Origin of the sequence: Micromonospora sp. NPDC050495 (assembly GCF_040655175.1) — a bacterium.
Classification (GTDB): Bacteria; Actinomycetota; Actinomycetes; order Mycobacteriales; family Micromonosporaceae; genus Micromonospora.
Map to the genome: position 1 here is coordinate 1 of NZ_JBFAJK010000005.1, position 227,365 is coordinate 227,365.

Annotated in this window: 210 protein-coding genes, 1 tRNA gene, 1 other RNA gene and 1 pseudogene (1 of these 213 cut by a window edge); 84 read left to right on the top strand and 129 right to left on the bottom strand. The window is 73.2% G+C overall.

Annotated elements, in window-relative coordinates; genetic code table 11:
- Window positions 1-276 precede the first annotated feature (276 nt).
- The gene (locus tag AB0I11_RS08020; protein WP_357315186.1) at window positions 277-957 is read left to right on the top strand and encodes a hypothetical protein; all 681 of its coding nucleotides are present in this window, start codon (window positions 277-279) and stop codon (window positions 955-957) included.
- A gap of 29 nt (window positions 958-986) precedes the next feature.
- Here the strand turns inward: AB0I11_RS08020 and AB0I11_RS08025 are convergent, their stop codons facing one another.
- The 6 genes from AB0I11_RS08025 to AB0I11_RS08050 form a co-directional block, all read right to left on the bottom strand.
- Window positions 987-1,952 carry a hypothetical protein gene (locus tag AB0I11_RS08025; RefSeq protein WP_357315189.1) on the bottom strand — a complete coding sequence of 322 codons (966 nt, stop codon included), beginning with the start codon at window positions 1,950-1,952 and terminating at the stop codon, window positions 987-989.
- Entirely contained in the window at window positions 1,949-3,298 is a 1,350-nt protein-coding gene (locus AB0I11_RS08030) for a hypothetical protein (protein ID WP_357315192.1), read from the bottom strand. The genes AB0I11_RS08025 and AB0I11_RS08030 overlap by 4 nt, the downstream gene beginning before the upstream one ends.
- Complete coding sequence (locus AB0I11_RS08035; protein WP_357315195.1) at window positions 3,295-3,600, bottom strand: DUF6403 family protein; 306 nt, start codon at window positions 3,598-3,600, stop codon at window positions 3,295-3,297. The genes AB0I11_RS08030 and AB0I11_RS08035 overlap by 4 nt, the downstream gene beginning before the upstream one ends.
- Before the next feature lie 9 nt (window positions 3,601-3,609).
- On the bottom strand, window positions 3,610-4,941 hold the full coding sequence (locus AB0I11_RS08040; RefSeq protein ID WP_357315198.1) for an AAA family ATPase: 1,332 nt from the start codon (window positions 4,939-4,941) through the stop codon (window positions 3,610-3,612).
- A gap of 79 nt (window positions 4,942-5,020) precedes the next feature.
- Window positions 5,021-5,671, bottom strand: coding sequence for a hypothetical protein (locus AB0I11_RS08045; protein WP_357315201.1), 651 nt, complete (start codon window positions 5,669-5,671; stop codon window positions 5,021-5,023).
- A 43-nt stretch (window positions 5,672-5,714) separates the two neighbouring features.
- On the bottom strand, window positions 5,715-6,569 hold the full coding sequence (locus AB0I11_RS08050; RefSeq protein ID WP_357315203.1) for a helix-turn-helix transcriptional regulator: 855 nt from the start codon (window positions 6,567-6,569) through the stop codon (window positions 5,715-5,717).
- 100 nt (window positions 6,570-6,669) lie between these two features.
- Here AB0I11_RS08050 and AB0I11_RS08055 point away from each other — a divergent pair, with 100 nt between their 5' ends.
- Window positions 6,670-7,434 carry an SDR family NAD(P)-dependent oxidoreductase gene (locus tag AB0I11_RS08055; protein ID WP_357315206.1) on the top strand — a complete coding sequence of 255 codons (765 nt, stop codon included), beginning with the start codon at window positions 6,670-6,672 and terminating at the stop codon, window positions 7,432-7,434.
- A gap of 242 nt (window positions 7,435-7,676) precedes the next feature.
- A complete protein-coding gene (locus AB0I11_RS08060; RefSeq protein ID WP_357315209.1) occupies window positions 7,677-8,996 on the top strand; it encodes a radical SAM protein in 1,320 nt (439 codons plus the stop codon).
- Between the two features lie 111 nt (window positions 8,997-9,107).
- Here AB0I11_RS08060 and AB0I11_RS08065 read toward each other — a convergent pair whose 3' ends face one another.
- Window positions 9,108-10,022 carry an EamA family transporter gene (locus tag AB0I11_RS08065; RefSeq protein WP_357315211.1) on the bottom strand — a complete coding sequence of 305 codons (915 nt, stop codon included), beginning with the start codon at window positions 10,020-10,022 and terminating at the stop codon, window positions 9,108-9,110.
- A gap of 359 nt (window positions 10,023-10,381) precedes the next feature.
- On the opposite strand from AB0I11_RS08065, the gene AB0I11_RS08070 reads away from it, so the two are divergent.
- Window positions 10,382-11,308, top strand: a complete 927-nt coding sequence (locus AB0I11_RS08070; protein ID WP_357315214.1) for an NAD(P)-dependent oxidoreductase — start codon at window positions 10,382-10,384, stop codon at window positions 11,306-11,308.
- Window positions 11,309-11,334: 26 nt separating this feature from the next.
- On the opposite strand, the gene AB0I11_RS08075 is transcribed toward AB0I11_RS08070, so the two are convergent.
- The gene (locus AB0I11_RS08075) at window positions 11,335-12,600 is read right to left on the bottom strand and encodes a phospholipase D-like domain-containing protein (RefSeq protein WP_357315217.1); all 1,266 of its coding nucleotides are present in this window, start codon (window positions 12,598-12,600) and stop codon (window positions 11,335-11,337) included.
- Between the two features lie 219 nt (window positions 12,601-12,819).
- Here AB0I11_RS08075 and AB0I11_RS08080 point away from each other — a divergent pair, with 219 nt between their 5' ends.
- Window positions 12,820-13,332, top strand: coding sequence for a hypothetical protein (locus AB0I11_RS08080; protein ID WP_357315220.1), 513 nt, complete (start codon window positions 12,820-12,822; stop codon window positions 13,330-13,332).
- A 79-nt stretch (window positions 13,333-13,411) separates the two neighbouring features.
- On the opposite strand, the gene AB0I11_RS08085 is transcribed toward AB0I11_RS08080, so the two are convergent.
- Window positions 13,412-14,281, bottom strand: coding sequence for an alpha/beta hydrolase (locus AB0I11_RS08085; protein ID WP_357315223.1), 870 nt, complete (start codon window positions 14,279-14,281; stop codon window positions 13,412-13,414).
- A 20-nt stretch (window positions 14,282-14,301) separates the two neighbouring features.
- A complete protein-coding gene (locus AB0I11_RS08090) occupies window positions 14,302-15,141 on the bottom strand; it encodes an MBL fold metallo-hydrolase (RefSeq protein WP_357315226.1) in 840 nt (279 codons plus the stop codon).
- A gap of 121 nt (window positions 15,142-15,262) precedes the next feature.
- Here AB0I11_RS08090 and AB0I11_RS08095 point away from each other — a divergent pair, with 121 nt between their 5' ends.
- Window positions 15,263-15,604 carry a helix-turn-helix domain-containing protein gene (locus AB0I11_RS08095; protein WP_357315229.1) on the top strand — a complete coding sequence of 114 codons (342 nt, stop codon included), beginning with the start codon at window positions 15,263-15,265 and terminating at the stop codon, window positions 15,602-15,604.
- Between the two features lie 9 nt (window positions 15,605-15,613).
- A complete protein-coding gene (locus AB0I11_RS08100) occupies window positions 15,614-15,979 on the top strand; it encodes a VOC family protein (RefSeq protein ID WP_357315232.1) in 366 nt (121 codons plus the stop codon).
- 30 nt (window positions 15,980-16,009) lie between these two features.
- Here AB0I11_RS08100 and AB0I11_RS08105 read toward each other — a convergent pair whose 3' ends face one another.
- Entirely contained in the window at window positions 16,010-16,558 is a 549-nt protein-coding gene (locus AB0I11_RS08105) for a TFIIB-type zinc ribbon-containing protein (protein ID WP_357315235.1), read from the bottom strand.
- Between the two features lie 132 nt (window positions 16,559-16,690).
- Here AB0I11_RS08105 and AB0I11_RS08110 point away from each other — a divergent pair, with 132 nt between their 5' ends.
- The gene (locus AB0I11_RS08110) at window positions 16,691-17,467 is read left to right on the top strand and encodes a hypothetical protein (RefSeq protein ID WP_357315238.1); all 777 of its coding nucleotides are present in this window, start codon (window positions 16,691-16,693) and stop codon (window positions 17,465-17,467) included.
- Window positions 17,468-17,632: 165 nt separating this feature from the next.
- On the opposite strand, the gene AB0I11_RS08115 is transcribed toward AB0I11_RS08110, so the two are convergent.
- From AB0I11_RS08115 to AB0I11_RS08125, 3 genes are all read right to left on the bottom strand, one after another.
- Window positions 17,633-19,966 carry an acylase gene (locus AB0I11_RS08115; protein WP_357315240.1) on the bottom strand — a complete coding sequence of 778 codons (2,334 nt, stop codon included), beginning with the start codon at window positions 19,964-19,966 and terminating at the stop codon, window positions 17,633-17,635.
- 99 nt (window positions 19,967-20,065) lie between these two features.
- Window positions 20,066-21,421, bottom strand: a complete 1,356-nt coding sequence (locus tag AB0I11_RS08120; protein WP_357315243.1) for a hypothetical protein — start codon at window positions 21,419-21,421, stop codon at window positions 20,066-20,068.
- A 12-nt stretch (window positions 21,422-21,433) separates the two neighbouring features.
- The gene (locus AB0I11_RS08125; RefSeq protein ID WP_357315245.1) at window positions 21,434-21,916 is read right to left on the bottom strand and encodes a transposase; all 483 of its coding nucleotides are present in this window, start codon (window positions 21,914-21,916) and stop codon (window positions 21,434-21,436) included.
- Window positions 21,917-21,950: 34 nt separating this feature from the next.
- Here AB0I11_RS08125 and AB0I11_RS08130 point away from each other — a divergent pair, with 34 nt between their 5' ends.
- Entirely contained in the window at window positions 21,951-22,820 is an 870-nt protein-coding gene (locus AB0I11_RS08130) for a hypothetical protein (RefSeq protein WP_357315248.1), read from the top strand.
- 29 nt (window positions 22,821-22,849) lie between these two features.
- On the opposite strand, the gene AB0I11_RS08135 is transcribed toward AB0I11_RS08130, so the two are convergent.
- The 5 genes from AB0I11_RS08135 to AB0I11_RS08155 form a co-directional block, all read right to left on the bottom strand.
- Window positions 22,850-23,467: an IS607 family transposase gene (locus AB0I11_RS08135; protein ID WP_357315251.1), complete on the bottom strand. Its 618-nt coding sequence runs from the start codon at window positions 23,465-23,467 to the stop codon at window positions 22,850-22,852.
- 151 nt (window positions 23,468-23,618) lie between these two features.
- Entirely contained in the window at window positions 23,619-24,302 is a 684-nt protein-coding gene (locus tag AB0I11_RS08140; protein ID WP_357315254.1) for a hypothetical protein, read from the bottom strand.
- Between the two features lie 30 nt (window positions 24,303-24,332).
- Complete coding sequence (locus AB0I11_RS08145; protein ID WP_357315257.1) at window positions 24,333-25,310, bottom strand: NAD(P)-dependent alcohol dehydrogenase; 978 nt, start codon at window positions 25,308-25,310, stop codon at window positions 24,333-24,335.
- Window positions 25,307-25,504, bottom strand: a complete 198-nt coding sequence (locus AB0I11_RS08150; protein WP_255352245.1) for a helix-turn-helix transcriptional regulator — start codon at window positions 25,502-25,504, stop codon at window positions 25,307-25,309. The genes AB0I11_RS08145 and AB0I11_RS08150 overlap by 4 nt, the downstream gene beginning before the upstream one ends.
- Window positions 25,505-25,527: 23 nt before the next feature.
- The gene (locus tag AB0I11_RS08155; RefSeq protein ID WP_357315259.1) at window positions 25,528-25,956 is read right to left on the bottom strand and encodes a hypothetical protein; all 429 of its coding nucleotides are present in this window, start codon (window positions 25,954-25,956) and stop codon (window positions 25,528-25,530) included.
- 247 nt (window positions 25,957-26,203) lie between these two features.
- Here AB0I11_RS08155 and AB0I11_RS08160 point away from each other — a divergent pair, with 247 nt between their 5' ends.
- Entirely contained in the window at window positions 26,204-26,908 is a 705-nt protein-coding gene (locus AB0I11_RS08160; protein WP_357315261.1) for a VOC family protein, read from the top strand.
- A gap of 135 nt (window positions 26,909-27,043) precedes the next feature.
- On the opposite strand, the gene AB0I11_RS08165 is transcribed toward AB0I11_RS08160, so the two are convergent.
- A complete protein-coding gene (locus AB0I11_RS08165; RefSeq protein ID WP_357315264.1) occupies window positions 27,044-27,298 on the bottom strand; it encodes a hypothetical protein in 255 nt (84 codons plus the stop codon).
- A complete protein-coding gene (locus tag AB0I11_RS08170) occupies window positions 27,295-27,561 on the bottom strand; it encodes a DivIVA domain-containing protein (protein WP_357315268.1) in 267 nt (88 codons plus the stop codon). Before AB0I11_RS08170 ends, AB0I11_RS08165 begins: the two co-directional genes overlap by 4 nt.
- A gap of 534 nt (window positions 27,562-28,095) precedes the next feature.
- On the opposite strand from AB0I11_RS08170, the gene AB0I11_RS08175 reads away from it, so the two are divergent.
- The 3 genes from AB0I11_RS08175 to AB0I11_RS08185 all read left to right on the top strand — a co-directional run bounded on the left by AB0I11_RS08175 (window position 28,096) and on the right by AB0I11_RS08185 (window position 33,065).
- The gene (locus AB0I11_RS08175; RefSeq protein ID WP_357315271.1) at window positions 28,096-29,334 is read left to right on the top strand and encodes a helix-turn-helix transcriptional regulator; all 1,239 of its coding nucleotides are present in this window, start codon (window positions 28,096-28,098) and stop codon (window positions 29,332-29,334) included.
- Window positions 29,331-29,849, top strand: a complete 519-nt coding sequence (locus AB0I11_RS08180) for a flavoprotein (RefSeq protein WP_357315274.1) — start codon at window positions 29,331-29,333, stop codon at window positions 29,847-29,849. The genes AB0I11_RS08175 and AB0I11_RS08180 overlap by 4 nt, the downstream gene beginning before the upstream one ends.
- 138 nt (window positions 29,850-29,987) lie before the next feature.
- A complete protein-coding gene (locus tag AB0I11_RS08185; protein WP_357315277.1) occupies window positions 29,988-33,065 on the top strand; it encodes a DUF3427 domain-containing protein in 3,078 nt (1,025 codons plus the stop codon).
- 78 nt (window positions 33,066-33,143) lie between these two features.
- Here AB0I11_RS08185 and AB0I11_RS08190 read toward each other — a convergent pair whose 3' ends face one another.
- From AB0I11_RS08190 to AB0I11_RS08200, 3 genes are all read right to left on the bottom strand, one after another.
- The gene (locus AB0I11_RS08190; protein ID WP_357315280.1) at window positions 33,144-33,962 is read right to left on the bottom strand and encodes a hypothetical protein; all 819 of its coding nucleotides are present in this window, start codon (window positions 33,960-33,962) and stop codon (window positions 33,144-33,146) included.
- A complete protein-coding gene (locus AB0I11_RS08195; RefSeq protein ID WP_357315283.1) occupies window positions 33,959-34,963 on the bottom strand; it encodes a hypothetical protein in 1,005 nt (334 codons plus the stop codon). The genes AB0I11_RS08190 and AB0I11_RS08195 overlap by 4 nt, the downstream gene beginning before the upstream one ends.
- A 118-nt stretch (window positions 34,964-35,081) precedes the next feature.
- The gene (locus AB0I11_RS08200) at window positions 35,082-35,951 is read right to left on the bottom strand and encodes an SMP-30/gluconolactonase/LRE family protein (RefSeq protein ID WP_357315285.1); all 870 of its coding nucleotides are present in this window, start codon (window positions 35,949-35,951) and stop codon (window positions 35,082-35,084) included.
- Window positions 35,952-36,218: 267 nt separating this feature from the next.
- Here AB0I11_RS08200 and AB0I11_RS08205 point away from each other — a divergent pair, with 267 nt between their 5' ends.
- The 7 genes from AB0I11_RS08205 (at window position 36,219) to AB0I11_RS08235 (ending at window position 43,324) form a co-directional block, all read left to right on the top strand.
- Window positions 36,219-37,241: a substrate-binding domain-containing protein gene (locus AB0I11_RS08205; protein ID WP_357315288.1), complete on the top strand. Its 1,023-nt coding sequence runs from the start codon at window positions 36,219-36,221 to the stop codon at window positions 37,239-37,241.
- A 106-nt stretch (window positions 37,242-37,347) separates the two neighbouring features.
- Window positions 37,348-38,844: a sugar ABC transporter ATP-binding protein gene (locus tag AB0I11_RS08210; RefSeq protein ID WP_357315290.1), complete on the top strand. Its 1,497-nt coding sequence runs from the start codon at window positions 37,348-37,350 to the stop codon at window positions 38,842-38,844.
- Window positions 38,844-39,890 carry an ABC transporter permease gene (locus AB0I11_RS08215; protein ID WP_357315293.1) on the top strand — a complete coding sequence of 349 codons (1,047 nt, stop codon included), beginning with the start codon at window positions 38,844-38,846 and terminating at the stop codon, window positions 39,888-39,890. The genes AB0I11_RS08210 and AB0I11_RS08215 overlap by 1 nt, the downstream gene beginning before the upstream one ends.
- Entirely contained in the window at window positions 39,887-40,657 is a 771-nt protein-coding gene (locus tag AB0I11_RS08220; RefSeq protein ID WP_357315297.1) for an SDR family NAD(P)-dependent oxidoreductase, read from the top strand. Before AB0I11_RS08215 ends, AB0I11_RS08220 begins: the two co-directional genes overlap by 4 nt.
- Window positions 40,654-41,346 carry a FadR/GntR family transcriptional regulator gene (locus AB0I11_RS08225; protein WP_357315300.1) on the top strand — a complete coding sequence of 231 codons (693 nt, stop codon included), beginning with the start codon at window positions 40,654-40,656 and terminating at the stop codon, window positions 41,344-41,346. The genes AB0I11_RS08220 and AB0I11_RS08225 overlap by 4 nt, the downstream gene beginning before the upstream one ends.
- On the top strand, window positions 41,343-42,488 hold the full coding sequence (gene dgoD, locus AB0I11_RS08230; protein ID WP_357315303.1) for a galactonate dehydratase: 1,146 nt from the start codon (window positions 41,343-41,345) through the stop codon (window positions 42,486-42,488). Before AB0I11_RS08225 ends, dgoD begins: the two co-directional genes overlap by 4 nt.
- Window positions 42,489-42,763: 275 nt before the next feature.
- Window positions 42,764-43,324, top strand: coding sequence for a hypothetical protein (locus AB0I11_RS08235; RefSeq protein ID WP_357315306.1), 561 nt, complete (start codon window positions 42,764-42,766; stop codon window positions 43,322-43,324).
- Between the two features lie 70 nt (window positions 43,325-43,394).
- Here AB0I11_RS08235 and AB0I11_RS08240 read toward each other — a convergent pair whose 3' ends face one another.
- Both AB0I11_RS08240 and AB0I11_RS08245 read right to left on the bottom strand, forming a co-directional pair.
- On the bottom strand, window positions 43,395-45,836 hold the full coding sequence (locus AB0I11_RS08240) for a M14 family zinc carboxypeptidase (protein ID WP_357315309.1): 2,442 nt from the start codon (window positions 45,834-45,836) through the stop codon (window positions 43,395-43,397).
- Window positions 45,837-45,981: 145 nt separating this feature from the next.
- Window positions 45,982-48,135, bottom strand: coding sequence for an MMPL family transporter (locus AB0I11_RS08245; protein ID WP_357315312.1), 2,154 nt, complete (start codon window positions 48,133-48,135; stop codon window positions 45,982-45,984).
- Window positions 48,136-48,504: 369 nt separating this feature from the next.
- Between AB0I11_RS08245 and AB0I11_RS08250 the strand changes: the two genes are divergently transcribed.
- Window positions 48,505-48,858, top strand: a complete 354-nt coding sequence (locus tag AB0I11_RS08250; protein WP_357315315.1) for a nitroreductase/quinone reductase family protein — start codon at window positions 48,505-48,507, stop codon at window positions 48,856-48,858.
- A gap of 65 nt (window positions 48,859-48,923) precedes the next feature.
- On the opposite strand, the gene AB0I11_RS08255 is transcribed toward AB0I11_RS08250, so the two are convergent.
- The 3 genes from AB0I11_RS08255 to AB0I11_RS08265 form a co-directional block, all read right to left on the bottom strand.
- Complete coding sequence (locus tag AB0I11_RS08255) at window positions 48,924-49,295, bottom strand: YciI family protein (RefSeq protein WP_357315318.1); 372 nt, start codon at window positions 49,293-49,295, stop codon at window positions 48,924-48,926.
- 1 nt (window position 49,296) lies between these two features.
- The gene (locus AB0I11_RS08260; RefSeq protein ID WP_357315321.1) at window positions 49,297-49,944 is read right to left on the bottom strand and encodes a DUF998 domain-containing protein; all 648 of its coding nucleotides are present in this window, start codon (window positions 49,942-49,944) and stop codon (window positions 49,297-49,299) included.
- 67 nt (window positions 49,945-50,011) lie between these two features.
- On the bottom strand, window positions 50,012-51,268 hold the full coding sequence (locus tag AB0I11_RS08265) for an RNA polymerase sigma factor (protein WP_357315324.1): 1,257 nt from the start codon (window positions 51,266-51,268) through the stop codon (window positions 50,012-50,014).
- 115 nt (window positions 51,269-51,383) lie between these two features.
- On the opposite strand from AB0I11_RS08265, the gene AB0I11_RS08270 reads away from it, so the two are divergent.
- The gene (locus tag AB0I11_RS08270) at window positions 51,384-51,752 is read left to right on the top strand and encodes a VOC family protein (RefSeq protein ID WP_357315326.1); all 369 of its coding nucleotides are present in this window, start codon (window positions 51,384-51,386) and stop codon (window positions 51,750-51,752) included.
- 89 nt (window positions 51,753-51,841) lie between these two features.
- Entirely contained in the window at window positions 51,842-52,588 is a 747-nt protein-coding gene (locus tag AB0I11_RS08275) for a DUF2071 domain-containing protein (protein ID WP_357315329.1), read from the top strand.
- A 27-nt stretch (window positions 52,589-52,615) separates the two neighbouring features.
- Here AB0I11_RS08275 and yidD read toward each other — a convergent pair whose 3' ends face one another.
- Window positions 52,616-52,999 carry a membrane protein insertion efficiency factor YidD gene (gene yidD / locus AB0I11_RS08280; protein WP_357315332.1) on the bottom strand — a complete coding sequence of 128 codons (384 nt, stop codon included), beginning with the start codon at window positions 52,997-52,999 and terminating at the stop codon, window positions 52,616-52,618.
- Between the two features lie 111 nt (window positions 53,000-53,110).
- Here yidD and AB0I11_RS08285 point away from each other — a divergent pair, with 111 nt between their 5' ends.
- Window positions 53,111-53,971: an AraC family transcriptional regulator gene (locus AB0I11_RS08285; RefSeq protein WP_357315335.1), complete on the top strand. Its 861-nt coding sequence runs from the start codon at window positions 53,111-53,113 to the stop codon at window positions 53,969-53,971.
- A gap of 3 nt (window positions 53,972-53,974) precedes the next feature.
- Here AB0I11_RS08285 and AB0I11_RS08290 read toward each other — a convergent pair whose 3' ends face one another.
- Window positions 53,975-55,180, bottom strand: coding sequence for an aminoglycoside phosphotransferase family protein (locus AB0I11_RS08290; protein WP_357315338.1), 1,206 nt, complete (start codon window positions 55,178-55,180; stop codon window positions 53,975-53,977).
- A 168-nt stretch (window positions 55,181-55,348) separates the two neighbouring features.
- Between AB0I11_RS08290 and AB0I11_RS08295 the strand changes: the two genes are divergently transcribed.
- A complete protein-coding gene (locus AB0I11_RS08295) occupies window positions 55,349-55,756 on the top strand; it encodes a YciI family protein (RefSeq protein WP_357315341.1) in 408 nt (135 codons plus the stop codon).
- 5 nt (window positions 55,757-55,761) lie between these two features.
- Window positions 55,762-56,907 carry a DUF6596 domain-containing protein gene (locus AB0I11_RS08300; RefSeq protein ID WP_357315883.1) on the top strand — a complete coding sequence of 382 codons (1,146 nt, stop codon included), beginning with the start codon at window positions 55,762-55,764 and terminating at the stop codon, window positions 56,905-56,907.
- 15 nt (window positions 56,908-56,922) lie between these two features.
- On the opposite strand, the gene AB0I11_RS08305 is transcribed toward AB0I11_RS08300, so the two are convergent.
- Window positions 56,923-58,095: a hypothetical protein gene (locus tag AB0I11_RS08305; RefSeq protein ID WP_357315344.1), complete on the bottom strand. Its 1,173-nt coding sequence runs from the start codon at window positions 58,093-58,095 to the stop codon at window positions 56,923-56,925.
- A gap of 257 nt (window positions 58,096-58,352) precedes the next feature.
- Here AB0I11_RS08305 and AB0I11_RS08310 point away from each other — a divergent pair, with 257 nt between their 5' ends.
- Window positions 58,353-59,894 (top strand): gluconokinase, encoded by a 1,542-nt coding sequence (locus AB0I11_RS08310; protein WP_357315348.1) that lies wholly within the window; start codon window positions 58,353-58,355, stop codon window positions 59,892-59,894.
- 68 nt (window positions 59,895-59,962) lie between these two features.
- Here the strand turns inward: AB0I11_RS08310 and AB0I11_RS08315 are convergent, their stop codons facing one another.
- The 7 genes from AB0I11_RS08315 to AB0I11_RS08345 form a co-directional block, all read right to left on the bottom strand.
- Complete coding sequence (locus AB0I11_RS08315) at window positions 59,963-60,379, bottom strand: hypothetical protein (protein WP_357315351.1); 417 nt, start codon at window positions 60,377-60,379, stop codon at window positions 59,963-59,965.
- Between the two features lie 102 nt (window positions 60,380-60,481).
- Window positions 60,482-61,240 (bottom strand): MerR family transcriptional regulator, encoded by a 759-nt coding sequence (locus AB0I11_RS08320; protein WP_357315355.1) that lies wholly within the window; start codon window positions 61,238-61,240, stop codon window positions 60,482-60,484.
- A gap of 151 nt (window positions 61,241-61,391) precedes the next feature.
- Window positions 61,392-62,024, bottom strand: a complete 633-nt coding sequence (locus AB0I11_RS08325; RefSeq protein WP_357315359.1) for a hypothetical protein — start codon at window positions 62,022-62,024, stop codon at window positions 61,392-61,394.
- A 127-nt stretch (window positions 62,025-62,151) separates the two neighbouring features.
- Window positions 62,152-64,443: a bifunctional diguanylate cyclase/phosphodiesterase gene (locus tag AB0I11_RS08330; protein ID WP_357315362.1), complete on the bottom strand. Its 2,292-nt coding sequence runs from the start codon at window positions 64,441-64,443 to the stop codon at window positions 62,152-62,154.
- Between the two features lie 164 nt (window positions 64,444-64,607).
- Window positions 64,608-66,173: a hypothetical protein gene (locus tag AB0I11_RS08335; RefSeq protein ID WP_357315365.1), complete on the bottom strand. Its 1,566-nt coding sequence runs from the start codon at window positions 66,171-66,173 to the stop codon at window positions 64,608-64,610.
- The gene (locus tag AB0I11_RS08340; RefSeq protein ID WP_357315886.1) at window positions 66,170-67,240 is read right to left on the bottom strand and encodes a hypothetical protein; all 1,071 of its coding nucleotides are present in this window, start codon (window positions 67,238-67,240) and stop codon (window positions 66,170-66,172) included. Before AB0I11_RS08340 ends, AB0I11_RS08335 begins: the two co-directional genes overlap by 4 nt.
- A 368-nt stretch (window positions 67,241-67,608) precedes the next feature.
- Window positions 67,609-67,842 (bottom strand): zinc-ribbon domain-containing protein, encoded by a 234-nt coding sequence (locus AB0I11_RS08345; protein WP_357315369.1) that lies wholly within the window; start codon window positions 67,840-67,842, stop codon window positions 67,609-67,611.
- A 148-nt stretch (window positions 67,843-67,990) separates the two neighbouring features.
- Here AB0I11_RS08345 and AB0I11_RS08350 point away from each other — a divergent pair, with 148 nt between their 5' ends.
- The 5 genes from AB0I11_RS08350 (at window position 67,991) to AB0I11_RS08370 (ending at window position 73,283) form a co-directional block, all read left to right on the top strand.
- Window positions 67,991-68,395, top strand: a complete 405-nt coding sequence (locus AB0I11_RS08350) for a hypothetical protein (protein ID WP_357315372.1) — start codon at window positions 67,991-67,993, stop codon at window positions 68,393-68,395.
- The gene (locus AB0I11_RS08355; RefSeq protein ID WP_357315376.1) at window positions 68,316-69,875 is read left to right on the top strand and encodes a hypothetical protein; all 1,560 of its coding nucleotides are present in this window, start codon (window positions 68,316-68,318) and stop codon (window positions 69,873-69,875) included. Before AB0I11_RS08350 ends, AB0I11_RS08355 begins: the two co-directional genes overlap by 80 nt.
- Window positions 69,876-69,983: 108 nt before the next feature.
- Entirely contained in the window at window positions 69,984-70,313 is a 330-nt protein-coding gene (locus AB0I11_RS08360; RefSeq protein WP_046567865.1) for a YciI family protein, read from the top strand.
- A gap of 5 nt (window positions 70,314-70,318) precedes the next feature.
- Window positions 70,319-71,524 (top strand): sigma-70 family RNA polymerase sigma factor, encoded by a 1,206-nt coding sequence (locus AB0I11_RS08365; protein WP_357315381.1) that lies wholly within the window; start codon window positions 70,319-70,321, stop codon window positions 71,522-71,524.
- A gap of 133 nt (window positions 71,525-71,657) precedes the next feature.
- The gene (locus AB0I11_RS08370) at window positions 71,658-73,283 is read left to right on the top strand and encodes a peptidase (RefSeq protein WP_357315384.1); all 1,626 of its coding nucleotides are present in this window, start codon (window positions 71,658-71,660) and stop codon (window positions 73,281-73,283) included.
- 65 nt (window positions 73,284-73,348) lie between these two features.
- On the opposite strand, the gene AB0I11_RS08375 is transcribed toward AB0I11_RS08370, so the two are convergent.
- The 4 genes from AB0I11_RS08375 to AB0I11_RS08390 all read right to left on the bottom strand — a co-directional run bounded on the left by AB0I11_RS08375 (window position 73,349) and on the right by AB0I11_RS08390 (window position 77,573).
- A complete protein-coding gene (locus tag AB0I11_RS08375) occupies window positions 73,349-74,203 on the bottom strand; it encodes an SRPBCC domain-containing protein (protein WP_357315387.1) in 855 nt (284 codons plus the stop codon).
- Window positions 74,196-74,753, bottom strand: a complete 558-nt coding sequence (locus AB0I11_RS08380; RefSeq protein ID WP_357315390.1) for a helix-turn-helix domain-containing protein — start codon at window positions 74,751-74,753, stop codon at window positions 74,196-74,198. Before AB0I11_RS08380 ends, AB0I11_RS08375 begins: the two co-directional genes overlap by 8 nt.
- Window positions 74,754-74,847: 94 nt before the next feature.
- Window positions 74,848-76,191, bottom strand: a complete 1,344-nt coding sequence (locus AB0I11_RS08385; RefSeq protein ID WP_357315394.1) for a class I SAM-dependent methyltransferase — start codon at window positions 76,189-76,191, stop codon at window positions 74,848-74,850.
- Complete coding sequence (locus tag AB0I11_RS08390; protein ID WP_357315397.1) at window positions 76,188-77,573, bottom strand: FAD-binding oxidoreductase; 1,386 nt, start codon at window positions 77,571-77,573, stop codon at window positions 76,188-76,190. Before AB0I11_RS08390 ends, AB0I11_RS08385 begins: the two co-directional genes overlap by 4 nt.
- Before the next feature lie 93 nt (window positions 77,574-77,666).
- On the opposite strand from AB0I11_RS08390, the gene AB0I11_RS08395 reads away from it, so the two are divergent.
- The 3 genes from AB0I11_RS08395 to AB0I11_RS08405 are packed head-to-tail and all read left to right on the top strand — an operon-like array spanning window position 77,667 to window position 79,231.
- Entirely contained in the window at window positions 77,667-78,137 is a 471-nt protein-coding gene (locus AB0I11_RS08395; protein WP_357315400.1) for a YbaK/EbsC family protein, read from the top strand.
- Window positions 78,138-78,177: 40 nt separating this feature from the next.
- On the top strand, window positions 78,178-78,462 hold the full coding sequence (locus tag AB0I11_RS08400) for a DUF427 domain-containing protein (protein WP_357315403.1): 285 nt from the start codon (window positions 78,178-78,180) through the stop codon (window positions 78,460-78,462).
- Between the two features lie 58 nt (window positions 78,463-78,520).
- Complete coding sequence (locus AB0I11_RS08405; protein ID WP_357315407.1) at window positions 78,521-79,231, top strand: RICIN domain-containing protein; 711 nt, start codon at window positions 78,521-78,523, stop codon at window positions 79,229-79,231.
- Between the two features lie 4 nt (window positions 79,232-79,235).
- Here AB0I11_RS08405 and AB0I11_RS08410 read toward each other — a convergent pair whose 3' ends face one another.
- Window positions 79,236-80,534, bottom strand: coding sequence for an MFS transporter (locus AB0I11_RS08410; RefSeq protein WP_357315410.1), 1,299 nt, complete (start codon window positions 80,532-80,534; stop codon window positions 79,236-79,238).
- Window positions 80,535-80,586: 52 nt separating this feature from the next.
- Here AB0I11_RS08410 and AB0I11_RS08415 point away from each other — a divergent pair, with 52 nt between their 5' ends.
- Entirely contained in the window at window positions 80,587-81,633 is a 1,047-nt protein-coding gene (locus AB0I11_RS08415) for a helix-turn-helix domain-containing protein (protein ID WP_357315413.1), read from the top strand.
- On the opposite strand, the gene AB0I11_RS08420 is transcribed toward AB0I11_RS08415, so the two are convergent.
- Window positions 81,630-82,598, bottom strand: coding sequence for a DUF5937 family protein (locus AB0I11_RS08420; protein WP_357315416.1), 969 nt, complete (start codon window positions 82,596-82,598; stop codon window positions 81,630-81,632). The genes AB0I11_RS08415 and AB0I11_RS08420 overlap by 4 nt on opposite strands.
- Before the next feature lie 110 nt (window positions 82,599-82,708).
- On the opposite strand from AB0I11_RS08420, the gene AB0I11_RS08425 reads away from it, so the two are divergent.
- Window positions 82,709-83,215 carry a tetratricopeptide repeat protein gene (locus tag AB0I11_RS08425; protein ID WP_357315419.1) on the top strand — a complete coding sequence of 169 codons (507 nt, stop codon included), beginning with the start codon at window positions 82,709-82,711 and terminating at the stop codon, window positions 83,213-83,215.
- 25 nt (window positions 83,216-83,240) lie between these two features.
- Here the strand turns inward: AB0I11_RS08425 and AB0I11_RS08430 are convergent, their stop codons facing one another.
- From AB0I11_RS08430 to AB0I11_RS08465, 8 genes are all read right to left on the bottom strand, one after another.
- On the bottom strand, window positions 83,241-83,717 hold the full coding sequence (locus tag AB0I11_RS08430) for a hypothetical protein (protein ID WP_357315889.1): 477 nt from the start codon (window positions 83,715-83,717) through the stop codon (window positions 83,241-83,243).
- 197 nt (window positions 83,718-83,914) lie between these two features.
- Window positions 83,915-85,867, bottom strand: coding sequence for a VWA domain-containing protein (locus tag AB0I11_RS08435; protein WP_357315422.1), 1,953 nt, complete (start codon window positions 85,865-85,867; stop codon window positions 83,915-83,917).
- A gap of 2 nt (window positions 85,868-85,869) precedes the next feature.
- Entirely contained in the window at window positions 85,870-87,363 is a 1,494-nt protein-coding gene (locus AB0I11_RS08440; protein ID WP_357315425.1) for a magnesium chelatase, read from the bottom strand.
- A 41-nt stretch (window positions 87,364-87,404) separates the two neighbouring features.
- Entirely contained in the window at window positions 87,405-88,514 is a 1,110-nt protein-coding gene (locus AB0I11_RS08445; protein WP_357315428.1) for a hypothetical protein, read from the bottom strand.
- Window positions 88,515-88,590: 76 nt separating this feature from the next.
- Entirely contained in the window at window positions 88,591-89,241 is a 651-nt protein-coding gene (locus AB0I11_RS08450) for a response regulator transcription factor (RefSeq protein WP_357315431.1), read from the bottom strand.
- A complete protein-coding gene (locus AB0I11_RS08455) occupies window positions 89,238-90,488 on the bottom strand; it encodes a histidine kinase (protein ID WP_357315436.1) in 1,251 nt (416 codons plus the stop codon). Before AB0I11_RS08455 ends, AB0I11_RS08450 begins: the two co-directional genes overlap by 4 nt.
- 148 nt (window positions 90,489-90,636) lie before the next feature.
- Window positions 90,637-91,134: a hemerythrin domain-containing protein gene (locus tag AB0I11_RS08460; protein WP_357315438.1), complete on the bottom strand. Its 498-nt coding sequence runs from the start codon at window positions 91,132-91,134 to the stop codon at window positions 90,637-90,639.
- A gap of 5 nt (window positions 91,135-91,139) precedes the next feature.
- Complete coding sequence (locus AB0I11_RS08465; RefSeq protein ID WP_357315440.1) at window positions 91,140-92,108, bottom strand: aldo/keto reductase; 969 nt, start codon at window positions 92,106-92,108, stop codon at window positions 91,140-91,142.
- 119 nt (window positions 92,109-92,227) lie between these two features.
- Between AB0I11_RS08465 and mgrA the strand changes: the two genes are divergently transcribed.
- Complete coding sequence (mgrA, locus tag AB0I11_RS08470) at window positions 92,228-93,217, top strand: L-glyceraldehyde 3-phosphate reductase (protein ID WP_357315443.1); 990 nt, start codon at window positions 92,228-92,230, stop codon at window positions 93,215-93,217.
- Window positions 93,218-93,249: 32 nt separating this feature from the next.
- Here the strand turns inward: mgrA and AB0I11_RS08475 are convergent, their stop codons facing one another.
- A complete protein-coding gene (locus tag AB0I11_RS08475) occupies window positions 93,250-94,176 on the bottom strand; it encodes a lytic polysaccharide monooxygenase (RefSeq protein WP_357315446.1) in 927 nt (308 codons plus the stop codon).
- 196 nt (window positions 94,177-94,372) lie between these two features.
- Here AB0I11_RS08475 and AB0I11_RS08480 point away from each other — a divergent pair, with 196 nt between their 5' ends.
- Window positions 94,373-96,520: a DUF4153 domain-containing protein gene (locus AB0I11_RS08480; RefSeq protein WP_357315449.1), complete on the top strand. Its 2,148-nt coding sequence runs from the start codon at window positions 94,373-94,375 to the stop codon at window positions 96,518-96,520.
- A 147-nt stretch (window positions 96,521-96,667) separates the two neighbouring features.
- Here AB0I11_RS08480 and AB0I11_RS08485 read toward each other — a convergent pair whose 3' ends face one another.
- Together AB0I11_RS08485 and AB0I11_RS08490 are read right to left on the bottom strand one after the other, a co-directional pair.
- The gene (locus AB0I11_RS08485; protein WP_357315452.1) at window positions 96,668-97,654 is read right to left on the bottom strand and encodes a zinc-dependent alcohol dehydrogenase family protein; all 987 of its coding nucleotides are present in this window, start codon (window positions 97,652-97,654) and stop codon (window positions 96,668-96,670) included.
- A 28-nt stretch (window positions 97,655-97,682) separates the two neighbouring features.
- The gene (locus AB0I11_RS08490; protein ID WP_357315455.1) at window positions 97,683-99,560 is read right to left on the bottom strand and encodes a glycoside hydrolase family 15 protein; all 1,878 of its coding nucleotides are present in this window, start codon (window positions 99,558-99,560) and stop codon (window positions 97,683-97,685) included.
- 136 nt (window positions 99,561-99,696) lie between these two features.
- On the opposite strand from AB0I11_RS08490, the gene AB0I11_RS08495 reads away from it, so the two are divergent.
- The 6 genes and pseudogenes from AB0I11_RS08495 (at window position 99,697) to AB0I11_RS08520 (ending at window position 106,741) form a co-directional block, all read left to right on the top strand.
- On the top strand, window positions 99,697-100,086 hold the full coding sequence (locus AB0I11_RS08495) for a hypothetical protein (protein ID WP_357315458.1): 390 nt from the start codon (window positions 99,697-99,699) through the stop codon (window positions 100,084-100,086).
- A pseudogene (locus AB0I11_RS08500) lies at window positions 100,083-102,156 on the top strand (glycogen debranching N-terminal domain-containing protein). Before AB0I11_RS08495 ends, AB0I11_RS08500 begins: the two are co-directional and overlap by 4 nt.
- A 149-nt stretch (window positions 102,157-102,305) precedes the next feature.
- Entirely contained in the window at window positions 102,306-103,607 is a 1,302-nt protein-coding gene (locus AB0I11_RS08505; protein ID WP_357315461.1) for an MFS transporter, read from the top strand.
- Between the two features lie 289 nt (window positions 103,608-103,896).
- On the top strand, window positions 103,897-105,177 hold the full coding sequence (locus AB0I11_RS08510; protein WP_357315464.1) for a hypothetical protein: 1,281 nt from the start codon (window positions 103,897-103,899) through the stop codon (window positions 105,175-105,177).
- A 50-nt stretch (window positions 105,178-105,227) separates the two neighbouring features.
- Entirely contained in the window at window positions 105,228-105,875 is a 648-nt protein-coding gene (locus AB0I11_RS08515; protein WP_357315466.1) for a hypothetical protein, read from the top strand.
- A gap of 311 nt (window positions 105,876-106,186) precedes the next feature.
- Entirely contained in the window at window positions 106,187-106,741 is a 555-nt protein-coding gene (locus tag AB0I11_RS08520) for a hypothetical protein (RefSeq protein WP_357315469.1), read from the top strand.
- A 137-nt stretch (window positions 106,742-106,878) separates the two neighbouring features.
- Here the strand turns inward: AB0I11_RS08520 and AB0I11_RS08525 are convergent.
- Window positions 106,879-106,951 (bottom strand) — tRNA-Ala (locus AB0I11_RS08525).
- 86 nt (window positions 106,952-107,037) lie between these two features.
- Window positions 107,038-107,628, bottom strand: coding sequence for a YqgE/AlgH family protein (locus AB0I11_RS08530; RefSeq protein WP_046569097.1), 591 nt, complete (start codon window positions 107,626-107,628; stop codon window positions 107,038-107,040).
- Window positions 107,629-107,782: 154 nt separating this feature from the next.
- Between AB0I11_RS08530 and AB0I11_RS08535 the strand changes: the two genes are divergently transcribed.
- Window positions 107,783-108,586 (top strand): S-methyl-5'-thioadenosine phosphorylase, encoded by an 804-nt coding sequence (locus AB0I11_RS08535; RefSeq protein WP_357315473.1) that lies wholly within the window; start codon window positions 107,783-107,785, stop codon window positions 108,584-108,586.
- 108 nt (window positions 108,587-108,694) lie between these two features.
- Entirely contained in the window at window positions 108,695-110,290 is a 1,596-nt protein-coding gene (mdlC, locus tag AB0I11_RS08540) for a benzoylformate decarboxylase (protein WP_357315476.1), read from the top strand.
- Here mdlC and AB0I11_RS08545 read toward each other — a convergent pair.
- The 10 genes from AB0I11_RS08545 to pruA form a co-directional block, all read right to left on the bottom strand.
- Window positions 110,283-111,293, bottom strand: coding sequence for a hypothetical protein (locus tag AB0I11_RS08545; protein WP_357315480.1), 1,011 nt, complete (start codon window positions 111,291-111,293; stop codon window positions 110,283-110,285). The two genes, mdlC and AB0I11_RS08545, sit on opposite strands and share 8 nt — an antisense overlap.
- Window positions 111,294-111,331: 38 nt before the next feature.
- Window positions 111,332-111,802 carry a hemerythrin domain-containing protein gene (locus AB0I11_RS08550; protein WP_357315483.1) on the bottom strand — a complete coding sequence of 157 codons (471 nt, stop codon included), beginning with the start codon at window positions 111,800-111,802 and terminating at the stop codon, window positions 111,332-111,334.
- 172 nt (window positions 111,803-111,974) lie between these two features.
- Entirely contained in the window at window positions 111,975-112,643 is a 669-nt protein-coding gene (locus AB0I11_RS08555; RefSeq protein ID WP_357315485.1) for a hypothetical protein, read from the bottom strand.
- A gap of 90 nt (window positions 112,644-112,733) precedes the next feature.
- Window positions 112,734-113,109: a transfer-messenger RNA gene (ssrA, locus tag AB0I11_RS08560) on the bottom strand.
- A 103-nt stretch (window positions 113,110-113,212) separates the two neighbouring features.
- On the bottom strand, window positions 113,213-113,692 hold the full coding sequence (smpB, locus tag AB0I11_RS08565; protein ID WP_357315488.1) for an SsrA-binding protein SmpB: 480 nt from the start codon (window positions 113,690-113,692) through the stop codon (window positions 113,213-113,215).
- A 132-nt stretch (window positions 113,693-113,824) separates the two neighbouring features.
- Entirely contained in the window at window positions 113,825-114,700 is an 876-nt protein-coding gene (gene ftsX / locus AB0I11_RS08570) for a permease-like cell division protein FtsX (protein ID WP_357315492.1), read from the bottom strand.
- Between the two features lie 70 nt (window positions 114,701-114,770).
- On the bottom strand, window positions 114,771-115,451 hold the full coding sequence (gene ftsE, locus AB0I11_RS08575; protein ID WP_357315495.1) for a cell division ATP-binding protein FtsE: 681 nt from the start codon (window positions 115,449-115,451) through the stop codon (window positions 114,771-114,773).
- Between the two features lie 118 nt (window positions 115,452-115,569).
- The gene (gene prfB, locus AB0I11_RS08580; protein ID WP_357315498.1) at window positions 115,570-116,691 is read right to left on the bottom strand and encodes a peptide chain release factor 2; all 1,122 of its coding nucleotides are present in this window, start codon (window positions 116,689-116,691) and stop codon (window positions 115,570-115,572) included.
- A gap of 101 nt (window positions 116,692-116,792) precedes the next feature.
- On the bottom strand, window positions 116,793-117,308 hold the full coding sequence (locus AB0I11_RS08585; RefSeq protein ID WP_357315502.1) for a PadR family transcriptional regulator: 516 nt from the start codon (window positions 117,306-117,308) through the stop codon (window positions 116,793-116,795).
- Window positions 117,309-117,566: 258 nt separating this feature from the next.
- Window positions 117,567-119,195, bottom strand: coding sequence for an L-glutamate gamma-semialdehyde dehydrogenase (pruA, locus tag AB0I11_RS08590; protein ID WP_357315504.1), 1,629 nt, complete (start codon window positions 119,193-119,195; stop codon window positions 117,567-117,569).
- Between the two features lie 414 nt (window positions 119,196-119,609).
- On the opposite strand from pruA, the gene AB0I11_RS08595 reads away from it, so the two are divergent.
- Complete coding sequence (locus tag AB0I11_RS08595) at window positions 119,610-120,644, top strand: hypothetical protein (RefSeq protein ID WP_357315507.1); 1,035 nt, start codon at window positions 119,610-119,612, stop codon at window positions 120,642-120,644.
- A gap of 15 nt (window positions 120,645-120,659) precedes the next feature.
- On the opposite strand, the gene AB0I11_RS08600 is transcribed toward AB0I11_RS08595, so the two are convergent.
- Window positions 120,660-121,169 (bottom strand): hypothetical protein, encoded by a 510-nt coding sequence (locus AB0I11_RS08600; RefSeq protein WP_357315510.1) that lies wholly within the window; start codon window positions 121,167-121,169, stop codon window positions 120,660-120,662.
- Between the two features lie 206 nt (window positions 121,170-121,375).
- Here AB0I11_RS08600 and AB0I11_RS08605 point away from each other — a divergent pair, with 206 nt between their 5' ends.
- The gene (locus tag AB0I11_RS08605) at window positions 121,376-121,603 is read left to right on the top strand and encodes a helix-turn-helix domain-containing protein (protein ID WP_357315513.1); all 228 of its coding nucleotides are present in this window, start codon (window positions 121,376-121,378) and stop codon (window positions 121,601-121,603) included.
- A gap of 105 nt (window positions 121,604-121,708) precedes the next feature.
- Entirely contained in the window at window positions 121,709-122,296 is a 588-nt protein-coding gene (locus AB0I11_RS08610; RefSeq protein WP_357315516.1) for an Rv3235 family protein, read from the top strand.
- 566 nt (window positions 122,297-122,862) lie between these two features.
- On the opposite strand, the gene AB0I11_RS08615 is transcribed toward AB0I11_RS08610, so the two are convergent.
- Window positions 122,863-124,026, bottom strand: a complete 1,164-nt coding sequence (locus tag AB0I11_RS08615; protein ID WP_357315518.1) for an ISAs1 family transposase — start codon at window positions 124,024-124,026, stop codon at window positions 122,863-122,865.
- Between the two features lie 504 nt (window positions 124,027-124,530).
- A complete protein-coding gene (gene secA / locus AB0I11_RS08620) occupies window positions 124,531-127,437 on the bottom strand; it encodes a preprotein translocase subunit SecA (RefSeq protein WP_357315521.1) in 2,907 nt (968 codons plus the stop codon).
- Between the two features lie 168 nt (window positions 127,438-127,605).
- On the opposite strand from secA, the gene AB0I11_RS08625 reads away from it, so the two are divergent.
- Together AB0I11_RS08625 and AB0I11_RS08630 are read left to right on the top strand one after the other, a co-directional pair.
- On the top strand, window positions 127,606-128,763 hold the full coding sequence (locus AB0I11_RS08625; RefSeq protein WP_357315524.1) for a GNAT family N-acetyltransferase: 1,158 nt from the start codon (window positions 127,606-127,608) through the stop codon (window positions 128,761-128,763).
- Entirely contained in the window at window positions 128,760-129,920 is a 1,161-nt protein-coding gene (locus tag AB0I11_RS08630; RefSeq protein ID WP_357315527.1) for a GNAT family N-acetyltransferase, read from the top strand. The genes AB0I11_RS08625 and AB0I11_RS08630 overlap by 4 nt, the downstream gene beginning before the upstream one ends.
- A gap of 34 nt (window positions 129,921-129,954) precedes the next feature.
- On the opposite strand, the gene raiA is transcribed toward AB0I11_RS08630, so the two are convergent.
- The 5 genes from raiA to mtrA all read right to left on the bottom strand — a co-directional run bounded on the left by raiA (window position 129,955) and on the right by mtrA (window position 135,924).
- On the bottom strand, window positions 129,955-130,605 hold the full coding sequence (gene raiA, locus AB0I11_RS08635; protein WP_357315530.1) for a ribosome-associated translation inhibitor RaiA: 651 nt from the start codon (window positions 130,603-130,605) through the stop codon (window positions 129,955-129,957).
- Between the two features lie 251 nt (window positions 130,606-130,856).
- Window positions 130,857-131,561 carry a ComF family protein gene (locus tag AB0I11_RS08640; protein WP_357315892.1) on the bottom strand — a complete coding sequence of 235 codons (705 nt, stop codon included), beginning with the start codon at window positions 131,559-131,561 and terminating at the stop codon, window positions 130,857-130,859.
- A gap of 68 nt (window positions 131,562-131,629) precedes the next feature.
- A complete protein-coding gene (locus tag AB0I11_RS08645) occupies window positions 131,630-133,471 on the bottom strand; it encodes an LpqB family beta-propeller domain-containing protein (protein WP_357315533.1) in 1,842 nt (613 codons plus the stop codon).
- Window positions 133,468-135,165: an MtrAB system histidine kinase MtrB gene (gene mtrB, locus AB0I11_RS08650; protein WP_357315896.1), complete on the bottom strand. Its 1,698-nt coding sequence runs from the start codon at window positions 135,163-135,165 to the stop codon at window positions 133,468-133,470. Before mtrB ends, AB0I11_RS08645 begins: the two co-directional genes overlap by 4 nt.
- 69 nt (window positions 135,166-135,234) lie before the next feature.
- Window positions 135,235-135,924 carry an MtrAB system response regulator MtrA gene (mtrA, locus tag AB0I11_RS08655; protein WP_357315537.1) on the bottom strand — a complete coding sequence of 230 codons (690 nt, stop codon included), beginning with the start codon at window positions 135,922-135,924 and terminating at the stop codon, window positions 135,235-135,237.
- A gap of 216 nt (window positions 135,925-136,140) precedes the next feature.
- Between mtrA and AB0I11_RS08660 the strand changes: the two genes are divergently transcribed.
- The 7 genes from AB0I11_RS08660 (at window position 136,141) to AB0I11_RS08690 (ending at window position 142,340) form a co-directional block, all read left to right on the top strand.
- Window positions 136,141-136,980 carry a hypothetical protein gene (locus AB0I11_RS08660; protein ID WP_357315539.1) on the top strand — a complete coding sequence of 280 codons (840 nt, stop codon included), beginning with the start codon at window positions 136,141-136,143 and terminating at the stop codon, window positions 136,978-136,980.
- Window positions 136,977-137,585 carry a DUF4129 domain-containing protein gene (locus AB0I11_RS08665; RefSeq protein ID WP_357315542.1) on the top strand — a complete coding sequence of 203 codons (609 nt, stop codon included), beginning with the start codon at window positions 136,977-136,979 and terminating at the stop codon, window positions 137,583-137,585. Before AB0I11_RS08660 ends, AB0I11_RS08665 begins: the two co-directional genes overlap by 4 nt.
- Window positions 137,582-138,898, top strand: coding sequence for a DUF4350 domain-containing protein (locus tag AB0I11_RS08670; RefSeq protein WP_357315544.1), 1,317 nt, complete (start codon window positions 137,582-137,584; stop codon window positions 138,896-138,898). Before AB0I11_RS08665 ends, AB0I11_RS08670 begins: the two co-directional genes overlap by 4 nt.
- Window positions 138,895-139,881, top strand: a complete 987-nt coding sequence (locus AB0I11_RS08675) for a MoxR family ATPase (RefSeq protein ID WP_357315547.1) — start codon at window positions 138,895-138,897, stop codon at window positions 139,879-139,881. The genes AB0I11_RS08670 and AB0I11_RS08675 overlap by 4 nt, the downstream gene beginning before the upstream one ends.
- Window positions 139,878-141,188, top strand: coding sequence for a DUF58 domain-containing protein (locus AB0I11_RS08680; protein WP_357315550.1), 1,311 nt, complete (start codon window positions 139,878-139,880; stop codon window positions 141,186-141,188). Before AB0I11_RS08675 ends, AB0I11_RS08680 begins: the two co-directional genes overlap by 4 nt.
- 49 nt (window positions 141,189-141,237) lie before the next feature.
- The gene (locus tag AB0I11_RS08685; RefSeq protein ID WP_357315553.1) at window positions 141,238-141,810 is read left to right on the top strand and encodes a TetR/AcrR family transcriptional regulator; all 573 of its coding nucleotides are present in this window, start codon (window positions 141,238-141,240) and stop codon (window positions 141,808-141,810) included.
- A gap of 104 nt (window positions 141,811-141,914) precedes the next feature.
- The gene (locus AB0I11_RS08690; RefSeq protein ID WP_357315555.1) at window positions 141,915-142,340 is read left to right on the top strand and encodes an ester cyclase; all 426 of its coding nucleotides are present in this window, start codon (window positions 141,915-141,917) and stop codon (window positions 142,338-142,340) included.
- Between the two features lie 33 nt (window positions 142,341-142,373).
- On the opposite strand, the gene AB0I11_RS08695 is transcribed toward AB0I11_RS08690, so the two are convergent.
- Window positions 142,374-143,378, bottom strand: a complete 1,005-nt coding sequence (locus AB0I11_RS08695) for a stage II sporulation protein M (RefSeq protein ID WP_357315557.1) — start codon at window positions 143,376-143,378, stop codon at window positions 142,374-142,376.
- 41 nt (window positions 143,379-143,419) lie between these two features.
- Between AB0I11_RS08695 and AB0I11_RS08700 the strand changes: the two genes are divergently transcribed.
- Window positions 143,420-144,394, top strand: coding sequence for an RDD family protein (locus AB0I11_RS08700; protein ID WP_357315560.1), 975 nt, complete (start codon window positions 143,420-143,422; stop codon window positions 144,392-144,394).
- A gap of 128 nt (window positions 144,395-144,522) precedes the next feature.
- Here AB0I11_RS08700 and efeB read toward each other — a convergent pair whose 3' ends face one another.
- The 3 genes from efeB to efeU are packed head-to-tail and all read right to left on the bottom strand — an operon-like array spanning window position 144,523 to window position 147,925.
- On the bottom strand, window positions 144,523-145,875 hold the full coding sequence (gene efeB, locus AB0I11_RS08705) for an iron uptake transporter deferrochelatase/peroxidase subunit (RefSeq protein ID WP_357315563.1): 1,353 nt from the start codon (window positions 145,873-145,875) through the stop codon (window positions 144,523-144,525).
- Window positions 145,872-147,005: an iron uptake system protein EfeO gene (efeO, locus tag AB0I11_RS08710; RefSeq protein ID WP_357315566.1), complete on the bottom strand. Its 1,134-nt coding sequence runs from the start codon at window positions 147,003-147,005 to the stop codon at window positions 145,872-145,874. Before efeO ends, efeB begins: the two co-directional genes overlap by 4 nt.
- 29 nt (window positions 147,006-147,034) lie before the next feature.
- The gene (gene efeU, locus AB0I11_RS08715; protein ID WP_357315569.1) at window positions 147,035-147,925 is read right to left on the bottom strand and encodes an iron uptake transporter permease EfeU; all 891 of its coding nucleotides are present in this window, start codon (window positions 147,923-147,925) and stop codon (window positions 147,035-147,037) included.
- 173 nt (window positions 147,926-148,098) lie between these two features.
- Between efeU and AB0I11_RS08720 the strand changes: the two genes are divergently transcribed.
- Entirely contained in the window at window positions 148,099-148,551 is a 453-nt protein-coding gene (locus AB0I11_RS08720) for a hypothetical protein (protein WP_357315572.1), read from the top strand.
- The gene (locus AB0I11_RS08725) at window positions 148,548-149,417 is read left to right on the top strand and encodes a tetratricopeptide repeat protein (protein ID WP_357315575.1); all 870 of its coding nucleotides are present in this window, start codon (window positions 148,548-148,550) and stop codon (window positions 149,415-149,417) included. The genes AB0I11_RS08720 and AB0I11_RS08725 overlap by 4 nt, the downstream gene beginning before the upstream one ends.
- Before the next feature lie 78 nt (window positions 149,418-149,495).
- Here AB0I11_RS08725 and ahcY read toward each other — a convergent pair whose 3' ends face one another.
- From ahcY to AB0I11_RS08785, 12 genes are all read right to left on the bottom strand, one after another.
- Window positions 149,496-150,995 carry an adenosylhomocysteinase gene (ahcY, locus tag AB0I11_RS08730; protein ID WP_357315578.1) on the bottom strand — a complete coding sequence of 500 codons (1,500 nt, stop codon included), beginning with the start codon at window positions 150,993-150,995 and terminating at the stop codon, window positions 149,496-149,498.
- 313 nt (window positions 150,996-151,308) lie between these two features.
- The gene (gene manA / locus AB0I11_RS08735; protein WP_357315581.1) at window positions 151,309-152,460 is read right to left on the bottom strand and encodes a mannose-6-phosphate isomerase, class I; all 1,152 of its coding nucleotides are present in this window, start codon (window positions 152,458-152,460) and stop codon (window positions 151,309-151,311) included.
- 2 nt (window positions 152,461-152,462) lie between these two features.
- Window positions 152,463-153,470: a cation diffusion facilitator family transporter gene (locus tag AB0I11_RS08740; RefSeq protein ID WP_357315584.1), complete on the bottom strand. Its 1,008-nt coding sequence runs from the start codon at window positions 153,468-153,470 to the stop codon at window positions 152,463-152,465.
- A 25-nt stretch (window positions 153,471-153,495) separates the two neighbouring features.
- Window positions 153,496-154,692: an SIS domain-containing protein gene (locus AB0I11_RS08745; RefSeq protein ID WP_357315587.1), complete on the bottom strand. Its 1,197-nt coding sequence runs from the start codon at window positions 154,690-154,692 to the stop codon at window positions 153,496-153,498.
- A complete protein-coding gene (locus AB0I11_RS08750; protein WP_357315590.1) occupies window positions 154,689-154,901 on the bottom strand; it encodes a Trm112 family protein in 213 nt (70 codons plus the stop codon). Before AB0I11_RS08750 ends, AB0I11_RS08745 begins: the two co-directional genes overlap by 4 nt.
- 185 nt (window positions 154,902-155,086) lie before the next feature.
- Window positions 155,087-156,076, bottom strand: a complete 990-nt coding sequence (locus tag AB0I11_RS08755) for a hypothetical protein (protein ID WP_357315593.1) — start codon at window positions 156,074-156,076, stop codon at window positions 155,087-155,089.
- Between the two features lie 139 nt (window positions 156,077-156,215).
- Window positions 156,216-156,902 carry a deoxyribonuclease V gene (nfi, locus tag AB0I11_RS08760; protein ID WP_357315596.1) on the bottom strand — a complete coding sequence of 229 codons (687 nt, stop codon included), beginning with the start codon at window positions 156,900-156,902 and terminating at the stop codon, window positions 156,216-156,218.
- Window positions 156,899-157,570 (bottom strand): tetratricopeptide repeat protein, encoded by a 672-nt coding sequence (locus tag AB0I11_RS08765; protein WP_357315599.1) that lies wholly within the window; start codon window positions 157,568-157,570, stop codon window positions 156,899-156,901. Before AB0I11_RS08765 ends, nfi begins: the two co-directional genes overlap by 4 nt.
- Window positions 157,571-157,718: 148 nt before the next feature.
- Complete coding sequence (locus tag AB0I11_RS08770; protein ID WP_357315602.1) at window positions 157,719-158,150, bottom strand: hypothetical protein; 432 nt, start codon at window positions 158,148-158,150, stop codon at window positions 157,719-157,721.
- Between the two features lie 5 nt (window positions 158,151-158,155).
- On the bottom strand, window positions 158,156-162,448 hold the full coding sequence (locus AB0I11_RS08775) for a toxin glutamine deamidase domain-containing protein (protein ID WP_357315607.1): 4,293 nt from the start codon (window positions 162,446-162,448) through the stop codon (window positions 158,156-158,158).
- Between the two features lie 18 nt (window positions 162,449-162,466).
- Window positions 162,467-162,823 (bottom strand): hypothetical protein, encoded by a 357-nt coding sequence (locus AB0I11_RS08780; RefSeq protein WP_357315610.1) that lies wholly within the window; start codon window positions 162,821-162,823, stop codon window positions 162,467-162,469.
- Between the two features lie 4 nt (window positions 162,824-162,827).
- Complete coding sequence (locus tag AB0I11_RS08785) at window positions 162,828-163,241, bottom strand: YbaB/EbfC family nucleoid-associated protein (RefSeq protein WP_357315613.1); 414 nt, start codon at window positions 163,239-163,241, stop codon at window positions 162,828-162,830.
- 79 nt (window positions 163,242-163,320) lie between these two features.
- On the opposite strand from AB0I11_RS08785, the gene AB0I11_RS08790 reads away from it, so the two are divergent.
- Window positions 163,321-164,553 (top strand): SUKH-3 domain-containing protein, encoded by a 1,233-nt coding sequence (locus AB0I11_RS08790; protein ID WP_357315616.1) that lies wholly within the window; start codon window positions 163,321-163,323, stop codon window positions 164,551-164,553.
- A 7-nt stretch (window positions 164,554-164,560) separates the two neighbouring features.
- Here the strand turns inward: AB0I11_RS08790 and AB0I11_RS08795 are convergent, their stop codons facing one another.
- Both AB0I11_RS08795 and AB0I11_RS08800 read right to left on the bottom strand, forming a co-directional pair.
- A complete protein-coding gene (locus AB0I11_RS08795; protein WP_357315618.1) occupies window positions 164,561-165,175 on the bottom strand; it encodes a DUF2625 family protein in 615 nt (204 codons plus the stop codon).
- A gap of 29 nt (window positions 165,176-165,204) precedes the next feature.
- Window positions 165,205-166,644 (bottom strand): aldehyde dehydrogenase family protein, encoded by a 1,440-nt coding sequence (locus AB0I11_RS08800; protein WP_357315623.1) that lies wholly within the window; start codon window positions 166,642-166,644, stop codon window positions 165,205-165,207.
- Between the two features lie 140 nt (window positions 166,645-166,784).
- On the opposite strand from AB0I11_RS08800, the gene AB0I11_RS08805 reads away from it, so the two are divergent.
- Window positions 166,785-168,221, top strand: a complete 1,437-nt coding sequence (locus tag AB0I11_RS08805) for a gamma-aminobutyraldehyde dehydrogenase (RefSeq protein ID WP_357315626.1) — start codon at window positions 166,785-166,787, stop codon at window positions 168,219-168,221.
- A 3-nt stretch (window positions 168,222-168,224) separates the two neighbouring features.
- Complete coding sequence (gene gabT, locus AB0I11_RS08810; protein WP_357315629.1) at window positions 168,225-169,496, top strand: 4-aminobutyrate--2-oxoglutarate transaminase; 1,272 nt, start codon at window positions 168,225-168,227, stop codon at window positions 169,494-169,496.
- Between the two features lie 37 nt (window positions 169,497-169,533).
- Here the strand turns inward: gabT and AB0I11_RS08815 are convergent, their stop codons facing one another.
- Window positions 169,534-170,172: a helix-turn-helix domain-containing protein gene (locus AB0I11_RS08815; protein WP_357315633.1), complete on the bottom strand. Its 639-nt coding sequence runs from the start codon at window positions 170,170-170,172 to the stop codon at window positions 169,534-169,536.
- 52 nt (window positions 170,173-170,224) lie between these two features.
- Between AB0I11_RS08815 and AB0I11_RS08820 the strand changes: the two genes are divergently transcribed.
- The 4 genes from AB0I11_RS08820 to AB0I11_RS08835 all read left to right on the top strand — a co-directional run bounded on the left by AB0I11_RS08820 (window position 170,225) and on the right by AB0I11_RS08835 (window position 173,764).
- The gene (locus AB0I11_RS08820) at window positions 170,225-171,358 is read left to right on the top strand and encodes an FAD-dependent monooxygenase (RefSeq protein WP_357315636.1); all 1,134 of its coding nucleotides are present in this window, start codon (window positions 170,225-170,227) and stop codon (window positions 171,356-171,358) included.
- Window positions 171,359-171,471: 113 nt separating this feature from the next.
- Complete coding sequence (locus tag AB0I11_RS08825) at window positions 171,472-171,876, top strand: GntR family transcriptional regulator (protein ID WP_357315639.1); 405 nt, start codon at window positions 171,472-171,474, stop codon at window positions 171,874-171,876.
- Window positions 171,877-171,887: 11 nt separating this feature from the next.
- On the top strand, window positions 171,888-172,778 hold the full coding sequence (locus AB0I11_RS08830; protein ID WP_357315642.1) for an ABC transporter ATP-binding protein: 891 nt from the start codon (window positions 171,888-171,890) through the stop codon (window positions 172,776-172,778).
- Window positions 172,775-173,764, top strand: coding sequence for a transporter (locus tag AB0I11_RS08835; protein ID WP_357315645.1), 990 nt, complete (start codon window positions 172,775-172,777; stop codon window positions 173,762-173,764). Before AB0I11_RS08830 ends, AB0I11_RS08835 begins: the two co-directional genes overlap by 4 nt.
- A gap of 69 nt (window positions 173,765-173,833) precedes the next feature.
- Here AB0I11_RS08835 and AB0I11_RS08840 read toward each other — a convergent pair whose 3' ends face one another.
- From AB0I11_RS08840 to AB0I11_RS08865, 6 genes are all read right to left on the bottom strand, one after another.
- Complete coding sequence (locus AB0I11_RS08840; protein WP_357315647.1) at window positions 173,834-174,526, bottom strand: hypothetical protein; 693 nt, start codon at window positions 174,524-174,526, stop codon at window positions 173,834-173,836.
- A gap of 81 nt (window positions 174,527-174,607) precedes the next feature.
- Window positions 174,608-175,243 (bottom strand): M15 family metallopeptidase, encoded by a 636-nt coding sequence (locus tag AB0I11_RS08845; RefSeq protein WP_357315651.1) that lies wholly within the window; start codon window positions 175,241-175,243, stop codon window positions 174,608-174,610.
- Entirely contained in the window at window positions 175,240-176,373 is a 1,134-nt protein-coding gene (locus AB0I11_RS08850) for a D-alanine--D-alanine ligase family protein (RefSeq protein ID WP_357315654.1), read from the bottom strand. Before AB0I11_RS08850 ends, AB0I11_RS08845 begins: the two co-directional genes overlap by 4 nt.
- On the bottom strand, window positions 176,370-178,475 hold the full coding sequence (locus AB0I11_RS08855; RefSeq protein ID WP_357315657.1) for a pyridoxal-phosphate dependent enzyme: 2,106 nt from the start codon (window positions 178,473-178,475) through the stop codon (window positions 176,370-176,372). The genes AB0I11_RS08850 and AB0I11_RS08855 overlap by 4 nt, the downstream gene beginning before the upstream one ends.
- Before the next feature lie 100 nt (window positions 178,476-178,575).
- Entirely contained in the window at window positions 178,576-179,628 is a 1,053-nt protein-coding gene (locus tag AB0I11_RS08860; RefSeq protein ID WP_357315661.1) for a HAMP domain-containing sensor histidine kinase, read from the bottom strand.
- On the bottom strand, window positions 179,625-180,290 hold the full coding sequence (locus AB0I11_RS08865) for a response regulator transcription factor (RefSeq protein ID WP_357315664.1): 666 nt from the start codon (window positions 180,288-180,290) through the stop codon (window positions 179,625-179,627). The genes AB0I11_RS08860 and AB0I11_RS08865 overlap by 4 nt, the downstream gene beginning before the upstream one ends.
- A gap of 307 nt (window positions 180,291-180,597) precedes the next feature.
- Between AB0I11_RS08865 and AB0I11_RS08870 the strand changes: the two genes are divergently transcribed.
- From AB0I11_RS08870 to AB0I11_RS08880, 3 genes are read left to right on the top strand one after another with little or no spacing between them, the layout of a single operon-like run.
- Window positions 180,598-181,884, top strand: coding sequence for a GAF domain-containing protein (locus AB0I11_RS08870; RefSeq protein WP_357315668.1), 1,287 nt, complete (start codon window positions 180,598-180,600; stop codon window positions 181,882-181,884).
- 40 nt (window positions 181,885-181,924) lie between these two features.
- Window positions 181,925-183,430: an aldehyde dehydrogenase gene (adh, locus tag AB0I11_RS08875; RefSeq protein WP_357315672.1), complete on the top strand. Its 1,506-nt coding sequence runs from the start codon at window positions 181,925-181,927 to the stop codon at window positions 183,428-183,430.
- Window positions 183,430-183,774: a DUF779 domain-containing protein gene (locus AB0I11_RS08880; protein ID WP_357315676.1), complete on the top strand. Its 345-nt coding sequence runs from the start codon at window positions 183,430-183,432 to the stop codon at window positions 183,772-183,774. The genes adh and AB0I11_RS08880 overlap by 1 nt, the downstream gene beginning before the upstream one ends.
- A gap of 83 nt (window positions 183,775-183,857) precedes the next feature.
- On the opposite strand, the gene AB0I11_RS08885 is transcribed toward AB0I11_RS08880, so the two are convergent.
- From AB0I11_RS08885 to AB0I11_RS08935, 11 genes are all read right to left on the bottom strand, one after another.
- Window positions 183,858-184,601, bottom strand: a complete 744-nt coding sequence (locus AB0I11_RS08885) for a LamG-like jellyroll fold domain-containing protein (RefSeq protein WP_357315679.1) — start codon at window positions 184,599-184,601, stop codon at window positions 183,858-183,860.
- Window positions 184,602-184,706: 105 nt separating this feature from the next.
- Window positions 184,707-185,273 carry a G5 domain-containing protein gene (locus tag AB0I11_RS08890; RefSeq protein WP_357315682.1) on the bottom strand — a complete coding sequence of 189 codons (567 nt, stop codon included), beginning with the start codon at window positions 185,271-185,273 and terminating at the stop codon, window positions 184,707-184,709.
- A 370-nt stretch (window positions 185,274-185,643) separates the two neighbouring features.
- Window positions 185,644-185,955 carry an XRE family transcriptional regulator gene (locus tag AB0I11_RS08895; RefSeq protein ID WP_357315685.1) on the bottom strand — a complete coding sequence of 104 codons (312 nt, stop codon included), beginning with the start codon at window positions 185,953-185,955 and terminating at the stop codon, window positions 185,644-185,646.
- A complete protein-coding gene (locus AB0I11_RS08900) occupies window positions 185,952-186,338 on the bottom strand; it encodes a type II toxin-antitoxin system RelE/ParE family toxin (protein ID WP_357315899.1) in 387 nt (128 codons plus the stop codon). The genes AB0I11_RS08895 and AB0I11_RS08900 overlap by 4 nt, the downstream gene beginning before the upstream one ends.
- 35 nt (window positions 186,339-186,373) lie before the next feature.
- Window positions 186,374-187,387: an agmatinase gene (gene speB / locus AB0I11_RS08905; protein ID WP_357315688.1), complete on the bottom strand. Its 1,014-nt coding sequence runs from the start codon at window positions 187,385-187,387 to the stop codon at window positions 186,374-186,376.
- A complete protein-coding gene (locus AB0I11_RS08910) occupies window positions 187,384-188,586 on the bottom strand; it encodes a saccharopine dehydrogenase C-terminal domain-containing protein (protein ID WP_357315690.1) in 1,203 nt (400 codons plus the stop codon). The genes speB and AB0I11_RS08910 overlap by 4 nt, the downstream gene beginning before the upstream one ends.
- Window positions 188,586-190,007 (bottom strand): FAD-dependent oxidoreductase, encoded by a 1,422-nt coding sequence (locus tag AB0I11_RS08915; RefSeq protein ID WP_357315693.1) that lies wholly within the window; start codon window positions 190,005-190,007, stop codon window positions 188,586-188,588. Before AB0I11_RS08915 ends, AB0I11_RS08910 begins: the two co-directional genes overlap by 1 nt.
- The gene (locus AB0I11_RS08920) at window positions 190,004-190,840 is read right to left on the bottom strand and encodes an ABC transporter permease (RefSeq protein WP_357315696.1); all 837 of its coding nucleotides are present in this window, start codon (window positions 190,838-190,840) and stop codon (window positions 190,004-190,006) included. The genes AB0I11_RS08915 and AB0I11_RS08920 overlap by 4 nt, the downstream gene beginning before the upstream one ends.
- Window positions 190,841-190,895: 55 nt before the next feature.
- Entirely contained in the window at window positions 190,896-191,807 is a 912-nt protein-coding gene (locus AB0I11_RS08925) for an ABC transporter permease (RefSeq protein WP_357315699.1), read from the bottom strand.
- Window positions 191,804-192,958, bottom strand: coding sequence for an ABC transporter ATP-binding protein (locus AB0I11_RS08930; RefSeq protein ID WP_357315704.1), 1,155 nt, complete (start codon window positions 192,956-192,958; stop codon window positions 191,804-191,806). The genes AB0I11_RS08925 and AB0I11_RS08930 overlap by 4 nt, the downstream gene beginning before the upstream one ends.
- A 5-nt stretch (window positions 192,959-192,963) precedes the next feature.
- Window positions 192,964-194,148 (bottom strand): spermidine/putrescine ABC transporter substrate-binding protein, encoded by a 1,185-nt coding sequence (locus tag AB0I11_RS08935; RefSeq protein WP_357315707.1) that lies wholly within the window; start codon window positions 194,146-194,148, stop codon window positions 192,964-192,966.
- Between the two features lie 209 nt (window positions 194,149-194,357).
- Between AB0I11_RS08935 and AB0I11_RS08940 the strand changes: the two genes are divergently transcribed.
- Window positions 194,358-194,870, top strand: a complete 513-nt coding sequence (locus AB0I11_RS08940) for an Lrp/AsnC family transcriptional regulator (protein WP_357315902.1) — start codon at window positions 194,358-194,360, stop codon at window positions 194,868-194,870.
- 24 nt (window positions 194,871-194,894) lie between these two features.
- Here the strand turns inward: AB0I11_RS08940 and AB0I11_RS08945 are convergent, their stop codons facing one another.
- Both AB0I11_RS08945 and AB0I11_RS08950 read right to left on the bottom strand, forming a co-directional pair.
- The gene (locus AB0I11_RS08945) at window positions 194,895-195,086 is read right to left on the bottom strand and encodes a DUF397 domain-containing protein (RefSeq protein WP_357315710.1); all 192 of its coding nucleotides are present in this window, start codon (window positions 195,084-195,086) and stop codon (window positions 194,895-194,897) included.
- On the bottom strand, window positions 195,077-195,847 hold the full coding sequence (locus tag AB0I11_RS08950; protein ID WP_357315713.1) for a helix-turn-helix transcriptional regulator: 771 nt from the start codon (window positions 195,845-195,847) through the stop codon (window positions 195,077-195,079). Before AB0I11_RS08950 ends, AB0I11_RS08945 begins: the two co-directional genes overlap by 10 nt.
- 408 nt (window positions 195,848-196,255) lie before the next feature.
- Here AB0I11_RS08950 and AB0I11_RS08955 point away from each other — a divergent pair, with 408 nt between their 5' ends.
- From AB0I11_RS08955 to AB0I11_RS08965, 3 genes are read left to right on the top strand one after another with little or no spacing between them, the layout of a single operon-like run.
- Entirely contained in the window at window positions 196,256-197,602 is a 1,347-nt protein-coding gene (locus AB0I11_RS08955; protein ID WP_357315716.1) for an aspartate aminotransferase family protein, read from the top strand.
- Window positions 197,587-198,315 (top strand): pyridoxamine 5'-phosphate oxidase family protein, encoded by a 729-nt coding sequence (locus AB0I11_RS08960; RefSeq protein ID WP_357315718.1) that lies wholly within the window; start codon window positions 197,587-197,589, stop codon window positions 198,313-198,315. Before AB0I11_RS08955 ends, AB0I11_RS08960 begins: the two co-directional genes overlap by 16 nt.
- Window positions 198,315-199,691 (top strand): FAD-dependent oxidoreductase, encoded by a 1,377-nt coding sequence (locus AB0I11_RS08965; protein WP_357315720.1) that lies wholly within the window; start codon window positions 198,315-198,317, stop codon window positions 199,689-199,691. The genes AB0I11_RS08960 and AB0I11_RS08965 overlap by 1 nt, the downstream gene beginning before the upstream one ends.
- Before the next feature lie 23 nt (window positions 199,692-199,714).
- Here the strand turns inward: AB0I11_RS08965 and AB0I11_RS08970 are convergent, their stop codons facing one another.
- The gene (locus tag AB0I11_RS08970; RefSeq protein ID WP_357315723.1) at window positions 199,715-200,083 is read right to left on the bottom strand and encodes a DUF3499 domain-containing protein; all 369 of its coding nucleotides are present in this window, start codon (window positions 200,081-200,083) and stop codon (window positions 199,715-199,717) included.
- 154 nt (window positions 200,084-200,237) lie between these two features.
- On the opposite strand from AB0I11_RS08970, the gene AB0I11_RS08975 reads away from it, so the two are divergent.
- A complete protein-coding gene (locus AB0I11_RS08975) occupies window positions 200,238-200,687 on the top strand; it encodes a metallopeptidase family protein (RefSeq protein ID WP_046562606.1) in 450 nt (149 codons plus the stop codon).
- Between the two features lie 97 nt (window positions 200,688-200,784).
- Here AB0I11_RS08975 and AB0I11_RS08980 read toward each other — a convergent pair whose 3' ends face one another.
- The 6 genes from AB0I11_RS08980 to AB0I11_RS09005 form a co-directional block, all read right to left on the bottom strand.
- Window positions 200,785-201,045 (bottom strand): WhiB family transcriptional regulator, encoded by a 261-nt coding sequence (locus AB0I11_RS08980; protein WP_013284161.1) that lies wholly within the window; start codon window positions 201,043-201,045, stop codon window positions 200,785-200,787.
- Window positions 201,046-201,537: 492 nt separating this feature from the next.
- A complete protein-coding gene (locus AB0I11_RS08985; protein ID WP_357315726.1) occupies window positions 201,538-201,879 on the bottom strand; it encodes a phospholipase in 342 nt (113 codons plus the stop codon).
- A gap of 11 nt (window positions 201,880-201,890) precedes the next feature.
- Window positions 201,891-203,288, bottom strand: coding sequence for a DUF4331 domain-containing protein (locus AB0I11_RS08990; RefSeq protein WP_357315729.1), 1,398 nt, complete (start codon window positions 203,286-203,288; stop codon window positions 201,891-201,893).
- A 95-nt stretch (window positions 203,289-203,383) separates the two neighbouring features.
- On the bottom strand, window positions 203,384-203,662 hold the full coding sequence (locus AB0I11_RS08995; RefSeq protein WP_357315731.1) for a hypothetical protein: 279 nt from the start codon (window positions 203,660-203,662) through the stop codon (window positions 203,384-203,386).
- A gap of 152 nt (window positions 203,663-203,814) precedes the next feature.
- Window positions 203,815-206,388: a bifunctional FO biosynthesis protein CofGH gene (locus AB0I11_RS09000; protein WP_357315734.1), complete on the bottom strand. Its 2,574-nt coding sequence runs from the start codon at window positions 206,386-206,388 to the stop codon at window positions 203,815-203,817.
- A gap of 99 nt (window positions 206,389-206,487) precedes the next feature.
- Entirely contained in the window at window positions 206,488-207,414 is a 927-nt protein-coding gene (locus tag AB0I11_RS09005) for a hypothetical protein (RefSeq protein ID WP_357315737.1), read from the bottom strand.
- 100 nt (window positions 207,415-207,514) lie between these two features.
- Between AB0I11_RS09005 and cofD the strand changes: the two genes are divergently transcribed.
- Window positions 207,515-208,462 (top strand): 2-phospho-L-lactate transferase, encoded by a 948-nt coding sequence (cofD, locus tag AB0I11_RS09010; RefSeq protein ID WP_357315742.1) that lies wholly within the window; start codon window positions 207,515-207,517, stop codon window positions 208,460-208,462.
- Window positions 208,459-209,547, top strand: a complete 1,089-nt coding sequence (locus AB0I11_RS09015; RefSeq protein ID WP_357315744.1) for a coenzyme F420-0:L-glutamate ligase — start codon at window positions 208,459-208,461, stop codon at window positions 209,545-209,547. Before cofD ends, AB0I11_RS09015 begins: the two co-directional genes overlap by 4 nt.
- 15 nt (window positions 209,548-209,562) lie before the next feature.
- On the opposite strand, the gene AB0I11_RS09020 is transcribed toward AB0I11_RS09015, so the two are convergent.
- Window positions 209,563-210,558 (bottom strand): winged helix-turn-helix domain-containing protein, encoded by a 996-nt coding sequence (locus tag AB0I11_RS09020; protein ID WP_357315747.1) that lies wholly within the window; start codon window positions 210,556-210,558, stop codon window positions 209,563-209,565.
- 310 nt (window positions 210,559-210,868) lie between these two features.
- Here AB0I11_RS09020 and AB0I11_RS09025 point away from each other — a divergent pair, with 310 nt between their 5' ends.
- On the top strand, window positions 210,869-211,444 hold the full coding sequence (locus AB0I11_RS09025; protein WP_357315750.1) for an NUDIX domain-containing protein: 576 nt from the start codon (window positions 210,869-210,871) through the stop codon (window positions 211,442-211,444).
- 3 nt (window positions 211,445-211,447) lie between these two features.
- Here the strand turns inward: AB0I11_RS09025 and AB0I11_RS09030 are convergent, their stop codons facing one another.
- Together AB0I11_RS09030 and AB0I11_RS09035 are read right to left on the bottom strand one after the other, a co-directional pair.
- A complete protein-coding gene (locus tag AB0I11_RS09030) occupies window positions 211,448-212,539 on the bottom strand; it encodes a sugar phosphate nucleotidyltransferase (RefSeq protein WP_357315753.1) in 1,092 nt (363 codons plus the stop codon).
- 63 nt (window positions 212,540-212,602) lie between these two features.
- The gene (locus tag AB0I11_RS09035) at window positions 212,603-213,748 is read right to left on the bottom strand and encodes a glycosyltransferase family 1 protein (RefSeq protein ID WP_357315756.1); all 1,146 of its coding nucleotides are present in this window, start codon (window positions 213,746-213,748) and stop codon (window positions 212,603-212,605) included.
- 150 nt (window positions 213,749-213,898) lie between these two features.
- Between AB0I11_RS09035 and AB0I11_RS09040 the strand changes: the two genes are divergently transcribed.
- Window positions 213,899-214,588, top strand: a complete 690-nt coding sequence (locus AB0I11_RS09040) for a TIGR03089 family protein (protein WP_357315759.1) — start codon at window positions 213,899-213,901, stop codon at window positions 214,586-214,588.
- A gap of 90 nt (window positions 214,589-214,678) precedes the next feature.
- Here the strand turns inward: AB0I11_RS09040 and AB0I11_RS09045 are convergent, their stop codons facing one another.
- On the bottom strand, window positions 214,679-216,667 hold the full coding sequence (locus AB0I11_RS09045) for an acetoacetate--CoA ligase (RefSeq protein WP_357315762.1): 1,989 nt from the start codon (window positions 216,665-216,667) through the stop codon (window positions 214,679-214,681).
- Window positions 216,668-216,818: 151 nt separating this feature from the next.
- Window positions 216,819-217,337, bottom strand: a complete 519-nt coding sequence (locus AB0I11_RS09050; protein ID WP_357315765.1) for an acyl-CoA thioesterase — start codon at window positions 217,335-217,337, stop codon at window positions 216,819-216,821.
- 23 nt (window positions 217,338-217,360) lie between these two features.
- Here AB0I11_RS09050 and AB0I11_RS09055 point away from each other — a divergent pair, with 23 nt between their 5' ends.
- Window positions 217,361-218,014 carry a hypothetical protein gene (locus AB0I11_RS09055; RefSeq protein WP_357315768.1) on the top strand — a complete coding sequence of 218 codons (654 nt, stop codon included), beginning with the start codon at window positions 217,361-217,363 and terminating at the stop codon, window positions 218,012-218,014.
- A gap of 49 nt (window positions 218,015-218,063) precedes the next feature.
- Here AB0I11_RS09055 and AB0I11_RS09060 read toward each other — a convergent pair whose 3' ends face one another.
- Window positions 218,064-219,227, bottom strand: a complete 1,164-nt coding sequence (locus AB0I11_RS09060; protein WP_357315771.1) for an acyl-CoA dehydrogenase family protein — start codon at window positions 219,225-219,227, stop codon at window positions 218,064-218,066.
- A 244-nt stretch (window positions 219,228-219,471) separates the two neighbouring features.
- On the opposite strand from AB0I11_RS09060, the gene AB0I11_RS09065 reads away from it, so the two are divergent.
- The gene (locus AB0I11_RS09065; protein ID WP_357315774.1) at window positions 219,472-220,899 is read left to right on the top strand and encodes a UDP-glucose/GDP-mannose dehydrogenase family protein; all 1,428 of its coding nucleotides are present in this window, start codon (window positions 219,472-219,474) and stop codon (window positions 220,897-220,899) included.
- Window positions 220,900-221,049: 150 nt separating this feature from the next.
- Window positions 221,050-225,945: a permease gene (locus AB0I11_RS09070; RefSeq protein ID WP_357315777.1), complete on the top strand. Its 4,896-nt coding sequence runs from the start codon at window positions 221,050-221,052 to the stop codon at window positions 225,943-225,945.
- Window positions 225,946-226,208: 263 nt separating this feature from the next.
- On the opposite strand, the gene purE is transcribed toward AB0I11_RS09070, so the two are convergent.
- On the bottom strand, window positions 226,209-226,700 hold the full coding sequence (purE, locus tag AB0I11_RS09075) for a 5-(carboxyamino)imidazole ribonucleotide mutase (RefSeq protein ID WP_357315780.1): 492 nt from the start codon (window positions 226,698-226,700) through the stop codon (window positions 226,209-226,211).
- Window positions 226,701-226,753: 53 nt separating this feature from the next.
- Window positions 226,754-227,365, bottom strand: partial view of a 5-(carboxyamino)imidazole ribonucleotide synthase gene (locus AB0I11_RS09080; protein ID WP_357315783.1) — the 3' portion only. 549 nt of this gene lie beyond the right edge of the window; the window shows 612 of its 1,161 coding nt (coding positions 550-1,161); its start codon lies off the right edge, out of view; its stop codon occupies window positions 226,754-226,756.

Below are 227,365 nucleotides of genomic sequence, written 5' to 3' on the forward strand. Positions count from 1 at the left end.
ACCCCACCCCCCCCACCAAAAAACCCCCCCGCGGGCCGGGCCCCGCGGCCCGCCCCCCTCCGGTGCGCCGGGCGGCGGGGCGGGGCGGCCCCCCCCCGCCCCCCCCCCCTCGACCGGGCCACTCCGGACGGTGCGGCGCGCGCCACCCGCTCGACCGCGCCGCCCGGCCGCGCCGCCCCGGCCGCTCGAGCACGCCGCTCGGCCGCTCGGCGGCGCCACCCGCGCCGGGCGCCGTGGCGGCCGGGCGCGTTCGCCGCCCGCCGCTACCCTGACGCAGTGGCTCGGCAGAAGCGCAACGGACCGGTTCCCCGCCGCGGGTCCGTGCTGCCCGCGTCCCGGCAGCCACCACCGGCGCCGCCCCCGCCGGCCGGGCCCGCCAACCGCTTCCCGACCAACCCGGCGGCGCTCGTCATGGCCGTCCTGATGGGACTCGTGATCCTCGGCGGGCACCTGGCCGCCAGGTACGTCGACGACCCGGCGCTGATCCCCCGCCCGTGGCGCACCGTGACCGCCGTGGTCGCGGCCGTGGTGGTGTTCCTGGCGGTCTCCACGCTGACCCAGCTCGTCACGGTCCTCATGCTCCCCGTGACGGTGCCGTCGGCCCGCGCCTTCCTCACCCACGTCGGCGAGTTCTCGGCGGTCGGGGCGATCCTGGGCACCGCCCTCGGCTTCCGGATGGGCGAGCACCTGTTCGTCGCGGCCGGCCGCGACCCGGCCCGCTACGGCTTCCCCGACCTGCTGGCCACCATCAGCGACGCGATCACCCTGATGACGCTGCTGACGGTGGCCCTGTGCTGGGTGCGGGCCGCCGCCCTCGGCCGGGACCTGGTCCGGGCGGTACGCGAGTCGGGCCGGCTACCCGGGCCCGCCGCGTACGCGCCGCTGCTGCTGATCGCCGCCGGCAACTACATCGGCCTGCAGGCCGGCGCCTTCGTCTACCAACTGCTGGCGACCTGATCCGCGTCGCGCCGCCCCGAGCCGGGCCCTCACCGGACGCCCCGCCGCCGCCCCGAACCGGACGCTCCGGCGCCCCGACCCGACGCCCTGCCGGCTCCCCCACCGGTCGCCGCGTCGTCCGCCAGGTCCGCCGCCCGCCGGCTCAGCTCCTCGACCCGCTCGCGCAGCCGGCCCACCGAGTCCCCGGAGTCCGGGTCGGACACCTCGTCCAGCAGCCCGACGTAGTCGCCGGCCAACCGCCGGTACGCCGGCCCGACCGGCCCGCCGGCCCGGTCCAGGTCGATGATCTGCTGGGCCAGGACCGCGGTGGCGGCGCCCAACGCGGCCCGCTCGTCGGCGCGCGCGTCCCGCACGGCTCGCCGCGCGTCGGCCAGCCGGCCGGCCCGCCGGCCGCCCAGCCAGAGCGCCGCCGCGCCGGCCACCACCCCGACGACCGCGCCGCCGGCCAGCAGATAGCGGGGCAGCGACGGGTTGATGGTCCGCGCCCCGTCGGGCAGCAGGCCGGTCCGGACCAACCGGTCGTAGTTGAGCACGATCACCTTCAGCGCCTCGATCGGCCGGTCCACGAACGCGTCCGCGCCCTGGCTGATCACGGTCTCCGCGACCAGCGACCGGCCGATGTCGCGCGGGCTGTCGCCACCGACGCGGGAACAGCCGTAGGTGTCCCAGTCCTCGCCGTCCCGGCTCATCGCCAGCACCAGCGTGCCATGGGTGGCGCGTTCGGTGTCGGCGCACGCCTCCCGCAGGTCAGCCCCGGGCGCCATGAGCAGGACCACCAGCCGGCGGTTGCCGACGACCCGCTCGGCCGCGGCCCGGTCCAGGTCGACGCCCGGCGCCGCGTAGACCGACGAGACCCGCACGTGCCGGGCCACCGGGCCGTCGAGCAGGCCGCCGGACCACAGCGCCCAGCCGGCCAGCGCCAGGCAGGCCAGCACCGCCCGGCCGAACGCGGTGCCGACCAGCCGGCCGAGCAGCCGGCGCGCGGTGGCGATCACGAGAGCGTCCCCCGCAGGTAGACGTCCGGCCGGTAGCCGGGCATCCGCACGTCCCGGGCCGCCTGGTCCAGCTCGGCCGCCGCGTCGGCCAGCAGCCCGCGTACGTGCCGGTCGGGCAGGCCGTCGTCGAGCGCGGACCGGGCCGCGCGTAGCCGGGCGACGCCCCGCACCAGCGCCGGGTCGCTCCGGGCGTCGGTGAGCAGGGACAGCTCCACGGCCAGCGCGGACAGCCCGGCCAGCCGGGCCGGCGGGCCAGCCGGCCCGACCTCGCCCGGCCGGCCCCGACCGGCGCCGCGCACGGTACGGATCGACAACACCACGAACCCGGCCACGCAGCCGGCAAAGAGCCAGGGCAGCGCCGGCAGCGCCACCCGCAGCGGGTCGAACGGCCGGTACGGCAGCGGCCGGTCGAACAGCCCCGCGTACCGCACGTCGGTCACCCGGGCCAGGTACGCGCCGAGCACGTTGAGTTGGGGATAGGCGTACCGGCTGAGCCGGCCGCCGTACTGCGCGTAGAAGCTGGCCCCGGCCACCTCGGCGAAGTCCGCCGCGCCGGGACCGTGGTACTCGATCCAGCCGCCGTACATCACCACCACCGGCCGCTCCGGGGCGAGCCGGTGCAGCGCCGGGCCGTACGCGGGCAGCGGCTTCCCGTACGGCTGGGCCGGCAGCACCACGAACCAGGCCCCGCCCGGGAACGCGTCCCGGGCGGCCTCCTGCGGCAGCCGGGGCAGCGTGGCGCCCGGCCCGACGTACCGGCCGGTGGCGTCCAGCGCGGCGGTGACCGGGGTCAGCTCCGCGGCCGTCGGCTCCCGCCACCGCAGGTCGTCGCGGTCGGGTGGGGACGGTTGCTCGCGTAGCCCGGCGAGCAGGGCGAGCACCTGCCCGGTCACGTCGCCGGTGGCGAACTGTGCCCGCCAGCCCGGCAGGTCGTCCGGCGTGGCCACGTAGATGCCGCCGCTGACCTCGGTGCCGATGATCCGGACGGTGGCGTTCTCCACGTCCTTCACCCGCCGCCGTTCCGCTTCGTCCAGGCCGGGCGGCGCGACCAGGATCCGGGTGTCGTCACCGCCGATGGCGCGGACCCGCGTCTCGTCCCAACGCGCGACCGCCCCGGGCAGCCGGACCACCGGGTCGGCCGCGACCAGCGCGGTCATCTCCGCCACCGACGGGACGGTGGCGTCGCTCAGCTCACCGGCGGCGCCCTCCCCGGTCAGCGTGGCCGACGACGGTGAGCGCCCGTAGCTGACCGCCACGCTCTGCCGCTGCGCCACCAGGAACACCGCCAGCACGGCCACCGCCACCACCAGCAGCGACCAGCGCAGCACTTCCCGACCCGCCCTCACCGGCCGCGCCGCCACATCTGGTCGGCGCGGCGGGCGTGGTCGGCGGCCTCCCGGGCCGCGTCCGTGCCGCCGCGTGCGGCCGCGAGCAGCTCGGCGCGGGCCAGCAGCCGGTCCGCGTCGGGCACCGGCGTCCGGGCGGCGTCCCGGCTGACGGCGGCGTCGTGGATCGCCGCCCGGGCCGACGACCAGGCCACCCGCCGGTTCTCGGCGCGGGCGCGGCGCCGGGGCAGCAGCGCGGCGGCGAATCCGGCGGCCACCGCCACCACACCCCCACCCAGCCAGGGCAGCACGCTCAAGGTCATGATCCCTGTCTAACGCACCGCCGCCAGCCGGTGCGCGTCGAGGTGGGCGAGCACCCGCTGGTGCGCCTCCCAGCCGTCCGGAAACTTCACCGGCACGTCCAGGTGCACCCGCTCGGTCGACGGGTGCGCGTCCAGCAGCTCCGGGATCCCCGCCCGCGCCACCACCACGCACGCGTGCCGGTGCCGGGACGCCAGCACGCACAGCCGCCCGGTCTCCAGGTGGAACGCGGTCGCGTCCCGCCGCCCCGACAGCGGGTGCAGCACGATCGTCAGGTCGTACTCCCGACCCTGGAGGCGGTTGGCGGTGTCCACGGTGACGCCCGCACCCGCCGGGCCGAGCCGGGCGCGGATCGCCGCCGCCTGGTCGCGGTGCGCGGCGCCGACGGCGATCCGGCCGGCCGTCACCGGCGCGCCGCCGGGAGCCTGCTCGGAGACCGCGACCGCGCCCCGGCGCAGCGCCCGCAGCGCGAGGTCCGCGCAGGCCGCGACGGCCTCCGCATCGGTACGCGGGGTGTGCCGCTCGGGCAGTTCGTAGAGCGCCCAGCCCGACGCGGCGGCCAGCTCCAGGGCGGCGTCCGGCGGGTCGCCCGGCCCCGGCTCGGTGAGGGTCAGCGCCCGCTCGGCCGGGCCGGTGCCGGCGCGGAACCCGGTGAACGGGTAGAAGGCGGCGGCCACCAGCGGCGCAGCCGTGGCGGGCAGCCGCCAGGAGACCGGCAGCCGGTGCACCGGCAGGTCCGGGTTGTGCCGCAGCAGGGTGGCCACCGCCGACTGCATCGGGTCCCAGGTGAGGCCGGTCCAGCGGGCCGTCTCGACCGTGGAGAACGGGTCGAGCTGGCCCGGGTCACCGACGAACAGCGCCCGCTCGAAGCGTCCGGCCACCCGCAGCAGGGCGTCGGAGCGCATCTGGTACGCCTCGTCGACGATCGCCCACGGCCAGCGGCCCTCGGTGACGGTGGCCCACTTGGCGGCCGTACCGATGGTCACGGCCGGACCGCCGAGGTCGGCGACCTTCGCGGCGACCCGGACCCCGGCGTGCTCCCGGACCCGCGCCGACGGCCGGTAGTCGGTGCCGGAGAGCCGGCCGATCCGCAGCTCGGGTGCCTTGCGGGCCAGGCGGTCGACGAGGTCGTCGACCTGCTCGTTGGTCTGCGCCACGATGATCAGCGGGTCGCCGGTGGCGGCGAGTTCGGCGGCGGCGCGGACCACGAGGGTGGACTTGCCGGCGCCCGGCGGGGAGTCGACCACCACGCCCCGGTGGCCGCCGGAGCGCAGGTCGGCCAGGACGGCGGTGATCACGCGTTCCGCCTCGACGGCGGGCGGGACCGTCACCTCGGCGCGCATCTGTTCCCTCCCCTGGACCGGCTGCTGCCCCGCCACCCTACGAGGCCCGCACCGGCCGGCGGTCATCTCGGTCGGCGCGTCACCGCCGGGGCAGCCGGCGCAGGAGCGTCCGGACCGCGGTGCCGGCACCGCGGGCCGCCCGGCCGAGCTGGGTCCGGTTCTGCTCGACGTAGGTGAAGAGCAGCGCGCCGAGGAGGAGCAGTCCGGCCAGCCAGGCCAGCCAGTCGCCGAACCAGTCCAGCAGCGGCAGGGTGGCGATCAGGGCGGCGGCCGCGGAGATCGGGAAGACCAGCTGCAACCCGAACTCGTACCGCAGGGACCGCTCGTCCCGGTGCCGGGCGTAGAAGTCCTCCCAGGTGAGGATGCGTTCGTCGCCGGAGCACTCGACGGCGATCGGCCGCAGCACGTCGAGGATGTAGCGGTTGGCCGCCTCCCGGTCGCGGCGGCGGCGCAGGATGGTGATCCCGGAGCCGGCGGCCAGGATGGGCACGGTGACCAGCAGGCGCGGGTCGGCGCGGTTCGCCACCACGAAGCCCAGGATCACCGCCACCACGGTCAGGTACGCGCCGACGAGCGCGTGCGACGCCGACGACTTCTGCGCCACCACGGACCGGATCGCGTTGTACTCGGCGATGAGCAGGTTGGCGCGGGTGTCCAGCCGGCCGCCCGGGACGGCGTGGTCCGGATGAGGGGTTCCGCTGCCGTGATCGATCACGTCGTTCCACACCACCGCCCAATGATGGCAGTGGATGGCAACGGTAGGCCGGCCGGTGCTACCCCAGTGCCGGGTCGGCGGGGAACCGCTCGTGGCCCAGCACGGCGAGCAGCCGTAGCTTCTCGTCGCCCTCGCTGCGGGGCGGGGCGGTGAGCACGAGCAGCGCCTGGGACTGGTCCTCGGTGAAGAGCACCTGGCAGTCCAGCTCGATCGGGCCCAGCTCGGGGTGGATGAGCGTCTTGTGGTCGGCGAACCGGGTGGCCACCTCGTGCCGGTCCCACAGCTCGGCGAACTCCGGGCTCGCCTGCTGCAGCGCCCGCACCAGCTCACCGGCCCGCGATCGGGGACCCATCGACCCGTACGCGGCGCGCAGGTTGGCGACCTGGGCGCGGCTCTGCCGGCCACGGTCGTCCTCCGGGTAGCGCAGCCGCTCGGCGGGATCGGTGAACCACCGGTAGATTTCGCTGCGAGCCAGGCCCGTATAGCCCGATTTATCCCCTAGCAGGGCGGCCGCCATCCGGTTCTGCACGAGCGTCTCCCCCAGATTGGAGAGGATCAGCGCCGGGGTGTCATCTAGTCGGTCCAGCACCCGCAGCAGCGCCGGGGCGACGTGCGTCGCCGTCGCCACCGAGGTCGGCGCGTTCTGCCCGGCCACCCGGAACAGGTAGTCGCGTTCCTGGCCGGTCAGCCGCAGCGCCCGGGCCAGGGAGGCGAGCATCTGGACGCTCGGCTGCGGGCCGCGCTGCTGCTCCAGCCGCGTGTAGTAGTCGGTCGACATGGCGGCCAGCGCGGCGACCTCCTCCCGCCGCAGGCCGGGCGCGCGGCGGCGGGCGCCGGCCGGCAACCCGACGTCCGCGGGCCGCAACGCCTCGCGGCGGCGGCGCAGGAAGTCGGCCAGGGCTGCACGGTCCATGAGCCGAGTATCCGCCCGGCGGCCCGGCCAGCCAGGGATCGCCGATCCCCCGATAACCGCTCTCTGCCCCCAGCCGGGCACGAACGGCGATCCTCGGACCATGAACATCTCCGGAAACACCGTCTTCATCCCCGGCTCGACGAGCGGGATCGGCCTCGCCCTCGCCCTCGAGCTGCGCGCCAAGGGCAACACGGTCATCGTCGGCGGCCGGCGCGCCGACCTGCTCGCGCGGATCGCGGCGGAGCACCCGGGCATCGACACCGTGGAGATCGACACGGCGGATCCCGCCAGCATCGACGCCGCCGCGAAGCAGGTGCTGGCCCGGCACCCGGACCTCAACGTGCTGATCACCATGGCCGGCATCATGCGGGTCGAGGACTGGCACCGGCCCGAGTCGTTCCTCGCCTCGGCCGAAGCGACCGTCACGACCAACGTGCTCGGCCCGATCCGCCTGATCGCCGCCTTCATCGAGCACCTGCGGACCCGGCCGGACGCCACCATCGTCACGGTCTCCTCGGGCCTGGCGTTCACGCCGCTGAAGGCCACGCCGAGCTACAACGCCTCGAAGGCCGCGATCCACATGCTCAGCGAGTCGCTCCGGCTGCAACTCGCCGACAGCACCGTCAAGGTCGTGGAGCTGGAGCCGCCGGCCGTCCGCACCGGGCTGCTGCCCGGGCAGGAGACCAGCGAGTTCGCCATGCCGCTGGACGAGTTCGTGGCGGAGGTCATGGCGCTGCTCGAGTCGCAGCCCGACGCCAGGGAGATCCAGGTCGAGCGGGTCAAGTTCCTCCGGTACGGGGAAGCGCGCGGCGACTACGACCAGGTCGTCGCGACGCTCAACGCGGCCGACCCGCACGGGAAGTAGCGAATATCCCGGACGCGGGGAGACGACCGGTCAGCCCCGGCCCCGACGGCCCCCCGCCCACCGCCGGTCCGACCGGCGTGGGCGGCATCGGGGGACGTGACGTAGGGAACAACCACGGGCTGACCGATCCGTCCGGCCCACGCGGGCCGACTAGCTTGGAGGCAGCAGGGAGTCTCCCCCGACCCACCTCAGGCCTCGTGCACCACCTCGGGGCCTTCGCGCACAACCGCCAGGGAGGGCGCATGCAGGCGCGTACCGATCTCATCGAGGACCTGATGGGGCGCTTTCCCCATGTGCCGAAAGAGGCGGTCATCAAGGAGGACCTGCTGCGTGGCGGCCTGGCCTTCGACGACTCGGCGTTGACCGACAACGAGAGCGGGACCGTCAAGCCCAAGTCCTACTTCATCTTCTCCTTCGACCACCGGACGTTGCCGGACCTGGGCACCGCCGCGCTGCGCCGGCCGCCGGAGGAGATCGTGCTCACCGGCGGCCCGTACGGGCTGCGCCGCACGGTCGTCTCGGTCCGCACCAACCCCGACTCGCCGTACCGGGTCAAGGACGACGGCGACGGCCGCCTGCGGTTGTTCCTGGACGGCCGGCCGATCGCCGACGTCGGGCTGCCCCCGATGCCGGACTACTACCGGCACACGCTGGCCAACGGGAAGTCGGTGATGGAGGTGGCGCCGACGATCCAGTGGGGCTACCTCATCTACCTGACCGTGTTCCGGGTCTGCCAGTACTTCGGCGCCAAGGAGGAGTGCCAGTACTGCGACATCAACCACAACTGGCGTCAGCACAAGCAGGCCGGCCGCCCGTACACCGGGGTCAAGCCCGTCGAGGAGGTGCTGGAGGCGCTGGAGATCATCGACCGGCACGACAGCACCGGCGCCTCGCGGGCGTACACCCTCACCGGCGGCAGCATCACGTCCAAGGTCGACGGGCTGGCCGAGGCCGACTTCTACGGCCGGTACGCCCAGGCGATCGAGGAGCGGTTCCCGGGCCGGTGGATCGGCAAGGTGGTCGCGCAGGCGCTGCCCCGGGCCGACGTGCAGCGGTTCCACCACTACGGCATCCGGATCTACCACCCCAACTACGAGGTGTGGGACAAGCGGCTGTTCGAGCTCTACTGCCCCGGCAAGGAGCGGTACGTGGGTCGGGAGGAGTGGCACCGGCGGATCCTCGACTCCGCCGAGATCTTCGGTCCGCGCAACGTCATCCCGAACTTCGTGGCGGGTGTCGAGATGGCCGCCCCGTACGGCTTCACCAGCGTGGACGAGGCGATCGACTCCACCACCGAGGGCCTGCAGTACTTCATGTCCCGGGGCATCACCCCGCGGTTCACCACCTGGTGCCCGGAGCCGACCACCCCGCTCGGCAGGACCAACCCGCAGGGCGCGCCGCTGGAATACCACATCCGGCTGCTGGAGGCGTACGCCGCAACGATGAAGGCCAACGGCCTGTCCAGCCCGCCCGGGTACGGCCCGGCCGGCGCCGGCCGGGCGGTCTTCTCGGTCAGCTCGTTCATGGACAGTCTGCCCGCCGAACCGGAACCGGAGTCGTAACGGGCGACCGGCCCTCGGGCCGGAAACGGCAGGTGCTTGCGCGTCCGGCGTCGAAGCGCGGACGACCAGGGCCCGGACAGGTCCGGTGGGTCCGGTCCGGGCCCCTTCCGGTCAGCGGTGCGTGCCGCGGCTGTTCAGCACGATGGCGGTGGTGATCAGCCCGGCGCCGACGAGCCCGGTCGGGCTCAGGCGATCGCCGAGGAACAGGGTGGCCAGGAAGGTGGCGACGAGCGGTTCCAGCAGCGCGATCAGCGCCGCCGTGCCGGCCGGGTTGGTGCGCAGGCCGCGGAAGTACAGGGCGTACGCGATGGCGGTGGGTACGGCGCCCAGCAGGAGCAGCAACCCCACCGCCCTCGGGGTGGGGACGAACCCCATGCCGGAGGTGACCGTGGACGCGGCGGCGAGCACGGCACCGCCGAACGCGAAGCTGACGCCGGTGGCGGTGAAATCGTCGAGTCCGGCGACGGGCCGGGTGCCGATCAGGGTCATCGCGGCGAAGCCGGCCGCCGAGAGCAACGCGAGTCCGGCGCCGGTGAGCGCCGCCGCGGTGGTGATGCCGCCGGCCGGCGTGCCGACCAGCAGGGCCAGACCGCCCACGGCCAGTGCCACCGGGGCGAGCATCGACGCGCTGACCCGCCGCCGTCCGGCGACCCGTTCGGCGAACAGCACCAGAGCCGGTGCCGCGCCGATGGTGAGCAGGGTGGCGAGGCTGACGTTGGTCCGGGACACCGCGGCGAAGAAGCAGGCCTGGAAGAGCGCGGCGAGCAACCCGTTCCCGGCCATCCGGGCCAACGCTTCCCGGCGGCGGGGCAGCGGCTTTCGGGTCAGGCAGAGCCAGCCGATGACGAGCGTGCCGCCGGCGGTGAGCCGGTAGGCGGCCACCGCCAGCGGGGACAGCCCCGTTTCGTGGGCGAGAAGGCTGCCGGTGGGACCACCGGTGCCCCACAGCACGCCGGCGAGGACAAGCGACCAGAGACCGGTGGCGGAGCGCCGGGTGGCGGCCACCGGTTGTTGGGAGACAAGCATGAGGAAATCGCTCCTGCGACGAGAGAGACGGGGGTCGCGGAAGCGGGGCGTACGTACCGGACTCAGCGCTGCATGGATCGCGTGTCCAGCCCACACCGGCTGGACACGATGAGCGGAACCGCCCCGCTCAGAAGCGCGGCGGGGAGATGATGCTGAAGGTCCGGTGCATGTGCCGATCCTATGCACGGCTGCCGGGCGGCACGAACCCGTTTCGCGAGCCGGCGCGGTCTCGGGTCGGCGCACGCTGGGCCCCGTTCACCGATGCCGCCGGCCGTGTGGGACGACACACCGACCGGTCATCACATGTCCGACCGGTACTCCGTCCATAGGGGTGAGACCTGCAGAAGGGAACCGGAGCCATGAGAGTCCTGCTCGCCGGCGCCTCGGGCGCGATCGGCACGCCGCTCACCCGCCAGCTCATCGCCGCCGGCCACGAGGTGGTCGGGATCAGCCGCAGCCAGACCAACGCCGAGCGGCTGCGCCGTGCCGGCGCCGAGGCCGTGGTGGCCGACGTGCTGGACCGGGAGAACCTGCTCGCCGCCGTCCGGGACGTACGGGCCGACGCGGTCGTGCACGAGTTGACCGCGCTGGGCAGCCCGAAGATGCGCGACGCCATGCGGGGCACGAACGAGCTGCGTACCACCGGAACCGCCAACCTGCTCGCGGCGGCCCGGGCGGTCGGCGCCCACCGCTTCGTCACCCAGTCGATCATGCTGGGGTACGGCTACCGCGACCACGGCCCCGGCGTGCTCACCGAGGACGACCCGTTCGGGGAGCCCGTGGGCGGCATGCTGGGCAGCGCCGTGGCGGCCATGCGCTCCGCCGAGGAGCAGACCTTCTCCGCCGACGGGATGGCGGGCGTGGCGCTGCGCTACGGGTTCTTCTACGGCCAGGACAGCATGACCCGGATGATCGTCAACCTGGTGCGCAAGCGCCGGCTGCCGGTGCCCGCGTCCGCCGGCTTCACCAACTTCATCTACCTGGAGGACGCCGCCGCCGCGACCGTGGCCGCCCTGGAGAAGGGGCGTGCCGGCCAGGCGTACAACATCGTCGACGACGAGCCGGTGCGCTGGGGCGACTACCTGGACACCATGGCCGCCGCGTTCGGGGCGCGCCGGCCGTGGCGGGTGCCGAGCTGGGTGCTGCGGCCGATCCCCTACCTCCACGCCATGATGACCACCTCGATGCGCGTCTCCAACGCCAAGGCCAAGCGAGAGCTGGGCTGGGCGCCGGCCGTGCCCACCTACCGCGAGGGCATCCCACTGGTCGCCCGGGCGACCCGCTGACCCGCCCCGCCGGCCGGCTGCCCGGCTCAGGAGCAGGTGGCGGTGCCGCCGTTGGCGACCGACCGGATGCTTGCGGTGTCGCGGACCGTCCGGAAGTTGGTCCGGAAGGCGTTGAACACGGTGGTGTCCTCCAGTTGCAACAGCGTCTCGTCGGACTGCCGCAGCGAGTTGTAGCTGAGGTTGTGGCTGCCGACCCAGGTGATCGTCCGGTCCGCGCCGCCGTAGTAGTTCCCCTCGACCTGTAGGTACTTGCTGTGCGTCCAGACGCTGTCACCGGCGCAGTAGTACTTGACGACCGGGCCGCCGTAGCCGCTGCTGGTGCCGGCCAGCAGGTTCTTCATGGCGGTGACCTCGGAGTTGCTGGCCGGGTCGTACCGCTCGACCACCTCGACGTAGCAGCCGGCCTTGTCCAGCGCCCACAGCTTCGAGGCGAGGTACGTGCGGCTGAAGATGGTCTGGTTGACCCGGATGATGGTGCGGTGGGTGCCGTCCTGGGTGCCCACCACCGAGTTGCCGAAGCAGGCCACGTTGTCCAGCACGGTGGCGATGGTGTCCTCGCCCGGATCGCTGTACGGCTGCCCGTTGCTCTCCTGCCGCGGATAGAAGTGGATCTTCGCAGCGCCGGAGGTCACCGCCGGCCGCCCGGTGTCGTAGTAGTTGTTGTTGACCACCCGCGCCTTGAGGTCGTCGAAGTAGCCGCTGTAGGCGTTGTAGATGCCGGTGTTGCCGACCAGGACGAGCGCCGCGTTCCAGCCGCCCAGGCCGTCCCGGCCGGTGTGCAGGTTGGCCGTCGACTGGACCACCACGTTCGCGGCGCCCTGGGTGCTGGAGAAGAGGAAGAACTTGTTGTGGTTGATCGAGTCGACGCTGCCCAGCACCCGGTTGCCGATGCAGCCCCGGCCGGCCGGGCAGAACAGGATCCACGACGAGGCGCTGAGGCTGGTGCCGAGGGCGGTCACCAGGGCGGCGTACGGCGCCTTGGTCCGGTCGTTGTCGTTGAAGACGACCTGGACGTTCACCCCCCGGTTCTTGGCGGCGATCAGGGCGTTCGGCACGGTGGCGTCGGTGGCGTAGTACATGGCCATCCGGATCCGGGAGCCGGCCGGCGCGCCGTCGATCAGTTCGACGAGGCGGGTCTGGATCGCGGCCTTCTCCGCCGTCGTGCCGACCGGATTGTTGAACACGGCCGTGGTGGTGGGGGCCGCCGTCGCCGGTCCCGGCCCGATCGACAGCCCGGCGGCCAGCAGGCACCCGGCGGCGGCCAGCGATGATACGACTCTGCGTAGGGACATGGGTCCTCCCGGTGGGTGAACGGACGGTCCGCAACTCCACAATGGAACCACCGCGGGCTCCACCTGGGAACCGCCCGGGCCCACCGGACCCGCGGTGATCACGGCGCGTTCGCCGGCCGACCCCGGCGAGGGGGTTGATGCGGGCGTCGGACGGTGCCAGACTGCCAGGTCTGGGAACGCTCCCAGCGACAGCAGTCGATAACTCACGGAGGTTTGCCCATGCGCTGGACCACCGGCGCGCTGATCGGCGTGGCCATCCTGACCCTCGCCAGCGGATGCGGCGCCGACCCGGCCACGTCCCCGCCCGGGACCGCCCAGCCGGGCGCGACCGGCGCCCAGACCCCGGTGCCGATCGGCCCGAACGTCGCCGAGGCGCTGGAGGTCGCCAACAAGCAGTTCACGCTGCTCGCCGACGGCGACTGGGCCGGCGCGTACGCGCTCTGGACCGACGCCGCGAAGAAGGAGATCAGCAAGAAGGACTTCGAGAAGGTGAACAAGGCCTGCCCGTTCTTCAAGGGCGACCGGATCGAACTCCAGGACGTCAAGCCGGCGAGCATGGAGTTGGTCGAGCTGACCTGGCACCACGCCGGCCGCACCGGGCACAGCGCGATACGCCAGACCGGCAAGACCTGGCGGTACGACCCGGGCGGGGAGACCCTCGCCGAGTACGCCTCCGGCCCGGACAAGGCGATCGCCAAGCGGAAGGCCGACAACGCCTGCCCCGCCGCCTGACCGGCGGCACCCACCGGCTCCGGCCGGGCTCGTCCCGGCCGGCCGCGTCACCGGAGATCCGGAACCTCCGGCCGCCGCCTCAACCGAGGTGCCGGTGCAGGAAGGCGGCCGCCGCATCCGCCGCCTCGGTCAGGTACGGCTCCACGTCGTAGAGGTCGATGTGCCGCGCGGCGTCCAGCCAGACGATCTCCTTCTCGCCGGGCGCGCGCCGGTGCAGCTCGGCGGCGAGTTCCGGCGCGCAGTAGGCGTCGACCCGGCCGTGCACCACCAGCAGCGGAGTCGCGGCGAGCAGCGGGGCCGCGCCGAGCGCGTCGAACGTCATCAGCGCGTGCAGCGAACCCCGGGTCACCCGGTTGCGCCAGTGCGGTGCGGCGGACCGGCCGGTGCCGTAGTAGGCGTACGGCTCGTCGCCGCCCATCGCCGCCTCCCCGCCGCCGGGCGCCACGGCGGGCAGGAACTCGTCGTACCCGTCGAGGAGGCCGGCGAGCGCCGACCGGTAGGTGTCCACCCCCATCCGCTCGACGAACCAGGCCGGGCTGTTGTAGCCGCCGGCGATGCCCACGACCGCCTTCACCCGGGGGTTCTCCGCGGCGGCCCGGACCGCGTAACCGCCGCCGAGGCAGACCCCGACCAGGCCGATCCGGTCCGGGTCCACCTCCGGCCGGGACCGCAGCAGCTCGACGGCCGCCCGCAGGTCGGCCAGCTTGCCCTGGCTGTCCTCGTGACCGGGGCGGCCGCCGCTCTCCCCGAAGCCCCGATGGTCGAAGGCGAGGGTGACGAAGCCGGCGCGGGCGAGCCGGTCCGCGTACGTGCCGGTGACCTGGTCCTTGACGCCGGTGAACGGCCCGGTGAGGGCGACCGCCGCCGCCGGCCCGGCCACGGCCGGCAGCCGCAACTCGCCGACCAGGTCGATGCCGTCGCTGGCGAAGGTGACGCGCTCCGGCGTCACGCTCCCGCGTTCCCGGGTGCTCATGCGGCGGCCAGCGCTTCGGCGGCCAGCTCGGCCGCGACCGCGTCGGCGCCGAGGCCGACCAACCAGTCCAGCGGGGCCTCCGGCAGGAACCGGATCATCAGCTCGGTCAGTTCCCGCCGCTGCGCCTCGCCGAGCGTCGGTGCGCCGTCGGCGATCCGGCGCACCGCCTCCCGGTACATCAGCAGGTAGCGCCGCTGCGCGGCGAGCAGGCTCCCGTCGCTCGGCGCACCGTGCCCCGGATAGAGCCGGAGCCCGCCCAGCTCAGCGTCCAGCCGGTCGAGGGCGGCCAGCCAGCGGCCGGTGTGCCCGTCGGCGGTGTAGGCGTGGGTGCCGTCGAAGGCAAGGTCGCCGATGAAGGCCACCCGCCGTTCACCGCCGGCCACCAGCAGGTACGAGTCGGCGTGGCTCTCCGCCGCGCCGACGTCGTGCACCGCGATCCGCAGCCCGCCCAGCTCGGCGGTGCCACCGGCCGGCACCACGTGGTCCGGCACGCGGTACCGGTCCGGCCACTCGTCCCCGTACACGGGCTGCCACTGCGCCCGCTTCGGCTCGGCCACCTCGGCGATCGCCTCGGCCACCGCCGCGGTCGCGTAGACCGGTACGTCGTCGGGCACCACATACGGCAGGCCGTTGAAGTGGTCCGGGTGGGCGTGGGTGACGAACGCGGCCAGCAACGGCTTGCGCAGCGCGGCGAGCCGGGCGGCGAGGGCCCGCGCGTCGGAGACCAGCAGGTTCGCGTCGACGAGCACCACCCCGTCGGCGGTCTCCAGCAGATAGCTGTTGGCGAGGATGCCGCTCTCCGCGGCGGTGTAGGTGTGGATGCGGAACTGCGTCACGGTCGACCATCCGATCGGCGTCGAGGAACTAGCTTGGCGCCGACGCTAGGGCGGCCGGCCGGCACCGACCAGAAGGCACTTTCCGGTGCCCTTGCCGGCGATCCGCCGATCGGGAGGTCCGATGGTTCTCGTCATCCCCGACGTTCTTCAGGAAAGCTGCTCGACCCGCCAGGCGCTGGAACGGTTCGCGGCGAAGTGGCGGGTCCTGCTGATCTACGCGCTGCTGGCCGGGCCGCAGCGGCACGCCCAACTGCGCCGCCGCCTGCCCGGCATCAGCCAGAAGGTGCTCACCGAGACGCTGCGCGGGATGGAGGCCGACGGCCTGGTGCGCCGCCGGGTGGTCAAGGCCAGCGCTCCACAGCACGTCGAGTACGAGCTCACCGACCTCGGGCACACCCTGGAGAAGCCGCTCGCCGCGATCTGCGAGTGGGCGGCGAGCCAGCCGCCAGCCGACGGGGACTAGGGTCGGGGCGTGAGCGTGCACGCGCGCGTTGTCGCCGACGACTTTCCGGCCACCCTGCGCTTCTACACCGACCTGCTCGGCAAGCCGGAGACGGTGGTCCCGGACGTCGAGTACGCCAGCTTCGACCAGGGTGGTGAGACGGTCCTCGCGCTGCTCGGCCGCCGGGCCGCCGAGGCGGTGCTGCCGGTGGGCCGGGGCGACGGCGGGGTGCTGGTCGTGGTCCCCGTACCCGATGTGGACGCCACCATCGCCGCCCTGCCGGCCGGGGTGGTGGTGGCCGAGGCCGCCGACCGGCCCGGCTGGGGTGTGCGGTCGGCCTACCTGCGCGATCCCGAGGACAACCTGGTCGAGGTGCAGACCTGGACGGCCCGCTGAGGCCGCGGGTCCGTCGGGGGCGCTCGCTGGTCAGTGCGGATGGTGGTCGGTCGGCGGCTGGGCCGTCAGCCGGGGCGCCACGTCCTCCGGCAGCTCGGCGCCGCAGAGCGCGCAGACATAATCCTCGTCGCGGACGAGGTTGCGCTCGCCGCAGTCGAGACAGCGCCGGAAGACGACCAGCTCGGTGAAACCCTCCGGGTGATCGACGCCCGCCCGGTCCAGGGCGTCCGCCACCGCCGGCCAGGAGGCGGGACCCGGGCAGTAGCCGGTGGACTGGTTGCTCACCTCGGTCACCACCCAGCCGCCCCGCTCGTCGGCGAAGGCGATCTCCCCCGCGCCGAGCACCTCCGCACCGCCGGCACAGGCGACGTGCTCGCTGCGTCTGGGCGCGAGCCGCAGCGTGCCGGCGGGGTCGACGACGTACGTGAAGGGGTCGTCCCGGTCGCGGGAGTCGGCGGCCGTCAGGTAGGCGTCGAGGTCGACCGGGGACCGGATCGGCCAGCCCTCGGGGGCGTCCGCGACGGACGCCTGCACGTCCGCCGGGCCGACGTAGCGGTACCGGCGCGCCGCCGCTGCCACGACACCGACCCTACGCCGATACGCCAGCCGGAATGGACCCGCTGGGCAACGTCATCGACGCCGGCAAGCAACACAACCGTCAACCAGGGGCTTATACAGATAGAAGCCGGCCAACTACGGCATGCTAGAGCGATGGAGGTCGAAGTTTCCGTGGCGGTCCTGTCCGCTGGCGTTGCGGTCGTCTGTGCGCTCGTGTCGGCGATCGCTACCCACCGGACGACCGTCGCCAGGCTCGAGTTGCAGCAGCAGGCTCAGGAGCGGACGAAGCGAGAAGATGCCGAGGAGTTGTTCGGGCACTATCGAGAGCCTCTGCTGTGGTCGGCCCAGGCACTGCAGTCCCGCGTGTACAACGGAATCAGTCGAGGTTTCCTCACCCGTTACCTCCGATCCAAGGACGACGAGGAGCAGCAGTATGCGAGGGACAACACCGTCTTCGTGCTCGCCGAGTACCTGGGTTGGCTGGAGATCATCCGGCGCGACCAGCGCTTCTGGAACAGGCGGCATCTGGAGAACGTCAACCGGCTGTTCGACGCGGTCGCCCAAACAACACACATTCTCGCAACTGATGCAGTAACCGGTCCCCTCCGACTGTTCCGTGGACAGCAGCGGGCGATTGGGGAGCTCATGCTGGTCCGCAACGAATCACCGCAGGGCGGAGGCTTCGTGGTCATGGGGTACGCCGCATTCTGCAGCAGGTTGGAAGACGATCATCACTTTGCGAAGTGGTTCGACCGGTTACGGAAGGAGGTCGACGTGATCGAATCTGCTGGTTCAGACGGCAACGATCGCCTGATCAGGCTGCAGGAAAGCCTGCTCGACCTGATCGAGCTGCTCTCCCCGGATGGTGTTCCGTTGACGATCACGCAGCAGAAGAGGCTTCCTGCCAGACGGGAGCCACTGCCCGGCTAGTGAGGGCCGCGACTGCCTCCCCGGGGCCATGGACCGACTTGGTGCGAGCCGGTCGTTTCCGGAAGGGCGACGAAGCGGCCGCTACCGATTCCAGCTAATTGCTTGGAACCGCTGCCGTCCGCAGCGAAGGGGCCGGCAGCGCCCTGCCACCGGCCCCTCGCCAGTTCAGCGGTGCCGCTCCCCCACCCGGTAGGTGACCAGGTTGGGGTCGGCCCGCAGCTGCTTCTCGGTGAACTTGATGGTGTCCCAGCCCTTGCCCGAGTAGAGCCGGGTCTGGTCGGCGTACCAGGGTGAGTTCGGGTTGGCCGACTGGGAGTAGGTGAGGATCTGCCGCCCCGACGGCCCGTTGCGGCCCAGCTCGACGGCCATCACGAACGATGAGCCGTGCTGCACCTTCGCGTAGCCGACGCCGGGCTGCAACACCCCGATGATCATGTTGAAGACGCCGGCTTCCGCGCGCCCGCCGTGGATCGGGATGCGCTGCGCGCCGCGCGGCTCGATCTGGATGTCGCCGAGGCGGGCGTCGAGCGGGATGCCGTTCAGCTTGCGGACCGCATTGGCGAGCGCGGTACGTACCCGCGGGTCGTCGACGGCGAGCCGGCTCGGCGTGGTGAGCGGGGCGGCCGGGTCGAACGGGTCGGCGAAACGCAGGCCGCCGGCCAGGGCGAACTCGGTGAACAGGTGCGCGCCGCGGCTGTCGAGGTTGACCTTCAGGTCCCAGCCGCGCAGCGCGGCGCAGGCATCGGTCAGGTCCACGACCGTGCCGTCGGAGGCGGTGGCCGTCGGCTGCGCCTCGCAGACCCGGACCAGGTCGTCGCGGACCAGCTCACCCCCGTACGCCCGGTTGCCGAACGTCACGTCCCACAGCTTGCCGGTGGTGAAGCCCTGGCCGGGCAGCCCGTCGGTGCCGGCGATCCGCTGCCGCACCTGGTGCACGCCGAGCCGGGTCCGCAGGCTGCGCGGCGTCCGCTCGTCGCCGATGATGCGCGCGTACCCCTCCAGCGGTTGGGCCGGGTTGGCCAGCCAGTAGCTGTCGTTGGAGTTGGTCACGTAGTCGCCGCGGACCAGCGCGGGCAGGTTGCCCGGGCCGAGGATGCCGGGCACCGCGGCGTCCGGGTCGCGGCCCAGCTCGCACGCGGAGCGGGAGCCGTCGAGGACGGCCTGGCCGCTGCTGGCGTACAGGGGCTGGAAGGGCGCCGGGATGCAGGCGGCCGCGAGGGAGCCGGTGACCCGGGGCACCACGGAGTGGTCGGCGTAGAGGGCGTTGCCGTCGCGGTCGGCGGCGATGACGTTGACCCAGGGCAGGAACTGCCGCCGGTCCAGCACCTTCCGCAGCTCACCCACCGACGTCGCCCGGCCCATCGCGAGCCAGCCGTCGAGCGCGCGGTTGTTGGCGGCGTTGACGTCGGTGATCGCGTACGCGGCCTGCGCCGTCCAGTCGAAGGTGCCCGGCACCACGACGACCGGGCCGAAGTGGGTGTCGTAGAAGGTCCGGGTGACCGGCCCGCCCGGCGTCTGGACGGTGACCGTGCGGGAGGTCATCTTCCGGGGCTTGCCGTCGTAGAGGTAGCTGGTCGGGTCGCCGGGCACCAGGGCCAGCCGGTGCCAGACGAAGCGGCGCGCGGTGGAGACGGTGTGCGACCAGGCGATCCGTCCGTTGTGGCCGATCTCGACGAGCGGGTCGCCGACCAGGGCCGCGCCCTCCACGTCGTACCGGCCGGGCACCTTGAGGTGCATCCGGTAGAAGCGCTCGCCGCCGTCCCAGGGGAAGTGCGGGTTCGCGAGCAGCATGCCGGCGCCGCTGGCGGTGGCGTCGCGCCCCAGGCCGTACGCGTTGCTGCCCACCCCGGCCGGCGCGCCGTCGCGGGCGGCGACGACGGCTTCGGCCTGCGGGGCGCTCGCGGTTCCGCCGGCGCCGGGCGGCGCGGCCGCGACGATGCCGTCGGCGAGCGCGCCGGAGCTGGCCCGGATCATCCGCGTCCAGTTCGCCCGCCACACGTCCAGCTCGGTGATCGGGCGTACCCAGTCCTTGCCCCTGCACGCCGGGTCGGTGATCTTGTTCTTGGCGGTGCGGAGGTAGGCGTTGTAGCCGGCGACGAAGCCGCGCATCTGGTCCCGTACCTCGGTGGAGGGCGCGTGGATGCCGTCGCGCGGGCCGGTCAGCCAGCGCTCGGCGGCGCGGGCGTCGATGGCCTTCTGGTGGAACAGGTCGCTGGTGACGTTGCCGGTGCTCGCGCCGAACCAGCGGGACCGCTCGGCGCGGACGGTGACCAGTTGCTCGGCGATCAGGCAGACGTTGTCCTCGGCCTGGACGTAGCCGACGCCGTAGCCGAGGCTCGCGAAGTTCTGCGCGGTGATGTGCGGTACGCCGTAGGAGGCGCGCTGGATCAGGGCGGAGTAGCCGTTGCCGTGGGCGACGGCGGTGCCGCCGGTGACGGTGAGGCCGGCGGCGACCAGCCCGACGGCGACCGCTGCCGCCGCGAGTGGGCGCGCCCTCATCGGGCGCTCCGGTGGTGGTGGTGCGGACGGAACATGGACGTCCTCCCCGAGTAGTGACTGTCCAGGTCCGACCGACGCTAGTGGTGAAAGTTGCTCAAGTCACCTGTCGATGATCGCGGTCGCGTACCCGTCCGGGTAGAACTGCCAGTAGTCGCGGTACCGGACCGTGAAGGTGGTGGTGCCGCGGGGCAGCGAGTAGGTGAGGTTGTACCGGCCGCTGGCGTCCAGCTTGCCGCGCCAGAACTCCCGCTCGGCCCCGCCGTTGGTCGACGCGGTGATCCACCAGTAGTTGTCGTCCCCGATCGGCGAGCTCCAGGTCACGGTGAGCTGCGCGGTGCCCTTGTCCTTGCCGGTCCCGACCTGGGCGGTGACGGCCAGGTCGGTGATCGGCGGCTGCGGCGGGTGCGCCGGCCCGAAGGAGTGCAGCAGCTGGGTCTCCTGGTACGGGTCGGTCGAGCTGACCGCCCAGGCCCGGGTGCCGTCCCGGTTGACCAACAGGGTGCCCGCCCAGAGGCTGTCACCGTTACGGAAGTCCACGGCGTACGTCGGCACCGTGCCGCCCTTGCCGTAGAGGTAGACGTCGGCGTCACCGGTGCCGGTCGAGGCGCGGCCGATGGCGACCGTGGAGGCGTCCCCGGACCAGGCGGCGTCCTGCGGGTAGACCCCGCTGGGATAGACGGTGGCGTCGGCGAGGTCCGGCAGCCGGTACGAGTGGTGCTCGTACGGGTAGCCGACCGTCTCCACCACCTCGGTGCCGTCCGGGCTCACGGCGTAGTCGATGAGGTTGCTGCCGGTGTTGTCCCGCCGACCGACGATCCTCGGGCTGTCCCCGGCGACGTCGACGACGTACGTGCTGACCGGCGAGTATCCGGTGTCACCGGCGACGAGGAGGCCGGGCGCGCCGGGGCTGGCGTCGATGATCGGGTGGTAGTTGGGGCCCTCGGTGTAGACCACCGGCGGGGTGCCGGGCGCGGACCAGATCAGCAGACCGCCGGAGCCGAGACCGGCGTCGATGAACCCGCCGACGATCTTGTCGCCGGTCGGTTCGACGGTGTACAGGTGGGCGCCGGGCGGTGCCGGGTAGCTGGCGACGATGGTGAGCGTGTCGGCGTCCAGCGCCACGATCCGGTTGAAGTCCTGCGCCACGTACAGGATCCGCCCGTCGTCGCTGAGGACGAGGTCGGAGATGTCGGCGACGGCCGTTACCCGGTTCAGCAGCCGGCCGTCGAGGTCGGTCACCACCAGCGGCAGCGCGCCGCCGACGCCCTGGGCGAGGTAGAGGCGGCCGCGCGCCTCGTCGAGCTCGATCGCCCGCAGGTCGTCCACCGGCAGTTGGACGCCGACGCTCTTCAGCGGGGCCGTTTCAGCGGCGGCCGGTGCTGCTCTCAACAGCTCCCCGGCACTGAACCCAATTGCCGTGAACATCCCGGACGCCAGCAGTTGACGACGCCGCATGACACCTGCTTCCTACTTGTTGCTCATAGTTGAGCGGTTCGGATAATTCGCTCTCCGCCCGGCGGTGGCTGGGCTGGAGTCCTGGACCGGCAGTCTGGTCCGGTGGCGATCGGTCCTGTCCTGCAGGATCTGCTTCACCTTGTGGTGTGGGGTGTGCAGGGCGATGTCGGGGTCGCCGGCTCGGTGCAGGATGTTGATCGCGGCGTTCACGTCGGCCTGCCACACCACCCCGCACGAGGTGCAGTGAAACCGGTCCCCACTGCGTCGGCCGAACCGAGCGCAGCGGTGACAGGCTTGTGAGGTGTAGGCGGCGTTGACGTGCACGAGCGCAGAACCTCTGCGCTCCGACACGCTTGTCAGGGCCTCGGCGGTGACTCCTTTGGTCCACGCGGCAAGACGCCGGTTGATGTTCTTGCTCGGCGATTTGCGGCCGGTGAAGCGTTTGGTCAAGTCTTCGGCGACCACGGTGCCGGCCTTGTCCACGACCTCGTGCACCGCTGGTGAAAATCTCCGTACGCACCCGCGCCCGATGCCGAGCCGCCTGCCGATCCCGCTTCACCGCGCCGAGATTGTTGACCTTGATCCGGTGTGCTTTCGCGTGGTCGCCGCGCAGGGCAGCGCTGTTCGCGATCGAGCGCAGCCTCGCCTGACGCCGGTTACGTTCCTTCAACCGATCCGACTCACTGGACAACAGCACGCCGAGCCCTGCACCGTGGTGCTGGCCGTCGGAGTCGGTCAGGGCTTCGGTGTAGCCCTTGTCCACGCCGATCGTCGCCTCGCCGCACGGTCGCTGCGACGAGCGTATCTGCGCCGCGTCGATCTGGTAGTGGACCTCGACTCGGGCGCCGCGCAGGATCAGGCGCAGCGTCCCGGTCGGGGCGACGGTCGTGGACAGCGGGATCCTGACCATCTTGCGGGGCTCGAGACCGGGAATCGCCAGCCACAACCGTCCCTGCCCATCGACGGCGGTGTTGTACTTGTCGGCGCGCACCACGATCTGATCGTGCGTGCGGTTGTAGCCACGCTTCCAATGCTTGCGCATCTGCCGGGCCAGGAACGGATTGTCAGCCCATTGGTCGGCCTTCAGCGCGGTGAACATTCGTTTGCGCTCGGCCGGATCGTTGGTGCGTCGGCTGATCGTCCGCCGGACGTCGACCTTGGCCGCCTCCATGTTCGCGGCGATGTCCGCCATGGCGTCGCGGACGGTTTCCTTCCACGCATTCGCCAACACGGCGAACTGCACATGCGTGCCGTCGGCCAGCCACCGGTCCCGAACCTGCCGGTCTGTCAACCCAGACCCGACCCCGGCGATCGAGCCGTAACGCTGCCACACCTCGCTGCGCACCCGGCCCAACCGGCGGGCCTGCTCCACCAAGGCGGCGTACTTGCCCGGATTTAGCCGGGCCGAGTAGGAGATGCGGGTGACCTTCACCGGTCATCCCCCACGGTTAGGTCCGCCCCTTTGAGTTCCTTCTCGTAGCGGCGCAAACCGTACAGGCGGCACGAGAAGGTGTGCACGACGGCCAGGAGATCCTCGACCAACTCCTGCTGCGGGGACAGGGACTCCTGGTTGGCCACGACGATCTCGCAGCCGCCACGCGCCGCCAGATGCTCCAGCAAGTCGAACCCGAACCGGGCCAACCGATCTTTGTGCGCCACTACCAGCGTGGCCACCTCACCCCGGTCGACCTCGTCCATCAACGCCAGGAATTTCTTGCGGCGAAAATCCATCCCGCCGCCGACCTCGCTGGCCCACTCGTCCACAGCCAGACCGCGAGCGAGGCAGAACTGCTGCATCGCCGCCACCTGCGAGGCCAAATCGGCCTTCTGACCCGGCGACGACACCCGGCAGTACACCACAACCTTCCGCCGGACGGCGTCGAAGCCCGGCTGCAGCACCCTGCGCACATCCGAATCGTCGAAACACCGCTGCCCGGACGGCAGACGACGGGCCGTGATCCGGCCCTCCACCTCCCACCGGCGCACGGTGCTCATCGAGCGGCCCACCCGCCTAGCGAACTCGCCGATCCGATAGACGCTGCCCACGACAGTCGATCATGGACAGCTTTAGAAAGGAAAGCAACCACTTGTAGCTGCTCCCCGTGTCGGCCAGCCGCCGTGTTGGCGGCCAACCGAGACCCTAGTCCCGGGCCCGCCGCTGGCGCTGCCGCCCGGCCGGTCGACGCGCCGACGCTGCTCAGGCGAGGCATTGACCGTTCGGCAGAGTGCCGAGCACGCGTCGTTGCCCGCCGCCCCGGCCGCCTGTCGCAAGGTGGCCCACCACGCAACCGCCGCCGGCTCGCACGGCGTAGACGATGGCGTCCCTGGGTGCCGGATCCGTGGGCTGGGCCTGCCGTACGTCGATGTCGGGGTAACCGGCGGCGCTGATCGCTCGCCGGACCCGGTCGGTGGCCTGCTCCGGGCTGTCGGTGGGCGGAAACATCCGTCGGCGGGCCTGCTCCGCCAGGCATTCCTGGGTGACCGGCTCGGCACAGCCGAACGTCATCCGGTCGATCGCCCGGCCGACCGCCTCGGCCGCCGCCTCCGCCTCAGCCCGCTGCTCGACGGTAAGCCTGCGACGAATCCGCTCGTCGTCCACTACCCGCTGGCAGTAGGCGGGGTCGTACCGGCCGGCGGGGCCGAGCCATTCGCAGCGGATGACGGAGGCGGAGGGATCGGGGTGAGCCGGGGTGTGGGAAGCATCCTGCGGGGTCCGAGCCGCGATGGCGGTGGGGGCGATGCCGGGCGCCGGCGGAGGCGAGCCACAGGCGGCCAGCATCAGGGCGGCGAGCACGAGCCCCGCCAGCCGTGGCCGGGCGGAACCGATGGTGGGAGCCGGGGCGCGCACTGGCGCAGCATAAGCCGCACGGCCGTCGCCCACCTGCCGTCCGGCGCGGCGACCACCAGCAGGTCAGATGGTGAGGACGAGCTTTCCTGCCGGGTGCCCGTCCCGGAGGTGCCGGATCGCGTCCGCTGCCTCGGCAAGGGGGTAGGTGCGGTCGACCGCCGGGGTGAGCGCGCCGGACTCGACGAGATCCCGTAGCTCGTCCAGGTCCTCGGCCCGCTCCACGGCGCTCACGCTGCGGAGCCGCTGGCCGGCGAACAGGGACAGCAGCGGCGCCCGGAACATCTGCCGGTCATAGCCGCTGAGCACCGGGCCCTTGGCGTACGCGCCGCCGACCAGCGCCAGCGTCCCGTGCGGGATGAGCGCACGCCGCAGCAGCGACAACGGCCGGTCACCGCCGGTGTCGATGACCACGTCGTACACCGGACCGTCGCGGTCGACCTCCTCGCTCGTGTAGTCGAGGACGTCCACGGCACCGAGGGAGCGGACGAAATCGGCCTTGGCCGGCGCGCAGACCGCGGTCACCGTCGCCCCGTAGGCCGTGGCGATCTGCACGGCCAGGGACCCGACACCGCCCGATGCGCCGATCACCAGCACCCGGTGCCCCGGGCGGACCTCGCCGCTGTCTCGTACGGCGCGTAGCGCCGTCATCCCGGAGACCGGCAGCGCGGCGGCCTGCGTGAACGACACGTTGGCCGGCTTGCGGGCCAGTCGCCGCTGCGGCGCGCTCGCGAACTCGGCGTACGAGCCGCGCAGGCTGGTGCCGTACACCTCGTCGCCCGGCCGGAACCGGGTCACCCGGGCGCCGACCGCGGCCACCACCCCGGCCAGGTCCCGGCCGCGCACCGGCACCCGGGGCCGGCGCAACCCGCTGGCCAGCCGCGCCAGGTAGGGGCGGCCGGCCATGAAGATCCAGACTCCGGGGTCGACCCCGGCCGCGCGGACCTGGACGAGGACATCCTCGTCGCCGATGGCCGGCCGGTCGATGTCGCGGAGCTGGAGCACGTCCGCCGGGCCGTAGGTGTCCTGGACGATGGCCTTCATGGTGCCGCCTCCTCGGGGTACTGGAACACGTCGTCGAGCCGTACGCCGAACACCCGGGCGATCCGGAACGCCATCTCCAGCGAGGGCGAGTAGCGGCCCTGCTCGATGGCGATGACGGTCTGCCGGGTCACGCCGATCCGCTCGGCGAGTTCGGCCTGGGTCATCTCGTCATGCGCGAAGCGCAGTGCGCGGATGGTGTTGGTGACCTGGGTCGGCTTCACCACTGCGGGACACCCGTGCGGTAGACGATCACCTTCGTCAGGGAGCCGACCACCGCCGACAGGACGAAGCACAGGTAGATGACGTTGGCGATCCAGAACCAGTCCCACTCGGCCAACGCCATGAGCATCGCCGACACCGCGCCGATGACCACGAACGCCTGGCCGACATGGTCGCCGAGCCGCCCGATCTCCCGGTCGCGAACGTCCTTGACGCGGGACGCCCGCGGGCTCACCACGCCCATCGCGATCTCGGCCACGATGTTCGCGACGATGGCGCCGCCGACCGTCCACAGCAGAATGCCGGCGTACGGGGTCGCGGGAAGCGGCCCACCGTCGACCCGGCTCAGGACGACCGCCGCGTAGACCGCGTACCCCACGACGCTGACCACCAGCATCGTCCAGGCGCGTTTCTCCTCGTGCGTCATACCGACTCCCGACGTAAAGAATTCTTGACACGTCCAGAGTAAGGCGTCTTTGACACCGTGTCTAGAAACTTTTACATCGGGTGGGTGCGGGAGCCGGCGACGGGGCCGACCCGGTCGCACCGGGGCCGGGGTCCGGGGTCCGGGGTCCGGGGTCCGGGGTCCGGGGCCGGCCCGGTCGCACCGGCCGGGGTCGGGGGCCGGCCAAAATGGCGTTGTCGCCCCGCCGGCCCGCGCCTAGCGTGAGGCGATGACTTCGCGACTCCTCTCGGTGACCTTCGACGCGCGCGATCCGGATCGCGTGGCGCGGTTCTGGGCCGGCATGCTCGGCCGGGAGATCGTCGAGGACGCCGGCGGTGCGCTCCTGCCGGGACCCGAAACCCAGCTCGGTCTCCGGTTCGCCCGCGGCGGCGCGGAGATGGTGCGGCCGAACCGCATGCACCTCCACCTGACCAGCGCCAGCCCTGACGACCAGCAGCAGACGGTGGCGACGGCGCTGCGGCTCGGCGCACGTCACCTCGACGTCGGGCAGCGCCCCGAGGAGGGGCACATCGTCCTGGCCGACCCCGAGGGCTACGAGTTCGACGTGATCGAGCCGGGCAACAACTACCTCGCCGGGTGCGGCTTCCTCGGGGAACTCAGCTGCGACGGCACCCGGGGCGTCGGCCTGTTCTGGAGCGAGGCGCTCGGCTGGCCGCTGGTGTGGGACCAGAACGAGGAGACCGCGATCCAGTCACCGCACGGCGGCACGAAGGTCGCGTGGGGCGGCCCACCCGTGGCCCCGAAGCAGGGGCGGAACCGGCAGCGCTTCGACCTCGCCCCGGCCGGTGGCGACCAGCAGGCGGAGGTCGACCGGCTGCTCTCTCTCGGGGCCAGTCGGCTCGAGGTCGCTGACGACGGCACCGTCGTGCTGGCGGATCCGGACGGCAACGAGTTCTGCCTCCGACGGAACTGACCGGAGCGACGCTACGGCGACTGAGCCGGCCCGTCAGGGAGGCTTCGGCACCTGCCGGTTGAAGCGGGGCTTGAGGGCCAGGACGAGGGCTTCCTTCGTACCCCCGGGGTTGTCGGCGTCGAGCGTTCTCGGACGTCACCTGGTTGGTAGGGCCCCACACGGTCCTGGATGGCCCTCGCGCAGGCCGCAGCGCCGACCGTCGTCGAGCCGGGCGTCGCACCAGACGCGGTGGCGGAGGTGCTGGCTGTCCTCCTCACTGAGGGTGGTCTCGCCGAAGTCGAACGCGGTGACGTGGGCGAGGGAGTCGCGCAGCGCGGCGGCCAGGCCGGTGGCGGCGTCCTGGCTGGTCAGGGTGGTGGGCAGGTGGATGATCCAGTGGGGTGCGGTCATCGCTGCCACCGGCTGTTCGGTGACCAGTCCGGGTCGGTGAAGCGGCAAGCAGTGTGGCGGGACTGCCACTGGCGTAGGGCCTGGCGGATGCGTTCGGCCTCGGTGTTGGCGGTGGTCAGCTCGCGGTGCAGGCGGTCGAGCTCGTCGGCGAGCCGGTTGAGGTAGGCGTGCACCTGCTCGGGGTCGAGGCCACGCCAGCGGGTGTCGAAGGTGGCGACGCGGACCTGATATGCCTGCGGTCGTCCACGCGTTCCGTAGATCATGGCTAAGACATCTCCGGCAACCGGGAACCCGACCCCGCGTGGGCAGCCGCGCCCTGTCCGGCGGACCCGACGACCGCTCCAACCTGGTCATCGTTGAAGCCCGCGGCGCGGAGGGTTGCCCGTCCCCAGCGGGCGAGTCGGCAGGGGTACGGCACCCGCTCGTTGCGGCAGAGCAGGCCGTGCGGCCACGGCTCCGGCGCATGGACGCGTACCGCATGTGCAGCCAGGGCCACGTCCTCGTCGGGGACGGGAGTGAGCACGGGAAAGTCAGCGAGTATGTCGGACATGGGTGATGGCCTCCGCCGTCGTGGTGCGTGAGTGGCGCCGGGGCGGACGGGGACGGCCGCGACCGTAGCGGAAAACGACGCGGCCGGAGCCAGCATCCGCCCCGGGTCATGCGACCAGCCTCGTGTCCCGGCCGAGGAAGAACCACAGCGTGCGAGGGGCCTCAGTGACGCAGAAGTGAGGCGTCTGCGTGCCCGCCACGTAGACGGACTGTTACTAGAGTGGCGGCAGGACGGAGGGAGATCGGGCGTGGCATTGAAGCGACACCGGCTCTGCCAGCGGCGCAAGGCTCTCGGCTACAGCCAGGAGCGCCTGGCCGACCTTCTTGGCGTAGATCGCTCTACGGTGGTCCGCTGGGAGAATGCCGAGACGAATCCCCAGCCGTGGCATCGCACGCGGATCGCCTCCGCGTTGGGAGTTACGCTCGAACAGCTCGATGACATGCTCGTCGACGTGTCGCTGGCAGCACATCGAGGGCGGACCATGGGAGAAGACACTCACCGGCCCGGTTCTGGCGCCGCTCGCCAGGAGCTCACGGACGGCCTCCGGACGTTCCTCACCAGCTACCTGGCGACCTCCGACGGACCGGCCCCATCCCATGCCGAGGTACGGCTGGCCGTCGGTCGAGTGCACAACCTCTACCAGCGCGCGAACTACACGTCCACCTCCCGGCTGCTGCCCGACGTGCTCGGCCGCGCCACTGCGCTCACAACCAAGACCACTGGATTGCACCGCCGTAGAGCCTTTCGGCTGCTCGCTGCCGCTTACATCGCCGCCTCGAAGCTGGCGACCAAGGTAGGCGACGGTGGCACCGCCCTGCTGACCGCCGATCGGGCGGCCACCGCCGCCCGGTTGGCGCACGACCAGGCGTTGACAGCCGTTGCGGCCTATCAGGCGGCATGCGGGCTGTTGCGGCTGCCCGGAAGGGCGGCCGAGGCCGAACAGATCGTGCTGTCCAGCGTCAACCGACTGGGCCCCGCTGAGGACCCCGAGATGCTGTCGGCCCAGGGAGCGCTATTGCTCCTGGCTGCGGTCATGCGTGCGGGAAACGGTGACCGCACGGAAGCCGGCCGATTCATCAGGCGGGCTGACGAACTGGCGGCGGTGCTGGGCTCCGACGGCAATCGGCTGTGGACCGGGTTCGGGCCAACGAACGTTGCCATCCATGCGGTGTCTGTGGCCGTTCAGGCCGGTTACGCCGAGCAGGCGCTCAACATCGGCGCACGCCTCCACACCGCACGGATGCCAGCGGTGCTCGTCGGTCGGCGGGCGCAGGTGCACGTCGACCTGGCGGCAGCAACCCTGCTGTCTTGCGGCGACAGTTCGGTCTCGGTCCTGCACCTGTTGGAAGCCGAGCGGGTCGGTGCCGAGGCGATCTACGTCAACGTGCAGGCACGCTCGCTCGTGCTTGACCTGCTGAACCGGGAACGCCGGACCGTCACGCCCGGGCTACGGGCGCTGGCGGAGCGGGCTGGATTGTCGGCATGACTCAACGCAAGGTGCTCGCTCTCGTGGTCTGTGCCGCTCCTCCGGTATTGCGCATCGGTGAATTGATTGACCTGCTCCTGAAGGACGGCTGGACGGTTTGCGTGACTGCCACGCCGACCGCGGCGAGGTGGGTCGACCGAAGGGAACTAACGCGGCAGACGGGGCACCCGGTGCGGGCGGAGTGGCGGATGCCTGGCGATCCGGAGCCGCATCCACCCCCCGATGTCGTCGCCGTGCTACCGGCCACCTTCAACGTGATGAACAAGTGGGCGCTCGGAATCAATGACACCCCAGCGCTCGGCATCTTGAATGAGGTCCTGGCTGCGGACATCACCGTTTACGCGTATCCGAACGTCAAGGCTGAACTCGCCGCTCATCCCGCGTACGCAGCACACCTTGGGACGCTGACAGCGGCGGGGGTGAAGGTTCATCCGCTGCGCGCGGACATGACGTGGGAAGAGATCGCCAACGAAATCGCCTCACCGACGGCGACGAACGTTTCCGCTGAGCGGTAGCCGCCAGCCGGCCTGCCCGGTTGGGACGAGGGGGCGATGGCCCCGTGGCCCGGATGATGGAGACCGTTCGTCTGTCGTAGTCGGATTCAACCCGTGAAGGGGCGGCGCGACCAGGCCACGACTGGTTAGCTCTTCTGAGTGACGGACTTTGATCAGGGCATCTACGAACATCTGATCACTCAGCAGGTTGCGGGACAGCTCCGGCACCTCGATGCCGTCCGGATCCAGCAGGAGCAGCTCGATCCCGGCGACGCACACGACGTCCTCGCCCGTCACATCTCGGCCCTCGTCCGTCGTGCCCTGCTCGCCGTGCCCGGGGGCGACGACAAGGTAGAGAGGCAGGTCGAGCTGGCGAACCGGATTGCCGCAAGCATCGCCGCCGCCGGCCCTCGCGTCGTTACCCGGGATGACCAGGTCGCCGACTCCCACCGGCTGCTGTATGCGATTGCCGCGCCGCCCACACCACCGGCGCTGCCGGCCTTCCCCCAGCGTCCCGCCACTCCCCTGGCCACTGGCGCCCTTCTGGTCAACGGCCGTCATCAGCCGCGGGTTGGCCACGAGGTCAGCTACGAAATGGCGTCGGCCGGCTCCGTCGACCTGCTGTGCGCGTTCATCAAATGGCACGGCCTCCGCTTGATCGAACCCGCCATTCGCGAGTTGACGGCGCGCGGTGGTCGTCTCCGCGTCATCACCACCACCTACCTGGGCGCCACTGACCAGCGTGCGGTGGACCGTCTCGCCGAGTTGGGCGCCGAGATCAAGGTGTCCTACGAAACCAGGACTACCCGTCTGCACGCCAAGGCCTGGCTGTTCCGCCGCAGCAACGGGATGAGCACTGCCTATGTCGGCTCCTCCAACCTCTCCAAGTCGGCGTTGGTCGACGGCCTGGAGTGGAACGTCCGGATCTCCAACGTCGAACAACCGCATGTCATCGATACGTTCGCCGCGACGTTCGAGGACTACTGGAACGATCCGGCATTCGAGGCGTACGACCCGGCGAGGGATGGCGAACGTCTCGGGCACGCGCTGCGCGGCGAGCGAACCGCCGGCGATGACGCCACGGAGATCGCGAACCTGGAGGTCCGGCCGTACGGGTACCAGCGGGAGATCCTTGACGACCTGACCGCCGAGCGTGAGGTGCACGGCCGGTGGCGGAACCTAGTGGTGATGGCTACCGGCACCGGCAAGACCGTCGTCGCCGCGTTGGACTACCGCCGGCTGCACAAGGTCGGAAAGGTGGACTCGCTGCTGTTCGTGGCGCACCAGGAACAGATCCTGCGGCAGAGCCGGTCAACGTTCCGGCAGGTGATGGGCGACGGCAGCTTCGGCGAGCGGCTGGTCGCCGGGGAGAGGCCGACGCGGTGGCGACACGTCTTCGCCTCGATCCAGTCGCTGCAACGGCAGGACGTCGACCCCGATGCCTTCGACATGGTGATCGTCGACGAGTTCCACCACGCCGAGGCGAAGACGTACGCCCACCTCCTGGAGTGGCTGCGACCGCGCGTACTCCTGGGGCTGACGGCGACCCCCGATCGAGCCGACGGCCGCGACGTACGGCGGTGGTTCGACGGACATGCGGCCGTGGAACTGCACCTCCGGGAAGCGCTAGACCGGCAGTTGTTGGCGCCCTTCCACTACTTCGGGCTGCACGACGACGTGGACCTGTCGCATCTCGCGTGGAAGCGCGGGCAGGGCTACGACCGGGGCGAGTTGGAGAACGTCTACACCGGCAACGAAGCGCGGGCACGGCTCGTGCTGCGCGCCGCCCAGCGCCTCGCTGACGTCCGTCGGATGCGGGCGCTGGGGTTCTGCGTGAGCATCGGGCATGCCGTCTTCATGGCCGAGTGGTTCAACCGCCACGGCGTGCCGTCGGCCGCGGTTACCTCGGAAGTCGGTCGGCCAGTGCAACAAGGACTGCTTCGCGACTTCAAGAGCGGCAAGCTGCGGGTGCTTTTCACCGTCGACCTCTTCAACGAGGGCGTCGACCTGCCGATGGTCGACACGATCTTCCTGCTGAGGCCGACCGAAAGCGCCACCATCTTCCTTCAGCAACTCGGTCGTGGCCTGCGCCTGGACGACGACAAGCCCTGCCTGACGGTGCTCGACTTCATCGGCGGGCAGCACGCCAACTTCCGGTTCGACCTGCGCTGGCGCGCGCTGGCCGGGGTCGGCCGCCGCGAGGTGTACGACGCGGTTGAGCAGGGCTTCCCGACGCTTCCCAGCGGGTGCCACATCGAGCTGGATCGGGTGGCCAAGGAGGTCGTGCTCCGCAACCTGGAGCGGGCGGTCCCGTCGTCAAAGAACAGCATGGTCGCCGAGCTACGACAGCTCGGGGACGTCTCCTTGTCGGAGTTCCTGCGGGACACCGGCCTGGAAATCGAGGACGTGTACCGCTCTGCGACGTTGGGCGGCTGGACCGGCCTACGGCGGCTCGCTGGTGTGGAGACCTCGACACCGGGGTCGGCTGACCGAGAGCTGGCGAGGGCGATCGGACGCATGCTGCACACCGACGACCCGGACCGCCTGGCGTTGTGGGAGCAGGTCGCGGCCGGCGGTCCGGTGCCCGACGGTCGACTGCTGGACATGCTGCACTTCAGCCTGTGGGGGCCGAACGTGCCGCTGTCGCAGCGAGAGCAACGGTTGGCGCAGCTCTGGGCCGAGCCCGCGCGGTGCGCTGAGTTACGCCAGGTCGCGGGGGTGCTGCGGGAGCGGATTCACCGGGTCACCGAGCCGGTCGGGTTGGGGCGGGTGCCGCTGCGGGTGCACGCCCGGTACAGCCGCAACGAGGCGTGCGCGGCGTTCGGGATGCCGAACCCGGGATCGCTGCGGGAGGGCGTGAAGTGGCTGCCCGACGAGCGGGCCGACATCTTCTTCGTGACGCTGCTGAAATCCGAGCAGCACTACTCGCCCACCACGATGTACGCGGACCGGGCGGTCACCGAAACGCTGTTTCAGTGGGAGTCGCAGAGCACCACGACCGCTGCGTCGGCAACCGGGCAGCGGTACATCCACCACGAAAAGCAGGGGTCGACGGTGCACCTGTTCGTGCGGGAAACCAAGGTGGCCGAGGGAAACATGGGTGTGCCCGCCTACCTGTATGCCGGGCCGATGGCGTATCGGGAGCACACCGGCGAGCGGCCGATGCGGATCATCTGGGAGCTGGCCCGTCCCCTGCCCGCCGACATGTACGCAGCCGCCCGCGCGATCGCCGCTTAGCTAACGGTCGGAACGCCGTCGCTGCTCGCCACCGCGCACCTCAACCGTCCCCTCGTCGAACTCGGCTGAGCCCAGCGACTACCTGGCCGACACCACCTGCCGGACCAGGGCCTGCATCCGCGTCCGGTCCGCAGAGTTGGCAGACATCTGCTTGAGACCGGCCGCTGCGGGCGTGCCGAAGAACCGGTGCAGCACGTCGGCGGCCTGGCGCCCGGTGATGCTGGTCGGCCAGTCAGCGGCTCGCAACCCGGCGGCGTACGCCGCGTGGATGAGCCGCCACAGGTCGACCGCGTCCTTGGCGGCGAACCGGCCCCGGTAGGCGAGGGCCTTCAGACAGAGCGCGGACGTCACGTCCGGGAGCGCGAGGCGCAGGCTCAGGTCCACACCGCTGGTGAGCTGGACGCGGACGTCCAGCAGCTCGGCGGGGCGGTGCAGGGCGAGTATGAGGCCGGGCACCTCGTCGACCACCAGACCGCCGTGGCGCTGGTTGGGCACCAACGCGCCCTGGTACGACGGCGCGAGGATGTCGATCACCAGGCTCAGTTGGCCGTCTGAATCGTCCGTGTCGCGCGCGAACCGGTTGGCTGCCTCCCGGGATCGGTAGCCGCGCTCGATGAGAGCTGCCGGGAGGCGAGGGTCGGCGATGACGGTGGGCAACGCGGCGAAGTCGGCATCAGCGGTCTCGCGCATCGGCACGTGCGCGGAGACCCCGTGCAGTGCCACGAGCAGCGTGACCATGTGGCCACCGACGATCCGGTAGTCCAGGTCAAGGGAGGTGGTGATGTGGGCCAGGTCCCCGAGCGTCAGAAATCCGGCGTCGGCGGCCCGGCTGGTGGAGACGAGGGAGACAGGTCGAGGCTCGGCCGGGACCGGACGCGCCGGCATCGGCCCGGTCATGCCGCGTACCCCCGCTCACGGTGACGGCGGCGGAGCGCGTCCCACACGCGCTGCGCCGCCTCCTCGCTGTCCGGGCCCGGCGAACGCCGCACGTCCCAGAGGATCTGCAGTGGGTCGGCAAGGGGAAGACCGACCGTTACCTCCTCCACGGACGGCTGCCACAGCCCGGGGTCCTTCGGCACGGTGAATTCGAGCGTTGCCTCCTCCTCGCCTGCGGGGACAAAGCCCGCACCGGCCAGGTCCACGCCGGTACGGGCGTAGAGCATGGCGCGAGCCGGGGCACGCCAGGGAGCGATGATGTCAGCCGCGACGTCTCCGGATACCGCCACGCCGGGCCGATCGGCTGCCGCGACCAACTCGACCACCGCCCGGGCCTGCTCAACGACTGGCGGCAAGCCGTACCAGTACGTGCTGATCCCACCCGGCCCGGGATAGCTCCCCAACCACCACCGGATCGCCGCATCGATGTCCCGGACCGTCCACCCGTTCGACGTGCGGTGCACGATCTCCTCCTCGGCAAGGGCACGCAGGGCCTGGGACACCCGGGGCTGGGAGACGCCGGCGAGGGCGGCCAGTTCATGCTGGCTGGCGTACGGACGCTGAATCATCCGGCGAACCAGGGTGAAGGTGCCCCACGGCACCGGGCCGGGCTTGGCGGACCGCTTAGCCGCTTCTGCCGGCGGCTGTAGGACGATTCGCTCCCTGCCGATGTGCAGCACACCCGCAATCCGCTGGCCGCCCTCGGCCAACCAGGACCAGCCCGCCGCCTCCACTGCTTCTCGAACGCCGGGCGTGGCCGCCGGAACGATGATCAGACAAGGTTCAGCATGGCGGCTGACCAGGGCAGCGATGTCACGAGGGCTCAGCGGGGTTGGGGACGCAATGACGGTCAGCGTGGCGCGGGTGTTGCCGTACGTCAGCTCGACGCGGTCAGCGTCGCGCGGAATGAGCACGACACCGGCTTCCGTCACGGCCAACCAGGCGGTCGTCGATATAAGCATTACCCGGACTCCTTTGGTAATACTTATACACCCCGTGGGCCGGGCTCGTCGCTGAACAGGCGCGCCACGCCGTCACCGTTGCGACCTCAATGCGCCTCAATCCGGCATCGCCTGCTCGTCACCCGGCAAAGGGCTGCGCCGGGAGGCCGACGCCGGCGTCCGGGAGCACGAGCACGGAGCCGGCGAGTGGTTGATCGGCCAGCGACGCGTCGTCGAGTCCGTGGCGCGCGGTGGTGATGAAGAGATCCGTCAGGGCCGGCCCGCCGAACGCGCAGGCGGTCGGTTGGCTGACCGGTACCGGGATGATCCGGTCGAGCGTGCCGTCGGGGGTGTACCGGTGCACGGCCGAACCACCCCACAGGGCCACCCAGACACAGCCGTCGGCATCGACCGTCAGCCCGTCCGGCGCCCCATGACCGGCGTCCACCGTCGCCAGCGGTCGGCGGCCGTGGACCAGGCCCGTACCGGCGTCGACATCGAAGACGTCAATGCGGTTGGTCGCGGTGTCCACGTAGTACATGCGGCACCCGTCCGGGCTCCATCCGATGCCGTTGCTGATGGTGACGTCGTCAAGGACCACCACCACGTCACCAGCGGCGTCCACCCGCCGCAGCGTCCCGCCGCCCGGCGCGGCGTCGTAGCGCATCGTCCCGGCCCACAGCCGCCCGGTGGGGTCGACGGCGGCGTCGTTGCCCCGCACGCCGTCCTCCGGCCAGGTGACCAGCCAGTCGAAGCCGCCAGCCGAGTCGTACCGGCCGATGCCGTCGCGCAGGTTGACGACCAGGCCGCCGGCGGATCGCGGCCTGGCGGCACCGACGTGTTGATCCGCCCGGAGCACGTCGTCGGCTCCGGTGGCGGGATCGAGCTGGTGCACCTCACCGTCGAGAACGTTCACCCAGATCAGCCGGCTCGCCGCCGGGTTCCAGGTCGGTCCCTCGCCCAGGTCCGCCTCGACCTGCTGGGCGACATCAAGCTTGCTGATCGTCACGGCTTGCCCTCGTTCCAGTTTGGCCATGCTGGCCCCTCCGCACCCGTACCGGTGGGCGGACACGATAGCCCGGCTGGGGACCTGGAGACGGTGCCCCGGGCCCATTATTGCTTTTTTATGAATACTTCTTGACGGGGCTGTTACCCGGCTGCCAGGGTGATCAACGCCTCGGCGCGCAGGGCGCCGGCCAGATGGGGTCGATGCAGGCCACGGCACCGCGTGGTGCCGAGGGCAGTCGGTCGCCGTACTGAAAGGAGCTCGTGCGTCATGAAGCGCACCCGTTGGGCGGCGGCCTCCGCCGCCGCCCTCGCCCTCGCCTCGATGCTCACCGCGTGTTCGTCCGGGCAGGCCGACACCGCCGCCGGCAGCGGCGACAGCAAGCCGAAATCCGGCAAGATCAAGATTGCGTACCTGCAGAAGCAGGGCGACCAGCAGTACTTCGTGGACGAAGGCGCCGGCGCCAAGGCCAAGGCAACCGAGCTGGGCGACGTCGAGGTCAGCATGTTCGACCTGGGCACCGACTCGGACAAGGCGATCAACGCCCTCGACCAGGTCATCGCGCAGAAGTTCGACGCGATCGCCATCGTCGTACCCGACCAGCTCATCGGCCCCCAGGTCATCGACAAGGCGAAGCAGGCCGGCATCCCCCTGATCGCCTCGGACGACGGGATCAAGGACGCCGCCGGCGCCGAGGCGCCGTTCGCCGGCTTCGACGGCGCCGCCATGGGCGAGAAGGTCGGGACCGAGGCGGGCACGCTGTTCAAGCAGTCCGGCTGGTCGGCGGCCGACACCCGGATCATCAGTGCCTTCAAGCAGGACCTGTCGGTGTGTCAGGACCGGGTCAACGCCGCGGACAAGGCCTTTGCGGCGGCCGCGGGCGCCGAGGTCAAGGTGATCAAGCTCGGCACCGACAACTCCGCGGTCGACGCTCAGAACAAGACCGGAGCGCTGGTCACCGCGAACGCCGGCGTCAAGCACTGGATCGTCTACGGCTGCAACGACGAGAACGTCTCCGGCGTGGTGACCGCGCTGGCGAACGCCCGCTTCGGCGCCACCGACGTGATCGGTGTCGGCCTCGGCGCCTACCTCGCCTGCAAGGACTGGCAGGCGGGCACCGCGACCGGTTTCAAGTCAGCTCTGTTCATCGACGGGCGCGAGGTCGGCGCATCGGCGGTGCAGGCACTGGTCAAGAAGGTGCGCGACGGTGTCGACCTGCCGGCCAAGACCGTGGCCAACACCGCGATCGTGAACAAGGACACGTGGCAGTCCGCCGGGGTCAAGTGCAGCTAGCGCGGGGAGCCGGTGCTGGGGCGGGAGATCCGGTCTCCCACCCCGGCACCGCCCTGTTCGACAGCGATTGATCTCCCTGCCGACCTACCCGAGAGGAGGTGTCCCTGTGCTGCGTCTTCGCGGTCTCTCGAAGAGCTTCGCAGGCCTGCCTGCCCTGCGCGACGTCAGCATCGACTGCAACCCCGGCGAGGTGCTCGCGCTCATGGGCGAGAACGGTGCCGGCAAGTCGACCCTGCTGAAGATCCTGGCCGGCGAACATGTGCCGGACAGCGGAACCGTCGAACTCGACAACGAGCCGCTGCCGCTGGGATCCCCCACCAAGGCCCGGCGCGCCGGTATCCGGATCATCAGCCAGGAACCGGAGATCATCCGCGACGTCTCCGTGGCCGAGAACATCTTTGTCGGCAACGTGTCCACCGGCGGTGGACGCCGGTTCGACCGGAAGAGGCTGACCGCCGCCGCCCACGAACATCTGCGCCGGCTCGGCTTTGCCGGACTGCTCCAGCCGGAGGCGCGGGGTCAGGACCTCTCCCCGGCACAGCGCCAACTGGTCGAGATCGCCCGTGCGCTCGTGGACACGCCCAAGGTGCTCGCCCTCGATGAGCCGACCTCGTCGCTGACCGACCGGGAGGCCGACGCCCTGTTCGCGCTGGTCCGGCAATTGCGGGACAGTGGCGTCGCGGTGATCTACGTGTCCCACCGGATGGCCGAGATCTTCCAGCTCGCCGACCGGATCGCCGTCCTCCGCGACGGCGCGCTGGTCGGCGAGCGGTCCACGGCCGCGACGGCCGAGAACGAGGTCGTCCGGCTCATGGTCGGCCGTGATCTGTCCGGCATGTTCGTGCGCGCGCACGCGGCCGACGAACGGGTGGTGCTCACGCTCGAGGACGTCACCACCGACGACGTCAGCGGGATCAGCCTCCAGGTCCGGGCCGGTGAGGTCGTCGGCCTCGCCGGGCTCGTCGGCGCCGGACGCTCGGAACTGGCCCGAGCCATCTTCGGCGACGTTCCCCTCCGTTCTGGCCGGGTGCTCGTCGACGGACAGCCGATCGAGCTGCGCTCGCCGCGCGATGCCATCGATGCCGGGATCGGGCTCGCCCCCGAGGAGCGCAAGGCGGACGCGCTGCTGCTCGAGCGCTCCGTGCGGGACAACGCGTCGCTGGCCGTCCTCGACCGCCTCAGCAGATTCCGCTTCGTCCGCCGCGGCGCGGAACGTGAGCTCGTCGAGGGCCTCGCCACGCGACTCCGCGTGCGTACCCCGTCGATCGAGCACGAGGTCGAGAAGTTGTCCGGCGGTAACCAGCAGAAGACGGTGCTGGTCCGCTGGCTGGCCCGCAAGCCGAAGGTGCTCATCCTCGACGAACCGACTCGTGGCGTGGACGTGGGCGCGAAGGCGGAGATCTACGCGACCATCGACGCGCTTGCCGCCGAGGGCGTCGCCGTGCTCGTCGTCTCCTCTGAGCTGCCGGAGGTCCTCGGCCTCTCGGACCGAATTGTCGTCATGCAGAACGGCCGAATCACGGGCGAGCTGACCCGCGGCGAGGCGACCGAAGAACGCGTTCTCGCCCTCGCCATGGCCGACCACCTGACCGGAGCTTCCTGATGACCCAGACACAGAACGACCAGCGACTGGACCACGCGGCCGAGCCCGGAGCCGTGGGTACGAACGGGGCCGCCGCTCGGTTCGCCCGGCTTCGGGTTCCCTTCAACCAGAACACGTCGCTGCTGATCGCGCTCGCCGTGCTCGTCACGATCATCGGAGTTCAGGCGCCCGAGTTCTTCGGCTCGGCCAACCTGCGCACGATCGGCACCACGATCGCCATCGCCGGTGTCCTCGCGGTCGCCCAGACCATCGTGATCATCATCGGTGGCCTGGACATCTCGGTCGGCTCGATCACCGGCCTCACGTCGGTGACCTGCGCGATGGTCTTCACCTCCGCCGGCGGCCCGTTCCCCGGCCTGCTGTCCGCGCTCGCCGCAGGCCTCGCGTGCGGGCTCGTCAACGGGGTCATCATCGTGTACGGCCGAGTCAACCCGGTGATCGCCACGCTCGCCACGCTCGCCGCCTACAAGGGCATCGCGCAGTTGATCTCGGACGGCCGGGCGCAGGGCTACACCGGCGCCGACCCCATCTTCATCTTCATCGCGCGCGGCTCGATCGCCGGCATCCCCACGCTCATCTGGGTGTTCGCCCTGATCGCGGTGGCCGCGCACGTACTGCTCAAGTACACCGACATCGGCCGGAACCTGTACGCCATCGGCGGCAACGACAAGGCGGCCCGGCTCGCCGGCGTCAACCTGAACCGCTACATCATCGCCGCCTACTGCCTCACCGGCGCCGTCGCCGGCTTCGCGGGCATCCTGCTGACCGCCAAGACCGGCTCGGGGCAGCCGGTGTCCGGCAGCGAAGGACTCGAGCTGTACTCCATCACCGCCGCCGCCCTCGGTGGTTGCGCGATGCAGGGCGGTCGCGGCACGATCCCCGGCACCGTCCTCGCCCTCGTCCTGCTCGGCGTACTCGAGAACGGGCTCAACATCCTCGGCGTCAACTCCTTCTGGCAGAACGTCGCCAAGGGAAGCCTCCTCGTCGCCGCGGTCGTGATCCAGCAGCGGCGCTCCGGCGAACGACGGATCGGCCTGCCCCGGTGAGCCAGCAACCCACGCCTACCGTGCCCGGCGGCCGGGGTCTGCTCTCCGGTCGGGTCGCGGTCGTCACCGGCGCGGCCTCCGGAATCGGTGCCGCCGTCGTGGACCGATTCACCGCCGAGGGCGCAGCGGTGATCGCCGTGGACCGGGTACCCGACGTGACCGGCTCCGGCGCCGCGTCGGTCCGGAGGCTGGTCGGTGACGTGTCCCAGGCCGCCACCTGGGAGGCCGTCGCCGACCTCGCCCGAGCCGAGTTCGGACGGCTTGACGTCCTGTTCTCCAACGCCGCCGCGATGGTCACGGCCCCCGCGCACGAACTCGACGAGGCGGACTGGGACCGGCAACTCGCGGTCAACCTCAAGGCCGCCTACCTCGGTGTGCGCTCGTGCCTCGGGCTCCTGCGCGCCAGTGGGCACGGGTCGGTCGTGCTCACGTCCTCGGTGCACGCCACGCACGGGCTGCCCGGCCATCCCGCGTACGCGGCGTCGAAGGGTGGGCTCCTCGCGCTGGCACGTCAGCTCGCGGTCGAGTACGGACCGGATGTCAGGGTCAACGCCGTCGTGCCCGGGCCCATCCTCACGCCGGTCTGGGACGGCATCGACCAGGCTGCCCGCGACCGCAGCGTCGCGGCTACCGCGGCGCACCGGTTCGGCCGTCCCGACGAGGTCGCGGCCGCGGTCGCGTTCCTCGCCAGCGACGAGAGCTCGTACATCACCGGCACTACGATCACCGTCGACGGCGGCTGGTCGGCAAAGAAGGACTCGGCGTGAGCAACTACCCGGACCGTGGCCTCCACGGGCACCTCGTGCGGGAGGTCGGTCGCCGCATCATCTCCGGCGAGTTCCCACCCGCCGCGACCATCGAGATCGACCGCCTGGAGCGGGAGTACGACGTAAGCCTCACCGTGGTGCGCGAGGCGATGCGCGTCCTCGCCGCGAAGGGCCTCGTCGACGCCCGGCCGAAGCGCGGCACCTTCGTTCGGCCACGCACGGACTGGAGTCTGCTGGACCCGGACGTCCTGCAGTGGCAGTTCGAGGGCGCCGACAATGACGCGTTCCTCGCCAACCTGGCGGAGGTACGGCTCATCGTCGAACCGCAGGGAGCCCGCCTCGCCGCGGCCCGCCGAACCGAGGCGGACCTGGACGCGCTCGAGGCCGCACTCGCATCCGTGACGGCCGAAACCACCACCGAGACCGTCATCGACGCCGACCTCGCGTTTCACCGCGCTCTGCTCGCCGCGACACACAACGAGCTGCTCGTCCGGATGGAGCACATCATCGAGATCGGCCTACGCACGCGGGATCTCATCGTGCACGCCCAGGGCCACCGCGACGACTTCCTACCACCCCACCGGGCGGTGCTGGACGCGGTACGGGCCGCCGACGGCGACCGCGCCGAGCAGGCCATGCGGGCACTGCTGGAGCAGGCCGCGCGCGACGAGCGCCAGCTGCGCCCATGAAGATCACCCGCATCGAGACCTTCCTCGTGCCACCGCGGTGGCTGTTCTGCCGCATCGAGACCGACGACGGCGTGGTCGGCTGGGGCGAACCGGTCGTCGAGGGGCGCGCCGAGCCCGTACGGGCCGCTGTCGAGGTGCTTGCCGAGCAGCTCGTCGGGCAGGATCCGCTGCGCATCGAGGACCACTGGCAGGTGCTGACCAAGGGTGGGTTCTACCGTGGCGGACCGGTGCTGTCGTCCGCCGTCGCCGGGATCGACCAGGCCCTGTGGGACATCGCCGGCAAGACCTACGGCGCCCCCGTACACGCACTGCTCGGTGGCCCCGTACGTGACCGGGTCCGGATGTACGCCTGGGTGGGCGGCGATGAGCCCGCGGAACTCGCGGAGGCCCTCACGGCACAGGTCGAGGCCGGCTTCACCGCGGTCAAGATGAACGCCACCGGCCGGTTCCCGAGGAGCGGATCCCTCGGCGACATCCGCGCCGTCGTCGAGCGCGCGACACTCGCGCGCGACGTGCTCGGACCGTCCCGGGACTTCGCCCTCGACTTCCACGGCCGGGTCACGGCGGCCGACGCCCGCCGCGTGCTCCCGCTGCTCGAGGAGCTGTACCCGCTGTTCGCCGAGGAACCGGTGGTGCCCGAGCACTCGCACCGGCTGCCGGACGTCGTGGCAGCCACCACGATCCCGATCGCGACCGGCGAACGCCTCTACTCGCGGTCGGAATTCCTGCCGGTCCTCCAGGCCGGCGTGACCGTTGTCCAACCTGACCTCTCCCACGCCGGCGGCATCTCCGAGACCCGGCGCATCGCGGCCCTGGCCGAGACGTACGGCGTACACCTCGCGCCCCACTGCCCGCTCGGACCCATCGCGCTGGCAGCCAGCCTGCAGGTCGCGTTCGCGACGCCGAACCACCTCATCCAGGAGCACAGCATCGGCATCCACTACCACACGGACGCCGGGCTGCTCGACTACCTGGTCGACCCCGCGGTGTTCACGTTCGTGGACGGGTACGCGCGGCGGCTCGAGCGGCCCGGCCTGGGCATCGAGGTGGACGAGACCGCCGTACGGCGCGCCGACCAGGCCGGCCACGCCTGGCGCAACCCCATCTGGCGACACGACGACGGCTCGTTCGCCGAATGGTAGGGAACACCCCGGCGGCCAGGCGGGTCCCGCTGACCGCGGAGGTCGACCTCGCCCTTGGTGGTCGCTGGACCTCGCTGGCGGGCGGTGGCCGCGAATGGCTGTGGTCCCGCGCGGATCCGGCGCGCGGGCACGTCCGGCCCGGCGCGGATTTTGTCGATGTGGGTGGGCTCGAGGAGTGCGTTCCGACCGTACGCGGCAGGCCGGACCACGGAAGTGCGTGGTCGCGACCCTGGCGGCACGACGGGGGAGATGCCGTCGTCGACTGCGCCGACTTCGTGCTGCGCCGCCGGATCGAGCACGTCGATGGGGCCGTTGTGGCGTCGTATCGACTGTCGGCGGACCCGGGCTATCGCTTCCTGTGGGCGGGCCACGCGTTGCTCGACGTGTCGGATTCGGCCCGACTCGTCGCCCCACCTGGCACGCCGGCGCTGGTCTACTCCGAGGCTGCGGCCGTCCTCGGCGATGCGTGGCCGACCGGTGCCACGACGATGACGGGAAGCTGGCCGGAGCCGTTGGGGTTGCCACTGTCCCAGCTCGGACCGGCCGACGGCTCGGCGGTGGGGGCGATCCTCGGGTGCGCCGAGGTACGCGTCACCGACGGGGCGGACACGCTCCGGATGCGGCTCGAGGTGGACGACCAGCCGGCCGGTACGGCGCTGTGGCGCAACCTCGGCGGCTTTCCGCCATCGGCGCCGTACCGCAGCATCGGAGTCGAACCGATGCTCGGCGGTGTCTTCGACCTGGCCGAGGCCGCACCACACGAAGCGGCGACGGTGCCGGCGTCCGGTGAAGTCGCGTGGCGGCTCGTCATCTCCGCCGAACGGACCGGCCGATGACCGCGCTGTCCCGGGCGGCCGGTGGCCGCCGACACGTCGTCGGCGGCCACCGGTATGCACGCGATGGCGGCTACTGAACACTCACCCGCTGCTGGTGGTAGTTCTTCCCCTGCCCCTCGGGCTTGTAGTTGCCTTCCACGTTGCCGGCGATGTCGATCGAGAACCAGTTCACCGTGGTATCGCTGGTCACCGTGATGTTCTGCACCCCCTCACGCATCCCGGCCAGCGCCAGCTTCGGCGAGTCGTACGTCGGCCGGCTGCCGTCCAGCGTGTAGTACACGTTCGCCGGCTCACTGGTGCGGAAGGTGAACGCCGTCGCCCCCGGCTCCCGGCCGACGACCTCCAGCGACGTCCGGGGCTGGCTCTTGTCCGTCGCGTACGCCCGGGCCACCTCGAGGATCGCGATGTTGCCGTTGGCGAACTCCATCGCCTCCTCGTGCCCCTCAGCGAACGGCGGCTGGAAGCCGACCGCGCTGAACCGCCCGGTCGCCGGGTCGTAGATGTCCGCGCCCACCTCGAAGTCCCAGCCGATGATGCCCCGGTTGTACCAGTGCTCGTCGGCGCTGTTGCCGGCCGCCGAGTAGAGCACGTCAGTCACCGGCCCGGTGCGGCCCGGCCAGATCGCCGTGCCCCGGTATTCCTGCACCCGGGACAGGATGTAGTCCGACGAGGTCCAGAAGTACGCCTCGGTGCCCTGGTCGACCCGCGGCAGCACCTCCCGCCCCTCGGCCTTGTACGCCCCCGGCGGCCACATGAAGTACCCGCCGTAGGAGTGGGTGTTCATCGAGAGCTTGATGTTCGGGAAGTGGTCGACCAGCCACACCTCGTTGCGCGCCTCCGGCTCCGACAGCTCCGCGGGGCCGGCGTACGTGTCGCTGACGCAGTTGGTCGCCGACGCGCCGACGTAGCCGTCGAAGACGGACCCGACCGAGAAGTTCCGGTTGACGTCGACGCCCCACGAGTTGCGGCGGCCCGGGTCGGCGTTGGTCGCCGGGCAGTGGTTGGTCATGTTCCGCCGCTGCATGTTGAAGTCGTACATGCTGTAGTGCGCGCCGTCGGGGTTGACGACCGGCAGGATGAAGATGTCCAGCCCGTCGACGATCTTGCGGGTGTCCGGGTCCTTGGCGTAGTTGCGCAGCAGCCGCTCGGCGGACTCCACGCAGACCAGCGGGGTCACCCATTCCCGGGCGTGCTCCTGGCAGTAGAGGAAGACGCCGACCTTCGAGCCGTCGCGGTGCTTGCCGATCCGCAGCACCTTCATCTGGAACGGCTCGCGGGACACGCTCGCCGGCGCCTTCAGGTTGTCGGTCAGGCTGGTCGCCGGGGCGGCGGCCAGCACGCCGGCGCCGGCGTTGCCCCGGTACGTGCTGGCGGTGAGCAGCGCGGCCGCGTCGGTGTTGCCGTTGACCGCGGCGACGACCTGCGCGGCCGTGCTGCTGGTCGCGCCGGCGCCGTCGGTGGCCAGGCTGACCGTGACCGCCTTGCCGGCCACGCTGACGGTCAACGGGGCGTTGGCCGCGCCCGGGTCGACCAGCGCCATGGTGAGGTCGTTGCCGCCCTGGTGCCCGTACGCGGTGGAGGTGACGTAGAGGGTGCTGGCGGCGGCGGTGCCGAACTGGGCCTGGGCCTTGCGCCGGTAGCCGTTGGTCTTGTACGGCAGGTCGATCAGCTCGGTGAGCGTGGGGAACTCGGCGGCCAGGCCGGTGAACCGGGCGGTGACCTCGGTCGGGTCCAGGTAGTGGTCGACGAAGTCCGACACGTACGGGTGCTTGCCGGGGTTCTTGCGTGGGCTGCCCAGCCACGTGGTGACGTCGACGGTGGCCGATCCGCCCTGGCTGCTGGTGATGGTGGCCCTGGCCGGCTTGGCGGTGATCGGGACCGGGTTGCTGAACCGGTGGTACAGGTACTGGCCGGCGTCGGTGAACCGGGACATGGTGGCGGTACCGCCGGAGCCGACCTGCGTGCCGGGCCCGCTGTCCCAGCTCGCCGTGAGCACGGTCGTGGCGTCGGTGCCGGCGCTCGACTTCACCTCGATGTTGAGGAAGAGCTGGTTGTCGAGGCTGGTGAACCACTCGGCCCGCAGCACGGTGAGGGTGTCGGCGCCGGCCGTGGCGGCGGTCGCGGCGCGGATGGCGGCGGACCGTTCGGCCATGTTCCGGGCGTGGTCGCTCTGGTCGGAGATGGCGTCCCGCACGTCGAAGCCCTTGTCGCGCAGGGCCTGGCTCTCCTCGGAGCTGAGGACGGCGTGCACCTCGATGCCGTCGTCGACCGGCTTGACGTACTCGGCGAGGTCGACGCCGAGGTCGGTGAGGCGGTCGATGCCGGACCTGTCGGCGACGACGATGCGCATCAGGCCGACGCCGTCCTGGTTGCCGGTGGAGGCTCGGTCGGGGGCGACGGTGCGGTCCGTGGTCGGGTTGGCGAAGCCGGGGGCGCTGACGGCGAGCGCCAGGGGCAGGGCGAGCAGGGCGAGGAATCGGCGCGGTCCGTGGGATCTTCCTGTACTCCTCATGAGAGTCCTTCCGGCGAGCGATCCAGAAGGCCGTGCGGTCGGGGTGGCCGATGGACCACCCCGACTGCACCGGCTACGCACAGCGTGGTCGCCGTCTCACCATCAGTCAAGATCGATGGGTAAGGATTTCGGTCCGCGCCGCGCGTTACACGTTCGCCATGCTGGCCGGCTCCGGCGGCGCCTGCGGCTTGCCGCCGGGCCGCTCGTCGCCGTGCCCGGGCCACCATGCCTTGTGCCCGATCAGCGCGGTCAGCGCCGGCACGAAGAACATCGACATGACGAACGCGGAGAGCACGATGCCGATCGCCACCGCGAAGCCCATCTGCTGCAGGAACGAGATCGGCGCGAGCATCAGCACCGCGAACGTGCCGGCGAGGATCAGGCCCGCCGCGGCGACCGTGGGCCCGGCGTGTTCCACGCCGATGGCGGCTGCCTCGTGGGGCTCGTTGCCCTCCCGCGCCTCCTCCCGCAGCCGGGCGATCATGAGGATGTTGTAGTCGGTGCCGATCGCCACCACGAAGAGGTAGAGGATGATCGGTAGCTGGAAGGTGATGCCCGGCTTGCCCTGCAAGCCCTGGAAGAGGTAGACGGTGGCGCCCAGCGTCGCCGCGAAGTTGAGCAGCACCGCGATGACCAGGTAGATCGGCGCGACCAGGCTGCGCAGCAGCAGCGCGAGGATGAGCGCGATGAGGGCGGCCGCCACCGGCAGGATGACCGACAGGTCCCGGTTGTTGGCCGAGTTGATGTCCGCGAAGATCGAGGTGGTGCCGCCGACCAGCGCCTTCGTGCGCGGTGGTGCCGCGGCGTGCAGGTCGTCGCGCAGGTGGTCGCGGACCAGCGTGATGGCCTCGTTGGAGACCGGGTTCTCGTTCAGCAGCAGGTTGACCCGGGCCACGCTCGGGTCGTTGCTGCGCTCCGGCGGCTGCGCCTGGCCCACCCCGGGCGCCTTCGCGGCGGCCGCCGCGAACTCGTTGAGCTGCTGGTCGGTCAGGGGCGTGCCGTTGTCGGTGGTCAGGTAGACCTCGGTGGGGGCGAGCGCGCCGGCGGCGAACCCGCGCTGCAGGTCGGTCGCGGCCTTCGCCGACTCGGTGTCCTGCGGGAAGCCGGAGCTGAAGTCGTAGTCGGCCTGGTAGGCCAGCGATCCGGCGGCGAGCGCCACGAGCAGCGCACCGGACGCGGCGGCGACGAGCGCCGGACGGCGTCCGACCACCTTCCCGAGGCGGCGGGCCAGGTTGGCCTCGGGGGTACGCTGCCACGCCTTCGACGGCCAGAAGACGTACCGGCCGAGCAGCGAGACCAGCGCCGGGACCAGGGTGAGCGAGGTGATCAGCATGACCCCGACGGCGATCGCGAGCGCCGGGCCGAGCGAGCCGAAGAAGCCCAGCGAGGCCAGCAGCAGCACCAGGAACGCGACGATGACGGCGCCGGCGGCCGAGGTGATGACCTCGCCGACCCGCTGGACGGAGACCACCATGGCGGTGCGCTTGTCGTCGCCGGCGCGCAGCCGCTCCCGGTAACGGAAGAGCAGGAACAAGATGTAGTCGGTGCCGATGCCGAAGAGCACGATCAACAGGATGGTCTGCAGGTCCTGGCTGACGTTGAGGTCGAACGCCTTGCCGGCCGCGGCGACCAGGCCGGTGGTGACGGTCAGCACCAGGCCGACGACCACCACGGGCAGCAGCGCGGCGATGGGGCTGCGGAAGATAATCAGAATCAGCCCGATGATCAGGACGATCGTGGCGACGCCGACCACGGCGAAGGCCTGGTTGAAGGTGTCCTCGTTGTCGACGAAGCTCGCCACGTCGCCGGCCACGCCCGCGGTCAGGCCGCTGCCGGCCAGCGCCGGACCGAGGTCGGCCCGCAGATCGCGTACGGCCTGGAGCAGGGCCGGGTCGTCCGGCGTCTTCGCGTCGAGCCCGACGTTGACCACCTGCACCGACTTGTCCGGCGCCACCGCCTGCGGGCCGGTCAGGTAGCCGGAGGTGCTGGGAATGTTCTTGGCCTTGAGCGTCTGGGCGACCTCGCCCACCTTCGCCTCGTCGGCCGGGGTGAGCGGCTTGCCGTCGGCGCGCTTGACCACGATGGCCGCGGTCGCGGCGACCTGCTGCGGGAAGACCCTCTTGGCCAGCTCGGCGGCCTGCACCGCCTCGTAGGAGTGGGGCAGGAAGCTGCCCTGGTCGGCCGAGGTGATGTCGCCCAGCGACGGTGTGGTGCCGATGATGGCGGCGGCCGCGACCAGCCAGCCGACGATCACCCACCACGCCCTGCGCACCACGAACCGGCCCAGCCGCTCGAACATGTGTTGTTTCCCCCCGTGTGTAGGGCTTCACCGACGTCAGGGGCGGTGAGCGCCGATGCTCCGCCCGTCACGGTGCGGGGAAGCCTCCGCTACCCCCGGTGCATGCTACCGGCCGCTGCCAATCCTTTTCGGACGGCCACATTGATGCCCGCGTGTCCCGGGCCATCCAGGAACGTGAGCAGCGCCTACGTCCGACCGGGCCGGCCGGCACGGTGGCGGGCGCGGGAGGGCGGGCCGGCGCCGCCGGCCGGCCCGAGGGCGGGGCGCGGCCGTACCGGAAAGGTGGTGTCTGCCGGAACCGGCGGCGGACCGGCGTCGCGGTCCCTAGCCTGGCAGGCGGGGACCCAGTCCGGACGGTCGGAGGGCGTCGTGGCCAATGCGATCTGGAACGCCCTGGAGGGCGTACGCGAGGTGGAGATCACCGTGACCGGCCGGCGGACCGGCCGGCAGATCTCCCACCCGGTGTGGTTCGTCCAGGAGGACGACAACCTGTTCCTGGTGCCGGTGACCGGCTCGGACAGCCAGTGGTACAAGAACGTCCGCCGCACGCCGATGATCCAGGTGGCGGCGAACGGCACGGCGCTGAGTTCCAGCGTCACGCCGATCACCGATGCCACGCAGGTCGAGCACGTGGTCGACCTGTTCCGGGCGAAGTACGGCGCGCAGCGGGTGAACGAGTACTACCCGAAGCACGACGTCGCCGTCCAGATCCCCCTCGGCTGACCCGACGCGAGGCGGGAGCGCCGGGTCGTGAGCCCGGCACCCCCGCCCGTGTTCGTTCGGGCCGGTCAGCCCTCGTGCGGGCCCTCGCTGACCCGCCGCACGTCGACCTCGACGTCGATGCCGTGCTGGACGAAGACGTCGACGAAGCGCTTGGCCCACTCGACCGCCTCCTCCTTCGACCGCACCTCCACCAGGCCGAAGCCGGCGATCAGCTCCTTGGTCTCGGTGAACGGCCCGTCGGTGATGGTCTTCTTGCCCTTGGTGGCGGTGATCCGCGCCGACTCCTCGCTGCTCTTGCAGAGCCCTTCGGCGGCGACCAGGATGCCGGCCTTGGCGACCTCCTCGAAGTAGGCGCCCATCGTCTGCATGAACTCCGGGGTGGGCTCGAAGGTGCCCGGAACGGACTCGTCGAGCTTGTGCATCATCATGTAGCGCATCTCAGTGCTTCCTCTCGTTGATCGTGTGCAGAGAAACGGCGGTGAGCCAGCCGAGGACGAGGGCCGAGCCGAGGACCATCCGGACGCTGATGCTGCCCTGGTCGGGCCAGGCCATCACGACGACCGTGGCCAGCGCGACCAGCACCGACAGCAGCGCACCCAGCCGGCCGTAGCGTCGGGCGAACACCAGGCAGGCGATGGTGAGCGACCCGAACGAGAGCATCGCGCCGACCCCGTGGCCGTAGGAGTGCCAGCTCATCGTCGGCGGGTTGCCCGCCGGCGCGCCGGCCGGCCAACCCATGCTCGGATCGGGGCGGAGCACCCCGGCGATGATCAGGCCGACGCCGAGGACCGCCACCAGCGCCGGCCCCCACGTCCCGGCCGGCTGACCGCGCAGCGCCCGGCGGAGGCCGACCGCCCCGGCCAGGGCCAGCAGCCCGGAGACGACGAAGTTGCCGATCTGGAGCCAGCCGTACTCGCCGAGGGTGAGCAGGCTGAGCGGCTGCCGGCTGAGGTCGAACCCGTCGCGGGTGAACGCCTGGGCCAGGCCCAGCCCGACGAACAGCGGCCCGGCGGTGGCCCCGGCCCGCAGCAGCGTCACGGTCCGGACCGCCGGCGTGGTAGCTCGGGTCAGCGTCGTACTGGTCATCTCGGTCTCCTCATCGGTTGGTCTCGCTGACGCGTCGCACGGGCCGACCGGGATCCGACATGACTTCTCAAGATTTTTTCGGGCCACACTCCGCGGCCCGGGACAGCAGCAGGGCACGCTCCCGGGCGTTGCCGGTGAGGGCCGCGGCCCGCTCGAACTCGACCCGGGCCTCGTCCTGCCGGCCGAGCTTGACCAGCAGGTCACCGAGCACGCTGGGGAGCAGGTGGTAACCGGCCAGCGCCGGCTCCACGGCCAGCTTCCGGACCAGGTCCAGGCCGGCGGCGGGCCCGTCGGCCTGGGCCACCGCGACGGCCCGGTTCAGCTCCACCACGGGTGAGGGCACCAGCCGGGCCAGCTCCGCGTAGAGCGTCGCGATCCGCGCCCAGTCCGTCTCCTCGGGGGTACGCGCCCGCGCGTGGCAGGCCGCGATCTCGGCCTGGAGGGCGTACGGGCCGGGGTGGTCGGTGTGGGCCCGGTCCAGGGCGGCCAGGCCGCGCCGGATCAGCCACTGGTCCCAGCGGCCGCGGTCCTGGTCGTTGAGGAGGATCGGCTCGCCGTCCGGGCCGGTGCGGGCGCGGGTCCGGGACGCCTGGATCTCCAGCAGCGCGGCGAGGCCGTGCACCTCGGGCTCGTCGGGCATCAGCCCCTGCACCAGCCGGGCCAGCCGCAACGCCTCCTCGACCAGGGCCGGGCGCATCCAGTCGTCGCCGGCGGTGGCCGAGTAGCCCTCGTTGAAGATCAGGTAGACCACTTCGAGGACCGAGTCGAGGCGTTCGGCGCGTTCGGCGGGGCCGGGCACCTCGAACGGGACCTTCGCGGCGGCGAGGGTCTGCTTGGCCCGGGTGATCCGCTGGCCGACGGTGGGTTCGGTGGTCAGGAAGGCGCGGGCGATCTCGCCGGTGGTGAGGCCGCCGACCAGGCGCAGGGTGAGCGCGGCGCGGGCGATCGGCGACAGCACCGGATGGCAGGCCACGAAGATCAACCGGAGCAGGTCGTCCTCGATCCGGTCCTCGACGGCGGCGTCGAAGTCCGGGGTGTGCTGCTCGTCCAGGTCCCGGCCGAGCTCGGCGAGCGTACGCTGCTGGGTCTGCCTGCGGCGCAGCAGGTCGACGGCCCGGCGCTTGCCGACGGTCATCAGCCACGCGCCGGGATTGTCCGGTACGCCGTCGCGCGGCCACTGCTCCAGCGCGGCGACCAGCGCGTCCTGGGCCAACTCCTCGGCCAGGCCGACGTCGCGGACCAGCCCAGCGAGGCCGGCGACCACCCGGCCCGACTCCATCCGCCACACCGCCTCGACGGTGCGCCGCGCCTCGGATTCCGCCATGGGACGTATCACAGCAGCTCACGCCCGCCGGCAGAAGGGCGGGGTGGGCGGCGGGCGGGGAGTGTCGTAGCCGGCTCGTAGCCTGGCGCGGTCCCGACGATCGCAGGGAGGCGACATGCTCGACCACTTCTCCGTCATGGTGCGCGACCTGGCGACCAGCGCCGCGTTCTACGACGCGGTGCTCGCCCCGCTGGGCGGGCGCCGGCTCATGGAGCCCGGCCCCATCGGCTACGGCGTCGACCGTCCCGACTTCTGGCTGGTGCCCGCGGCCCCGGAGGCCGGTGCCCCGCTGGAGGCGCACATCGCGTTCACCGCCCCGGACCGGGCCGCCGTGCGGGCGTTCCACGACGCCGCGCTGGCCGCCGGCGCGGAGGTGCTGCACGCGCCCCGGGTCTGGCCGGAGTACCACCCGACCTACTACGGCGCGTTCGTCCGCGACCCGGACGGCAACAACGTCGAGGCGGTCTGCCACCGCCCCGAGTGAGCGCGCCCTCGGCCGATGACGCGCGGCGGCGCTGGACGCCTGCGCGACCGGGGCCGACCCGGGGCCGCGTCACCGGGCACGATGAGCGGGTGGACATCGAGCCGGTCGAGGTGGCGCCGACCCGGACGTTCCCGTGGGCGTCGCTGCGGCAGCGCTGGCAGGACCTCACCTTCCTGCACTGGGCGGTCGCGCCCGAGGTCGTCGCGCCGCTGCTGCCCGCCGGCACCCGCCCGGACACCGTCGACGGGCTCAGCTACGTCGGCCTGATCGGGTTCCGGATGGTCGGGCTGGGCCTCGGGCGCGGCCCCGGGATCCCCTACTTCGGCACCTTCTGGGAGACCAACGTCCGGCTGTACTCGGTCGACGGCACCGGCCGGCGGGCGGTGGTGTTCCGCTCGCTGGACGCGTCCCGGCTGGTGCCGGTGCTGGTCGCGCAGCTCAGCCTGCGGCTGCCGTACAAGTGGTCGGCGATGCGGCTGGACCGCGACGGCGACCGGCTGACCTACCGCTGCCGGCGCCGCTGGCCCGGCCCGCGCGGCGCCGCCAGCCGGATGACGGTACGGGTCGGCGACCCGATCGCCGAGCCGACGCCGCTGGACCACTTCCTCACCGCTCGTTGGGGCCTGCACACCCGGGCGTACGGACGCACCCTGCACCTGCCGAACTGGCATCCGCGCTGGCCGTTGCACCGCGCCGAGCTACTGCACCTGGACGACGAACTGGTCACCGCCGCCGGCCTGCCACCGATGCCGGGGCCGCCGGTGAGCGTGCTCCACTCCCCCGGTGTGCCGGTGGTGTTCGGCGGCCCGATGGCGCTGCGCCGACGTCTGCGGTAGCGCGGCGCCGGCGAGCAGCGGGGCCGGTCAGCGCAGCGGGTCGTGGGTGCCGCGCGGGACCGGCGGGCGGCAGCGGCGTACCCGGTCGGCGGCCAGCCGGCCGCCCACCGCGAGGCCGTACTTCTCGACGGCGGCCAGGCCGTAGGCGCTGCACGTGGGGGTGAAGCGGCACTGGCCGGGCCAGCGTTGCGACAGCCAGCGCCGGTAGCCGAGGATGGCGGCCCGGCCGGCGCGGTCGACGACCGGGACGCGGGTCGCACCGGCGACGAGCGCGCCGAGGGTGAGCAGCGTCGAGAAGAGGCCGAAGTCGCAGCCGCCCGGGCCGTCACAGTCGCAGAATCGGCAGTCGGGCAGGTCGCAGTCGCACCAGTCCCGGTCCTTCTTACGGCGCTTCCGCTTCAGCTTGATCACGACGCCATGATGGGGCACCCGCGCCAGCCGATCGGATCGGGTCGGGCGGGGTCGGGTCGGTGCAGGTGGCGGCGCCTAGCGTCGGAGCCGTCAACCAGGAAGGGGTATCGGGTGCTGGAGCGGCTCAACCAGGCCATGGATCATCTCGAACGGCACCTCGATCAGCCGCTCGACGTGGCCGTGCTGGCCCGGATCGCCGCCGTGTCGGAGCACCATCTCCGGCGGCTCTTCTCGGCCCTCGCCGGGCTTCCGCTGTCGGAGTACGTGCGGCGCCGGCGGCTGACCGTGGCGGGGGCGGAGGTCGTGGCCGGGGAGGCGCCGCTGCTCGACGTCGCGGTCCGCTGGGGGTACGGCTCGCACGAGGCGTTCGCCCGGGCGTTCCGGGCGATGCACGGGATCGGCCCGCAGGAGGCCCGGCGTACCGGCGCATCGCTGCGCGCGCAGCCCCGGATGTCCTTCCGGCTCGTCGTCGAAGGGAGCGCCAGCATGGAATACCGGATCGTGGCGAAGGAGGCCTTCCACCTGGTCGGGCGGAAGGCCCGGGTGCCGCTGGTGCACGAGGGGATGAACCCGCACATCGTGGCGTTCGTCCGGGGCATCGACCAGGAGACCGTACGCCGGATCGAGGCGCTGTCGGACCAGGAGCCGCACGGGATCGTCAACGTCAGCGACGACCTGGCCGGTTCCCGGGCGGAGGGCACCGAGCTGGACTACTGGCACGGGGTGGTGACCGGCGCGGAGGCGCCGGAGGACCTGGACAGCCTGCCGGTGGCGGCCGGGTCGTGGGCGGTGTTCCGCGTCGCGGGGGCGTTCCCGCAGGCGGTGCAGCAGCTGTGGCGGGACGTGTTCACCCAGTGGTTCCCGTCGAACCCGTACGAGAGCCGGCCGGGGCCGGAGATCTCGAAGGTCCGGGTGGCGCCGGGCGGGGAGACCGCCGAGGCGGAGCTGTGGGTCCCGGTGCGGCGGGTCTGACCGTCACGCCGCGGCGGCCGCCTGCTTCAGGCAGGCCGGCACGTCGTTGCGGTGGTAGGGGTGTTCGCTGGGCTCGATGCCGGCGAGGAACATCGCGTACACGGCGGCCATCCGCAGCGGGGCGACCGGGCGGAGCAGGTCGACGGCCCGGTGCGGGTCGCTGCCGGGCACGTCGGCCTGCCAGCGGGCGGCCCAGGCGGCGCGCAGCGGCACGGCGGTGGCCTCGTCGAGGGTGTCGGTGAGCCGCAGGATGTCGAAGGCGGGGTGCCCGACGAAGGCGTCCCCCCAGTCGATCAGGGTGCGCCGCCGGCCGTCGCCGCGCACGTTGCCGGGGTGCAGGTCGCCGTGGACGAGGGTGTCGGGCAGGCCGCAGTCGGCCAGCCGGGCGAGCCGGTCGTCGAGGCCGGCGAGCAGGTCGGCCGCGTCCGCGACGTCGTGCGGGGCGAGCCGGTCCCGGATCCAGCCGGCCAGCGCCGGACCGCGCAGGTCGGGTACGCCGGCGGCGAGCAGCGCCGGGACGTCGCCGGCGGCGCGGCGCTGGACGGTGTGCTGGTCGGCGGCGATGGCGGCCCGCTCGGCCGGGTCGGCGGCGTAGCGGTCCTCGCCCGGCACGTGGTCGAGCAGGAGCCGGCCGGTGCCGTCGGCGGCCAGCAGGGTCGGAGCGAGGTCGGGCGCGGCGCCGGCGAGCCAGCGCAGCACGGCGGCCTCGTGCCCGAAGAACGGCGGCACCTGCTTGAGCCAGGCGCTGCCCGCGGCACCGTGCAGCTGCCAGATGGCGGAGAGGTTCCAGGTGCGGTGTTGCTGGGCGGCGGTGACCGGGCGGCCGAGCCGGTCCAGTTCGGCGGCGGCCCAGGCGAGGCTGCGGGCCGGGCCGCCGGGCTCGGCCCAGGGGGCGCGCAGCGGGTGCGGCGCGAGGTGCCCGGGCACCGGCGGCGAGCCGCCGTGGTCCGCGCCCCCGGGCACCGGCGCCAGCGGCACCGCCGGCGGGGCGGACACCTCGGCCAGGTAGGTGAGGTGGCCGCCGGGCGGTTCCGGGCGGTCGGCGGCGAGCAGCCGCAGCACCGCGACGTCGACGCCGTACCGGTGGCGGGCCCCGTCGACGATCGCGCCGACCTGCTGCCACCACGGCTCCGGCACGTCGTACGGGGGCAGGGCGCCCAGCGGCCGGCCGGCGGGGTCGACCAGGACCAGGGTCACGGTGCGGGACACGGGCGGACCCTAACGTCGCCGCCGGCCGGCCGCGAGCGGTTATCGGTCCGGCCCGGGTGGGCGGAAAATCGTCGGGAAAATCCTGGGCCGGATGTCGAGAACCGCCCGGCGGCTCCGTCCCCGCAGTGCACACGGCGACAATGGCCGTACCGCACAGAGGAGCACACGATGGCCAAGTACCTGCTGCTGAAGCACTACCGGGGCGCGCCCGCGCCGGTCAACAACGTGCCGATGGACCAGTGGACGCCGGAGGAGATCTCGGCCCACATGCAGTACATGGCGGACTTCGCCGCCCGGCTGGAGGGCACCGGGGAGTTCGTCGACGGGCAGGCGCTCTCCCCGGAGGGCACGTTCGTCCGCTACGACGGCGAGGGGCGCCCGCCGGTCACCGACGGCCCGTTCGCGGAGACCAAGGACCTGATCGCCGGCTGGATGGTGATCGACGTCGACTCCCACGAGCGGGCGGTGGAGCTGGCCGGCGAGCTGTCCGCGGCGCCGGGCGCCGGGGGCAAGCCGATCCACGAGTGGCTCGAGGTGCGGCCGTTCCTGACCGAGCCGCCGACCATCACGGAGTGAGCACGGTGGACGAGGCCCTGCTGCGGACCCTCACCCCCACCGTGATCGGGATCCTCGTCCGCCGCGGAGTCGACTTCGCGGCGGCCGAGGATGCCGTGCAGGACGCCCTGGTCGAGGCGGTGCGGGTGTGGCCGGACGAGGTGCCGCGCGACCCCAAGGGCTGGCTGGTCGCGGTGGCCTGGCGCAAGTTCCTCGACGCCGCGCGCGCCGACACCTCCCGGCGGCGGCGCGAGGTGCTCGTCGACGCCGAGCCCCCGCCCGGCCCCGGCGAGGCGGTCGACGACACGCTCCAGCTGTACTTCCTGTGCGCGCACCCGTCGCTGACCCCGGCCTCGGCGGTCGCGCTGACGCTGCGCGCGGTCGGCGGCCTGACCACGCGGCAGATCGCCCGCGCCTACCTGGTGCCGGAGGCGACCATGGCCCAGCGGATCAGCCGGGCCAAGCGGACCGTCTCGGACGTCCGGTTCGGCCAGCCCGGTGACCTGGCCACCGTGCTGCGCGTGCTCTACCTGGTCTTCAACGAGGGCTACTCGGGCGACGTCGACCTCGCCGCCGAGGCGATCCGGCTCACCCGCCAGTTGGCGGCCATGACCCGGGACGAGGAGGTGGCGGGCCTGCTCGCGCTCATGCTGCTGCACCACGCGCGGCGCCCGGCCCGGACCGGCCCCGACGGCGCCCTGGTGCCCCTCGCCGAGCAGGACCGCGGCCGGTGGGACACCCGCCTGATCGCCGAGGGCGTCGACGTGCTCCAGGCCGCCCTCGCCCGGGACCGGTTGGGCGAGTTCCAGGCCCAGGCCGCCATCGCCGCGCTGCACGCCGACGCCCCCACGGCCGAGGAGACCGACTGGGTGCAGATCGTCGAGTGGTACGACGAACTGGTCCGGCTCACCGACAGCCCGGTGGCCCGCCTCAACCGGGCCGTCGCGGTCGGCGAGGCGGACGGCCCGCGGGCCGGCCTGGCCGCCCTGGCGAGGCTCGACCCCGCCCTGCCCCGGTACGCCGCCGTGGCCGCGTACCTGCACGAGCGGGACGGCGACCTGGCCACCGCGGCCCGGGGCTACGCCGAGGCCGCCCGTTCGGCGCCGTACCTGGCCGAACGCGACCACCTGACCCGGCAGGCCGCCCGGCTCAACGCGCGGCTGCGTGGTTGAGCGGCGGGCGGGCCGTCAGGTCCAGAAGGTACGGCGGTAGCCGTCGTTTCGCGCGCAGGAGTCGCGCTGCCCGCCGCTGAGGCTGATCGAGCCGTCGCGGCACTGCACCAGCCAGCCGCGCCCCGACCAGAAGCCGGGCGCGCAGTCGAACCAGTCGCACACGTCCCGGTCGGGCCGGCGGATCCGGTCGCCGCCGCAGAAGTCGTACCCGAACGGGTTGGCCGGTGCGCCGCAGCGGCGCTCGCCGCGCGGTTGCGGCGTGGCGTGCCGGGTGGTGGGAGCGGCTGGCCGGGTGGGCCGGGCGCGGCGGGGTTTCGGGGTGCTGGCGGTCTCGTTCCGCACGGCGGGGGCGACCGGTGGCGGCGCGGGGGTGGCGCTGGTCGCCGGGGTGGCCGCGGCGGCCATTTCCGAGCCGGGCCGCACCGGTGGGTCGGACTCGAAGAGCATGGCCGGCACGACCAGGGCGAGGGCGATGCCGACCGCGACGGTCCGCCGGCCGCCGGGGAGCACGGCCGAGACGCGGGCCTGGGCCGGGGTGAGCACGGCGGGGCGGACCGGCTGGATCGCGGTGTGTTCCTCGATCAGCGCGTCGAGCTGGGCGATGACGGCGGCCCGCTGCTCGATCGCGTCGGCGAAGGCCAGGGTCAGCTTGAACCGGAAGTCGGCGACCGCGCCGGTGGGCAGCAGCAGCCCGGAGGTGCGCCGCCGGTCGAGGACCTGGATCAGCGTCACCGGGGCGGCCGGGTCGTGGGACAGCCCGGTCATCCGCCCGTACGCCCAGTCGCGGCGGCCCCGCCCGCCGAGCAGCACGAGCCGGCGGTTGGTGAGCACGGCCAGCCCGGCGTCGACGACCTTGACCCCTTCGGGGCGGCGGGGGCGCAGCACCGGCGGGTCGGGGTCGACGACCAGTTCGGGGGCGGGCAGCACGGCGGTGTGCCGGACCTCGACGAGTTGCGCGGCGGGCAGGGTCCAGAAGACCACCTCGCCGGGGGCCAGTTCCATCGGCAGTCCGGCGCCCGCCTCGGCCGAGCCGTGGAAGGACCCGGCGAGGGTACGCAGCCGGCGCAGCTCTTCGTCGCGCTGCCGCCAGGCCTCGTCGGCCGCGCGGAACGTCCGCTGCCGCCGTTCGTTCTGCCGGTGCGCCCACCGGTAGCGCCATGTGGAACCCGTCGAATCAGTCATCGCCACGCCGACTCCTCCGTCGCGCGAGCCCACCAATCGGGGTGTCATTCACGTAACGGCGGCAGAGGGCCAACAAGACACGCAAAAGTCGCCAATCTGACCGATCGGCTGATTGACCCGCACGTTAGGCGGAACCGGATCCGGCCGGCGATGGTCGGTGCCGGGGCGGTGATCACGGCCGGCCCGCATCGCCATGCGGGTGGATGCGGGCGTCGGTAACGTCATCCGGACGGGCAACCCTGGCCTGACGAGGAGGTGGTCCGGTGGGCGGGACGGCCGTCGTGCTGGGCGTGGACATCGGCACCACCAGCACCAAGGCCGTCGCGTACGACACCGGCGGCCGCCAGCTCGCCGCCCACTCGATCGGCTACCCCCTCGACGAGCCGCAGCCCGGCTACGCCCAGCAGGACCCGCAACTGATCGTCGACGCGGTGGTCGGCGCGATCCGGGCGGTGGTCGAGCAGCTCCCGATGCCGGTGGCCGGGCTCTGTTTCAGCACCGCCATGCACAGCCTGATCGGGCTGGACGCCGACGGCACCCCGCTCACCCCCTCGGTCACCTGGGCCGACTCCCGGGCCAGCGCGCAGGCCGAGCGGCTGCGCGCGGTCCCGTCCGGGCTGGCCCTGCACCGGCGTACCGGCACCCCGATCCACCCGATGGCGCCGCTGCCCAAGCTGGTCTGGTTCGCCGAGCAGGAGCCGAAGCTGCACGAGCGGGTCGCGTACTGGGTCGGCATCAAGGACTACGTGCTGCTGCGGCTGACCGGCACGCTGGTCACCGACCACTCGGTCGCCTCGGCCACCGGGCTGCTGGACATCCACCGGCTGGCCTGGGACGCCGAGGCCCTCCGCATCGCCGGCATCACCGCGGAGCGGCTGCCGCGGCTCGTACCCACCACCCACGTGCTGCCCGGGCTCAGCGCGCCGGTCGCGCGGGCCGCCGGCCTGCCCGCCGGCACCCCGGTCGTGCTGGGCGCCGGGGACGGGCCGCTGGCCAACCTGGGGCTCGGCGCGGTACGTCCCGGCGTGGTGGCCTGCTCCATCGGCACCAGCGGCGCCATGCGGGTGATGGTGGAACGCCCCGGCGTCGACCCGCTCGGTGGCGTCTTCTGCTACGCCCTGACCGAGGACCGCTGGGTGGTCGGCGGCGCGATCAACAACGGCGGCATCGTGTTGCAGTGGGCCGGCGAGGCGCTCGCCCCGGAACTCGGCGAGCACACCGAGGAGGAACTGCTCGACCTGGCCGCCCGGGCGCCCGTCGGCTCGGGCGGGCTGATCATGCTGCCGTACCTGCTCAGCGAGCGGGCTCCGCACTGGAGCGCGCTGCCGCGCGGCGCGTACGTGGGGCTGACCCACGGCCACCGCCGCGAGCACCTGGTGCGGGCCGCCCTGGAGGGGGTCTGCCAGCAGCTCGCGCTGGTCCTGGCCTCGGTGCGCGCCGCCGGCAACGAGGTACGCGAGATCCGGGCCAGCGGTGGCTTCGCCCGCAGCCCGCTGTGGCGGCAGATCCTCGCCGACGCCCTCGGCCTGCCGGTGCGTTTCCCGGCCGGGCACGAGGGATCGAGCTTCGGCGCGGCGCTGCTCGGCATGCAGGCCCTCGGCCTGATCGAGTCGATCGAGGTCGCCGCCGACCTGGTGCGGATCGACGAGACGGTACGCCCCGACCCGGCCGCCGCCGCCACCTACGCGGCCCTGCTGCCGCTCTTCTCCGAGCTGTACGACGCGCTCGTGCCGACGTTCGCCTCGCTGCGGCGGCTGGCGCCGGGCCTGCCGGCGGAACCGCCGCCCACCGCCGCTCCGCAATGATCGCCGGCAGCCCGCTGGCCGTGGTGGCCGGGCGGCGGTGTCCAACAGGTCCCGGTCGACGCCGGGTGCTAGCCGGCTTCGAACCGGCCGCTCTCGCCCACCCGCCAGCGCACCTCCCCGCCGGGCGGCCGCGTCAGGGCGCGGCGCACGAACTCGGCGTCACCCAGCCGGAACCCGGGCGGGACCGCGAAGTGCAGGATGCCCGCACTGGTCGTGACCCGCAGGCCGAGGCGGGTCAACAGCTCCTCGGCGGCCGCCCGGGTGTCCGGCGTCGGCACCACGTACGCGGCACCGTTGTCGTCCTCGCAGCAACCGCGGGTCTCGCACACCGCCCACAGGTGCACGATCAGGCCGGCCAGTCCCCGGTCGACGCACGCCTCCCGGCCGTACGCCCGGACGTGCACCTGCGGATGCCGCGCCGCCACCAGTCCGCCGTTGACCTCCCGACACGCGGGACACAACGGGTACGGCCCGAGCACCACCATGTCGCCTCCTCGGGCAGGTCCGGACCGTCACGGTAGCGCCCGCCGCCGACGGGCATCGGCCCGGACGCGACCTCGGCACCGATCACCGGCCGGCCCGGCCGGTCAGGCCCGGTCGATCGCGTTGGCGTGGATCGCCTCGCTCAGATACCCGGCCAGCCCCGGCCGGATCTGCTCGAAGTACGCCGTGAACCGCGGGTCGGCCAGGTACATGTCGGCCAGCCCGGTGTGCAGCTCGTACGAGCAGTCGTAGAACCACCGGCTGATGAGCTGCCGGTGCTCCTCGGCCAGCGCCCTGGCCTCCGGGCCGTCGGCCGGGGCACCGGAGTCCATCAGCGCGGTGATCCGCCGCCCCCACTCCTCGTTCTCGGCCTTGTGGCGCAGCCAGTCCTCCTTCGAGTACCGGGCCGCCCGCTCGGTCGACTGCCGGTACGCGTCGGTGCCGCCCCAGCGCCGCTCCGCCTCCTCGGCGTGCTCGTCCGGGTCGACGTCTCCGAACACCTCGAACCGCTCCTCCGGGGTGAGCTGAATGTCCAACTTTCTCGCCTCCATCGCGAGTTCGATCGCCGCGACCATGTCCCGCAACTTCCCGATCCGGCCGGTCAGCAGCTCGTGCTGGCGGCGCAGGTGCGGCAGCGGGTCGCCACCCGGGTCGTCGAGGATCACGGCGATCTCCTCCAGCGGGAACCCCAGCTCCCGGTAGGCCCGGATGAGCTGCAACCGCTCCAGGTCGGCGTCGTCGTAGCGCCGGTAGCCGGCCGGCGTCCGCCCGCTCGGCGACAGCAGCCCGATCTCGTCGTAGTGGTGCAGGGTCCGCACCGTCACCCGGGCGGCCCGGGCCACCTGACCCACCGTGTACGCCATGGTTCCCTCCCTTCCGCGACCAAGGCTCCCGCCTCCCGCTGCGTGAGGGTCAAGCCCGATTGTCCGGCCCGTCACCGCCAGGCGGGCCACAACGGCGACCGCCCCCGGCCGCGAGGGGGAAGGCGGCCGGGGGCGGTCGGAGCGGACCAGGTCAGGTGGTGACCCGCTCCCGCTCCGGGGCGGCGAACGTCTCGCTGGACGGGGTGCGGAAGGCGTGCACCAGGCCGGCGATCGACAGCAGCAGGAGCAGCGCGGCACCGAGGTACATGGCCAGGGCGCCCTGCCCGGCCTTGCGGCCGAACTCGCTGAACCCGTACGAGGTGAGCAGCAGGCCGCGCAGCGTCTCGCCCTTGAACACGGTCTCCCGCTGGGCGGTCACGTCGGCGAGCTGCTTCTGCAGGTCGGCCAGGTTGGCGGCGTTGGTCTGCTCGGCCTGGGCCACCTGCTCACGCAGCGCCGTCTGCGGCTCGCCCAGGTCGGCGTAGGTCTTGCCGCCCGCGATGGACTGCAGGTGCAGGCCGATGTACTCGTTGGCGTAGCACTCGGCCTGCTTGCCGGTGGTGAGCTGCTGGCCGGCGTACTCGCGCAGGCAGTCGGACTTCTTCTCCTCGTCGCTCAGCTTGTCCGCCGGGGTGAAGCTGACGTGCTGGGCGGCGAGCTGGTCGTGCACGTAGGAGTTGGCGAAGTTGGCGTTCGTGGTGAGGACGATGCCCACGACGAGCAGCAGAACCGCGAGGCCCAGCCCGCCGATGCTGAACAGCAGATCCAGTGTCCGTCGCTTCATGTCAGCTCCTGTATCGATGAGATCTTTTCGGTTTCGACCATGCAATCATGGCCGCCGGGACGTTGCCGGGAGCAGGGCCGAACCCCCTGTCCCGACCGGGACCTTGGACCCTCCCGACCCGGGCCGGTCAGCGGGCCACGTCGACCGGGGTGAGCGCCGCCAGCAGGTCGGGCAGGTTGGCCGGGCGGCCGTAGCGCCAGCCCTGCCCGTGCAGGCAACCGATCGCGGCCACGGCCGCGTGCTGGGCGCCGGTCTCCACGCCCTCGGCCACCACCACCAGGTCGAACGCCCCGGCCAGCCGGTTGACCATCTCCACCGTGGCGTACGCCCGGACGTCGTCGGCGTCGAGCCGGGCCACGAAGGACCGGTCGATCTTCAGCTCGGTGGCCGGGATCCGGTGCAGGTAGCTCAGCGAGGAGTAGCCGGTGCCGAAGTCGTCGATGGCGATCCGCACGCCGAGCTCGCGGAGCTGGGCGAGGCGTTCCAGCACCGACTCGCTCTGCTCGATCAGGGCGGACTCGGTGAGTTCCAGGGTCAGCGCGCGTGGGGGCAGGCCGGCCGCCCCGACCGCACCGGCGACCGTGGCGATCAGGTCGGGATGACGCAGGTGGGCGGCGGCGATGTTCACCGCGACGCTGACCTCGGGGGCGTACGTCCGCCAGGTCGCCGCGGCCGCGCACGCCTGCCGGATCACCCACCGGTCGATGGCCAGGATCAGCCCGGTCTCCTCGGCCAGCGGCAGGAACGCCGCCGGGGCGAGCACCCCGAGCCGGGGATGCCGCCAGCGGACCAGCGCCTCGGCGCTGCGCACCGCACCGGTGGCCAGGTCGACGATCGGTTGGAACTCCACGAGCAGCTGTCCCTCGTCGACGGCCCGGCGCAGGTCGGCGATCAGCTCGGCCCGGGTCACCGCCGACTCGCGCAGCTCCGCCGTGCAGCTGCGGTACGCGGACTTGCCGGCCGCCTTGGCCGCGTACATGGCGATGTCGGCGTCGCGGAGCAGGTCGGTGTGGGAGGTGTGCTGCGGGCCGTACTCGGCGATGCCGATGCTGGCCGACGGGTGCACGCCGAGGTCCTCCTCGCCGGGCAGCGGCTCGAGGGCGGCGAGCAGCCGCGCGGCGAGCCGCTCGGGCGACACCGGCCGGTCCCGGTCGAGCAGCACCGCGAACTCGTCACCGCCGAGCCGGGCGATCATCCCGTCGCCGCGCACCGCGTCGCCCATCCGCTCCGCGATGGTGGCCAGCAGCCGGTCACCGGCGGCGTGCCCGAAGCGGTCGTTGACCTGCTTGAAGCCGTCCAGGTCGAGCAGCAGCACGGCGACCGGGCCGCCGGCGCGCAGCGCGCGGCGCAGCCGCCGGGTGAAGGTGAGCCGGTTGGGCAGGCCGGTGAGCTGGTCGGAGTAGGCGAGCCGGCGCAGCCGGGCGACCAGCCGCAAATTCTCGTTGGCGGCCAGCCCTTGCCGCACGGCCAGCACCCCGAGCAGCGTCATCATGCCCACGAAGATCAGGTGCGGGGTCTGCCCGCTGGGCCGGCGGGACAGCACCACGGCGACGATCGCCCCGCCCACCGGCAGGTACGGCAGGGCCACCCGCCACCACGGTGGCAGCGGCGACTCGCGCTCCTCCTCGCCGTCCCCGCCTCCCGGCGGCCGGCTCCCGGTCGCCGCGCCGATCAGCAGGTAGCTCAGCGGCCAGCAGACGTCGATCAGGTGGCCCGGCGCGTAGCTGCCGTGGGCAACCAGGGAGACGTAGACGGCGTCGGCGGCGGCCCGGGTGGCGAGGCTGGCCCCGATCAGGGAGAGCGCCGGCCACATCGGCCGGGCCGGCCCGGCCACCGCCACCAGGATGGTGAGCTGCATCAGGTCGAACATCGGGTAGAGCAGCCCGAAGGTGCGCAGCGGGTCGGCCAGGTCGGCGGCGGCGAGGTCGCGGAACACCACCACCCAGCCGATCGGGATGAGGGCCAGCGCCACGATCACCCCGTCGAGCAGGGTGCGGGCCTGCCCGACCAGGCTGCGCGGGGCGGCCAGGGAGCAGAGCAGCGCGGCGGTGCCGGTGATGATGCCGGCGGTGAAGAGCGCGCCGACCAGGGCGGTGTGCGGCAGCGTGGTGCCGCCGAGCCGCTCCACCGTCCACACCGTCCGGCCGAGCGCGGCGAGCACCATGGTGGCGGCCAGCAGCCCCCAGAACCAGCGCAGCGCGAGCGGGTGCCGGCGGGCCACCCGGATGCAGCACACCGCCGCCCAGGCCGCCACGACCAGCGCGCCGAGGTCGCTGACCAGGGCGGCGCCGGGCAGGCCGGCGAGCAGCCAGCAGGCTTCCCCGAGTACGACGAACGCGGCCGCGACGAGCCCGACGCGGCCGGAGAGCGGGGAACGGACCCGCGCCGTGGCGGCCGGGTTCACGTCCTGCTGGAGCACAACGATTCGTTCCGGCTCTCTCTGACGCGCACCCTCGACGATGAGGACCGGTTGCGGACGGCGAACGGGGCAAGCCTAGTCAGCGCCCGGGGGCGCCGCCAGATCCGATCGGTCGGCGTCACTCGGCCGGTGAGGAGCTGTCCCTGGTCATCCCAGCGGGGAACTCAGGCCCACTCCTCGGCCGGGTCACCGTCGGCGACCGGGGCCGCGTCTACCGCCCCGGCCGGCGGGCCGCCGTGCGTCCACGGGGTCTCCTCGGTGGCCGGGAACGCGCCGGCCGGCAGGAAGGCGTCCGAGAGGGTGGTCAGGCAGAGCTGCTCCCCCACCTCCGGCACGCTGCCCGGCGGCGCGGTCAGTCCACGCCCCATCCCGCCGGAGAGCTCCAGCACCACCTCGGTCTTGCCGTCCGCGCCCGGGGTCACGAAGACCACCTTCGCCCGCTGGCCCGGCCGGGCCGGATGGTGCAGCGTCGCGCCCACCGACACGAGCACCGGCTCGGTGGTGACCACCTGGATGCGCGGCCTCAGCACCGGTCGCCTGCCGCTGTCGTCCACCCGGGCCGGGTCGGCCAGCGTCACCTCGCCGACGAACGCCTCCCCGGTCAACCGGTGCTCGGCCATCACCAGCGGGTCGTCGTAGGCGCGCTGCACCGCGTACGAGGCGGCGGCGCGTTCCAGCCGGTGCAGCCGCACCGCCGCGGCCACCGCGCCGTCGCGGCGCGGCTGCGGCCCGCCCCCGGCGTCGACGTGCTCGGCGTACCCGGTGAAGGCGTCCCGGTCGCCCTCCCACCGGCCCGCCACCCGCGCCCCGGGCGGCAGGGCGCGCAGCAACCCCACGCCGCGCCACATCAGCTCCCAGGTGGGCAGGAGCTGGTCGCGCAGCAGCCCGGCCAGCTCCGCGTACGCCCCGGCGCGGGCCACCGGGTCGTCGGCCGCGGCCGCGTACCCGGCGATCGCCGGGGCGAGGTGACGGTTGTCGAAGTCCGGATCGGTGGCCGGGCCGGCCGGCGGGCAGACGGTCGGGTCCTCGGCCCGGGCCGCCGCCGCGGCACCGGTCGAGCCGGGCGGCGGGTCGATCCAGCCGAGCAGCGCCGGCAGGTGCAGATCCTCCACCGCGCTCTGCCCGGTGGCCCAGTGCAGGGTCAGCGCCTCGGTCAGCGCCACCAGCGCGGCCGAGCCGGGCTGCTCGGCGCGCTCGGCGAAGAAGGTCAGCCAGCGCCCGAGCAGCGGCACCGACGGGTGCACCGGGTGGTCGCCGTCCGGCGACGGCTCCAGGTCGGGGCGCGGCGTCAGACGCGCCGAGCTGGAGTTGTCGGAGCGGAAGCGGGTGGAGCGGCCGAACAGGCGCAGGAAGGTGATCGCGGCCGGGTTCGGCACCAGCAGTTGCGGCGCGTCCACGTACCGGTGCCGCACGTCCCGGCCCCGGTCCACCGGCACCGCCTCGGTGGCGTCCCGGAACGAGTCCAGGTACGGCAGCACCTCCTCGGCCAGCTCCGCGGCGAACCGGTAGCGCTGGTCGCGGTTGCGCGGCTGCGGCACGACCAGCAGCCGCGGCCGGTCGGGGGCAGCGCCGACCATCGTCGCCAGCGGGGCGTTCGCCTCACCGGCCATCGCCAGCGGCACCAGCACCAGCGGGCGCGGCGACAGGTGCAGGTGCCGCACGGTGGCCACCGGCTGGGCCACCCCGGCGGCGAGCGCCTGCGCCTTCGCCAGCGCGCGCAGCGTACTCACCGGGGGTTCCCGGCGAGGGCGTCGGCGCGCAGGCGCGCGGCGGCCCGCAGCAGCGCGGCGGCCTCCGCCTGCCCGGGCTCCGGGGTCCGCTCGCCGGCGGCCAGCGCCAGCACCTCACCGATCCCGGCGACGCCGCCCAGCGCCTCGCGCACCGACCGGCCCAGCGCTGCGGTCTGGTCACGTGCCTCGCGCCGGCAGAAGTACGCCAGCTCGCAGGAGGCCAGGCACTCCGGCGCGTAGCGGGCGGGTACGTCGGCCAGCGCGGCGGTGAGGGTCGCCGGGTCGGCGGTGACGTCGGCGGTGAAGCCGGCCGGCACGGTGGCGAGCAGGTCGTCGAGGCGGTCCATCCGGTCGAGCTGGCGGCGCAGCACCAGCAGCTGCCGGCGGACGTCCAGCAGGCTGGCCACCGGCCGGTTGGTGAAGTCGCGCGGGCAGACCAGCACCACCTCGTGGGAGACCAGCTCCGGGTCCCGCCCGCCGGCGGCGAGCAGCTCGCGCAGCGCCAGCACGTAGACGGCGGACTGGATGGCCGCGGCGGAGACCTTGGCCGGGTCGGCCTGGCCGTCGATCACCGGAAAGGACTTGATCTCGACGACGTGGAACCGGCCGGCGAGCCGGGCGGCCACCAGGTCCGGTTCGAGGTGCACCCGCCGGCCGGCCACGTCGAGGCCGAGCAGCGGGTGGTCGAAGAGCGCGGCCTCCTCGCCCGCCGCGGTCAGCGCGGTCCGGGACCGCTCCGGCCGGTCCGCGTCACCGCCCAGGTCCGTCCAGCTCGCCGTCGCCGGCACCGGTACGCCCAACCGCTCCGCGACCAGCCGCAGCAGCTCGACTCCGCCGCCGGCCTTGACCTGCGCCTCGAACGCGTTGCCGCGGGTGATCGCGAAGCGGGACTGGCCGAACCGCGCCGGGAAGCCGATCCGCTCGGCCAGCCTGGGCTTGTCCACCCCGGCGCCGTCCAGCACCGCGCGCCGGGTGCAGCCCGGGTTGCCGGTCAGCGCGGCGACGGTGCGGGCGTTGTGCCGCCGGGGCGGCAGGCCGCCCCGGATCTCGGCCAGGCGGTGCGCGATGTCCGTCATGATCCGCCAGGATAGGCGCTCGCCGCCGGTCCGGCCGCCAGCGCGCCGCCCCGCCGGTGACCCGGCCGGGTCCGGTCGGATCCGCCCGCCGGGTCTGGTCGGATCCGCCCGCCGACGGATTGCGAGCCGGCGACCGCGCCGGCGGAGGGCGGGTCGGCGGCCCTGCGCCGGCGGAGGGCGGGTCAGCGGCCGGCGGAGCGGTTCCAGGGCGAGCGCGGCGACTTGGCGCCCGCCGACGGCCGGCAGCGGCGCCGGTGCCGGCGGCCAGGCGTGCACGGCGGGCGGGACACGGTGTGCACCGGCGGGGGCGCGGCGACCGGCGGGCGGCCGATCAGCCAGCGGAGGAGGCGGGCCACGCCTCAGCCGACCGGAAGGCGCTCGGCCTCGGCCCGCGGCACGTCGAACTCGGCGCCGCAGAAGGTGCACTGCTTCGTCCAGCGGGTGCGCACCGGGATCAGCGGGACGAAGAAGAGGCTGAATTTCGTGGCCCGCCGGGTGATGACCTGGGCGGCCTGGTTGCCGCAGTTGCGGCAGACCTCGGTGACGACGCCGGACCGGACGACCCTGGTCCGGAGCCCGAAGATGAAGAACATCGCCCGGCATTACCCCGTCGGCGGACCTTTTGCACCTGCCGCACCCCGCACCTCGTCCCCAACAATTGCGATCTTGTGGCGCCGGTGGCGCTTGACCCGCGAAGTACGCTGGGCAGCGATCCAGCGCAGGAGCCGACAAGGGGCGCTCGTGGGCGATGCACTGACCGAGAAGGTCTACATCCAGATCACCGCTGGCGGCGACGACTTCGCCACGGCGGAACGTCTCCTCGCTCACCTCGATCTGCCGGGCGTGACCTGTCACGAGGCCGATCCGCACAACACCGCGATGAGCAGCTCGCTGCTGCACTCGGTGGTGCTCGTCGTCTCCTCCGCCGGCGGGCTCAAGGTCGTGCGCGACATCGTCGTGACCTATCTGGAGCAGCGCCGGGCCAGCGTCGAGATCCGCACCACCCGGGCCGGCATGACGGTCACGTTCGAGGGCCCGCTCAGCAGTCAGAAAGAGATGAAGCGGCTTGCCGAACTCCTCGCGCCTCCAGAGCCACCGCAACGAGGCGAGTCCCAGCCTGTTCCACAGCAGCCTGGGGTCGGTTAATCCACTCGGCCTCGCCATCGAGCTGACCCGCGTTCCCGGTGCGGACGACGACTACGAATCGATCGTGTCGCTGCTCGGGGCGCTCCTGCACGAACGGCACCACTGGTTGCAACAGATCGGCACGGTGGCCGGGCTGTTCACCAGCCTCCTGCTGGAGACGCAGGCGGGGCTGATCGCCGGCAACCTGCCGGTCCAGGAGCTGACCGTCGACGACCTGCCGCTGTGCGGCGGTCGATTCCGCGACAGCCCGGCGGTGATCGGGTGGGAGCGGGTAGAGGCGTCCAGGAGGATGTTCGCCGGCTGCCGGAAGGGTGACTTCACGGCGCTGGCCGACAACGGGCGGGCACCGAACTTCCTTCTTCTCGCGGAGCTGCAACGACCGGTCGTCACCCAGGTCTGTCGGGGCGACCCGGACCGCTCGGCGCTGCGGACGTGGGCCGACCTGCAACCGATCGAAGCGGTTCCGGTCATCCTCGATCACCGGGGGTGGCTCGTCGGCACCCGGCATCTCATGGAGTGCGCCGCCCGCATCTCCGAGGTGTTCAAGATCGGCAGCGACCTCAACCGGGCCGGTCGTGGCCCGTTCAACTTCACACCGCTCCTGTCCGGCATCTACGGGGTCGCCCACGACCTGTTCTACGACGGCGGCAAGCCGGTGTCGGTGGCGAGCGAGATCGGCCTGGCGGCCCTGTGCGACATGGCGTTGAACGGGCCGTACCCGCCGCTGGCGCCGACCGCCGGGACGTTCATGAGCCAGAGCTGGAGCCCGGGTGCCACGTTCGCCCTGCTGGTGCAGCTCACCGCGGGGTTCCGGTTCGACGTCGAGCTGGATCCGTTCGACCCGGTCGCGGTCCGGCAATTCCTCACCGAGTTGACGACGCACGTCGGGTACCCGCCGCACGACACCATCTCGGACCTGATGGGGTCGGTCATCGGGGAGCAGGACCCCGACGTCGTGGCCACCGAGATCTTCCGGCTGGAGGAGGACCGGCTGCCCGCGCCGACCATGAACGGTTCCCGGATCCGCTACCTCTTCTCGATCGCCGCCCGGGCGTTCGAGATCCGGCGGGAAGCGCCGGAGCTGTTCGTCTTCCCGTTCGCCCAGTACGGCGCCGACCGGAAAGCCTTCCGGGCCTACTTCGACCGCTTGCAGCCACCCCTGCTGGCCCACGGCGAGCAGGGCCTGGCGCCCACCCGCCCCATCCCCGGCTGGCTGGAGTTCTTCCTCGCCAGCAGCGTCGAGTACGAGGTGACCCGCCGCATGGTCATGTCAACGGCGCCGGAGATCGCCCGGGTCCTGGCCGGCTACGCCCGCTCGATCGGCGGCACGGAGCACGGCCTCGCGGTCATCACCGCCAATCTGCGCTCCATGTTCCGCGGCGGGCCGCTCGGCGACGAACTCGTCAGACTGGTCGAGGCCGCCGTGTCCGCGAACCCGTGGACGCCGATGCCACCCATCCTCAGGGACTCCTCCGCGTAGTCCGTCGAGGCGGGCCGGGCGCTCGGAAAAAATCTGAGGGCCGGCTGTCCGGATCGGGGTCCCCCGTTCGTCAGGCTGGGTGCAAGCACAACCTGGAGGAGTGAACCGATGAAGTACATGATGCTCGTCTGCACCGACACCGAGCCCGACAAGGACCCGAGCGCGGCCCCCGACATCGAGCAGTGGGTGGCCGAGCGGGACGCCAACGGGCAGCGGGTGACCGGCAGCCGGTTCGCGCCCCCGTCGGCGGCCACCACGGTCCGGGTCCGGGACGGGGAGTTGCTGCTCACCGACGGCCCGTTCGCCGAGACCCAGGAGGTCATCGTCGGCTTCGACCTGCTGGAGTGCGCCGACCTGGACGAGGCGATCGAGGTGGTCCGCGCCCACCCGATGGCGTACGCGGGCCGGATCGAGCTGCGCCCGCTGGTGGAGGACTGAGCGGGGTGACCGACGCGGCCGGGGCGGTCGCCGAAGCGGGTGCCGAGGCGTACCCGCGGATCGTGGCCGCCCTGATCCGCGTCACCGGCGACTGGACCCTCGCCGAGGACTGCGCCCAGGAGGCGTTGGCCGCCGCGCTGGAGCGGTGGCCCCGCGACGGCGTACCGGGAAATCCGGGCGGCTGGCTGATGACGGCCGCCCGGAACCGGGCCGTGGACGTGCTGCGCCGGGCCGCCGTGGAACGGCGCAAGCTGCGCGAGCTGGCGCTGCTCACCGATCCGGAGCCGGCGCCGCGGGAGGGGGACGTGGTGGACGACCGGTTGCGGCTCATCTTCACCTGCTGCCACCCGGCGCTGGCCCTAGAGGCCCGGGTGGCGCTGACCCTGCGCACCGTGGCCGGCGTGCCCACCGCCGAGATCGCCCGGGCCTTCCTGGTCAGCGAGTCGACCATGACCCGCCGGCTCACCCGGGCGAAGACGAAGATCGCGGCGGCCGGCGTCCCGTACCGGGTGCCGACCGGGCCCGCGCTGGTCGAGCGGCTGCCGGGCGTGCTGGCCGTGCTCTACCTGCTCTTCACCCGGGGGTACGACGCCAGCGGCGAGCCCGCCTTCGCCACCGAGGCGGTCCGGCTGGCGCGGCTGCTGCACACGCTCCTGCCGGACCAGCCGGAGCCGGCCGGGCTGCTCGCCCTGTTCCTGCTGCACCACTCCCGCCGGGCCGCCCGCCGGGACGCCGACGGCGACCTGCTCACCCTCGACCAGCAGGACCGCTCCCGCTGGAACCGGGCCGAGATCGCCGAGGGCGTCGCGCTGCTGGACCGCGCCGGCACCGGCCCGTACGCCCTCCAGGCCCGGATCGCCGCCGGCCACGCCACCGCCCCGACCGCCGCCGACACCGACTGGCCGGCCATCGCCGGCTGGTACGACGAGTTGGTCCAGCGCACGCCCACCCCGGTCGTCCGGCTGAACCGGGCGGTGGCGCACGGCTTCGCGTACGGCCCGGGGCGCGGGCTGGAGTTGCTGGCCGAGGCGCGGGCCGGCGGTGCGCTGGACGGCTACCCGGCGGCGGTGGCCGCGGAGGCCGAGCTGACCGCGCGGCTGGGCGACCTGGGCCGGGCCGCGGCACTGTTCCGGGCGGCGGCCGACGCGGTGCGCTCCGAGCCGGAGCGGCGGGCCCTGCTGCGCCGCGCCGCCGAGCTGACCGGGGATTGAGCCGTCGGGCCCCCTGGTCACCAGCAAGGTCACCGATCGGCAACGGCGTTCCGCCGGACGAGCTGAACGGGGCAGTGGGATCGGAGTTCGCCGGGTTAGAGTGCGCCGCCCAACCTCTCGCACCGGAGCACAGATGAATCACCTCACGGTTGTCCTGTCCCGCGTCGCGGCGGCCGCCACCCTGCTGACGGCCACCGCGCTGGTCGGCGCGCCGACCGTGGCGCACGCCGACGACCCCCTGCCCGACCTGTCCGTCGCGTTCGACCGCGACCCCGTCGCCGAGGTCGACAACAGCGGCACCACCATCGGCATGTTCGTCAACAACCACGGCGACGCCACCGCGACCGCGGTGACCGTCACCCTGGACCTGAGCAAGGTCGCCGACACCGTGTCGGCGACCGTGCCGCAGTCGGCCGACGGCTGCGAGCTTGCCGGCACGGCGGTCACCTGCAAGATCGGCGTGCTCGATGCCGGCCAGGTCACCACCCTGAGCCCGCTGTCGCTGACCAGCCGGAAGGGTGCCGCCGCCGGCGACGCCGGCTCGGTCACCGTCACCATCGGCGGGGCCGAGGCCGACAGGTCGCCCGACGACAACACCACCACGTTCCCGGTGACGGTGGTCGCCGCCGGTCCCGACCTGGTGGTCGCGGCGGCGGACCTCAACGACGAGAAGCACCAGGTCGGCCCCGGCGACACCGTGCCGCTGTACGCGGCCGTGGCGAACGACGGCGACAGCGCCGCGACCGACTTCACGATCCGGGTCGGCGTCCCGGTAGGTGCCACCTTCGTCGAGCGGTACAGCGACTGCACCTACACCGACTACTACCCGAAGGACAAGGGCAAGCCCTATGTGTACGGGCCCGGCGAGGTCAGCTGCCCGGCGCCGCTGACCCTGGAACCGGGCGACGCACTGCTGCTGTTCGACGACGAGACCGGGGACTCGCTGTTCAACGTGACGTTCGGCCGGAACCTCTCCGGTCCGCAGGAGCACTACGGCTCGGTCGGCGCCACCCTTGCCGGTGCGGCCAGCATCGCGAAGAACACCGACTCCGCCAAGGGCACCGGGCCGTCCTTCGCCGCCGCCCTGGCCACGCAGCGGGCCAAGGCCGCGAAGGCCGGCCTCGCCAAGCAGCAGGCGGCACTCCGCGAACTCGACGAGTCGGACAACTACGCGGACTTCAGATTCTGGAGCAAGGCGAACACCCTCGACGTCGCGGTCGCCGCGCCGGCCGTCAAGGGTGCGGTCGGCCAGACGGTCGACCTCGCCTACGAGGTCGTCAACAACGGCCCGTCCGACGGTGGCGGCCCCTCGGTGATCATCACGGCGCCGACCGGCACCGTGCTGCTGCGGTCCGAGTGGTGCTACACCGACGGCACCGAGGGCGAGCAGCGGGCGGAGTCGGCGAAGCTGCGCTGCAACTTCGAGAGCGTGTTCCTCACCACCGCGTCCGGCTACGGCCGGATCAAGGCGACCGTCAAGCTGAAGATCAAGTCGACGCCCGGCACCGACGGCACGATCGTGGCCCGCAGCGTCGGCGCGGCCGCCGAGTCCAAGCCGGCGAACAACACCGTCCGGATCCTCATCACCACCGGTGCCGCCGCCGGTGGTGACAACGGTGGCTCCGGCGGCGGCCTGCCGATCACCGGCGCGCCGGCCGCTGCCCTCGCCGGCGCGGGTGTCGCGGTGATCGCGCTCGGCGCCGTGCTGCTCGTGGTGTTCCGCCGTCGCCGCGTGGTGCTCGAGGTCCCGCGGGACTGACCCATCACGCCCGCCGCGGCGGGGGTGGACCCGAAGAGGTCCATCCCCGCCGCGGCCGGCCCGCTTCAGATCGCCGGGGTCGGCAGCTCCTCGGCGACCCAGATCGGCTGCCAGTCGGCCAGCTCGTTGAAGCGCCGCAGCTCGTACAGGCCGGCGACGTTGCCGGACCAGGCCGCGTACGGCGGGTTGCCCTCGTCGAAGCCGCTCTGCACCATGGTCAGCTTCGTCTTCCCCGCCGACTCGGCCAGCTCCCAGGTGCTGACCCCGACGGGTCCCCAGTCCACCGAGATCGTGCGGCCGGGGTCCAGGTCGACCACCTTGGCCGCGTAGCCGGCCTCGAAGCCGCCCATGGCGTACCGGCCGCCGACCCACGGCTCGATCCCGATCGGGTAGCCGAACCAGGCGCTGGCCTGCTCCGAGTCGGTCAGCGAGGTCCAGACCCGGTCCAGCGGGGCGTCGATGGTCACTTCGGCGCGCAGGCCGGCGGAGGTGAAGTCGGTGCGGGGCAGCAGCGGTTCGCCCGTCACGTGGGCGGCGAGGTTGGCGATCGCGAGGGCCCAGAAGGTCTGCAGCACCCCCCGGATGCTGCTGCCGCTCATCGCCTCGGCCATGTCGAAGTGACTCTGCCGCAGGGTGAGCAGGGTGCCCGCCCCCTCGGGCGCCAGCTCGAACTCGGTGGTGGTCTCCACCCCGTCGAGGGTCCAGGCGAAGCGCAGGGTGCGCTCGTCGGCGTGCAGCAGTCGCTGGTGCGGGGCGTCTCCCTCGGGGGTGTAGCGGCCCCAGAACTCGTACCGGTGTGGCAGCTCGACCTCGGCCTGCTCGGCCAGCCAGACGCGCAGCTCGGCCGGGTCGGTCAGGGCGCGGCGCACGGCGTCCACGGGGGCGGCGAGACGGGCCTGGACGGTCAGCGGTTCACTCACGGTCGTCACCTTTCGGGTAGCAGGCCACGGCGAGTTTGAAGGCGTCACCCTCGGCACCCCCGTAGCGGGTGAACAGGTCCTGCAGGGTTGTCTGCAGGTCGTGCAGGAACTCCTGCCGGCGCTCGGCCGGCACTCTGATCTCGCCGGACACCCCGATCGAGGGCAGCTCCGGCTTGCTGCGGTCCAGCCCGGCGATGTCGGCCTGGACCTCCTCCACGAGGTCGAGCAGGTAGCCCAGGCTCAGCTCGTCGCGGATCCGGCGGTCGCCGAGCCGGCCGACCAGGCGGGGCGAGAGCCAGTACGACCGGGCCACCGCCTGGTAGATGCCCTCGCTGATGCCGCGCACCTTGCGGGCCGAGACCTGGTCCACCAGGCCGGCCGCGACCAGCTGCTTGACGTGGTAGTAGACCCGCTGCGGCGTCTGGTCGAGCCGGGCGGCCACCTCGGTGCAGGTGCGGGGCTCGGCGAGCTGCCGCAGCACCTCGATGCGCTGCGGCTTGAGCAGGATCTCGGCCTGCTCGCGTGCTTCCAGGTACAGGACGTCTCTCATGGCAAAAATCAGTTTGTACGTACAAAACTTCTTTGTCAATAGGTTCGACGAGAGGCCGCGCGGAACGCGCGGCCTCTCGTCGTCGGTCAGCGGGTCAGGGCGTCCAGTCCGGGCGCAGCGGATAGCCGTTGACCGCCTGCGGCCCGTTGTGCGTGGCGACGACCTGGTGCAGCTGGATGTCGTTGCGCTCGAAGGCCAATCGGGAGCCGGCCATGTAGAGCCCCCACACCCGGGCGGTGCCCGGCCCCACCTCGTCCACGCAGAAGTCCCAGTGCTCGACCAGGTTCCGGCACCAGCCGGCCAGGGTCAGCGCGTAGTGCTGGCGCAGGTTCTCCTCGTGGTGCACCTCCAGCCCGGCGTCGTGGATCTCGCTGATCAGCCGGCCCGGCCCGGCCAGTTCGCCGTCCGGGAAGACGTACCGGTCGATGAACGCGCCCGAGCGGTGCGGGGCACGGTTGTTGGCCCGGGTGATGCAGTGGTTCATCAGCCGCCCGCCGGGCTTGAGCCGGCTGCGCAGCGCGCCGAAGTAGGCCGGGTAGTTGCGCACCCCGATGTGCTCGGTCAGCCCGATCGAGGAGATGGCGTCGAACTGCTCAGGCGGGGCGTCCCGGTAGTCCAGGTGGCGCACCTCGGCCAGCTCACCGAGACCCTCCCGCTCGATGGCCGCCTGCGCCCACTCGGCCTGCGCCCTGGACAGGGTCACGCCGAGCGCCTTGACGCCGTACTCGCGGGCCGCGTGCCGGACCATGCCGCCCCAGCCGCAGCCGACGTCGAGCAGCCGCATCCCCGGCTTGAGCGCCAGCTTGCCGGCGACCAGGTCGTACTTGGCCCGCTGCGCCTCCTCCAGGGTGTCCTCCGGGCTGCGGAAGACCGCACAGGTGTACGTCATCGACGGGCCGAGCACCTTCTCGTAGAAGGCGTTCGACACGTCGTAGTGGTGCGAGATCGCGCTGCTGTCCCGGGTACGCGAGTGGCGCAGCCCGTTCAGCACCCGCTTCCAGCGCGGCGCGGACTCCTGCGGCGGGGGCGGCGGCGGCAACAGCCGCTCCCAGCCCAGCCCGCGGACCAGGGAGAGCGCCTCGCCCACCGACGGCAGGCGCAGTTGCAGCTCGTCCTTGAGCACGGTGAACGCCTCGTACGGGTCGCCCGGATGGACGCCCTCCAGGCCCAGGTCGCCGCTCACGTACGCCCGGGCCATGCCCAGGTCGCCGGGGGCGGTGAGCAGGTACGACAGCCCCCGCTCGGAGTGGATCGCCAGGGTGATCCCGGCGTCGGCCGGGCCGGCCGCGCTGCCGTCGTACCCGGTGATGCGGATGGGCAGGTCGCCCGTGGTGACCGCCCGGACCACGTCGGCCACGGTCGGTCCGCCGCGCCGGCCCCCCGCCGGAGGAGTCGCCGGGACGCCCGCCGCGCCCTTCTCTCGATCGATCAGACTCATTGTCGTGCTACCGCCTTCTCGTACAGTCCGGTCAGCCGGTGGTCCGGGTCGTAGCGGTCCTTCACGGCGCGCCAGGTCTCCCCGCCGTAGAGCCGGTCGAACGCCTCCCGGTCGTAGTACGCGTCGGAGTAGAGCGACTTGTGCCCGCCCGCCTCCGACACCGCGTGCTCGATCTCCCGGTTGACGTCGCCGTCGGCGGCGCCCTCGGCGATCGGCACGCTCCCCCAGAAGCCGATGTTCACATAGGTTTCGCCCGGCTGGAGGGGATACAGCGGCCACGCCCGGGCGGATCCGGGCCCGGCCGGCTCGCGCAGCCGCAGGGGGCAGAGCCAGACCGGGGTCATCCGCACGTTCTGGGCGAACCAGCGCAGGAACTCCGCGGTGCCGTCGAGCGGGATCTCGACGTCCTGCACCACCCGCTCGCGGGCCGGGCGGCCCCGCCAGCGGTCGATCCGGGCAGTTACCTGGTGCCGGTGCTCCAGGCGGACCAGCCGGTGGTAGAAGTCGCTGCGCCGGTAGCGCTGCGGCCAGAGCCGGCGGACCACCGGGTGCTGCACCCCGAACGCCGCCGAGCACCAGAACCAGTCGGTGTCCCACCGCCAGATGTAGTCGTACGCGGTGAGCACGTCCCGGGTGCGCCGGCGCAGCGAGCGGTAGTAGATGTCCTGGCCGGTGTAGTCGCTGGGCGGGCCGGTCGCGTCGTCGGTGAAGGTGCCGAGCACCAGGTACGCCTCGCCGGGGCTGAACACCACCCCGTCCATGGCGTCGACCGGGTCGCCCTCCCAGGAGCCCTTGGCGACCACCTCGGCGATCGCGTCGGTCAACTCCTCCAGCCGGCTGAACCGGATGTTGCGCAGCGCCACGTACCGGCGCACCGGCTGGAGTTCGATGCGCAGCCGGGTGGCGTAACCGAGGCTGCCCAGCGAATTGGGGAAGGCCCGGAACAGCTCGGCGTGCTCGCCCACCGGCCGGGCGGTGACGATCTCCCCGGTCCCGGTGAGGATGTCCAGCTCGGACACGGACTCGTGGGGCAGGCCGTTGCGGAACGAGGTGGACTCGATGCCCAGCCCGGTCACCGCGCCGCCCAGGGTGATGGTGCGCAGCTGCGGCACCACCAGCGGCATCAGGTCGTGGGCCAGGGTCGCGTCGACCAGGTCCTCGTACGTGCACATGCCCTGCACGTCGGCGGTCCGGCCGGCCGGGTCGACCGAGAGCACCCCGGTCAGGCCGCTGACGTCCAGCCCGGGCACCCGCGGCGCGGATCTCGGTCGGAACAGGTTGGAGGTGCGTTTGGCCAGCCGTACGGGCTCCCCGGCGGGCACCGCGGCGTACGAGCGCCGCAGCGTGTCCACCGCCCGCTCATGATCACGGACAGCGTGCATGAGATCACCTTACGCCCGGGTACGACAATTCGTGGGATGACCACAGTGGCGGTTCCGGGTCAGCTGAACGGCTGGCGGGCTACCGTGGCGACCATGCCGTCCCCCGCTCTCGCCGCCCTGGACGCCGCCGGCCTGCCGTACCGGGTGATCCGGCACGGCCCGGTCGGCAGCCTCGCCGAGGCGGCCCAGGCGCGCGGCGTCCCGGTGCCGGACGTGGTCAAGACCATCGTGGTGCGCCGCGGCGCGGACGACCACCTGTTCGTGCTCACCCCCGGCGACCGGGTCATCTCCTGGCCCAAGCTGCGCGCCCTGCTCGGGGTGAGCCGGCTGTCGATGCCGGACGCGGCCGCGGCGAAGGCGGCCACCGGCTACGAGCGCGGCACCATCACCCCGTTCGGCGCGACCACCGCCTGGCCGGTGATCGCCGACGAGCGGCTGCGCGGCCGGGAGATCACCCTCGGTGCGGGCGAGCCCGGGACCGCCGTGGCGATCGACGCGGACGCCGCCCTCGCCGCCCTCGGCGCGACCGTGGCCGACGTCACCGACCCGGAACCCGAACGCTGACCGGTGGTCGCCGGCCCGCCGTCGGGCATAGCGTGGTGCCATGCCGAAAGCCGTCTGGAACGACCTGATCATCGCGGAAAGTGACGACACCGTGCTGGTCGAGGGCAACCACTACTTCCCCCGCACGGCGCTGCGGAACGACGTGATCCGCGACTCCGCCACCCACACGGTCTGCCCGTGGAAGGGCACCGCCTCCTACTACAGCCTGGAGCACGCGGGGCGGACCAGTGACGACGCGGTCTGGTACTACCCGGACCCGAAGCCGGAGGCGGAACTGGTCCGTGACCGGGTGGCGTTCTGGAAGGACGTCCGGGTGGTCGACTGAATCACCCCCGGGGCCCGGCGACTGGCCATCGACCGTCGCGGTGGGTCAGGATGCCCTCATGGCCGACCCGCGCACCGACCCGCCCGGCACCGTCTACGGCGCCCGCCGTACCGGCCGGCCCGGCCTGCCGCAGGACCCGCTGATGCGGGTCGCGCTGGGCGTGGCGGTGGTCGGCGTACTCCTGGGAGTGTTCTTCGCCAGCGGCGTGCTCGGCGGCGGTGGCGGCGCGCGGCCGGTGGTGCCCGCGGCGGCCGTGCCCACCGCGGCGGCGAGCGAGAACCCGCCCACCACGGCGGCCGCCCCCACCACGCCGGCCGCGTCGCCGTCGACCGCCGCGCCGACCACCGCGGCCCCGGCGAACGGGCCGAAGGTGTTCCGCTCGGTGCCGTCCGGGCTCTGCCTCGGGCTGGAGAGCGACCAGCAGCAGGCGAAGGCGCGGCTCGCCCCCTGCACCGGCGGGCCGGAGCAGCAGTGGGTGGCCAGCCAGCTCGGCCCCGACGCGGTGGCGCTCACCGTGGCCGCCTACCACCAGTGCCTCGACGTCGAGGGAGCCAGCACCGGGGACGGCGCTAAGCTCCAGCAGTACCCCTGCCACGGGCAGGGCAACCAGCAGTGGCGGCTGCACCCCGCCGGGGACGGCACCGTGCTGCTGGTCGCCGTGCACAGCGGCAAGTGCGCGCAGGCCGAGGGGGGCAACCCGCAGCCCGGCGCCGCGCTGGTACAGGTCCCCTGCACCGGCGCGGCCGAGCAGCGGTGGGCGGTCGGCTGACCGGTCAGCCGCGGTAGCTCCAGGCCCGCCGGCCGGCCACGACCGGCAGCACGAACGCGGGCTCCTGGTCGGGGCGGCGCCGCAGCAACAGGGAGAGCCCGGCCGCCCCGATCGAGAGCGCGCCGGCCGCGTACCAGGCCGCGGCGTAGTCGCCGAGGTGGTCGCGGACCAGACCGGCGCCGGTCGCCGCGACGGCCGCGCCGACCTGGTGGGCGGCGAACACCCAGCCGAAGACCACCGCACCGGAGGACCCGAACCACTCCCGGCACAGCGCCACGGTCGGCGGCACGGTGGCCACCCAGTCCAGGCCGTAGAAGACGATGAAGACCAGCATGCTCGGCCGGGTACCGCCGGCGAAGAGGCTCGGCAGCACCAGCAGCGACGCGCCGCGCAGCGCGTAGTAGGCGCCCAGCAGCAGCCGGCTGTCCACCCGGTCGGTGAGCCAGCCGGAGGCCACCGTACCGACGATGTCGAAGAGCCCGACCAGGGCGAGCAGGCCGGCCGCGGACGTCTCCGCCATGCCGTGGTCGTGCGCGGCCGGCACGAAATGGGTGCCGACCAGGCCGTTGGTGGTCGCGCCGCAGATCGCGAAGCCGCCGGCGAGCAGCCAGAACGGCCGGGTCCGCGCGGCGGCGGCCAGCGCACCGACCGCCCGGGCCGCCGCCCCGCCGGCCGGCGGCGCCGGCGCGACCACCTCGGTGGCCCCGTAGGCGGGCAGGCCGAGATCCGCCGGGTGCTCCCGGAGCAGCCACCCCACCAGGGGTACGACCGCCAGCGCGGCCCCGGCGACGACCAGCGCGGCCAGCCGCCAGCCGTGGTCGCGGACCAGCACCGCGACCAGCGGGAGGAAGACCAGTTGCCCGGCCGCGCCGCCGGCGGTGAGCACGCCGGTGACCAGGCCCCGCCGCGCGACGAACCACCGGCCGGTGACGGTGGCCACGAAGGCCAGCGCCATCGAACCGGTGCCCAGACCCACCAGTACGCCCCAGCAGAGGATCAGCTGCCAGCTGGCGCTCATCAGCACGGTCAGCCCGCTGCCGAGGGCGACGAGCACCAGCGCGCCGGCCACCACCCGGCGGATGCCGAAGCGGTCCATCAGCGCGGCGGCGAACGGGGCGGTGAGCCCGTAGAGCATCAGGTTGACCGAGACGGCGGCGGAGATGGTCGCCAGCGGCCAGCCGAACTCGGCGTGCAGCGGGTGCAGCAGCACCCCGGGCGTGGCGCGGAAGCCGGCCGCGCCGACCAGCGCGACGAAGGAGACGCCGGCCACGAGCCAGGCCGGATGCAGACGGTGTCGGGTCACGCTCCGAGTCTCGGCGGCGCCGGGCGGCCCGACGAGTGGCCGGAAAGCCATCATGCGCAATAATCGGGCCATGACCCCGCACCGGATCGCCGTCCTCGCCCTCGACGGGGTGGTCGGCCTCGACCTCGGCACCCCCGCCCAGGTCTTCGGCACCGCCCGCACCGCCGACCTGACCCCGCTCTACGCCGTCGAGGTCTGCACCCCCGGCCGGCGACCCGTCCGCAGCACCGCCGGCTTCCAGGTGCTCCCCGAGCACGGCCTCGAGCTGCTGGAACGGGCCGACACCGTGATCGTCCCCGGCATCCACGAGGGCGCGCCGATCACCGCCGGCACGCTGGAGCCGGACGTGGCAGCGGCGCTGCGGGCCGCCCACGCCCGCGGCGCCCGGATCATGTCGATCTGCACCGGCGCGTTCGTGCTCGCCGCCGCCGGCCTGCTCGCCGGCCGCCGGGCCACCACCCACTGGGCGTACGCGGACCGGTTCCGCCGGCTGCACCCCGCCGTGGACCTCGACCCCGAGGTGCTCTTCCTCGACTCCGGCGGGATCCTCACCTCCGCCGGGGTCGCCGCCGGCATCGACCTCTGCCTGCACGTCATCCGCACCGACCACGGCAGCGAGGTGGCCAACCGGACCGCCCGCCGCTGCGTCGTGCCGCCCTGGCGGGAAGGCGGCCAGGCCCAGTACATCGAGCGCCCGGTGCCCCGGGCGGCGGAGGCCGGCACCGCGGCCACCCGGGAGTGGGCGCGGCAGCGGCTGCACGAGCCGATCGCCCTGCGCGACCTGGCCGGGCACGCCCGGATGAGCGTACGGACCTTCACCCGGCGCTTCCGCTCGGAGACCGGGCTCAGCCCGGCGCAGTGGCTGCTGCACCAGCGCACCGAGCACGCCCGGCTGCTGCTGGAGACCACCGACCTGCCCGTCGACCGGGTCGCCCGGCACGCCGGCTTCGGCACCACCGCCGCCCTGCGCCAGCACTTCCACTCCCGGGTCGGCGTCGCCCCGACCACCTACCGCCGCACCTTCCGGCGGCCGCCGCACCCTGCCTGGACGACTGGCGGCGAAACCGCCGGAGGATCGGTTGTGGTCGACTCGCCCTAGCCGAGCACGGCTTCGCCGACGGGCGTACGCCGGTAGCGGATCTCGTGCCGGTGTCGTTCCCCGGTGACGAAGCCGGCGTCGCGCAGCACCGACAGATGCTCGGAGACCGTCCCGGTGGCCAGCGCGTGACGGTGGGCCAGCGTCGTCGTGCTGGCCGGCTCGTCGAGGCTGAGCAGCAGCACGGCCCGGGTCCTGCCGATCAACCGCCCCAGAGCCGCGTGCCGATCGGCGGCAAGGGGCTGCCAGAGCGTGCCGAGCCCGCGCGCCGGGTAGATCACTGTGGGCTGCCACGGCGGGTCCACGATGACGACGACCTGATCCCACTTGAACGCGCTGGGCACCAGGATGAGCCCCTCGCCCCGCAGATCGCGATGCTCGTCGTCGCCGTAATCGCGGGTCAGCACGCCGTTGTTCCAGCGCAGACGGGGATGCAACTCGGCGAACAACCGGTCCAGGCCGCCTTCGGCGAGACGCCGGGTCTGGAAACCCACATCGGCGTCAAGCAGCCCGCGTACCTGCGGCCAGACCGGTTCGACCAGGACCTCCCACGCCTGCCGCACGAGTGAGACCAGCGTCTGGAGAACAACGGCCGGGTCGCCCAGCAGCAGCCGGCCGGTCGCCGACTCGGCCGCCCCCGGCGTGTCCGCCAGCGACCGTCGCAGCTCCGCGCGTACCCGATCGTGGTCAGTGGCCGCCACGGCCGCGACTTCGTCCTCGAACCGGGCATGCGGACTGACCGGAGGCGGCGAGAGGAAATCGGGGGTGTAGCCGCGACGCGGCTGGAGCAGGGCGATCGGCCGCAGGTCGAGGTCCCGCGTGCCGACCGTGTCGAGCCAGCGGCGGTGCGGGCCGACGCCTTCCCGCGGAGAGAGCAGGCGCACCGCGGACAGCGTCTCGAGCATCGGTGAGCTGGCGAAGCGGCAGCGCAGCAGGTCGGCAGGGCTGAACCGCAGCGTGACCGCCATCGCGCCACCTCCCCGACCGGTAGAGATTCGGCTTGTGCCGAATCACTGGCGACCACGATACCGACGCTCGCAGAGTTCTCCCGGATGTCCCGACGATCATGAGGAGAACGATGAACCCGAACGCCGACTGGGAGCAGCGCAGCGCGGAGCTGTGGGCGGCCTTCGACGCGGCGCCCGACGACTGGGACGAAGCCGACTTCCGCCAGCGGGTTGGCGCCCTCGCCGACGAACTGGGACCGGATCATCCGGTGGCGGCGTTCGAGCGGGCCTGCGCCTGGGACTCGACCGGTCACTCGGACAAGGCGGTTCCGCTCTACCGCACCGCGCTGGAGCTGGGCATCGACGGCATCCGCCGGCGGCGCTCGGTGATCCAGATGTCCAGCTCGCTGCGGAACACCGGACACCCCGGGGAAAGCGTCCGGCTGCTGACCGAGGAGCGCGAGCGTGGCTCCGACGAGCTCGACGACGCGGTCAGCGCGTCGCTCGCACTGGCTCTCACCAGCGTCGGCCGGGAGCGGGAGGCCGTGTCGATCGCCGTCGGGGCGCTCGCCAAGCACCTGCCGCGCTATCAGCGGTCGATGGCCAACTACGCCCGGCTACTGGTCGAGCCCGACTGACTCGTCGACCAGTCAGTGCCTGCGCTCAGGCGAGGTGCGGCTGGCGGCGCAGGGCGCGAAGCTGGGCCAGGTGCATGGGCAGGTGGACGCGGATGTGCAGGTCCAGCACCCGACCCCAGGGCAGCGACTCGTCCACGTCGAGGTCGAAGCCCTCCCGCAGGACGGTGTCGACCGACGTCTCGGCCGCCGGACCCAGCCGGTCCGCCAGCGTGCACAGCTTCTGGCTGGTCGCCCGGAGCAGGGCGGCCAGCCCGTCCAGCCCGCCGCACTCGGCGACCAGGGCGTCCAGCTGCGGCCGGTGGATCGTCTCCAGGTCGTAGTAGGCGAACGGGGAGCCGGCCAGCACCGCCTCCGTCGCCTCGCTCATCAGCTCGTCGTTGGCGGCCAGGTGCGCCACGATCTGGTCGGCGCTGAGCTCCCCGTCCTCGGGCGGACCGAAGCCACCCGTGTCCACCTCCGCGAGCACCGACTCATACGCCCGCCGCAGCGCTGCGGCGTCCACCTGGTCCATATCCCGATCCAACCCCCGGCACCGGCGACCGCACCGCGGCTAACCGGCCCCGTTCACCCGGACGGGTTGCCCGGGAGGCCGGCGTTTCGGCTGTCTGCGGCAGAGCGGCCCCTCAAGAGCCATCGACACCACGACATGCCGCAACCGGAGTGGATCACCCACCCCCACGGGCGCCGGCGGACGGCGGCTCAGCGGCGGCCGTGCCGGGCCCGCAGGTAGTCGCTCACCACGTACTCGCCGAGATCGTCGAGGTCCGGGGTGAACATCCGCCCCTTGGACCGCCGGGCGACGGCGTCCACGAACCGGCGCAGCCCCGGATCGTCGCCGAGCATGAACAGGTTGAGCGTGGCCCCGTACCGGGTCAGGTTGTCCACCTCGCGGATGGTCGCCTCGATGGTCTCGGGCAGCGGCGGCCAGTGGAAGTACGCCTCGCCGTCGTCCGGGTCGAGGTGCGCGGTCGGCTCGCCGTCGGTGACCACCAGCACCACCGGCTCGGCACCCGGGTGGCGGCGCAGGTGCCGCGCCGCCAGCCGCAGCGCGTGCTGGAGGTTGGTGCCCTGCTCCAGGTCCGGTTCGACCGCGGCCAGCTCCTGCTGGGTGAGCGGCAGTGCCTGCCGGCCGAAGCCGATGATCTGCAACGCGTCCTGCGGGAAGCGGGTGGCCACCAGGTGCGACAGCGCCAGCGCGGTCTGCTTCATCGGCCCCCAGCGCCCCTGGGAGATCATCGAGTACGACAGGTCGACGCAGAGCGCCACCGCCGCCGAGGCCCGCCGTTCGGTCTCGACCACCTCGAAGTCCTCGACGGCGAGCTGCACCGGCACCGTGGGCCCGGCCCGGCGTACCGCCCGGGTGAGGGTACGCACCACGTCGAGCGGTTGCTCGTCGCCGAACTCCCATTGCCGCGAGGCGCCGCTGACCTCGCCGGCCGCCCCGGCGGAGCGCAGGTCGTGCTGGCCGCGCGGGCCGGCGGTGAGGTCGGCGAAGACCCGCCGCAGGGCGGTGCCGGCGAGCCGGCGCAGCGCCTTCGGGCTGAGGGTCAGCCCGTCCGCGTCACGGGTGACCCAGCCCTGGCGGCGCAGCTCCTGTTCCAGCTCGCGCAGCCGGCGTACGTCGTCGGCGGCGTCCCGCCCGAGCGTCCGGGCCACCGCGTCGACGTCGACGTCGTCCAGGGTGGCGCCCGGGTGTTCCTGGTCGAGGGCGTCCAGCAGCTCGTCCAGCTCGGCGATCTCACCGAGCGCGCCGGTCGCCTCGCCGTAGCCGAGCGGCTGGTCGCCCCGGACCCGCTCGCCGCGCTGCCAGTTCAGGTCGGGGCGCAGCGCCCGCAGGTGCCCGTCGAGCTGCGACAGCTCCCCGGCGAGCTGGTCGCCGAGGGACTGGCGCATCAACCCGGCCAGTTCCTCGCGCTGCCGGTCCGACAGCGACCGCATCAGCCGTTCGCCGGCCGCCGCCCGCCGGGCCAGCACGTCGACCAGCTCATCGACGTCCCGGGGCCGCTCCGGGAAGAACTCGCCGTGCCGGCGCATGAACTCGGCGAACGCGTCGGTGGTGTCCTCGGCGCGGGCGTGGCGGTCGAGCAGGTCGTTCAGGTCGCGCATCATCTCGGCGAGCTGCCGCTGGGCGGCCGGGTCGGCGGCGGCCCGCGCCGCGTCGCGCAGCCCGGCGAAGCGCTGCTCCAGCACCTCGCCGCGCAGCCCGTCGAGGATCCGCTGGTAGGTCTGCCGTGCCTCGGCGCTGGCCCAGTCGTACCCGGAGAGCTCCTCCACCGCCCGGGCGGTGGAGCGGGGCAGGTTGTCCAGCACGGCCTCGGCGAAGCGGGCGTCGTCGCCGTCCCGGCCGCGCAGCTCCTCCCGTTCGGCGGCGAGCGCCTGGTCGAGCAGGGCGCGAGCCCGGGTCACCGCGCCGTCCAGGTCGCCGCGGCGCAGCGCGTCGCGGCGCAGCCGGCGGGCCCGGGCGGCGAGGTCGTCCAGGCCGCCCCGACCCTGCGGGCCGCGGCGCAGCAGGTCGCGCAGCGCCTCGCGCAGGCTGCCGCCGGCGAGCACCTCGGAGCCGACCGCGTCGACGGCGGCCCGCACGTCGTACGGCGGGGCGAGCGGGTCGGGTCCGCCGCGCCACTGCCCGTACCGGAACCGGTTGCCGGCCACGGTCAGCCCCGGCCGCCGTAGACGGTGCGACCGGACTCGGTGACGTCCTTGCCCAGCCGGCGGGTCAGGTGCAGCCCTTCGAGGACGAACTCCACGCCGGCGGCGGCCTCCTCCGGGGTGGGCGCGTCGCCGAGGCCGAGCCGGTCGAGCGCCTTGGCCAGCCCGGGCACGGTGCCGACCTGGCGCAGCAGTTCGGCGGAGGAGACCAGCTCGCCGGTCTCGATGATGCCGCCCTCGGCGACCAGCGCGGTGAACCCGGACAGGTCCAGCCCGGCCAGCCGGGCCCGGAACGTCTCGGCGGTGGCGGTGCGCAGCAGGTGGGCCAGGACCTCGATCTCCCGCCCCTCCTCGCCGCTCTCGAACTCGACCTTGCCGCGCAGGGTGGAGGTCACCGAGACGGCGTCGCCCACCCGGGCCACCGGGGCCTCCGGCGACCGGACCGGCCCCCGGTCGACGTCTCCGGTCGCGCCGGGTCGGCCGGCCTGCCCCGACTCGGCGGCGAGCAGGCCGGAGCGGCGCAGCGCGGCGGCCGCGACGGTCTCGGCGGCGGCGATGGCGAACCGGGCGGAGACACCGGAGCGCGGGTCCACCGACGGTGATTCCCGGACCGCCCGGGCGAACCGGGCCAGCACCTCCAGCACGTGCTCCGGGACGGTGGCGACCAGGTCGGCCTCCTGCCGGATCAACGCCAGCTCCAGGTCGAGGTCGACCGGGTAGTGGGTGCGGATCTCCGCGCCGAAGCGGTCCTTGAGCGGGGTGATGATCCGGCCCCGGTTGGTGTAGTCCTCCGGGTTGGCGCTGGCCACCAGGAGCAGGTCCAGCGGCAGCCGCAGCTGGTAGCCGCGGACCTGGATGTCCCGCTCCTCCAGCACGTTGAGCAGCGCCACCTGGATCCGTTCGGCCAGGTCGGGCAGCTCGTTGACGGCGAAGACGCCCCGGTTGGTACGGGGTACGAGTCCGAAGTGGATGGTCTCCGGGTCGCCGAGACTGCGCCCCTGGGCGAGCCGGATCGGGTCGACGTCACCGATCAGGTCGCCGACGCTGGTGTCCGGGGTGGCGAGCTTCTCGCCGTACCGCAGGGAGCGGTGCAGCCAGCCGATCGGCAGGTCGTCGCCGTGCTCGGCGACCAGCGCCCGGGAGGCCGGGGTGAGCGGGTGCATCGGGTGCTCGTTGAGCACCGAGCCGGGCAGCACCGGGGTCCACTCGTCGAGCAGCGCGCCCAGCGAGCGGATCAGCCGGGTCTTGCCCTGGCCGCGCTCACCGAGCAGCACCATGTCGTGGCCGGCGAGCAGGGCCCGCTCGACCTCGGGCAGCACCGTGTCCTGGTAGCCCACGATGCCGGGGAAGCGTTCCTCACCGGAGCGCATCCGGGCGAGGAGGTTGTCGCGGATCTCCTGCTTGACCGTGCGGTACTGATGGCCGGTCGCCCGCAGCGCGCCGAGCGTGCCCGGCAGGTCGGCGGGCGGGACCGGGGGAACCTGGTTGGGAGCGGTCACCCGGCCAACGCTAGCGCGGCCGGGTGACCATCCGCCCGTCTTCAGCGCTGCCGCCCGGCCGGGCCCGGCCGGGGCCGCCGGCAGCGGGCGCAGCCGCCCCGCCGCCGCAGGTGGTATGCCAGGGTGGCCGCGCCGAGCGCGACGCCCCACAGCGGCCAGAGCAGCATCGGCGCGGAGGTCAGACTGAACCCGCCGGCCAGGTGCCAGAACTCGGGGTTGCTCATCAGGCCCAGGGTGGCCGCCGTCACCGACAGCGCCACCAGCGTCGCGGGGACGACCGCCAGGTTGATCGGTACCCGCCGACCGGCCAGCCCCGGCAGCCAGCGGGGGAACCGCTCGCCCCAGGGGCGGACCAGCCCGAGGGTGAGGATCGCCCCGACGGTGGCGAACCCGCCCAGCCCCGCCCCGGCCCAGACCAGTCCGGTCTCCCGCATCTCGGCGAGGAAGCCCCGGGAGATGCCCAGCGGGATGCCGGCCGCCCAGGCGAACCGGGTGAGCGCGTAGGCGACCGGGATGGCGGCGGCGGTGTACGCGGCCCAGCGCCCCCAGCGGGCCGCCGCGGCGGGCGTGGTCCAGCCGCGCTCGTGGTCGTCCCGGCCGCAGGCCGGGCAGGCGCCGACGGTCCGGCGCTGCCAGAGCAGCAGCGCCCCGGCCAGCAGGACGCCCCCGATCAGGGCCGCGCAGCGGGCGGCCAGCGGCCAGTCGAAGATCTGCCCGTAGTCGACCGGCGGCCAGCCGAACGGCGCGCCGATGAGCAGGATCGGCAGGTAGCCGAGCACGATCAGCACCCGGGCGTCGGGGACGACCACGGCCAGCGCGAACGCGACCGTCCAGCCGTAGCCGAGCAGCAGCGCGCGGGGCAGGCCGGGCCGGCGTACCGGCGCCGGGCCGCTCATGGCCAGGGCCGCGACGGCCGCGAGCAGCAGCAGCCCGGCGAAGAGCGGGGCGCCGACGTCCACCGGCACCAGCCGGAGCAGGCTGACGTCGCTGCCGCGCGGGTCGTTGGCGCCGAACGGGTAGCCGGCGCCGGTCAGGGTGCAGAGCAGGGCGAGCACGCCCCAGCCGCCGAGCCAGGCGGCGGCGAGCGGGGCGGCCAGGTCGAGCCGGGTCCGGGTGGACCGGCTGGGTGGGGCATCGGTCGTTGTCGTCATGCCTTCAGCCTCGGCCGGTCGGGTCCCGGATCCCTCCCGCGCCGGGGTGGACCGCCTCCCTCGCGGGAGGGACCGGTCAGCCGGTCGGGACCACGAAGCCGGACTCGTACGCGGCGATCACCGCCTGGGTCCGGTCGCGCACCCCGAGCTTGGCCAGCACGTTGCCGACGTGGGTCTTGACCGTCTCCACGCCGACGACCAGGCGGTCGGCGATCTCCGGGTTGGAGAGCCCGGCGGCCATCAGCCGCAGCACCTCGCCCTCCCGTTCGGTGAGCCGGGCCGCGCGCAGCCCGTCGCCGCCCCGGCCGCCGTACGCGCCGGCGAGCCGGCGGATCGCCGCCGGGAAGAGCAGCGACTCCCCCGCGGCCACCACCCGGATCGCCTCCACCACCTCCGCCGGGCGGGCCCGCTTGAGCAGGAAGCCACTGGCCCCGGCGCGGAGCGCCGCGTAGACGTACTCGTCGTTGGCGAACGTGGTGACCACCAGCACGCGGGGCGGGTCGGCGGAGGCGGCCAGCAGCCGCCGGGTGGCCTGGATCCCGTCGATGGCCGGCATCCGGACGTCCATGAGCACCACCCGGGGGCGCAGCCGGGCCACCAGCGACGGCACCTCGGCGCCGTCCGCGGCCTCGCCGACCACCCGCAGGTCCGGCTGGGCGTCCACGATCGCCCGCAGGCCGACGCGGATCAGCTCGTCGTCGTCGACGATCAGCACGTCGATGGTCACCCGGTCTCCTCCCTCGGCGTCGGCAGGCTCACCCGGACCAGCCAGCGGTCGCCCTCCCGGCCGGCGGTGAGCCGCCCGCCGAGCAGCAGCACCCGCTCCCGCATCCCGTCCAGGCCACGCCCGCCGCCACCCGGCCCGGCGGTCTCGCGCAGCGCGTTGACCAGCTCGATCTCCAGACACCCGTCGGGTACGCCCACCCGCAGGCGCACCGGCCCCCGGCCGTGCCGGGCCGCGTTGGTCAGCCCTTCCTGCACGATCCGGTATCCCTCGCGGGACACCACGGCGGGCAGCCCGCCGAGTGGCCCGCTGATCCGCGACTCCACGGCCAGGCCCGCGGCCCGGGTGTCGGCGACCAGCCGGTCCAGTCCGTCCAGGGTGGCCTGCGGCGCGGTGGGCGTGGGCGGCCGTCCGTCCGCCGCCTCGCGGAGCAGCCCGAGCACGTGGTCCAGGTCGTCCATGGCCCGGCGGCTGGTCTCCTCTATGGCGCGCAGCGCCCGGCGGCTGAACTCCGGGTCGGTGTCGAGCAGCTCGCGGCCGGCCCCGGCCTGGAGCGTCGCCACGGTCAACGCGTGCCCCACCGAGTCGTGCAGCTCGCGGGCGAGCCGGTTGCGCTCGGCCAGCCGGGCCGTCCGGGCCTCCAGGGCGGCGATCCGCTCGGCCTGGGCCGGGCCGAGCAGCACCGGCGCCATGGAGGCGGCGAGCCCGCCCAGCCCGGCCACCGCGTAGCCGAGCGCGACGAGCAGCGCCAGCCCGGCCAGGCCCGCCGCGACCGGGTGGCCGGGGTCGAGCGGGCCGAAGCCGTCGCCGGGCACGCCGCCGGTGTCCAGGCCGGTGAGCCCGGCCAGGAAGACCAGCCCCATGGGCAGGACGCTGATCGCCGCGAACAGCACCATCGCGCCGGTGAGCAGGTGCAGGGCGATCCAGAGCGCGGCGCGCAGCCGGGTTTCCCGGTCCATCCGGTGGCCGGGGACGGGCTCCGGCAGCTCGACCGCGAGCAGGGCCCGGGCGGCGGCGATCTCCAGCGCCCGGCTGCCGGCCAGGAACATCGGCACGGCGGCGAGCGCGGCGGCCACCAGCAGCAGCCCGAACCCGATCGAGCGGGGCACCCCCGGGCCGCCGAGCAGTTGGGCGAAGGCCACCGCGAGCAGGCCGTACGGCAGCGCGAGCACGCCGCCGAGCAGCAGGAACACGGCGCGCCGCCAGGTGCTTGCCCGCACCAGCGGCGCCAGCGCGGCCCGGATCGTCACCGGCTCATTCTGCCGCCCGGTGGCGCTGCACCGACTCCCCCGCGGCGGGGAGATCGCGTCCCCGCCGGGCGGCAGTCGTCACCGGCGGCCGGACCGGTCGCGCGCCGGCCGTCCGCCGGCGCGCCGCCGGGCCGGCGACGCGCCGCGCTCAGCGGTGCTCGCGCACGTACGCGGCCGGGTCCTTGTCCCGGAACGGCAGGTTGCGGCCGTTCTTGTGTTCGCCGTAGAACCGCAGCCAGTGCGCGCCCAGCTCGGCCCGCAGCTCCACGCCGGCGTGCCGGCGGAAGTCGGGCAGCGCCTCGTCCTCCTCCTCGGCCAGGTGCTCGCTGTTCTCCCGGCGGGCCTTCCACACCGCCGCCCACCAGGCGTCGGAGCCGACCTCGTGCAGCTTCGACTCGGCGATGGCGTCGCGGATCTTGTTGTGGTCGCCGACCGCGTCCGCGGTCTCGTCCTCGCCGTCGTCGCCGTGCCGGACCAGGTGCGGGTAGAGGATCGCCTCCTCCGCCTCGGCGTGGATGTCCAGGTGCAGGGCGAGCGCCTCCCAGATCGCCAGCAGCTCGTCGGGGTCGCGGGCGTCGTCGAGCCGGGCGAAGCCACGCCGGAAGGAGGCGTGGTCGTCGAGGATCAGGGCCGTGATGTCGTCCATGATGGTCACCTCCGGGTACGGGCGCGGATCAGCTTGGGTACGGCGGCCAGCCCGGTGACCGGCCGGAACGCGTGCGCGGCGGTACGCAGGGCGGCGTACTCGTCGTCGGCCAGGTCGATCTCGGCGGCGGCGGCGTTGCGCTCCACCTGCTCCACCCCGGAGGCGCCGGGGATGGCCACCACGTTGGGGTGGCGCAGCAGGTACGCCAGGGCGATCTGGCTCGGGGTGGCGTCGTGCGCGGCGGCCACCTCGCGCAGGGTGGCGATCAGTTCGGTGCCGCGTGCCAGGTTCTCCGGCAGGAAGTACGGGTTGGCCCGGCGGACCGCCCCGCCCGGCGGGTTGCTCGGGTCGTAGCGGCCGGAGAGGAAGCCCTGCGCGAGCGGGCTGTACGCGATGACGATCCGCCCGGCCTGCTCCGCGTACGGGATCAGGTCTTCCTCGGGGCCGCGGTCGACCATGCTGTAGCGGACCTGGTTGCTGAGCACCCGGCGGCCCAGCGCGGCTTCGGCGAACCGCCAGCGGCGCAGGCTGTAGTTGCTGACCCCGACCTCGCCGACCAGCCCGACGTCCTGGAGGGCGCGCATGCCGCGCATGGTGGTGGTGTCGGCGACCACCGGGTTGGGCTGGTGCACCTGGTAGAGGTCGATGCCGGCCACGCCGAGCCGGGCGGCGGAGGCGACGGCGCGTTGCTGCACCACGGGGGCGACCGGCAGCACCGGGAAGATCTTGGTGGCGACCACGGCGGTGGCCCGCTCCGCGCCCAGCGCCGCGCCGAGGATCCGCTCGCTGCGACCGAACCCGTAGATCTCGGCGGTGTCGAAGAGGGTGACGCCCAGGTCCAGCGCCCGCCGCACGATCCCGGTCGCCCGGCGCTCGTAGTCGGGGCCGTAGCCCCACTCGCGCGAACCGAACTGCCAGGTGCCGAGGCCGATCTTGGAGATCGGCTTGGGGGTGTCGAGCGGGACGAAACGCATGGGGTCGAAGCTACCCAAGCCGGCGGGGCGGCACGCCCGTTCCGGCGTCCGGGCCGGAACGGGCGGTAGCTGCCCGCCTCCGGCCCGGACCGGGACCGGCCGGGACTAGGGTCGACGGCGTGACCTACCTCGCCACCGACGACCGTTACGACGCGATGACCTACCGGCGCAGCGGGCGCAGCGGCTTGCGGCTGCCCGCCATCTCGCTCGGGCTGTGGCACAACTTCGGCCCGGACCGGCCGTACGAACGGCAGCGGGACATCGTCCGGCGCGCCTTCGACCTCGGCATCACCCACTTCGACCTGGCCAACAACTACGGCCCGCCGCCCGGTTCGGCGGAGGAGAACTTCGGCCGGATGCTCGCCACCGACCTGCGGCCGTACCGGGACGAGCTGGTGATCTCCACGAAGGCGGGCTACCTCATGTGGCCCGGCCCGTACGGCGAGTGGGGCTCCCGCAAGTACCTGATCTCGTCGCTGGACCAGTCGCTGCGCCGGATGGGCCTGGACTACGTCGAGGTCTTCTACTCGCACCGGTTCGACCCGGACACCCCGCTGGAGGAGACGATGGGCGCGCTGGACGCGGCCGTCCGCTCCGGCAAGGCGCTGTACGTCGGCATCTCCAACTACACCTCGGAGCAGACCGAGCGGGCCGCGGCGATCCTGCGCGACCTGGGCACCCCGCTGCTGATCAACCAGCCGTCGTACTCGATGCTCAACCGCTGGACCGAGCAGGACGGGCTGCTGGACACGCTGGAGCGGGTCGGCGCCGGCTGCATCGCGTACAGCCCGCTCGGCCAGGGCCTGCTCACCGACCGCTACCTGGGCGGCATCCCGGCGGACTCCCGGGTACGCACCAGCGTCTTCCTCAACGAGAGCGATCTGACCGAGGAGAAGATGGCCACCATCCGCGGTCTGGCGACGATCGCCGAGCGGCGCGGGCAGAGCCTGGCCCAGCTGGCGCTGGTCTGGGCGCTGCGGGACCCCCGGATGACCAGCCTGATCATCGGGGCGAGCAGCGTCGCCCAGTTGGAGGGGAACGTCGCCGCCCTGGACAACCTCGACCTCTCCGCCGAGGAACTCGCCGAGATCGACCGTCACCTGGGCTGACCCGGTTGCCCGGCCGGGCAGCGGTGGCGGCCTCACCAGATCCGGCGACGACCGGCGCGGTGGTTGCGGATCCCGCACGGCCGGCCGACCGGGCCACCGCCGGGACGGCGCAACCGCAGCCCGACCATGGCGGCCAGCAGCACGCCGACCAGCACCGCCGCCGCGACCACCGGCCGGGGCGGGCCGCCACCGGCGTCGGTCACGGCCGCCACCGGCGTCCCCTCCGCCGGCCGGTCGCCCGGCTCGCCGGCCGGGGCCGACGCGAGGGTACGCGGCGCCGCCGCGCCCGCCGGGGGCGTCGCCGACCGGCCGGTACCCGGCCGCGAGCCGGCCGCCGCCGACCGGAACACCACGTCGGAGCAGGAGTAGTAGGTGTCCTGGGTGTCCGAGTTCTGCCAGATGACATAGATGATGTGCCGGCCGGTCCGGTCCGCCGGCAGCCGCCCCGACATCTGGTACGCGCCGCCGCGGATCGGCGGGTCGGTGGCCGTGAGGAACGGCTTCGCCTCGACGTCTGCCCAGTTCAGGCGCCGGGTCGGGGCGTAACCGTCGGTGGTGACGTAGAGCCGGAAGGTGCCCCGGTGCGGGATGGTGGTGCGGTAGCGGAAGGTGTAGCGGGCACCGGCGGTGAGCGTGGTGGCCGGCCAGTCGGCGCGCGGTAGGTCCAGCCCCCGGTACGCGGAGAGCCCTCCGCTGCACAACTCGCCGTCGGGGATGCGGTCCCGGTCCCGGCCGTCGACCCGGGCGACCCGGATGTTGTCCCACTCGCGGACCGCGGCACCCGCGGCGACGGCCGCCCGGCAGGCCGGCGTGCCGGCCCGGCCGCCCTCCGGGCCGCAGGCCGCCGCCCGGCTCAGCGGGCTGGTCGGCGCGCCGTGCGCCCGGGCCGGCCCGGCGGTGCAGCACAGGGTCACGGTGGCGGCCGCGGCAGCGGCGAGGACTCGACGACGTACGGCCATGGGATGGACCTCCGGCAGGTGGTACGGGCGCGGGCCGGCAAAGGTTCGACCCGGGGCCGACCGCCTGGCCGCCAGGTCCCGCCGCGGCGGCGGTCCGGTCGAATCAACCGAACGGACCGCGTCGGCGTCGCGGGACCTCGCCGGGCCGGGGCGGGCCCTACAGTGACGGCACCCCCGAGCCATCAAGGAGCGCGCCGTGTCCGAGCCGCCGTCGACGCCAGACTCGCCCCCGGCCACCCCCGCGGCCGGGACCCCGGCGGGTGACGCCCCCGCCGCCGTCCCGCCGTACCTGCTCGTCATGCCCGACGTGGCGGGCGGGCCGCCCGGTGTCGTCTGGCCGGGCCGGGAGGGCGAGCCCGCCTGGGCCATTCCGGTCGTGGTGCCACCGGGCACGCGCGGCTACGCCGTGTTCCTGCCGCTGGTCCCGCCGGGCGAGGCTGCGCCGGACGCAGCGCGGATCGTGCTGTCCGCGCCGGGCGTGCCCACCCAGGCCACCGCCCCGGCCATCGAGGTCACCGCCCCGGCCACCACACCGACCGGCACCACCCCGGCCACCGCCCGGGCGGCCGGCGAGGACCCGGGCCGCACCGCACCGACCGGGGCGAGTCCGGCCGCCACCGCACCAACCACCCCGGCCACTGCCCCGGCAACCGGCAGCACGGCCCTGGCGGCGTCGTCCGAGACCGCAACCCCGGCCGGCGGCCCCGGATCCGGGACCGCGCAGCCCGCCGGGCCGGTGCGCGGGCCGGCCGTGCCGCCGAGCCTCGCCCCACCGGTGCCGCAGCCCTGGGGCGCGGCGCCGCCGCCCGACGGGTTCTGGGTCCCCCGGCCGCCCCGGCCACGGACCTCGTTTCTCGGCGCCCGCTGGCCGGAGCCGAAGCGGGCCACCGGGCGGGCGGTTCCGCTCGCCGTGCTGGCCGGCGCCCTCGGCACCGCCTTCTTCGTACCGCTGAACTCGGTCGGCATCGGCTGGTTCCTGGGCTGGCTCACGCTGACCCTCGGCGTGCTGGCGGGCGTACGCCGGCGCGCCGCCGAACTGCCGCGCGCCGAGCGGCTGATCCGGGGCGGATGGGCGGCGGCGGCGCTGGCGCTGCTGGCCGTACTGGCCTTCCGTAACGCCTGGTGGCTGGTGACGTTCTGCGTGCTCGGCGCGCTGGGCTGCGCCACCCTGGCCATCATCGGCGGCCGGCTGGTCCGGTCGATCCTGTTCGGGCTGGCGGCGACGCCGTTCGCCGCGTTCCGCGGCCTGCCCTGGGTACGCCGGCACATCAGCGCCTCGCCCGAGGCCGCGACGGTCCGCCGGATCGTCGGGTCGGTGGTCGCCACCGTGCTGGTGCTGGTCGTCTTCGGTGCCCTGCTCGCCTCCGCCGACGCGGCGTTCGACGAGGTCCTCAGCGCGATCATCCCCGAGATCAACATCAGTACGGTGTTCCGCTGGATCTTCCTGGCGGCCGTCGGTGGCCTGATCGCCGTCGCGGCGGTCTACACCCTGGCCGCGCCGCCCGACCTGTCCACCGTGGACCGGCCCGCCCGCCGCCGCCTCGGCCTGTTCGAGTGGGCCCCGGCCATCGGGGCGCTCACCCTGCTCTTCGCCGGTTTCGTGGTGGTGCAGTTCACCGTGCTCTTCGGCGGCGAGCGGCACGTACGGAAGGTGGCCGGCCTCAGCTACTCCGAGTACGCCCGCAGCGGCTTCTGGCAGCTGCTCTTCGTCACCCTGCTGACCCTGGCCGTGCTGGGTGGGGTCAGCCGCTGGGCCAGCCGGGAGCGGCCGGTCGAGCGGACCCTGCTGCGCGTGTTGCTGGGCCTGCTCAGCGCCCTCAGCGTGGTGATCGTGGTGTCGGCGCTGTCCCGGATGTGGACCTACCAGAAGGTCTACAGCTTCACCGGTGAGCGGATCTTCGTGATGGCGTTCGAACTGCTGCTCGGGACCGTGTTCCTGATGATCCTGGCGGCCGGCGTGCGGTGGCAGGGCCGGTGGATCCCCGGCTCGACGGTGGCGCTGGCCGTGCTGATGCTGCTCGGGCTGGCCGCGCTGAACCCGGAGGACTACGCCGCACGGCGCAACATCCTGCGGTACGAGCAGACCGGCAAGATCGACGCCTGGTACCTGCGGGCCCTCTCCGCCGACGCCACGCCCGCCCTGACCCGGCTCCCCGATCCGGTCCGCCGCTGCACCCTGAGCTGGATCGCCGACGACCTCGACAAGTCCGACCCCTGGTACGCCTGGAACCTGGGCCGCTACCGGGCCCGGCAGGCACTGGACCGGGTCGGTCCGGATGCCGTCGGCGGCCCGAAGGACTGCCGCCGGGCCGACCAGTTCGACCTGCCCAAGAGCCGTAGGTGAGCCGGCCGGCGGGCCCGCGAGGGACGGTTTCGCGGGCCCGCCGGTGACTGCTCGCGGCGTTCCCGCCCACCGGCAGCGGCACCGCCCGGGGACCGGCGAGGCCCGGCTCCCCCGGGCCGGCGGGGACCGGCGCAGCCAGGACCACGCTCAGCCTTCGATGTCGACGACGACCTTGCCCGCCGCGGCGCCGGCCGCGACCAGGGCGTGCGCCTCCATCACCGTGTCGAGAGTAAAGCGGCGCGGATCGACTCGGGGACGCAACGCGCCGGCGTCGGCCAGCGCCGCGCCCTCGCGCAGGATCTCGCCATGGTGCTGCCGGCCCTGTCCGGTCAGCATGGGCAGCAGGGTGAGCACTCCCGAGTAGGTCGCGCCGCGGAAGGACAGCGGAGCGAGGGAGTGCGACCCCCAGCCCAACGCGCTGACCACGTGCCCGTGGTAGGTACGCACCGCCGCGAACGACGCGTCGAGCGTCGCTCCGCCCACATTGTCGGCGACGATGTCGAACCCCTGACCCCCGGTGTACGTGTCGACGTACTCCGCCACGCTGACGGCGCGGTAGTCGATCGGCACCGCGCCCAGGCTCTCGATCACCGGCAGGCTCGACGGGCCGCCCGTCGCGTACACCTCGGCGCCCCGGGACCGGGCCAACTGCACACCCACGTGCCCGACACCGCCGGCGCCACCATGCACCAGCACCTTCTGCCCGGCGCGGACCCCCGCCCGGTCGACCATCCCCTCCCAGGAGGTGATCAGGGCCAGCGGCAGCGCGGCGGCCTCCCGCATGGACAACGCCCGCGGCTTACGCGCCAACAGCCGGGCGTCCACGGCGGCGTACTCGGCCAGCGAGCCCTGCAGATCGCCCACGCCTCCGGTGAGCCCGTACACCTCGTCACCCGGCTCGAAACCCGCCCCGTCCGCGCCCGCGGCGACGACCACACCGGCGAGGTCCAGGCCGAGCACCGCCGGCGGCCGGACGCGGGCGTGCGGAGCCTTCCCCGCCTGGATCTTCGTGTCCAGCGGGTTGACGCCACTGGCCACGATCCGCACGAGCACCTGACCGGCGCCGGCGGCCGGCTGGTCGATCTCCTCGACCCGCAGTGGAGCACCGAACTCCCGCAGTATCACGGCGCGCATAACTACCGCACTTCCTGTTGTCGAGGCGTCATCGGACGCTGCTCGGGGTCAGCTGGTGTGGGTCGGCCGCCTCGCCCCGCCGGCGGGCGCCGAGGTGTTCGTCGAGGACCATCGCGCTGCTGATCAGGGAAAGGTGGCTGAAGGCCTGCGGGAAGTTGCCGGTCTGGTCCCCGTTCGGTGCGATCTCCTCGGAGTAGAGGCCGAGGTGGGTGCTGTAGGTGAGCATCTTCTCGAAGGTGAGCCGGGCCTCGTCGAGCCGTCCGGACCGGGCGAGGGCCTGGACGTACCAGAAGGTGCACATGGTGAAGGTGCTCTCGCTGCCGGGCAGGCCGTCGGGCGACGCTTCCGGGTCGTAGCGGTAGACGAGGCTGTCGGAGACGAGTTCCTCGTCCATGGCCCGCAGCGTCGACTGCCACAGCGGGTCGGTCGGCGTCACGAATCCGACGGCCGGCATCACGAGCAGGGAGGCGTCCAGCACGTCCGTCCCGCAGTGCTGCACAAACGCGCGGCGCCCGGGATGGAAGCCCTGGTTCATGATCTGGTGGTAGATCCGGTCGCGGACGCTCATCCATCGACTGATGTCACCCGGCCGCCCGCGCCGCTGCGCGACGCGGACCGCCCGGTCGAGGGCGACCCAGGACATCAGCCGGCCGTAGGTGAAGTCCCGCCGGCCGCCGCGGGTCTCCCAGATCCCGTCCTCGGGCTGGTCCCAGTTGTCGCAGAGCCAGTCCATCAGCTTCACCGTGTTCAACCACCCCTGGTGGAAGGGGGTCAGCCCGTGGCTGTCGGCGAGTTCGAGCGCGTTGAGCATCTCACCGTAGATGTCGAGTTGGAGCTGGCCCGCCGCGCCGTTGCCGATCCGTACGGGCGCGGATCCGCGGTAGCCCTCCAGGTGGTCGAGCGTCTCCTCGGCCAGCTCGGGTGAGCCGTCGATCCGGTACATGATCTGCAACGGCACGCCGCTCTCGCCGGCCTGCTGGACCCGGTCGTTCACCCAGTGCAGGTACCGCTCGGCCTCCTCGGTGAAGCCGAGGCCGAGCAGCGCGTGCACCGAGAACGACGCGTCGCGGAGCCAGGTGTAGCGGTAGTCCCAGTTGCGCGGGCCGCCGATCTTCTCCGGGAGCCCGGCGGTGGGGGCGGCGATCAGCGCCCCGGTCGGTGCGTAGGTCATCAGTTTCAGCGTGATCGCTGAGCGTTCGACCATCTCCCGCCACCGCCCGGTGTATCGGGAGCGCTCGAGCCAGCTCCGCCAGAACTCCTCGGTCTCGACCAGCAGGTCCTGCACCTCGGCCGGGGCGTACGCGCGCGGCGGCTCGGGTAAGCCCGTTTCCAGGACCACGCCCCCGGCCTCGCCCTCGCGCATGGTGGCCACCACGCAGACGCCCTCTTCGCTCCGCCGGTACTCGTAGGTCTCGGTGAGGCGTTCGGCGTACCGGACCACGTTCAAGGTGAGGGAGTGCGCCGGGGTGCGGAAGGTCGTGCCGTCCGGGTGCACCTCCAGCTCGTGCGGGTCCCGGCCGTAGTTGAAGCGGGGGCGGCAGTCGACCCGGAACCGCATGCTGCCCCGCACCACCCGCAGGATCCGGACCAGTCGGTGCCGGTCGGTCGCCTGGTCGCCCGCGACCGGCATGAAGTCCACCAGCTCGCCCACGCCGTCCGCGCTGAGGAAGCGGGTGATCAGGATCGGCGTGCCGGGCAGGTAGAGCTGTTTGCTCACATAGTCGACGCCGTCGGGCGAGACCTGGAAGTGGCCGCCCTTACGGCGGTCGAGCAGACCGGCGAAGAGACTGGGCGAATCGAAGCGGGGTGCGCAGAACCAGTCGATCGTGCCGTCCCGGGTCACCAACGCCGCGGTCTGCAGGTCACCGATCAGGCCATGGTTCTCCACCGCAGGATATGCGTCCATCGGTCCTCCCCCGCTCATCCCGGCCGCGGCACGACTACCCCTGGCATGGCCCGACACACCCGGGGTGCCCCTGCCGGGCGAGCCGCTTCAGCCGGATCCGGCCCGACAGCCGGCCACCCGCACATACCATTCGCGTGTGCCTGAGTCGATTGACCGATTTTTCGACCGCCTGCCGTCGCTGGCCCCCGCGATCCTTCGCGGGCCGACGAACGGGATCATGCGGATCGATCTGGACGTCGGTCACCGGACCGAGCACTGGCTGGTGGCCATGGGTCCGGGAACGGCCGCGGTGTCCCGGGGCAACGCGGAGGCCGACGCGGTGTGGCAGAGCGACATGGACCTGTTCGCCGACCTGGTGGCCGGACGCTCCCAGGGCATCGCGGCGGTGCTCCGCAACGACGCGACGATCAGCGGGGAACTCTCCCTCTTCCTGGCCTTCCGGCGCTTCTTCCCCGAACCCGCCGGCTCCCAGGACCCGCGCGGGGTGGGCCGCCAGGCGGTCCACACCGGAGGCGGTCGCCCGTGAAGCAGCTGATCAGCATCCTGGACGGGAACACGTTCGTCGTCTCGGACCGCTGCGGGGACATCGAGGAGTCCTTCAACTACCCGATGGGGCTCTTCTCGTTCGACACCCGGTTCATCTCCACCTGGATCCTCACCCTCGACGGCGCACGCCTGCATCCGCTCTCCGTCGACGAGGAGAGCTCCTACGCCACCACGTACTTTCTCGTGCCGGGTGAACCCACCCATTACCTGGACGCGAAGATCTCCGTCCAGCGACACCGGGCGATCGACGGCAGTTTCGAGGAGACCCTCATCGTGTTCAACCACAACACGGAGGCGGTCGAGGTCACCCTCCGGGTGGAGATCGGCGCCGACTTCGCGGACCTCTTCGAGATCAAGAATGCGCAGCGGAAACTCGGCCGAGCGACGGTCGACATCGAGGACGGCAACCTGCGCTTCAGCTACCGACGGCAGAAGTTCCACCGGGAGGTGTTGATCAGATCCTCCACCGAAGCGCAGGTGGACGAGCGGGGCATGTCGTTCCGGGTCCGGCTCGAACCGCACGCGGAATGGCAGACCCGGCTACGGGCCACCGCCCGAATCATCGCCGCCAACGGCCGGGACTTCCGGGAGACCCTGCCGCTGGGCCCCGACCGGCCGGTGCCGGAGATCCGCGACGAGCGCCGCCAGTTCCTGGCCTCGGCTCCGCTGCTGCGTTGCGACAGCGAGGCACTGTCCCAGGCCTACCAGACGAGCCTCCGGGATCTCGCCGCGCTCCGGTACGAGTCGATCACCCTTGGCGCCCGGCTGGTGGCCGCCGGCCTGCCGTGGTTCATGACCCTGTTCGGCCGGGACAGCATCTTCACCTGCCTGCAGGCCCCTGCCCTTCATGCCGGCGGTGGTCAAGCCGACGATCGTCATGCTCGCCGGACTGCAGGGCAGCCGCCTGGACGACTTCCGCGACGAGGAGCCCGGCAAGATCCTGCACGAGTTGCGCTACGGCGAACTCGCCGGGTTCGAGGAGCAGCCCCACTCCCCCTACTACGGCTCCGCCGACTCCACGCCGCTCTTCGTCATCCTCCTCGACGAGTACGAACGCTGGACCGGCGACGTCGAACTCGTCCGCCGGCTGGAGCACCCGGTCCGCGCGGCACTCGACTGGCTCGACACCTACGGCAACATGCTCGGCACCGGATACGTCTACTACAAGACCCGCAACCCGCGAACCGGGCTGCTCAACCAGTGCTGGAAGGACTCACCCGACGCCATCTCCTATCACGACGGGCGCCTGCCCGGCTATCCGATCGCCACCTGTGAGCTGCAGGGCTACGCGTACGACGCGAAGATCCGCGCGGCCCGGCTCGCCCGGGAGATCTGGCACGATCCCGGGTACGCCGACCGGCTGGAACGCGAGGCGAGCGAGCTGAAGCAGCGCTTCAACCGCGACTTCTGGCTGGCCGAACGCGACTGCTACGCCATCGGCCTGGACCGGAACGGCAAGCACATCGACTCGCTGTCGTCCAACATCGGGCACCTGCTGTGGAGCGGCATCGTCGACGAGGCGCGCGCGCCGGCCGTCGTGCGGCACCTGCTGGGGCCGGCCCTCTTCTCCGGCTGGGGCGTACGGACCCTGGCCACCACCGAAGGCCGGTACAACCCCATCGGCTACCACGTCGGCACGGTCTGGCCCTTCGACAACTCGATCATCGCCTGGGGTCTGGCCCGCTACGGATTCCGGAAAGAGGCGGGCCGGATCGCGACCGGGATCCTCGCCGCCGCCCACTGCTTCAACGGCCGCCTGCCGGAGGCGTTCGCCGGCTTCCCCCGTACCCAGACCAACTATCCCGTCGAGTACCCCACCGCGTGCAGTCCCCAGGCCTGGTCGGCCGGCACCCCCCTGCTGCTGCTGAGAGTCCTGCTCGGCCTGCGACCGCACGACGAGCACCTGATCATCGACCCCGACGTGCCCGACGGGATGGGCCGCATCGAACTCCTCGACATCCCCGGCCGCTGGGGCACCATCGATGCCCTCGGCCGCAGCCGGGACCGGATCGGGCTGCAACAGAGCATGACCCGCTATGCCGAACCGTGAGCGCGCCGCCGGGTCGGCGGATCGGTGTCGCGGCCAACGGGTTCGCCCCATGCACCGCGGGTGTGGCGCCGATGACGGACCTGGTCGAGGCTTCTGCCCTCGGCCGATTTCGTTGATCTGAGCGCCCCGCGTCGTGTCGGGTGGGCACCATGCCGCCCGAAACAGCGCCCCTCCGCTTTCCCCGCTCCTCGCCGTACTGGCCAGTGGTCAGCCACCCCCTGCTGCGCCGGGTCCTGCCCGGCCTGGCGGTGTCCGCGCTCGGCGACGGCATGGCGCTGGTCGCCGTGACCTGGCTGGCCCTACAGCTCGCACCCGCGGGCCAGCGCGGCACCTGGACGGCGATCGCGGTAGCGGCGTACCTCCTGCCCAGCGCCGCCGGCTCGATGATCTTCGGCCGGCTTCTGGCCGGCCTGAACGGCGCCCAGCTCGCCAGCTGGGACGCCCGCCTACGGGCCGTCGCGCTCGCGGCGATCCCCGCCGCCCACCGTGCCGGAATCCTCAGCATCGGCCTGTACGTGGCCCTGCTCGCCGCGGACTCGCTGCTGCGCTCGTGGGGTACCGCCGGGCGCTTCACCTTGATCGCCGAATTGCTGCCCCGACGACACCACCTGCCGGCCAACGCGGTGCTCGGCATCCTCGGCAACGCCGCCACCATCATCGGTCCCCCGCTGGCAGGCGTCCTGATCAGCTTTGCCGGACCGGTGTGGGTCATCGCGATCGACGCGGCGACGTTCGCCGTCCTGGCGCTCACCTACCGTCTCGCCATCCCCACCCTGAAGACGCGAACGGATCCGACCGAGCCCACCGCCTCCCGCACGGCCGGCTTCGAGATCATCCGCCGCAACCGGTCCCTGCTCGGCCTGCTGGTGCTGACCTTCGGGTTCTTCCTGCTCTTCGGCCCGTTCTACGTGGCCATGCCCGTCCTCGTCACCGAGGACCTGCGCGCGTCCGCCACGACCCTCGGGCTCTACTACACGGCGTTCGGCGCGGGCTCCCTCCTCGGCGGCCTCGCCACCGGCTACCTGCACCGCTGGCCGCTCTGGCCGACCACCATCGGCATCGTGGTCGGGTTCGGCGTCGCCATGCTGCCGCTCGGCCTGGGTACGCCCGTCGGCCTGTCGCTGCCGGCCTTCGCCCTGGCCGGCCTCATCTGGGCGCCGTACCCGTCCACGTCGATGGCGCTGTTCCAACGCAGCGCCACCACCACGGAACTGCCCCGCGCCCTGGCCGCCAACGGCGCTGTCACCGTGCTGGCGGTGCCCCTGGGCACCCTGCTCGGCGGCCCGCTGACGGCCGGCCTGGGTGCCCGCCGGACGCTGCTGGTGTGCGCCGCGGCGACCATCGCCCTCGGCGTGGTCGCCGCCGGGCTGACCCGCCTGCCGGGCCGGACCGCCCCCGACCGCGGAGGAGCACCCGACGGGCCGCGGGAGCGGGCGGCCGCCGGATCCTGAGGCGGTCCGGCGCCGGGGCGGACGCGCTCGCCGCCTACCACGCTGGTTGCAGCTCGCCGTCGCCCTACCGCCATGGTTTGCGCCCGTACCTCAAACCACGAGCCGACGTGCTCCCGGCCCCGGCGCCGCTAGCGTCGCTGATGCCGCATCGGACCCTGGCCGGCTGGTGCACCGCATCGACCGCCGGCATCTTGACGGCGATGCGTGGCTTCCCGGGGAGGGCGTAGTGGCGAGTGTTCGCCTGGATGCTCACGGCTGTGGTGTCCAGTGGTCCAGACGGTCCCTGCTCATGGTCGGCGGGCTCGCGCTGGCCGGCTGTGGTTCGCCGAGCCGGCCGACGATCAGGGAGTCGAGCGAGCCGGTCAGCGGCGAGCCGACCACCCGGTCCCTGCAGCAGCTGCTGAACCGACGAGCCGAGGCGCTGAAGAAGGGCGACGAGCGGGCCTTCCTCGCCGATCTGGACGAGTCCAACGACGAGCTGATCCAGCAGCAGCGGATGGTCTTCGCCAACCTGCGCAAGCTCAAGATATCCACGTTCCACTACATCACCGAACGGGCCCGGCCGGCACCGCCGGCGGGCGGGGCGTACCGGTTCGGCCCGGTGCACGAGGTGCTGCAACTGAACGCCGATGCGGGCCCGGGCGGAGTGTCACCGGCCGCCACGTTCCGCATCACCGTCGTCAGGCGAAACGCCAAGCTGGTGATCACGGAGATGCTCGGTATCACCCAGGGCAACCGCAAGGAACTGGGCATCGACGGACTGCCGGCGGACGCACCGTGGTACCAGATGCCGCTGAAGGTGCAGCACGCCGGCAACGTCTGCCTGATCAGCGACACGAAGGTCGCCGACCTGGACAGGTACGCCGCGGTCGCGCAGGACGAGGCGCGGTACGTGGAGGAGCTGTGGGGCGACCGCACCCGGTTCCCCGGGCACGTCCTCTTCTTCACCCGGGACGAGGCCACCTTCGCGAAGTGGTTCGGTCTCGGCAGCTCCGGCAACTTCCAGCCCACCATCGAAGGCTTCGAGATCCCGCAGTTCGGGGTGCGCAAGAACGGCGAGATCTACACCGGGCAGTACGCGGGCGCCCGGGTGGTGGTCAACCTCAAGCGGATCGAGTCGTTCGACGACAGTCCACGTCGGGTCATGCGCCACGAGCTGACCCACGCGGTGTCGGCGCGCGCCACCACGATCGGCCCCGCCGAGTGGTTGCTGGGTGCCCCGAGGTGGGCGCTGGAGGGATTCGCCCGCTGGGCCGAGGGCACGGGCGCCGCGAGCCGCCAGTACGCAGCCGGCCGGTTCAAGGGCAAACTGCCGAGCTCGACCAGCTTCTACGGCAGCAGCATGGCCTACAACTACGCGGTGAGCTCGACGGTGTTCTCCTGCGTGGAGCGACTCAAGGGGCGGGCCGCGGCAGTGGAGTTCTACGAGGCCGTCATCCAGTACAACGACATGACGGGCGAGCCGCTGGTGGAGACGCCGGTCTTCAACGCCATCTGCAAGCGGGTGCTGGGCATGTCGACTGACGGCTTCAAGCAGCGCTGGGCCACCTACGTCCGCACTGGAGCATAGCCATGACGGACGTACCCTCGGGGCCTTTGCCTTCTCCGCATCCTGCCGCCGTGCCGTCGCCCCCTGGGCCACCGCGCGTTCCCGCACCGCCCGGCACGCCGGCACCAAGGTCCGGGCCGCCACCCGACGGCCGGGACGGGCCGACCGCGGCCGGGCGCAGGCTGACCTGGCGGCGGCTGATGGTCTTCGGCGTCGCGGTAGCCCTGGTCGCGCTCCTCGGCGGCGGCGCCGGCGGTTACGCGCTGGTCCACAACGCCAGGAAGAACAGCGACCGGGCCAACTGCGGAGGCGCCCAGTGCATCCCCGGGCTGAAGGGGGCAGCGCTCCTCGCGGTCCTGACGAAGCAGGGCTTCGCGTGCGCGGACGGTGACTCGGGCCCGGGCTGCACACTGCGCGCCGGCGAGACCGAGTACGAGCTGCACCTCGACATCAGAGCGGAACTGATCCAGGGGTACTCGGTCACCGTCACCTCGCCGGACGGACGCGAGGTGAGCGAGACGAAGCGCACCTTCCTCGTCTGGTTCGCCGCGCTGCCGTTCTCCGACGATCCGGCTCTGGTCAGCGAGATCGAGCAGTGGCTCGTTCCGCGACTGACCGGTGGCGAGAACGTGACCGCCGAGATCGGCGGATATCGGTACGACCTTCAGGCCGAGCGGACGAGGTCGCTCCGGCTGTATGTCAAGGCGGAGTATTCATGACCGACAACCAGCCCGTCATCGGCCAGCGCTCACCCGACGGCAGGTCCTGGTGGGACGGCACCGGCTGGCGCACCCTCGCGCCGGCGGGACCGGCGGCCGCACCACCGCCGGTCCCGCCATCACCGGTCCCGGGTCCACCAGCGGTCCCGCCACCGCCGGTCACGGGTCCCCCGCCGCTCCCGCCACCGCCGGTCACGGGTCCGCCGCCGGTCCCGCCAGCGCGGCAACCGCTTCCCGGCATGCCACCGCCACCGGCGGCCCTGCCGAAGCCGGGGCCACGGCGACCACCGATCGCCGTGGCGGTCCTCCTGATGGCGGTCGCACTCGGCTGCGGCGGCCTCGTCGGCGGCGGCGGTGGCGCGCTCACCGCTGCCGGAAGCGTCCAACCGGACGGACCGAGCACCCCGCCCGTCCTGCCGAGCCAGTTCCCCGACGGGAGCGACCGGTACCTGCCCGCGGTAAAGGTCTCGGACATCGCCGACACGTGGCTGAAGAAGGCCAACAAATGGGCGTGCGAGGACCAGAACGAGTCCGGGGAGCACACGATCAGCGGGGCGGATCACACCCTGGAGTGCACCCCCACCGACGATCTCAAGTACGACGTGTTGGTGCGGATCGAGCACGACGGCGAGGACCAGGTCCGGTACGTGAACGCGAGCTGCTCGTTCAAGCCGGGCTCGCGGATGTGTCACACCCTCTTCGCCACCCTGGCCGACGTGCTCTTCCTGAACCGGCCCGAGCTGCGCAAGGAGGCCAAGGTCTGGGGTGACAAGCACGCGGACTCGGACGAGACGACCACCATCGGCGGCATCCGGATGAGCGCCAACCTGAGCCCGCACGAGCTCACCTGCGTCGCCGACGCCTGACCGGGGCGAGGTGGCCGGGTCTCAGTGGCTGCGGTGTTCCGCCCACATCTCCCGGGTCAGGCCGCAGCAGTGCGACAACCGGTGTCGACCATGACCAGAGGGCGTCCGCCATGTCCAGCGGACGCCCTCGTGAAGGGTGGAGCCGAGGGGACTCGAACCCCTGACCCCCACACTGCCAGTGTGGTGCGCTACCAGCTGCGCCACGGCCCCTTGCAGTCGTCCCCGGTCGCCCGGGCACGGGAAGAACTATACACACGACCGCCGGCATGGTCATATCGCGGGGGTGCCCGCGCGGTTCAGTTCAGCGCCACGTCCGGGGGGAAGTGGGCGACCGCCGCCATCATGCCGCCCTGGCGCCGCAGCACCATCGGCCACAGGTCGTCCGGCCGGTCGACGAAGGCGTCCCCGGGCAGGGCGTCCAGCACGAACCAGGACCCCTCCTCGATCTCCCGCTCCACCTGGCCGGCGCCCCAGCCGGAGTAGCCGGCGAAGACCCGGATGCCGCCGACCGCGTCGCGCAGCCGCTCCGGATCGACCGACAGGTCGATGGTGCCGACCGCGCCGGAGACCCGGTGGAAACCCTTCACCGGCTTGATCGGGTGGCGCATCCGGGCGAGGCAGATGGCCGAGTCGGGCTGCACCGGGCCGCCCTCGAAGAGCACGGCCGGATACCGGGCCAGGTCGCTCCAGTCGCCCAGGACGTCGGCCACCGGGACCTCGGTGGCCCGGTTCAGCACCACGCCGAGCGCGCCACCGGGCTCGTGGGCGACCAGCAGCACGACGGTACGGTCGAAGTTCGGGTCCTTCAGTGTGGGAGTCGCGACGAGCAGCCGCCCGGTCATCGACTCCATGGCTCGGCCACCGATCGCCTGTTCCTCACCCTGCATGTCCCGACACCCGTCAGCCGTACGCCCGAGCGGCACACCCGACCTCGTCGACCATCCGCGCTGTCAACGCCATGCCACGCACCATAGCCTGCGCCCCGCCCGCTGGCTAAGGTCTGACCGGCGGGTGATCGTGACAGGATCGAGGGAGGGCGGCATGGCGCCAACGGCCGAGCTGGCGGTGATCGGCGGGTCGGGTCTGTACGCCCTGCTCGACGGCGCTTCCGAGCACGAGGTGGAGACGCCGTACGGCGCACCGTCGGATGTCATCACGATCGCCGAGGTGGGTGGTCGCCGGGTGGCGTTCCTGCCCCGGCACGGCCGCGATCACCGCTATCCGCCGCACCTGATCCCCTACCGGGCGAACCTGTGGGCGCTGCGCTCCCTCGGCGTACGCCAGGTGCTCGCGCCGTGCGCGGTGGGTGGGCTCCGGCCCGAGCTGGGGCCGGGCACGTTCGTGGTGCCGGACCAGCTGATCGACCGGACCAGCGGCCGGGCGCAGACCTACTACGACCGGGGCGCGGTGCACGTCTCGTTCGGGGACCCGTACTGCCCGGTGGGCCGCCGGACGCTGCTGGACGCGGCGGCCGGGCACGGGGTGGCGGCGGTGGACGGCGGGACGGTGGTGGTGGTCGAGGGGCCGCGCTTCTCCACCCGGGCCGAGTCCCGCTGGTTCGCCTCGATCGGCGGCACGGTGGTCAACATGACCGGCCACCCGGAGGCGGTGCTGGCCCGCGAGCTGGCCCTCTGCTACACGTCGATCGCCCTGGTCACCGACCTGGACGCGGGCGTCGAGGCCGGTGGTTCGGTGACCCAGGAGGAGGTGTTCCGGGTCTTCGCCGAGAACACCGACCGGCTGCGCGGGGTGCTGCTGGACGCGGTCGCCGCGCTGCCGGCCGAGCGGGACTGCCCGTGCGGGCACGCGCTGGACGGGATCAAACTGCCGATCCCACTGCCCTGAGCGCCGGGAAGCGCCCGAAAAGCCGCCGAGCGCCCGATAGATTCGGCTGGTCGGGGCACTGATCATCGGCCGTCTCCGGCACCGGGCGGGGACGGGAGGCAGCCGGCGATGGCAACGGTCCGCGACACCACCTACGACCTGCTGCGTGACCTGGGACTGCAGACGGTCTTCGGCAATCCCGGCTCCACCGAGGAGCCCTTCCTGCAGGACTTCCCGGCGGACTTCCGCTACGTGCACGCCTTGCAGGAGGCGTCGGCGGTGGCCATGGCCGACGGCTACGCGCAGGCCACCGGCCGGCCGGCGCACGTCAACCTGCACACCGCCCCGGGCACCGGCAACGGCATGGGCAACCTGGTCACCGCCTGGCACAACCGGACGCCGCTGATCGTCACCGCCGGCCAGCAGACCCGGGAGATGCTGCTGATCGAGCCCCGGCTGGCCAACCTGCGGGCGACCGAGCTGACCCAGCCGTACGTCAAGTGGGCCCACGAGCCGGCCCGCGCGCAGGACATCCCGGCGGCCTTCCTGCGGGCGTACGCGACCGCGGTGCAGCCCCCGGCCGGACCGGTCTTCCTGTCCCTGCCGATGGACGACTGGGCCCGGCCCGCCGATCCGCCCCCGCAGCCGCGTACGGTGGCCACCCGGGTGGCCCCGGACCCGGACCGGCTGCGCGACTTCGCCGCCGTGCTGGCCGGCAGCCGCGCCCCGGCGCTGGTGCTCGGCGCGGCGGTGGACCGGGCCGACGCGTGGCCGGCGGCGGTGGCGCTGGCCGAGCGGCTGGCCGCCCCGGTCTGGGCGGCCCCGGCGCCGGAGCGGGCCGTCTTCCCGGAGGACCACCCGCACTTCCGGGGCGTGCTGCCGTACGCGATCGGGCCGCTCGCCGAGGCGCTGCGCGGCCACGACACGGTGCTGGTGGTGGGCGCCCCGGTGTTCCGCTACTACCCGCACGTGCCCGGTGACTACCTGCCCGGCGACGCCCGGCTGCTGCACGTCACCGACGATCCGGACGAGGCGGCCCGCGCCCCGGTCGGGGAGAGCCTGCTGAGCGACGCCGGGCTGGCCCTGGCGGCGCTGGGGGACCTGCTGCCGCCGGCGGACCGGGCGGCACCGGCGGCCCGGTCGGCGCCACCGCCGCCAGAGGTGACCGACCCGCCAAGCGCCGACGCGCTCTTCGCGGCGCTGGCCGCGCAGTGGCCGGCGGACGGTGTGCTGGTGCAGGAGTCACCGTCCAACCTGGCCGCGCTGCGCCGCCGGCTGCGGGTGAGCCGGCCCCGGTCGTACTTCACGATGGCCAGCGGCGGCCTCGGGTTCGGGCTGCCGGCGGCGGTGGGCATCGCGCTGGCCGAGCGGGACAGCGGGCGGAACCGCCCGGTGGTGGCGGTGATCGGCGACGGCTCGTTCCACTACTCGGTGCAGGCGCTCTGGACCGCCGCGCAGCTGCGCCTGCCGCTGCCCGTGCTGGTCCCGGTCAACCAGCAGTACGCCATCCTGAAGGCGTTCGCCGAGCTGAAGCACGCCCCGGGGGTGCCGGCGCTGGACCTGCCGGGACTCGACGTGACCGCCATCGCCCGCGGCTACGGCTGCGCGAGCCGGGTGCTGGAGTCACCGGAGGCGCTCGGCCCGGCGCTGCGGGCCGCGCTGGCCGCCGACCGGCCCACGGTGCTGCCGGCGCCGATCAGCACCGACGTGCCGCGGATCATCTAGGCCCGCTCGCGGTGAGCGGGGTGCCACTCGCCACGTCCAGCACCGCCCGGCCGCCGAGCGGGGCCTTCAGCGTGACGCTCACCGGCTTCATCACCAGTTGCATGGTGCACGGGCCGGTGGGCGGGGTGACTCCGGCCCCGACCACCACCACGTCGTCGCGTTCCAGCACCAGCGGGGTGATCCCGGTGTCGCAGGCGCCCACCCCGACCCGGTAGTCGAGCCGGGTCCCGTCCGCGGTGTCCAGGCTCTGCGCGGTCACCAGGCCGTCGGCGAGCGGACGCCCGGGGTCGACAGCCGCCGGTACGGCGCCGATCGCCGGCTTCGCGACGGCGAGCCGGGCGACCGGCGTCCGCAGGCCCTCCACGGTGAACAGCCAGGCCGGCACGGTCGCCTGCCCCCGGCTGGTGCGGACCGACGCGCTGCCCAGCTTCACCCCGGTGACCGTCAACGGCACGCACGGGTGGTCCGCGGTGCTGGAGACCGGCCCGTCCGGCCCGGGTTCGACGGTGGGGCCACCGCCGGGCTTCGGCACGCCGCCGTCCGGCGGGGGCGCCGCCGGCCGCCCGGCGCAGGGCGGTGGGTCGCCCTTGTCCAGCTGGGCGTACGCCTCGGCGGCGCTGATCAGCGGCACCCGGAGGGTGCCGTCGGGGAAGCGGATGGTGCCGGCGGCCGGGGTGGCGGTCGGCAACTCGATCTGCTCCCGGAACCAGCCGTTGCCGAACGCCAGCTTGGCGTCGGCGGTGAAGCCCGGATCGCCGGTCAGCACGGTGCCCTCCTCCAGCGGCACGTAGCCGCTGCGCCACGCCTGGCCGGGACGCCAGGCGTCGGCCACCTCGCCGGCCCGCTGGTAGAAGGCCGCCCACCGCTGGTCGGGGGTGGTGGTCGGCGGCGCGGACGCCGGCGCGGCCGGTCCGGAGCCGGGCGCGGCCGGTCCGGAACCGGGCGCGGCGCAGCCGGCGAGGACCAGGATCGGCAGCCCCAACAGGGCGATCGAGCGACGCATGCCCGGTTGGACGCGGGCCGCGCCCGCCCGGTTCCGGCTCAGTCCTCCCCGCCCAGATCGGCCTGGTACGCCTCCCAGAGCAGGTCGGCGCCGCGCTGCCGGTGCCGGCGCAGCGCCCGGAGCAGCTCACCGACCCGCGCGCGCAGTTCCTCGGCGGGCACCTCGGGCAGCGCGGCGGCGTGGTGCAGCGCGGCGAGCGCCGTCACGATGAAGGCGTGCTCGCGGGTCAACCGGCGTACGCCCCGGGTGAGCCGCGGGGCTTCGCAGAGCACCTCGGCGTAGAGCCCGGTCGGGCCCTCGGTGAGCCGGACGTGCTCGGCGAAGCCCTGCCGGACCGGGTCGAGGTGCTGGATCAGGCGCTCCCGCCAGTGCGACTCGCCTCCCGGCCCGTCGAGCGCCCGGACGAGGGCGGGCACGGCGCCGGGCAGGGTGGGCCAGGGCAGGGACGCGGCGGGCGGTCGGGCCACCGCGGCGACGGTGGACGGCTGCGGGATCGGACCGGTGACCATGGCGCCTCCCGTCCGACGACTCCGGCTCGGACGCGTCTGCCGCCACGCCGCAGACCCAGGGCCGTCAGCTGCTTCGCTATCGCGTACAGCGATGGTGGACCCGGCCGGGATGGCTGTCCAGGCCCGTCGACCGCCTCATCTGCCCCACCGGCCCCTTCCGTCCCAGGCGTCCCTACCGCCCCAGCGGGTCGGCCGCCATGGTGCGCAACTGCCCGGCGAGGGCGTGCGCGTCCGCGTCCCGGCCGCCGGTCGGCCGGCCCGCGGTGATCGCGTCGGCGAGCGCGCGCAGCTCGTACGGGGGCAGCGCGGTCAACCCCACGCCCTGCAGCGGGACGGTGATCCGCTGGCCGCTGTCCGGATCGCGGGCGACCAGGGTGGGCACCCGCACCGCGGCCTCGTCGCCGACCGGGTGCCGGAGCACGCCACCGCCCCGCACCTCAGCGATGGCCAGGTCGACGGTCCGGGTGCCCAGCGCGCCGCGGACCGAGGCCCGGGTCCCGTCCAGCCAGGCGGCGGTGCGCAGCACCCGCAGGAGCAGGTAGAGCCCGAGCAGGACGATCGGCAGACCGCAGAGCCCGACGAACCGGGCCGGCCCGAGGGCCGACGTGGTGGATCCGTCGTGCAGTTCCGGCGGGAGCAGACCCGGGGGCAGGTCCCGCGCCTCGTCGTACGACGGGAAGGGGTCGCCGGTGCCGGTGAGCCGGGACAGCATCCGGTCGGCGAGGAGCGGCAGCAGCACGAAGACCGCCCCGAAGGCGGTGAAGAGGACGCCCACGACCGCGGCGAACACCCGCTGGCCGGGTGACGCGCCGACGGAGAGCCGGATCTTCTCGTTCGTCACACGCCGCAGCGTAGAGCGCGCCGGCGACGGCACGGAAGGTGGAGACGACTGTGCGCCCCGGTCCGGGTGGACCGGGGCGCACAGGTCAGGTGGTGGAGGTGCCGGGAATCGAACCCGGGTCCTTCGCCGCCTTGTCAGGGCTTCTCCGAGCGCAGCTCGCTGTGCCTCTACTCGGCCCCTCCGATCACGCGAGCGAGTCGGTGTGACGGGCCCAGTCGCTGATTGATCTCGCCGCACGGACCCCGCGACCGGGTCCGATTGGCCAGCCTCCTAGCTGATGCCGGCTATCTGGGTCGAAGGCGATCCCAGGCCGACAGACTCACTACTCGCCTCAGGCGGCGAGAGCGAAGTCAGCGCGATTGTTCTTGGCGCTTATTGGTTTCCGACGACCGATTCACGAGACGACGTCGGCTTCCTCGGCTCGCTTCCCCTGCCGCAACGTACGAAGTCGAAACCAGTCACCCCCTCGACAGGCCGTCCAACTGGCGGCTCCGACAAGCGTAACGCCTACCGCAACGGGTTTCATCCCGCACCCCGGCCGGCACGCCGAACCGGACAGAACGGACAGGTTAGTCGTCCATCCCCTTGCCGCGCCGGCCCGCCACCCGGGCGATCTCCCGGTCGGCGTCCCGCTTGGCGAGGTCCTGCCGCTTGTCGTACGTCTTCTTACCCCGGGCCAGGCCGATCTCCACCTTCGCCCAGCCGTCGGAGAAGTAGACCTGCAACGGCACCATGGTGAGACCGCTCTCCCGGGTCTTGCCGATCAGCCGGTCGATCTCCAGGCGCTTGAGCAGCAGCTTCCGGGTCCGCCGGGGCTCGTGGTTGGTCCAGGTGCCCTGGGTGTACTCCGGGATGTGCATGCCGTGCAGGTAGAGCTCGCCGTTGCGCTCCTGGGCGAACGCGTCGACCAGCGACGCCCGCCCGGCCCGCAGCGACTTGACCTCCGTGCCGGTCAGCGCCATGCCCGCCTCGTACGTGTCGAGGATGGCGTAGTCGTGGCGGGCCTTCTTGTTGGAGGCGACCACCTTGCGGCCCTTCTCGCGTGGCACCGGCGCCACCCCCTTCCGAACGGTCCCCGACCACCGGTCGCGGAGCGGAGATCATGCTACCCCGTACACAAGGGCCCTCCCGCGCCGTTTATTCCGGCGCGGGAGGGCCCTTGGAGAGCCGTACCGCGGAACCTAGACCCGCAGGTAGAAGCGGAGCGTGACCCAGGCGGTGATCGCGCTGACCAGGCCACCGACCGCGGCCATCAGCGGGAAGGTCAGCATGATCTCCGACCACGAGATGGGGGTGATCAGGCCCTCCAGGGCGGCCAGCGATCCGCCGCCGGCGACCAGTTTCACCCCGATCAGGGCCACCAGGCCGAGGATCGAGCCGAACAGACCGGCGACCACCGCCTCCAGCACGAACGGCGCCTGGATGAACCAGTTGGAGGCGCCGACCAGCTTCATGACCGCGACCTCGCGCCGCTTGCTGTAGGCGGCCACCTGGATGGTGTTGGCGACCAGCAGCAACGCGGCGATCGCCATCACGATCGCGATGGCCAGCGCGAAGTTCTGGATCCCGGTGAGCACCCCGAACACCTTGTCGAGCAGCTTGCTCTGGTCGACGATCTCGTCGACGCCCTCGCTGTCCTTGTACTGGTCGTAGATGTTCTTGTACTGCTCCGGGTTCTTCAGCTTGAGCCGGAACGACTCGGGCAGCTGGTCCGGCTTGACGGCGTTGACCAGGTCGGGCGCGTCGGCGTACATCTGCTTGAAGCGGCTGTACGCCTCGGCCTTGTCGACGTAGGTGACCTCCTTGACCAGCGGGTCACCCTTCAGCTTCGCGTCGAGGTCGGTGCGCTGCTGCTCGTTGACGTCGGTCTTGAGGAAGATCGATACCTCGACCTGCTCGTAGTAGAGGTCCTTCATGTCGCCGACCTTCTGGTAGAGAAGGCCGCTGCCGCCCAGCATGAACAGCGACACCGCCATCGTGATGATCATCGCGATGGTCATGGTCACGTTGCGCCACAGTCCGACCAGTACCTCGGACAGGACGTACTTCATCCGCATCGGGAATTCCTCCGGCTCTCCGGCGTGAGGTGTTCGTCGTCAGGATCTACGGATCGTCGGCCGGGCCGGCTCAGCCGTAGACGCCGCGGGCCTGGTCGCGCACGATGCGGCCGCTCTCGATCTCGACGACCCGGCGGCGCATCTGGTTCACGATGTTGGAGTCGTGCGTGACCATCACGACGGTTGTGCCAGTGCGGTTGATCCGGTCCAGCAGGCGCATGATCTCGATCGACGTGTCCGGGTCCAGGTTTCCGGTGGGCTCGTCCGCCAGCAGGATCAGCGGCCGGTTCACGAACGCCCGGGCCACCGCCACGCGCTGCTGCTCGCCACCGGAGAGCTCGTGGGGGTAGCGGTGCTCCTTACCCCCGAGCCCGACCAGCTCCAGAACCTCGGGCACGACCCGGCGGGCGACCGCCTTGGTCTTGCCGATCACCTCCAGCGCGAACGCCACGTTCTCGTAGGCGGTGCGGTTCGGCAGGAGACGGAAGTCCTGGAAGACGCAGCCGATGGAACGCCGGAAAGCGGGTCGCTTCCAGGAACGCATCGACGTGACGTCCTTGCCGTTCACGAGGATCCGCCCCTTGTTGGGGGTGACCTCGTGGAGCAGCATTTTGATGATCGTGGACTTGCCGGAGCCGGATGGGCCGATGAAGAAGACGAACTCGCCCTTCTCGATCGAGACGGACACGTTGTCGAGCGAAGGCCGGGACGCCTTCGGGTACGTCTTCGTCACTTGCTCAAGCTGAATCACGGGTCGAGAGTCTACGCGGTGTAACGGATGAGCCAAGCCCCCCGTCCCGTCCTTACCGGCCGCGTCGTCGATTCATCCTGTTACCTGGAGATCGACGACGCGCTCCGTCGAAGGCCGATCACGCACCGTCAGCGATGAGCTGCTGCTGCTTCCGCCAGCGGATACCCGCCTCGATGAAGCTGTCCAGTTCGCCGTCGAAGACCGCGGACGGATTGCCCGTCTCCTGCTCGGTCCGCAGATCCTTCACCATCTGATACGGGTGCAGGACGTACGAGCGCATCTGGTCGCCCCACGAGCCGGCCGCGTCGGTCTTCAGGCCCTGGAGCTTGGCCTGCTCCTCCTGCCGCTTGCGCTCCAGCAGCCGGGCCTGCAGCACCCGCAGCGCGGAGGCCTTGTTCTGCAGCTGGGACTTCTCGTTCTGGCAGGTGACCACGATGCCGGTCGGGATGTGGGTGATCCGGACCGCCGAGTCGGTGGTGTTCACGCTCTGCCCGCCCGGCCCCGACGAGCGGTAGACGTCGATCCGCATCTCGTTCTCGGGGATCTCGATGTGGTCGGTCTGCTCGACGACCGGCAGCACCTCGACGCCCGCGAAGCTGGTCTGCCGACGGCCCTGGTTGTCGAAGGGACTGATCCGGACCAGCCGGTGGGTGCCGGACTCCACGCTGAGCGTGCCGTACGCGTAGGGCACCTTGACCGTGAAGGTGGCCGACTTCAGGCCCGCCTCCTCGGCGTACGAGGTCTCGTAGACCTCGGTCGGGTAGCCGTGCCGCTCAGCCCAGCGCAGGTACATCCGCAGCAGCATCTCGGCGAAGTCCGCGGCGTCCACCCCGCCGGCCCCGGCCCGGATGGCGACCAGCGCCTCCCGGGAGTCGTACTCGCCGGAGAGCAGGGTGCGGACCTCCATCTCCTGGATGGCCTTGGTCAACCCGGCGATCTCCGACTCCACCTCGGCGAGCGTGCCCGGGTCCGACTCGGCCTGGGCCAGCTCCAGCAGCACCCCGGCGTCGTCGAGACGGGAACGCAGGCTGCCCAGCTTGCTGATCTCACCGTTGACGTACGACAGCTGCGAGGTCACCTGCTGCGCCTTGGCCTGGTCGTCCCACAGGTCCGGCGCGGACGCCTCCTGCTCCAGGCGGTCCTTCTGCTCGTGCAGCTTGTCGAGGTCGAGCACCGCCTCGATGTTGCGCAGGGTGGCGTCGAGTTCCTTGAGCTGTTCGGCGTAATCGGCAGCGGTCACGACTGACAAGCGTACTGCGCGTGCGAGGAGTGAGCTTGCGAGCCCCGCAGTCACGCGCGAAAAGTCGGCACTGCCTCGGCGGCCCGGCCCGGCGCAGGTGGTCAGCCGACCGGGGCGCTCTTGAGCCAGGACAGCGCCGCCTTGTGGTAGGCGACGGCGAACTCCAGCGCGCTGGCGTCGTAGTCGTCGCCTTCCTTCTTGGCGTTCTTGACCTGCTCGCGCACCGCGGCCAGCGCCTCGGTGTGGTACTCGTTCGCCGAGGCGTACAGGTTCTTGAGCTGGCTCGCCGAGTGCAGGTTGCCGAAGGCGATCCGTAGCGCGATCGGGTTGCGGATGGTGTCCCGGCCCGGGTTCTCCGCCAGCCAGCGGGAGAATGTCCGTTTTCCGGCCGCAGTGATCGCGTACGGCTGGCTCAACCGCGGCCCGGGCTTGCCGAGCCGCACCAGACCCTTCTCGGCCAGCACCGGAAGCTCCCGGTAGACCTGGCTGCGGGTCATCGACCAGTACGGCGCCAGCCGGCGCTCAGCGGCGGCCATGAGTTGGCCGCCTGTCATCGGGCCGTCGTGCAGCAGGCCCAGCAGGGCCGCCGCCGTCGGGTTGACTCCGGATTCCGCCATGCCCTCTAAGCTGCCACTTTGTCGGACCTGGCGTCCAGGATTTGCCGTTTTAGCCCCCCGTCGGCTGGTCCGATGTGCACTGTCGGCCGACGACAGTCCGCCGCGGACGTCCACACCATCCCCCGGCCGGCCGGTACGGCCGGACCCTCGGTGGGGCCCGGCCGGTGGCGCGGCCTCAATGGGCCCGGCCGGTGGGGCGGGCCCCCAGCGGGTCCGGCCGGTGGGGCGGGGCCCCTGGGTGGGGCCCCGCCGCACGGGTCAGCCCATGTGCGGGTAGGTGTGGTCGGTCGGCGGGACGAAGGTCTCCTTGATCGTCCGCGGCGACATCCACCGGACCAGGTTGTGCCAGGAGCCGGCCTTGTCGTTGGTGCCGCTGGCCCGGGCGCCGCCGAACGGCTGCTGCCCGACCACCGCACCGGTCGGCTTGTCGTTGATGTAGAAGTTGCCGGCCGCGTACCGCATCTTCTCCGCCACCTGGTCGATCACCCGGCGGTCGGTCGCGAAGATCGACCCGGTCAGCGCGTACGGGGCGATCGACTCCGCCTGGGTCACCACCTCGTCGAAGCGGGCGTCGTCGAAGACGTGCACGCCGAGGATCGGGCCGAAGTACTCGGTGGTGAAGGTCTCGTGCGCCAGGTCGGAGCACTCGAAGAGGGTCGGCCGGACGAAGTAGCCGACCGAGTCGTCGGCGGTGCCACCGGCCAGGATCCGGCAGGTGTCGTCCCCGCTGATCAACTCCAACGCGGCGGTGTGCCGGCCGAACGCCTTGTCGTCGATGACCGCGCCGCCGAAGTTGCTGAAGTCGGTGACGTCGCCGTAGGTCAGCGAGTCGGCGGCGGCGGCGAGCCGGTCCCGCAGCCCGCCCTCCCAGATCGACCGGGGGACGTACGCCCGCGACGCGGCCGAGCACTTCTGCCCCTGGTACTCGTAGGCGCCCCGGATCAGCGCGGTGTGCAGGGCGTCCACGTCGGCGCTGGAGTGCGCGACCACGAAGTCCTTGCCACCGGTCTCGCCGACCAGCCGGGGGTAACCCCGGTAGCGGGCGATGTTCTCGCCGACCGTCCGCCACAGGTGCTGGAAAACCTTGGTCGAGCCGGTGAAGTGGATGCCGGCCAGGTCGGGGTCGGCCAGCACCACGTCGGAGACCTCCTCGCCGCGCCCGGTGACCATGTTGATCACGCCGGGCGGCAGGCCGGCCGCCTCGAAGAGCCGCATGGTGAAGTGCGCGGCGAACTGCTGGGTCGGGCCCGGCTTCCAGACCACGGTGTTGCCGAGCAGGGCCGGCGCGGACGGCAGGTTGCCGGCGATCGCGGTGAAGTTGAACGGGGTGACCGCGTAGACGAAGCCCTCCAGCGGGCGATGGTCGAACCGGTTCCACACCCCGGGCGAGGAGAGCGGCTGCGCGGCCAGGAGCTCGCGGGCGAAATGCACGTTGAACCGCAGGAAGTCGATGAACTCGCAGGCCGAGTCGATCTCCGCCTGCACCACCGTCTTGGACTGGCCCAGCATGGTGGCCGCGTTCAAGGTGTCCCGCCACGGGCCGGCGAGCAGGTCGGCGGCGCGCAGGAAGATCGCGGCCCGCTCCTCGAACGGCAGCGCCCGCCACATCGGCGCGGCGTCCTTGGCGGCCTTCACCGCGGCGCGGGCGTCGTCGTGGGTGGCGTGCCCGGTGACGCCCAGCACGTGCGCGTGCTTGTGCGGCTGGACCACGTTGATCGGGTCGCCGCCGGCCATCCGCTGCTCGCCGGCGATGGTCATCGGCAGGTCGATCCGCTCGGCGGCCAGCTCGGTCAGCCGCCGCTGGAGCCGCTCCCGCTCGGCGCTGCCGGGCTGGTAGGTGTGGACCGGCTCGTTGCGCGGCTCGGGTACGGAGAACACGGCGTCCATCAGAGGCTCCTGTGCGATCTCGACGGCGGTGGCGAAATCGGACCCGCGGGCACCGGCCGGACGGCCGGCGTGCCGGACACCGCGCGGCGGACCGGTCGCGGCGGCGGGACCTCGGCCAATTCTTCCATGCGGCGCCGCCCCGCACCCCGCTGGTGCCGTCTCCCGCCGCGACACCGGACGCCGCGCGACACAACGGACCGTAGGCAAAGACCAGGCGGATCCGACGAACCGTCAGCACCAGGCCGGTCCACACCTGTGATCCGTCACCCGCTCGCCGGGGCGGTGCGACCCGGTCCCGGCGGTGCCGGGGCACCGCACGGCCGCGCCGGACAGGTCCGGGGCGACGCGTACCCTGGATGGCCGGTGACCCGCCCGGCCCCGCGAGGCGATCCGGGGTCCGTCGAAGGGGAGACGATGAGCAAGCAGCCCGGCAGCTCCACGGCCGCGGAACCGGACCAGCCCGAGCTTGCCCCGGTCGAGGCGGCGGAGCAGCCCGAGGCCGCCCCGGTCGAGGCCCCGCAGCAGCCCGCGGCCGCCGCCGACGGGCGCACCCCCGTCGCCCCCGGCGCCCTGGTGCTGGCGCTGGTGGTGGTGGGCTGGCTGGCCGCGATGCTCTGGTCCACCCGGGCCGCGATCAGCTCGGCCGCCGCCGGGGTCACCGCGATCAGCCTTTCCGCGTACGCGCTGCCCGGCGTGATCACCGCCGCGCTGGTCGCCGGCGCCGCGGTCGCCCTGGCCGTGGCGAACCGGTTCGAGCGGGCCACCGTGCGCTTCCTCGCCGCCGTCGGCACCGGCCTGCTGGTCGGGCTCGCCGCCGCCGTGGCGATCAACCTGACGTACGCCGACAACGCGACCACCAACACCATCGCCGGCACCACCGCGGCGGCGGCCATCATCGGCGGTGCCCTGGCCGGCGCGCGCAACGCTCCCGTGGTCGGCGGGCTGGCCGCCGCCACGCTCGCCGCGCAGCTGTTCGTGGTGCTGTTCAGCCGGGCCCGCGACCCGCTCTCCGACCTGTTCGGCGCCGGGGAGAGCCAGCAGTCGATGCTCGACGCCGCCAAGTGGGTGTCCCGGACGGAGTCGCTGCTCGCCGGGCTGGTCGCCGGGCTGGTCGCCTTCGGCTACCTCACCTGGGCCCGCCGGCGCGCCGCCCGCCGGGACGGGGCCGTCGGGCAGCCGCGCTGGCCGGCGTACCTGCTCGCCGGGGCCGGGCCGGGCCTGCTCCTGCTGCTCACCGAGGTGATCATCCGGATCGGCGGACGCGGCCTGCTGGACCTGGCCGCCGCGCTCAGCGAGGCCGACGAGGTGGCACAGACCGCGCTCGGCACCTCCCGCGTCGACAACGGCATCTGGGTGCTCTTCGTCGGGGCGCTCACCGCGCTCATCGCGTTCGGCCGCACCCTCGGGCCGCGCCCGGTCCTGGACGACGAGGAGGAGCCGGCCGGCTGACCGGCGACGCGACGGTCAGGAGGCCTCGCGCAGCAGCAGGTCCAACTCGGTCACGTCGTACCACTCCAGCTCGTGGTCCTCGGCGCCGTCGACGGTGAACTGGGCGTCCGGGTCACCGGCCTGCGCCTCGGCGATCACCTCGGCGGCGGCCGCCACGTCGTCGACCGCCTCGGCCCCGTCCACGTGGATCGCGGCCACCCGCTTCACCGGCACCGCCCCGCTCAACCCGACCAGGCTGGCGCCCAACTCGCCGCCGGCCCGGCCGACCGCCCGCGCCGGCAGGTCCGCCGACACGACCACCCGCCGCCGGGGCGCCGCCGGGTCGGCCCGGAGCAGCAGCAGCGCGTCCTGGGCGGCCCGGGTGAAGGCGACGTACTCCAACTCCTCCTCGTCGCCCTCGGCGTACCACTCGCGCAGCTCCGGGGTGACCGCGTGCGCCTCGGCCGCCGGCAGGCCCTCCTCGCGCAGCCGCGCCAGCATGGGGACGGTGGCCGGCACGTACACCCGGACAAGCTCGTCGGTCACCGCTATCTCCCAGGCTCAGGCACCGGCCGGCGGACGCCGGCCCCGGGCGCCGATCATGCCGTACGCCGTGACCGTCATACACCTCGCACCGGCCCCGGAGAAGTCTGCCGCCGGTGTGTCCGATCCCGGATCGACGTCGCGGCGGCTGGGGCACGGGCACGCCTGATGGCAAACTGAGGCAAACGAAACGAAGTACGGGAGTCGCCGTGGAGCCGAGGTTCCTGCTGCTGTCCGACGTCGCCGCCGAGCTGAACGTGTCGGACTCGCAGGTCTACCACATGGTACGCAGCGGCGAGCTGCCCGCCATCAAGATCGGCGGACGCGGGCAGTGGCGGGTGGAGCGCGCCCAACTGGAGGAGTACATCTCGCGCAAGTACGCCGAGACCGCCGAGTGGGTACGCGGCAACCCGCTCACCGAGCGCGACGCCGAGTAACCACGCGCCCCCGCAGCGGCATTGACGATCGGTGTTGTACTGCCGGAGAATGAGAGCCTGTCGGAGGCAAACGAAGGCAAACGCAAGGAACAGGGGTCACGAGGAATGGTCGACACCCGCCGCCCGCCGGCACCGCGTCCCCCGGTCCGCCTCCGCCCCGCGCCACCGATCGACCCGCCGCTGGTCGACGACGACGTGCCGTGGGGCGACGTCGACCAGCTCACCCTCGACCTGTTCGACTCCCGCCGCCGCGACCCGGGACGACCCACCGGCCGCCCGGCCGAGGTCCGGCCGGCGCCCACCGGCCCGGGGCGGCATCCGGCCGGACCGCCCGCCCCGCTGGCCACCGCGACGCCGGAAGCCACCCGGGCGGCATACCGGTTCGTCCGCACCTTCCTGGAGATCGTCAACGGCTACCGCCCACCGGGGCAGCTCCGGCCGCTCTGCCTGCCCGACGCGGCGACCCGGGTGGCCGCCGAGCTGACCCGGGCGGCCCGCCGGGTGACCCCGGTACGCCGTCGCACCGGCCGACCCGTCCTCCAGCTCCGCCGGCTGCGAGCCTGCGAGCCGCGCTCCGGTGCCGTCGAGGCGGCCGCCGTACTCGCCGGGGCCCACGGCACGAGCTGGGCGATCGCCCTGCGCCTGGAACATCGACGAGGCGCCTGGCTCTGCACCGTCCTCGACGTCCTCTAACACCCCCACCACCGGCCCCAGCTCCGGCCCGCTCCGGCTCCCCGTCCGCTTCGGCCCGCTCCCGGCCCTGGACCGGCTCCTCCAGCCCGCTCCGGCCCCCGGCCCCCGGCTCCCGGCTCCGGACCCGGTTCGGCTCCGACCTCGACCCCGGCCCCCAGCTCGGCTCCGACCTCGACCCCGGCCCCCGGCTCGGCGACCTCGACCCCGGCCCCGGGCTCGGCTCCGGCCTCGACCCCGGCCGCCGGCTCGGCTCCGACCTCGGCCCCCGGCTCCGGCTCCGGCTCCCCATTGCCGCGTCCGCTAGGACCGGCGGTGGTCGACACCCACGCACTGTCGACGGGCATCCGGCCGAGCGGCGCCAACGGTCGACGGGCCAACGCGGTTGACGGGTGCAACATGATCGACACGCGATGCGGCAAAGCGGGGCATCCGCGCAGCCGGAAGGCACGACATGCCGCAGCGTGCTCCGACCGGCAGGCGAGGCGGGGCGGGAGGAGGCGGGAGCGAGAGCAAGGACTGGAGAGGGCGGGTGAGCAGGGCACCGGCAAGGTAGTTATATGACCGTTTCAGGCTATTCCGAGTAGTCGGAGTGGCCGGTAGGGGTTTCGGCTGTTGTGGCGTAGGGCTGCGGCGATGGTGGTGATACCGGCCAGCCGGAGCAGGCTGATCGCGGTGTTGCGCAGGGTGGCCATGGCGCGGGGTGCGTTGCCGGTGCGCAGGCGGCTGGCGTCCTCGGCGTAGGTGGTGTCGCGGATGTGGTGCAGAGTCTCGATGGCCCAGTGCCCGCGTAGCCAGTCGGCCAGGTCGGCGGGGCTGGCCTGGGCTGCGGTCAGGTTGGTGATCGCGTAGACGGTGACGGTGGACCAGCGGCCGGTGGCCTGGTTGAGTCGTCGGCGGCGGATCCGTAGTGCTTGCACGGCGTGGGGGAAGTCCAGGGCGAGCGGCCCGGTGCAGGTGACTGCTTGCAGGCGGCGGATGTCGTAGCGGCCGTGTCCGCGGGTGCTGGTCTCGTCCTGGATCGGGATCTTCGCCCAGGGCAGGGTCTTGAGCTGGCGATACAGACGCGGCTGGTTCTTCTTCACGGTGAAGACGTAGGCGGCGTTCTTGTCGTCGACCAGCCAGCGGGCATGTTCGCGCTGGGTGTGTAACGCGTCGGCGGTGACGACCCCCGCGGTCAGGTCGAGAGGGCCCAGCAGCGGCTGGAAGCGGGTCAGCTCGTTGGTCTTGCCGTCGACGTCGACCTGGCCGAGGACCGCCCCGGTGTGCTGATCCAGCACGGCGAGCAGATGCACCTGCGCGCCGGCCGGGCCGCTGCCGCGCAGGGTTTTGCCGTCCACGCTGTACACCTGCCGGCCCGCGCCCGGCGATGGCCGGGACGCGAGGACCCACCGGCCGACCGTGTCGTCCAGCGCGTCGGCGTCGACACCGGCCAGGATCCGCCGGAACGTGGACTCGTCCGGAGCCCGGAACACCCCGGTGAACGGATCCCGGAACACGCCCAGCTCAGCGAGGACCTGCTGCGGCGCGTCAGCGGCCCACTCCGCGACCGCCGCCGCGGAGCGGGCACCGGCCAGCACCGCCGCGACCGCGGTGGCCAGGACTGCGGGCAGCGCGTGCACGACGCCACGGGGGTCGCGCCGGTCCGGTACTGCCGTCAATGCCGTGACCAGGCTTGACCTGCGCTGGACCGGTAGCGGCTCGTCCAGGCGGTCCGCGTGCACGGCCAACACGTCAATCAGCGATGATGATCCCAACGGGCGTGGTCCTCTTTGATCTTCCCAGACTCGACACCTGGATGATCACCGAAGGCCACGTCCGTCTCTATACCACCACGATCCGGAGCGTCCCAACCAACCGCTCACAACGGTCATATCGCTACCTTGCCGGAGCCCTGGGCGGGTGAGGGCGGGGCACGGCAGAACAGGACACCCGCCCAAGCGGGAAGGCACGACATGCCGCGAGACGGGTTCCCACCGAGCGGGACGACACCCGAGATGCGGCAAAACGGGGCATCCGGGCGGCGGGAAGGCACGAGATGCGGCAACTCGTGCCGCGCCCCAGCCGAGCGCGGGGCCGGGGACGGGGACGGAGGCGGGGACCGGGACGGGACGGGGACGGGACGGGGACGGGACGGGGACGGGACGGGGACGGGGACGGGACGGGGCAGGGACGGGGACGGCAACAGGCCCCGGCCGGGGGGGCCGGGGCCTGTTGCGAGGTGGTGCGGGGGCGGGTCAGTTGCCGCCGTTGGGGGCGCCGTGGCAGCGCTTGTACTTGCGGCCGGAGCCGCACGGGCAGGGCGCGTTGCGGGACGGGCCCTCGCTGCTGCCGTCCACCTGACCGGGGGCGGCCCGCCGGGCGGCGGTGCTGGCGGCGACGGCCTGGCCGCTCATGCCGTTCGGCGCGCGGCGGGGACCGGAGGTGGCGGGCCGCTGCGGGTTCTGGGTACGCCCGACGCCGAGGGCCGGCGCCTCCTGCTCGGCGCGCTCGATCACCGGGGCGCCCCGGCCGGCCTCGCCGTCCACGGCGGGCGCCGAGTATTGCAGGCCCTGCTGCGGAGCGTGGCCGAGGCCCTTGGCCCGGATCTCCACCGGCTTCTCCAGCAGCTGCACCTCCTCGGGCTCCGGCTCGGCCTCCTGGACCTGCACCTCCACGTTGTAGAGGAAGCCGACCGTCTCCTCCTTGATGCCGTCCATCATGGTGGCGAACATGTCGAAGCCCTCGCGCTGGTACTCGATGACCGGGTCGCGCTGGGCGTACGCCCGCAGGCTGATGCCTTCCTGGAGGTAGTCCATCTCGTACAGGTGCTCGCGCCACTTGCGGTCGATCACCTGGAGCAGGACCATCCGCTCGAGCTGGCGGACCGCCTCCACGCCGAGCTGCTCCTCGCGCCGGTCGTACGCGGCGTGCGCGTCCTCCTTGAGGCGGGCGAGCAGGAAGTCCTGGTCGAGGCCGGCCCGGGAGCCGACCTCCTCCTCCAGGTCCTCCAGGGTCACGGCGACCGGGTAGAGCTGCTTGAGGCTGGACCAGAGCTGCTCCAGGTCCCAGTCCTCGGCGTAGCCGTCGCTGGTGGCGCCCACGACGTACGCGCTGATCACGTCGTCGATCATGTTGCGGACCTGCTCGGAGAGGTCCTCGCCGTTGAGCACCCGGAGGCGCTCGGCGTAGATCACCTGGCGCTGCTTGTTGAGCACCTCGTCGTACTTGAGGACGTTCTTGCGGATCTCGGCGTTCTGGCCCTCGATCTGGGCCTGCGCGCTCTTGATCTGGCGGGTGACCATCTTCGACTCGATCGGCACGTCCTCCGGGATGTTGAAGCGGTCCATCACCGCCTCGACCGCGCCGGCCCGGAAGCGCTTCATCAGGTCGTCCTGCAGCGACAGGTAGAAGCGGGACTCGCCCGGGTCACCCTGCCGGCCGGCGCGACCGCGCAGCTGGTTGTCGATCCGCCGGGACTCGTGCCGCTCGGTGCCCAGCACGTAGAGGCCGCCGGCGGCGGCGACCTCCTCCGCCTCGACGTCGCAGGCCTGCTTCCACTTCGGCAGGATCTCCTCCATCGCCTTGGCGTACTCCTCCGGCTGCTCGACCGGGTCGAGGCCGCGCTGGCGGAGTTCGTTGGCGGCGAGGAACTCGGGGTTGCCACCGAGCAGGATGTCGGTGCCGCGGCCGGCCATGTTGGTCGCGACGGTGACCGCGCCCTTGCGCCCGGCCTGGGCGACGATCTCCGCCTCCTTGGCGTGGAACTTCGCGTTCAGCACGGAGTGCGGGATGCCCCGGCGGCGCAGCAGCTGGGAGAGGATCTCGGAATTCTCCACTGAGACCGTGCCGACCAGCACCGGCTGGCCCTGCTCGTGCCGCTCGGCGATGTCCTCGACCACGGCGTTGAACTTGGCCTTCTCGGTCTTGTAGATGACGTCCGCCCGGTCGAGGCGGACCATCGGCCGGTGCGTCGGGATGGTCACGACGCCGACCTTGTAGACCTTGTTGAACTCGCTCGCCTCGGTCTGGGCGGTACCGGTCATGCCGGAGAGCTTCTCGTAGAGGCGGAAGTAGTTCTGGAGGGTGATGGTGGCCAGGGTCTGGTTCTCCTGCTTGATCTCCACCCCCTCCTTGGCCTCGATCGCCTGGTGCATGCCCTCGTTGTAGCGGCGGCCGTGCAGGATGCGGCCGGTGAACTCGTCGACGATCAGGACCTCGCCGTCGCTGACGATGTAGTCCTTGTCGCGCTTGTAGAGCTCCTTGGCCTTGATCGCGTTGTTCATGTAGCCGACGAGCGGGGTGTTCACCGACTCGTAGAGGTTGTCGATGCCGAGCCGGTCCTCGATCTTGGCGACGCCGCGCTCGGTGATGGCGATGGTCCGCTTGGCGTGGTCGACCTCGTAGTCGCCCTCGCCGTCGGTGCCGGGCTGGAGGCGGGCCACCACGGCGGCGAACTCCTGGTACCAGCGGGCGGAGTGCTCGGCCGGGCCGGAGATGATCAGCGGGGTCCGGGCCTCGTCGATGAGGATCGAGTCGACCTCGTCGACCACCGCGAAGAAGTGGCCGCGCTGGACCAGTTCCTCGCGGGACCAGGCCATGTTGTCCCGCAGGTAGTCGAAGCCGAACTCGTTGTTGGTGCCGTAGGTGATGTCGCACTCGTACGCGGCGCGGTGCTCGCTGGCCGGCCGGTTGGGCAGCACCACGCCGACGCTCAGGCCGAGGAACTCGTGCACCCGGCCCATCCAGGCGGCGTCGCGCTCGGCCAGGTAGTCGTTGACCGTGATCACGTGCACGCCCTTGCCGGCGAGCGCGTTCAGGTAGACCGGCATGACCGAGGTCAGGGTCTTGCCCTCACCGGTCTTCATCTCGGCGATGTTGCCGAAGTGCAGCGCCGCGCCGCCCATCACCTGGACGTCGTAGGGCCGCTGGCCGAGCACGCGGGCGGCCGCCTCCCGGCACACCGCGAACGCCTCGGGCAGCAGGTCGTCGAGGGTTTCACCGTCGGCGAGCCGCTCCCTGAACTGGTCGGTCATGCCGCGCAGTTCGTCGTCGGTGAGGTTGACGTAGTCGTCCTCGATCGAGTTGACGGCGGCGGCGATGGCCTTGAGCCGACGCACCATACGGCCCGCGCCCGCGCTAAGGACCTTTTCCAGAATCGACACGGATCAACGCTCCCCTAGACAGTCTCGAACCATCGTAGGCGCTTCGACCCGGCGATGGTCACTGGTGGCGGCGGTCCGGGGCGGGGAACCCGACATATCGCCCCAGCGCCTCGCTGGCCGGCGGTTATCCGGTTACGCCCAACGCGAACGGTCCGGCAGGATGGCCCGATGGAGCCCGTGGAGATCGTCGAGGACGGCCTGCTGCTGCGACCCTGGCGGCCCGAGGACGCCGACGCGGTGTACCGCGCCTGCCAGGATCGGGACATCCAGCGCTGGACCACCGTACCCCGCCCGTACCTGCCCGAGCACGCCCTCGGCTTCGTCACCGGGGTCAGCGCCCGGGCCTGGGCCGAGGGCACCGGCGCTCCGTTCGCGGTCTGCGACGAACGGACCGGCGAACTCCTCGCCTCCTGCGGACTCGTCTCCATCGACCGGGCCCTGGACTCCGCCGAGGTGGGCTACTGGACGGCACCCTCGGCGCGGGGCCGGGGCGTGGCCGTCCGAGCCACCCGGGCGGTCGCCCGCTGGGCCTTCGACACGCTCAAGCTGCGCCGGTTGACCTGGCAGGCCGAGATCGGCAACCACGCCTCCCGTCTGGTCGCGCTCCGGGCCGGCTTCCGGGTCGAGGGCGAGTTGCGGCTCGCCCATCCGTCCGTCGACGGCCGCCCGGAGGGCTGGCTCGGCTCCCTCCTCCCGGCCGAGCTGGCCGCGCCCGACGGGCCCACCCCGTACGGCCCGGACACCCTGGCCGCCCGCCGGGCCGCCGTCTTCGGCCGGCCCCAGCCCGTCCTGTTCGCCACCGCGGTCGACACCGAGTTGCGGCTGCGCCCGCTGGACGACCGCGACCTCGACCCGATCGTGGCGACCTGCCGGGACGAGCAGACGGTCCGCTGGACCAGCGTCCCGCACCCCTACCAGCGGGCGGACGCCGAGGGCTTCGTGCGGGACTTCGCCGCCGCGGCCTGGGCCCGGGGCAGCGGGGCGTACTACGCGGTCGCCGACGCCGACGACCGGTACCTCGGCTCGCTCGACCTGCGGATCTCCCCCGCCGATCCGCTGGTGGCCGACGTGGGCTTCATGACCGCCCCGCCGGCCCGCGGCCGGGGCTACCTGCCGGCCGCGCTGACCGCGCTCTGCGCGTGGGGGTTCACCACGCTGGGGCTGGCCCGGGTGGAGTGGCGGGCCAACGTGGGCAACACCGCCTCCCGCCGGGCCGCCGAGAAGGCGGGCTTCGTCTTCGAGGGCACCACCCGGGGCGGGCTCCAGCACCGTGGCGAGCGGGTGGACGTCTGGGTGGCCGGGCTGCTCCCGGAGGACCTGGCGTGACCCCGGAGATCATCGAGGGGTACGGGGTACGGCTGCGGCCGTCCCGGCTGAGCGATCTGGCGGACACCGCCGCAGCCTGCGCCGACCCGGACATCCAGCGGTTCCTGCCCTTCCTGCCGAACCCGTACACCGAGGAGAGCGCCCGGTGGTGGATCACCGAGGGCGAGCCGGCGGTCTGGGCACGCGGCGGCGCGGCGTACACGGTCGCCGACCCGGCCACCGACCGGCTGCTCGGCGCGGCCGGCCTCAGCCACCCGCTGCCGGAACGCCGGCAGGCCGAGATCGGCTACTGGGTCGCGCCGTGGGCGCGCGGCCGGGGCGTGGCCACGGCCGCCACCCGCGCGCTGGCCGAGGCGGCCTTCGCCGCCGGCACCGCCCGGCTCGAACTGCTCACCCAGGAGGAGAACGCGGCCAGCCAGCGGGTGGCGCTGGCCGCCGGGTTCCGGTCCGAGGGGGTACGCCGGTCGGCCGGCCAGGGCCGGGACGCGCGGCACGACCTGGCCGTCTGGGTACGCCTCGCCGACGACCCGCCCGGGCCGACCGCCCGGCTGCTGCCGGACCTGCCCGACGGCCGGCTCACCGACGGCGTGGTGACGTTGCGCCGGGTGGGGCCGGCGGACGCCGACGCGCTGTACCGGCTGCACACGCTGCCGGAGGTGGTGGCGAACCGGGTGCCGCCGGTCCCGCCGACCCGGGAGTCGATCGCGCGGCGTTGCCGGCTGGCGGAGAGCCACTGGCTGGCCGGCCGCTCGGCCGATTTCGCCGTGCTGGACGCGGCCACCGGCGAGGTGGCCGGCGGCTGCGCGCTGGTCTACGACGAACCGGCCACCGGCCAGGCCATGCTCGGCTACAGCCTGCTGCCCGAGGCGCGCGGCCGGGGCCTGGCCACCCGGGCGGTACGCCTGGTGGCCGGCTGGGCCTTCGACGTGGGGCTGGCCCGGCTCTGGGCCGGCACCCGGCCGGAGAACCTGGGCTCGCAGCGGGTGCTGGCGAAGGCCGGCTTCGGCCGGGAAGGGCTGCTGCGCGGCCGGCTCCCCGGCCCGGACGGCACCCGCACCGACTCGGTGATCTTCGGGCTGCTCGCCACCGACGTCGCGCGGCGCCGGGGCGTCGGGGCGGCGGCCGGTGGTGGAACGGCGGGAGCCGCGGCGGGGTGACCCACCACGGCTCCCGGTCCGCACCGCGGGATGGTCAGGGTCCGGTGTCCAGCGAGATGATCCCGTAGTCGTAGGCGCGCCGACGGTAGACCACGCTCGGGCGGCCGGACTCCTTGTCCTGGAACAGGTAGAAGTCGTGGCCGACCAACTCCATCTGGAAGAGCGCGTCGTCGACGGTCATCGGCTCGGCGGGGTGCACCTTCGCCCGCGCGATGTGCCACGGCTGGTCGTCGTGTTCCTCGAGGCCACCGTCGTCGGGCCGGTCGGCGACCGCGGTGGCCGTGGCGTGGCCGTTCAGTACCGCCATTCCCGGCCCGTCCAGGTCGGCGACCGGTAGGTCGGCGGTGGCGGCCGCGACGGAGAGCGGCGCGTGTCGGCCGCGGTGCACCCGGCGCCGGTCGGCTGCCCGGCGGAACCGGGTGTCCAGTTTGGCGATCGCCGCGTCCAGCGCGCTGTAGAAATCATTTGTGCAGGCCTCGGCCCGGATCACCGGGCCGCGCGTCACGCAGGTGATTTCCACCCGCTGGCAGTGATCGGCCTGGCGCGGATTGCGCTCGTGGAACAACTCGACGTCCACGCGAATGAGCTTGTGGTCGTAGCGTTCGATCTTCGCGAGCTTTTCGGCTACGTGCACCCGGTAATGGTCCGGCACTTCGACGTTACGGCCCTTGACCACGATGTCCACGTGACCTCCCTTGTTCGGACGGTCGTTCGGTCCGGATCTTCGGAGTCGACGCGCCCTGGGAAAGTCCCGCTCGGCGTCGACCGATGTGTACGGCTACGCCTCCTTCCAAGTGCCGGGGGAAGGTTGGAGACCTCCTACCCCCGACACCAGAACGCTAACTCCTGTTCGGCCACCAGTCACCCCCAGTTGCCGAGGGAGGCCGCGAAATTTAACAGGTCATACACCTTGGGGTGAAACGGAAACACGAAGCGTCACGAATGGTGCCGCTTTTGCGTTGCGGCGAGCACGGCCGCGGCGTTTGGCGTCATTCCCGCGCCGCGCAGGACCCGACACACCGCCGCCAGGGTGGCCCCGGTGGTGACGATGTCGTCGAGCAGCACCACCGGCCCGTCCAGCGGCGCCGCACCCAGGCGGCGGCGCAGCCGGAACGCGGCGTCGGCCGCGGCGGCCCGGCCGGCGCTGTCCAGCGTCACCGAGTCCGGGCGGGGCAGCGCCCGCAGCGGCCGCAGCACGCGTACCGGCCAGCCGGCGCCGCGCAGCCGGGCCGCCGCGTGGCGGGTCAGCCGGCCCAGGTGGTCGCCGTAGCGGGCCCGGGCGGCCCGGGCGGTGTCCGGCACCGGCACCAGGGTCACCGGCCGCTCCGGGCCCACCGCCGCGGCCACCACCTCGGCGAGCAGCGCGCCCAGCGGCCGGGCCAGCCCGTGCCGGCCCCGCTCCTTGTACGCCAGCAGCCCGTCCCGCAGCGGGCCCGCGTACGGGCCGAGGGCGACGCAGGGCGGCAGGCCGGGCGGACAGGGATCGGGACGGGCCGGCGTGGGACGCAGCGCCGCCAGTGCGCCGGCGCAGGACGGGCAGAAGCCCTGCCGCAGGCCCGCGGACCGGGCGCGGCAGCCGGCGCAGGCGGCCGGCAGCACCAGATCGGTCAGGTCCGACCAGAGGCCGCCCAGGTCCGGCAGGCCAGTACCGCGTCGGTCCGGCAGGCCGCTACCGCCCCGGTCCGGCATGTCAGTACCGTCCCGGCATCTCAGTAGAGGAAGAAGGGCGCGGTCGGGTCGGTCGCCCGGCTGCCGGCCGGCACCTCCAGCACCTGCTCCCGCTTGATGTTGTCGAACGGGTTGTTCCGGTAGGCGGCCCGGTCCGCGCCGCTGCCCGCCTCGTACATGTAGGAGAAGGACGGCGGCCCCCCGACGGCGCCGCCGGGGTACGCGGCCAGCTGGGTCACCTCGGCGCCCAGGTTGGTCCGGAGGGCGGTCGCCTGGGTGCCGTCGACGGAGCTCTGGTGGATCGCCGGCCGCCGGTCCGCCTCCTCGCCGGCGAGGATCAGCTCGTTCTCCGCGATCCAGTCGACGGCGGTGATCGCGGTGACCAGGGTGGCCAGCCGGCGGGGCTGGCCCACGCTGATCACGCCGCCGTCCACGCTCACCGCGGCGACGTAGAGCGCGCCCCCGCTGACCAGGGCGATCCGGTGCCCGTCGAGGGAGCCGGCAACCGCCACGACCGGTCCGGGGACCGCCAGCGACACCAGGCTCATCGCGGCCGACGTCCCGTCGAACCGGTAGAGCTTGCCGTCGGCCGTCACCAGCCCGGCCGGGTGGTCCTTGTCCAGGGAGCGGAGCCAGGTGGGCCGGCCGATGGCGCGGTACGCCCCGCTGCTGGTGTTGAAGACGGTGACCGGCGCTGGACCGGAGCCGACCTTGAGCCGCTGCCGGCCGCCGGCCCCGGTCACCACGAGCGCGGCCAGGACCTGGTCGTCGGCGCGGGCCAGCGCCGCCGAGACCACGTTCTTGTTGGCGGCGGGCTCGATCGGCACGCCCGCCGTCGGCTCGTTGCCGATGGCGAGCGGGCGGATCGCCCCGTCGTAGACGGTGAACCGGGCCGGGAGGTCCCCGTGCGGGTAGGCGGCGTGCGCCGCCCGCTCCGGCTCCAGGTCGACGGTGCGGCGCTTCTGGTTCTGGATCTTCAGGTCGAGCTTGCCGACCAGGTCCGGCAGCGACCAGGCGAGCTGGGTGCCGAGCAGGGCGAGCTTCCCGTCGTTCGCCCCCGGCATGGTGAGGTTGACCTCCCAGTGCCCGTCCGCGCCGGTGGCGTTGTTGATCGGCCGGGTGCCGTCGGGAAGCCCGGTGACCCCCGGGGCGAGCCAGTCGGAGGGCCCGCCCGCGAGCCACTTCACCACGTCGGTGACCCGCCGCTCCGTCGACACGGACGAGGGGAGGTACCGCAGGTCGGGCACCAGCCGGGTCTGGTCCGAGTTCCAGAAGTAGATGGTGCGCGACCGGTAGTACTCGCGCAGCGCGGTGTCCCGCACCAGCAGCACGTTCGGCAGGTCGGTGATCAGCAGCGCCTGGCCCGGCTCGGTGCGGCGCAGCCGGAACACGTACTCGGTCTCGTTGGCCACCGGCGGGGCCAGGGTGCCGTCCGCACGCAGCACCCCGACCTGCTGCACCTTCACGGTCACCGCGCTGGTGCCCTGGTTGTTCGGCGGCGTGACCTCGAGCTTCTCCCGCAGCCGCACCACGGTCAGCTCGATCTCGCTGCTCTGTTTCTCGCGCAGCCGGGCCTGCGACTCCTGCGCGACGAATTCCTTCACCCGGGTGTACGCCTGCTCGCGCTCCCCGGCGGCGGCCGCCCGCAGGTAGTTCTCGATGAACTGCCCCGGCTCGTTGCTGTCTTCCGGCTTGGGCGGCCGGGCCGGGCTGCCGTTGAGCGCGCCGGCCTCGGCGGCCGGACCGGAGCCGTCGACCTGGACCTCGGTCTGGTCCGGCAGGCCGCAGCCGGTCAAACCGGCGGGGAGCAGCGCGCCGGCCAGCAGCGCGGTCAGCAGGCGGCGCCGCCCGGCGCGGCGGACCGGCCCGCCGTACGCGGTCACGATGTCACCTCGGCCCGGTCCGCGCCGTCCGCCGGCCCGACCGCCAGCGCGCCGGCCCCGCTGCCCGGCCCGATGGCGAGCAGGCCGCCGTCGCGGGGGCCGCCGAACGGCAGCGCGGCGTCGGCCGGCACCAGCCGCAGCGGGGAGGTGGTCAGCCGGTCACCGGCCCGGGCCGGCAGGGTCAGCCGGAACTGGGCGCCCTGGCCGGGCGCGCCCCAGGCCTCCAGCCAGCCGCCGTGCAGCCGGGCGTCCTCCAGGCTGATCGACAGTCCCAGGCCGGTGCCGCCGGTCTGCCGAGCCCGGGACGGGTCGGCCCGCCAGAACCGGTTGAAGACCAGCTTCTCCTCGCCCGGCTTGAGCCCGACGCCGTGGTCGCGCACGGTGACCGCCACCGCGCTCTGGTCCAGCCCCAGGGTGATCCGGACCGGCTTGGCCTCGCCGTGCTCGACGGCGTTGCCGACCAGGTTGCGCAGCACCCGTTCGACCCGGCGCGGGTCCACCTCGGCGATCACCGCAGTGTCCGGCAGGTCCAGCTCGATGGCCACCCCGACCCGCTCGGCCAGCCCCGCCAGCCGCTCGGCCACCCGGTGCACCACCGGCACCAGGTCGGTGGGCTCGGAGTCCAGCACCGCGAAGCCGGCGTCGAAGCGGCTGATCTCCAGCAGGTCGGTGAGCAGTTCCTCGAACCGGTCCAGCTCGGCCTGGAGCAGCTCGGCGCTGCGGGCCACCGCCGGGTCGAACTCGTCCCGCTCGGCGAAGATCAGATCGGCGGCCATCCGGACCGTGGTCAGCGGGGTCCGCAGCTCGTGCGAGACGTCGGAGGTGAACCGCCGCTGCAACCGGGACATCTCCTCCAGCCGGAGGATCTGCCGTTGCAGGTTGGTCGCCATCTGGTTGAACGAGGCGGCGAGCAGGGCCAGGTCGTCCTCGCCGTTGACCACCATGCGCTGGTCGAGCAGGCCGGCGGAGAGCCGCTGGGCGGTCCGGGCGGCTACCCGGACCGGGGTCACCACCAGCCGGGTGACCAGGGCCGCGAGCAGCCCGAGCAGGAGCACCAGGGCGGCGCCGGTGGCGACCACGGTGGCCCGGGCGTCGGCCGCGGTGGCGTCCTGCCGGGCCAGCGGTACGAGGTAGTAGAGCTCCACCTGGCCGAACTTGGTCGGCACCGGCGAGCCGTACACCAGGTATTTGGCGCGTTCGCCGTCGAGCGTGCCGGTGCGGATCTGGTGGGCGATCTTGCCGGCGGCGACCTTGGACCGCAGCTCCGGCCCGATCAGCGGGCGGATCTGGACGTCCGGCGAGGTACGCGGCTCGATGAACGCGGTGAAGTTGTCCGCGGTGATCGCCACGACCACCCCGCTGGTCTGCGCCGGGTCACCGCCGGCCAGGTAGTTGACCGTGCCGTCGATGGTGTCCTGGAGCTGGGCCTCCTGCGGCGAGCTGTAGAGGTTGAACTGCTTCGAGGCGTACTCGCTGCCGTTGCGCAGCCGCAGCAGCACGTCGGTCTCGGCGTTCTCCAGCAGGATGCCGGTGATCTTGTCGGCGATCAGGTAGGCGAACCCGCCCACCAGCAGGCTCGACGCCACCAGCGTGATGGTCACCACCCGGACCTGGAGCGACCGCCGCCAGGTGCGATGCAGGCCGGAGGTGAGCCCTGCCGCCTGCCCGGCCACCGCACGCCACAGCGCCCGCACGGCGCGCAGCCGGCGGGTCACCAGGGTCGGCAGGTCGGAGGGCGGCGAGGTCAACACAGTGCGACCAGGCTATCCGGTACCCGCCTTGTAACCCACGCCCCGAACCGTGAGGATGATTTCCGGTCGCTCCGGATCCGGCTCGATCTTGGCGCGTAGCCGCTGCACGTGCACGTTGACCAGCCGGGTGTCGGCGGCGTGCCGGTAGCCCCAGACCTGCTCCAGGAGCACCTCGCGGGTGAACACCTGGCGCGGCTTGCGGGCGAGCGCGACCAGCAGGTCGAACTCCAGCGGCGTCAGTTTCACCTCCTCGTCGTCCCGGCTGACCGTGTGCGCCGGCACGTCGATGGTGATCTGGTTGCCGGGCGGGCCGATGGTGAGCAGTTCCGGCGCCACGTCCTCGCCCCGGCGCAGGCGGGCCCGCATCCGGGCGACCAGTTCCTTGGGCTTGAACGGCTTGACCACGTAGTCGTCGGCGCCGGACTCCAGCCCGAGCACCACGTCGACGGTGTCGCTCTTGGCGGTGAGCATGACGATCGGCACACCGGACTCGGCCCGGATCGCCCGGGCCACGTCGATGCCGCTCATCCCGGGCAGCATCAGGTCGAGCAGGACGATGTCGGGCCGACTGTCACGGAACGCGGCCAGTGCCCGTTCCCCGTCCGCGACGAAGGAGGGCACGAAGCCCTCGCTGCGCAGGACGATGCCGAGCATCTCGGCGAGCGCTGGGTCGTCGTCGACGACCAGTACCCGGGCTCTCATGGGGTTTATCGTTCCATCCCCGTTCGTTTCGGAGGGTTCGGCGTCATCACACGGCACGGTACTGCGGTGGGCGGCCCGGCACCACAGTCGCCGACCAGGACTGCCCGCGTGGCGTGCCGCGGGTCGGCGGGTCAGCCGGAACCGGACCGGCCGTGCAACCATGATCCCCCGGGCGCGCCGCCGCCCGCCACCACCGCTCGTTCAGCAGGAGTACGCGTGCCCGACGCCGGCCCGACCGCCGTGCTGCCGCGCCGCCCGCTGACCGTGGGCGAGTTGCTGGACTCGGCCGTCCTGCTGCTGCGCGACCAGGCCCGGCTGCTGGTCCCGCTCGGTGTCCTGCTGGCCCTGGGCGAGCAACTGCTGCTGCACCCGCTGCGGGTGCTGGCCGCCACCCGGCCGCCCGAGTGGCTGCCCGACAGCGATCGGCTCGGCACGTACTGGCTGTTGCTCGCGGTGGGAGCGGGCACCGAGGCGGCGATCATCGCGCTGCTCGGCAACCCGGCGGCCCGGGCCGCCGGAGCGGCGCTGCTGGGCCGCCGGGCCCGCCCCGCCGAGCTGCTCCGCCCGGCCCGCTGGGTGGCCAGCCTGCTGTTCGCGGCGGCGGCCGGCTGCGCCGTCGGGCTGGCCGGGTTGGCCGGGCCGGCCTGGTTCGTGGCGTACGCGCTGCTCGGGGCGCTGATCCCGGCGCTCGTGGTGGACCGGGTCCCGGTCCACCGGGCACCGGGGCGGGCGCTGCGGCTCGCGGTGCGCGGCGGCGGGCGGGCCGGCGGGATCCGACTCCTCGGCTATCTGGGCTGGTGGCTGCTCCGGCTGGCGGTCGGCCTCGGCGCCTACCACGGCCTCGAGCTGCTCGGCCTCTTCGACGTCCAGGCGTGGGCGCTGCCGATCGCCACGGTCTGCTGGGTCGCGGTGAACGCCGTCGCCTACCCGGCGCTGGCCTGCCTGGACGCGGTGTTGCACCTGGAGACCCGGATGCGCTCCGAGGGGCTGGACATCCGGCTGTCCCGGGCCCCGGCCGGCGTCCCGGAACCCGTCCTGCTGGCGGTGCGGCGGTGAGCCGCTGGTGGACCGAGACGGTCGCCGCGCTCGGCGACGTCGTGCCGCTGCCGCTGGCCGCCCTGCTCCTGCTGCTCGCCGCCCTGCTGGCCGCCCTGGGCTGGTACTTCTTCCCGGCCTGGGTGCCCCGCCGGCTGCCGCGCCTGGGCCTGCCGCGGCTGCGGCTGCCCCGACTGCGGCTGCCCCGGCTACGGCTGCCCCGACTGCGGCTGCCACGCCGCCGCCGGCGGGCGGTCCGGACGGCCACGGTCGTACCGACGGTGCCCGCGCCCCGGGCGCCGGACGCGGGCCCGACCGGACTCGCCGACCGGCTCGCGGCCGAGGGGCGGTACGCCGAGGCGGTCCGGGAACGGCTGCGCGAGATGGTCGGTGACCTGGTGGCCCGGCAGGTGGTGGCGCACCGCCCCGGGATGACCGTCACCGAGCTGACCACGGCCGTGGCGTACGCCCGGCCCCGGGTGCAGCCGACCCTGCACGCGGCCGGCGCGATCTTCTCCGACCTGTGGTACGCGCAGCGCCCCGCCACCCGGCAGCACGACGACCGGATGCGCGACCTCGCCACCGAGCTGCGCCGGGACCTGGCCGGCGAGGGTGCGCGCGGATGACGGCCGTCCCCGCTCCGCCCCGGCCGGCCGCCGCCGCGCGCCCGCGCCGCCGGCACCGGCTGCTGATCCCGCTGGCGGTCGCGGTGCTGCTGATCGTGGCCACCCTGGTCCTGCACGCCGTGGACCAGCCCGACCCGGACGACCCCGGTTTCCTCTCGCCGGTCGCCACCGGGGACGACGGCGGCAGCCGGCTCGCCGCGGCGCTGCGCGACCAGGGCGTACCGGTGCGCCGGGAGACCGACACCGGGCGGGCGCTGGCGGCCGCCCGGACCGGCCCGACCACCCTCTTCGTGCCCGCCCCCGGCCTGGTCCACCCGACCACCCTGGACGAGCTGGGTTACCTGCCGCCCGGCAGCCGGCTGGTCCTGGTCGACCCGTCCCGGCGGGTGGTGGACGGCCTGGGCCTGCCGCTGCGCCTGACCGGGCGGCGCTGGGCCACCCGGGTCAGCGCCCCGGACGCCGACGGTCGCCCGTGCCCGCTGCCGGAGGCCGCCCGGGCCGGCGCCGCCGCCGCCGACCGCCAGCGGTACGCCGCCCGCCCCGGCCGGCCCGCCGCCCGCTGCTACGCCGGCGGCCTGGTCCGGGTGCCGTGGCGCACCGAGGTGGTGGTGATCGGGGCCAGCGACCCGTTCCGCAACGACCGGATCGACGAGGGGGGCAACCGGGACCTCGCCACCGGCCTGCTCGGCGGCGCCCGACCGGTGGTCTGGCTCGACCTGCCCGGCCCGGCCCCCGCGCCCACCGGCCCGAGCGCGTCGCCGACGCCGGGCGACGGGGACCGGCCCGGCCGGGGGACGGGCGACGGGCGGGACCCGGCCGGTTCGGACGGCCGCGAACAGGACCGGGCGGGCGAGCGGCCGCCCTGGGACAACCCGCTCTGGGACGCCTTCCCGGCCTGGTTCTGGGCGCTGCTGGCCCAGCTCGCGCTGGCCGGCCTGCTGGTGCTGCTCTGGCGGGCCCGGCGGCTCGGCCCACCGGTGCCGGAGCCGCTGCCGGTGACCGTCCGCTCCGCCGAGACGGTGCTCGGCCGGGCCCGGCTCTACCAGCGGGCCGGCGCCCGGGACAGCGCCGCCGAGACGCTGCGCGCCGCCGCCCGCGACCGGCTGCTGCCCCGGCTCAACCTGCCCGCCGACGCCGCGCCGGCCGAGGTGGCCGCCCGGGTCGCCGCGTACACCGGCGACGACCCGGACCGCGTGGCGGAACTGCTGCACGGTGCCGCCCCGGAGAACGACCAGGAGCTGCTGGCGCTGGCGCGCGACCTGGACGCCCTGACCCGTACCGTCGCTCATCCGACCGAAGGAGATCCCCGGTGACCGGACCCGTCATCGCCGCGCCGACCGTCGCGCAGCCCGACGCCCGCGCCGCCCTGCACCGGCTGCGGGCCGAGGTGGCCAAGGCCGTGGTCGGCCAGGACGCGGTGGTCACCGGCCTGGTGCTCGCCCTGCTCTGCCGCGGGCACGTGCTGCTGGAGGGCGTGCCGGGGGTGGCCAAGACGCTGCTGATCCGGACCGTGGCCACCGCGCTGGACCTGGGGTCCAAGCGGGTGCAGTTCACCCCGGACCTGATGCCGGGTGACGTGACCGGCTCGTTGATCTTCGACCCGCACACCGCCGCGTTCACCTTCCGGGAGGGGCCGGTCTTCACCAACCTGCTGCTCGCCGACGAGATCAACCGGACTCCGCCGAAGACCCAGGCGGCGCTGCTGGAGGTGATGGAGGAGCGGCAGGTCTCCGTCGAGGGCGAGCGTCGCCCGCTGCCCGAGCCGTTCATCGTCGCGGCCACCCAGAACCCGATCGAGTACGAGGGCACCTACCCGCTGCCCGAGGCGCAGCTCGACCGGTTCCTGCTCAAGCTGACCGTGCCGCTGCCCACCCGGGACGAGGAGCTGGGCGTGCTGCGCGCCCACCACGCCGGCTTCGACCCGCGGGACCTGCGGGCGGCCGGCGTACGGCCGGTGGCCACCGCGGCGGACCTGGCCGCCGCCCGCGAGGCGGTCGGCCGGGTGCACGTGGCCGAGCCGGTGCTCGGCTACATGGTGGACCTGTGCCGGGCCACCCGGGCCGCCCCCGCGCTGGAGCTGGGCGCCTCGCCCCGGGGCGCCACCGCGCTGCTCAGCACCGCCAAGGCGTGGTCCTGGCTGGCCGGGCGGGACCACGTCACCCCGGACGACGTGAAGGCGGTCGCCCGGCCCACCCTGCGGCACCGGCTCCGGCTGCGCCCGGAGGTGGAGCTGGAGGGCGTCACCGTCGACGCGGTGCTGGACGCGGTGCTGGCCACCGTGCCGACCCCGCGATGACCCGGCGGGCGGCGCTGCTGCTCGGGCTGGGCGCGGCCACCCTCCCGGCCTGGCCGGCGCCGTTCCTCGGCGTCGCGCTGATGACCGGGGTGGTGCTGCTGCTCGTCGCGCTGGACTGGGCCCTCGCCGCGCCGCCGCACGCGCTCACCGCCACCCGCGACGGGGACCGGGTGGTCCGGCTGGGCGGCACGGCCACCGTCACGCTGCGGCTGGCCAACGGCTCCGACCGGACCCTGTACGCCCAGGTGCGCGACGCCTGGGTGCCCTCGGCCGGGGCCCGCCCCGACGTGCCGCCCGAGCAGGTGCTCACGGTCGAGCCGGGCGGCGTCGCCACGCTGCCGGTGCGGCTCACCCCGACCCGGCGCGGCGACCGGCCCGCGGCGGCGCTGACCGTACGCTCGCTGGGGCCGCTGCGGCTGGCGTTCCGGCAGCGGGCCGGCCGGCCCGGCACGCCACCGTGGACGCTGCGCGCGCTGCCCCGCTTCGACTCCCGGCGGCACCTGCCGGAGAAGCTGTCGAAGCTGCGGATCATCGACGGCGTCCAGGTCACCCGGGGGCGCGGCCAGGGCACCGAGTTCGACACCCTGCGCGAGTACGTGATCGGCGACGACGTCCGGTCGATCGACTGGCGGGCCAGCGCCCGCCGCGCCGACGTGCTGGTGCGGACGTGGCGGCCGGAGCGGGACCGGCGGCTGGTCTGCGTGCTGGACACCGGCCGCACCGCCGCGGTACGGGTCGGGGACGAACCCCGGCTGGACACCGCGATCGACGCGGCGCTGCTGCTCACCGCGCTGGCCGCCCGCGCCGGCGACCGGGTCGACCTGCTCGCCGCCGACGCCACGGTCCGGGCCACGGTCACCGGCAGCGGCCGGCCGGCGCTGCTCGCCCGGCTGGTCGACGCGGTCGCCCCGCTCCAGCCGGCCCTGGTGGAGACGGACTTCGAGCTGATCGCCGGGGAGGTGCTGCGCCGGGAGCGGCAACGCAGCCTCGTGGTGCTCTTCACCGCGCTGGAGGCGGGGGCGCTCGGCGAAGGGCTGCTGCCGGTGCTGCCCCGGCTGGCGGCCCGGCACCGGGTGGTGCTCGCGGCGACCCACGACCCGGTGCTCACCGGGCTGACCGTCGGGCCACCGGCGACGCCGGACGACGCGTACGCCGCCGCGGCCGCCTGGCGGGCCCTGGCCGAGCGGGAGCGGGTCCGGGCCGCGCTGTCCCGGCACGGGGTGACCGTGGTGGACGCGCCGGCCGACCGGCTCGCCCCGGCGGTCGCCGACACCTACCTGCGGCTCAAGTCCCTCGGCCAGCTCTGACCCGACCCGTTCTTGACCCGAAGGTACAGAACCGCGTAGCGTCCGCGTCATGGGCAGGCCGAAGCAGTTCGATCCCGAAGCGGCCGTCGACAAGGCGATGGGACTCTTCTGGCGCAAGGGGTTCACCGAGACCACGCCGCAGGATCTCGTTGCGGAACTGGGCATCGGCAAGGGCAGCCTCTACCACACCTTCACCAGCAAGCGGGCCCTGTTCGACCTCGCCCTGGCGCGGTACGTCGACATGCGGGTGGCCGGCATCACCGAGACGCTGGACGCGCCAGGCCCCGTTGTCGAACGTCTGCGGGCGGCACTGCAACGACTGGCCGACGGGGACGTGGCCCTGACATCCCGTGGCTGTCTCGCCGTCAACACGGCGGTGGAGCTGGCCGGCTCCGACGAGGCGGCGTCCGACGCGGTTCGGCGGCTGTTCGAACGCATCGAGGGCGCGTTCCGGGCCGCGATCGAGGAGGGGCAGCGTAGTGGGGAGATCGCCGCGGACCGTGCTTCCCGGGACGTGGCAAGCCTGCTCCTCACCGCGTTCATCGGCATGTCAGTCCTGGCGAAGAACCGGGATGCGGAACGGTTGCGCCGGGTCGTCGACGCGGTGATGGCCCTCCTCTGACATCCGCCCACCGGATGCGCTCTGCCCTACCCAGATTTTTGACCCGCAGTTACAGAAATGTAGCGAGCGGCCCAGTCGTAAGCAGACGAAGGGATGAAGAAACCGTGGCGCAACATAACGAAGCAGGCGAGTTGGACGTTCCGCCGAACCCGAAGCTTGACCGCAACAAGCGGACGGTCTTGGCTTTCTACGAGGCCGGCATCAACAACAAGGACTTCGCCGCAGCATCGAAGTTCATCGGTGAGCGCTACGTGCAGCACAACCCGCAGATCGCCGACGGCGCCGAAGGCTTCGCGCGCCGCGTCGGCTTCATCAAGGAGACGTTCCCCGAGCTGCGCGCCGAGGTCAAGATGATCGTCGCCGAAGGTGACTTCGTCATGGCGCACGTCCACGGGGTACGGGTCCCCGGGCAGCGTGGCACGGCCATCGTCGACATCTTCCGGCTCGACGACGACGGAAAGCTCGTCGAGCACTGGGACGTCATGCAGGACATCCCGGAGCACTCCGAAAACCAGAACGGGATGTTCTAGCCAGCCGGCGCTCTGGCGTGGCCACCGTACCGGTCAGGACGGTGTCCACGCCGGAGTGCTCTCGGTGCAGATCACCCCGCCGTCAGCGGGCGGCGGGCTGACGTTGGCGGCACGGCGGCCGAGGACCAGCGCGTACGCCAGGAAGGCCAGCCAGGCCGCGGCGCCGACGGCCACCCGGACGGCGACCGGCAGCGGCGCCGGCGTCACGAACGCCTCCAGCAGCGCGGAGACGGCGAAGAGCCCGACCAGGCCGACCGCCACCACGATCGCGGAGCGGCCCGCCTCGGCGACCGCCCGGCCCCGGCTCAGGTGGGCCGGCGGCGCGATCCACGCCCAGCCGGTCCGCAGCCCCACCCCGGCCGCCACGAAGATGCCGGTGAGTTCCAGCAGCCCGTGCGGCGTGATCAGGCCGAAGAAGACGTCCGCCCGACCGTAGGAGATCATCACCCCGCCGACCACACCGAGGTTCAGCGCGTTCTGCCAGAGCAGCCAGAACACCGGCAGGATCAGCACCCCGGAGGCGAGGCACTGGGCGGCGATCCACGCGTTGTGCGTCCACAGGTGGAAGGCGAAGGTCGGCGCGGTGAACTCGGTGTAGTAGCCGGCGAAACCGGAGTCGACCAGATCGGCGGCGGCGTCCTCGCCGATGAACGCGGCGGCGGTCTCCGGGTGCCCGGCGACGAACCAGATGAGGAACCCGCTGAGCGCGCTGAACCCGGTGGCCACCGCACACCACCAGGGCCAGGCCCGGTAGAGGGCAGCCGGCAGGTCGGCCAGCAGGAACCGGCGGACCGCCGCCCACGACGGCCGGGGCCGGCCGGTGATCCGGGCCCGGGCCGCCAGCACCAGGTGGGACAGGTGGTTGACCAGCGCCGGGTCGGGCGAGCGGCTACGCAGCACCGAGAGGTGGGTCGCGGCCCGCTGGTAGAGCACGACCAGCTCGTCGACCTCGGCCGCGGCCAGGCGGCGCCGGCCGGTCAGCCGCGCCAGCCGCCGCCACTCGGCGGTGTGCTCCGCCACGTACGCGTCGAGATCCACACGTCCTCCCCCGTTCGGCGCTCATAGTGTTCACTGTGGCGGTGCGCGCGCAACCTCCCCCACCCCCGCGGTGGGCCGACGCCGGGTTGGTCAGTGGCGAGGCGGTCGAGCTGGACGTCCGGGCCGCCCGGCTCGGCTCCCGGGTGCTGGCCCTGCTGATCGACCTGCTGGCCCAGCTGGTGGTGGCGCTGGTGCTGTCGATCGTGCTGTCGCTGCTGCTGCTCCTGCTGCCCGGCGGCCTGGTCGACGGCGCGCTGTCCGGGGCGATGCAGACCGTGCTGCTGATCCTGGTGCTGGTCGGCTACCCGGTGCTGATGGAACGCTTCGCGGGCGGCCGGACGCTGGGCAAGCTCGCCGTGGGGCTGCGGGTGGTCCGCGCCGACGGCGGCCCGGTGGGCGTCGGCCAGTCGCTGACCCGGGCCCTGGTCGGGGTCGCGGTGGAGTGGCCCGGCCTGGTGCTGCCGCTGCTGAGCTGGGCGGCGAGCGTCACGGTGATGCTCAGCGACCCGCGCGGGCGCCGGCTGGGCGACCTGGTCGCCGGCACGCTGGTGGTGCACACCCGGGCCGCGGGGGTCTGGCGGCCGCTGCCGGCGGCCGTGCCGCCGCTGCTGGGCTGGGCGGCGCTGGCCGACCTGAGCCGGGTGGACGACCGGCTGGCGCTGGCCGTGCGGCAGTACCTCACCCGCAGCCACCAGCTCGCCGAGCCGGAGCGGAGCCGGTTGGGGCGGGAGCTGTGGGCGGAGGTCGCGGCGGTCACCGCGCCACCGCCGCCGTGGGCCGCACCGGAGCCGGCGTACCTGGCCGCCGTGCTGGCCGAGCGGGGCCGGCGGGCGGCACACCGGCTGGGGCGTACCCGGGCGGTCACCGCCACGCTCTGGCCCGAGCTGGCCCCGCCGGCGGTCGCCGACCCGGCCCGGCCGGCGACCCGGTTGCGGCCCGCCGCGCCGTCGGCCGCCGTGCCCGGCCAGCCCGAGCCGGTACGCGGACAGCCCGCCACGGTCCGCGCGGAGCGCTGACCCGCCGGCGACAGCCCGCGTGACCCGCCGCGCGACGGTCCGCGCGGAGGCTGACCCGCCGGCGGCGCCGGCCAGCCGGCTCGGCGCCCTGCCGCCGCAGGGGTCAGGGGACCCGCCGTCGTCCGGGGTCAGGAGAAGAGCGCCCGGCCCCACCAGTCGGCGGCGTCGCGCACGCCCGGCGGGCAGGCGAAGAGCGCGCTGGAGACGTGCCGCAGGTATTCGTTCATGGCGTCGTTGCGGGCCAGCCGGGTCTGGATCGGCACGAACTGCTTGCGGGGGTCGCGCTGGTAGGCGATGAAGAAGAGCCCGGCGTCGAGCCGGCCCAGCCCGTCCGAGCCGTCCACGAAGTTGTAGCCGCGGCGCAGCAGCCGGGCGCCGTCGTTCTGGTCGGGGTGGGCGAGCCGGACGTGCGAGGTCTCGGCGATCACCGGCGCGCCGTCATCGCCCTTGGCGGCGAAATCCGGCTCGTCGAACTCGGCCCGCTTGCCCAGCGGCGCGCCACTGCCCTTGGCCCGGCCGACGATCATCTCCTGCTCCGCCAGGGGGCTGCGGTCCCAGGTCTCGACCAACATCCGGATCTTGCGGGTGACCAGGTAGGACCCGCCGGTCATCCAGTCCTGGCCGTCGCCGGGCTGGGCCCAGAGCTGCTCGCGGAGCAGGTCGGCGTCCTCGGCCTTGAGGTTGGCGGTGCCGTCCTTGAAGCCGAACAGGTTGCGCGGCGTGGCCTGCCCCCGGGTGGTCGACGAGGTCCGCCCGAAGCCCAGCTGCGACCAACGGACGCTGACCACGCCCATGCCGATCCGGGCCAGGTTACGGATGGCGTGCACCGCCACCTGGGGGTCGTTGGCGCAGGCCTGGACGCAGATGTCCCCGCCGGACAGCTCGGGCTTGAGCGCGTCGCCGGCGAAGTGCGGCAGGTCGGCCAGGGCGGCCGGGCGCTTGCCGGCGATGCCGAACCGGTCCCGGCCCTGGGCGTCGCGGAACAGCGTCGGGCCGAAGCCGACGGTGAGGGTGAGCTGCGACGGAGGCAGCCCGAGCGCCTCGCCGGTGTCGTCCGGCGGGGCCTCCGGCATGCCGTCGACCGCGCCGATCAGCCCGGCGTCCTTGCCGGCGGTCATCCGGGCCGCGGCGGCGGTCCACTCCTGGAGCAGCGCGACCAGCTTCGCCCGGTCCTTGGTGATCACGTCGAACGCGACGAAGTGCAGCCGGTCCTGGGCCGGGGTGGTGATGCCGGCCTGGTGCTCGCCGAAGAACGGGACGGCTCCGGCGGCGGTCGCGGTGGCCGACGCCTGGTCTCCCCCGCCGAAGAAGGCGCCGGCGCCGGCGGCCACCCCGGCCACGCCGGCGACACCGGCCCCGGCCAGGGTGATGGCCCGGCGCCGGGACACCCCGCGCGCGGTCTCCCCGGCGCTCGGCGCGCGCACCGCGGCGGCCGGCTCGCTGGGCTCACTCATCGCGTCACCTCCCGGTCGGGTCGTCATCGAGCGACGACGGCGGCAACCTTGCTGATCGGCTCGGCCAGGGCGTTGATGCTGTCCGACAGCTCCTTCAGCTCGGCCTTGCTGAGCTGGTTGTGCAGCTTCCAGCCGTCGCCGACGCGGTGCTTGCCGAGCGCGGCCTCGACGGTGCCGAACTCGGTGTCGAGCTGCTTGACCAGGTCGGGCGAGCGCTGCTCGAGGGCGGGCCGGAGGGCCGCGATGGCCGCCTTGGAACCTTCGAGGTTGGCGTTGAAGTCCCAGAGGTCGGTGTGCGAGTAGCGCTCCTCCTCGCCGGTGATCTTGCCGCTGGCGACCTCGTCGAGGAGCGCCTTGGCGCCGTTGGCGAGCTGGAGGGGGGTGAGCTTCTCGGCGTTGGCCTTCGCCACGATCGCCTTGACGTCGGTGAGCAGCTGGTCGGCGAGCGCGCCGTCCTTGCTGACGTCGCCGGCGGTCCAGAGGTCCTTCTCGATCCGGTGGAAGCCGGTGAACTCCATGCCCTCCTCGACGACCTCCTCCCGGCCATCGATCTTCGGGTCGAGGTCGCCGAAGCTCTCCGCGACCGGCTCGATCCGCTCCCAGTAGGTGCGGGTCACCGGGTAGAGCTGCTTGGCCTTGGCCACGTCGTTGGCCCTGACGGCGGCCACGAACTCCTCGGTCTTGGTGAGCAGCGCCGCGGTCTGGCTCCGCACGTACCGCTGGTAGCTGGCGGTGGCCTCGCTGAGGGCGGCGTCGGGCGCCACGGTGGCGGCGGTGCCGCTGACCTTCAGCGCGCCTCGGATGCCGCGCCCGCTCATGCCCGGCTTGCAGGCCGTCTCGTACGTCCCGGCGGGCAGTTCGACGCGCAGTTCGCGGCTCAGGCCGGGGGCGATGTTCTCCACCTCGCCCATCACCCGGTCACCGGCGGCGTAGACGTAGAACTCGTTGACCTTGGACCCCGAGTTGGTCACCTTGAAGGTGACCTGGCCGGCCTCGATCTGGGTGGCGGCGACCTCGCAGGCGCTGTCGGTGGCCTTGACCTCGATCGGGCCGCCGGACTTGGCGTCCTGCTGGTCCCCGCCGCCCCCGCAGCCGGTCAGGCCGGCCAGGGCGAGCAACCCGGCGGCGGCGGGCACGACGAATCGAGTGGTACGCATCGGTGCGGTGTCTCCTCGGAAGGCGGGCATCAGGCGCGTTGCGGCGCGGTGACCGGGGTGTCGGTGCCGGCCGGCGGGGTGCCGGCGGGCGGGGCGGCGGGCCGGGCGGGTGCGGCCGGCTTGCGCAGGAAGAGCAGCAGCACCGGGACCGCGTACGCCACCCAGGCGATCACCTCGAGCACGGACGGGGTGGCGGTGATGTTGAACATGCCGCTGAGCAGGGCCGCGTACCAGGTGTTCGGGTCGAGCACCGAGGAGATGTCGAAGGCGTGGTTGTTCAGGCCGGGCAGCACGCCGGCCTCCTGGAAGTCGTGCACGCCGTACTTGAAGATGCCGGCGGCGACGAGGATCAGCAGCGCGCCGGTCCAGGTGAAGAACCTGCTCAGGTTGAGCTTGAGCGCGCTGCGGTAGAGCAGGAAGCCGATCACCACGGCGGTGAGGATCCCGCCGAGCAGGGCGAGCAGCGGCCCCCGGCTGGCGCCGCCGGCCGCGCTCTGCGCCGCGGAGTAGAAGATCAGGGCGGTCTCCAGGCCCTCCCGGACGACCGCGAGGAAGGCCATGCCGGCGACCGCGAACGCGCCGACCGCGAGCGCCTCGGAGAGCTTGCCGCGCAGCTCACCGGCGATGCTCCGGGCGGCCTTGCGCATCCAGAAGATCATCCAGGTGACGAAGATGACGGCGGCCACCGAGGTGACGGCGTCGAAGAGTTCCCGCTCGTCGGAGGTGTCCAGCAGGGTGGTCGAGGTGTACTCGATCAGCCAGCCGAAGAGCACCGAGAGCGCCACGGCCGCGCCGACGCCGAGCCAGACCTGCGGCAGCCGTCCGCGCCGGTTCGACTTCACCAGGAAGGCGACCAGGATGCTGACCACCAGGGTGGCCTCCAGGCCCTCCCGAAGGCCGATCAGGTACGTGGCGAACATCGGTACTCCGTAGTCTTGGTTAGGCACGCCTCAGTTAACTTAGGGCAGCCATACCTTCCTCCTGTTCCGACGGTGCGTCAAGTTGTTCATGACAACCTTCACCTGGCCGGGGGCCACTGTTCTGCTCCCGGCTGTGGCAGGATCCGGCAGACCCCTCGCCAGACAGGACGACCGTGGCTGACGACCTCTTCACCCCCACGATCACCCCCACCGCGTACGCCGGGCCGCGGCGCCCACCGTGGCGGCCGGGCTCACTGATCTATCCGGCCATCCTCGGTGGGGCGCTCGCCGGCACCACCCTGGCGCTGATCAACGCCGGCCGGCTCCGGCTACCGGCCCGGGACACCCTGGCCATCGCCGGTGCCGGGCTGGTCGCCCTGGCCGCCCGGGTACTGGTCACCACGATGCTGCTCGACGGCCGGGTGTCCGGGCCGGGCCGGGTGGTCGGCGCGCTCTGCGGCGCACTGGCCTGGGCGGTGGCCAACCTGCTGCAGAAGGGCCGGTTCCGCACCTACGAGATGCGCGGTGGCGAGCCGACCTCGCTGGTGAAGGCCGGCATCGCGGCGACGCTCGGGCTCGGCCTCGTCGAAGGGCTGATCATCGTGCTGGCCGGTGGCCTGCGGTGACCGCCCCCGAGCAGCAGCTGGCGCGGGTGGTCGCGCTGCTGGAGGCCAACCGGCCCGAGCAGGCGCTGACCGAGCTGGGCAAGGTGGGTGGGTCGGCGGCCACCGGCCGGCTGGCGTACCGGTGCCGCACGATCGCGCTCAGCGAGCTGGACCGCTGGGACGAGGTCGCCGAGACCGCCCGGCGCGGGCTGGCCGAGGTGGGGCCGGACGCCGAACTGCTCGGCCGGCTGGGCCGGGCGCTGCGCGAGCAGGGCGCGCTCGCCCCCGCGGAGCGGGCGCTGCTGGACGCGCTGGCCCTCGAACCGGAGGATCCCTGGCTGCTCTGCCAGTACGCGGACCTGTGCACCTCGGTCGGGCAGACCGACAAGGCGGGCCGGCTGGTCGACCGGGCCGCCGCGCTCGCGCCGGAGGAGCCGGCCGTCTACGCCAGCCGGATCCAGCTCGCCTACGCCCGCGGCGACGACCGGAGCGCCCAGCGGGCCGCCCGCGAGTTCCTCGGCCGGCACCCGGACCATCCGGCGGCGCTGGCCCTGCACGGCAGCGTGGCGGTGGCGGCGGGGCGGGTCGGCGAGGCGCACCGCTCGTTCGGCCGGGCGGTGGCGCACGACCCGGCCGACGCCGACTACGCCGAGGCGGCCTGGGAGACCCGGGTGTACGCCCACCCGCTGCTGCTTCCGCTGCGCCCGCTCTACCGGCTCGGCTTCCGGCTCTGGTTCGCCGTGGCGGCGGCCATCGTCGTGCTCAACCTGGCCGGCCTCCGGATCGTCGCGCTCGTGGTGTCGGTGGCCTGGGTGCTCTACTGCGTCTGGTCCTGGGTCGCGCCGCCCCTGGTCCGCCGCCTGGTCCGGCGGCGCTGGCGCCCCTGAGGGGCACCCGAAAGGGCCCCCTGCCCACCAGACGCCTGGTCGGCAAGGGGCCCCTGCGCGCCGCGCACGGTGTGGCGATCAGTACCGGTAGTGCTCCGGCTTGAACGGGCCCTCCTGCGACACGCCGAGGTAGGCGGCCTGCTCCTTGGTGAGGGTGGTCAGCCTGACACCGAGCGCGTCCAGGTGCAGCCGGGCGACCTTCTCGTCCAGGTGCTTCGGGAGCACGTACACGCCGACCGGGTACTCGTCGGTCTTGGTGTACAGCTCGATCTGGGCGATGGTCTGGTTGGCGAACGAGTTCGACATCACGAAGCTCGGGTGGCCGGTGGCGTTGCCCAGGTTCAGCAGGCGGCCCTCGGAGAGCACGATGATGGCGTGGCCGTCGTCGAAGCGCCACACGTCGACCTGCGGCTTGATGTTCTCCCGGGTCACGTCCGACCGCTTCGCCAGGCCGGCCATGTCGATCTCGTTGTCGAAGTGGCCGATGTTGCCCACGATGGCCTGGTGCTTCATCCGGGCCATGTGCTCGTGGGTGATCACGCTGAAGCAGCCGGTCGCCGTGATGAAGATGTCGGCCTGCTCGACCACGTCGTCCAGGGTGGCCACCTGGTAGCCGTCCATCGCCGCCTGGAGCGCGCAGATCGGGTCGACCTCGGTCACCACGACCCGGGCGCCCTGGCCGCGCAGCGACTCGGCGCAGCCCTTGCCCACGTCGCCGTAGCCCATGACGACGGCCATCTTGCCGCCGATCAGCACGTCGGTGGCCCGGTTGATGCCGTCGATGAGCGAGTGGCGGCAGCCGTACTTGTTGTCGAACTTGCTCTTGGTCACCGAGTCGTTGACGTTGATGGCCGGGAAGAGCAGGGTGCCGGCGCGGTGCATCTCGTAGAGCCGGTGCACGCCGGTGGTGGTCTCCTCGGTGACGCCCTTGATGCCGGCGGCGATCCGGGTCCAGCGCTGGCCGTCCTCGGCGAGCGAGCGGTGCAGCAGCTGGAGGATGACCGCGTACTCCTCGGAGTCGGCGGACTCGACCGGAGGCACCACGCCGGCCTTCTCGAACTCGGCGCCCTTGTGCACGAGCAGGGTGGCGTCGCCACCGTCGTCGAGGATCATGTTGGGGCCCTGCCCGTCCGGCCAGGTCAGCACCTGCTCGGTGCACCACCAGTACTGCTCCAGGGTCTCGCCCTTCCAGGCGTAGACCGGCACGCCGGCCGGCGCCTCCGGGGTGCCGTCCGGGCCGACCACGATCGCGGCGGCGGCGTGGTCCTGGGTGGAGAAGATGTTGCAGGACGCCCAGCGGACCTGCGCGCCGAGCGCGACCAGGGTCTCGATCAGGACGGCGGTCTGGATGGTCATGTGCAGGGAACCGGTGATCCGGGCGCCGGCCAGGGGCCGGGCCTCGGCGAACTCGCGCCGGATCGCCATCAGCCCGGGCATCTCGTGCTCGGCGAGCTGGATCTCCTTGCGCCCGAACGCGGCGAGCGACAGATCCGCCACCTTGTAGTCGCCCTCGGCGAGGGTGCTCGGCCGGGCGCCGGACGACGCGCCACTGGGGGCCGCCGGGAGGGTGCTGGTCATGGAAGCTCCTGTCGAACGAAGTACTGCGCAGCCTTCCACCTTACGCGGGTCCGGTTCGTCGCCCGTGCCCGGTTGGCCGAGGCGTGCCGGTCCGGTCGGCGGACAGCGCACGGGGCGGTCGGTCATGGACGGACTTTCCGCCCACGGCCCGGCCGCCCCGTGCATCCCCCCGGTTTGGTTCCCCGCGCGTCATCGGACCTTCGTCGCGACAACGCTGCGTACCCATAGGGTCACACTGAGCAACCAGCCGGTCAAGCCATTTCGGAAAAGTCGGATTCGTCGCCGCGGCCGGTCCGGGCCGGAAGCAGGATCCTCAGCAGGCGCCGCAGGTGGCGACGTACGCCTCACCCGCGCCCCCGACGAGCAGCGGGCCACCCGCCGCGGTGCCCACCGCCGCCTGCCCCGGCCCCAGGCTGACCCGGCCCACCCCGTCGTCCACGGTCAGGGTGCCCGCGCCGCACAGCACCACCCGCGGGCCGGGCAGCGCCAGCCGCACCTCCGGGTCACCGGCCGAGAGCGCCACCCGATGCAGCGCGAAGTCGTCCACCGGCACCGGCCAGGTCACCACCCCGGGGGCCACCGGCACGGCGCGGACCACCGGCTCGCCGAGCACCTCGAAGCGGAGCACCCGCAGCAACTCGTCCACGTCCACCCGCTTCGGGGTGAGCCCGCCGCGCAGCACGTTGTCACTCGCCGCCATGATCTCCACGCCGGTGCCGCGCAGGTAGGCGTGCAGGTTGCCGGCCGGCATCCAGATCGCCTCGCCGGGCGCCAGCCGGACATGGTGCAGCAGCAACGCCACGACCACCCCGGGGTCGGCCGGATAGTCCGCCGCCAGGGCCCGGGCCAGCTCCGCGTCCGGGCCGTCGGCGCGCGCCGCCAGCACCTCCGCCACCAGCCCGGCCCGCTCCGACTCCGGCCAGCTCAACAGCAGGCGGACGGCCTCCCGCAGCCCCGCCGGACCGGTACGCAGCGCCGCCACCACCGGCGCCAACGCCGGTACGCCGAACGCCTCGATCGCCGCCGCCGACACCTCCGGGTCGCGGAACCCGCAGAGCGCGTCGAACTCGCTCAGCGCGACCAGCAACTCCGGCTTGTGGAACGGGTCCACGTAGTTGAGCCGGTCGACGTCCGCCGCGTACCCCGCCCGGGCCTGCTCGGCGTCCGGGTGCGCCTGCAGGCTCAGCGGAGCGTCCGCGGCCAGCAGCTTCAGCAGGAACGGCAACCGGGTACCGAATCGGCCGACCAGCCGCTCGCCCAGCCAGTGCTCCGGTTCGGCGACCAGCAGGTCGGTGAGGCTCACCGCGCGGCCCGCCCGGTCGACGGAGGCCGGGGCACCCGGGTGGGCGCCCAGCCACAGCTCGGCCTCCGGGCCGGCGCTCGGCACCGGCCGCCCCTGCAACCCGGCGATGGCCGTGCGCGAGCCCCACGCGTAGTCCCGGATCCGTCCCCGCAACAGCTCCACGGTCAGCTCCCCGGCCGGCCGGACACCTCGTCCGCGACAACCTCGGGCTGCGCCGCCGCGGTGTGCGCCGCCTGCCCGGTGCCCGCCCGCTCGGCCGCCGCGGAGTAGATGTCCGGTTCCAGGTAGATCACCCGGGCGATCGGCACCGCGTCGCGGATCCGCGCCTCCACGGCGTTGATGCCCCGGGCCAGTTCCTCGGCGGAGTCGCAGGCCGGCACCGCGATCTTCGCGGCCACCATCAGCTCCTCCGGGCCCAGGTAGAGCGTCTTCATGTGGATGATCCGCTCGACCTCGGGGCCGGCGCCGACGGCCTTTTCGATCGCCGCCAGGTCGTTCGGGTCGGCGCCCTCACCGAGCAGCAGGCTCTTGGTCTCGATCGCCAGGGTGAGGGCGATGAGCACCAACAGCACGCCGATCATCGCGGTGCCGGCGGCGTCCCACATGCCGTTGTGGGTGATCAGGGTCATGCCCACGCCGAACAGCGCGAAGACCAGACCGATCAGCGCGCCGAAGTCCTCCAGCAGCACCACCGGCAGCTCGGGCGCCTTGGCGCGGCGGATGAACCGCACCCAGGACTGGCTGCCGCGGATCAGGTTGGACTCCTTGATCGCGGTACGGAACGAGAAGCTCTCCATCAGGATCGCCGCCACCAGCACCGCCACCGGCACCCACTGCCAGCTCTCGATCGGGTGCGGATCGGACGCCTTGTGGTACGCCTCGTAGAGCGCGAAGAGGCCACCGAGGCTGAACAGCACGATCGCCACGATGAACGCGTAGATGTAGCGCTCCCGCCCGTAGCCGAACGGGTGCTCCGGGGTGGCCTCCCGCTTGGCCCGCCGACCGCCGAGCAGCAGCAGACCCTGGTTGCCGGAATCGGCGACCGAGTGGATCGACTCGGCCAGCATCGACGAGGAGCCGGTCAGCAGGAACGCGATGAACTTGGTGACGGCGATACCGACGTTCGCCGCCAGGGCGGCGACGATCGCCTTCGTTCCGCCGTTGGCGCTCATGCTCCCCGCCCGATGCCGCACGTGCTCACTGGTTTGCCAGCTCCTTCATTTCCGTGATGGCCGGGACGGCCATCGGGTCCAGCCCGTGTGCCAGGGCGAGGTAGACCGAGGCGAAATCCGGCACCGCCATCAGCGAGGCCAGCCGCTCCAGCGCGGAACCCCCCTCGGCGGTCACCACGTCGCAGCGCACCCCGCGCCGCTCGGCGAGGGTCTGCACCGCGTCGGCCCGGCGCTCCTCCACCGCGAGCGGCTCGTCGGTGTCGTCCTCGGCGTTCAGCCCGCCGTCGCGCAGCAGCACCAGCCGCAGCCGGGTGGCGCTGCTCTCGGTCTCGTCGGGGTCGGCGAAGATGTCCCGCTCCCCCTCGGCGAGCCCGCCGAAGACGCCGTCGAGCAGACCGACCCGGCCCCGGCCCGCCTCGCCCAGCGCCCCGGCGACCACCGGGTAGCGGGCGTTCGCGGAGAGCGTGTCACCGAACCGCCGGGCGGCCACGGTGGCCAGCGGGGACGAACCCCAGACGATCGGGATCGAGCCGGCCAGGCCCAGGGCCAGCGACTTCGCCGGGTTCACGAACGACTCGGCGGTGGGGCGGCAGCGGTCGGCCTCCGCGTCCAGCCGGGCCGCGGTCTCGGCCAGGTCCGCCTCGTTGACCTTCACCAGCCCGAGCGTACGGGCGGCGAGCAGCACCGGCACGGTGAGCGCCCAGAGACTGGCCCGGGCCGGGGCCCGCCGGGGCACCGGGATGAACGGCGCCCGGGCCCGCTCGGCGACCGACTGGAGCTGGGAGTCCGGTGCGCCGACCGCGACCAGCCGGGCGCCCCGCCGGTGCGCCGCCTCGGCCGCGCCGAGCGCCTCGGGACTGCGACCGGAGGCGCTCACCGCGATGACCACGTCCGCCGCGCCCACCCAGCCGGGCACACCGGCGCTGCGGTGCGGGATCACCGGCACCGGGCAGCGCGGCCCGGCGACCGTGGCCAGCACGTCACCGGTACGCCCGGCGGTGCCGATGCCGGCGATGACGACCGCGCGGGGCCGCCCGTCGTCCGCCAGCACGGTCAGGTTGGCCTCGGCGGCCAGCGCCGCGGACTCCCGCACCTGGGCGCCGGCCGACGCGGTGAAACGCAGCATGCCGCCCGGATCCTGCTCGGCCAACCGCCGCGCGTCGTCCAGCAGTGACTCGTCGGCGTGCCGGTGTCCGCTGACCCCGGCCGTACCCTCCATCACGGCTGCGACGCGGAGCCGCCGCGCGCGTCCTCCGCCGCGGGCCCGCCGCGCGCCTCGTCCAACAGGAGCACCGGCACGTCGTCGCGCACCTCGAAGATCCGACCGCACTCCGTGCAGGTGAGCGTCTGCGCCTGCGAGTCGTAGTCGAGCGGGGCGTGGTGCGTGTCCGGGCAGGCGAGGATCTCGAGCAACTGCGGGTCCAGGGCCACAGCGCGGCTCCTTCCACGTATGCGGTCTCACCGGTCGGCGGTGCCACCCGGCGCAGGCGATCTTATCGGCGAACCGGCGCGGGCACCGGGGCACGTCTCAAGCACCGGCGGGCCGCCGGCGCGAGCCTCCGGTCCGGTGGTCGCCCACCACCGTCACGGTAACCCGGCGCGGGGCCGGGGCCGGCTCAGCGGGGCGGACGGGGCAGCACGCTGGTGGCGTCGCCACCGGCCGGGGCCGGCGGCTCACCACCCGGTCCGCCGGTCGGCGCGGCGGCGCCGTAGACGTTGCCGGCCGGCCGGGGCGCGGGCGCCCCGTAGACCCTCGGGGTGGGTGGCTGCTGCCCGTACACCGGGCCCGCCGGAGCGCCGGCGCGGTACGTCGTGCCGCCCGCCGCCGGCACCGGCGGGTGGCCGGTGGCCGGCTCGTCGGTGCGATCGGCCCGGTTGCGCCGGACCAGGAGGACGATCAGGGCGGCGCCGACGAGCACCAGCAGGATGCCGATCCACATGACGAGGGAACCTCCGGAGGACGTGTCGGCCGCGGCGGTGCGGGACGGGGCGGCCGGGCCGGCGGCGGCCAGCGCCGGGGCGCTGTCGTCGGCCGACGCGACGGTCACCTCCACGCTCGGGCTCGGGGTCGGGGACGGCTTCCGCGTCGGCGTCGGCGAGGCAGCCGGCGCGCCACCCACCACGCGGGCCGAGGCGCCGGCGCGGCCCAGCACCCGGCCGCTGGCGGCGGTCGCCTCACCGACCACCGCGAGCCGCCCGCCCGGCGCGCCGGCCAGGAAGGCCACCCGGTAGCGGACCGTGATGCTCTTGCCCTTGCACAGGGTGGGCTTCGCCGGCGCGGTCCGTGGCGTGGTCACCGTGCCACCGCCCCCGGAGACCGCCACCGGCCACCACCGGCCGGCGCTGTTCACCTGCACCCGGACCTGCTCGGGGCGCACCCCGTCGAGGTGCAGCCCGAGGGCGGTCCGGAGCAGCACGCAGCCGTCGGTGCGCTTGCGCACCTCGATCGCCATCGAGCCGGCCGACCCGCCGACGGTGAAACTGCTCACCGCGCGCACCTCCACCCGGTCGTCGGCGGCCGACGCCGGGGACGCCGCGACGGCCAGCAGGCCGCCCAGCATCGCGCCGACCGTGGCCAGCCGCGCCGCGTGCCGCCTCACCGACATCTCCACCTCACCTGTCCCACCCGACCGGGTCCGCCGGTCAGGTTACTACCGGGTCCTGGTGATACCCGCCCATCGAGCGCTCAGCATGTGTGCCGCGACACCCCGCCGCGTCGCCGCACCTGGTCGACCGGGCGCGACCTCAGCCGGCTACCGCGGCCAGGGCCCGCCGGCACAGTCGGTCGGCGGTACGGGTGGTCTCCGGCAACCGGTACCGCGGGCACAACGCCAGCACCCGGTCCGCGGCGTTGTCCAGGCTCATCCGGTGCCCGACGCTGACGAACACCGGCTTCACCCCGTCCCGGGTCCGCAGCACCCGACCGACCACCTCGCCGCCGTCCCGCAGCGCGCTCCAGGCGCCGCGCTCGGGGCCGGGCGGCGCCCACTCCCCGACCAGCGGCGTCTTCGCCACCCCGATCGCGGGCAGGCCGGTGACCAGGCCGAGATGGCAGGCCAGCCCGAACCGGCGCGGGTGCGCCAGCCCGTGCCCGTCGCAGACCAGCAACTCGGGCCGGACGGTCAGCCGGTCCAGGGCGGCCAGCAGGGCGGGCAGCTCGCGGAAGGCGAACAGCCCCGGCACGTACCCGAAGGCCGGCCGGCCCACGCTCACCGCCTCGTCGACCACGGCCAGCGTGCCGGCGTCGAGCACCGTCACGGCCGCCGCGAGCCGATCACCGCGCTCGGCGTACGCCACGTCGAGGCCGGCCACCGTCGTGGGCGCGGTGGGCCCCGGCCCGACCAGGTCCACCCGCGACCGCAACTCCTCCTGTACGCGCAGCGCCTCGGCGACGTCGGCCGGTGGCACGTACCGGACCGGTCCCGCCGTCACGGCCGCCCGGCGCCGTCCCCGGCCGGCGCGAGGTCCGTCCGGGCCTCCTCGGCCCAGCGCACGATGCCGTGGGCGCTGGACGCCTCGGCCACCTGGGTCGCCTCGTCGACCAGGCCCAGGGCCCGCTGCGGATCGCCCTGCTCCGCGGCGAGGTAGCCGAGCGCGAGCAGGTTCGCCGCCACACCGGGCAGGAAGCCCACCTCCCGGCGCAGTCGGGTCGACTCCTCCATGAGCTGCCTTGTGGCGTCGAACCGGCCGGCCGCCTGATCGAGGAACGCGAGGTGCCGCAGCACGTACGACAGGGTCAGCTTGTCGCCGGCCCGGGTGGCCAGTTCCCGGGCCCGGGCGAAGGCCGGCGCCGCCGCCTCACCGTCGCCCCGGATCACCTGGTGCAGGCAGCCCACCCAGAACTGGGCCTCACCCTCACCCCGCTCGTCGCCGAGCTGCCGGTACAGCTCAGCGGCCCGCTCGAACAGCTCCAGCTCCCGCGGGTCCTCGACCTCCTCGGCCAGGTAGCGGGCGTGCAGCACCCGCCCCCGGGCCAGGGCGAGATCGGCCTCCACCCCGTCCAACGCCCGGTCGGCCGTGACCAGCGCGTCGGCGTCGCCGCCGAACACCGCCTGCTCGTACAGCTCCCGCGCCAGCTCGATCCGATCCGCCGTCGTCATGCCGCTTCCGCTCCTGTCGTCGGTTACTGGTGTCGTTGGTTACTGGTGTCGTTCGTTGCTGGTCGACCTCGGTCGTGGGTCCTCCCGCGGGATCGGTCCGGCCGGGCCGCTCCTCGTCATGGGCATGGGGGACCGTGCGGGAAGGTCGTCAGAGGGCCGCGATGGTCGGGTCCGCGCCCGGGTCGCCCGCCGTCCGCAACTGCTCCTCGAACATGACGAACGTCCTCCGCCGGATTCCGGTGATGAGGGCCTGCTCCCGGGGAGTTGGGTAACGGCGCTCCGCCCGGATCGCGTCCTGCAGTGCCTCCACGGTCTTGTACAGAGCGAAGACCGGGCCGTCGCCATCCAGATGCCGGCCGCGCTCCTGCTCGGTAAGCCAGACGAATTCGTCCGGCGAGATCTCGTAGATCTCCTGCTCACCACCGGCGAAGAGGGCCTTGTCGATCAGGTGGTTGGCCGGCTCCCAGCCGCCGCTGTCTTCGGAAAGACGCCATCCGGCGACACCCCCGTCGGGCATTTCGACGAGCTTGAGTGACGACCCGTAGTACTCGAAGAACCTCGGGAACTTCGTGCTGGTCACGCCTGTCACGGTTTCGTCGTCCCCCCAAGCCCTTCCTCAAGCGCCCTCTGGTAGGCGTCCTGCGCCCGGCGAAGCAGACCGTCCCGGATGGCCTTCTCCACCTTCTTCAGGGGCCGTCCAACTGACTCGGACAACGTCTCCAGGTCTCGCCGGACCTCGTACAGGGCATGCTCCCACCGGGCCACGCGTTCCACTGACCGCAGTTGCAGGCGAAGTTCCGCCACGTGCGCGTTCGGCATGTCCAGGTTGAGCAGTACGTCGCGGTACCCGCTGCCCTGCGGCGACTGGAACCGATCTTTGATGCTGAGTATCCGCACCGAGGGATCGGCGGCCAACTGGTTCAGCGCTCGATAGACGTCGTCCAGATGGTCGAATTCCACCTTCGCGCCAGCGAGATCCTTCAGCCGAGAAGCGTCATTGCGATATTCAATCAGCTTGTCCATCACGCGGTCGCGCTTCTTCGGCTCAGCTCGCCAGCCCGGCTGCCCGTGATCTCCCGCGAGCCGCACGGCGAGGACATTCAGCTGCAACTGCGCTTCCGCCGCGTCGGCATAGAGCTTCTCCACGTACGCGAGCCGGTAGCCGTCGTCATCCTTCCGCGCCTGGTCAAAGCCGAGTTGCAGCGGTCGCTGTCGACGGCTGCGCACCGTAGCAGTTATCGCCCGCTGTTCGGAGGTCAGCGGTGTCGGACTCGGCACGGGATCGTGATGGTGGGTCATCGCCTCGGGGCCGCACGCAGCCAAGTCGCCGAGGACGTCACCGAGAACGCGGATGGCCTCCTGCTCACGCGCCAACCTGTGCAGGGTCACCGGTCTGGCTGACAGTGAGTCGCCCAGTTCCGGGACCGACAGGACGAACCGCGCCAAGTCCGGTTGCTCGGCGAGCTGATGGAGCAGCGTCTCGGCGAGCAGCGGTTGGCCGCGCGGTGGCGCCTCCCAGGTCTGGTCGAGCATGTGCCGCACCCGAGGGTCACCGAACAGCCGGGCCAGGTCGGCGGCGGCCGGCTCGTCCAGCGCCGGGACCAGCCGCCGCAGCGTCGCCGGGTCCACGTGGTGCGCCAGCTCGACCGGGGTCACGCCGGCGGCGAAGACCTCGTCGAGGTGCGCGCTCGCGGCGATCGCGTCCCGGACGAAGAGCCCGGCTCCGATCCGTTCCGCATGGGCGGCGAGGTGGGCGCTCCGCGTGGCGTCGTCCCCGTCCGGCTCGGGCGGGCCACCCGGTGGCGGCGGGACATCGCCGTGGTGGAAGGTCGTGCCCTCGCCGAGGAGGTGGACCAGGTTGAAATCCGGTGCCGGCTCGTCGCCGTCGTACGGGGCCGGTGGATCCGGCGGCGGTGGCGGCTCGGGACGTTCGTCCGGGGCGGGGAGCACGTGGTAGACACCGGGCGGCCGGCCGGGCACCGGCATCGGCCGGCCGTCCGGGCCGAGCACCAGCGCGTCGAGGCCCACGACGTTGTTGTCGTGCGGCACCCCGCTGTGCGTGTAGAGCGGCTGATCCCAGACGACACCCTGCTGCGGGTCGAGGTAGAGCACGACGCCGTTCTGGTTCAACGCCACCCAGGCGTGCGACGCGCCGTTCTGCCAGCCGGTGATCAGGAAGGCGTAGCTGCCGTGACCGCCCGCCAGCAGTTGCCGGTGCAGGTCGCGGTAGCCGTGTTCGACCCGCTGCCGTACCTCCAGGTCGGTTGTCGGCTCGGGGCCCGGGCAGAGGTCCTGGAACTGACCGCCGGTGGTCTCCTCGACGCGCCGGGGCCCGTCCGCCTCGCCGCCGACCGGTTGGCGCACGTCCCCCATCAGGTAGCCGTCGAAGGTACGCGGCGCGGAGACCCGGGGGCGGCCGTGCACCCAGGTCTCGTAGAGCGACAGGGTGCAGTCGAGACAGTTGATGCTCCGGGTCGCGTCGGCCTGCGGACCGCCGTCGTTGGCGAGCGGGAACCAGCCGCCGCGCCGGGGGTCGGCGGTCCGCACCACGCTGCCGTCCCGGTTGCGCGGCATCTGCCGTTCCAGGTCGGTCTGGTGCAGCGCGAGCGGCGGACGCAGGCCCCCTCGTACGCCGTAGCGACGGGACCGGTCGATCGGCGGTGGGTGGCCGTCGCCGGTGAGGGCCGACAGGTCCGACGATTCGACGGCGCCGACCGCCAGATCGGCCACGTCGTCGTTGATCCGGGAGAAGTCCGCCTCGTCCTCGACGGCCACCTGAGCCGGCACCCGCTCGCCGGTCAGCGTGGCCTCGGCCTCGTCGAAGAACCGGTGGTAGAAGTCTTCCCTCCGGCGTCCCTCCCGCCGGTGTTCTTCGGCGAGCTGCGTCTGTCCCTCGCTGCGCAGCTCGTATGCACGCCGAAGCAGCCACCGGGCGGCCTCCAACTGCCGCTCCGCGGTGTCCCGCAGTTCCTTGGCCCGGCGGTGCCGCCGCTTGTCCTCGAACCACTCCCGCTGCGCGTGGAGATGACCCTGATAGCGGCGTCGCTCGAAGGCTTCCCGCTCGGCCAGTGCTTCCGCGGTGGGTCGGCGGGGTGGCAGTGGATCGGAGGGGTCGGGCAGGGGTGGTGCCGGGTCGTGGGCCGGTCGCGGCGCCAGTGCCTCCAGCAGCGGGAATCGCGGGTCCGGCGTCGGCCGAGGGCTGGCGGCTGGAGACGGGTCCGCCGGAGGTCGAGGGTGCTGATGCGGTGTCGGGGAAGCCAGCGGTCCAGCTGGCGCCGACAGCGCGCCGTTCGACGGGCGGTCGGGGACCCCCGCCGTGGGCGCGTTCGGCTGCGCGGTCGGCGTCGGACCGTTCGCCGGCGCGGGCGTGGGATTGGGATTGGTGGGCACCGGTACCGGCTGGCTCGGCCCACCCAGGTCGGCCCCGGGGGCGTTGCGCACCGGCCCGGGGCTGGGATCGGTGCCTGGGGGTCCCCCGTCGAGCGCCCCGGTGGTGGCCGGGGACACCGCCGCGAGGGGCGGCTCGACGGTCACCGAGGAGAGGGTGAGGTTGGCCGGGGCCCCGAGGTGCGGCAGCGGCGCGTCGAGGTCTGCCCGCGGGTGCGCGGGCGACTGACTGGCTTCGACCGCCGCGCGATCGGGTTGACCAGGTACGAGGCGGTGTTCGGCACCGCCGGCCGGCAGGTCCGCCTCTCCCGCGGATGGGTGCGGGTTCGCCGCGCCGGTATCGGCCACCGGCGGCGGCTGCACGGGCCGGCTCGAGCCGCCATCCGCGGCGAGCGGATCGGGCGGTCGCTGCGCCGGGAGTAGTCCGGTGGCGTCCTGCGCCTCCTCGGTCGAAGGTTCGGTCGGCGGCACGACCAGATTGGCCAGCCTCCCGTCGAGGCGATGGTGCATGGCCGTGTCGGCCTGACTGGTGGCCGAGCCGCTGGCCCCGGAGACCGCCGCTCGGGCCAGGTCTTCCAGGGACGCGTTCTGCCCGGTGGCCAGCCCGGCGGCGCCCTCCGCCAGGGTTTCGCCGGCCATCTCGCGGCCGAAGCGCTCGCCGATCCCGGTGAAGCCGCCGGGCGCGTGCCGGCCCAGGCCGGCCAGCGGCGCCACGCCACCGCCGGCGAAACCGCCGAGCGCCGACGTGCCGACGTCGGTCAGGTCCAGCCCGTCGCGGCGTCCGGTGGAGTTCTGGTACGCCTGGGTAGCCAGGCTGGTGCCGGCCTCCTGCCCGGCCTCGACCAGCCCACTGATCGCGGCCCGGCGGGCGAACCCGCGTACGCCAGTGCGGGCGGCCTCCTTGGCGGCCCGCTCGCCCGCCTCCTTGAGGCCTTCCTTCATCGCCTTGCGGGCCAGCTGCGCGACCAGGCGCTTGAAGATCTGTTGCACCACCATCCGGCTGGCGGTGACGGCCGCGCCGGCGGCCGGCGACGCGGCGCCCAGGGTGAGCACGGTCGCCACCGCCAGGGACAGCAGCTCGACGACGAGGATGCCCAGCTCGATCCAGACCTCGAGCTTGGCGCCCTCGATGTCGCAGCCGCAGGACTCGACGATCCGGCCCATCTCGTCGCCGATCGCGAGCACCGCCTGCAGCGGCGCGTCCTCGCCCTTCGCGACCTTGTCCCAGGCGGTGTCGAAGACCTCGGCGACGATGCCGATCCCGCCGTAGCCGCTGAGGACCTCGCCGGCGGCGGCCATCGCGTCGGCACGCGGGACGCCGAGGACGTCGGAGACGGCGTACCACTGGTCGGCGAGGTCCCAGACGGCCCGCTCGTTCCCGTCCGGCCACTCCACCCCGACAACCCAGTCCAGCGCCTCGTAGATCCAGCCGGGCAGGTCCCAGGGGCAGTGGTCGAGCGGATGCGGGATCGGGCTGGGCAGCAGGCTCACGCGCGGATCCTCCGGAGGTCAGCGCCAGTGCCGCGGCGGGGAACGGTGCCCCTGCGGGATGTCGCCGAGCCGGCGCGACGCGCCGTCATCGGTCTCCACTGTGGATGTCACGGACCGGACGACACCGCCGCCCAGCCCTTGCAACGATCGGCCCAGCAGTTCCCACGCCCGCAGCAGCGTCTCCTCGTAGCCCCGGTAGTGCTTCTCGAAGGCGGCGCCGATGTCGTCGCGTCCCCACGGATGCTCCGCGCTCGCCGCCGCGATCGCGCCGCCTGCCTCCCTCCGGGCCGCGCCGATCGCCTCCCCCGCCAGGGCCAGGTCGACACCGCCCCGGCGGGCCCGGTCCGGGTCCAGCCAGATCTGCGCCTCGGTCACCGGATCACTCGCCGCGTGACATGACCGCGTCGGCGCGACCCAGCAGCGCGCCGAAGTCATGGGTACGCAGGAACTCCACCGACGGCGAGCCGGGTGGCAGGTAACCGGCGACCAGCTCCCGGGTGGCGTCGACGGCGGCGGCGGAGGCGCGCCCCACCGTGGCGGTGACCTTGCGGCCGAGCGCCTTGGCGTCCCGGTCCTGGAAGACCGAGGGGGTGAACTCGACGCTGATCAGCTCGCCCCGGGCCCCGACCACCGCGGTGACCTGGCCGTCCTCGGAGCGCTCGGTCACCCGTAGCTCGGCGAGCCGTGTCTGGAGTTCGTCCAGTCCGGACCGAAGCCGCTGGTACTGGCCGTACACCTCGTCGAACCGCGCGCGCAGCGCACGGTTGGCGTCCCGGTCCGCGTTCTCGGCCACCGCCACTCCCTCCGTCACCGTCGGTAGGGAAGACCATACCGGGCGCCACGGAATCCGTGGGGTCCGGTAGTTTCGGTCCGTGATCGAACGACAGCAGGCCGAACAACTCGCCGCCGTCTGGGCACGACGGGACTCCGAGCGCCTCGGGTTCCCCTGCACACCGGTGGTCGAGGAGTTCGACCTGGGCTACCTGATCACGTCCCGGGTCGCTCGGGAGGCCCGGGCGCTCCCCGGCGACCTGCCCGCGACCGTGGTGGACAAGGAGACCGGCGAGGTCTCCAGCTGGCCCCGCCTGCCGCTGCCGGCGGTGGCGCGGCTGTTCCGCCAGCGGCGGTCGCCGGCTCCGCGCGCGCCCCGTACGGTCGACCCGGCGATCCAGTTGCTGCGCGAGTTGACCCGGCTGCCGACGCCCGGCGCGGCCGCGCATCTCACCCTCGACGGCCGGATCCGGGTGGCCTACGGCGCGAAGGGTGAGGTCACCCTCAACCACCATCCGCTCGTCCAGTCCTACCTGGACCGACTGCTGGCCGGCCAACTGGTCCGTGGCGGCGAACGTCACGCCGAGATGATCGTCGTCTCCGACCTGCTGCACGAGCACGACAACCGTCGCGGCGCGGCGGGTCTCGCACCGCTGACCCTTGCGGATGCGCAGGCCTTGTGCGCAGGCGCGCGGATCGAGTTCTTCCGGATCCGGGAGGCCGGCGACCCGGCGGGGGGATCAGCCGAGCTGCCGTGTGACTCATGCGTCAACTTTCTGGTGCATTTCAACGCGCTGCCCTGGTCCGACCTGGCCTATACCGAGGCGTGGCACCCGCAACCCACGCCGGCCATCGAGCCGGGCCGCTTCCCCGAGGAGGTGGCCGTTGCCCTGATGGAGGCCGGCTGGGAGGACAGCATCTTCAACGAGGCGCTGGCCATGGGTGCGATCGCCGATACCCGGCAGATCGTCGGAAGGCACCATCACCATGAGCCGTTCCCCGCGGCCGAGCAGGTTCTGACCGCCTTTCCCGCGTTGCTGACCCGACGACGGGGTCCGGGGCAGCAGGTCTGGATCAGCCCTTTCACCACCAATCCGCTGCGCGCCGCGCACAGCGCCGACACGCTCGCCGATTTCGGCGCGGTCCTCGGCGTACGGCTGTTTCCGCTGGGCACCGAGCGCGGTGACAGCATCATCGCGGTCGACGAGCGGGGCCGGATCTTCGCGCTGGACCAGGCCGGCGAGTGGTTCCTGGGCGCGGACATCGACGCCGCCCTGACCACCCTCCTGCTCGGCCGGGAACCCGCGCGGGTACGCGACGACGGCACCTGGTGAGCGGCGGTCAGGAGCCGAGCTGGCGCGCCGCGTCCTGGTAGAACGAGACGGCCTCGGCCAGTGGCACCGCCATGCGGGAGACCACCGAGAGGTCCTTGCCCTCGCGGGTGAACGGCGGCGGCCAGACGCTGAACGCCTGGTCGGGCGCGAGGCCCGCGACCTCCGACTCCCAGCCCGGCCAGCGCAGGGTCTCGTAGAAGGCGGGGAGGGAGCCGGCGAGGACGGCGTACAGCCAATCCGCGTACCCCTGCTCCAGGTCGAGCCAGCCCAGGTCGTCGGGGCCGAAGTAGTGGACGGTGGGCCGCGCCCCCGGTTGAGCCTGCGTCCAGACGAACTGGCCGCCCAGCACGTCGTAGCCGATGGTCACCAGACCGCGCGCCGGGTCGGATTCAGCGGGCACATCGGGCAGGCCGCCGTGCCCGCTGCCGAGCACCCGCAGCCAGCCGTGGTCGACCAGCAGCCCGCCGGTGTTGGCGACGACCGCGCCGAGCCACGACCGGGTGGTGATCTCCAGGGCCGCCAGACACCCGGCGGCTCGCGTCGGGTCGGCCGGCAGCACCTCGACCGGATACGGCGCGGCCGTTACCGCCGCGGCCACCTCGGGCCATGCCGACTCGTCCACCGGCTCAGCCTGCCATCCCCGGCGACGCGCTACAGCGCCACCCCGGTGAGCACCATGACCCGCGGCTCGGTGTAGTCCTCCATGGCGCTGCGCAGCCCTTCCCGGCCGACGCCGGAGCCCTTCACCCCGCCGTACGGCATCTGGTCGGCCCGGTACGAGGGCACGTCGCCCACGATCACCCCGCCGACCTCGAGGGTCCGGGCGGCGTCGAACGCGACGTCCAGCCGGTGGGTGAACACGCCGGCCTGCAGCCCGTACGCGGAGTCGTTGACCGCGGCGAACGCGGCCCGGTCGTCCGTGACCGGGGCGACCACCAGCACCGGCCCGAAGACCTCCTCGCGGCAGACCCGGGCGGACGAGGGCACCCGGGACAGGACGGTGGGCGGGTAGTTGGCGCCGTCCCGGCGCCCGCCGATCTCGATGGTGGCCCCGGCGGTGACCGCCTCGTCCACCCATTCCTCGACCCGTCGCGCGGCGTCCTCGGAGATCAGCGGCCCGACGTCGGTGAGGTCGGAGGTCGGGTCGCCGGTACGCAGTTCCTGCACGGCGGCGACCAGCCGGGGCAGGAAGCCGTCGTAGATCCACTCGTGGATGTAGACCCGCTGCACGGCGATGCAGGACTGCCCGGCCTGGTAGTTGGCGAAGGTGGCGATCCGGTGCGCGGCGAAGGTCAGGTCCGCGTCGGAGTTCCAGTCTTCGCAGATCACCGCCGCGGCGTTGCCCCCCAGTTCCAAGGTCACGTGCTTCTCGGGCGCGGCGCGGCGGATGGCGGCGCCGACCGGCCCGGAGCCGGTGAACGACACCACCGGCAGCCGGGGGTCGGCGACCAGTTCGGCGGCGCGCTCGTTGGGCAGCGGCAGCACCGAGAACATCCCCTCGGGCAGCGCGGTCTCGGCCAGGAGCTCACCGAGCAGCAGCGCGGAGAGCGGGGTGGCGGGGGCGGGCTTGACCACGATCGGCGCGCCGACGGCGAGGGCGGGGGCGACCTTGTGCGCGATGAGGTTCAGCGGGAAGTTGAACGGCGCGATGCCCAGCACCGGGCCGCGTGGCACGCGCCGGACCAGGGCGATCCGTCCGGTGGCCGCCGGGTCGGTGTCCAGGCGTTGCAGTTCGCCGGACAAGCGCCGGGCCTCCTCGGCGGCCCAGCGGAAGGTGGAGACGGCCCGCCCCACCTCCGCCTTCGCCCACTTGATCGGCTTGCCGTTCTCGGCGGTGATGAGGGCGGCTGCCTCGTCCGTCCGTTCGGCGAGGCGCCGGGAGACGTGGTCCAGCGCCGCCGCGCGGGCGTGCGCGGGCAGGGCCGCGGCCGCCGCGGCCACCCCGGCGGCTGCCGCGACGGCGGCTTCGACCTGCTCCGGCGTGGCGAGGGTGGTACGCCCCACCGTCCGGCCGTCGTACGGGTGGGTGACGGTCAGCTCGCCCGCGCCATGGGCGGGGCGGCCGGCGACATAGAAGGCTCTCGGCTCCACGATCGGCAGCGTAGTCCACCCGGGTTCGCGCGGAAACAGTTGCTCAAACCCTTGTCTGCCGCGAATTCAGTGGCCAAGATGGCAGTCAGATTGCGATAACCTCCGCCGACCTTCCCCCGGCCACCCTTCGGAGACTTCTGATGAGCGATCGGCAACAGCTGCGCAACTTCGTCAACGGCGAGTACGTCGACCCGGTGGACGGCGGCTACGCCGACCTGATCGACCCGTGCACCGGCGAGGTCTTCGCCCAGGCGCCGGTCTCCGGGTCGGCGGACGTGGACCTGGCCATGAAGGCGGCCGCCGCCGCGTTCGAGACCTGGCGGGACGCCACCCCCGGGGAGCGGCAGAAGGCCCTGCTCAAGCTCGCGGACGCGGTGGAGGCCCGGGCCGCCGAACTGGTCGACGCCGAGGTCCGCAACACGGGCAAGCCGCGCCAGCTCACCGCGGACGAGGAACTGCCCCCGGCGGTGGACCAGTTCCGCTTCTTCGCCGGCGCGGCCCGCCTGCTGGAGGGCCGCTCGGCCGGCGAGTACCTGGCCGGGCACACCTCCTACGTGCGGCGCGAGCCGATCGGCGTCTGCGCGCAGGTCACGCCCTGGAACTACCCGCTCATGATGGCGGTCTGGAAGATCGCCCCGGCCCTCGCTGCCGGCAACACGGTGGTGCTCAAGCCGTCGGACACCACCCCGGTGTCGACGCTGCTGCTGGCCGAGATCGCCGCCGAGTTCCTCCCGCCGGGCGTGTTCAACGTGGTCTGCGGCGACCGGGACACCGGCCGGGCGCTGGTGTCGCACCCGACCCCGCAGTTCGTCTCGATCACCGGCTCGACCCGGGCCGGCATGGAGGTCGCCGCGGCGGCCGCCCCGGATCTCAAGCGGACCCACCTGGAGCTGGGCGGCAAGGCCCCGGTGGTGATCTTCGATGACGCGGACATCGCGGCGGCCGCGGAGGCCATCGCGGTGGGCGGCTACTTCAACGCCGGGCAGGACTGCACGGCCGCCACCCGAGTCCTGGCCGGCCCGGGCATCCACGACGACTTCGTGGCCGCCCTCGCCGAGCAGGCCCGGAACACGAAGACCGGCGCCCCGGACGACGAGGACGTGCTCTACGGCCCGCTGAACAACGCCAACCAGCTGGCCCGGGTACGCGGTTTCGTGGACCGGCTGCCGGACCACGCGCGCGTCGAGACCGGCGGCTCCCAGCTCGGCGAGCGCGGCTACTTCTACGCCCCGACCGTCGTGTCGGGCGTCCGGCAGGCCGACGAGATCATCCAGGACGAGGTGTTCGGCCCGGTCATCACCGTGCAGCGCTTCTCCGCTGAGGACGAGGCGGTGCGCTGGGCCAACGGCGTGGACTACGGCCTCTCCGCCTCGGTGTGGACGAAGGACCACGGCCGGGCCATGCGGATGACCCGCCGGCTCGACTTCGGCTGCGTCTGGGTGAACACGCACATCCCGTTCGTCTCGGAGATGCCGCACGGCGGCTTCAAGCACTCCGGACACGGCAAGGACCTCTCGGTCTACAGCCTGGAGGACTACACCCGGATCAAGCACGTCATGCACAACATCGAGGGCTGACCCATGGCGTCGTCGGACGAGTTGCACAAGCGCCGCGGGGCCGCGGTCGCCCGGGGCGTGGGCAGCACCATCAGCGCGTACGTCGACCACGCCGGCGGCGGCACCATCACCGACGTCGACGGGCGCGAGTGGATCGACTTCGCCGCCGGCATCGCGGTGGCCAACGTCGGCAACTCCGCCCCGAAGGTGGTCGAGGCGGTGCGGGCGCAGGTGGAGCGCTTCACCCACACCTGCTTCATGGTCGCGCCGTACGAGTCGTACGTGGCGGTCTGTGAGCAGCTCAACGCGCTGACCCCGGGCGGTTTCGAGAAGCGCTCGGCGCTGTTCAACTCGGGCGCCGAGGCGGTGGAGAACGCCGTGAAGATCGCCCGGCACGCCACCGGGCGGCCGGCGGTGGTGGTGTTCGACCACGCGTACCACGGCCGGACCAACCTGACCATGGCGTTGACCGCGAAGAACATGCCGTACAAGCACCGGTTCGGGCCGTTCGCCGGGGAGATCTACCGGGTGCCGATGTCGTACCCGCTGCGCGACGGTGGCCTCGACGGGGCGACCGCGGCGGCCCGGGCGATCGAGCTGGTGGAGAAGCAGGTCGGCGCGGCGAACGTGGCGGCGCTGCTGATCGAGCCGATCCAGGGCGAGGGCGGTTTCGTGGTACCGGCGGAGGGGTTCCTGCCGGCGCTGCGCGAGTGGGCGACGGCCACCGGGGTGGTCTTCGTCGCCGACGAGATCCAGACCGGGTTCTGCCGGACCGGCGACTGGTTCGCCTGCCAGCACGAGGGCGTCGAGCCGGACCTGATCACGCTGGCCAAGGGGATCGCCGGCGGCCTGCCGCTGGCCGCCGTCACGGGCCGGGCCGAGCTGATGGACGCGGTGCACGTCGGCGGTCTGGGCGGCACGTACGGCGGCAACCCGATCGCCTGCGCGGCCGCGCTGGCCGCGATCGAGACCATGCGCGAGCTGGACCTGGCCGCCGCCGCCCGGCGGATCGGCGCGATCATGGCGGACCGGCTGCGCGCGATCGCCGCCCGCGACCCGCGGATCGCCGAGGTGCGCGGCCGGGGGGCGATGCTCGCCGTGGAGATCGTGCAGCCGGGCACCCTGACCCCGGACCCGGCCGCCACGGCGGCGGTCTCGGCGGCCTGCCACGCCGCCGGCCTGCTCACCCTCACCTGCGGCACGTACGGCAACGTGCTGCGCTTCCTGCCGCCACTGGTCATCTCCGACGACGAACTGGCGCGGGGTCTGGACATCCTGGATGCGGCCTTCGGCTGATCGACGGTCGGCCGCGCCGGTGATCCGCCGTGATCGATCAGGTCAGGCGGGACAGCAGCGCGGCCACCTCGTCGGCGAGCGCGGCGTCGGGCGTACCGGGTCGGGAGAAGGCCGATTCGACGGTGGCCGAGAGCAGTCGCGCCCGCTCGTCACGCGTACCCGTTGAACCGACCGTGCGCTCGGCGTAGATGAAGCCCTCGAACACGGACTGGAAGGCGTAGGTCAGCTCCGGCGTGGACAGATCCGTGCGCACCAGGCCTCGCTCGGCCAGCACATCCAGGTAGGAGGCCATCACCGCATGGTGCCGGGCGCCGTCGTGGTCGACCTCTGAGCCGACGAGCTTGCCCCACATCTGCGCGTCGCCGATCACCCTGCCGTACAGCAGTGGGCGGCCCAGGATCGTCAGGAAGAACTCCGCGGCGAATCGGTGCAGCAGCGCGACGGCAGGGTCGGCGTGCAGGGTTGCCACCATGTCGGCGACCGCGTTCCGTACCTCGCGGGCGAACACGGCGACGAACAGCTCTTCACGCGTCTTCCAGTGCAGGTAGACGGTGCCCTTGCCGATGCCCGCAGCGCCGGCGACGTCGTCGACGGTGACCCGGCGGTAGCCGTGACGGACCAGCATGTCGCCGGCGACGTCGAGGATCTTCGTCTCACGGTCGGTGCGTCCGGTCACGCCAGCACTCTAACAATTGACCAGATGTCGAATTTGGTCATACAGTCAAAGCATGACGGCGAAGACCGTACTCATCTCCGGCGCCGGCGTGGCCGGCCCGACCGTCGCGTACTGGCTCGCCCGCAACGGATTCACGCCGACGATCGTCGAGCGCGCCGCCGGACAGCGCTCCAGCGGCAATCCCGTCGACGTACGCGGACCGGCGTTCCCCATCGCCGAGACGATGGGCCTGCTGCCCCGGCTGCGGGCAGCCGCTACGACGACCGCCGGCCTCGCCTTCGTCAACGCGCAGGGACGGCGCAAGAGCCGCGTCGACCTGTCAGTCAGCCGGGCCACCGAGGTCGAGATACCTCGGGCCGACCTGGCCGCGATCATCACTGACGCTGTGGCCGAGATCGCGGAACTCGTCTACGGCGACTCCATCTCAGGCCTCACCCAGGACGGCAGCGGTGTCGACGCCACCTTCGAACGGGGTGCGCCGCGCCGGTTCGACCTGGTCATCGGCGCCGACGGACAGCACTCAACGGTCCGGAGGCTCGCCTGGGGACCGGAGACGGACTTCGTCAGGCACCGCGGGCTCCACGTGGCCACCCTGCCCGTCGAGCGCGAGCTCAACCCGACCAACGACGTGCTGCTCTACGGCATGCCCGGCCGCCTCGCCTCCGTCCATCCGGTGCGCGGCGACGGTGCCATCGCCGCGTTCATCTGGCGTGGCAGACCCGTGCCCGGCTACGACCACCGCGACACGGCCCAGCACAAGCGCATCGTCGAGCAGGCGTACGCCGGCGGCGGTTGGATCGTGCCCGAGCTGATCGAGCGGGTACGCGATGCCGGAGACCTCTACTACGACGCCGTCAGCCAGGTGAGCCTCGACACCTGGTCCCGGGGGCGCATAGGGCTGCTCGGCGACGCCGCGTCCTCGGTGTCACTGTTCGGCGAGGGATCGAGCCTGGCGATGGCGGGGGCGTACACGCTCGCACGGACGCTGGCCGAGCACCGCCACGACCTCGGACGGGGCCTGAAGGCCTACGAGTACGAGCACCGCAAGCTCGTTGCACCAAGGCAGAACGGGTTCGCCAGGGCCGCGACGCTCCTGGTGCCGGCCACCCGATTCGGCGTGGCCCTGCGCGACAACGGCGCCCGCCTGGTCGCGGGCTGGCAGCGGCTGAAGGCCGGCGCACGATAGGTCGACGACACCGCCGCTGAAGGCTCTCCGACACGCCCGATCGCCACAGGGGTCCCAACCGCCACCATCCTGTCCTATAGTCCTACTGTCGTAGGACAATAGAAGGGCCCCTCGTGATCGAGTTCGTATTGGACGGCCGGTCCAAGGTGAACACCTATGTGCAGCTGATCCAGCAGGTCAAACAGGCCCTGCGGGTGGGGCTGCTGACGCCGGGCGACCAGTTGCCGAAGGTCCGCGACGTCGCGCAGTCGCTGGCCATCAACCCCAACACGGTGCTGAAGGCGTACCGCGAGCTGGAGATCGAGGGTCTGGTCGAGGGACGCCCCGGCGTCGGCACCTTCGTCCGCCGGACCCTCGCCGGCTCAGCGCTGGCCGATCAGACCGAGCTTCGCGACGAGCTGGTCGCCTGGCTGCACCGCGCCCGGGCCGCCGGGCTCACCCCGGAAGACGTCACCGCCCTGGTCGAGACCACCATGCGGGCCGGCACGACGAGCGCCGAACCCGCCTCAGCAGGATGAGAGGACAGCCGATGGACATCGCGCTCGAGGCCGAGCAGCTTGGCAAACGGTACGGAAGAACCTGGGCGCTGCGGGACTGCTCGCTGCGTCTGCCCGCCGGGCGGATCGCCGCCCTGGTCGGCCCCAACGGCGCCGGCAAGAGCACGCTGCTGCACCTCTCGGTCGGGCTGCTGCGGCCGGACGCCGGCGCGGTACGGATCTTCGGCGAAGCGCCCTACGCCAACCCGTCGGTGCTGCCCGACATCGGCTTCGTCGCCCAGGACACCCCGCTCTACCGGGACTTCACCGCGGCCGAGCTGGTGGAGCTGGGCCGCCGGATGAACAAGCGCTGGGACGGGGCACTCGCCCGCAACCGGCTGGCCCAGCTCGGCATCCCGCCGAAGCTGCCCGTCGGCAAGCTGTCCGGCGGCCAGCGGGCGCAGGTCGCGCTGGCGCTCGCCCTCGCGAAGCGGCCCCGGCTGCTGCTCCTGGACGAACCGGTCGCCAGCCTCGATCCGCTGGCGCGCCGCGAGTTCCTGCAGTCGCTGATGGGCAGCGTCGCCGACTCGGAGACGACCGTGCTGCTCTCCTCGCACCTGCTGGCCGACCTGGAACGGGTCTGCGACTACCTGGTCGTGCTGCAGGCCGCCCGGGTGCATCTGGTCGGCGGGGTTGACGATCTGGTCGCCGCACACCGGCAGCTGGTCGGGCCCCGGCACGGCGGCGAACCGATCAAGGGCGTGGCGGCCGTGGTCCGGGCCAGCCACACCGCTCGCCAGTCGACCCTGCTGGTCCGGACCGACGGCGACATCACCGATCCGGAGTGGGCGGTGCACGACGTGACACTGGAGGACCTCGTGCTGGCCTACCTCGCCGACGGCGAGACCACCACGAGCCACGCGGCCTGGGAGGTGCCGGCATGATCTGGCTGGCCTGGCGGCAACACCGCAAGCAGCTGCTCTTCACCCTGATCGGCTTCGCCGCGCTCGCCGCCCTGATGATCCCGATCGGCCTGTCGATGCGGCACAGCTTCACCGAGCTCGGGCTGCCGAACTGCGTCACCCAGCTGGCGCGTCCGGACGTCGACCCGATCACCGCGAACGGCTGTGAGTCCGCGTTCCGCCAGTTCAGCAACCGCTACGCGAGTTTGAACCTGGTGGCGGTCCTGCTCATCACCCTGCCGGCGCTGGTCGGTCTGTTCTGGGGCGCCCCGCTGGTCGCCCGGGAGGTGGAGCACGGCACGCACCGGTTCGCCTGGACGCAGGGCGTCGGCCGGACGCGGTGGGCCCTGGTGAAGTTCGGCCTGGTCGTCGCGGTCACGGTGACCCTGGCCATCGGCTACGGACTGGGCATGGCCTGGTGGGTCAGCCCGCTGACCGAGGCCGCGCGTGAGGGGCGCCTCGGCGTCATCGTCTTCGACCTGCAGGGCATCGCCCCGATCGGCTACACCCTCTTCGCGGTGGCGCTCGGCATCTTCGCCGGCACCCTCTGGCGCCGGATGCTGCCCGCCATGGGCGTCACCCTGGCCGCGTTCATCGGCGTTCGGGCGGCGGTGGCGATCCTGGCCAGGCCGCACTACCAGCCCGCCCGCACCCGCACCTTCCCGATCGAAGGGGCCGATCTGCCGCGGGAGTCCAGGGGCGACTGGCTCCTCGCCAGCGGCGTGCGCAACCCCGACGGGAAGATGGTGTCGGCCGACACCCGGATCATGTGCCCGCCGGGCGCCAAGGCACCGGACGGCGGCCGCTGCGGGGCCGAGCTCGGTGCCCAACCCGGCGCCTACAACTGGGAGCTCTACCAGCCGGCGGACCGGTTCTGGCTGTTCCAGTGGATCGAGACCGGCATCTTCGTCGCCCTGGCCGCGCTCCTGCTCTACCTCGCCGTACGCCGGCTCCGCCGGATCGCCTGAGCGGCCCGGCCCGGTGGAACGCCACGGCGCAGCCGCCCTGGCGTTCCACCGGCGCGCCACGGGGAACGGTCAGCGCAGCAGCTCCACCGTGTTGCGCCGGACCAGGTTCTTGCCGGGCTCCCGGATCAGGTCCATGGCCGCCGCGTTGAGCAGCACACAACTGCCCGACGGACCGGTCACCGTGACCGTCGCGACCTTGCCGTTGTCCAGGTTGGTCACCCGCAGCCGGGTACCCGCCGGGAACCGGTCGCTGGTCGCCGCCGGCGCGCCAGCCCCCGCCGAGAAGGTGATCGCCCCGGTGCAAACGCTGCCGGCCGCCGGCGGGCGGGCCGGCGGCTGGGCGTTGCCCGGGCGGACGTCCGGCCCGGCCGGGGCGCCGCCGCCCGGACGACCCGCCCCGCCGGCCGCCGCACCGTCCAGGCGTTCCACCACGTTGCGCCGGATCACGTTCTTGCCCGGCTCGCGGACCAGGTCCATGGCGGCCGCGTTGAGCAGCACGCAGCTACCCGACGGGCCGGTCACCGGGACGGTCGCGACCTTGCCGTTGTCCAGGTTGGTCACCCGCAGCCGGGTACCCACCGGGAACCGGTCGCTGGTCGCCGCCGGCGCGCCACCCTCCGCCGAGAAGGTCACCGGCCCCGCGCAGGCCGACCGCGCGGGCGGGGCGGTCTCCGCGAACCCCATCCCGGTACCCACCGCGACGACCGCCGAGGCGGCCAGCGCCACCGTCGCCGCCAGCACGTGCCTGCGTTGCACCTTCACGTTGTCACTCCCGTCGTCCGGTGGTCTCGTTCGACGCCTGGTACGGACGGGACGGCCGGACCGTTCAGCCGGGTCGGCAGATCACAACGGACCGTAACGGGTGTGCGGCGCTCCGGTGAGCAACGCCCAGTACCGGTCGCCGTAGGACCAGTGCCACCACTCGGTCGGGTAGTTCACCAGCCCCGCCCCACTCAGCGCGGCCACCAGGACCTGCCGGTTCCGCCACGCGCTCACCGGGATGTGCCGGGCCGCGGTGAAGCAGGCGTCGGCGCTCGCCTCCGGGGTGGCGTCGAGCGCCGTGCCCATGTCCAGCTCGACGCCGTCGGCGTCACAGAGGGTGAGGTCCACGGCCCCGCCGGTGCTGTGCGGCGCCACCTCGACCGGCGAGACGAACTTGGTGGTCTCCCGGTGCAGCCGCTCGGGCGACCAGTCCGGATAGCGCCGGCGCAACTCGTCCCGGTAGCCGGTGAAGATGTCCAGCTGCGACCGGTACGGCCGGTATCCCTCGACGACGAGCAGGCGCAGGCCGTCCGGCAGCGCGCGCTGCGCGGCCAGCAACCGGTCCGCGACCCCGCGCCGCACCCGGGCGTACGCCCCGGCGGGGTCCGCGGCCCGGCCGTCCAGCCGCAGCTCCGGCAGGTCCCGCAGGTCGACCAGCGGGTCGCCGTCGTCCCGGCTGGACACCGCGGCGACCCGGGGATCGGAGAGCAGGATCATGCCGCACCGCCGTCGGGGCGTACGCCCGGGCGGGCCGCGTGCCGCGCGAAGGCGAGCGCGACCAGGCGGTCCACCACCTCGGGGTAGTCGACGCCGGACGCCGCCCACACCTTCGGGTACATGGAGTGCGCCGTGAAGCCGGGCAGCGTGTTCAGCTCGTTGACGAACACCTCGCCGGCCGTCTCGTCGTAGAGGAAATCGACCCGGGCCAGGCCCCAGCCGCCGATCGCCGTGAAGGCCCGCACCGACAGGTCGCGGATCCGCTCGGTGATCTCGGCGGGCAGCGGCGCCGGCACGATCATCGGATCGGCGTCGCCGAAGTACTTCTGCCGGTAGTCGAACCAGCCGCCCTCGACCCTGACCTCGCCGACCGCCGACGCCTCCGGACGCCAGCCACCCAGCACGCCGCACTCCAACTCGCGGCCGGTCACCCCCTGCTCGACCAGCACCACCTGGTCGTGCCGGAACGCCTCCTCGACCGCCGCCACCAGGTCGTCGCCCTCGGCCACCCGGGAGATCCCGATCGAGGAACCCATCCGGGCCGGCTTGACGAACAGCGGCCACCGCAGCCCGACGACCAGCTTCTCCGGGTCCTGCGCGGCCCGCCAGGTCGCGGCGTCGAACCAGACGTGCGGGGTGGTGGGCACGCCCTCGGCCCGCAGCGCCCGCTTCATCGCCACCTTGTCCATCCCGACGGCGGAGGCGAGGATGCCGCACCCGACGTACGGCACGCCGAGCGATTCGAGCAGCCCCTGCACCACGCCGTCCTCGCCGTACGGGCCGTGCAGCACCGGGAAGGCCACGTCCAGCTCGGCGTACCGGCTGGTCGGGGCATCGGCGGCGGTGACCGCGGCGGTGCCGGCACGGCTCCCCCGGCGCAGCTCGACGGGCGGCCCGGTCACCGGCAGCCGGTCGTCGATGGCCCGCCCGGCGGCCACGCTCGCGAGGTGCCGCGCCAGCACCGGCTCCGGCACCAGCCGCAGCGTCCCGTCGCGGTCGATCCCGAGCGCGACCACCCGGTGCCCCCGCTCGGTCAGGGCCCGGGCCACGCCGAGCGCCGAGGCGCAGGAGACCTCGTGCTCCGCCGAGGGGCCACCGAACAGGACACCGATCCGTACCGCAGCGCTCACGCCGCCACCCCTTCCACACGTGCCAGGTCGGCGACGGCTCCGGCCGCCAACCGGGCGACCAGTTCCGCCTCGACGTTGCCGCCGGTCAGCACCACGCCGACCGTCCGGTACCGGCCGCCCTCAGGGCCGGCGGCCAGCCGCAGCGCGCCGGCCAGCCCGGCCGCGCCGGACGGCTCGACGAGCACCTTCAGCTCCAGCAGCAGCAGCCGGAACGCCTCGGCGATCGCGTCGTCGTCGACCCGGACGACGCCCCGGACGGCGTCCCGCGCCACCGCGAACGGCAGGTCTCCGACGCAGCCCGGACGGAGCCCGTCGGCGATGGTGGCCGCCGGCACGACCGGGATGGGCCGTCCGGCGGCAAGGCTGCGGGCCAGCGAGTCGCAGCCGACCGGCTCGACGCCGTACACCTCGATCGGGGTGCCGGCGGCGGCCAGGCAGGCCCCGGCGACGCCGCCGCCCCCGCCCACCGGCACCACGAGCGCGTCCAGCGGGGTGCCGACGCGCGCCGCCTCCTCGATCAGCTCCAGGCTGGCGCTGCCCTGCCCGGCCACCACGTCCGGGTGGTCGTACGCGTCGACCAGCGGGTGACCGGCGGTCTCGGCGACCTGGCGGGCGGCGGCCAGCCGCTCCTCGACGGTGGTGCCGGCCAGGACGACCCGCGCCCCGGCCGCCCGGGCCCGGGCCACCTTCACCGGCGCGGCGTCGACCGGCAGCACCACGGTCGCGGCCAGGCCGTGCCGGCGGGCCGCCAGGGCCACCGCCACCGCGTGGTTGCCGGTGCTCTGCGCGACCACCCCGTGCTGGCCGGCCGCGGCGAGCCGGCCCACCGCGAGCATCGCGCCGCGCATCTTGTAGGAGCCCCCGGTCTGGAGGTTCTCCGCCTTGAGCAGGATCCGGGCGCCGGCCAGCCGGTCGATCGCCGGGCTGTTCAGCACGGGGGTACGCACCACCCGGCCGGACAGCCACCGGGCGGCCTCCTCGACGCTGGCCCGGTCCGGCAGGACCGGGGCGTGGCTGCGGGACATGGTCTCTCCTTCTGGGTTGTGGTTCTGGCCGGCGCGGCGCGGCAGGTCGAACAGCCAGTGCGCGCCGGCGGCGGTGAGCCCGCGGTGGACGGCCAGGCTGAGCGCCAGCACCACCGCGGTGAGCAGGACCGGATAGCCGACCGCCAGCAGCAGCCGCCCCGGGCCGTTCAGCTCGCCGACCGGGCCGGCGAGGAGCCGGTGCAGCAGCGCCAGCACCGGCATGTGGAGCACGTAGATCGGCAGCGTGCGGCGGCCGAGCCGGGCCAGCGCCGCACCGACCACCGGAAGCTGGGCCAGCCGGGCCGCCGCGGTGAGGCCGAACGCCACCGCGACGGCCGACACCAGCAGCCGGACTCCCGGCCAGCCCGCCGCCCCGGCCAGCGCCGTACCGGCCAGCGCGGCGGCGTACGCGGCGCCGACCCCGGCGAGCCGGCGCGCGGTGGCGGCCGCCGCCCAGCGCTGGAGGTGTCCCCGCGCGTGCACGCCGGCCAGGAAGAACACCAGGTTCTGGTAGACCTGCCCGCGGTTGCCGGGACCGTCCAGCAGGCCGGTCGCCGCGAGCGCGGAGAGCGCGCCCGCGCCGGCCAGCAGCACCGCCGGGTGGACCCGGCGCAGTGCCTTGGCCAGCGCGAAGTAGAGGGCCAGGGCGTACAGGTACCACAGGTTGGAGGGGGTGACGGTGAGCTGGGCGAGCAGGCCGCCGAGGCTGGTGGCCCGGTCGGTGGGGAAGCCCGGTGCGAGGGCCAGCAGGGCGGTGTGGATGAGCAGCCAGGTGGCGTAGAGGTAGAGGTTGCGGGCGATCCGGGGGCGGGCGGCGACCCGCCACGGCCGGGCCACGGCGTGCGCCGCGAAGATCCCGGAGATGGTGAAGAAGAGCGGCATCCGCAGCGGGAGCAGTTGCTCGCCGAACAGCCCCCAGGCCCCCGGCAGCGGCAGGTCGAGCCGCCAGTCGATCTGCAGGTAGTGCTTGACGATGACGTGCCAGAGCACCACGAGGATGATGCAGGCACCCTTGGCCACGTCGGCCCAGCGCACCCGGCCGGCCGGCGGCCCGGACTGATCGGTACGGGTCGGCACCGCGGTCTCCTCTCCCGGCGTCGCACGCCGTCGGTTGTTTCGGGGCAGGGGTCATCGCGGGAGGCCGCGTCGGCGGCTCCCGGGGGTGGTACGGGATGGGTCAGGTCAGGGCGGGTAGCTGGACGTCGACCCGCAGGCCACCGTCCTCGCCCGGCCGGGCGGCGATGATGCCGCCGTGCGCCTGGGTGATCGAGCGGGCGATGGCCAGGCCGAGCCCGGCCCCGCCGCCCTGGTTGGTCCGGTCCCGGGCCAGGCGCCGGAACGGTTCGAAGAGCCCGGCGACCGCCTCGCCCGGCACGGCCTGGCCGGTGTTGACCACGGTCAGCGCCGGGTTCCCGCCGACCGTGACGGTGAGCCGGCCGCCCGGCCGGTTGTACTTGATCGCGTTCTCGACCAGGTTGGTGACCAGGCGTTCCAGCAGCACCCGCTCGCCCGGCACGAGTCGCGGCGTCAGCTGGCTCTCCACCGTGACCCCGACCTCGGCCGCCCGGTCGGCGTACACGGCCAGCACGGTGGCGACGATCTCGTCGAGGCGCTGCGGGGTGGAGGAGCGCAGCCCCTGGTCGCTCTCGCTGAGCGCGAGCAGCCCTTCGATGAGCCGCTCGTTGCGCTCGTTGGTGGCCAGCAGCTGGGCGGTGAGCAGGTCGAGCTGCTCGGCGGTGAGCGACTGGGCCATGCCCACCTCGATCAGGGTCCGCTGCACCGCCAGCGGCGTACGCAGCTCGTGCGAGGCGTTCGCGGCGAACCGCCGCTGCCCCTCGTAGCCGGCGGTGACCCGGTCCATCATGTCGTCGATCGCGCGGGAGAGCCGGGCCAGCTCGTCCCGGCCGCCGCGCCGGATCCGGTAGCCGAGGTTCTGCGGGCCGAGGTTGGCGATCGGGCCGGCGAGGTCGCCCACCGGGCGCAGGCACCAGCGGGCCGCCGCCCACACCGCGACACCCCCGGCCGCCAGCACCGCCAACTCGGTGAGCAGGGGCAGCAGCGGCACGAACGGGCGGGCCGGCTCGCAGACCGCGCCGATGGTGGCCACACCGCAGAACCGCTGGATCCGCCACCACAGCAGTCCGAGCAGCCACTTGAGCACGTTGGGCAGCAGGAAGCCGGCGAGCAGGGCGAGCACCCCGACCAGTAGGACCCGGCGACGGGGGCTCACGCCGGCTCGCCGATCCGGTAACCGGCCTTCGGCACGGTGTGGATGACGGAGGGCGCGCCGAGCTTCTTGCGCAACGTCATCACGGTGACCCGGACCGCGTTGGTGAACGGGTCGGCGAACTCGTCCCAGGCCTGTTCGAGCAGCTCCTCGGCGCTGACCACGCCGCCAGCGGCCCGCATCAGCACGTGCAGGACGGCGAACTCCTTGGGGCTCAGGCTCAGCGGTCGCCCGTCCCGGGTGACGGTGTGCCGGGCCACGTCAAGCACCACCCCGTGCCGCTCCAGCACCGGGGGCACCGCCGGGGCGGACCGCCGGCCCAGCGCCTGCACCCGGGCCACCAGTTCGGCGAAGGCGAACGGCTTGGTCAGGTAGTCGTCGGCGCCGAGCCCGAGACCCGCCACCCGGTCCCGGATCCCGGCCGCCGCGGTGAGCAGCAGCACCCGGGTGCCCGCGGCGGAGCCGGCGAGGCTGCGGCAGACCTCGTCGCCGGTGGCCCCGGGCATGTCCCGGTCCAGCACGGCCACGTCGTACCGGTTGACCCCGATCCGTTCCAGCGCGCCGTCGCCGTCGTAGCAGACGTCGACCGCCATCGAGAACCGACGCAGCCCTTCGGCGACCGTGTCCGCCAGCAACCGCTCGTCGTCCGCCACCAGTACCCGCACCGCGCTCCGCTCCCCCGTGCTCCTCGTCCGTCCCACCTACGGTCCCAGGCCGGAGATAAGGGTTCCGTAAGCGCCGCCGCAGCCATCCTCCACTCCACCGGGGCCGGAACAACCGCAGCTCGCAAAGGGTGTCACCCGATGCGCCGGGTTGCGGCGTTCGTCCCGCCCGCGGCGACCCGCGCGAGCCCCGTGGGTGAGCCGGATCACGCCCGGCCGGACCAGGGTCCGGGATTCGCGATGGGCCGGGCCCGGCGCGGGTTGGCGATCAGAGGTGAGCTGGGTCACCATGGGCGCGAGGAGGTCGCCGATGACCGACCCGTGGCTCGCCCTGGAGTTCGGCGCCGATCCGGCGGAGCGGATCGCGCAGGTCGGCGCCGCCCACGAAGCGTTCCTCACCGCCGGCACCACCCCCGACCGGGTCCGCGACGTGGTCCGCCGGTCCTGGGAGCGGTCCGCGCTGCTCGACCCGGAGGCCACCGCCCCGGTCGACCTCGCCGACGACGCGCTGGAGAGCTACCGGGCCGGGCATCCGCTGGCCCGCGTGCTGCCGCTCTTCCGCGACCTGCTCGGCGGCATCGCCCAGGACGGCGCGCACCTCATGGCGGTCTGCGACGCGTACGGGCGGCTGCTCTGGGTGGAGGGGCACCCCGGGGTGCTCCGGCACGCCGAGCGGATGAACTTCGTGCCCGGCGCGCGCTGGGACGAGGCGCACGCCGGCACCAACGCCCCCGGCACCGCCCTGGCCGTCGACCACAGCGTGCAGATCTTCGCCACCGAGCACTTCGTCCGGCCGGTGCAGCGCTGGACCTGCGCCGCCGCGCCGATCCACGACCCGCTCAGCGGGCGGCTGCTCGGCGCCGTCGACATCACCGGGGGCGACCACCTGGCCACCCCGCAGAGCCTCGCCCTGGTCCGGGCCACCGCCCGCGCCGCCGAGGCGTTCCTGATGGCCGGCGCGGCACCCGCCGAGCCGGACGTGCTGCACGTCGCCGCCCTCGGCCGGGACGAGGCGCAGCTGCGCGTCGGCGGCCGGCGGATCCGGCTCGGCCGCCGGCACAGCGAACTGCTGGTGCTGCTGACCGAACACCCGGAGGGGCGCACCGGCGAGCAACTCGGCCTCGACCTGTACGGCGACGACCGGCTGCACCCGGTCACCCTGCGCGCCGAACTGTCCCGGCTGCGCCGGGCGCTCGGTGAGGAGGTCCTCGACTCCCGCCCGTACCGGCTGCGTCCGGCCGTGCGCGCCGACTTCCGTACCGTCACCGAGCTGCTGGAGCACGGCGACCCGGCGGGGGCGCTCCAGGCGTACGCCGGGCCCCTGCTGCCCGGGTCGGACGCGCCGGGAGTGGCGCGACTGCGCCGCCTGCTCGACGGCCAGCTCCGCGCGGCCGTGCTGGCCACCGCCGACGCGGGGCTGCTGGCGGACTGGACCGCCACGCCCGCCGGCGCCGGCGACCTCACCGCCTGGCAGGCCCTGGCGCGGGCGCTGCCGCCGGGTGCGCCGCGCCGGCCCCTCGCCCTCGTGCGGGCCCGCCAGCTCGCCCAGGAGTACGACCTGCCCCGCGCAACGTCGCTGCAACGTCCCCGAAACTAGCGTCGGCGCCGTCCACCCCTCACGGACGGCGGAGGTACCCATGACGCGCTACGACGCCCCCACCCACTGGCAGTCCCGCTACGACCACTTCATCGGCGGCGAGTACGTGAAACCGCACGGCGGCCGGTACTTCCAGAACCCCACCCCGGTCACCGGAGAAACCTTCTGCGAGGTGGCCCGCGGCACCGCCGAGGACGTCGAGAAGGCCCTCGACGCCGCGCACGGCGCCGCCGACGCCTGGGGTCGCACCCCGGTCGCCGAGCGCTCGCTGATCCTCAACCGGATCGCCGACCGGATGCAGGAGAACCTGGAGTCCCTGGCCGTCGCCGAGACCTGGGAGAACGGCAAGGCGGTACGCGAATCCCTGGCCGCCGACATTCCGCTCGCGATCGACCACTTCCGCTACTTTGCCGGCGCCATCCGGGCCCAGGAGGGCTCCCTCGGCGAGCTGGACGACGACACCGTGGCGTACCACTTCCACGAGCCGCTGGGCGTGGTCGGGCAGATCATCCCGTGGAACTTCCCGATCCTCATGGCGGTCTGGAAGCTCGCCCCGGCGCTCGCCGCCGGCAACGCCGTGGTGCTCAAGCCCGCCGAGCAGACGCCCGCCTCGATCCACTACCTGCTCTCGCTGGTCGGCGACCTGCTCCCGCCGGGCGTGGTCAACGTGGTCAACGGCTTCGGTGTCGAGGCGGGCAAGCCGCTGGCGTCCTCGCCCCGGGTGGCGAAGGTGGCGTTCACCGGCGAGACCACCACCGGGCGGCTGATCATGCAGTACGCCAGCGAGAACATCAAGCCGGTCACCCTGGAGCTGGGCGGCAAGAGCCCGAACATCTTCTTCGACGACGTCAGCGCCGCCTCCGACGACTTCCGGGACAAGGCGCTGGAGGGCTTCACCATGTTCGCCCTCAACCAGGGCGAGGTGTGCACCTGCCCGTCCCGGGCGCTGATCCAGCAGGGCCACTACGCCGACTTCCTCGCCGCGGCGGTGGCGCGTACCGAGGCGATCGTCGCCGGGCACCCGCTCGACACCGACACGATGATCGGTGCGCAGGCCTCCAACGACCAGCTGGAGAAGATCCTCTCCTACCTGGACATCGGGCGGCAGGAGGGTGCGCGCGTCCTGACCGGCGGTGAGCGGGCCGACCTGGGCGGCGAACTGTCCGGCGGCTACTACGTGCAGCCGACGATCTTCGAGGGCGACAACTCGATGCGGATCTTCCAGGAGGAGATCTTCGGCCCGGTGGTGTCGGTGGCCTCCTTCGCCGACCTGGACGACGCCGTGAAGATCGCCAACGACACCCTGTACGGGCTCGGGGCCGGCGTGTGGACCCGGGACCTGAACACCGCGTACCGGGCCGGGCGGGCGATCCAGGCCGGCCGGGTCTGGACCAACTGCTACCACGCCTACCCGGCGCACGCCGCGTTCGGCGGGTACAAGCAGTCCGGCATCGGCCGGGAGAACCACAAGATGATGCTGGAGCACTACCAGCAGACCAAGAACCTGCTGGTCAGCTACTCCCCCAAGAAGCTGGGCTTCTTCTGATGGGTGACCCGGTCACCCTGACCCCCGCGGCGGCCGACCTGATCCGGTCGCTGCGGGGGCAGCACGGCCCGCTGATGTTCCACCAGTCCGGCGGCTGCTGCGACGGCAGCGCCCCGATGTGCTATCCCGCCGGCGAGTTCCGCACCGGCGGATCGGACGTCCTGCTCGCGGCGCTCGCGGTCGACGGGGTGCCCGAGCCGGTCGAGTTCTGGATGTCCGCCGCCCAGTGGAAGCTGTGGAAGCACACCCGGCTCACGGTCGACGTGGTGCCGGGCTGCGGCAGCGGCTTCTCCCTGGAAGCCCCCGAGGGCGTCCGCTTCCTCATCCGTTCCCGACTGGCCTGACGGTCACCGGGGCGGGCCGGCTCTCGATACCGCCTGCCCCGGCCGGCCCGGCCCGCTCTGGCTGCCCCGGGGGAAGGTACCGGTCAGCCGAGGCTGAAGAGGACGTTGTCCAGCTGGCCGCGGAACTGGTCGTTGTTGGTCAGCCCCGTCCCCTTGGCCCCGATGTTCACGTTGGCGGTGCTGCTGATGTTCATGCCGGCCTTGTCATTGGTGTCCACCGGCTGGTTGTCCACCAGCAGGGTCAGCACGTTGCCCCGCCGCTTGCACTGGACGAACGTCCAGCCCTGGTCGGCGATCGAGGTGGGCGAGGTGAGCCGCACCTCGGCCGTCGTGCCGTCGGCCAACGTGCCCTTGATGCGGCAGCCCGGCACGCCGGCGTCCAGCTGGAGCTTCCACTGCGTCGGGTCGTTGAACACGCCCTTCTGCACCAGGTTCGCCCCGGTGGTCACCTGGGCCGAGGTCACCTTGGCCAGCGCGCTGACCGTGAAGTCCCCGCTGCCCGGGTTCAGGGCCGCCGCGTGCGGGACCTGGACAATGGCGCTGCCCGTGGCGGGGAAGGCGAGTGCCGGACTGCTGCCCGTACCGTTCGGCCGGGTCGCCCGCGAGATGCTGCCCCCGCCGTTCACCGCGATGCAACCGGAATCGCCCGGCGTGGCCACGTCGGCGAAGCATCCCGCCGTCCATGGCCCTGGCTCTACCTGGCCGGTGGGCGTGGCGTCGAAGTCGAGGCGCAACTGCTCGGTGGCGGCGTACGCGGGCGCGGTGTCCACCAGCGCGGCGGCCAGGGTGACGGCGCCCAGAGCGAGCGCGGACATGGTTCGACCCATGACAGGTCCTCCGAAGAGTGGTGCCGCGGTCCCCCGTATGGCCGCAGCGTCCCCACATGATCACCACACCCACCACGCCTGTCAATGCCCGCCGACAGGCGCAGGTCAGTCGTCGCAGCCGTACCCGTCGCCGTCCCGGTCCAGCCGGTAGATGTCGGTGCCGATGACACGAATCGGGCCGCTGACGTACGCCGGACCGTTGCCACCGCCGCCCGCACAGTCGACGTCGCTGGCGATCGGCACGCAGCCGCTGTAGTTCGGATCGCACCGCGACGTCCGTTTGGTTCCAACGGCGACGACCTGGGTGACCGGCCGCTTCGTGATCACCGAGCTGACCAGCCGCCGTCCGGTCGGCACCCCGTCGATGAGGGTGACCTCGTAGGTGAGGGTACGGACACCGTTGACGCCACGGGTCCGCACCACGCGCTTCCCCTCGGTCAGATCGGGGTCCTTGACCGTGCGGACCGCGTACCGAATCGACTGCCGCTCGGTCTCGGTCCGCGTCGCCACCGACGGCGACGGCGACGGCGCGGCCGTCGTGGCCTCCGGCGTCGGCTCAGTCGCGGTGGCGTCCTCGACGATCGGTGCCGCAGCGGGTCGTTCGTTCGCCTTCTTCGTCGTGGTGGTGCCGTCCTGCTGCGGATTCTCAGTGAACGCGCCGATGACGGCCATCCCCGAACAGCAGAGGAGGAAGACCGAGAGCAGGATTCCGCCGATGATGACGCCGGACCGCCCACCCGGGCTCAATCGAGCGAACCAACCGGGCCGCTTCGGCGGCGGAACGGGAGCGGGCCCGTAGGGCTGGCCGGGCATCGGGGAGGGCGAGGTGGTCACGATGCAGAGTCTGCTGCTCACGAACCGCTCTCGGATCCGCCGGACCTCTCCTCGTCCCCATCGGTCGTCGGGCTGAGGTGCACCACAGGAAGCCATCCAGACGCCGACGGTCGCCGGGACTGCCACCAACCGGCGATCCCACCTGGATGATCGCCGGAGCTGACCTCACCGGTCGGCGCGGCTGCGGCGCCCGGGGTCCATCGGCCCCTCAGGCGATCTGCCGGAGGTCGTCGCCGTAGTCGAAGATGATCCGCAGTTTTGCGCCGAGGGCGTTCGCGTACCGCGCGAGGGTGGCCACCTCGTTCACGTCGAGGTCGCCGTTCTCGATCTGGCTCACCCGGCCCGGCGTAACCCCCATCAGCTCCGCGACCTGGCGCTGGGTCAGACCCAACCGCTTCCGCTCCTCGGCCAGGTGGAAGGCGCTCACCCAGGCCTCGGTCCGAGCACGCTCCTGCGCGTAGGCGGCGTCGTCACCCCCGAGCTCGGCCCGTACCTCGTCCCAGTCATAGAATTCCGTCACCGCTCCCCCCTCCGCTCGCGCTCGTGGTCAAGCCACGTCTTGTAGGCGACCTCCGCCGACGGGATGCTCTGCTGATACCACCGGACCCAGTTCCCGGCCTTGTTACCGGCGACCAACAACACGGCCTGCGACCAGGGGTCGAAGACGAACAGGATGCGGATCGCCACGTCCCGGCCCGACCGGGGCCGGAGTTCCTTCAGGTTGTGAATACTGCTGCCGCGGAGTGTGTCAACGAGTGGCCGCCCGAGCCCGGGACCGACCTCGGCCAGCTTGTCCACGGCCACCCGTACGCTCTCGTAGGACTCCGGGTCGCTCCGCCGCAGCTCGCGCAACCACTGGCGGACTTCCCCGGTAACCCGGACCGACCAAGATCCTCCTACCACACCCACGCGTCAACTATAGCTCTAACTAAACCTGCTCAGCGGGAGTCGAGGAGGGGTTGGGTGGGGTTCCAGGGTGGGGCGCCGGCGGCGTCGCGGCGGCGGCGGGCGATCGCCGACAGGGCCTCCAGGACGACCCGGTTGCCGAGGAAGGCGGTGATGTCGGCGTGGTCGTACGGCGGGGCGACCTCGACCACGTCGACCCCGACCACGGGCAGTTCGTAGCAGCAGCGGCGGACGGCGTCCAGGAGCTGCCGGGAGGTCAGTCCGCCCGGTTCCGGGGTGCCGGTGCCGGGCGCCATGCCGGGGTCGACCACGTCCACGTCGACGGAGAGGAAGACGCCCTCGCACTCGTCGACCGCGATCCCGAACGCCTCGGTGAGGCAGGTGTCCAGCCCGCGCGCGACCACCTCGGTCATCTCGTACGAGCGCATCCGCTGCTGCGCCATCCAGGCCAGGGTCGGCGGGCCGGGCCAGTAGCCGCGCAGGCCGATCTGGAGGAAGCGGTCGCCGCGTACCGCGCCGGACTCGATGAGCCGGCGCATCGGCTGGCCGTGCCCGTGCAGCGAGCCGAACTCGATGTCCCCGGTGTCGGCGTGCGCGTCGAAGTGGACCAGCGACACCCGGCCGAGCCCGTGGTGCCGGGCCACTCCGGTGGCGTCGGGCAGGGCGATGGAGTGGTCGCCGCCGAGCACGATCGGGATCGCCCCGGCGGCGGCGACCGCGTGCACGGCGGTCTCCAGTGCGGCCAGCGACCGTTCGATGTCGCCGGAGAACATCTCCACGTCGCCCGCGTCGTACACGCGCAGGTCCCGCAGGCCGTCGACGCGCAGCGCCAGCGACGGGCGGGAGCCGTCGTGCGGCAGGTAGCAGGCCTGCCGGATGGCGGACGGGCCGAACCGGGTGCCGGGCCGGTGCGAGGTGCCGCCGTCGAAGGGCGCGCCGACGATCACCACGTCCGCGTCGGCGTAGGTGACCGGCTCCTCCAGGGTGCAGGGCGGTACGCCGAGGAAGGTGATGTCGGGGCCGTACATCGGGCCGTAGCGGGTCACCGTTCCTCCATCCCCCACGGCGAGCCGTAGGCGGTCAGCAGGTCGAGGAAGGGTAGCGGGGGCAGGGCCTCGGGGCCGAGCACCCCGCTGCCGGACCAGGCGCCGGTGGCCAGCAGTTCCAGGGCGACGACCGGGTTGACGGCGGTCTGCCAGACCACCGCCTGGTGGCCGTACTCCGCCATCGACCACTCGTTGTCGACCACGTGGTAGAGGTAGACCCGGCGGGGCCGGCCGTCCACGCCGGTGCCGGTCACGTACGTGCCGGCGCAGGTCTTGCCGCGCATCCGGTCGCCGAGGGTGGCCGGGTCGGGCAGGCAGGCGGCCACGACGTCGCGGGGCGCGACCGAGGCGCCGCCCACCCGCACCGGGGTGACCGCGTCGAGGCCGAGCTTGTGCAGCGTCTTCAGCACCTCGATGAACTCGTCGCCGAGGCCGTACTTGAAGGTGACCCGCTTCGCCTCGATCCAGCGCGGGATGAGCAGCACCTCCTCGTGCTCGACGTTGACGCACTCGACCGGGCCGATCCCGGCCGGGAACTCGAACACCTCCGGCTCGGAGAAGGGCGCCGTGGTGTACCAGCCGCGGCCGGCCTCCCAGACCACCGGCGGGTTCAGGCACTCCTCGATGGTGGTCCAGATGGAGAACGACGGCGCGAAGTCGTAGCCGTCGACGGTGAGGTTCGCCCCGTCGCGTACCCCGATCTCGTCGATCTCGGCGAAGAGTTCGTCGGCGGCGTAGCGGGCGAAGACGTCGGAGAGGCCGGGCTCCACGCCGATCCCGCAGAGCGCCAGCCGGCCGGCGTCCGCCCAGGCGGCGGCCGCCGCGAACTGCTCGTCGCCGAGCTTCACGCCGGTCTCCGTGTGCGGCGCGTCCGGGTGCGGTCGGGACAGGGACATCGCCATGTCGAGGTAGTCGGCCCCGGCGGCGAACGCGCCGTCGAAGATCGGCATGACGAAGCGCGGGTCGACCGCGTTGAGCACGTGGGTGATCCGGTGCTCCCGGCAGAGCGCGGCGACCGCGTCGGCGGAGGAGGCGTCGACGGTCGCGGCGACGAACCGGTCGCCGTGGCCGGCGACCGCCCGCGCGGCGCGGGCCGGGTCGTGGTCGGCGACGACCATGGTCTCGAAGAAGGAGCGGCGGGCGGCGATGGCGACGGCGGCGGAGCCGACGCCGCCGGCGCCGACGAGCAGGATGCGCATCAGGAATCGAACCCCAGTCCAAGACGATCGAGAGTACGGAGCCAGAGGTTGCGCCGGCCCTCGTGCGCGTCGGCGCGGGCGAGCGACCAGCGGGTGAGGTGGATGCCGGCGGCCCGGACCGGCTCCGGCGGGAACGGCAGCGGCTTGCGGCGGACCAGGTCGAGCCGGGTCAGCGGGGTCTCCTCGCCACCGAGCAGGTCGAGCATCACCCGGGCGCCGAAGCGGGTGGCGCCGACGCCGAGCCCGGTGAACCCGGCCGCGTACGCGAGCCGCCCCTGGTAGCCGGTGCCGAAGAACGCGCAGAACCGGGTGCAGGTGTCGATGACCCCGCCCCAGCGGTGGCTGAACCGCAGCCCAGCCAGTTGCGGGAAGGTGGTGAAGAAGTGGTCGGCGAGCGCGGTGAAGGTGGCCGTCCGCTGTTCCAGCGACGGTGCCATCCGGTTGCCGTAGTGGTAGACCGCGTCGTAGCCGCCGAACAGGATCCGGCCGTCGGCGGTGATCCGGTAGTAGTGGAACTGGTTGCCGGTGTCGGCGAGCCCTTGCCGGTTGGCCCACCCGATCGCGTCCCGCTGGGCCGGGGTCAGCGGTTCGGTCATCAGCGCGTAGTCGTAGACCGGCACCAGCCAGGCGCGCAGCCGGCGCAGCAGCGGCGGGAACGCGTTGGTGGCGAGCGCCACCTGCCGGGCCCGGACCGCGCCCGGGGCGGCGTCCGGACCGCCGGCCGTGGTCGCCCGCAGCGCGCCGCCGTCCCGGGCCAGGCCGGTGACCCGGGTGTGTTCGTGGATGCGTACGCCGAGGTCGAGGGCGGCCCGGCGGAGTCCCCAGGCCAGCCGCGCCGGGTCGAGCATGGCCACCCGGTCCCGGTCCCACAGCCCGCCGAGGTACGTCGGCGAGTGCACCTCGGCCCGTACCTCGTCGCGGTCGAGCAGGTGGACGTCGTGGCCGTACCGGCGTCCCAGCTCGGCGTCGGCGGCCAGCCCGGCGAGCTGGTACGGCTCGACGGCCACGGCCAGTTCGCCGCTGCGGTCGAAGTCGCAGTCGATGCCGTGCCGCGCCACGGTCGCCGCGATGGCGTCGAGGTTCTCCCGGCCGAGCCGGTCCAGCTCGGCGATCTCGCCGGGGAACCGGTCGACGCCGTTGGCCAGGCCGTGGGTGAGGGACGCCGCGCAGAAGCCGCCGTTGCGCCCCGACGCCGCCCAGCCGCAGGTGCCGGCCTCGGCCAGGAGCACGTCCCGGTCGGGTCGGGCCTCCTTGGCCAGCAGCGCCGTCCAGAGCCCGGCGTACCCGCCGCCGACGATCAGCAGGTCGGCCTGGTGCGGGCCGGCCAGCGGCGGCAGCGGGTCGGGGCGGTCCGGCCGGTCGAGCCAGTACGGGACGGGCGCGGCGTCGGCCAGCGCCCGGCCGCTATGCGGGAGGGTCATGACGCGCTCTTCGGCGCCCCGACGGCGGCGACGGGCGCCGCGAGAGCCGCGCGCCGGGCTCGACGGCCCCGTAGCGAGCTGGCCCCGACCACCGTCAGCGCGATCACGAACATCGCCGTGCCGATGACGTTGACCTGGGGTGGGATGCCCTTCCCGGCGGCGCCCCAGACGTACATCGGGAAGGTGACGGTGGTGCCCGAGTTGAAGTTCGTGATGATGAAGTCGTCGAAGCTGAGCGAGAAGGCGAGCAGCGCGGCCGCCACGATGCCGGGCAGCACCAGCGGCAGGGTGATCCGCCGGAAGGTCTGCCACTCGTTGGCGTACAGGTCCATGGCGGCCTCCTCGAGCCGCCGGTCCATGCCGGCGAGGCGGGCCTTCACGGTGACCACGACGAACGACACGCAGAACATCACGTGCGCGATGACGATGGTCCAGAAGCCCAGCGGGATCTGCGCGGCCACGAAGAGGGCGAGCAGCGAGGTGCCCATCACCAGTTCGGGGGTGGCCATCGGCAGGAAGATCAGCCCGTTGATCCCGGCCCGACCCCGGAAGCCGTGCCGGACCAGGGCGAACGCCATCAGGGTCCCGAGGACGGTGGAGATGACCGTGGCGATCAGGCCGATCTCGATGCTGCGGACGACCGCGTCGCGCATCTCCACCGTGGGGAAGGGATGGGTCCAGTTGTCCAGGGTGAACTCGTGGAAGTCGTAGGACAGCCGGCTGGAGGGCCGGTTGAAGGAGAGCCCGGCCACCACGATGATCGGCAGCGAGAGGTAGAGGAGGACGAGCAGGGCCACCCCCATCACCCACCGGTCGGCGAGCCAGCGGCGCATCACCACGCACCTCCGTTCGCGACCGTGGGGCTCCGCTTCGCCGCGCTTCGCGTGCTCACAGAACCTCCTCCGTGCCGGCCTTGCGCAGGTAGCCGAAGACGATCGCGAGGATCGCCGCCATCAGCAGGAACGACAGGGCCGCGCCCTGCGGGTAGTCCAGCCGGACCAGGAACGCCGAGTCGATGACGTTGCCGATCATGTACTCGTTCGGCGTGCCGAGCAGTTCGGCGTTGATGTAGTCGCCGGTGGCCGGGATGAAGAAGAGCAGCGTGCCGGCGATCACCCCGGGCATGGACAGCGGCAGGGTGACCTTCTGGAAGGCCCGCAGCGGGCTGGCGTACAGGTCGCTCGCCGCCTCCAGCAGGCGCGGGTCGAGCCGTTCCAGGCTCGCGTACAGCGGCAGCACCAGGAAGGGCAGGAGGTTGTAGGTGAGGCCGAGCACCACCGCGAACGGGGTGGCCAGCAGCCGGCCGTCCGGGCCGAGCAGGTGCACGTCGCGCAGCAGCCCGACCACCCAGCCGTGGTCCGACAGGATGGTCTTCCAGGCCAGGGTGCGGACCAGGAAGCTGGTGAACATCGGCGCGACCACGGCGACCAGCAGCAGGTTCTTCCACCGGCCGGCCTTCTGCGCGATCCCGTACGCCAGCGGGTAGCCCATCAGCAGGGCCAGCACGAGTGCGATCGCGGAGTAGCCGAACGAGCGGGCGAGCTGCGGCCAGTACTGCTCGAGCGCGGCCGGGTAGTTGCCGAAGGCCCCGGTCATCGCGTACCCGGTGGCGAGCGATCCGCTCGGGTCGTAGAGGCTGGCGGCGGCGAGTTGGAGCAGCGGCAGGGCGAAGAAGACCAGCAGCCAGGCCGCGCCCGGCAGCAGCAGCAGGTACGGCAGCAGCCGGTGGCGCCCCCGGCGGGGGGCCGGCGGCGCTGCCGGCTCCCCCGCCGGGGTGGACACGTGCGCCAGGGCGCTCATGACCCGACACCCACCGGCGGTTCGTCGAGCAGCGGCGCGGTCTGGTCGTCCTCGCCGGGCGCGCGGGGCAGCAGGAAGGCGTGCCGCGGGTCCCAGTGCGCGGTCACCGGGGTGCCGAGGGCGAACCGGCCGCCGACCCCGCCGTTCGCGACGAAGACCGACAGCTCGCTGCCCCACGCCGTGCGGATCAGGTACTGGGTGCTCACTCCGACGTAGGAGGCGTCGGTGACCACGCCGCCGAGGTGCTGGTGCGCGCCGGGCACCGCGCCGGGGTCCGCGGCCAGGTGCAGCTTCTCGGGGCGTACCCCGAGGAAGACCGGCCCGTGGTCGACGCGGGCCCGGGCCGCCGGCACCGCGAAGCGCGAGCCGTGCGCGGTGACCGGCACCTCGTCGCCGGCCCGTCCGGACGCCTCGCCGGCGAGCAGGTTGGACTGGCCGAGGAAGTTCGCGACGAACGCGGTCGCCGGGTACTCGTAGAGGTCGGCGGGGGCGCCGAGCTGTTCGATCCGGCCGGCGTTCATCACCGCGACCGTGTCGGCCATGGTCATGGCCTCCTCCTGGTCGTGGGTGACGTGCACGAAGGTGATGCCGACCTCGGTCTGGATCCGCTTCAGCTCGATCTGCATCTGCCGGCGCAGCTTCAGGTCGAGCGCGCCGAGCGGCTCGTCGAGGAGCAGCACCTGCGGGTGGTTGATCAGGGCGCGGGCCAGCGCGACCCGCTGCTGCTGGCCGCCGGAGAGCTGGGCCGGTTTGCGCCGGCCGTACCCGTCGAGCTGCACCAGCGCGAGCATCCGCTCGACCTGGTCGGTCACCTTCCGGATGCCGCGCCGGCGCAGCCCGAAGGCGACGTTCTCGTGGATGTCGAGGTGCGGGAAGAGCGCGTAGCTCTGGAAGACGGTGTTCACCGGCCGCTTGTACGGCCGCAGCCCGGCGATGTCCCGGTCGCCGAGCAGCACCTGCCCGCTGGTCGGTTCCTCCAGTCCGGCGATCATCCGCAGGGTGGTGGTCTTGCCGCAGCCGGACGCCCCGAGCAGGGCGAAGAACGAGCCCTGCGGGACGGTCAGGCTGAGGTCGTCGACCGCGGTGAAGACGCCGAACCGCTTGGTCAGGTTGGCCAGCCGCAGATCGCCGGCCGGTGTCTCGGATGCCATCCTGGTCACGCCCCGATGACCTGCTGGAACTTGGTCTCGTACTCCTTCTCCCGCTTTTCGTCCAGGGCCATGAAGACCTTGGACTTCGACAGCATCGCGTCGTCGGGGAAGATGAGCGGGTTGCTCGCCAGGTCCGGGTCGATCTTCTCCATCTCGGCCTGGGCGCCCTTGACCGGGCAGATGTAGTTGACGTACGCGGCCAGCTTCGCGGCCACCGCCGGGTCGTAGTAGTAGTTGATCATTTCTTCGGCGTTGGCCCGGTGGCTGGCCTTGTTCGGCACCAGCATGTTGTCCGACCAGAGCATCACGCCGGACTCGGGCACCACGAACTTGATCTTCTCGTCCTCGAAGCCGAGCTGGATCACGTCGCCGGACCAGCCGATGCACGCGGCGATGTCGCCCTTGGCCAGGTCGGGAGCGTAGTCGTTGCCGGTGAACTTGCGGATCTGCTTGGCGTCGACGGCCTTCTTGAGCTTGTTGAGCGCGTCGTCGAACTGGGCCGTGGTGAAGTTGGCCGGGTCGTGTCCGTTGGACTGGAGCAGCAGGCCCATCGTGTCGCGCATCTCGGACAGCGCGGTCACCTTGCCCTTGAGGTCGGGGCGGGTGAGCAGCTCGTCGACGGTGCGGATCTCCTTGGTCACCTTGGCGTTGTACGCGAGCCCGGCGAGGCCGGACTGCCACGGGATGGCGAGCTGGTTGTCGCTGTCGAAGGAGCGGTTGCGCAGCGAGGGCAGCAGGTTCGCGTCGACGTTGGGCAGCTTGGCCTTGTCCAGCTTCTGGATCCAGCCGAGCCGGATCATCCGGGCGGCCATCCAGTCGGTGAGGACCATGATGTCCCGTCCGGTGGTCTGGCAGCCGGCGAGCTGGTTCTGCACCTTGCCGAAGAACTCGTTGTTGTCGTTGACGTCCTCGGTGTACGTGACCTGGACGCCCGACTTGGCGATGAACGCGTCGAGGGTGGGGCGCTTGGACTCGTCCTTCTCGTCGACGTCCATGTACTGCGGCCAGTTCGAGAAGGCCAGCTTCTTCTCCGTCGCGGAGAGGTCCTCGCTCTTGCAACCGGCCTCGGTCTGCTGGGCGCCCTTCGTGCCGCAGCCGGCGAGCGTGCCCGCGGTGGCGAGCAGCGCGGCCGAGCCGAGGGTGCCGGTGAGCAGACCACGCCGGGTGAGGGGCCGGAGGGGACTACGCATGTGACGACTCCTCTGGGGGTCATCGTCGGCGGCGGGACGGGGGGTGGCACGCCGGCGGGAGGGTCAATGGCGATGGACGACTGATCCTGACATGCAGTGACCTTCCTTACAAGGGATTCCGTTGCGGGAATAGCGATGGACCACGAAATACGCCAGACTGCGCGCGGGCACTACGCTCAGCCCAAGGATCCGGACAGGTGGGAGCGACGATGGCCAACCGGCAGCTCGAGAACGGAAACGGCACGCGACGCGTCACTGTGCGTGAAGGGGCCAGTCACGCGCTGCTCGATGACGTGGCCAAGCAGATCATCGAGCAGCTCCAGGAGGACGGGCGGCGTCCGTACGCGACCATCGGCAAGGCGGTCGGGCTCTCCGAGGCGGCGGTCCGGCAGCGGGTGCAGCGGTTGCTCGACGCCGGCGTCATGCAGATCGTCGCGGTGACCGATCCGCTCCAGCTCGGCTTCCCCCGCCAGGCCATGATCGGCCTGCGCACCGACGGCGACCTGGAGGCCGTGGCGGACCGTCTCGCCGAGTTCGAGGAGATCGACTACGTGGTGATCACCGCCGGCTCGTTCGACCTGCTGGCCGAGGTGGTCTGCCGCAACGACGAGCACCTGCTGGAGATCCTGCAGAAGCTGCGTGGCGTCACCGGGGTGCTGGCGACCGAGGCGTTCGTCTACCTCAAGCTGCGCAAGCAGACCTACAGCTGGGGCACCGCCTGACGGCGGCCACCCCGTCCGGGCGGATCAGGCCGCGCGCTTGGCGAGACCGAGAAAGTCCCGCCAGGCAGTCAGGGTGAAGGTGAGGATGGCGCCATCGCGGTTCTTGCTGTCCCGCACCAGCACCCGGCCGGGCAGGTTGTCGGCCACCTCGACGCAGGCGCCGCCGTTGTTGCTGCTGCGAGTGGCGGTGCGCCAGCGGGCGTCGGTCAGCTCCATGTCGTCGCCACTTCCCTGATCAGCTCGATCGATTTGCGGCGGGGGAACGCCTCACCGGAAATGCTCTCCCACCTGCGCCCCAGGGTAGCAACATCCAATGGATCGCTCACGATCTCACCGCGGAGCTGGTTGTCCAGATAGGCCACCTCGGTGCCATCGGGCAGCCGGGCGAGCATGAAGGTGCCGGCCAGCCCGGTATGCCACGGGCCGTCGGCCGGGATCACCCGGACCTGGACATGCTCCTGCTCGGCCATCGCCGCCAGGTGGGTGAGCTGGCCGAACATCACCACGCGACCGCCGACCAGCCGGCGCAGCACCATCTCGTCGATCACGGCGATGAGCTGCGGCGGAGCCTCGGCGGCCAGGATCACCTGCCGTTGGAGCCGGCTGGCAAGGATGCGTTCCACCTCGGCCGGCGGCACCAGGCCACCGGTCGCGAGCACCGCGCGGGCGTACGCCTCGGTCTGCAGCAGGCCCGGCACCACCAGTGGTTCACACGACCGGATCGAGATGGCGTCCTGCTCCAGCTCGGCCCACGGCCGGAACCAGGGCAGGTCCCGGCGGCGGCACGGCTCCGGCCAGAGTTCCGCGACCTCCCGACCCAGCACCATGGCAACGACGGCGCGGGTACGCGGGTGCGGAATCCGCCCGGACGCCAGCCAGCGCGCCGCCGTCTTCGGATCGACGTGGACCTTCTCGGCGAGCGACTCGACCGTCTCTCCCTTCTCCGCCATCGCCACCCGCAGCGCCTCGTTCGCCATCCGAGCCTCCCGTCCGGTCACGTATGGGCGGCACGGTAGCGACGCTCCGTGTCGATGTCCGTACTGAACCGGCGTGTCGCACCGGGATCTCTTGCGGGCATCGAAGGTGGGCGCCGCGTGCCCGGAAAAGGCCCCGAACATGTCCGAACGGGTCGACATCGGAGTCCCGCAGAGAATGCCTTTCGAGCTGATGTCCTAAACGACTCAGCTCGAAAGGAGGTCTCCCCCATACCCGCCACCCGATGCCGCGCGCAGCAGACCGCGAAATTCGTTGCTCCCACAGGTACCACGTGCTGAATTCGTTGCGACGAGCCGACCGGGCTTGCGTTATCGGCAGCGCCTGTGCGATAACCGTGGGCAGAGCGGCCGGTGTCACCCCTGACCGGCCCGAGACCCGATGGGGCTGACATGGCCAACGCCACCGACCACCTCTGGATGCACTTCACCCGGATGGCGAGCTACTCCGCCGGCGAGGTACCGACCATCGTGCGCGGCGAGGGCGCCTACGTCTGGGACTCGCAGGGCCGCCGCTACCTGGACGGACTCGCCGGGCTCTTCGTCGTCAACGCCGGCCACGGCCGGACCGAACTCGCCGAGGCGGCCGCCAAGCAGGCCGCCGAGCTGGCCTACTTCCCGCTCTGGTCGTACGCCCACCCGACCGCCGTCGAGCTGGCCGAGAAGGTCGCGGCGCTGGCCCCCGGCGACCTGAACCGGGTCTTCTTCACCACCGGCGGCTCGGAGGCCGTCGAGGCGGCGTGGAAGCTGGCCCGGGCCTACTTCAAGCGCACCGGCCAGCCGAACAAGTACAAGGTGGTCAGCCGCTACATCGCCTACCACGGCACCTCGATGGGGGCGCTGTCGATCACCGGCCTGCCCGGCATCAAGAGCGACTTCGAGCCGCTCGTGCCCGGCGGCATCAAGGTGCCGAACACCAACTTCTACCGGGCGCCCGAGCACGGCGACGACGCCGAGGCGTTCGGCCGCTGGGCGGCCGACGAGATCGGCCGGGCGATCGAGCGGGAGGGGCCGGACACCGTCGCCGCGGTCTTCCTGGAGCCGGTGCAGAACTCCGGCGGCTGCTTCCCGCCGCCGCCCGGCTACTTCCAGCGGGTCCGCGAGATCTGCGACGCCTACGACGTGCTGCTGGTCAGCGACGAGGTGATCTGCTCCTGGGGCCGGCTCGGCGAGTACTTCGGCGCCAACCGGTACGGCTACCAGCCCGACATCATCACCACCGCCAAGGGCATCACCTCCGGGTACGCCCCGCTCGGCGCGATGATCGCCAGCGACCGGCTGATGGCGCCGTTCCTCACCGAGACCGGCATGTTCGCCCACGGGGTGACCTTCGGCGGCCACCCGGTCTCCTGCGCGGTGGCCCTGGCCAACCTGGAGGTCTTCGCCCGCGAGGACCTGATCGGCCACGTCCGGTCCCACGAGGCGGCGTTCCGGTCCACCCTGGAGAAGCTGACCGACCTGCCGATCGTCGGTGACGTCCGCGGCGACGGCTACTTCTACGGCATCGAACTGGTCAAGGACAAGGCGACCCGGGAGACCTTCGACGAGGCCGAGTCCGAGCGGCTGCTGCGCGGTTTCCTCTCCACCGCGCTCTTCCAGGCCGGGCTCTACTGTCGCGCCGACGACCGCGGCGACCCGGTGGTGCAGCTCGCCCCGCCGCTGATCGCCGACCAGCAGCAGTTCGACGAGATCGAGCAGATCCTGCGCGCCGTGCTGACCGAGGCATGGTCGCGCCTCTGACCGGCGGCGCAGGGTCGGCCGGGACCGACCGGTCCCGGCCCGGCCCCGTCGACGCCGCCGACCCGGCCGGGACCGTCGAGGACCGGGCCGCCGTCGGGGGCACCGACCGGACCCGGGTACGCCGGCTGCCCGACCTGGCCGTCCACGACCGGGCGGCGCTGCACGCCGTGCTCGACGCCGGCCGGGTCGCGCACCTGGCCGTCGTCGACGGCGACCAGCCGTACGCGCTGCCGGTGGCGTACGCCCGGGACGGGGAGCGGGTGCTGGTGCACGGCTCCACCGGCAGCCGGCTGTTTCGGCACCTCGCCGCCGGCGCGCCGGCCGGCCTCACGGTCACCCTGCTCGACGGCCTGGTGCTGGCGCGTAGCGCCTTCGAGTCCTCGATGAACTACCGCTGCGCCATGGTGCTCGGCACCCTCACCGCGCTCACCGGCGAAGCCAAGCTGGCCGCGCTGCACCGCCTCTCCGAGCATCTGCTTCCCGGTCGCTGGGCGGAGATCCGGCCACCCTCGGCCAAGGAGCTGGCCGCCACGCTGGTGCTCGCCCTCCCGCTGCACGAGTGCTCGGTGAAGGTCAGCGCCGGCCCGCCCGACGACCCCGAGGACGACCTCGACCGGCCGGTCTGGGCCGGGGTGGTGCCGGTCGTCGAGGCGTACGGGGTTCCGCGGCCCGACCCGCGGCTGCGCTACGACCTGCCCCCACCGGAGTGGTGATGCGCTACCAGGAACTGTCGTACTGGCTGTCCACCGTGGACGAGCCGCTGACCCCGCGCCTCGGGCTGGCCGGCGACACCGACGCCGACGTGGTCATCGTCGGCGCCGGCTACACCGGGCTCTGGACCGCGTACTACCTCGCCGTGGCCGATCCGACGCTGCGGATCGTGGTGCTGGAGAAGGAGATCGCCGGGTACGGCGCCTCCGGGCGCAACGGCGGCTGGTGCTCGGCGCTCTTCCCCACCTCGCTGCCCGCGCTGGCCCGCCGGCACGGCCGGGACCGGGCGCTGGCCATGCAGCGGGCCATGCGGGAGACCGTCCGCGAGGTCGGCCGGGTGGTCGCCGCCGAGGGCATCGACTGCGACTGGCGGGCCGGCGGGACCGTGGTGCTGGCCCGCAGCGAGGTCCAGCTCGGCCGGGCCCGGGCCGCCGTCGCCGAGGCCCGCGAGTACGGGCTCGCCGAGGCCGACCTGGTGCTGCTCGACGCCGCCGAGGCCGCCGCCCGCTGCCACGCCGAGGGGGTACGCGGCGGCACGTACACCCCGCACTGCGCCGCCGTGCACCCGGCGAAGCTGGTCCACGGCCTGGCCCGGGCGGTGGAGCGTCGGGGCGTACGGATCATCGAGCGGACCCCGGTGACCGCGCTGCGCCCGGGCGCGGCCGTGACCCGCGCGGGGGTGGTCCGCGCCCCGGTGGTGGTCCGGGCTACCGAGGGCTTCACCCCGGCCCTGCCCGGGCAGCGGCGGGCCGTCGCACCGGTCTACTCGCTGATGGTGGCCACCGAGCCGCTGTCCGCGGCGACCTGGGCGGAGATCGGCCTGGCCGAGCGGGAGACGTTCTCCGACTACCGGCACGTCATCATCTACGGCCAGCGCACCGCCGACGGCCGGCTCGCCTTCGGCGGGCGGGGCGCCCCCTACCACTACGGCTCGCGGGTCCGTCCCGGCTACGACCGGGAGCCCCGGGTCTTCGCGGCGCTGCGCCGGGTGCTCGGCGAACTCTTTCCGGTGCTCGGGCCGGAGGTGCCGGTCAGCCACAGTTGGGGCGGGCCGCTCGGGGTGGCCCGGGACTGGGCCGCCTCGGTGGGGCTGGAGCGGAGCACCGGTCTCGCCTGGGCCGGCGGGTACGTCGGCGACGGGGTGGGCACCAGCAACCTGGCCGGCCGTACCCTGGCCGACCTGATCCGGGGCGCGGAGAGCGACCTGACCGCGCTGCCCTGGGTCAACCACCGCTCCCCTCGCTGGGAGCCGGAGCCGCTGCGCTGGCTGGCCGTCAACGCCGGCCTGCGGGTGATGTTCTCCGCCGACGCCGCCGAGTCCCGCACCGGCCGCCCCGCCCGCCGCGCCACCGCCTTCTCCCGCCTTCTGGGCCACTGACCCCGGCCCTCCGGAGGAGGGGGTCAGTGGGTGGGCGGGATGACCCGGAGGTGGCCGCGGCGGCCCTGTTGGGGGGTCTGGGGGTTGAGGTGGTCGTCCTCGGGGGGACGGGGAGGTGCGGGGCGGGCGGCCTCGCGTACCGCCTCGGCCAGCGCGACCAGGTCGTCGGTGGTGGGCGGCGGCGGCTCGAACTCGCCCTCGTGCCGGACCACGTCCCAGCCGCGCGGGGCGGTCAGGCTCCGTGCGTGCGGCTCGCAGAGGTCGTAGGTGTGCGGTTCGGCGAAGGCCGCGAGCGGACCCACCACGGCGGTCGACTCGTTGTAGACATAGGTCAATGTGGCGACCGCTTGCCGGGGGCAGCCGTTACGGGAGCAGCGCCGTGGTGACCTCACGGCGGCAGGGTATCCCCATTACCGGGTCCGGCGCACCGCTTCGCGTTGCGACACGCCCGTCGTGGTGATCACAATTCGTCCGATCGGCGGCCGGTCGCGGCGCACCGGCGGCGCAGCGGCGGGCGGCCGGGACCTGCGGGCTACCCTTTGCGTCATGACGAGCCCGGAGAACCGCCGCCCCGGCTCCGGCCGGCGCACCCACCGTGACCGGCACGGACGCGGGTTGCGCGGGCGGTTGGTGCCGGCCACCGTGCCGCTGGCCCGGACCAAGGCCGAGGTCTTCGACGACCTGGTGCTGGACACGGTCGAGACGCTGGAACGCCGCTTCGCCAAGGAACTGGCCGGGGTCGAGTTCGCCGTCGAGGACGTCCCGCCGGAGCTGAACGTCTACGACTCCGACGTGCTGGAGGACGGCGAGGTGCCGCTCGCCCGGCTGCTGCCCGGCCGGCCGGGCCGGCAGGAGGTGCCGCCGCGGATCGTGCTCTACCGCCGGCCGCTGGAGTTCCGCGCGATGGACCGGGAGGACCTCGCGGATCTCGTCCACGACGTGATCATCGAGCAGGTGGCGAACCTGCTCGGGGTCGACCCCGACGAACTGGCCTGAGCCCGCTCGTCGACGCGATGCCGTGGACCGGCCGGCCCCCGCCGGCCGGGTCGTCGGCCCGAGCCGGGCGGCCCCCACCGCCCCGACCCGGTACACGTCAGGCGGCGACCCGCCGCTTCAACTTGCGCCGCTCCCGCTCGGAGAGCCCACCCCAGATCCCGAACCGCTCGTCGTGACCGAGGGCGTATTCCAGGCATTCCGTCTTGACCTCACACCGCGAGCAGATGCGCTTCGCCTCGCGGGTCGAGCCGCCCTTCTCGGGAAAGAACGCCTCCGGGTCGGTCTGCGAGCAGAGCGCCCGCTCCTGCCACTCCGGCGCGTTTCCGAGCAGGTCGGCCACCTCGAGCTGGCCGTCCATCAGTTGCCTCCTTGTCGCGCACCGGCGTCATCGCCGCTGCAACCCCCCACGCGAAAGGCGTGCCTGTCCGTCCGCACCCAATTTGTTGTGTTCCGAACGAACAACCCCATTCAAATTACACGCGTGTAATGCGTGCGCCGTCAAGCCAAACTTGATAATGGAGTCGCCCTCCCGACACCTCCGGACGACCACCGAGCCGCCCGAGCCTCGCAACCTGCCCTATCGATTCAGACCCCGGACGAGTAACGCCCTCCCCGGCGAGTTGCCCGAGATTTTCGCCGTGGCGCACCCGGTCCCGGCACCGTCGGACACCCCCCGTTGCGGCTCCGGCGGGCCGTCGCCGGGCGGCTCCCGGAGTCCCGTCCAAGATCAGCATTGTGGTGGGGGAAAGGTTAACCCGGCCGCCGCAGAACCGCTCGTCGAGCCCGAAAACGCCGACCGCGCCCCGTCCACATGGTGGGCGGGGCGCGGCAGCGGGCAGGGCCGGTACGGTCAGCGCGTACCCGGGGGTGCGCTGGTCGGCCAGACGAACTCGGCGACGGCGCCGCCGGTGACCGAGATCGCTCCGGCCGGGGTCCGATCGTCCCACCAGACGGTATAGACGTCCGCCGGCAGGCCCGGATAGACGGCACTGTGGAACACCCCGTCGCGGACGTGCCGCGCCCGGACGGCCGAGTGGGTACGCGGCCCGTCCCGGCCGGCCGGACTGATCTCGATCTCCCGGCCGTGCAGGTCCGGTCCCGTGTAGACGACCAGGGCGCCGCAGTCGCCGCCCAGTTCGAGCACGACGCTGCCACGCTCCGACGGCCCGAGGGTGTGCTGGTGCTGGTGCACGCGGACGCGCCTCAGGACTTCCCGGCCGGCGGGTTGCCGAACCCGTCGTACGGGGTGCCGAGGAACGGGAAGTCGGCGAGGAACGGGGCGGTCACGTCGGCGGCGCTGAGTCCCGGGCTGAGCGTGGCCGCCGCCGGATCGGGCTTGAACGTCCTGTCCACCAGCGGCACGGTCAACCCGGCGATCGCCCGCAACGCGATGCTCACCACGTCGTCACCGACCCGCCGGCCGTTCGGGAAGCCGGCCAGGTCGCCGCCGAGCACGCCGAACCGGTCCGGCTCGCGGGTGGGCGGGATCGCCGTGTTCAGCCGCAGCATGTCCGCCTGCACCTCCCCGGTGGTGTTGGCGAAGCCGTCGATCAGGCCCGCCGGGATGCCGGTGAGCAGGATCGCCACCAGGTCGGCCCGGGGCTTCTTCGACCGGTTCAGCGCGTCCAGGTTGGGAAACACCCCCGGGTAGAGGGTGGGCAGCAGGGCGGCCAGCTCGGGATGCTCGACGAACTGGGCGAACCGCTTGTCCTCCGTGGGCGGCAGCGTGTTCCACCGGTCCTTCCTGGACATCGGCACGACGACCTCGTTGAACAACGGGTTGCCCAACCGGGAGACCTGGGTGAACGGGCCGGCCGCGGTGTCCGCGGCCACCCGGTCGCCGAGCACCCGGACCTGCTGCCGGGACGCCGTGGTCCACACCCCGATCGTCGAGGCCCGGTCGGCGTAGCCGTACCGGCTGGCCTTGCGGCGTACGGTGGCCAGCGGCACCTGCACCGCGATGCTGTGCACGTTGGTGCGGTCCAGCGCGTTGACCGGCTCACCCTCGGTCTTGAACAGCCGCTTGCCGGCCACATGCAGCTGCTGGAACGGACGGAGCGTGCCGAGGTCGAAGACGGCCCCCAGGTCGACGAAGAAACCGTCCGCCCGCTGCCCGGCGAAGACCCGCTCGCCGGTGGAGAGCCGGTAGGTGGCCTGCCGGACCAGCTCCTGGTACTTCGGGGTGGAGAGCGGCCCCACGTTGCACGGCGGGCAGGGCAGTTTGTGCGCCAGCACGCGCGCCCGCCCGTCCACCACCCGGGTCAGCCGGTAGAACTGCCGCCGGTTCCAGTTCTTGCTGTCCAGCGACTCGATCGGCCCGGTGTTGTAAAGAAAGCTGTTCGGATTCGTGATCTCGGTGCTGAATTCGAACCGATAGGTGACATCCGGATAACCGTCGCCGTCGTTGTCGAGGTGAATCTCGTACCGCACGTCGTCGCCGAACTCGAAGAAGTTCGGACCGCCCGAGGGGAGCTGCACCGGCACGTAGTTGGCGATCAACGTGACCGTGTCGGGGTGGCTCGGGCTGACGAACGCGTACAGGTCGGAGCTGTCGGCGACCGGATCCTTGGCTATCTCCGGGGCTTCACGGTGAGAGGACATGGCGGACCACACCTTCGTCGAGGGGAAGTCGATGCGGGACCGGCGCCGGGAACCCGCGCCGGGAGGAGGTCACGCCGCCGGGCGGCGCGCGCGGGTCAGTGCCGTCCGGCGGCCCGGACCAGCCGGTTCGCCAGGCCCCGGTCGCGTACCTCGATCCGGGTGGTGCCGACGAAGACGTCCAGCACGCCGGCGGCCGCGTCGCGGAGGTGGACCACGATCGGCTCGTCCCGGCGGCCCGCCGAGGGCGCGTTCTGGGCGGCCGACAGGCCCGGCACGGTGAGGGCGGCGGCGCCCAGGGTGGCGCTCGCCGCGGCGGTCAACGTCTGCCGGCGGGTCAGGCGCGGCCAGGGCCGCTTCTGCTGGTCACTGGTCATGGGCAACCTTTCCGGGCCGGCGCCGCAGCGCCCGCGGTGGACGGGGACCCGGGCGCCGCCGGAGGCCCCGGTTCGGGGTCGCCGGCGGCGGTCCTCGCCGCGACCGCCGCCGGCATCCACTGGTACGGCCGGCGGCGGGGAAAGGTTCGACGCTAGGCGCCGGCGTGACCGTACGCGGTCGTCCGCCTGCGGGCCGGCCGGCCCGCGGCCGCCGCGATCGCCCGCAACTGCTCCTCGGTACGCGCCGAGCCGTTGCCCGAGCCGGCCATCCGGGAGATCGTCTCCTCCATCAGCGTGCCGCCCAGGTCGTTGCAGCCGCCCTGGAGCATCGCCACGGTCCCGGCGTCGCCGAGCTTGACCCAGGAGCACTGGATGTTGGCGATCCGGCCGTGCAGCAGCAGCCGGGACATCGCGTGCACGGCCCGGTTCTCCCGCCAGGTCGGCCCCGGGCGGGCGATCCCGGCGAGGTAGATCGGCGCGTTGGTGTGCACGAAGGGCAGCGCCACGAACTCGGTGAAGCCGCCCGTCCGGTCCTGCACGCCGGCCAGCACCCGGAAGTGGGCCAGCCACTGCCCGGGGTGGTCGACGTGGCCGTACATCATCGTGGAGCTGGACCGGATGCCCAGCTCGTGGGCCGTGCTGACCACCTCGACCCAGGCGGCGGCCGGCAGCTTGCCCTTGGTGAGCACCCAGCGCACGTCGTCGTCGAGGATCTCCGCGGCGGTGCCCGGGATGGTGTCCAGCCCGGCGTCGCGGAGCTGGAGCAGCCACTCCTTCACCGGCACGCCGGCCTTCGCGGCGGCGGTGACGATCTCCATCGGGGAGAACGCGTGCACGTGCAGCCCGGGCACCCGCGCCTTGATCGACCGGACGATGTCGAGGTAGCCGGTGACCGGCAGCTTCGGGTCGATGCCGCCCTGGAGGCAGACCTCGGTGGCGCCGGCCGCCCAGGCCTCCTCGGCGCGGTCGGCGACCTGCTCCACGGAGAGCCGGAACGCGTCCGCGTCGGACTCCCGCTGGGCGAAGGCGCAGAACCGGCACCCGACGTAGCAGACGTTGGTGAAGTTGATGTTGCGGTTGACCACGTACGTCACGTCGTCGCCGACCGCGTCGCGGCGGACGTCGTCGGCGATCCGGCACAGCTCGTCCAGCGCCGGCCCGTCCGCGCCGAACAGCGCCAGCGCCGCCGTCTCGTTGGCCGGCGCGAGCAACGCCGCCGGATCGGCCGCGGCCAGCCGCAGGCCCGCCCGCAGGTCACCGTCCGCGCCGGCCGTGCTCCCGTTCCCGGGTACCCGCGCGGCCGCGCTCGCCGCACTCCCGTCCCCGGGTACCCGCGCGAGCGCCTCCGGCGCGATCCGGCCCGCCACCTCGGACCAGTCGCCGTAGACCTGGTCGAAGTCGCCCCGCCGGTCCCCGGTGCGCCCGGTGGTGTCGATGGTGGCGTGCAGGTCGGTCCGGCCGCCGAAGACCTCCTCCGGCTCCTGCCAGGGCCGGCCCACCGGGCGGGCCGCCTCGACGGCGAGCCCGGTGGCCGGGTCGGCGAGGGCGCGCACGTGCGGCAGCAGGCGCGGGTCCAGCCACGGGTCGCCGGCCCGGACGTACTCCGGGTAGACGGTCAGCCGCTCCCGCAGGGTGAACCCGGCGCTCGCGGTACGCCGGGCCAGCTCGTCGAGGTGCGGCCAGGGGCGCTCCGGGTTGACGTGGTCCGGGGTGACCGGCGAGACGCCGCCCCAGTCGTCGATGCCGGCCCGCAGCAGGAGGTCGTACTCGCCCTCGATGAGGTTCGGTGGGGCCTGGATCCGGGCCTTCGGGCCGAGCAGCACCCGGGCCACCGCCACCGTGGCCGCCAGGTCGTGCAGTTCCGCGTCGGGCATGCCGCGCATCGCGGTGTCCGGCTTGGCGCGGAAGTTCTGCACGATCACCTCCTGGAGGTGGCCGTACTCCCGGTGCGCGCGGCGGATCGCGAAGAGCGCGTCGACCCGCTCGGCCGGGGTCTCGCCGATGCCGATCAGCAGGCCGGTGGTGAACGGCACGCCGACCCGGCCGGCGTCCTCGAGGACCCGTAGCCGCACCGCCGGCTCCTTGTCCGGCGAGCCGTAGTGCGGGCCGCCCGGCTCCGACCAGAGCCGGGTCGCGGTGGTCTCCAGCATCATGCCCATGCTCGGCGCCACCGGCTTGAGCCGCTGCAGCTCGGACCAGGACAGCACGCCCGGGTTGAGGTGCGGCAGCAGGCCGGTCTCCTCCAGCACCGCCACCGCGCAGGCGCGCAGGTAGTCGAGGGTGGAGTCGTAACCCCGCTCGTCCAGCCAGCGCCGGGCCGCCGGCCAACGCTCCTCCGGCCGGTCACCGAGGGTGAACAGGGCCTCCTTGCAGCCCTGCGCGGCGCCCGCCCGGGCGACGGCGAGCACCTCGTCCTTCTCCAGGTACGCGGCGGGCAGCCGGTGCGGCACGGTGGCGAACGTGCAGTAGTGGCAGCGGTCCCGGCAGAGCCGGGTCAGCGGGATAAACACCTTCTTGGAGAAGGTGACCACGCCCGGTCGGCCGGCCTCGCGCAGCCCGGCGTCGCGCACCTCGCCGGCGATCCGGAGCAGGTCGGCCAGGGCGTCCCCGCGCGCGGCCAGCAGCGCGCTCGCCTCGTCGAGGTCCAGCGCCCGCCCGGCGGCGGCCCGGCCCAGCGCCCGCCGGATGCTCGCCTCGGTCGGGCCGGACTCGCTGCGATCAACCATCCGTCCAGCCTAGGCGCTGGCCGGAGCGGGCCGGACCGGCCCCGGTCAGGTCCACCGACGGGTCGGCGGCGGTCCGGGATGGACCGCCGCCGGGGGCCGTCAGCGCGGGTGGTTCGGGTCGTCCCGGTCGAAGCGCTCGGTGCGGTCACCGTCGTGCGGGGCGGGTTCGGCCGGCTGGCGCGGGATGGCCTGGGTCGGGTCGGCCGACGGCGGCTGGCCGAACGGCGGCGCCGGCTGCGGGGCGCCGTACGGGGGTCCGGACTGCGGGGCGCCGTACGGCGGGCCGGACTGCGGGGTGTGCGGCGGGGCGGTGTTGAACGGCGGCGCGGACTGCGGGTGGCCGTACTGGCCCGGCACCGGGTGGCCGGGCTGCGGCGGCGCGCCGGCACCCGGGTACCCGCCCGGTCCCGGGAAGCCGCCGGGCTGGCCGGGCTGGCCCGGGTAGCCGCCCGGCTGGCCCGGGTAGCCGCCCGGCTGGCCCGGCTGCTGCGGCCAGCCCGGCTGCGGCTGGCCGTACATGCCGGGCTGGGGCTTCGGGCGGGGGACGAAGTAGAGCGTGCGCCAGATCCGGAACACCACGAACGCGGCGATCCCGAAGATCGCCAGCCCGGCGAGCCGGCTCAGCATGCCGAGGAAGGCGTCCAGCACCGCCGCGTCGGTGAGCCGGCCGACCAGCCAGACCAGGAAGGTGAGCACGCCGAAGAGGGCGGCGAAGGCGTACTCGGCGAGCGCCACCTGGGTGATCAGCTTCGCCCTGGCCAGGGTGGGGCGCACGTGCGTGGCCAGCAGGACGGCCAACAGCGGCAGCACCGCCGACTCGATGCCGACGAACCCGTAATGGGTGGAGCCGGCCCGGTCGGTGAACGTGCCGTAGCCGTCCAGCGGCAGCAGCAGGCGCAGCAGACTCACGAAGAGCAGCACGGCGTTCGCGCCGAGCAGGACGAGCGCGGCCAGTTCGCGCAGTGGCTTGGTCACCTGGCTGGCCTGCGTCGCGTCGCTGGACGCCGGCTCGGCGGGGCTGGTCACGGACTCCCCCTGGGGACGAAGACGGACAGTTGCCGGACGTGAGCCTAGTCGCATCGGGCACCGGCCGATCGATGGCCGCGCGTGCGGAAGGATGGACACCATGCGCATCGTGGTTCTGACCGGCGGGATCGGGGGCGCCCGCTTCCTGCTCGGCGTCCGGGCGTACGCCCGGGAGGTGGGGGCCGAGGTGACCGCCGTGGTCAACGTCGGCGACGACCTGCTGCTGCACGGGCTGAAGGTCTGCCCCGACCTGGACAGCGTGATGTACACGCTGGGCGGCGGCGCCGACCCGGAGCGGGGCTGGGGCCGGGTCGGCGAGACCTGGACGGTCAAGTCCGAGCTGGCCGCGTACGGCGCCGAGCCGACCTGGTTCGGCCTCGGCGACAAGGACATCGCCACCCACCTGGTGCGCACCACCATGCTCAACGCCGGCTATCCGCTCTCCGCGGTGACGCGGGCGCTGGCCACCCGGTGGGAGCCGGGCCTGGCCCTGCTGCCGGCCACCGACGACCGGCTGGAGACCCACGTGGTGGTCGACGGCGAGCAGGGGCAGCGGGCGATCCACTTCCAGGAGTGGTGGGTGCGCTACCGGGCGGACATCCCGACCCACCGCTTCGTCTTCGTCGGGGCCGAGACGGCGAAGCCCGCGCCCGGCGTGCTGGCGGCGCTCGAGGCCGCCGACGTGGTGCTGATCGCGCCGAGCAACCCGGTGGTGAGCATCGCGCCGATCCTGGCGGTGCCGGGGCTGCGGGAGGCGGTGGCCGGCGGGCCGGCGCCCGTGGTCGGGGTCTCCCCGATCATCGGCGGCGCCCCGGTGCGGGGGATGGCCGACCGCTGCCTCGCCGTGCTCGGCGTCGAGTGCAGCGCCGCCGGGGTGGGCGGCCTCTACGCTGGCCGGTCGGCCGGCGGGCTGCTCGACGGCTGGCTGGTCGCGCCCGAGGACGAGGGGACACTGGTGCCGGCGGTGACCGTACGCTCGGCACCGCTGCGGATGACCGACGAGGCGGCCACGGCGACGATGGTCCGGGCCGCGTTGGAGCTGGTGTGAGGTTGGAGATCCTGCCGGTGCTGGGCATCGGCGACGTGACCGAGGGCGACGACCTGGCGGCGCTGATCGCCACCGCGGCGCCGTGGCTGCGCGACGGGGACGTGCTGGTGGTGACCAGCAAGATCGTGTCGAAGGCGGAGGGCCGGCTGGTCGACGTGCCGGCGGACGGGCCCGAGCGGCTCGCCGCCCGGGACGAGGTGCTGGCCGGGGAGACGGCCCGGGTGGTGGCCAGCCGGGGCGCGACCCGGATCGTGCAGACCCACCACGGCTTCGTGATGGCCTCCGCCGGCATCGACGCCTCGAACGTGGACAAGACCCGGCTGGTGCTGCTGCCGGCGGACCCCGACGCGTCCGCGCGGACACTGCGGGCCGCGCTGCGCGACCGCTACCGGCTGGACGTCGCGGTGATCATCAGCGACACCATGGGCCGGCCGTGGCGCAACGGCCTCACCGACGTGGCGCTCGGGGTGGCCGGGATGCCGGCGATCCGCGACCACCGGGGTGAGATCGACCCGTACGGCAACGAGCTCCAGCTCACCCAGATGGCGGTGGTGGACGAGCTGGCCGGCGCCGGCGAGCTGATCAAGGGCAAGTGCGACCAGGTGCCGGTGGCGGTGGTCCGCGGCTACCTGGGCGTGGGGCGGGACGACGACAACGCAGGCGCCCGGGCGTTGGTCCGCGACGCCGAGCTGGACCTCTTCTCGCTCGGCACGGCCGAGGCACGGGCGGCCGGGCTGCGCGAGGCCGCCACGCTGGCCGACGGCCCCGGCCCGACGCCGGCCGACCCGGCGGCCGTGGACCGGGCGATCGCCGCGGTGGCCGGGGTGCTCGCGCCCGGCACGGTGCTCACCCACGTCACCGACGAGGCGGTACGCGCCGGACTGGTCGCCACCGTGCCCGGCTGGCCGACCCACGCCACCGGGCTGGTGCTGGGCGTCCCGCCCACCCCGGTCGACGCGGCGGACCTGGTGCGCTTCGGGGCCGACCTGCAACGGCTGCGGACCGCGCTGGCCGCCGAAGGGGTCCCCTCGGCGCTGCTGCCGCCACCGCCCGGCACCACCGCCGGCGCCGCGCTGGCCGTCTGACCGGGCCTCGGCGGGTCAGGCGTCGAGGACGGCCCGGCCCAGCGGGGTCAGGGTGTGCAGCACCGTGTTGCGGTCCCGGTGGCTGACCAGCAGGCCGGCGTTGCGCAGCACCGTGGCGTGCTGACTGGCCGCCGCCGCCGAGATGGACAGCCGCCGGGCCAGCTCGCCGGTGGTGCACCCGTCGTCCGACGCGGCCAGCACGGCGGCCCGGGTCCGGCCGAGCAGGGCGGCGAGAGCCTCCCGGCCGCCGTCCGGCTCGGCGACGGCACCGGCGCCGACCGCCAGCCCGCCGAGCCGGTCCACCGGATAGACCAGCACCGGCGGCAGCGCGGGGTCGAGCAGCGCCACCGGGGTCCGGGCGCAGAAGAAGGCCGGCACCAGCATCAGCCCCCGACCGTCCAGGTGCAGCTCGCGGCTGTCCGGGTAGTCGACCACCTCGAGCACGCCGTCGGCCCACCGCATGCTGGGCCGCAGGCTGGCCAGCAGCCCTTCCGGCCCGCCGTCCAGCATCGCCCGGGCCCGCCGCGCCCGGTCGGCCTCGACGGCGGCCTGGATCCGCGGCCAGTACGGCGCGATGGCCACGCTCCGGTAGCGCGTCATCGAGCTGGTGAGGTGGGTCATGATCTCCGGCTCGCCGCGGGCCAGCGCCGCCGCCGAGGTGGGCAGCTCGTTCTCCTCCGCCAGCACGGTCAGGTCACGGCGCAACAGGTCGATCGGGGTGCCCCGGACCGCTTCCAGCCCCGCCTCGAAGCCCTCCCGGCTGGCGTACGGGGTGAGGAAGTCGGGAAAGTAGCCGCGCGGCGGGTTGAGCGCGAGCAGCAGGCGGAACTGCTCGGCCGCGGTCTCCGCCCGCAGCGCACGGGCCACCGAGCGGCGCCACTCCAGCAGCAGCGGCTGGCGCTCCCGGCCCTGGAGCAGGTGCAGGCTGAGGACCAGCTCCCACATCGGATCCGGGGCAGGGGCGACCCGGGTCCGCAGGATGTCCTCGCTCGAAAAGAAGATCTTCAGCATGGAGCACTCCCGAAGGCGGGCGGAGGGAAAGCCCTTACCTTCACCCCGCACTCTACCGCCGGCAGTAATCTCCATCTTTAAGCGTGGGTTGAAAGACCTCGACGGCGGCCGGGCCGGCTGGGCAGACTGCTGGTGCCCGTCGGACCAGGCGGTACCGGCGTTCGGGGGTGGGGCGGGCGACCGGGCGGCAGCACGAGGGTCCGCGGAGACACTCCGCGGAGGTGCCACCCGGTCGTTCCGTGTCCGGCCCACTCCACCGGTCGCCGGGTCACCGGCCCGGGTAGGGAGCGGACGCTCGTAGAGTGTCGGCGTGCACACCGACCTGGGGACGTACGCCGACCTGCACACCGACGCCACCGCGCTGCTGAGCCGCTGGACGGCGACCAGCCCGGCCGCCGCCACCAACCGGGACCGCACCCTGGATCTGCTGGCCGCCGGGCCGGTGGCGCTGAGCCGCGCGCACCGGCCCGGGCACGTGACCGCCAGCGCGCTGGTGCTCGACGCCACCGGTGAGCGGGTGCTGCTCTGCCTGCACGGCAGGTTCCACAAGTGGGTGCAGCTCGGCGGGCACTGCGAGCCCGGCGACCCGACGCTGGTGGCCGCCGCGCTGCGCGAGGCGACCGAGGAGTCCGGAATCGCCGGGCTGACGATCGATCCGGAGCCGATCGACGTGGACATCCACCCGGTCGCCTGCCAGGGCGGCTCGCTGCACTACGACGTCCGGTTCGCCGTGTTCGCCCCGGCCGGCGCGGCCGAGCGGGTCAGCGCCGAAAGCGCGGCGCTGGGCTGGTTCCCGCCGGACCGGCTGCCCGCGCCGCTGGCCGACGGGACCGTCCAACTGATCGCGCCGGCCCTGGCCACGCTGGCCCGCCGCACCGCCGGCTGACCGTCAGAGCAGGCCCTCCTCGCCGCGCTCCTTCAACTCGTCGACCAGCTTCTTCACGTCCTGCGCGCGGTCGCGCGGGCAGACCAGCACGGCGTCCGGGGTGTCCACCACGATCAGGTCGTGCACCCCGACCGCGGCCACCAGCCGGCCGGACTGCGGGACCACCACGCTGCCGGTGGTGTCGTGCAGCAGCACACCCGGCTTGGCGTCGCTGCCGAGCACCACGTTGCCGTCGGCGTCGGCGGGCAGCACCTCGCCGAGGGTGTGGAAGTCGCCGACGTCGTTCCAGCCGAAGTCGCCGGGGACGGTCGCCACCCGGCCGGCGGTCGCCGCCCCCTCCATCACCGCGTAGTCGACGGAGATCTTGGGCAGGGTCGGCCAGACGGTGCCCAGCACGTCGTCCTGCTCCGGGCTGCCCCACGCCGCCGCGATGGCGGTGATCCCGGCGTGCATGGCCGGCTGCTGCCGGGCCAGTTCGGCCAGGAAGACGTCCACCCGCCAGACGAACATGCTGGCGTTCCAGAGGTGCCGGCCGGAGCGGACGTAGCCCTCGGCCACCTCGGCGGCCGGCTTCTCCTTGAACTCGGTCACAGGGCGCAGCGGGCCGTCGCCCACCGGCTCCCCGGTCTCCAGGTAGCCGTAGCCGGTCTCGGGCCGGGTCGGGGTGATGCCCACGGTCATCAGCAGCCCCTGCTCGGCCCCGCCGATGGCCTGGCGTACCACCTCGGCCAGCCGGGCCGGGTCGCCGATCAGATGGTCGGCGGCAAACGAGCCCATCACCGCCGCCGGGTCACGCTCCGCGATCACCGCGGCGGCCAGCGCGATGGCCGCGCAGGAGTCCCGCGGTGAGGGCTCGACCAGGATGTTCTCCTCGGGCAGGCCAGCCAGTTGCCGGGCCACCGCCGCGACGTGCGCGGCCCCGGTGACCACCAGCGTGCGCTCCGGCGTGGTCAACGGCGACAACCGGTCAACCGTCGCCTGCAGCAGCGAGGCCGGTGTACCGGTCAGCGGGTGGAGGAACTTGGGATGGCCGGCACGGGACAACGGCCACAACCTCGTGCCACTGCCACCCGCCGGGATCACGGCGTAGAACATCAGCACATCATGCCCGAAGCGGGCACGCGGTCAGGGACGCTCGCGCCGACCGGCAGCGGCCACTCAGGACCGGGCCCGGCTCCAGGCGGCGGTGTGCACCTCGGCGCTGGACTCCCAGGTGAACTCCTTGGCCCGCTCGAAACCGGCCTTGGCCAGGGCGAGCCGGCGCTGCTCGTCGTCGAGCAGGGCGCCCAGATCGGTGGCGATCTGGTCCGGGTCCTCGCTGGTGTACGCCACCGCGTCGCCACCCACCTCGGGCAGCGAGAGCCGCGGCGTGGTCAGCACCGGCGCGGCGCACGCCATCGCCTCCAGGATGGGCAGACCGAAACCCTCCCCGTACGACGGGTAGGCGGCGACCAGGGCACCGCCGAGGAAGCCGGGCAGGTCGGCGTAGCGGAGGTAGCCCGGACGCAGCAGCCGCAGGTGGGACGGGACCTCGGCCACCGCCCGGTCGATGTCGTCGTCGTGCCCCTGGCCACCGGCGAGCACCAGGGCCGGCGGGTCGTCCCGGTCGGCCACGGCGCGGGCCCAGCCGCGGATCAGGTTGGGCACGTTCTTGCGCGGCTCCTTGGCCCCGAGGAAGGCGACGTAGCTGTTGCTGCCGAGCCCGAGGCGGGCCCGGACCCGGGCCTTCTCCTCCTCGCTCGGGGCGTGGAAGGCGGCCTGGTCGACCCCGTGGTAGGCCACGTCGATCCGGGTCGGGTCGGCGTCCAGCAGGCGGATCAGCTCGTCCCGGGTGGCCTTGCTCGGCACGATCACCCGCTCGGCGCGACGCAGCGAGGTCTTGATCGCGCTGCGGAAGAACGTCCGGCGGGACTTGTCGTAGTGCTCCGGCTCGGTGAAGAAGGTCGCGTCGTGCACGGTGACCGTGACCGGGCAGCCGGCCCGCAGCGGGCAGGTGTAGAAGGGCGAGTGCAGCACCTCGGCGCCCACCTGCTGGGCCAGCAGCGGCAGGCCGGTCTGCTCCCAGGCGAGCCGCGCCGGGCGGTGCGCCACCGCCGCCGGAGCGGGGATCACCTCGGCCGCCGGCAGCATCCGGGTGTACCGCTCCAGATCGGTGCGGAGGCTCACCACCACCAGGTCGACGGCGGAGCCGCAGACCCGGCCGAGGGCGCCGAGCAGGCCGTCGACGTATCTACCGACGCCGCCGCGGTCGGCGGGGACACTCGTGGCGTCGATGAGCACGCGGGGCGGGCGACCGGCGGTCACGGGGCGACTCCTCAGCAAGTCCAGTTGTGGGGAACAACACTGTCGGCAAGCCTACGCCGGGCCCGGGTCCCGGCGGTGACCGCGACCCGACGGTACGCCGACTTGTCCTTGTCATCGAGTACGGGCCACCGGCGCGTATCGTTCGCGCCGATGGCCGACAACATTGCCCGGGTGTTCGCCGACGCGATCGCGACCGACCCCACCCGTCCCCTCCTGACCTGGTACGACGACGCCACCGGCGAGCGCACCGAACTGTCCGGCGCGACCCTGGCGAACTGGGTCGCGAAGACGGTGAACCTGCTCGTCGACGAGGTCGCCCTCGCCCCCGGTGACACGGCCGCCGTGCTGCTGCCGCCGCACTGGCAGACCGCCGCCGTGCTGCTGGGCTGCTGGTCGGCGAAGCTGACCGTGGTGGACGCCCCGGGCGACGTGGACGTGCTCTTCGCCGCCGCCGGGCGGGCCGCCGAGGCGACCGAGTGGTCGGCCGGCGAGCGGTACGCGCTCCCCCTCGACCCGTTCGCCCTGCCGCTGCGGCAGGTGCCGGCCGGCTTCACCGACTTCGTGTCGTCGGTACGCGGCCACGGCGACCACTTCACCGCGTACCCCCAGGGGGGACCGGGGGACGCGGAGCTGCTGGCCCGCGCGCGGGCCCGGGCCGCGGAGCTCTGCCTGACCCCCGGCGACCGCGTGCTGATCGACACCGACCAGCACCCCGACCCGGTCGACTGGCTGCTGGCCCCCCTCACCGCCGGCGCCACCCTGGTGGCCTGCGCCCACCTCGACCCGTCCCGCCTGGACTCCCGCGCCGGCGCGGAAAAGGCCACCCGCACCGTCACCTAGCGTCGATCATGGAGTTGTGGCGCCCGGAAGGAGGCGTTACGCCCCCTTGGTGAGGTGCCACAGCTCCATGATCGGCAGGGCCGGGAGGGGTCAGGCCGGGGTGGAGTGGTTGGTGGGGGCGCGGCGTTGGGCGAAGGCGGCGAAGGCCGTGAGGGAATCCGGGTTGGCCAGGGCGCCCTTGGCGGCGGCGCGGTCGACCGGGGTGCCGGTCAGGATCTTCTTGACCGGGACCTCCAGCTTCTTCGCCGAGAGGGTGCGCGGGACCGCGCGGACCTGGTGGATCTCGTCGGGCACGTGCCGGGGCGACAGCGCGGTCCGCAGCTCGCGGCAGATCAGGCGGCGCAGCGCGTCGTCGAGCTCCAGCCCGTCCGCGAGCACCACGAAGAGCAGCAGCTCGCCGGCGCCGCCCTCGTCGTCCTCCAGGTGCACGACCACCGAGTCGACCACCTCGTCCAGCCCCTCCACCACCGAGTAGAACTCGGCGGTGCCGAGCCGCACGCCACCCCGGTTCAGGGTGGCGTCGGAGCGGCCGGTGATCACGCAGCCGCCGCGCTCGTTGATGGTGATCCAGTCGCCGTGCCGCCAGACCCCCGGATAGACCTCGAAGTACGCCTCGCGGTAGCGGGAGCCGTCGGTGTCGTTCCAGAACCCCACCGGCATGCTCGGCATCGGCTCGGTGATCACCAGCTCGCCGAGCTGGCCGATGACCGGGCTGCCGTCGCCCGAGCGGGCCTCCACCTTCGCGCCGAGCGCCCGGCAGGTGATCTCGCCGGCGTGCACCGGCAGCAGCGGCACCCCACCGACGAAGCCGGTGCAGACGTCGGTGCCGCCGGAGAGCGACTGGAGCTGAAGGTGGTCGCTGACGTTCTCGTACACCCAGGTGAAGCCCTCGGCGGGCAGCGGCGCGCCGGTCGAGCCGAGGCCGCGCAGCGCGCCGAAATCGGCGATCTCGCGCGGCACCAGGCCGGCCTTGCGGCAGGCCAGCAGGAACGGCGCGGACGTGCCGAAATAAGTCGTGCCGGTCGTCGCGGCCAGCCGCCACAGCGCACCCAGGTCCGGGTGGCCGGGGTTGCCGTCGAAGAGCACGATCGTCGCGCCCACCGCCGGGCCGGAGACCAGGAAGTTCCACATCATCCAGCCGGTGGTGGTGAACCAGAAGAACCGGTCCGCCGGGCCCAGGTCGTGCTGCAGGGCCAGCATCTTCAGGTGCTCCAGCAGGATGCCCCCGTGGCCGTGCACGATCGGCTTCGGCAGGCCGGTCGTGCCGGAGGAGTAGAGCACGTAGAGCGGGTGGTCGAAGGGCACGGGCGTGAAGGTCAGCGGCTCGTCGGTCGCCGCCGCCAGCTCCGCCCAGGGGATCGCCCCCGGCGAACCCGCGCCGGCCGGGTCGAGGTACCCGATGTCGACGGTGTGCCGCAGCGACGGCAGCGCGGCCCGGATCGCGGCCACCTCGCCGCGCCGGTCGACGGGCTTGTCGCCGTACCGGTAGCCGTCGACGGCCACCAGGACCTTCGGCTCGATCTGCTGCCAGCGGTCGGTGACACTGCGGGTGCCGAACTCGGGCGCGCAGGAGGAGAAGATCGCGCCCAGGCTGGCGGTGGCCAGCAGCAGCACGAACGTCTCCGGGATGTTCGGCGCGTACACGGCCACCCGGTCGCCGCGGCCGACGCCGAGCCGGCGCAGCCCGGCCGCCACCCGGCGGACCTGCTCGCGCAACTCGGCGGCGGTCAGCGTCTCGGGCGCCCGGGTCTGCCCGTGCGCGACCACCACCGGGTCGTCGTCGCCCCGGCCGGGCATCCGCAGCACGTTCTCGGCGTAGTTGAGGGTGGCGCCGGGGAACCACCGGGCGCCGGGCATGGCCCGGTCGGCCAGGGTCGCCGTCGGCGGGGTGTGCGCGATCACCTCGAAGTAGTCCCAGATCGAGCGCCAGAAGGCGTCCAGGTCGGTCACCGACCAGCGCCACAACGCGTCGTAGTCGGCGAACTCGAGGCCCCGGTGCGACGCCAGCCAGCGCAGGTAGTCACCGATCCGGGACCGCTCACGCACGTCGGCCGGCGGCGTCCACAGCACGTCACCCACTGATCCCACCCTCCCTGAGGCCCGTCACCACACTGTGCCTGGGCCTGGCGCAATCTTGCCCTACCCCGCCTGGCCATTGTCCGCACCGGGTGGCGCCGGCGGGGCGTGGCCGGGCCACACCCCGCGGCGGCAGGCTGTGTGGATCCGGCGCTCAGCCGGCGCGGTGCGCCTGGATCGCGCGCCGGCGGGCGAGCCGGTGGGCGCGGCGGATCTCCGCCTCCCGGTAGCGCCGCTCGTCCTCCGCCGTCTCCGGCAGCACCGGCCGCACCGGGCGGGGCGCGCCGCCCACGTCCACCCCCACGAAGACCAGGTACGCGGTGGCCACCCGCACCGGCTCGTCCTCGGCCGAGTCCCAGCGCTCGGCGACCACCTTCACCCCGATCTCCATCGAGGTGTGCCCGGTCCAGTTCACCTGGGCGTGCGCGTGCACCAGGTCGCCCACCCGGACCGGCTCGGAGAAGACGATCTCGTCGATCGACGCGGTGACCGCGGTGCCCCCGCTGTGCCGGGCGGCGGCCGCCCCGGCGACGTCGTCGACGAACTTCATCAGTACCCCACCGTGCACGGTCCCGTACAGATTGACATCGACGGCAGTCATGATCCGACTGAGCGTTACCCGGGAGTACGAGGTCGGCTTGCCCGCCGGCACGGTGGAGGGGTGATCTGTCATGGCGGAAACGGTACGGTGCGCGGATGCGACATCTCTGGAGCTTCCTCGCCGGGTTGGTGGTGGCGCCCGTCACCTGGGTGCTCGTCACCCTCGGTCAGGACGGATCAGGACGCACCGTCCACCGCTGGGTGGAACTCGGTACGTACAGCACACCCAACCTGATCGAGCCGGCCGTCTACCTCGGCGTCGCCGGCATCCTGCTCGGCCTGCTCGCCACGCTGCGCTTCTCGCCGCTCGGTCCGCTCACGGCCGGGCTGCTGCTGGCCGTCCCGTACCTCGGGATGTTCGTCGCGCCGTTCACCGTGCGTGACGCGGTCCCGCAGAACTGGAAGATGCTCGGGGACCCGCTGCCGCTGCGCCAGCCGTTGGAGAACGGCACGCTGTTCCTCATCGGCGTGCTGCTGCTGATGGCCGTGTTCAGCGTGCAGCGCTGGCGGCGGTGGCCCGACCAGCCCACGGCCGAGGCGGAGCTGACCGCGGCCGCCAAGCCGGCCGAGCCCAGCCCCTCGCTCGGCGACTGGCCGCCGTCCGACGCGACCAAGGACACCGCCCCGCTGACCCTGGGCTATCCCGAGACCCCCACCGAACCCCTGCCCCGCCGCACCGGCGGCGAGTCGCCGTGGTCCGCGCCCCCGCGCCCCGCGAGCCGACCGGAGGGCACCACCGAGTTCCGCTGAACGCCCGCGGGCGGGCCGGCACCCCGGCCCGCCCGCCCGACCTGCCGGGTCAGCCCTTGAGCAGCTGGCGCGCCATGACGATGCGCTGCACCTGGTTGGTGCCCTCGTAGATCTGGGTGATCTTGGCGTCCCGCATCATCCGCTCGACCGGGTAGTCGCGGGTGTAGCCGTAGCCACCGAGCAACTGCACGGCGTCGGTGGTGATCTCCATGGCGGCGTCCGAGGCGAAGCACTTCGCGGCCGCACCGAAGTAGGTCAGGTCGGCGTCGCCCCGCTCCGACTTGCCGGCGGCGGCGTAGGTGAGCTGGCGGGCCGCCTCCAGCTTCATGCCCATGTCGGCGAGCATGAACTGGATGCCCTGGAAGTCCGCGACCGGCTTGCCGAACTGCTTGCGCTCCTGGATGTACCCCTTGGCGTAGTCCAGCGCGCCCTGGGCGATCCCGACCGCCTGGGCGGCGATGGTCACCCGGGTGTGATCCAGGGTCCGCATCGCGGTGGCGAAACCGGTGCCCTCGGCACCGATCATCCGGTCCGCCGGGATCCGCACGTTGTCGAAGTAGACCTCGCGGGTCGGCGAGCCCTTGATGCCGAGCTTCTTCTCCGGCGCGCCGAAGCTCACCCCGGCGTCCGACTTCTCCACCACGAAGGCCGAGATGCCCCTGGAACGGGCTGTGGGATCGGTCACCGCAAAGACCGTGTAGTACTCCGAGACGCCCGCGTTGGTGATCCACCGCTTCACGCCGTTGAGCACCCAGTGGTCGCCGTCCCGGACCGCCTTGGTGGTCATCGAGGCGGCGTCGCTGCCCGCCTCCGGCTCGGAGAGGCAGTACGAGAACATCGCGTCGCCCGCGGCGACCGGGGTGAGGTACTTCCGCTTGAGCTCCTCCGAGCCGGCCAGCAGCAGCGGCATGGTGCCCAGCTTGTTCACCGCCGGGATCAGCGAGGACGAGGCGCAGGCCCGGGCGACCTCCTCGATCACGATGGCCGTGGCCAGCGCGTCCGCGCCGGCGCCGCCGTACTCGACGGGGATGTGCGGGGCGTGGAAGTCGGCGGCCCGCAGCGCGTCGTAGGACGCCTTCGGGAACTCACCGGTCTCGTCCGCCTCGGCGGCGTGCGGGGCGACCTTCGCCGCACAGACCTCACGGACCGCCTCCCGGACCGCCTCGTGCTCCTCCGGCAACCGGTAAACGTCGAACGACTGCTCTGCGGCCATGTCGGCCCTCCCCTTCACCGCTAAAATGCGCAGTCTGTGACGCCCGGAGGCCGCCGACTGCCGCAGACTGAAGGATAGCGACCAGGGTTCAGCCGGACCTTACCGGCGGGTAGGCTCGCGCACGACAGGCGCCGAGACGGCACAACTACCCTCACCCGAAGACAGACGACCCCTCGGTGCCGGGCGTGGCGCCCAGCCGATCGCGACGCAACGAAGCGCCGCCAGTGCGAGCGGAGAGACAGGCGTGACGATTCCGTACCCGAACACCCAGCCGGTACCGGCCATCGCCGCGGTGACCCCGCCCTCGGGTGCGGCCCGGCCCCGGGTCACGTTCCTGGGCACCGGGTACCTCGGTGCGACGTACGCGATCTGCTACGCCGAACTGGGCTACGAGGTGCTCGGCTTCGACGTCGACGCTGACAAGATCGCCAAGCTGAACGCCGGCGAGGTGCCGATCCACGAGCCCGGCCTGGACGAGCTGCTGCGGCGCAACCTGGCCGCCGGCCGGCTGCGGTTCAGCACCGACATCCAGGAGACCGCCGACTTCGGCGACGTGCACTTCATCTGCGTGGGCACCCCCCAGCGGGCCGACGGCATGGGCGCCGACCTCTCCTACGTCGAGGCGTCGGTGACCAACCTCGCCCAGCACCTGACCCGCAAGGCGCTGATCGTGGGAAAGTCGACCGTCCCGGTCGGCACCGCCGAGTGGGTGGAACAGCTCGTCGGCAAGCACACCCCGGTGGACCTGGGCGTCGAGGTGGCCTGGAGCCCCGAGTTCCTCCAGGAGGGCTTCGCCGTCGACGACGTGCTGCGCCCCAACCGGATCGTGGTCGGGGTCAAGAGCGAGTGGGCCAACGGCATGCTCTACGCCGCGCACAAGGGCGTCTTCGACCTCGCCGCCACCGAGGACCGCGAGGTTCCGCTGGTGGTCACCGACTTCGCCACCGCCGAGCTGGTCAAGGTCGCCGCGAACGCCTTCCTGGCCACCAAGATCTCCTTCATCAACGCGATGGCCGAGGTCTGCGAGGCCGCCGGCGGTGACGTCACCCAGCTGGCCCGCTCGATCGGCTACGACCCCCGGATCGGCAACCGCTTCCTCCAGGCCGGCCTCGGCTTCGGCGGCGCCTGCCTGCCCAAGGACATCCGCGCGTTCCAGGCCCGCGCCCAGGAGCTGGGCGCCGGCGAGGCGCTGCGCTTCCTGCACGAGGTCGACCTGATCAACCTGCGCCGGCGGACCCGGGTGCTCCAGCTCGCCGCCGAACTGCTCGGCCGCCGCTCCGGCCCGGCCGGCCCGGACCTCTCCGGCACCCGGATCGCCGTGCTCGGCGCCACCTTCAAGCCGAACACCGACGACGTCCGGGACGCTCCGGCACTCGCGGTCGCCTCGCTGCTGCACAAGGCCGGCGCCGAGGTGCACGTGTTCGACCCGCAGGGCCTGGAGAACGCCCGCCGGGCGGTGCCCGAGCTGGCGTACGAGACGAGCATGACCGACGCGGTCCACGAGGCCGACCTGGTCTGCGTGCTCACCGAGTGGGCCGACTTCCGCAACGCCGACCCGGTCGCCCTCGGCGACCTGGTCAACGGCCGCAAGGTGGTCGACGCCCGCAACTGCCTCGACTCGACACTGTGGACCCAGGCCGGCTGGGAGTACCGGGGCATGGGCCGCCCCTGACCGCGTCGCCCGACGCCGGCCGTGGACCCGCGCCACGGCCGGCGTCTTTTTGTGTCCCGAACGCGCCGACAATTGTCGAAATCCGCGCCCGGTCAAGGCATGCTGCGACTGTGGAGGTCCGCGCAGCGGGCCGGCCGGACGGAGGATGTCGTGCAGACCTTCAGGTGCGCCTCGTGCGGGCGGGAGATCAAGCCGGCCGTGATCTGCCCGCACTGCGGGGCGGACCAGCCACAGTGGGCCGAGCACCTGGCGGACATCGAGCGGTCCATCGCGGAGATGAAGGCGCGTGACGCCGAGATCGCCCGCGAGCAGCGGCAGATCGCGGCCAAGATGCAGGCCGCCCTCTTCCAGCGGGACATCCTCGCGCACGCCGGTGAGGAGCGGATCAAGCAGGCCACCCGGCCCCGCCGGGTGCTGCGCCGCCGGCCCGGCCGGCGCCCGCCGACGGCCACCACCGGCGCGCCGCCCAGGGTGCCCCGCCAGGGCACCCCGCCGCCCGCCCCGGACGACCTCCCGCCGCCCCGGGTCCGGGCACAGTGGCTCGACGTGGACGACCCGGAGCACCCGCCGGAGGCGTCCTCCCGGGAGGTGCAGAACATCCCCCTCGGGCTCGGCGCGCTGCTGCTCGGCGTCGCGGCCGTGGTCTTCGCCGCGGTCGCCACCAGCTCCATGGACGCGCTGGCCCGGCTCGGCGTGCTGCTGGTGGCCACCGTGCTCATGCTGCTCGCGCCCCCCGTGCTGGCCCGCCGCGGCCTCACCTCGACCGCGGAGACCATCGCCGCGGTGGGCCTGCTGCTGCTCCCGCTGGCCGGGTACGCGCTCTGGGCCGTGGACCGGATCGGCGGCGCCACCTCCGGCCCCGCCTTCGCCGGGTCGATCTTCCTGGTCACCACCGTGGTCGCCGTCGGCTACGCGTACGCGACGGGGCTGCGCGCGCCCCGCTTCGCCACCGTCCTCGCCGCGCAGCCGGTGCTGCCGCTGCTGACGTACGAGCGGATCACCGGGCCGGCCGGCTGGGCGCTGGTGCTGACCGTGGTGGCGGTGGCCGACCTCGCCCTGGTCCGCTCGGCGGTGGTGGTCGAACGCCCCGTCCGGCGGGACCTGCCCACCCCGCCGCCGGCCCCGGTCCCGCCCCGGCAACGGGCCACGGACGAGCGGCCCGAGGCGGCCCCGGAGGAGGCGGCCGAGGTGCTCGGCGGGGAGCCGGGCGGCGACCCGGTGACCGCGCCCGCCCGGCCGGTGCCCTGGCTGCGCGAGCTGACCTGGCTGCTGCACGGCACGGCGGTCGCCGTCGCCCTGGCGTACGCGGTCACCGCGCTGCTGCGCGCCGTCACGGTGCCGACCGCCGCCGGGGCGGGGGTGGTGCTGCTGCTGGCCGCGCTGGTCGGGCTGACCGGCACCCTGGTGCTGCGCCGGCCGCCGCTGCCCGACCTGGGCGCCGGCATCGTCACGCTCGCGGTGATCGGCGCGCTGGGCCGGGTCGCCTCGGTCGCCTTCCCCGGCCGGTCCCTGCTGCTCATCGCGGCGGTCATCGCGCTGACCGGGTTCGCGGTCCGGGCCGTGCCGGAGGCCGCCCGGCGGGGCCCGCAACTCGCCTCGGCGGTCGCGCTGACGGTCAGCGGGCTCGTGGTGGCCGGCGGCGCGCTCCGCGCCGGCCTGGCCCCGGTGCGCGCGGCGCTGCCCGCCTGGTCGGCCGACCTGAGCGGGTGGCACGCCGAGCTGGCCACGGCAGTCGGGCCGACCGGCTGGCAGCTCGCCGCGAGCGCGCTGCTGCTCACCGTCGCCGCGGTGATCGCCCTGCCGCCGGAGATCCGGCGCGAGTTCGCGGTGGTCGGGGCGGCGCTGACCGCCCTCGCCGTGCCGGCCTCCCTCGGCCTGGGCTGGGCCGCCGCCTGCTGGCCGATGCTGCTCACCGCGGTGGCCATCGGGGTGCTCGGGCTCTCCGCCGGATCGCGGCGTGCCGCGGTGGCGCACGCGGTCACCGCCGCCGGGCTCGGCCTGGTCGGCGCGGGCGCCGCGCTCGCCCGGCCGGCGCTCACCGCGGCGGCGCTGACCCTGCTCTTCCTGGCCAGCGCGCTCGTCTCGCTGGCGCCCCGGGTCCGGATCGCCGCCACCGCCGCCGACACGGTGTCCGGCTGGGCCGCCGGCGGCGCCGCGTTCGCGCTGCCCGGGGCGGTGGCCGCGTTCGTCGCCGCCACCGAACCGGCCGCGCCGGCCCGCACCGCGGCCGACCTGCGCGAGCTGACCGTCCCGATCCTCGCGGCGAGCTTCCTCGGCGTCTGCGTCACGCTCGGCTACGCCGCCGTCGTCCAGGTCGCCCAGCGGCATCTCAGCGCCCCGCACGCGGTCGGCACCGTGCTGGGCGCCGTGGCGGTCGCCGCCGCCGGGTTCGGCGCGCCGGGCGCCACCGCCGCCGACGCCTGGGTGGGTGGCCTGCTCCTGCTCGCCGCCGCGCTGCTGGCGCTGGCACCCCGGATCGACGCGGGCCGCCGCTCCGACCTGACGCTGGACGGCTCCGACCTGGCCCTGGCGGCGACCACGGCGGCGCTCATCGCCACCCTGGTCCGGATCACCGCGGTGCTCGCGCCCGGCGGCCAGCTCGTGGTGGCGGCCGCGCTGGTGCTGGTGGTGGCCGTCGCCGCCCGTGCCCTGCCCGAGGAGTGGCGGCGCGGGCCGATCCTCGGCGTCACCATCGGCGGCACGCTGATCGGCCTGCTCGCCGGCTGGACCGCGCTGCGCGGCGGCGTCGGTGTGCTCGCCACCCCCGGCCCGATCTGGGCCGGTGACCTCACCGGCTGGCCGGCCGCGCCCACCGGTGGGGCGACCTGGCAGGCCCCGGTGGCGCTGGCCCTGCTGGCGGTGACCGCCGGCATCCTGCTGCCGCCGCCCTGGCGCTACGACGTGTCCGGCGTCGCCGCCGTGCTCGCCACCATCGGCGCGCCGGCCGCCTTCGACCTGCCCTGGTGGTCGCCGGTGCTGGTGGGGGCCATGGTTGCCACGGTGTTCGGGATGGCGGCGGTGGCCGCGGCCGATCCGCGGGCCGCGCTGTCCCGGGCCACCGTGGCCGGGGTGGTCGCCCTGCACGCGGCCGGGGCCGGGCTGGTCCGGCCGTGGACCACCGCGCTGGCCCTGGGCAGCATCGTGTTGATCGGGGTGGTGGTGGCGGCCCTGGCCCGGGCGATCGCCCCGTCGCTGGTCGAGGACGTCCGCTCCGAGGGGATGCCCGGGCACCTGGTGCAGGTGGGGGGCGCGGCGCTGGGCGCCGCCCTGCTCGCGCTGCCCGGTGCGGTCGCCGCCCTGGCCGCCGAGTACGGGCGTTCCCCCCAGGTGGTGCTGACCGCCGCGCTCGCCGCGTCCAGCATCGGCCTGGCCGCCGTCGCGGCCGCCCGCCGGCAGATCCCGCAGTACCTGCCGTACGCGAGCGTCGCCGTGGCGGGCGGCGCCACGGTGAGCGCGATCGCCGCCGTCATCACCCACCTGCCGTCCGGCGTGTACGCGGCCGCGGCGGCGCTGCTCGGTGTCCTCGCCGAACTGGTCCGCGCCGCCACCGTCCCGCCGGCCGGCTCGGCCCAGCCGGTCCGCCGTTGGTCGGTGCTGCTGAACGGGGCACTGCGCCGCGACGGCGACACCGACCTGCGCTGGCGGGTCAGCCCGGCCGCCGGTGCGCTCGCCGCGGCCCTGCTGCCGACCGCGCTCGCCCTGGTCACGCTGCTCCCGCCGCTGGTCGTGGCGCTGGTCGGGCCGATGGAGGTGCTGTCCCGGGTGTGGCAGGGCCCGCCGCCCGAACTGCTCACCCCGCCGGCCGACGCGGTCGATCCGACCCACGTGCTGACCGCGTTCCTGCTGACCGTGACGGCGGCGCTCGCCGCGACCGGCTTCAGCGGCGGGCGGCGCAGTCGGGCGGTGCCGGTGGTGCTCCCGGGCGCGGCGGTGACGCTGCTGATCACGCCGGTGGCGCTGGGCCAGGGCTGGCCGGAGACCGCTCTGGCCGGGCTGGCCGTCTTCACCATCGCCATGCTGGGCCTGGCGTTGACCCCGCCCCCGCCGCTGGTCGAGCCGGCCCGCTCGATCCGGGTCGCCCGGGTGCTGGTGTTCGCGATCGGGCTGGCCGCCGGGGGCGCCGGGCTGGCCGGCAGCCTCGCCACCCGGGAGTTGACCCTCTTCACGCTGGGCGGGGCGGTCGGCGTCGGGGCGGTGGCCGCGTTCTTCGGCACCACCCAGCGGGCCCGCATCCTCGGCTGGCTGTTCGGCTCGCTGATGGCCGAGCTGTTCGTGCTCACCCTCGGCCTGGTCGCCGGGCTCGCCGCGGTCTGGTCGGCGTTCGGGGTGCTGGCCGTGGGCGCGGCGCTCCAGGTCTTCGCCGCCACCCTCCCCCGGTTGCGCCGGCCCGAGGCCTACCGGGAGGCGGCCACCGTCGAGTGGACCGGGTACGCCGCCGCGCTCATCGCGCTCGCCCTCGCGTACGACTCGCCCCGGCACATCGCCGCGCTGCTGGCCGCCTGGGGCGCCGTGCTCGGGGTGGCCGCCACCCGGCCCGGCCGCCGGCCGGTGGAGCGGCGGATCCTGTTCTGGGCGGTGGTGGTCTGCGAGATCAGCGCCTGGTGGATCCTGATGCGGGTGGCCGAGGTGGCGCTGCCGGAGGCGTACACGCTGCCGTTCGCCGCGCTCGCCCTGCTGGTGGGGGTGCTGGAGCTGCGCCACCGGCCGGACCTGTCGAGCTGGGTGGCGTACGGGCCGGCGCTGGTCGCCGCCTTCCTGCCGACGCTGGCGATCGTGGTGGCCACCGACTCCACCATGCTGCGCCAGGTGCTGCTGCTGCTCGGCGCGGTGGCGGTGCTGATCTTCGGGTCGATGACCCGGCAGCAGGCCCCGGTGATCGTCGGCGCCTCGGTCACCGCGATCGCCGCCGTGCACGCGCTGATCAGTCTCGGACCGTGGGTGGTGCTGATCCCCGTCGGCATCGTGCTGCTGGTGCTCGGCGCCAGCAACGAGCGCCGCCGCCGCGCCCAGGAGCGCCTGCAGACCGCGCTGCGCGGCATGCGCTGACCCCGCCGACGCCCTTGATCCGCCCCGAATGCCGCAAGTCGGGGCCTCCGGAGCGGCGGTAGCCCCAACCTGCCGCAAACCGAGTCGATCAAGCGGGCCGGCGGCCGGACGACCAGGCCGGGCCGAGGCGGCCAGGCCAGGCCGGGCCAGACGGGGCCGGACCGGGCCAGACCGGGCCGAGGCGGGGACAGGCCGAGGCGGGGCCAGGCCGGGCCAGGCCGGGCCAGGCCGGGCCAATGCGGGGCCAGGCCGGGGCCGGGGTGTCAGGACAGGGAGGCGCGGAGGGCGGCGTCCTTCTCGGCGACCAGCTTCTCCAGGCTCGCCTGGTAGTCGGCCATCCGCTTGAGCAGCGCCGGGTCGGACGCGCCCAGGATGCGCACGGCGAGCAGGCCGGCGTTGCGGGCGTTGCCGATGGAGACCGTGGCCACCGGCACGCCGGCCGGCATCTGGACGATGGAGAGCAGCGAGTCCATCCCGTCCAGGTGCTTCAGCGGCACCGGCACGCCGATCACCGGCAGCGGGGTGACCGAGGCGACCATGCCCGGCAGGGCGGCCGCGCCGCCGGCCCCCGCGATGATCACCTTCACGCCCCGGTCGGCGGCGTCCCGGCCGTACTCGATCATCTTGACCGGGGTCCGGTGCGCGGAGATCACCTGGACCTCGTACGGCACGCCGAACTCGTCCAGCACCTCGGCGGCGGCCTTCATGGTCGGCCAGTCCGAGTCGCTGCCCATGATCAGCCCGACGGTGCTCACTCTGGTTGTCCCTTCGTCCGCGGCTGCGGGGCTCGCAGGCTCACTCCGCGCGCTCACTGATGTCCGTCGCGCAGCCAGCGGGCGGCTCGCGCGGCGCGGGCCCGTACGTCGGCCAGGTCGGCGCCGAGCACGGTGACGTGCCCGATCTTGCGGCCCGGGCGCACCTGCTTGCCGTACAGGTGGACCTTGGCGCCGGGCTCGGCGGCGAAGAGGTGGTGCAGCCGCTCGTCGAGGGAGATGCCGCCCGGCTCGCCGCCGAGCACGTTCGCCATCACGACGACCGGCGCGGTGAGCGAGGTGTCGCCCATCGGGTAGTCGAGCACGGCCCGCAGGTGCTGCTCGAACTGCGAGGTCCGGGCCCCCTCGATGGTCCAGTGGCCGGAGTTGTGCGGCCGCATGGCCAGCTCGTTGACGATCAGCCCGTCGGGCGTCTCGAACAGCTCCACGGCGAGCAGGCCGACGACGCCGAGTGCGGTGGCCAGGTCGATGGCGAGCTGCTGGGCGGCGAGCGCCTGCTCCTCGGCCAGGCCGGGCGCGGGGGCCAGCACCTCGACGCAGATGCCGTCCTGCTGCACCGTCTCCACCACCGGGTACGCGGCGACCTGCCCGAACGGCGAGCGGGCCACCTGCACGGCCAGCTCCCGGCGCAGCGCCACCCGCTCTTC

What these genes read in the sequence shown, in the direction of transcription:
- AB0I11_RS08325 (WP_357315359.1), bottom strand. Translation starts at nt 62,024, where the DNA reads ATGAAGCGACGGACACTGGATCTGCTGTTCAGCATCGGCGGGCTGGGC.
- AB0I11_RS08265 (WP_357315324.1), bottom strand. Translation starts at nt 51,268, where the DNA reads ATGGCGGAATCCGAGGCGCGGCGCACCGTCGAGGCGGTGTGGCGGATG.
- AB0I11_RS08960 (WP_357315718.1), top strand. Translation starts at nt 197,587, where the DNA reads ATGGTCGCGCCTCTGACCGGCGGCGCAGGGTCGGCCGGGACCGACCGG.
- AB0I11_RS08510 (WP_357315464.1), top strand. Translation starts at nt 103,897, where the DNA reads ATGGTCGGCGGGCTCGCGCTGGCCGGCTGTGGTTCGCCGAGCCGGCCG.
- AB0I11_RS08390 (WP_357315397.1), bottom strand. Translation starts at nt 77,573, where the DNA reads ATGCACGCTGTCCGTGATCATGAGCGGGCGGTGGACACGCTGCGGCGC.
- efeB (WP_357315563.1), bottom strand. Translation starts at nt 145,875, where the DNA reads ATGACGACCCGACCGGGAGGTGACGCGATGAGTGAGCCCAGCGAGCCG.
- AB0I11_RS08320 (WP_357315355.1), bottom strand. Translation starts at nt 61,240, where the DNA reads ATGGCGTACACGGTGGGTCAGGTGGCCCGGGCCGCCCGGGTGACGGTG.
- ahcY (WP_357315578.1), bottom strand. Translation starts at nt 150,995, where the DNA reads ATGACCAGCACCCTCCCGGCGGCCCCCAGTGGCGCGTCGTCCGGCGCC.
- AB0I11_RS08870 (WP_357315668.1), top strand. Translation starts at nt 180,598, where the DNA reads ATGACCGACCCGTGGCTCGCCCTGGAGTTCGGCGCCGATCCGGCGGAG.
- AB0I11_RS08065 (WP_357315211.1), bottom strand. Translation starts at nt 10,022, where the DNA reads ATGCTTGTCTCCCAACAACCGGTGGCCGCCACCCGGCGCTCCGCCACC.
- AB0I11_RS08270 (WP_357315326.1), top strand. Translation starts at nt 51,384, where the DNA reads ATGCTCGACCACTTCTCCGTCATGGTGCGCGACCTGGCGACCAGCGCC.
- AB0I11_RS08120 (WP_357315243.1), bottom strand. Translation starts at nt 21,421, where the DNA reads ATGCGGCGTCGTCAACTGCTGGCGTCCGGGATGTTCACGGCAATTGGG.
- AB0I11_RS09055 (WP_357315768.1), top strand. Translation starts at nt 217,361, where the DNA reads ATGCGACATCTCTGGAGCTTCCTCGCCGGGTTGGTGGTGGCGCCCGTC.
- AB0I11_RS08240 (WP_357315309.1), bottom strand. Translation starts at nt 45,836, where the DNA reads ATGAGGAGTACAGGAAGATCCCACGGACCGCGCCGATTCCTCGCCCTG.
- mtrA (WP_357315537.1), bottom strand. Translation starts at nt 135,924, where the DNA reads ATGAGAGCCCGGGTACTGGTCGTCGACGACGACCCAGCGCTCGCCGAG.
- AB0I11_RS08095 (WP_357315229.1), top strand. Translation starts at nt 15,263, where the DNA reads ATGGTTCTCGTCATCCCCGACGTTCTTCAGGAAAGCTGCTCGACCCGC.
- AB0I11_RS08980 (WP_013284161.1), bottom strand. Translation starts at nt 201,045, where the DNA reads ATGGACGGCCAGCTCGAGGTGGCCGACCTGCTCGGAAACGCGCCGGAG.
- AB0I11_RS08485 (WP_357315452.1), bottom strand. Translation starts at nt 97,654, where the DNA reads ATGCGCGCCGTGATACTGCGGGAGTTCGGTGCTCCACTGCGGGTCGAG.
- AB0I11_RS08405 (WP_357315407.1), top strand. Translation starts at nt 78,521, where the DNA reads ATGGCCGACCCGCGCACCGACCCGCCCGGCACCGTCTACGGCGCCCGC.
- AB0I11_RS08910 (WP_357315690.1), bottom strand. Translation starts at nt 188,586, where the DNA reads ATGCGCATCCTGCTCGTCGGCGCCGGCGGCGTCGGCTCCGCCGCCGTC.
- AB0I11_RS08075 (WP_357315217.1), bottom strand. Translation starts at nt 12,600, where the DNA reads ATGTCCCTACGCAGAGTCGTATCATCGCTGGCCGCCGCCGGGTGCCTG.
- AB0I11_RS08990 (WP_357315729.1), bottom strand. Translation starts at nt 203,288, where the DNA reads ATGTCCTCTCACCGTGAAGCCCCGGAGATAGCCAAGGATCCGGTCGCC.
- AB0I11_RS08755 (WP_357315593.1), bottom strand. Translation starts at nt 156,076, where the DNA reads ATGTCGGTGAGGCGGCACGCGGCGCGGCTGGCCACGGTCGGCGCGATG.
- AB0I11_RS08920 (WP_357315696.1), bottom strand. Translation starts at nt 190,840, where the DNA reads ATGCGCCGCTGGCTCGCCGACCGGTGGGTGATGGGGGTGGCCCTGCTC.
- AB0I11_RS08400 (WP_357315403.1), top strand. Translation starts at nt 78,178, where the DNA reads ATGCCGAAAGCCGTCTGGAACGACCTGATCATCGCGGAAAGTGACGAC.
- AB0I11_RS08685 (WP_357315553.1), top strand. Translation starts at nt 141,238, where the DNA reads ATGGGCAGGCCGAAGCAGTTCGATCCCGAAGCGGCCGTCGACAAGGCG.
- AB0I11_RS08360 (WP_046567865.1), top strand. Translation starts at nt 69,984, where the DNA reads ATGAAGTACATGATGCTCGTCTGCACCGACACCGAGCCCGACAAGGAC.
- AB0I11_RS08740 (WP_357315584.1), bottom strand. Translation starts at nt 153,470, where the DNA reads ATGAGCGCCAACGGCGGAACGAAGGCGATCGTCGCCGCCCTGGCGGCG.
- AB0I11_RS08915 (WP_357315693.1), bottom strand. Translation starts at nt 190,007, where the DNA reads ATGACCCTCCCGCATAGCGGCCGGGCGCTGGCCGACGCCGCGCCCGTC.
- pruA (WP_357315504.1), bottom strand. Translation starts at nt 119,195, where the DNA reads ATGGACGCCGTGTTCTCCGTACCCGAGCCGCGCAACGAGCCGGTCCAC.
- AB0I11_RS08295 (WP_357315341.1), top strand. Translation starts at nt 55,349, where the DNA reads ATGGCCAAGTACCTGCTGCTGAAGCACTACCGGGGCGCGCCCGCGCCG.
- AB0I11_RS08195 (WP_357315283.1), bottom strand. Translation starts at nt 34,963, where the DNA reads ATGCTTATATCGACGACCGCCTGGTTGGCCGTGACGGAAGCCGGTGTC.
- AB0I11_RS08395 (WP_357315400.1), top strand. Translation starts at nt 77,667, where the DNA reads ATGCCGTCCCCCGCTCTCGCCGCCCTGGACGCCGCCGGCCTGCCGTAC.
- AB0I11_RS08385 (WP_357315394.1), bottom strand. Translation starts at nt 76,191, where the DNA reads ATGAGTCTGATCGATCGAGAGAAGGGCGCGGCGGGCGTCCCGGCGACT.
- AB0I11_RS08060 (WP_357315209.1), top strand. Translation starts at nt 7,677, where the DNA reads ATGCAGGCGCGTACCGATCTCATCGAGGACCTGATGGGGCGCTTTCCC.
- AB0I11_RS08880 (WP_357315676.1), top strand. Translation starts at nt 183,430, where the DNA reads ATGGGTGACCCGGTCACCCTGACCCCCGCGGCGGCCGACCTGATCCGG.
- efeO (WP_357315566.1), bottom strand. Translation starts at nt 147,005, where the DNA reads ATGCGTACCACTCGATTCGTCGTGCCCGCCGCCGCCGGGTTGCTCGCC.
- AB0I11_RS08595 (WP_357315507.1), top strand. Translation starts at nt 119,610, where the DNA reads ATGAGCAAGCAGCCCGGCAGCTCCACGGCCGCGGAACCGGACCAGCCC.
- AB0I11_RS09000 (WP_357315734.1), bottom strand. Translation starts at nt 206,388, where the DNA reads ATGGTTGATCGCAGCGAGTCCGGCCCGACCGAGGCGAGCATCCGGCGG.
- AB0I11_RS08055 (WP_357315206.1), top strand. Translation starts at nt 6,670, where the DNA reads ATGAACATCTCCGGAAACACCGTCTTCATCCCCGGCTCGACGAGCGGG.
- AB0I11_RS08040 (WP_357315198.1), bottom strand. Translation starts at nt 4,941, where the DNA reads ATGCGCGCCGAGGTGACGGTCCCGCCCGCCGTCGAGGCGGAACGCGTG.
- AB0I11_RS08805 (WP_357315626.1), top strand. Translation starts at nt 166,785, where the DNA reads ATGAGCGATCGGCAACAGCTGCGCAACTTCGTCAACGGCGAGTACGTC.
- AB0I11_RS08035 (WP_357315195.1), bottom strand. Translation starts at nt 3,600, where the DNA reads ATGACCTTGAGCGTGCTGCCCTGGCTGGGTGGGGGTGTGGTGGCGGTG.
- AB0I11_RS09050 (WP_357315765.1), bottom strand. Translation starts at nt 217,337, where the DNA reads ATGACAGATCACCCCTCCACCGTGCCGGCGGGCAAGCCGACCTCGTAC.
- AB0I11_RS09040 (WP_357315759.1), top strand. Translation starts at nt 213,899, where the DNA reads ATGGCCGACAACATTGCCCGGGTGTTCGCCGACGCGATCGCGACCGAC.
- AB0I11_RS08190 (WP_357315280.1), bottom strand. Translation starts at nt 33,962, where the DNA reads ATGACCGGGCCGATGCCGGCGCGTCCGGTCCCGGCCGAGCCTCGACCT.
- AB0I11_RS08465 (WP_357315440.1), bottom strand. Translation starts at nt 92,108, where the DNA reads ATGCGTTTCGTCCCGCTCGACACCCCCAAGCCGATCTCCAAGATCGGC.
- AB0I11_RS08215 (WP_357315293.1), top strand. Translation starts at nt 38,844, where the DNA reads ATGACCCAGACACAGAACGACCAGCGACTGGACCACGCGGCCGAGCCC.
- AB0I11_RS08370 (WP_357315384.1), top strand. Translation starts at nt 71,658, where the DNA reads ATGAATCACCTCACGGTTGTCCTGTCCCGCGTCGCGGCGGCCGCCACC.
- AB0I11_RS08930 (WP_357315704.1), bottom strand. Translation starts at nt 192,958, where the DNA reads ATGGCATCCGAGACACCGGCCGGCGATCTGCGGCTGGCCAACCTGACC.
- ftsX (WP_357315492.1), bottom strand. Translation starts at nt 114,700, where the DNA reads ATGCGGATGAAGTACGTCCTGTCCGAGGTACTGGTCGGACTGTGGCGC.
- AB0I11_RS08255 (WP_357315318.1), bottom strand. Translation starts at nt 49,295, where the DNA reads ATGCGCTACATGATGATGCACAAGCTCGACGAGTCCGTTCCGGGCACC.
- AB0I11_RS08830 (WP_357315642.1), top strand. Translation starts at nt 171,888, where the DNA reads ATGGACATCGCGCTCGAGGCCGAGCAGCTTGGCAAACGGTACGGAAGA.
- AB0I11_RS08080 (WP_357315220.1), top strand. Translation starts at nt 12,820, where the DNA reads ATGCGCTGGACCACCGGCGCGCTGATCGGCGTGGCCATCCTGACCCTC.
- AB0I11_RS08585 (WP_357315502.1), bottom strand. Translation starts at nt 117,308, where the DNA reads ATGGCGGAATCCGGAGTCAACCCGACGGCGGCGGCCCTGCTGGGCCTG.
- AB0I11_RS08950 (WP_357315713.1), bottom strand. Translation starts at nt 195,847, where the DNA reads ATGGCGAACGAGGCGCTGCGGGTGGCGATGGCGGAGAAGGGAGAGACG.
- AB0I11_RS08545 (WP_357315480.1), bottom strand. Translation starts at nt 111,293, where the DNA reads ATGCGTCGCTCGATCGCCCTGTTGGGGCTGCCGATCCTGGTCCTCGCC.
- AB0I11_RS08610 (WP_357315516.1), top strand. Translation starts at nt 121,709, where the DNA reads ATGGTCGACACCCGCCGCCCGCCGGCACCGCGTCCCCCGGTCCGCCTC.
- AB0I11_RS08965 (WP_357315720.1), top strand. Translation starts at nt 198,315, where the DNA reads ATGCGCTACCAGGAACTGTCGTACTGGCTGTCCACCGTGGACGAGCCG.
- AB0I11_RS09060 (WP_357315771.1), bottom strand. Translation starts at nt 219,227, where the DNA reads ATGGCCGCAGAGCAGTCGTTCGACGTTTACCGGTTGCCGGAGGAGCAC.
- AB0I11_RS08445 (WP_357315428.1), bottom strand. Translation starts at nt 88,514, where the DNA reads ATGACGACAACGACCGATGCCCCACCCAGCCGGTCCACCCGGACCCGG.
- AB0I11_RS08205 (WP_357315288.1), top strand. Translation starts at nt 36,219, where the DNA reads ATGAAGCGCACCCGTTGGGCGGCGGCCTCCGCCGCCGCCCTCGCCCTC.
- AB0I11_RS08765 (WP_357315599.1), bottom strand. Translation starts at nt 157,570, where the DNA reads ATGACGACGGCGGATCGGATCGAGCTGGCGCGGGAGCTGTACGAGCAG.
- dgoD (WP_357315303.1), top strand. Translation starts at nt 41,343, where the DNA reads ATGAAGATCACCCGCATCGAGACCTTCCTCGTGCCACCGCGGTGGCTG.
- AB0I11_RS08975 (WP_046562606.1), top strand. Translation starts at nt 200,238, where the DNA reads ATGACGAGCCCGGAGAACCGCCGCCCCGGCTCCGGCCGGCGCACCCAC.
- AB0I11_RS08680 (WP_357315550.1), top strand. Translation starts at nt 139,878, where the DNA reads ATGACCCGGCGGGCGGCGCTGCTGCTCGGGCTGGGCGCGGCCACCCTC.
- AB0I11_RS08160 (WP_357315261.1), top strand. Translation starts at nt 26,204, where the DNA reads ATGACTTCGCGACTCCTCTCGGTGACCTTCGACGCGCGCGATCCGGAT.
- AB0I11_RS08995 (WP_357315731.1), bottom strand. Translation starts at nt 203,662, where the DNA reads ATGACCAGTGACCAGCAGAAGCGGCCCTGGCCGCGCCTGACCCGCCGG.
- AB0I11_RS08625 (WP_357315524.1), top strand. Translation starts at nt 127,606, where the DNA reads ATGGAGCCCGTGGAGATCGTCGAGGACGGCCTGCTGCTGCGACCCTGG.
- AB0I11_RS08425 (WP_357315419.1), top strand. Translation starts at nt 82,709, where the DNA reads ATGAACCCGAACGCCGACTGGGAGCAGCGCAGCGCGGAGCTGTGGGCG.
- gabT (WP_357315629.1), top strand. Translation starts at nt 168,225, where the DNA reads ATGGCGTCGTCGGACGAGTTGCACAAGCGCCGCGGGGCCGCGGTCGCC.
- AB0I11_RS08505 (WP_357315461.1), top strand. Translation starts at nt 102,306, where the DNA reads ATGCCGCCCGAAACAGCGCCCCTCCGCTTTCCCCGCTCCTCGCCGTAC.
- adh (WP_357315672.1), top strand. Translation starts at nt 181,925, where the DNA reads ATGACGCGCTACGACGCCCCCACCCACTGGCAGTCCCGCTACGACCAC.
- AB0I11_RS08155 (WP_357315259.1), bottom strand. Translation starts at nt 25,956, where the DNA reads ATGACGCACGAGGAGAAACGCGCCTGGACGATGCTGGTGGTCAGCGTC.
- mdlC (WP_357315476.1), top strand. Translation starts at nt 108,695, where the DNA reads ATGGCAACGGTCCGCGACACCACCTACGACCTGCTGCGTGACCTGGGA.
- AB0I11_RS08145 (WP_357315257.1), bottom strand. Translation starts at nt 25,310, where the DNA reads ATGAAGGCCATCGTCCAGGACACCTACGGCCCGGCGGACGTGCTCCAG.
- AB0I11_RS08520 (WP_357315469.1), top strand. Translation starts at nt 106,187, where the DNA reads ATGGCGGTCGCACTCGGCTGCGGCGGCCTCGTCGGCGGCGGCGGTGGC.
- AB0I11_RS08925 (WP_357315699.1), bottom strand. Translation starts at nt 191,807, where the DNA reads ATGAGCGCCCTGGCGCACGTGTCCACCCCGGCGGGGGAGCCGGCAGCG.
- AB0I11_RS08835 (WP_357315645.1), top strand. Translation starts at nt 172,775, where the DNA reads ATGATCTGGCTGGCCTGGCGGCAACACCGCAAGCAGCTGCTCTTCACC.
- AB0I11_RS08535 (WP_357315473.1), top strand. Translation starts at nt 107,783, where the DNA reads ATGGCGCCAACGGCCGAGCTGGCGGTGATCGGCGGGTCGGGTCTGTAC.
- AB0I11_RS08820 (WP_357315636.1), top strand. Translation starts at nt 170,225, where the DNA reads ATGACGGCGAAGACCGTACTCATCTCCGGCGCCGGCGTGGCCGGCCCG.
- AB0I11_RS08475 (WP_357315446.1), bottom strand. Translation starts at nt 94,176, where the DNA reads ATGGCCGTACGTCGTCGAGTCCTCGCCGCTGCCGCGGCCGCCACCGTG.
- AB0I11_RS08170 (WP_357315268.1), bottom strand. Translation starts at nt 27,561, where the DNA reads ATGATCTACGGAACGCGTGGACGACCGCAGGCATATCAGGTCCGCGTC.
- AB0I11_RS08070 (WP_357315214.1), top strand. Translation starts at nt 10,382, where the DNA reads ATGAGAGTCCTGCTCGCCGGCGCCTCGGGCGCGATCGGCACGCCGCTC.
- AB0I11_RS08945 (WP_357315710.1), bottom strand. Translation starts at nt 195,086, where the DNA reads ATGGAGCTGACCGACGCCCGCTGGCGCACCGCCACTCGCAGCAGCAAC.
- AB0I11_RS08670 (WP_357315544.1), top strand. Translation starts at nt 137,582, where the DNA reads ATGACGGCCGTCCCCGCTCCGCCCCGGCCGGCCGCCGCCGCGCGCCCG.
- AB0I11_RS09020 (WP_357315747.1), bottom strand. Translation starts at nt 210,558, where the DNA reads ATGCTGAAGATCTTCTTTTCGAGCGAGGACATCCTGCGGACCCGGGTC.
- AB0I11_RS08955 (WP_357315716.1), top strand. Translation starts at nt 196,256, where the DNA reads ATGGCCAACGCCACCGACCACCTCTGGATGCACTTCACCCGGATGGCG.
- AB0I11_RS08420 (WP_357315416.1), bottom strand. Translation starts at nt 82,598, where the DNA reads ATGGCGGTCACGCTGCGGTTCAGCCCTGCCGACCTGCTGCGCTGCCGC.
- AB0I11_RS08130 (WP_357315248.1), top strand. Translation starts at nt 21,951, where the DNA reads ATGCCGAGCCGCCTGCCGATCCCGCTTCACCGCGCCGAGATTGTTGAC.
- AB0I11_RS08380 (WP_357315390.1), bottom strand. Translation starts at nt 74,753, where the DNA reads ATGAGAGACGTCCTGTACCTGGAAGCACGCGAGCAGGCCGAGATCCTG.
- AB0I11_RS08165 (WP_357315264.1), bottom strand. Translation starts at nt 27,298, where the DNA reads ATGACCGCACCCCACTGGATCATCCACCTGCCCACCACCCTGACCAGC.
- AB0I11_RS08490 (WP_357315455.1), bottom strand. Translation starts at nt 99,560, where the DNA reads ATGGACGCATATCCTGCGGTGGAGAACCATGGCCTGATCGGTGACCTG.
- AB0I11_RS08345 (WP_357315369.1), bottom strand. Translation starts at nt 67,842, where the DNA reads ATGTTCTTCATCTTCGGGCTCCGGACCAGGGTCGTCCGGTCCGGCGTC.
- AB0I11_RS08245 (WP_357315312.1), bottom strand. Translation starts at nt 48,135, where the DNA reads ATGTTCGAGCGGCTGGGCCGGTTCGTGGTGCGCAGGGCGTGGTGGGTG.
- AB0I11_RS08940 (WP_357315902.1), top strand. Translation starts at nt 194,358, where the DNA reads ATGGCCAACCGGCAGCTCGAGAACGGAAACGGCACGCGACGCGTCACT.
- AB0I11_RS08890 (WP_357315682.1), bottom strand. Translation starts at nt 185,273, where the DNA reads ATGGCCGTCATCGGCGCGTTCACTGAGAATCCGCAGCAGGACGGCACC.
- AB0I11_RS08415 (WP_357315413.1), top strand. Translation starts at nt 80,587, where the DNA reads ATGCGCAATAATCGGGCCATGACCCCGCACCGGATCGCCGTCCTCGCC.
- AB0I11_RS08315 (WP_357315351.1), bottom strand. Translation starts at nt 60,379, where the DNA reads ATGGTGGTGCTCGGGCCGTACCCGTTGTGTCCCGCGTGTCGGGAGGTC.
- AB0I11_RS08110 (WP_357315238.1), top strand. Translation starts at nt 16,691, where the DNA reads ATGGAGGTCGAAGTTTCCGTGGCGGTCCTGTCCGCTGGCGTTGCGGTC.
- AB0I11_RS08530 (WP_046569097.1), bottom strand. Translation starts at nt 107,628, where the DNA reads ATGCAGGGTGAGGAACAGGCGATCGGTGGCCGAGCCATGGAGTCGATG.
- AB0I11_RS08845 (WP_357315651.1), bottom strand. Translation starts at nt 175,243, where the DNA reads ATGATCCTGCTCTCCGATCCCCGGGTCGCCGCGGTGTCCAGCCGGGAC.
- AB0I11_RS08460 (WP_357315438.1), bottom strand. Translation starts at nt 91,134, where the DNA reads ATGGACGACATCACGGCCCTGATCCTCGACGACCACGCCTCCTTCCGG.
- cofD (WP_357315742.1), top strand. Translation starts at nt 207,515, where the DNA reads ATGCGCATCGTGGTTCTGACCGGCGGGATCGGGGGCGCCCGCTTCCTG.
- AB0I11_RS08115 (WP_357315240.1), bottom strand. Translation starts at nt 19,966, where the DNA reads ATGAGGGCGCGCCCACTCGCGGCGGCAGCGGTCGCCGTCGGGCTGGTC.
- AB0I11_RS08180 (WP_357315274.1), top strand. Translation starts at nt 29,331, where the DNA reads ATGACTCAACGCAAGGTGCTCGCTCTCGTGGTCTGTGCCGCTCCTCCG.
- AB0I11_RS08885 (WP_357315679.1), bottom strand. Translation starts at nt 184,601, where the DNA reads ATGGGTCGAACCATGTCCGCGCTCGCTCTGGGCGCCGTCACCCTGGCC.
- AB0I11_RS08260 (WP_357315321.1), bottom strand. Translation starts at nt 49,944, where the DNA reads ATGACCAGTACGACGCTGACCCGAGCTACCACGCCGGCGGTCCGGACC.
- efeU (WP_357315569.1), bottom strand. Translation starts at nt 147,925, where the DNA reads ATGTTCGCCACGTACCTGATCGGCCTTCGGGAGGGCCTGGAGGCCACC.
- AB0I11_RS08050 (WP_357315203.1), bottom strand. Translation starts at nt 6,569, where the DNA reads ATGGACCGTGCAGCCCTGGCCGACTTCCTGCGCCGCCGCCGCGAGGCG.
- AB0I11_RS09030 (WP_357315753.1), bottom strand. Translation starts at nt 212,539, where the DNA reads ATGTTCTACGCCGTGATCCCGGCGGGTGGCAGTGGCACGAGGTTGTGG.
- AB0I11_RS08935 (WP_357315707.1), bottom strand. Translation starts at nt 194,148, where the DNA reads ATGCGTAGTCCCCTCCGGCCCCTCACCCGGCGTGGTCTGCTCACCGGC.
- AB0I11_RS08550 (WP_357315483.1), bottom strand. Translation starts at nt 111,802, where the DNA reads ATGGTCACCGGTCCGATCCCGCAGCCGTCCACCGTCGCCGCGGTGGCC.